General features: G+C 71.9%; 198 protein-coding genes, 1 tRNA gene and 9 pseudogenes (1 of these 208 only partly in view). 125 read left to right on the top strand and 83 right to left on the bottom strand.

The features are described from left to right. Both Sri02f_RS27905 and Sri02f_RS27900 read left to right on the top strand, forming a co-directional pair. Positions 1–328 (top strand): ABC transporter permease subunit (locus Sri02f_RS27905; protein WP_159106790.1); only part of this gene is annotated, 328 nt, incomplete at its 5' end. A gap of 12 nt (positions 329–340) precedes the next feature. Continuing rightward, a complete protein-coding gene (locus Sri02f_RS27900) occupies positions 341–1,321 on the top strand; it encodes an ABC transporter substrate-binding protein (RefSeq protein ID WP_109004066.1) in 981 nt (326 codons plus the stop codon). A 51-nt stretch (positions 1,322–1,372) separates the two neighbouring features. Here the strand turns inward: Sri02f_RS27900 and Sri02f_RS43690 are convergent, their stop codons facing one another. Then, positions 1,373–1,504 carry a hypothetical protein gene (locus Sri02f_RS43690; protein ID WP_359441762.1) on the bottom strand — a complete coding sequence of 44 codons (132 nt, stop codon included), beginning with the start codon at positions 1,502–1,504 and terminating at the stop codon, positions 1,373–1,375. Next, complete coding sequence (locus tag Sri02f_RS41375) at positions 1,501–1,671, bottom strand: hypothetical protein (RefSeq protein ID WP_159106789.1); 171 nt, start codon at positions 1,669–1,671, stop codon at positions 1,501–1,503. Before Sri02f_RS41375 ends, Sri02f_RS43690 begins: the two co-directional genes overlap by 4 nt. Positions 1,672–1,779: 108 nt before the next feature. On the opposite strand from Sri02f_RS41375, the gene Sri02f_RS27890 reads away from it, so the two are divergent. Continuing rightward, positions 1,780–2,226 (top strand): winged helix DNA-binding protein, encoded by a 447-nt coding sequence (locus Sri02f_RS27890; protein ID WP_109004064.1) that lies wholly within the window; start codon positions 1,780–1,782, stop codon positions 2,224–2,226. Between the two features lie 23 nt (positions 2,227–2,249). Here Sri02f_RS27890 and Sri02f_RS27885 read toward each other — a convergent pair whose 3' ends face one another. The 3 genes from Sri02f_RS27885 to Sri02f_RS27875 all read right to left on the bottom strand — a co-directional run bounded on the left by Sri02f_RS27885 (position 2,250) and on the right by Sri02f_RS27875 (position 5,072). Next, complete coding sequence (locus Sri02f_RS27885; RefSeq protein ID WP_245970838.1) at positions 2,250–3,416, bottom strand: ABC transporter ATP-binding protein; 1,167 nt, start codon at positions 3,414–3,416, stop codon at positions 2,250–2,252. Positions 3,417–3,450: 34 nt separating this feature from the next. Beyond that, on the bottom strand, positions 3,451–4,308 hold the full coding sequence (gene modB, locus Sri02f_RS27880; RefSeq protein WP_109004063.1) for a molybdate ABC transporter permease subunit: 858 nt from the start codon (positions 4,306–4,308) through the stop codon (positions 3,451–3,453). 368 nt (positions 4,309–4,676) lie between these two features. Beyond that, the gene (locus tag Sri02f_RS27875; protein ID WP_109004062.1) at positions 4,677–5,072 is read right to left on the bottom strand and encodes a TOBE domain-containing protein; all 396 of its coding nucleotides are present in this window, start codon (positions 5,070–5,072) and stop codon (positions 4,677–4,679) included. 105 nt (positions 5,073–5,177) lie between these two features. Between Sri02f_RS27875 and ligA the strand changes: the two genes are divergently transcribed. Further along, positions 5,178–7,337: an NAD-dependent DNA ligase LigA gene (gene ligA / locus Sri02f_RS27870; RefSeq protein WP_245970837.1), complete on the top strand. Its 2,160-nt coding sequence runs from the start codon at positions 5,178–5,180 to the stop codon at positions 7,335–7,337. A 68-nt stretch (positions 7,338–7,405) separates the two neighbouring features. Here ligA and Sri02f_RS27865 read toward each other — a convergent pair whose 3' ends face one another. From Sri02f_RS27865 to ctaD, 3 genes are all read right to left on the bottom strand, one after another. Continuing rightward, positions 7,406–8,476, bottom strand: coding sequence for a polyprenyl synthetase family protein (locus tag Sri02f_RS27865; RefSeq protein ID WP_109004060.1), 1,071 nt, complete (start codon positions 8,474–8,476; stop codon positions 7,406–7,408). A gap of 245 nt (positions 8,477–8,721) precedes the next feature. Then, a complete protein-coding gene (locus Sri02f_RS27860; protein ID WP_109004059.1) occupies positions 8,722–9,078 on the bottom strand; it encodes a cytochrome C oxidase subunit I in 357 nt (118 codons plus the stop codon). A 19-nt stretch (positions 9,079–9,097) separates the two neighbouring features. Next, positions 9,098–10,789, bottom strand: a complete 1,692-nt coding sequence (gene ctaD / locus Sri02f_RS27855) for an aa3-type cytochrome oxidase subunit I (RefSeq protein ID WP_109004058.1) — start codon at positions 10,787–10,789, stop codon at positions 9,098–9,100. Between the two features lie 267 nt (positions 10,790–11,056). Between ctaD and Sri02f_RS27850 the strand changes: the two genes are divergently transcribed. Next, a complete protein-coding gene (locus tag Sri02f_RS27850) occupies positions 11,057–11,818 on the top strand; it encodes a ZIP family metal transporter (RefSeq protein ID WP_109004057.1) in 762 nt (253 codons plus the stop codon). 58 nt (positions 11,819–11,876) lie between these two features. On the opposite strand, the gene Sri02f_RS27845 is transcribed toward Sri02f_RS27850, so the two are convergent. Next, positions 11,877–12,434, bottom strand: a complete 558-nt coding sequence (locus tag Sri02f_RS27845; protein WP_245970836.1) for a hypothetical protein — start codon at positions 12,432–12,434, stop codon at positions 11,877–11,879. Between the two features lie 304 nt (positions 12,435–12,738). Between Sri02f_RS27845 and Sri02f_RS27840 the strand changes: the two genes are divergently transcribed. Continuing rightward, positions 12,739–13,230 (top strand): hemerythrin domain-containing protein, encoded by a 492-nt coding sequence (locus Sri02f_RS27840; protein ID WP_109004056.1) that lies wholly within the window; start codon positions 12,739–12,741, stop codon positions 13,228–13,230. A gap of 154 nt (positions 13,231–13,384) precedes the next feature. Here Sri02f_RS27840 and Sri02f_RS27835 read toward each other — a convergent pair whose 3' ends face one another. From Sri02f_RS27835 to Sri02f_RS27825, 3 genes are all read right to left on the bottom strand, one after another. Further along, complete coding sequence (locus Sri02f_RS27835; protein ID WP_109004055.1) at positions 13,385–15,103, bottom strand: SpoIIE family protein phosphatase; 1,719 nt, start codon at positions 15,101–15,103, stop codon at positions 13,385–13,387. A 329-nt stretch (positions 15,104–15,432) separates the two neighbouring features. Then, the gene (locus Sri02f_RS27830) at positions 15,433–16,707 is read right to left on the bottom strand and encodes an alginate lyase family protein (RefSeq protein ID WP_109004054.1); all 1,275 of its coding nucleotides are present in this window, start codon (positions 16,705–16,707) and stop codon (positions 15,433–15,435) included. Between the two features lie 3 nt (positions 16,708–16,710). Continuing rightward, positions 16,711–18,513, bottom strand: coding sequence for a glycosyl hydrolase family 28-related protein (locus Sri02f_RS27825; protein WP_245970835.1), 1,803 nt, complete (start codon positions 18,511–18,513; stop codon positions 16,711–16,713). Positions 18,514–18,804: 291 nt separating this feature from the next. On the opposite strand from Sri02f_RS27825, the gene Sri02f_RS27820 reads away from it, so the two are divergent. Further along, on the top strand, positions 18,805–19,632 hold the full coding sequence (locus Sri02f_RS27820) for a restriction endonuclease (protein WP_109004053.1): 828 nt from the start codon (positions 18,805–18,807) through the stop codon (positions 19,630–19,632). 258 nt (positions 19,633–19,890) lie between these two features. Continuing rightward, positions 19,891–21,423: an MFS transporter gene (locus Sri02f_RS27815; RefSeq protein ID WP_373865133.1), complete on the top strand. Its 1,533-nt coding sequence runs from the start codon at positions 19,891–19,893 to the stop codon at positions 21,421–21,423. Between the two features lie 77 nt (positions 21,424–21,500). Here Sri02f_RS27815 and Sri02f_RS27810 read toward each other — a convergent pair whose 3' ends face one another. Further along, positions 21,501–22,733: a T6SS phospholipase effector Tle1-like catalytic domain-containing protein gene (locus tag Sri02f_RS27810; RefSeq protein ID WP_109004090.1), complete on the bottom strand. Its 1,233-nt coding sequence runs from the start codon at positions 22,731–22,733 to the stop codon at positions 21,501–21,503. Positions 22,734–23,058: 325 nt separating this feature from the next. Between Sri02f_RS27810 and Sri02f_RS27805 the strand changes: the two genes are divergently transcribed. Further along, on the top strand, positions 23,059–23,418 hold the full coding sequence (locus Sri02f_RS27805; RefSeq protein ID WP_109004052.1) for a hypothetical protein: 360 nt from the start codon (positions 23,059–23,061) through the stop codon (positions 23,416–23,418). 178 nt (positions 23,419–23,596) lie between these two features. On the opposite strand, the pseudogene Sri02f_RS27800 reads toward Sri02f_RS27805, so the two are convergent. Beyond that, positions 23,597–24,652, bottom strand: a pseudogene (locus Sri02f_RS27800) (glycoside hydrolase family 10 protein); the annotation flags it as partial. Between the two features lie 77 nt (positions 24,653–24,729). Continuing rightward, positions 24,730–26,334, bottom strand: coding sequence for a glycoside hydrolase family 43 protein (locus Sri02f_RS27795; protein WP_109004050.1), 1,605 nt, complete (start codon positions 26,332–26,334; stop codon positions 24,730–24,732). Between the two features lie 444 nt (positions 26,335–26,778). Between Sri02f_RS27795 and Sri02f_RS27790 the strand changes: the two genes are divergently transcribed. After that, on the top strand, positions 26,779–28,041 hold the full coding sequence (locus Sri02f_RS27790; protein ID WP_245970834.1) for a CE1 family esterase: 1,263 nt from the start codon (positions 26,779–26,781) through the stop codon (positions 28,039–28,041). 88 nt (positions 28,042–28,129) lie between these two features. On the opposite strand, the gene Sri02f_RS27785 is transcribed toward Sri02f_RS27790, so the two are convergent. Next, positions 28,130–28,855, bottom strand: a complete 726-nt coding sequence (locus Sri02f_RS27785) for a TetR/AcrR family transcriptional regulator (RefSeq protein WP_109004048.1) — start codon at positions 28,853–28,855, stop codon at positions 28,130–28,132. 159 nt (positions 28,856–29,014) lie between these two features. On the opposite strand from Sri02f_RS27785, the gene Sri02f_RS27780 reads away from it, so the two are divergent. Both Sri02f_RS27780 and Sri02f_RS27775 read left to right on the top strand, forming a co-directional pair. Further along, on the top strand, positions 29,015–30,493 hold the full coding sequence (locus Sri02f_RS27780) for an APC family permease (protein ID WP_109004047.1): 1,479 nt from the start codon (positions 29,015–29,017) through the stop codon (positions 30,491–30,493). 46 nt (positions 30,494–30,539) lie between these two features. Beyond that, a complete protein-coding gene (locus tag Sri02f_RS27775) occupies positions 30,540–32,207 on the top strand; it encodes an amidohydrolase (RefSeq protein ID WP_109004046.1) in 1,668 nt (555 codons plus the stop codon). 52 nt (positions 32,208–32,259) lie between these two features. On the opposite strand, the gene Sri02f_RS27770 is transcribed toward Sri02f_RS27775, so the two are convergent. After that, a complete protein-coding gene (locus Sri02f_RS27770; RefSeq protein ID WP_109004045.1) occupies positions 32,260–32,829 on the bottom strand; it encodes a TetR/AcrR family transcriptional regulator in 570 nt (189 codons plus the stop codon). Between the two features lie 294 nt (positions 32,830–33,123). On the opposite strand from Sri02f_RS27770, the gene msrA reads away from it, so the two are divergent. After that, a complete protein-coding gene (gene msrA / locus Sri02f_RS27765) occupies positions 33,124–33,636 on the top strand; it encodes a peptide-methionine (S)-S-oxide reductase MsrA (RefSeq protein WP_109004044.1) in 513 nt (170 codons plus the stop codon). 205 nt (positions 33,637–33,841) lie between these two features. Here the strand turns inward: msrA and Sri02f_RS27760 are convergent, their stop codons facing one another. The 6 genes from Sri02f_RS27760 to Sri02f_RS27735 form a co-directional block, all read right to left on the bottom strand. Next, complete coding sequence (locus tag Sri02f_RS27760) at positions 33,842–34,480, bottom strand: RraA family protein (protein WP_109004043.1); 639 nt, start codon at positions 34,478–34,480, stop codon at positions 33,842–33,844. A 247-nt stretch (positions 34,481–34,727) separates the two neighbouring features. Next, positions 34,728–35,156, bottom strand: a complete 429-nt coding sequence (locus Sri02f_RS27755) for a VOC family protein (RefSeq protein WP_109004042.1) — start codon at positions 35,154–35,156, stop codon at positions 34,728–34,730. Positions 35,157–35,512: 356 nt separating this feature from the next. Beyond that, a complete protein-coding gene (locus tag Sri02f_RS27750; protein ID WP_109004041.1) occupies positions 35,513–36,544 on the bottom strand; it encodes a LacI family DNA-binding transcriptional regulator in 1,032 nt (343 codons plus the stop codon). Positions 36,545–36,620: 76 nt separating this feature from the next. Further along, positions 36,621–37,457: an ATP-binding cassette domain-containing protein gene (locus tag Sri02f_RS27745; protein WP_109004040.1), complete on the bottom strand. Its 837-nt coding sequence runs from the start codon at positions 37,455–37,457 to the stop codon at positions 36,621–36,623. Further along, positions 37,454–38,449 carry an ABC transporter permease gene (locus Sri02f_RS27740; protein ID WP_109004039.1) on the bottom strand — a complete coding sequence of 332 codons (996 nt, stop codon included), beginning with the start codon at positions 38,447–38,449 and terminating at the stop codon, positions 37,454–37,456. Before Sri02f_RS27740 ends, Sri02f_RS27745 begins: the two co-directional genes overlap by 4 nt. A 152-nt stretch (positions 38,450–38,601) precedes the next feature. Further along, a complete protein-coding gene (locus Sri02f_RS27735) occupies positions 38,602–39,618 on the bottom strand; it encodes a sugar ABC transporter substrate-binding protein (RefSeq protein ID WP_109004038.1) in 1,017 nt (338 codons plus the stop codon). Between the two features lie 257 nt (positions 39,619–39,875). Here Sri02f_RS27735 and Sri02f_RS27730 point away from each other — a divergent pair, with 257 nt between their 5' ends. The 5 genes from Sri02f_RS27730 to Sri02f_RS27710 all read left to right on the top strand — a co-directional run bounded on the left by Sri02f_RS27730 (position 39,876) and on the right by Sri02f_RS27710 (position 42,872). After that, positions 39,876–40,838, top strand: a complete 963-nt coding sequence (locus Sri02f_RS27730; RefSeq protein ID WP_109004037.1) for a carbohydrate kinase family protein — start codon at positions 39,876–39,878, stop codon at positions 40,836–40,838. A 212-nt stretch (positions 40,839–41,050) separates the two neighbouring features. Beyond that, on the top strand, positions 41,051–41,353 hold the full coding sequence (locus tag Sri02f_RS27725; protein ID WP_109004036.1) for a putative quinol monooxygenase: 303 nt from the start codon (positions 41,051–41,053) through the stop codon (positions 41,351–41,353). Between the two features lie 289 nt (positions 41,354–41,642). Then, positions 41,643–41,954, top strand: a complete 312-nt coding sequence (locus tag Sri02f_RS27720) for a hypothetical protein (RefSeq protein WP_109004035.1) — start codon at positions 41,643–41,645, stop codon at positions 41,952–41,954. Positions 41,955–42,048: 94 nt separating this feature from the next. Then, on the top strand, positions 42,049–42,633 hold the full coding sequence (locus Sri02f_RS27715; RefSeq protein ID WP_109004089.1) for an ArsR/SmtB family transcription factor: 585 nt from the start codon (positions 42,049–42,051) through the stop codon (positions 42,631–42,633). 14 nt (positions 42,634–42,647) lie between these two features. Continuing rightward, positions 42,648–42,872 carry a hypothetical protein gene (locus Sri02f_RS27710; RefSeq protein WP_109004034.1) on the top strand — a complete coding sequence of 75 codons (225 nt, stop codon included), beginning with the start codon at positions 42,648–42,650 and terminating at the stop codon, positions 42,870–42,872. Between the two features lie 50 nt (positions 42,873–42,922). Here Sri02f_RS27710 and Sri02f_RS27705 read toward each other — a convergent pair whose 3' ends face one another. Then, the gene (locus Sri02f_RS27705; RefSeq protein WP_174855714.1) at positions 42,923–43,102 is read right to left on the bottom strand and encodes a DUF6192 family protein; all 180 of its coding nucleotides are present in this window, start codon (positions 43,100–43,102) and stop codon (positions 42,923–42,925) included. A gap of 52 nt (positions 43,103–43,154) precedes the next feature. Between Sri02f_RS27705 and Sri02f_RS27700 the strand changes: the two are divergent. Further along, positions 43,155–43,528 (top strand): annotated as a pseudogene (locus tag Sri02f_RS27700) (winged helix-turn-helix transcriptional regulator). Positions 43,529–43,726: 198 nt separating this feature from the next. Here Sri02f_RS27700 and Sri02f_RS27695 read toward each other — a convergent pair. After that, positions 43,727–44,122: a nuclear transport factor 2 family protein gene (locus tag Sri02f_RS27695; RefSeq protein ID WP_109004033.1), complete on the bottom strand. Its 396-nt coding sequence runs from the start codon at positions 44,120–44,122 to the stop codon at positions 43,727–43,729. A 213-nt stretch (positions 44,123–44,335) separates the two neighbouring features. Beyond that, complete coding sequence (locus Sri02f_RS27690; protein WP_109004032.1) at positions 44,336–44,950, bottom strand: ABATE domain-containing protein; 615 nt, start codon at positions 44,948–44,950, stop codon at positions 44,336–44,338. A gap of 92 nt (positions 44,951–45,042) precedes the next feature. Here Sri02f_RS27690 and Sri02f_RS27685 point away from each other — a divergent pair. The 14 genes and pseudogenes from Sri02f_RS27685 (at position 45,043) to Sri02f_RS27620 (ending at position 58,774) form a co-directional block, all read left to right on the top strand. After that, a pseudogene (locus Sri02f_RS27685) lies at positions 45,043–45,836 on the top strand (MBL fold metallo-hydrolase). A gap of 186 nt (positions 45,837–46,022) precedes the next feature. After that, positions 46,023–46,472, top strand: a complete 450-nt coding sequence (locus tag Sri02f_RS27680; protein ID WP_109004031.1) for a VOC family protein — start codon at positions 46,023–46,025, stop codon at positions 46,470–46,472. Between the two features lie 58 nt (positions 46,473–46,530). Continuing rightward, positions 46,531–46,884, top strand: a complete 354-nt coding sequence (locus Sri02f_RS27675) for a VOC family protein (RefSeq protein WP_109004030.1) — start codon at positions 46,531–46,533, stop codon at positions 46,882–46,884. 554 nt (positions 46,885–47,438) lie between these two features. Continuing rightward, positions 47,439–47,642: a cold-shock protein gene (locus tag Sri02f_RS27670; protein WP_037751662.1), complete on the top strand. Its 204-nt coding sequence runs from the start codon at positions 47,439–47,441 to the stop codon at positions 47,640–47,642. Positions 47,643–48,044: 402 nt separating this feature from the next. Further along, positions 48,045–48,203: a hypothetical protein gene (locus Sri02f_RS43105; protein ID WP_245970833.1), complete on the top strand. Its 159-nt coding sequence runs from the start codon at positions 48,045–48,047 to the stop codon at positions 48,201–48,203. A gap of 459 nt (positions 48,204–48,662) precedes the next feature. Then, positions 48,663–49,136 (top strand): GtrA family protein, encoded by a 474-nt coding sequence (locus tag Sri02f_RS27660; protein ID WP_109004088.1) that lies wholly within the window; start codon positions 48,663–48,665, stop codon positions 49,134–49,136. Positions 49,137–49,229: 93 nt separating this feature from the next. Beyond that, a complete protein-coding gene (locus tag Sri02f_RS27655; protein WP_109004029.1) occupies positions 49,230–49,847 on the top strand; it encodes a TOPRIM nucleotidyl transferase/hydrolase domain-containing protein in 618 nt (205 codons plus the stop codon). A 91-nt stretch (positions 49,848–49,938) separates the two neighbouring features. Beyond that, positions 49,939–51,582, top strand: a complete 1,644-nt coding sequence (locus Sri02f_RS27650) for an NAD-dependent malic enzyme (protein WP_109004028.1) — start codon at positions 49,939–49,941, stop codon at positions 51,580–51,582. A 366-nt stretch (positions 51,583–51,948) separates the two neighbouring features. Beyond that, positions 51,949–52,710 (top strand): LamG domain-containing protein, encoded by a 762-nt coding sequence (locus Sri02f_RS27645; RefSeq protein WP_109004027.1) that lies wholly within the window; start codon positions 51,949–51,951, stop codon positions 52,708–52,710. Positions 52,711–52,802: 92 nt separating this feature from the next. Beyond that, positions 52,803–53,981 carry a serine hydrolase domain-containing protein gene (locus tag Sri02f_RS27640; protein ID WP_109004026.1) on the top strand — a complete coding sequence of 393 codons (1,179 nt, stop codon included), beginning with the start codon at positions 52,803–52,805 and terminating at the stop codon, positions 53,979–53,981. 155 nt (positions 53,982–54,136) lie between these two features. Next, a complete protein-coding gene (locus tag Sri02f_RS27635; RefSeq protein ID WP_109004025.1) occupies positions 54,137–55,024 on the top strand; it encodes a dioxygenase family protein in 888 nt (295 codons plus the stop codon). Positions 55,025–55,059: 35 nt separating this feature from the next. Continuing rightward, entirely contained in the window at positions 55,060–56,094 is a 1,035-nt protein-coding gene (locus tag Sri02f_RS27630; protein WP_109004087.1) for a maleylacetate reductase, read from the top strand. Between the two features lie 56 nt (positions 56,095–56,150). After that, a complete protein-coding gene (locus tag Sri02f_RS27625; RefSeq protein ID WP_109004024.1) occupies positions 56,151–56,657 on the top strand; it encodes a hypothetical protein in 507 nt (168 codons plus the stop codon). 47 nt (positions 56,658–56,704) lie between these two features. Continuing rightward, positions 56,705–58,774, top strand: a complete 2,070-nt coding sequence (locus Sri02f_RS27620) for a WD40 repeat domain-containing protein (RefSeq protein WP_245970832.1) — start codon at positions 56,705–56,707, stop codon at positions 58,772–58,774. Between the two features lie 94 nt (positions 58,775–58,868). On the opposite strand, the gene Sri02f_RS27615 is transcribed toward Sri02f_RS27620, so the two are convergent. After that, positions 58,869–59,666 carry an ABC transporter permease gene (locus Sri02f_RS27615; RefSeq protein ID WP_109004023.1) on the bottom strand — a complete coding sequence of 266 codons (798 nt, stop codon included), beginning with the start codon at positions 59,664–59,666 and terminating at the stop codon, positions 58,869–58,871. After that, positions 59,663–60,583, bottom strand: coding sequence for an ATP-binding cassette domain-containing protein (locus tag Sri02f_RS27610; RefSeq protein WP_174855713.1), 921 nt, complete (start codon positions 60,581–60,583; stop codon positions 59,663–59,665). Before Sri02f_RS27610 ends, Sri02f_RS27615 begins: the two co-directional genes overlap by 4 nt. A gap of 213 nt (positions 60,584–60,796) precedes the next feature. Here Sri02f_RS27610 and Sri02f_RS27605 point away from each other — a divergent pair, with 213 nt between their 5' ends. Then, positions 60,797–61,972: a sensor histidine kinase gene (locus Sri02f_RS27605; protein ID WP_245970831.1), complete on the top strand. Its 1,176-nt coding sequence runs from the start codon at positions 60,797–60,799 to the stop codon at positions 61,970–61,972. Beyond that, positions 61,969–62,634 carry a response regulator gene (locus Sri02f_RS27600; RefSeq protein WP_109004021.1) on the top strand — a complete coding sequence of 222 codons (666 nt, stop codon included), beginning with the start codon at positions 61,969–61,971 and terminating at the stop codon, positions 62,632–62,634. Before Sri02f_RS27605 ends, Sri02f_RS27600 begins: the two co-directional genes overlap by 4 nt. A gap of 322 nt (positions 62,635–62,956) precedes the next feature. Here Sri02f_RS27600 and Sri02f_RS27590 read toward each other — a convergent pair whose 3' ends face one another. Both Sri02f_RS27590 and Sri02f_RS27585 read right to left on the bottom strand, forming a co-directional pair. Continuing rightward, entirely contained in the window at positions 62,957–63,862 is a 906-nt protein-coding gene (locus Sri02f_RS27590) for an NAD-dependent protein deacetylase (RefSeq protein WP_109004020.1), read from the bottom strand. A gap of 53 nt (positions 63,863–63,915) precedes the next feature. Continuing rightward, positions 63,916–64,281, bottom strand: coding sequence for a YybH family protein (locus Sri02f_RS27585; protein ID WP_109004019.1), 366 nt, complete (start codon positions 64,279–64,281; stop codon positions 63,916–63,918). Positions 64,282–64,383: 102 nt separating this feature from the next. Between Sri02f_RS27585 and Sri02f_RS27580 the strand changes: the two genes are divergently transcribed. The 6 genes from Sri02f_RS27580 to glpK all read left to right on the top strand — a co-directional run bounded on the left by Sri02f_RS27580 (position 64,384) and on the right by glpK (position 70,933). Further along, positions 64,384–65,304, top strand: a complete 921-nt coding sequence (locus Sri02f_RS27580; protein ID WP_109004018.1) for a LysR family transcriptional regulator — start codon at positions 64,384–64,386, stop codon at positions 65,302–65,304. Between the two features lie 292 nt (positions 65,305–65,596). Beyond that, complete coding sequence (locus Sri02f_RS27575) at positions 65,597–66,202, top strand: GOLPH3/VPS74 family protein (protein ID WP_109004017.1); 606 nt, start codon at positions 65,597–65,599, stop codon at positions 66,200–66,202. A gap of 15 nt (positions 66,203–66,217) precedes the next feature. Continuing rightward, on the top strand, positions 66,218–67,792 hold the full coding sequence (locus Sri02f_RS27570) for a carboxylesterase/lipase family protein (protein WP_109004016.1): 1,575 nt from the start codon (positions 66,218–66,220) through the stop codon (positions 67,790–67,792). A 192-nt stretch (positions 67,793–67,984) separates the two neighbouring features. Beyond that, the gene (locus Sri02f_RS27565; protein ID WP_159106788.1) at positions 67,985–68,422 is read left to right on the top strand and encodes a DUF3592 domain-containing protein; all 438 of its coding nucleotides are present in this window, start codon (positions 67,985–67,987) and stop codon (positions 68,420–68,422) included. A gap of 123 nt (positions 68,423–68,545) precedes the next feature. Then, positions 68,546–69,391: an MIP/aquaporin family protein gene (locus tag Sri02f_RS27560; protein WP_109004014.1), complete on the top strand. Its 846-nt coding sequence runs from the start codon at positions 68,546–68,548 to the stop codon at positions 69,389–69,391. A gap of 24 nt (positions 69,392–69,415) precedes the next feature. Continuing rightward, complete coding sequence (glpK, locus tag Sri02f_RS27555) at positions 69,416–70,933, top strand: glycerol kinase GlpK (RefSeq protein ID WP_109004013.1); 1,518 nt, start codon at positions 69,416–69,418, stop codon at positions 70,931–70,933. 135 nt (positions 70,934–71,068) lie between these two features. Here the strand turns inward: glpK and Sri02f_RS27550 are convergent, their stop codons facing one another. After that, positions 71,069–71,302: a WhiB family transcriptional regulator gene (locus tag Sri02f_RS27550; protein ID WP_109004012.1), complete on the bottom strand. Its 234-nt coding sequence runs from the start codon at positions 71,300–71,302 to the stop codon at positions 71,069–71,071. 356 nt (positions 71,303–71,658) lie between these two features. Next, the gene (locus Sri02f_RS27540; protein WP_109004010.1) at positions 71,659–72,792 is read right to left on the bottom strand and encodes an ABC transporter substrate-binding protein; all 1,134 of its coding nucleotides are present in this window, start codon (positions 72,790–72,792) and stop codon (positions 71,659–71,661) included. Positions 72,793–73,092: 300 nt separating this feature from the next. Between Sri02f_RS27540 and Sri02f_RS27535 the strand changes: the two genes are divergently transcribed. Continuing rightward, positions 73,093–74,055, top strand: coding sequence for an alpha/beta fold hydrolase (locus Sri02f_RS27535; RefSeq protein WP_109004009.1), 963 nt, complete (start codon positions 73,093–73,095; stop codon positions 74,053–74,055). 92 nt (positions 74,056–74,147) lie between these two features. Here Sri02f_RS27535 and Sri02f_RS27530 read toward each other — a convergent pair whose 3' ends face one another. After that, complete coding sequence (locus Sri02f_RS27530; protein WP_109004008.1) at positions 74,148–74,414, bottom strand: GlsB/YeaQ/YmgE family stress response membrane protein; 267 nt, start codon at positions 74,412–74,414, stop codon at positions 74,148–74,150. A gap of 181 nt (positions 74,415–74,595) precedes the next feature. Between Sri02f_RS27530 and Sri02f_RS27525 the strand changes: the two genes are divergently transcribed. Further along, a complete protein-coding gene (locus tag Sri02f_RS27525) occupies positions 74,596–74,952 on the top strand; it encodes an ArsR/SmtB family transcription factor (protein ID WP_109004007.1) in 357 nt (118 codons plus the stop codon). Continuing rightward, positions 74,945–77,791 (top strand): magnesium-translocating P-type ATPase, encoded by a 2,847-nt coding sequence (gene mgtA / locus Sri02f_RS27520; protein ID WP_109004006.1) that lies wholly within the window; start codon positions 74,945–74,947, stop codon positions 77,789–77,791. The genes Sri02f_RS27525 and mgtA overlap by 8 nt, the downstream gene beginning before the upstream one ends. Before the next feature lie 87 nt (positions 77,792–77,878). On the opposite strand, the gene Sri02f_RS27515 is transcribed toward mgtA, so the two are convergent. Continuing rightward, positions 77,879–79,450, bottom strand: coding sequence for an LCP family protein (locus tag Sri02f_RS27515; protein WP_109004005.1), 1,572 nt, complete (start codon positions 79,448–79,450; stop codon positions 77,879–77,881). A 148-nt stretch (positions 79,451–79,598) separates the two neighbouring features. Here Sri02f_RS27515 and tatA point away from each other — a divergent pair, with 148 nt between their 5' ends. Next, positions 79,599–79,814, top strand: a complete 216-nt coding sequence (gene tatA, locus Sri02f_RS27510; protein WP_109004004.1) for a Sec-independent protein translocase subunit TatA — start codon at positions 79,599–79,601, stop codon at positions 79,812–79,814. A gap of 90 nt (positions 79,815–79,904) precedes the next feature. On the opposite strand, the gene Sri02f_RS27505 is transcribed toward tatA, so the two are convergent. The 3 genes from Sri02f_RS27505 to Sri02f_RS27495 form a co-directional block, all read right to left on the bottom strand. Further along, positions 79,905–80,360 (bottom strand): MarR family winged helix-turn-helix transcriptional regulator, encoded by a 456-nt coding sequence (locus Sri02f_RS27505; RefSeq protein WP_109004003.1) that lies wholly within the window; start codon positions 80,358–80,360, stop codon positions 79,905–79,907. After that, positions 80,360–80,776 carry an SRPBCC family protein gene (locus Sri02f_RS27500; protein WP_109004002.1) on the bottom strand — a complete coding sequence of 139 codons (417 nt, stop codon included), beginning with the start codon at positions 80,774–80,776 and terminating at the stop codon, positions 80,360–80,362. Before Sri02f_RS27500 ends, Sri02f_RS27505 begins: the two co-directional genes overlap by 1 nt. 194 nt (positions 80,777–80,970) lie before the next feature. After that, on the bottom strand, positions 80,971–81,318 hold the full coding sequence (locus Sri02f_RS27495; RefSeq protein WP_109004001.1) for a DUF1330 domain-containing protein: 348 nt from the start codon (positions 81,316–81,318) through the stop codon (positions 80,971–80,973). Between the two features lie 459 nt (positions 81,319–81,777). Between Sri02f_RS27495 and gdhA the strand changes: the two genes are divergently transcribed. Beyond that, positions 81,778–83,124, top strand: coding sequence for an NADP-specific glutamate dehydrogenase (gene gdhA, locus Sri02f_RS27490; RefSeq protein ID WP_109004000.1), 1,347 nt, complete (start codon positions 81,778–81,780; stop codon positions 83,122–83,124). 328 nt (positions 83,125–83,452) lie between these two features. On the opposite strand, the gene Sri02f_RS27485 is transcribed toward gdhA, so the two are convergent. Beyond that, complete coding sequence (locus Sri02f_RS27485; protein ID WP_109003999.1) at positions 83,453–83,932, bottom strand: hypothetical protein; 480 nt, start codon at positions 83,930–83,932, stop codon at positions 83,453–83,455. A 314-nt stretch (positions 83,933–84,246) separates the two neighbouring features. Here Sri02f_RS27485 and Sri02f_RS43685 point away from each other — a divergent pair, with 314 nt between their 5' ends. Continuing rightward, entirely contained in the window at positions 84,247–87,351 is a 3,105-nt protein-coding gene (locus tag Sri02f_RS43685) for an AfsR/SARP family transcriptional regulator (protein ID WP_109003998.1), read from the top strand. A 25-nt stretch (positions 87,352–87,376) separates the two neighbouring features. On the opposite strand, the gene Sri02f_RS27475 is transcribed toward Sri02f_RS43685, so the two are convergent. Then, on the bottom strand, positions 87,377–88,366 hold the full coding sequence (locus tag Sri02f_RS27475; RefSeq protein ID WP_245970830.1) for a L,D-transpeptidase: 990 nt from the start codon (positions 88,364–88,366) through the stop codon (positions 87,377–87,379). 418 nt (positions 88,367–88,784) lie between these two features. On the opposite strand from Sri02f_RS27475, the gene Sri02f_RS27470 reads away from it, so the two are divergent. From Sri02f_RS27470 to Sri02f_RS27430, 7 genes and pseudogenes are all read left to right on the top strand, one after another. Further along, entirely contained in the window at positions 88,785–89,576 is a 792-nt protein-coding gene (locus Sri02f_RS27470) for a COG4705 family protein (protein ID WP_109003997.1), read from the top strand. Between the two features lie 822 nt (positions 89,577–90,398). Further along, positions 90,399–91,244: an RNA polymerase sigma factor SigF gene (locus Sri02f_RS27455; protein ID WP_109003995.1), complete on the top strand. Its 846-nt coding sequence runs from the start codon at positions 90,399–90,401 to the stop codon at positions 91,242–91,244. A 173-nt stretch (positions 91,245–91,417) separates the two neighbouring features. Next, the gene (locus tag Sri02f_RS27450) at positions 91,418–91,588 is read left to right on the top strand and encodes a hydrophobic protein (protein ID WP_109003994.1); all 171 of its coding nucleotides are present in this window, start codon (positions 91,418–91,420) and stop codon (positions 91,586–91,588) included. Positions 91,589–91,773: 185 nt separating this feature from the next. Continuing rightward, positions 91,774–91,896, top strand: a pseudogene (locus tag Sri02f_RS27445) (alpha/beta fold hydrolase); the annotation flags it as partial. Between the two features lie 110 nt (positions 91,897–92,006). Then, positions 92,007–93,293, top strand: coding sequence for a PP2C family protein-serine/threonine phosphatase (locus Sri02f_RS27440; protein ID WP_109003993.1), 1,287 nt, complete (start codon positions 92,007–92,009; stop codon positions 93,291–93,293). Continuing rightward, positions 93,290–93,628, top strand: coding sequence for an STAS domain-containing protein (locus Sri02f_RS27435; protein WP_109003992.1), 339 nt, complete (start codon positions 93,290–93,292; stop codon positions 93,626–93,628). The genes Sri02f_RS27440 and Sri02f_RS27435 overlap by 4 nt, the downstream gene beginning before the upstream one ends. 136 nt (positions 93,629–93,764) lie before the next feature. Continuing rightward, on the top strand, positions 93,765–94,271 hold the full coding sequence (locus tag Sri02f_RS27430; RefSeq protein ID WP_109003991.1) for an ATP-binding protein: 507 nt from the start codon (positions 93,765–93,767) through the stop codon (positions 94,269–94,271). A 120-nt stretch (positions 94,272–94,391) separates the two neighbouring features. On the opposite strand, the gene Sri02f_RS27425 is transcribed toward Sri02f_RS27430, so the two are convergent. Next, positions 94,392–94,757 carry an STAS domain-containing protein gene (locus Sri02f_RS27425; RefSeq protein ID WP_245970829.1) on the bottom strand — a complete coding sequence of 122 codons (366 nt, stop codon included), beginning with the start codon at positions 94,755–94,757 and terminating at the stop codon, positions 94,392–94,394. A gap of 222 nt (positions 94,758–94,979) precedes the next feature. Between Sri02f_RS27425 and Sri02f_RS27420 the strand changes: the two genes are divergently transcribed. Continuing rightward, positions 94,980–95,399: an ATP-binding protein gene (locus Sri02f_RS27420; protein ID WP_245970828.1), complete on the top strand. Its 420-nt coding sequence runs from the start codon at positions 94,980–94,982 to the stop codon at positions 95,397–95,399. A 150-nt stretch (positions 95,400–95,549) separates the two neighbouring features. Then, positions 95,550–96,470, top strand: coding sequence for a YihY/virulence factor BrkB family protein (locus Sri02f_RS27415; RefSeq protein WP_109003988.1), 921 nt, complete (start codon positions 95,550–95,552; stop codon positions 96,468–96,470). A gap of 13 nt (positions 96,471–96,483) precedes the next feature. Here the strand turns inward: Sri02f_RS27415 and Sri02f_RS44145 are convergent, their stop codons facing one another. Next, positions 96,484–98,487 carry an eCIS core domain-containing protein gene (locus Sri02f_RS44145; RefSeq protein ID WP_373865132.1) on the bottom strand — a complete coding sequence of 668 codons (2,004 nt, stop codon included), beginning with the start codon at positions 98,485–98,487 and terminating at the stop codon, positions 96,484–96,486. Between the two features lie 147 nt (positions 98,488–98,634). Next, a complete protein-coding gene (locus Sri02f_RS27405; protein ID WP_109004083.1) occupies positions 98,635–99,624 on the bottom strand; it encodes an endonuclease/exonuclease/phosphatase family protein in 990 nt (329 codons plus the stop codon). A gap of 278 nt (positions 99,625–99,902) precedes the next feature. Between Sri02f_RS27405 and Sri02f_RS27400 the strand changes: the two genes are divergently transcribed. The 3 genes from Sri02f_RS27400 to Sri02f_RS27390 all read left to right on the top strand — a co-directional run bounded on the left by Sri02f_RS27400 (position 99,903) and on the right by Sri02f_RS27390 (position 102,453). After that, positions 99,903–100,643: a response regulator transcription factor gene (locus Sri02f_RS27400; RefSeq protein WP_245970827.1), complete on the top strand. Its 741-nt coding sequence runs from the start codon at positions 99,903–99,905 to the stop codon at positions 100,641–100,643. Further along, a complete protein-coding gene (locus Sri02f_RS27395) occupies positions 100,636–101,754 on the top strand; it encodes a sensor histidine kinase (protein WP_109003986.1) in 1,119 nt (372 codons plus the stop codon). Before Sri02f_RS27400 ends, Sri02f_RS27395 begins: the two co-directional genes overlap by 8 nt. A gap of 84 nt (positions 101,755–101,838) precedes the next feature. After that, entirely contained in the window at positions 101,839–102,453 is a 615-nt protein-coding gene (locus Sri02f_RS27390; RefSeq protein WP_109003985.1) for a dihydrofolate reductase family protein, read from the top strand. Between the two features lie 76 nt (positions 102,454–102,529). Here the strand turns inward: Sri02f_RS27390 and Sri02f_RS27385 are convergent, their stop codons facing one another. Both Sri02f_RS27385 and Sri02f_RS27380 read right to left on the bottom strand, forming a co-directional pair. Continuing rightward, entirely contained in the window at positions 102,530–102,700 is a 171-nt protein-coding gene (locus Sri02f_RS27385; protein ID WP_069767885.1) for a DUF5670 family protein, read from the bottom strand. A 194-nt stretch (positions 102,701–102,894) separates the two neighbouring features. Then, positions 102,895–103,620: a GAF and ANTAR domain-containing protein gene (locus Sri02f_RS27380; RefSeq protein WP_109003984.1), complete on the bottom strand. Its 726-nt coding sequence runs from the start codon at positions 103,618–103,620 to the stop codon at positions 102,895–102,897. Between the two features lie 353 nt (positions 103,621–103,973). Between Sri02f_RS27380 and Sri02f_RS27375 the strand changes: the two genes are divergently transcribed. Both Sri02f_RS27375 and Sri02f_RS27370 read left to right on the top strand, forming a co-directional pair. Beyond that, the gene (locus Sri02f_RS27375) at positions 103,974–104,780 is read left to right on the top strand and encodes an MEDS domain-containing protein (RefSeq protein WP_109003983.1); all 807 of its coding nucleotides are present in this window, start codon (positions 103,974–103,976) and stop codon (positions 104,778–104,780) included. Further along, positions 104,777–105,754 carry an anti-sigma factor RsbA family regulatory protein gene (locus tag Sri02f_RS27370; protein ID WP_109003982.1) on the top strand — a complete coding sequence of 326 codons (978 nt, stop codon included), beginning with the start codon at positions 104,777–104,779 and terminating at the stop codon, positions 105,752–105,754. Before Sri02f_RS27375 ends, Sri02f_RS27370 begins: the two co-directional genes overlap by 4 nt. Before the next feature lie 117 nt (positions 105,755–105,871). On the opposite strand, the gene Sri02f_RS27365 is transcribed toward Sri02f_RS27370, so the two are convergent. The 5 genes from Sri02f_RS27365 to Sri02f_RS27345 form a co-directional block, all read right to left on the bottom strand. Next, a complete protein-coding gene (locus Sri02f_RS27365; RefSeq protein WP_109003981.1) occupies positions 105,872–107,116 on the bottom strand; it encodes an NAD(P)/FAD-dependent oxidoreductase in 1,245 nt (414 codons plus the stop codon). 211 nt (positions 107,117–107,327) lie between these two features. Continuing rightward, the gene (locus tag Sri02f_RS27360) at positions 107,328–108,407 is read right to left on the bottom strand and encodes a DUF5914 domain-containing protein (protein ID WP_109003980.1); all 1,080 of its coding nucleotides are present in this window, start codon (positions 108,405–108,407) and stop codon (positions 107,328–107,330) included. Next, positions 108,404–109,462 carry a phytoene/squalene synthase family protein gene (locus Sri02f_RS27355; RefSeq protein ID WP_109003979.1) on the bottom strand — a complete coding sequence of 353 codons (1,059 nt, stop codon included), beginning with the start codon at positions 109,460–109,462 and terminating at the stop codon, positions 108,404–108,406. Before Sri02f_RS27355 ends, Sri02f_RS27360 begins: the two co-directional genes overlap by 4 nt. Beyond that, the gene (gene crtI / locus Sri02f_RS27350; protein WP_109003978.1) at positions 109,459–111,039 is read right to left on the bottom strand and encodes a phytoene desaturase family protein; all 1,581 of its coding nucleotides are present in this window, start codon (positions 111,037–111,039) and stop codon (positions 109,459–109,461) included. Before crtI ends, Sri02f_RS27355 begins: the two co-directional genes overlap by 4 nt. Further along, positions 111,036–112,367, bottom strand: a complete 1,332-nt coding sequence (locus tag Sri02f_RS27345) for a polyprenyl synthetase family protein (protein WP_109003977.1) — start codon at positions 112,365–112,367, stop codon at positions 111,036–111,038. The genes crtI and Sri02f_RS27345 overlap by 4 nt, the downstream gene beginning before the upstream one ends. 312 nt (positions 112,368–112,679) lie before the next feature. On the opposite strand from Sri02f_RS27345, the gene Sri02f_RS27340 reads away from it, so the two are divergent. The 5 genes from Sri02f_RS27340 to Sri02f_RS27320 all read left to right on the top strand — a co-directional run bounded on the left by Sri02f_RS27340 (position 112,680) and on the right by Sri02f_RS27320 (position 117,859). Further along, the gene (locus tag Sri02f_RS27340) at positions 112,680–113,312 is read left to right on the top strand and encodes a sigma-70 family RNA polymerase sigma factor (RefSeq protein ID WP_109003976.1); all 633 of its coding nucleotides are present in this window, start codon (positions 112,680–112,682) and stop codon (positions 113,310–113,312) included. Between the two features lie 353 nt (positions 113,313–113,665). Further along, entirely contained in the window at positions 113,666–114,079 is a 414-nt protein-coding gene (locus Sri02f_RS27335; protein ID WP_109003975.1) for a hypothetical protein, read from the top strand. A gap of 183 nt (positions 114,080–114,262) precedes the next feature. Beyond that, on the top strand, positions 114,263–115,459 hold the full coding sequence (locus Sri02f_RS27330; RefSeq protein ID WP_109003974.1) for a lycopene cyclase family protein: 1,197 nt from the start codon (positions 114,263–114,265) through the stop codon (positions 115,457–115,459). Positions 115,460–115,577: 118 nt separating this feature from the next. Next, complete coding sequence (locus Sri02f_RS27325) at positions 115,578–116,309, top strand: methyltransferase domain-containing protein (protein WP_109003973.1); 732 nt, start codon at positions 115,578–115,580, stop codon at positions 116,307–116,309. Then, the gene (locus Sri02f_RS27320) at positions 116,306–117,859 is read left to right on the top strand and encodes an FAD-dependent oxidoreductase (RefSeq protein ID WP_109003972.1); all 1,554 of its coding nucleotides are present in this window, start codon (positions 116,306–116,308) and stop codon (positions 117,857–117,859) included. The genes Sri02f_RS27325 and Sri02f_RS27320 overlap by 4 nt, the downstream gene beginning before the upstream one ends. 253 nt (positions 117,860–118,112) lie before the next feature. Here Sri02f_RS27320 and Sri02f_RS27315 read toward each other — a convergent pair whose 3' ends face one another. From Sri02f_RS27315 to Sri02f_RS43080, 5 genes are all read right to left on the bottom strand, one after another. Continuing rightward, positions 118,113–118,883: a phosphatase PAP2 family protein gene (locus tag Sri02f_RS27315; RefSeq protein ID WP_109003971.1), complete on the bottom strand. Its 771-nt coding sequence runs from the start codon at positions 118,881–118,883 to the stop codon at positions 118,113–118,115. Between the two features lie 2 nt (positions 118,884–118,885). Then, complete coding sequence (locus Sri02f_RS27310) at positions 118,886–119,839, bottom strand: YihY/virulence factor BrkB family protein (RefSeq protein WP_109003970.1); 954 nt, start codon at positions 119,837–119,839, stop codon at positions 118,886–118,888. 1 nt (position 119,840) lies between these two features. After that, on the bottom strand, positions 119,841–121,595 hold the full coding sequence (locus tag Sri02f_RS27305; protein WP_109003969.1) for a bifunctional phosphatase PAP2/diacylglycerol kinase family protein: 1,755 nt from the start codon (positions 121,593–121,595) through the stop codon (positions 119,841–119,843). Positions 121,596–121,783: 188 nt separating this feature from the next. Beyond that, positions 121,784–122,146, bottom strand: coding sequence for an STAS domain-containing protein (locus tag Sri02f_RS27300; RefSeq protein WP_245970826.1), 363 nt, complete (start codon positions 122,144–122,146; stop codon positions 121,784–121,786). Between the two features lie 231 nt (positions 122,147–122,377). Continuing rightward, on the bottom strand, positions 122,378–122,926 hold the full coding sequence (locus Sri02f_RS43080; RefSeq protein WP_245970825.1) for a hypothetical protein: 549 nt from the start codon (positions 122,924–122,926) through the stop codon (positions 122,378–122,380). A 228-nt stretch (positions 122,927–123,154) separates the two neighbouring features. Between Sri02f_RS43080 and Sri02f_RS27285 the strand changes: the two genes are divergently transcribed. Then, on the top strand, positions 123,155–123,397 hold the full coding sequence (locus Sri02f_RS27285; protein ID WP_109003967.1) for a DUF5302 domain-containing protein: 243 nt from the start codon (positions 123,155–123,157) through the stop codon (positions 123,395–123,397). 526 nt (positions 123,398–123,923) lie between these two features. On the opposite strand, the gene Sri02f_RS27280 is transcribed toward Sri02f_RS27285, so the two are convergent. The 3 genes from Sri02f_RS27280 to Sri02f_RS27270 form a co-directional block, all read right to left on the bottom strand. Beyond that, complete coding sequence (locus tag Sri02f_RS27280; RefSeq protein ID WP_109003966.1) at positions 123,924–124,373, bottom strand: spore-associated protein; 450 nt, start codon at positions 124,371–124,373, stop codon at positions 123,924–123,926. 237 nt (positions 124,374–124,610) lie between these two features. Further along, on the bottom strand, positions 124,611–125,579 hold the full coding sequence (locus Sri02f_RS27275) for a PASTA domain-containing protein (protein WP_109003965.1): 969 nt from the start codon (positions 125,577–125,579) through the stop codon (positions 124,611–124,613). Positions 125,580–125,946: 367 nt separating this feature from the next. Continuing rightward, positions 125,947–126,381: a VOC family protein gene (locus Sri02f_RS27270; RefSeq protein WP_109003964.1), complete on the bottom strand. Its 435-nt coding sequence runs from the start codon at positions 126,379–126,381 to the stop codon at positions 125,947–125,949. A gap of 213 nt (positions 126,382–126,594) precedes the next feature. Here Sri02f_RS27270 and Sri02f_RS27265 point away from each other — a divergent pair. From Sri02f_RS27265 to Sri02f_RS27245, 5 genes and pseudogenes are all read left to right on the top strand, one after another. Beyond that, positions 126,595–127,065 (top strand): annotated as a pseudogene (locus Sri02f_RS27265) (hypothetical protein); the annotation flags it as partial. Positions 127,066–127,220: 155 nt separating this feature from the next. After that, positions 127,221–128,357: a molybdopterin-dependent oxidoreductase gene (locus tag Sri02f_RS27260; protein WP_109003963.1), complete on the top strand. Its 1,137-nt coding sequence runs from the start codon at positions 127,221–127,223 to the stop codon at positions 128,355–128,357. Beyond that, positions 128,354–128,758, top strand: a complete 405-nt coding sequence (locus tag Sri02f_RS27255) for a hypothetical protein (protein WP_109003962.1) — start codon at positions 128,354–128,356, stop codon at positions 128,756–128,758. The genes Sri02f_RS27260 and Sri02f_RS27255 overlap by 4 nt, the downstream gene beginning before the upstream one ends. A gap of 298 nt (positions 128,759–129,056) precedes the next feature. After that, positions 129,057–129,680 (top strand): hypothetical protein, encoded by a 624-nt coding sequence (locus tag Sri02f_RS27250; RefSeq protein ID WP_109003961.1) that lies wholly within the window; start codon positions 129,057–129,059, stop codon positions 129,678–129,680. 53 nt (positions 129,681–129,733) lie between these two features. Further along, complete coding sequence (locus Sri02f_RS27245) at positions 129,734–130,795, top strand: NAD-dependent epimerase/dehydratase family protein (protein WP_109003960.1); 1,062 nt, start codon at positions 129,734–129,736, stop codon at positions 130,793–130,795. 182 nt (positions 130,796–130,977) lie between these two features. On the opposite strand, the gene Sri02f_RS27240 is transcribed toward Sri02f_RS27245, so the two are convergent. Together Sri02f_RS27240 and Sri02f_RS27235 are read right to left on the bottom strand one after the other, a co-directional pair. Next, positions 130,978–132,090: a sensor histidine kinase gene (locus tag Sri02f_RS27240; protein ID WP_109003959.1), complete on the bottom strand. Its 1,113-nt coding sequence runs from the start codon at positions 132,088–132,090 to the stop codon at positions 130,978–130,980. After that, positions 132,080–132,805 (bottom strand): response regulator transcription factor, encoded by a 726-nt coding sequence (locus Sri02f_RS27235; protein WP_109003958.1) that lies wholly within the window; start codon positions 132,803–132,805, stop codon positions 132,080–132,082. Before Sri02f_RS27235 ends, Sri02f_RS27240 begins: the two co-directional genes overlap by 11 nt. 112 nt (positions 132,806–132,917) lie before the next feature. On the opposite strand from Sri02f_RS27235, the gene Sri02f_RS27230 reads away from it, so the two are divergent. The 4 genes from Sri02f_RS27230 to Sri02f_RS27215 are packed head-to-tail and all read left to right on the top strand — an operon-like array spanning position 132,918 to position 136,679. Then, a complete protein-coding gene (locus Sri02f_RS27230; protein WP_245970824.1) occupies positions 132,918–133,637 on the top strand; it encodes a glycosyltransferase family 2 protein in 720 nt (239 codons plus the stop codon). Next, positions 133,634–134,290 (top strand): TIGR04282 family arsenosugar biosynthesis glycosyltransferase, encoded by a 657-nt coding sequence (locus Sri02f_RS41835; protein WP_109003956.1) that lies wholly within the window; start codon positions 133,634–133,636, stop codon positions 134,288–134,290. Before Sri02f_RS27230 ends, Sri02f_RS41835 begins: the two co-directional genes overlap by 4 nt. After that, positions 134,287–135,150, top strand: coding sequence for a class I SAM-dependent methyltransferase (locus tag Sri02f_RS41830; RefSeq protein ID WP_245970823.1), 864 nt, complete (start codon positions 134,287–134,289; stop codon positions 135,148–135,150). Before Sri02f_RS41835 ends, Sri02f_RS41830 begins: the two co-directional genes overlap by 4 nt. Further along, positions 135,147–136,679: a glycosyltransferase 87 family protein gene (locus tag Sri02f_RS27215; RefSeq protein ID WP_109003955.1), complete on the top strand. Its 1,533-nt coding sequence runs from the start codon at positions 135,147–135,149 to the stop codon at positions 136,677–136,679. The genes Sri02f_RS41830 and Sri02f_RS27215 overlap by 4 nt, the downstream gene beginning before the upstream one ends. On the opposite strand, the gene Sri02f_RS27210 is transcribed toward Sri02f_RS27215, so the two are convergent. Both Sri02f_RS27210 and Sri02f_RS27205 read right to left on the bottom strand, forming a co-directional pair. Then, complete coding sequence (locus Sri02f_RS27210; protein WP_109003954.1) at positions 136,640–137,023, bottom strand: toxin Doc; 384 nt, start codon at positions 137,021–137,023, stop codon at positions 136,640–136,642. The genes Sri02f_RS27215 and Sri02f_RS27210 overlap by 40 nt on opposite strands. Then, a complete protein-coding gene (locus Sri02f_RS27205; protein WP_167467626.1) occupies positions 137,023–137,262 on the bottom strand; it encodes a hypothetical protein in 240 nt (79 codons plus the stop codon). The genes Sri02f_RS27210 and Sri02f_RS27205 overlap by 1 nt, the downstream gene beginning before the upstream one ends. Positions 137,263–137,514: 252 nt before the next feature. On the opposite strand from Sri02f_RS27205, the gene Sri02f_RS27200 reads away from it, so the two are divergent. Continuing rightward, positions 137,515–138,063, top strand: a complete 549-nt coding sequence (locus tag Sri02f_RS27200; protein ID WP_109003952.1) for a dihydrofolate reductase family protein — start codon at positions 137,515–137,517, stop codon at positions 138,061–138,063. Between the two features lie 42 nt (positions 138,064–138,105). Here Sri02f_RS27200 and Sri02f_RS27195 read toward each other — a convergent pair whose 3' ends face one another. Beyond that, a complete protein-coding gene (locus tag Sri02f_RS27195) occupies positions 138,106–140,541 on the bottom strand; it encodes a SpoIIE family protein phosphatase (protein WP_109003951.1) in 2,436 nt (811 codons plus the stop codon). A gap of 211 nt (positions 140,542–140,752) precedes the next feature. Continuing rightward, positions 140,753–142,984, bottom strand: coding sequence for an alpha-L-fucosidase (locus tag Sri02f_RS27190; protein ID WP_109003950.1), 2,232 nt, complete (start codon positions 142,982–142,984; stop codon positions 140,753–140,755). A gap of 464 nt (positions 142,985–143,448) precedes the next feature. Between Sri02f_RS27190 and Sri02f_RS27185 the strand changes: the two genes are divergently transcribed. The 24 genes and pseudogenes from Sri02f_RS27185 to Sri02f_RS27075 all read left to right on the top strand — a co-directional run bounded on the left by Sri02f_RS27185 (position 143,449) and on the right by Sri02f_RS27075 (position 166,895). Further along, positions 143,449–144,513 (top strand): sugar ABC transporter substrate-binding protein, encoded by a 1,065-nt coding sequence (locus Sri02f_RS27185; RefSeq protein WP_109003949.1) that lies wholly within the window; start codon positions 143,449–143,451, stop codon positions 144,511–144,513. Positions 144,514–144,569: 56 nt separating this feature from the next. After that, entirely contained in the window at positions 144,570–146,132 is a 1,563-nt protein-coding gene (locus tag Sri02f_RS27180; protein WP_109003948.1) for a sugar ABC transporter ATP-binding protein, read from the top strand. Beyond that, positions 146,125–147,168, top strand: a complete 1,044-nt coding sequence (locus tag Sri02f_RS27175) for an ABC transporter permease (RefSeq protein ID WP_109003947.1) — start codon at positions 146,125–146,127, stop codon at positions 147,166–147,168. The genes Sri02f_RS27180 and Sri02f_RS27175 overlap by 8 nt, the downstream gene beginning before the upstream one ends. A gap of 95 nt (positions 147,169–147,263) precedes the next feature. Beyond that, complete coding sequence (locus Sri02f_RS27170; RefSeq protein WP_109003946.1) at positions 147,264–148,598, top strand: L-fuconate dehydratase; 1,335 nt, start codon at positions 147,264–147,266, stop codon at positions 148,596–148,598. Beyond that, the gene (locus Sri02f_RS27165; RefSeq protein ID WP_109003945.1) at positions 148,591–149,493 is read left to right on the top strand and encodes an amidohydrolase family protein; all 903 of its coding nucleotides are present in this window, start codon (positions 148,591–148,593) and stop codon (positions 149,491–149,493) included. Before Sri02f_RS27170 ends, Sri02f_RS27165 begins: the two co-directional genes overlap by 8 nt. Continuing rightward, a complete protein-coding gene (locus Sri02f_RS27160; RefSeq protein WP_109003944.1) occupies positions 149,484–149,921 on the top strand; it encodes an RbsD/FucU domain-containing protein in 438 nt (145 codons plus the stop codon). Before Sri02f_RS27165 ends, Sri02f_RS27160 begins: the two co-directional genes overlap by 10 nt. Further along, on the top strand, positions 149,918–150,961 hold the full coding sequence (locus Sri02f_RS27155; protein ID WP_109003943.1) for a zinc-dependent alcohol dehydrogenase: 1,044 nt from the start codon (positions 149,918–149,920) through the stop codon (positions 150,959–150,961). Before Sri02f_RS27160 ends, Sri02f_RS27155 begins: the two co-directional genes overlap by 4 nt. Continuing rightward, positions 150,958–151,719 (top strand): SDR family oxidoreductase, encoded by a 762-nt coding sequence (locus Sri02f_RS27150; RefSeq protein WP_109003942.1) that lies wholly within the window; start codon positions 150,958–150,960, stop codon positions 151,717–151,719. The genes Sri02f_RS27155 and Sri02f_RS27150 overlap by 4 nt, the downstream gene beginning before the upstream one ends. Continuing rightward, positions 151,716–152,369, top strand: coding sequence for a bifunctional 4-hydroxy-2-oxoglutarate aldolase/2-dehydro-3-deoxy-phosphogluconate aldolase (locus Sri02f_RS27145; RefSeq protein ID WP_109003941.1), 654 nt, complete (start codon positions 151,716–151,718; stop codon positions 152,367–152,369). Before Sri02f_RS27150 ends, Sri02f_RS27145 begins: the two co-directional genes overlap by 4 nt. Then, positions 152,366–153,403: a sugar kinase gene (locus Sri02f_RS27140; RefSeq protein WP_109003940.1), complete on the top strand. Its 1,038-nt coding sequence runs from the start codon at positions 152,366–152,368 to the stop codon at positions 153,401–153,403. Before Sri02f_RS27145 ends, Sri02f_RS27140 begins: the two co-directional genes overlap by 4 nt. A 36-nt stretch (positions 153,404–153,439) precedes the next feature. Further along, a complete protein-coding gene (locus Sri02f_RS27135; RefSeq protein WP_109003939.1) occupies positions 153,440–154,453 on the top strand; it encodes an aldo/keto reductase in 1,014 nt (337 codons plus the stop codon). Continuing rightward, entirely contained in the window at positions 154,444–155,166 is a 723-nt protein-coding gene (locus tag Sri02f_RS27130) for a FadR/GntR family transcriptional regulator (RefSeq protein ID WP_109003938.1), read from the top strand. The genes Sri02f_RS27135 and Sri02f_RS27130 overlap by 10 nt, the downstream gene beginning before the upstream one ends. Positions 155,167–155,489: 323 nt before the next feature. After that, a complete protein-coding gene (locus Sri02f_RS27125; protein ID WP_109003937.1) occupies positions 155,490–157,925 on the top strand; it encodes a SpoIIE family protein phosphatase in 2,436 nt (811 codons plus the stop codon). A 266-nt stretch (positions 157,926–158,191) separates the two neighbouring features. Further along, on the top strand, positions 158,192–158,416 hold the full coding sequence (locus tag Sri02f_RS27120; RefSeq protein WP_245970821.1) for a hypothetical protein: 225 nt from the start codon (positions 158,192–158,194) through the stop codon (positions 158,414–158,416). Between the two features lie 492 nt (positions 158,417–158,908). Beyond that, positions 158,909–161,194, top strand: coding sequence for a catalase (locus Sri02f_RS27115; RefSeq protein ID WP_109003936.1), 2,286 nt, complete (start codon positions 158,909–158,911; stop codon positions 161,192–161,194). Between the two features lie 390 nt (positions 161,195–161,584). Beyond that, a complete protein-coding gene (locus Sri02f_RS27110; RefSeq protein WP_109004081.1) occupies positions 161,585–162,793 on the top strand; it encodes an acyltransferase family protein in 1,209 nt (402 codons plus the stop codon). A gap of 69 nt (positions 162,794–162,862) precedes the next feature. Next, a complete protein-coding gene (locus Sri02f_RS27105) occupies positions 162,863–163,237 on the top strand; it encodes a VOC family protein (protein WP_109003935.1) in 375 nt (124 codons plus the stop codon). Positions 163,238–163,523: 286 nt separating this feature from the next. Continuing rightward, positions 163,524–164,651 (top strand): hypothetical protein, encoded by a 1,128-nt coding sequence (locus tag Sri02f_RS27100; RefSeq protein ID WP_159106786.1) that lies wholly within the window; start codon positions 163,524–163,526, stop codon positions 164,649–164,651. 299 nt (positions 164,652–164,950) lie between these two features. Next, entirely contained in the window at positions 164,951–165,232 is a 282-nt protein-coding gene (locus Sri02f_RS27095) for an HU family DNA-binding protein (RefSeq protein ID WP_060880711.1), read from the top strand. Positions 165,233–165,424: 192 nt separating this feature from the next. After that, positions 165,425–165,628: a cold-shock protein gene (locus tag Sri02f_RS27090; protein ID WP_060880712.1), complete on the top strand. Its 204-nt coding sequence runs from the start codon at positions 165,425–165,427 to the stop codon at positions 165,626–165,628. 56 nt (positions 165,629–165,684) lie between these two features. After that, positions 165,685–165,758: transfer RNA gene (locus Sri02f_RS27085), tRNA-Met, on the top strand. Further along, positions 165,757–165,867, top strand: a pseudogene (locus Sri02f_RS44360) (FUSC family protein); the annotation flags it as partial. The gene Sri02f_RS27085 and the pseudogene Sri02f_RS44360, both read left to right, overlap by 2 nt. 53 nt (positions 165,868–165,920) lie before the next feature. Further along, positions 165,921–166,295, top strand: coding sequence for a hypothetical protein (locus Sri02f_RS27080; RefSeq protein WP_109003933.1), 375 nt, complete (start codon positions 165,921–165,923; stop codon positions 166,293–166,295). 174 nt (positions 166,296–166,469) lie between these two features. Beyond that, entirely contained in the window at positions 166,470–166,895 is a 426-nt protein-coding gene (locus Sri02f_RS27075; protein WP_109003932.1) for a DUF3592 domain-containing protein, read from the top strand. Between the two features lie 533 nt (positions 166,896–167,428). Here the strand turns inward: Sri02f_RS27075 and Sri02f_RS27065 are convergent. After that, positions 167,429–168,790: a hypothetical protein gene (locus Sri02f_RS27065; RefSeq protein WP_245970819.1), complete on the bottom strand. Its 1,362-nt coding sequence runs from the start codon at positions 168,788–168,790 to the stop codon at positions 167,429–167,431. A gap of 117 nt (positions 168,791–168,907) precedes the next feature. Between Sri02f_RS27065 and Sri02f_RS27060 the strand changes: the two genes are divergently transcribed. The 5 genes and pseudogenes from Sri02f_RS27060 to Sri02f_RS27035 form a co-directional block, all read left to right on the top strand. Next, on the top strand, positions 168,908–169,354 hold the full coding sequence (locus Sri02f_RS27060) for a hypothetical protein (protein ID WP_109003931.1): 447 nt from the start codon (positions 168,908–168,910) through the stop codon (positions 169,352–169,354). Positions 169,355–169,490: 136 nt separating this feature from the next. Beyond that, positions 169,491–170,411, top strand: a pseudogene (locus tag Sri02f_RS27055) (potassium-transporting ATPase subunit B); the annotation flags it as partial. A gap of 5 nt (positions 170,412–170,416) precedes the next feature. Beyond that, positions 170,417–171,085, top strand: coding sequence for a potassium-transporting ATPase subunit C (locus tag Sri02f_RS27050; protein ID WP_109003930.1), 669 nt, complete (start codon positions 170,417–170,419; stop codon positions 171,083–171,085). Positions 171,086–171,217: 132 nt separating this feature from the next. Beyond that, entirely contained in the window at positions 171,218–171,901 is a 684-nt protein-coding gene (locus tag Sri02f_RS27045) for a response regulator (protein ID WP_109003929.1), read from the top strand. Positions 171,902–172,016: 115 nt separating this feature from the next. After that, positions 172,017–172,258, top strand: a pseudogene (locus Sri02f_RS27035) (adenine nucleotide alpha hydrolase family protein); the annotation flags it as partial. Between the two features lie 4 nt (positions 172,259–172,262). Here Sri02f_RS27035 and Sri02f_RS27030 read toward each other — a convergent pair. The 3 genes from Sri02f_RS27030 to Sri02f_RS27020 all read right to left on the bottom strand — a co-directional run bounded on the left by Sri02f_RS27030 (position 172,263) and on the right by Sri02f_RS27020 (position 177,364). Beyond that, entirely contained in the window at positions 172,263–174,437 is a 2,175-nt protein-coding gene (locus tag Sri02f_RS27030; protein ID WP_109003927.1) for an FUSC family protein, read from the bottom strand. A 323-nt stretch (positions 174,438–174,760) separates the two neighbouring features. Then, complete coding sequence (locus Sri02f_RS27025; protein ID WP_109003926.1) at positions 174,761–175,936, bottom strand: glutathione-independent formaldehyde dehydrogenase; 1,176 nt, start codon at positions 175,934–175,936, stop codon at positions 174,761–174,763. Positions 175,937–176,242: 306 nt separating this feature from the next. Further along, complete coding sequence (locus tag Sri02f_RS27020; protein WP_174855712.1) at positions 176,243–177,364, bottom strand: hypothetical protein; 1,122 nt, start codon at positions 177,362–177,364, stop codon at positions 176,243–176,245. Between the two features lie 431 nt (positions 177,365–177,795). On the opposite strand from Sri02f_RS27020, the gene uvrA reads away from it, so the two are divergent. Next, on the top strand, positions 177,796–180,264 hold the full coding sequence (uvrA, locus tag Sri02f_RS27015) for an excinuclease ABC subunit UvrA (RefSeq protein WP_109003925.1): 2,469 nt from the start codon (positions 177,796–177,798) through the stop codon (positions 180,262–180,264). A gap of 64 nt (positions 180,265–180,328) precedes the next feature. Here the strand turns inward: uvrA and Sri02f_RS27010 are convergent, their stop codons facing one another. Together Sri02f_RS27010 and Sri02f_RS27005 are read right to left on the bottom strand one after the other, a co-directional pair. Continuing rightward, a complete protein-coding gene (locus Sri02f_RS27010) occupies positions 180,329–181,174 on the bottom strand; it encodes an aldo/keto reductase (protein WP_109003924.1) in 846 nt (281 codons plus the stop codon). Between the two features lie 126 nt (positions 181,175–181,300). Continuing rightward, positions 181,301–182,476: an MFS transporter gene (locus Sri02f_RS27005; protein WP_109003923.1), complete on the bottom strand. Its 1,176-nt coding sequence runs from the start codon at positions 182,474–182,476 to the stop codon at positions 181,301–181,303. A 260-nt stretch (positions 182,477–182,736) separates the two neighbouring features. Here Sri02f_RS27005 and Sri02f_RS27000 point away from each other — a divergent pair, with 260 nt between their 5' ends. Continuing rightward, on the top strand, positions 182,737–183,627 hold the full coding sequence (locus Sri02f_RS27000) for a LysR family transcriptional regulator (RefSeq protein ID WP_109003922.1): 891 nt from the start codon (positions 182,737–182,739) through the stop codon (positions 183,625–183,627). Between the two features lie 61 nt (positions 183,628–183,688). Here Sri02f_RS27000 and Sri02f_RS26995 read toward each other — a convergent pair whose 3' ends face one another. Continuing rightward, the gene (locus tag Sri02f_RS26995; protein WP_109003921.1) at positions 183,689–185,467 is read right to left on the bottom strand and encodes a PucR family transcriptional regulator; all 1,779 of its coding nucleotides are present in this window, start codon (positions 185,465–185,467) and stop codon (positions 183,689–183,691) included. Positions 185,468–185,755: 288 nt separating this feature from the next. On the opposite strand from Sri02f_RS26995, the gene dnaK reads away from it, so the two are divergent. The 9 genes and pseudogenes from dnaK to Sri02f_RS26950 form a co-directional block, all read left to right on the top strand. Then, positions 185,756–187,657 (top strand): molecular chaperone DnaK, encoded by a 1,902-nt coding sequence (dnaK, locus tag Sri02f_RS26990; protein ID WP_109003920.1) that lies wholly within the window; start codon positions 185,756–185,758, stop codon positions 187,655–187,657. A gap of 8 nt (positions 187,658–187,665) precedes the next feature. After that, positions 187,666–188,274, top strand: a complete 609-nt coding sequence (locus Sri02f_RS26985) for a nucleotide exchange factor GrpE (protein WP_109003919.1) — start codon at positions 187,666–187,668, stop codon at positions 188,272–188,274. Between the two features lie 6 nt (positions 188,275–188,280). Continuing rightward, a complete protein-coding gene (locus Sri02f_RS26980) occupies positions 188,281–189,231 on the top strand; it encodes a DnaJ C-terminal domain-containing protein (protein ID WP_109003918.1) in 951 nt (316 codons plus the stop codon). Continuing rightward, on the top strand, positions 189,231–189,638 hold the full coding sequence (locus tag Sri02f_RS26975; RefSeq protein WP_109003917.1) for a chaperone modulator CbpM: 408 nt from the start codon (positions 189,231–189,233) through the stop codon (positions 189,636–189,638). The genes Sri02f_RS26980 and Sri02f_RS26975 overlap by 1 nt, the downstream gene beginning before the upstream one ends. After that, the gene (gene clpB, locus Sri02f_RS26970; protein WP_109003916.1) at positions 189,629–192,268 is read left to right on the top strand and encodes an ATP-dependent chaperone ClpB; all 2,640 of its coding nucleotides are present in this window, start codon (positions 189,629–189,631) and stop codon (positions 192,266–192,268) included. The genes Sri02f_RS26975 and clpB overlap by 10 nt, the downstream gene beginning before the upstream one ends. Beyond that, positions 192,265–192,711, top strand: coding sequence for a thioredoxin (gene trxA / locus Sri02f_RS26965; RefSeq protein ID WP_109003915.1), 447 nt, complete (start codon positions 192,265–192,267; stop codon positions 192,709–192,711). The genes clpB and trxA overlap by 4 nt, the downstream gene beginning before the upstream one ends. 5 nt (positions 192,712–192,716) lie before the next feature. Next, positions 192,717–192,980 carry a UBP-type zinc finger domain-containing protein gene (locus Sri02f_RS26960; RefSeq protein ID WP_109003914.1) on the top strand — a complete coding sequence of 88 codons (264 nt, stop codon included), beginning with the start codon at positions 192,717–192,719 and terminating at the stop codon, positions 192,978–192,980. Beyond that, positions 192,980–194,794 (top strand): FAD-dependent oxidoreductase, encoded by a 1,815-nt coding sequence (locus Sri02f_RS26955; protein ID WP_109003913.1) that lies wholly within the window; start codon positions 192,980–192,982, stop codon positions 194,792–194,794. The genes Sri02f_RS26960 and Sri02f_RS26955 overlap by 1 nt, the downstream gene beginning before the upstream one ends. Before the next feature lie 185 nt (positions 194,795–194,979). After that, positions 194,980–195,117: pseudogene (locus Sri02f_RS26950) on the top strand (aspartate 1-decarboxylase); the annotation flags it as partial. Positions 195,118–195,904: 787 nt separating this feature from the next. Here the strand turns inward: Sri02f_RS26950 and Sri02f_RS26945 are convergent. The 6 genes from Sri02f_RS26945 to Sri02f_RS26920 all read right to left on the bottom strand — a co-directional run bounded on the left by Sri02f_RS26945 (position 195,905) and on the right by Sri02f_RS26920 (position 202,128). Then, positions 195,905–197,143, bottom strand: a complete 1,239-nt coding sequence (locus Sri02f_RS26945) for a L,D-transpeptidase (protein ID WP_174855711.1) — start codon at positions 197,141–197,143, stop codon at positions 195,905–195,907. Positions 197,144–197,452: 309 nt separating this feature from the next. Next, the gene (locus Sri02f_RS26940; RefSeq protein ID WP_109003911.1) at positions 197,453–197,953 is read right to left on the bottom strand and encodes a hypothetical protein; all 501 of its coding nucleotides are present in this window, start codon (positions 197,951–197,953) and stop codon (positions 197,453–197,455) included. 282 nt (positions 197,954–198,235) lie between these two features. After that, positions 198,236–198,892 (bottom strand): fasciclin domain-containing protein, encoded by a 657-nt coding sequence (locus Sri02f_RS26935; RefSeq protein WP_109003910.1) that lies wholly within the window; start codon positions 198,890–198,892, stop codon positions 198,236–198,238. Between the two features lie 103 nt (positions 198,893–198,995). Continuing rightward, positions 198,996–200,609, bottom strand: a complete 1,614-nt coding sequence (locus Sri02f_RS26930; protein WP_109003909.1) for a molybdopterin-dependent oxidoreductase — start codon at positions 200,607–200,609, stop codon at positions 198,996–198,998. A gap of 185 nt (positions 200,610–200,794) precedes the next feature. Further along, entirely contained in the window at positions 200,795–201,547 is a 753-nt protein-coding gene (locus Sri02f_RS26925) for an anti-sigma factor (protein WP_109003908.1), read from the bottom strand. Continuing rightward, positions 201,544–202,128, bottom strand: a complete 585-nt coding sequence (locus tag Sri02f_RS26920) for a sigma-70 family RNA polymerase sigma factor (RefSeq protein WP_109003907.1) — start codon at positions 202,126–202,128, stop codon at positions 201,544–201,546. The genes Sri02f_RS26925 and Sri02f_RS26920 overlap by 4 nt, the downstream gene beginning before the upstream one ends. A gap of 470 nt (positions 202,129–202,598) precedes the next feature. Between Sri02f_RS26920 and Sri02f_RS26915 the strand changes: the two genes are divergently transcribed. The 7 genes from Sri02f_RS26915 to Sri02f_RS43065 all read left to right on the top strand — a co-directional run bounded on the left by Sri02f_RS26915 (position 202,599) and on the right by Sri02f_RS43065 (position 207,368). Next, a complete protein-coding gene (locus Sri02f_RS26915; protein ID WP_109003906.1) occupies positions 202,599–203,321 on the top strand; it encodes an SDR family NAD(P)-dependent oxidoreductase in 723 nt (240 codons plus the stop codon). 353 nt (positions 203,322–203,674) lie between these two features. After that, complete coding sequence (locus Sri02f_RS26910) at positions 203,675–204,310, top strand: hypothetical protein (protein ID WP_109003905.1); 636 nt, start codon at positions 203,675–203,677, stop codon at positions 204,308–204,310. A gap of 177 nt (positions 204,311–204,487) precedes the next feature. Then, positions 204,488–205,195, top strand: a complete 708-nt coding sequence (locus tag Sri02f_RS26905; protein ID WP_109003904.1) for a helix-turn-helix transcriptional regulator — start codon at positions 204,488–204,490, stop codon at positions 205,193–205,195. Positions 205,196–205,227: 32 nt separating this feature from the next. Beyond that, a complete protein-coding gene (locus Sri02f_RS26900; protein WP_109003903.1) occupies positions 205,228–205,755 on the top strand; it encodes a DUF3291 domain-containing protein in 528 nt (175 codons plus the stop codon). A gap of 158 nt (positions 205,756–205,913) precedes the next feature. Next, the gene (locus Sri02f_RS26895; RefSeq protein ID WP_109003902.1) at positions 205,914–206,276 is read left to right on the top strand and encodes an ArsR/SmtB family transcription factor; all 363 of its coding nucleotides are present in this window, start codon (positions 205,914–205,916) and stop codon (positions 206,274–206,276) included. After that, entirely contained in the window at positions 206,273–206,806 is a 534-nt protein-coding gene (locus tag Sri02f_RS43070) for an SRPBCC family protein (RefSeq protein ID WP_167467625.1), read from the top strand. The genes Sri02f_RS26895 and Sri02f_RS43070 overlap by 4 nt, the downstream gene beginning before the upstream one ends. 1 nt (position 206,807) lies before the next feature. Beyond that, positions 206,808–207,368: a TIGR03086 family metal-binding protein gene (locus tag Sri02f_RS43065; RefSeq protein ID WP_167467624.1), complete on the top strand. Its 561-nt coding sequence runs from the start codon at positions 206,808–206,810 to the stop codon at positions 207,366–207,368. A 184-nt stretch (positions 207,369–207,552) separates the two neighbouring features. Here Sri02f_RS43065 and Sri02f_RS26885 read toward each other — a convergent pair whose 3' ends face one another. Further along, positions 207,553–207,786 (bottom strand): hypothetical protein, encoded by a 234-nt coding sequence (locus Sri02f_RS26885; protein WP_109003901.1) that lies wholly within the window; start codon positions 207,784–207,786, stop codon positions 207,553–207,555. A gap of 203 nt (positions 207,787–207,989) precedes the next feature. Here Sri02f_RS26885 and Sri02f_RS26880 point away from each other — a divergent pair, with 203 nt between their 5' ends. Further along, positions 207,990–210,326 carry a WD40 repeat domain-containing protein gene (locus tag Sri02f_RS26880; RefSeq protein WP_109003900.1) on the top strand — a complete coding sequence of 779 codons (2,337 nt, stop codon included), beginning with the start codon at positions 207,990–207,992 and terminating at the stop codon, positions 210,324–210,326. 95 nt (positions 210,327–210,421) lie between these two features. On the opposite strand, the gene Sri02f_RS26875 is transcribed toward Sri02f_RS26880, so the two are convergent. The 6 genes from Sri02f_RS26875 to Sri02f_RS26850 all read right to left on the bottom strand — a co-directional run. Next, on the bottom strand, positions 210,422–211,267 hold the full coding sequence (locus Sri02f_RS26875; RefSeq protein ID WP_109003899.1) for a serine hydrolase domain-containing protein: 846 nt from the start codon (positions 211,265–211,267) through the stop codon (positions 210,422–210,424). A 5-nt stretch (positions 211,268–211,272) separates the two neighbouring features. Continuing rightward, positions 211,273–212,295, bottom strand: coding sequence for an HTTM domain-containing protein (locus Sri02f_RS26870; RefSeq protein WP_109003898.1), 1,023 nt, complete (start codon positions 212,293–212,295; stop codon positions 211,273–211,275). Further along, positions 212,292–212,933, bottom strand: a complete 642-nt coding sequence (locus Sri02f_RS26865; protein WP_159106785.1) for a DUF5819 family protein — start codon at positions 212,931–212,933, stop codon at positions 212,292–212,294. The genes Sri02f_RS26870 and Sri02f_RS26865 overlap by 4 nt, the downstream gene beginning before the upstream one ends. A gap of 35 nt (positions 212,934–212,968) precedes the next feature. Next, positions 212,969–213,319, bottom strand: coding sequence for a hypothetical protein (locus Sri02f_RS26860; protein WP_109003896.1), 351 nt, complete (start codon positions 213,317–213,319; stop codon positions 212,969–212,971). Between the two features lie 314 nt (positions 213,320–213,633). Beyond that, positions 213,634–213,840, bottom strand: a complete 207-nt coding sequence (locus Sri02f_RS26855; protein ID WP_245970818.1) for a hypothetical protein — start codon at positions 213,838–213,840, stop codon at positions 213,634–213,636. A gap of 469 nt (positions 213,841–214,309) precedes the next feature. Next, on the bottom strand, positions 214,310–214,862 hold the 3' portion of the coding sequence (locus tag Sri02f_RS26850; protein WP_109003895.1) for a DUF4383 domain-containing protein. Its footprint extends 41 nt past the window's final position; only the last 553 of its 594 coding nucleotides appear in the window; its start codon lies off the right edge, out of view — the gene reads right to left on this strand; its stop codon occupies positions 214,310–214,312.

Genomic DNA, 214,862 nt, shown 5'->3' with positions numbered 1-214,862 from the left:
CGCGGATGGGGTGCGGGCCGTGCCCGCGACCACCGTGGAGGCGGCCACCGCCGCCGGGTGCGACACCTGGCAGATCATCGCCAAGGTCCAGCTGCCGATGGCGCGTGGCGCCCTGACCCTCGCCACCAACCAGGGCCTGATCTACGTCCTGTCGATGGTCGTGGTCGGCGGCCTGGTGGGGGCGGGCGCCCTCGGCTACGACGTCGTGGCCGGGTTCTCGCAGGGCCAACTGTTCGGGAAGGGGCTCGCCGCAGGGCTGGCCATCGTCCTTCTCGGAGTCATGTTCGACCGGATCACTCAGGCAGCCGCGCGCCGCGCGAGCGCTTAAGGAGCACGACACATGGCAAGGCAAGCAAGACGATGGAGAGCCGGCGCGGCCGGCCTGGCGGTCCTCGGTCTCACCCTCACCGCGTGCGGCGGGGCGAAGGTCGGTGACAGCTCCTCCGCCTCCGGCGGCGGCGCGGGCGGTTCGGGCAAGTGCGGGGTCTTCAACCTCGCGGTCAACCCGTGGGTGGGCTACGAGGCGGACGCGGCGGTCGTCGCCTACGTCGCGCACCAGGACCTGGGCTGCACGGTCACCAAGAAGGACCTCAAGGAGGAGATCGCCTGGCAGGGGTTCGGGACGGGCGAGGTCGACGCCGTCCTGGAGAACTGGGGCCACGACGACCTGAAGAAGAAGTACCTCGGCGGGCAGAAGACGGCCGTCTCGGCCGGCTCGACCGGCAACAAGGGCATCATCGGCTGGTACGTGCCGCCGTGGCTGGCCAAGGCCCACCCCGACATCACCGACTGGAAGAGCCTGAACAGGTACGCGGCCGAGTTCAAGACCTCCGAATCCGGCGGCAAGGGCCAGCTCCTGGACGGCGACCCGTCCTACGTCACCAATGACGAGGCCCTGGTCAAGAATCTGAAACTCGACTTCAAGGTGGTGTACGCGGGCAGCGAGACCGCGCTCATCCAGGCCTACCGCAAGGCCGAGAAGAACAAGGAATGGGTGATCGGCTACTTCTACGAGCCGCAGTGGTTCCTCTCCGAAGTCCCGCTCGTGAAGGTGAACCTGCCGGCGTACAAGGCGGGCTGCGACGCCGACGCCGCGAAGATCGCCTGCGACTATCCCGTCTACGACCTCGACAAGATCGTCAGCGCGAAGTTCGCCAAGTCCGCCAGCCCCGCCTACCGCCTGGTGAAGAACTTCCACTGGACCAACGACGACCAGAACACGGTGGCCAAGTACATCGCCGTCGACAAGATGACCCCCGACGCCGCGGCCAAGAAGTGGGTCGACGCCAACCGCGCCAAGGTGGACGCCTGGATCAAGTAGCCGCTGCCGCCCCTGTGCTGGTGATCAGGTCTACGTCTCAGGGCTCACCTCTCAGGGCCCGCGGGGCGTCAGGCTCCGCTTCCCGAGCAGGGCGGCCGCGGTAGCCGGGTCGTCGACCGTGACGGCGAACTCGCGGCCGCCCGCGCGGCGTTCCACGAGCGTCGGTCCGGAGCGCAGGATCACCCACCGTCAGCCCCTGGGAGGGTGCGGGTGAGCAGCAGCCCCGCCGCGGCGCACGCCGACGCCGCCATGACCGCCACGGCCAGGTGCCATGGCGAGAGGCGGACGGTGGAGGCGTCGCCGTGCGCGTCGTGGTGGACCAGCTGCACCGAGACGAAAAGCGAGCCCATGAGCCCGGCGACCGCGTACGCCGCGAGAGAACAGTAGCCATGTACATAGTCGCCATGTACAGTAAAGGTCGTGAACCTCTCCGCATCCCGGAACGAGAAGGAGCAGTCATGACAACCCTCGCACCCAAGGTCGACGGCCGGGTCATCGCTCTGGCGCACTACGCCGGCCGGACCCTCCTGGAGGGCGTGCTGACCCGCCATGGCCTCACGTTCCATCAGAGCGTCGTGCTCCGGGCCGCCGTGCTCGCGGGTGAGTCCACGGGCCGCGACGAGCTCGTCGCCGACGTCACCGGGTCGCTGAAGGCCGACGCGTCACTCGTGCGCGACGTCGTCGAGGAGCTGGCGGCGGCGCGGCTCCTGGAAGAGGATCCGGCGCAGGCGTCCCGGATACGGCCCACGGACGCCGGACGCCGGCTGTACCAGAGCACCACCGCCGAGACCGCCGAGATCTCCGCCCGGCTCTACGCCGGCGTCCCCGCCGGGGAACTGGCCGTCGCGGGCCGTGTGCTGGCCCTCGTCACGGAGCGGGCGAACGCCGAACTGGCAGGCTCCTGAGGCGAGTCCGCCCTGGCGCCCGCTCAGACCGGGTAGGCGTGGGTCTGCGTGGCCTTCACCGTCGCCCAGACCTCGGCGCCCGGGTGCAGATCGAGTTCGGCGGCGGCGACCGTCGTCAGGTCCGCGGCGAGCGGGAGTTCCCCCGAGAGATCGGCACGGATCTGGTCGCGGTGGGTCTCCAGTCCCGCGACTTCGCAGCGCCACAGGTTGCGGGCGCTGGCCCCGGTCGGACGGTCCCGGAAGAGCGTCACCGCGCTCGGCGGGAACGCCACGAACACCGGGCCGGACAGCACCTCGGTCGTGGTGATGGAAGGACCGGAGTCGAGCCGCACGACATGGCCGTCGGACTCGCCCCGGTAGAGGTTCAGCCCGACCAGCCGGGCGATGTAGTCCGAGCGTGGGTGGCGGGCGATGTCGGAGGGGTCTCCTTCCTGGACCACCCGGCCGTCCTCGACGACGACCAGACGGTCGGCCAGCACCATCGCGTCCAGCGGATCGTGGGTGACCAGGACGGCGACGGCCTCGAACTCGGCCAGGTGGCGGCGGAGTTGGGCACGCACCTCCAGCCGGGTGCGGGCGTCGAGCGCCGCGAGAGGCTCGTCGAGCAGGAGGAGCCGCGGGCGGGTCGCCAGCGCGCGGGCCAGGGCGACGCGCTGGGCCTGCCCGCCGGACAGCTTGCGCGGCTTCACGCCGACGTGCTCCGCCAGACCCAGCCGGCGCAGCCACTCGGCGGCCCGGGCCCGGGCCTGCGCCTTGGTCACGCCCTGGCAGCGCGGTCCGAACGCCACGTTGTCCAGGGCGCTCAGATGCGGGAAGAGAAGGTAGTCCTGGAAGACCACGCCGACCGGGCGGGACTCCGGAGGCATACCGTCCAGCTCGACGCCGTCCAGCCGCAGACGGCCGCCGGTGAGGGCGGTCAGGCCTGCGAGAGCGCGCAAGGCCGTGGTCTTCCCGGCGCCGTTCGGCCCGAGCAGGGCGACGACCTCGCCAGGGGCGACACGAAGCGACACGTCGAGGCGGAAGGCCCCGCGCGCGACGACGAGACGGGCGTCGAGGCCCTCCTCGAAGGCATCGAAGGCATCGAAGGCATCGAAGGCCTCGACGGTCTCAAAACCGTCGAACGCGTCGAAGGCCTCCGAGCGAACAGCGGGAGCCGCCTTCCGGCGCGCGGCCGTCCATCGGTCATCCACCTGGGCTCAGCCCCCTTCCGTCGTCCACCGGTCGTCATCCACCGGTCGTCATCCACCGGTCGCGCAGACCGGCCAGCACCGCCACGGACACGGCCAGCAGGACCAGGCTGAGCGCCACGGCCGCCTCCGGATCGCTCTGCAGTGCCAGGTACACGGCCAGCGGCATGGTCTGGGTACGGCCCGGGAAGTTGCCCGCGAACGTGATCGTGGCGCCGAACTCGCCGAGCGCCCGGGCCCACGCCAGGACCGCTCCGGCCGCGATGCCCGGCGCGATGAGCGGGAGGGTGACCCGGCGGAACGCGGTGAAGCGGGACGCGCCGAGCGTGGCGGCGGCCTCCTCGTAGCGCGGGTCGGCGGCGCGCAGCGTCCCCTCGACGCTGATGACGAGGAACGGCATGGCGACGAACGCCTCGGCGACCACGACCCCGGCGGTGGTGAAGGGAAGAGTGATCCCGAACCAGGAGTCCAGCCATCTGCCCACGACGCCGTTGCGGCCGAGCGCCATCAGCAGGGCCACACCGCCGACCACGGGCGGCAGCACGAGCGGCAGAGTGACAAGAGCCCGTACGAGGCCGCGTCCGGGGAACTCCACACGGGCCAGCAGCCAGGCCAGCGGCACGCCGACGACCAGGCTCACCGCGGTGGCCGCCGTGGCGCAGACCAGCGACAGCCGGAGCGCCTGCCACACCTCGGCGCTGGTCAGCTGCCCGGGCAGGCTGCGCCACGGGGCCCGTACGAGCAGGGCGACCAGCGGAACGATCAGGAACGTCAGGCCGATCAGCGCGGGCACCAGCAGGGGCAGCGGCGCGCCGCCGCCCCGGCGGACCCGCCGGCGGGACGTCCCTCCGCGCAGGGCGCCGGACGCGGCCTCGGGCTCGCCGAAGGAGGTCACGGCTTGAGACCCGGGGCCGGCGACGCGGCAGGCTCCGCGCCGGCTGCCCGCAGGGTCCGACGAGTCCGGCGCGCGGTACGGGTCATCCCGGGTCCACTCCCTTTCGGTCCTCACGGGCACGACACCCGGGCCAGGCGCCCGGCGGTGTCGTCGCCGACACCGAGCCGGTCGGCGGACAGGTGTGCGTGCGCCGATGATACTGCCGCGGATACGAGGCCAGGGGATGCAGTCGCTTGGCACAAGCCGGAGCGCGGATCCGGATGCGTGGCATGTGCGTGCGCACGGGGAGCGCCGGCCGGGGTGTTCGGCTGCGCCCCGCTCCGACCGGAGCAGGCCCGCGCGAGCCGTCGAGGCCGCTCGGGGCGCCGTCAGGTCCGGTCGATGTGCACGTTCGTCGCCTTCACCCGCGCGGTGGCCTCCACCCCGACCTCCAGCCCCAGCTCCTCCACCGCCTCCCGCGTCAGCAGCGACACCAGACGGTGCGGCCCGGCCTGGATCTCCACCTGGGCCGCGACGTCACCGAGCTTCACGGCCGTCACGATCCCGGGGAACGCGTTGCGGACGGAGGTGTACGAGGCGTCCTCCCCGGCCGCGCCGCTCGCGGCCAGCTCCACGGAGAAGGCGGCCAGATCCCTGCCGTCGACGAGGCGGCGTCCGCTCTCGTCCCGGTGGGTGGCCACCCGGCCCGCGTCGGCCCACCGTCGCGCGGTGTCGGGACTCACGCCGAGGAGCCGCGCGGCCTGACCGATCGTGTAGGACTGCATACGCGCCAAGATATGCGATCGACGCCGGGCCGTCCCCGAGCGGCCCGCGTCCGCGCCCCTCTTCGCACCGGGGCGTTGTCAGTGGTCGCAGGCAGGATGTCGGTCATGACCACACCAGTTGCAGTGATCGCGGATGCCGTCGCCTACGCGCGGGCGGTCGAGGACGCGGTGAAGGCTTCGGCGGCCTACTACGAGTCCGGCACGTCGGCGCTGGACGACGACTCCTACGACCGGCTGGTGCGCGCCGTCGCGGCATGGGAGGCCGAGCACCCGGACGAGGTGCTGGCCGACTCGCCGACCGGGAAGGTGGCCGGCGGCGCCGTGGAGGGCGACGTCCCGCACACGGCGGCGATGCTGAGTCTGGACAACGTGTTCTCACCGGAGGAGTTCACGGCCTGGACGGCCTCGCTGGCCCGCCGCCTGGGCGGGGACGCCGAGCGCTACAGCGTCGAGCCGAAGCTGGACGGCCTGGCGATCGCGGCCCGCTACACCCGAGGCCGCCTGACGCGACTGATCACCCGGGGCGACGGGACGGCCGGGGAGGACGTCTCGCACGCGATCGGAACGATCGAGGGCCTGCCGGCCGAGCTGGCGGAGCCCGTCACGGTGGAGGTGCGCGGCGAAGTCCTGATGACGACCGGCCAGTTCGAGCACGCCAACGAGGTACGCACGGCGCACGGCGGAGCGCCGTTCGCGAACCCGCGCAACGCCGCGGCCGGCACCCTGCGCGCGAAGGAACGCGCCTACACCGTGCCCATGACGTTCTTCGGCTACGGTCTGCTGCCGCTGGCCGACACCGAGCCCTCGCTGGCCGCGACGCTGGGGGAGTGCGCGCACAGCGACCTGATGGCCCGGGCCGCCGCGTACGGCGTGAACACCACGGCCGCCACCGCCGTGCCCGGCATCACCGCGGCCACTGTCGAAGAGGTCCTGGACCGCGTGTCGGAGATCGCCGCCCTGCGCCCGTCGCTGCCCTTCGGGATCGACGGGATCGTCGTCAAGGCGGACCTGGCCGCGGACCAGCGCACCGCGGGATCCGGCTCACGCGCCCCGCGCTGGGCGGTCGCCTTCAAGCTGCGCGCCGTGGAGAAGATCACCCGGCTGCTGGCGGTGGAGTGGAACGTGGGCCGCACCGGCATCATCGCCCCGCGGGCCGTCCTCGAACCGGTCGAGATCGACGGCTCCACCATCACCTATGCGACGCTCCACAACCCGGCCGACATCACCCGCCGCGACCTGCGGCTGGGCGACCGGGTCATGGTTCACCGGGCCGGCGACGTCATCCCCCGCATCGAAGCCCCCGTGGCCCACCTGCGCACCGGCGACGAACAGCCGATCGTCTTCCCCGGGACGTGCCCGCGCTGCGGATCCGGCATCGACACCGGCGAACAGCGCTGGCGCTGCGAGAGCGGCCGCAACTGCCACCTCGTCGCCTCCCTCTCCTACGCCGCCGGACGCGACCAGCTCGACATCGAAGGCCTCGGCCACACACGCGTCGTCCAGCTCGTCGAAGCCGGCCTCGTCGCCGACCTCGCCGACCTGTTCACCCTCACCCGCGAGCAACTGCTCGGCCTGGAGCGCATGGGGGAGACGAGCACCGACAAACTGCTCGCGGCGCTCGCCGCGGCGAAGGCGCAGCCGCTGTCGAGAGTGCTGTGCGCCCTCGGCGTCCGCGGCACGGGCCGCTCCATGTCCCGCCGGATCGCCCGGCACTTCGCCACCATGGACCGCCTGCGCGCCGCGGACGCCGAGGCGATCCGGCAGGTCGACGGCATCGGCTCCGAGAAGGCTCCCTCGATCGTCGCCGAACTCGCCGAACTCGCCCCGCTCATCGACAAACTGGCCGCGGCCGGGGTGAACATGACCGAGCCCGGCGCCCTCCCGCCCGCCCCGACATCCGCCGCGGACGACGGCGCCCGGACCGCCGGAGACGATGCGCAGGCCCTGAACGGCGCGGAGGCCGTCGGCGCGGCGGGCGGCGGCCCGCTGGCCGGGATGACCGTGGTCGTCACCGGCGCGATGACCGGCGCGCTGGAGAAGCTCAGCCGCAACCAGATGAACGAGCTCATCGAACGCGCCGGCGGCCGCTCGTCCTCCAGTGTGTCGAAGAGGACGACTCTGGTCGTGGCCGGAGAGGGCGCGGGAGCCAAGCGCGCCAAGGCCGAGGCCCTGGGCGTCAGGCTCGCCGCCCCCGACGAGTTCGCCGCACTGGTCGCGGACCACCTCGACACGGTGGCCGCCGTACAAGAGCGCCAGGACGCCTGAGCGCCGGGACGCCAGGACGCCTGAGCGCGCCTGACGGCCTGAATGCCTGAATGCCGTCCGCGAGTCGGTCACTTGGCGCGGTCCACGCTCCACAGCGGAAGGAGTTCGAAGAACTCGACCGCGTCGTCCCGCCACCGTGGCCGCCACCTGGCGGCGAGCGCGCCGGCCTGTTCGGCGTGGCGTCGCATGTCCGCGCGCAGCCTGTCCGCCGCACCGCTGCTCTCGGCGATCTCCCGCACCACGGTGACCGTCTCCGGTGTGCAGGACCGGTCACCGAGCGCGGCTTCCACCACGGCGCGCTCGGCGCCGCTCACGGCGGACAGCAGGGCGCTCACGGTGTAGCTGTGCTTTCCGTCGCGCAGGTCGCCGCCGGTGGGCTTGCCCATGACGGCAGCGTCCCCGAACAGGTCGAGGTAGTCGTCGCGCATCTGCCCGCAGATCCCGACCAGCCGCGCGTAGCCGCGCAGTTCCTGTTCGAAGAGCGCGGGCTGCTCGCCCGCCGCCAGCAGACCGAGCTTCATGGGCGCGAGAACCGAGTAACGGGCGGACTTGTAGTCGGCCACGGTGTGCAGGACGTCCTCGTCCGGCGCCGTGCCGAAGTCCCGCTCCAGATCGACGATCTGCCCCATGAACGTGTCGGAGGCCGACCGCGCCTGCGTCTCGACCATGGCCTGCCGCACGGCGAGGGGCGCCTTCGCGTCGAGGAGGACCTGGAGGGACAGGGCGAGGGCGAGGTCGCCCGCGAGGACGGTGAGACCGAGGGCCGCCTGCGGGTGACGGGGGAACCGGCCGCGGTAGGCGTAGTACGTGGAGGGACCGCCCCGGCGCGTGGGGCTGTCGTCGATGAGATCGTCATGGATCAGACCGTGCGTCTGCAGCAGTTCGATGCTCAGCGCCGCCGCGTCGAGCCCCTCGGCCGGCTCCTCGGACACCAGGCGAGCCGCCTCGTGCAGCAGAACCACCCGCATCCGCTTGCCGCCGCGCAGGGCCAGATCCCGCACCAGTGCCAGACACTCCTGCGTGAACCGGCTGAACGACGGCGCGTCGAGGCGGACGTCCAGGGTGTCGAAGTACTCCTCGAAGAGCGCGTTGAACCGTGTCTCGTATCCGGCGACGCGATGGAGCACTTGGTCGGTCATGGCGAGGTCTCTCTGTTCGGACGGCGGTGGCGGACGGGGTACGTCAGCTTCGCACTCCCCGTGACGGGCCCGGCCCCCGAGACGGTGCGGCCGCTCCCGGCCCAGGCCCGTGCCGGGTGCGGCGGGCTCCGCGCGGGTACGGCGAGGCCGCCCGACGAGCGAGGGGCAGCCCGGCCGACCGGCCGGACCGCCCCTCGAACGCACCGCTGACGACCGGACCCGGAACGCCCCGGTCGTCGGCGGCGTCACCGGATCAACGACAGGGTGGCGGCGGTCACCGAGGCGAGACAGGCGCTGAAGCCCACTGCCCAGCCCACACAGCGCAGGCGCAGCTCCCGGTAGCGTCGCTCGTACTCTCCGCGCAGCGAACGGCAGCGGGCCGCGACCCGCTCCAGGTCGCGTTGGGCGTGGTGGAGACTGTCGGCGACGTACCGCTGTTCGACGTCGGCGCGTTGAGAGGTGGTCAGCCACTCCATCGGCTCCACGAACGCCTGCGCACGTTCCTCGGCCACCGCGATCGTGGCCTGCCACAGCAGGTAGCCCTCCACCTGATCGCCGAGGCCGCCTGCGTGCGCGGCCCCCTGCCTCGCCCCCTCGCTCATCACTGCCTCCGGCCGGTCATCAACGAACCCCGTGCGCCTCGGCCTCGGCCATGGCGATGTCGGGGTGGTGCAGGTCGAAGGCGGGGGACTCGCTGCGGATCCGCGGCAGGGTGGTGAAGTTGTGGCGCGGCGGCGGGCAGGAGGTGGCCCACTCCAGGGAGCGGCCGTAGCCCCACGGGTCGTCCACGCCGACCGGCTTGCCGTACCTGCCCGTCCGCCACACGTTGTAGAGGAACGGCAGCATCGACAGGCCGAGAAGGAAGGAACTGATCGTCGAGATCGTGTTGAGGGTGGTGAAGCCGTCGGCGGCGAGGTAGTCGGCGTAGCGGCGCGGCATGCCCTCGGCGCCCAGCCAGTGCTGGATGAGGAAGGTGCCGTGGAAGCCGATGAACAGCGTCCAGAAGGTGATCTTGCCGAGGCGCTCGTCGAGCATCCTGCCGGTGAATTTCGGCCACCAGAAGTGGAATCCGGCGAACATCGCGAAGACGACGGTGCCGAAGACGACGTAGTGGAAGTGCGCCACCACGAAGTACGAGTCGGACACGTGGAAGTCCATCGGCGGCGAGGCCAGGATGACGCCGGTCAGACCACCGAAGAGGAACGTGACGAGGAACCCTGCCGCCCACAGCATCGGCGTCTCGAAGGACAGGGAGCCCTTCCACATGGTGCCGATCCAGTTGAAGAACTTCACGCCGGTCGGAACGGCGATGAGGAACGTCATGAAGGAGAAGAACGGCAGCAGCACGCCTCCGGTGACGAACATGTGGTGCGCCCACACCGTCACGGACAGCCCCGCGATCGAGATGGTCGCGGCGACCAGGCCCATGTAGCCGAAGATCGGCTTGCGGGAGAAGACCGGGATGACCTCGGTGACGATGCCGAAGAACGGCAGGGCGATGATGTACACCTCCGGATGGCCGAAGAACCAGAAGAGGTGCTGCCACAGGAGCGGGCCGCCGTTGGCCGCGTCGAAGACGTGCGCCCCGAACTTGCGGTCCGCCTCCAGCGCGAACAGGGCGGCCGCGAGGACGGGGAAGGCGAAGAGGACCAGGACGGCCGTCAGCAGCACGTTCCAGGTGAAGATCGGCATGCGGAACATCGTCATGCCGGGTGCGCGCATGCAGATGATCGTGGTGATGAAGTTGACCGCGCCCAGGATCGTGCCGAAGCCGGAGAAGGCCAGACCCATGATCCACAGGTCGGAGCCGAGCCCCGGGCTGCGGACGGCGTCCGACAGCGGGCTGTAGGCGAACCAGCCGAAGTCGGCCGCGCCCTGCGGGGTGAGGAAGCCGCCCACCGCGATCGAGGACCCGAACAGGTACAGCCAGTAGGCGAACATGTTCAGCCGTGGGAACGCCACGTCGGGCGCGCCGATCTGCAGCGGCATGATCCAGTTCGTGAAGCCGGCGAACAGCGGCGTCGCGAACATCAGCAGCATGATCGTGCCGTGCATCGTGAACGCCTGGTTGTACTGCTCGCTCGACATGATCTGCAGGCCGGGGCGGGCCAGCTCGGCGCGGATGAGCAGAGCCATCACGCCTCCGACGAGGAAGAACGCGAAGGACGTGATCAGGTACATCGTGCCGATGGTCTTGTGGTCGGTGGTCGTCAGCCACTTCACCACGACGTTGCCGGGCTGTCTGCCCCTGACCGGCACCTCGGTGTCATAGGCGGCGGCAGCCGATCGGTCCGGGTCGTTCAGAATGGTCACAGCCAGTTTCTCCAGGTCTTTGCGGTCCGCCCCCGCACATGCGTGAATCAGGGTCATCCTCGCGATTCGCGGCGGGAGGCGACGCCCGGTGAGGGCCGACACGCGTCCGATCGGGCGGTTGTCACACACGGTTGGAGCAGTCGGCCCCGGCATGCAGTCGGCCCCGGCATGTCCTGCGTCGCCGGCCGCCACGGCCCCACCGCGAGGTCCGCGCGGTCCGCGCAGTCCTCAGTTGATCCACATGCAGAACGGGGTAGACGGCTGGACATGGCTGAAGGCGTGCAGGCGGGACTGTGGGGGTTGGTGGCGGGCTCGGCCCTGCTGATCGGCGCCGCGCTGGGCTACGGGCTGAGAGTCCCGCAGAAGGTGATCGCGACGGTGATGGCCTTCGGCGCGGGAGTGCTGCTGTCGGCGGTCTCCTTCGAGTTGGTGGGGGAGGCGTACGACGAGGCGGGGCTCGTTCCCGCGGCCGTCGGCACGCTCATCGGCGCGCTGGCCTACACCGGCGGCAACGTGTGGCTGGCCCGCCGGGGCGCGCGGTACCGCAAGCGTTCGGGCCACGCACGGGCGGAGGCACAGCCCTCGGAGAGCGAGCAGAGCGGGTCCGGGACGGCGCTCGCACTCGGCGCCCTCCTCGACGGGGTGCCGGAGTCCGCGGTCATCGGCGTCAGCCTGCTGGACGGGGGCGCGGTCAGCCTGGTGACGGTGGCCGCCGTCTTCATCAGCAACGTCCCCGAGGGGCTGTCCAGTTCGGCGGGCATGAAGAAGGCGGGCCGCACCAAGAAGTACGTCTTCGGCGTCTGGGCGGCGATCGAGGCCGCCAGCACCGTGTCGGCCGTCCTCGGCTACACCGTCGTCGGATCCTTCTCGCCCGCCGTGATCGCGGCGGTGACCGCGGTGGCGGCCGGGGCCATCCTCGCCATGGTCGCCGACACGATGATCCCCGAGGCGTTCAACGACGCCCACCTGGCCATCGGGCTCGTCACCGTGTGCGGCTTCCTCGTCTCCTTCGCCCTCTCCCACTCCTGACGGCCGCGAGCGGTGGGAGCGGCGGGGTAACGGCGACGTCCCCGGCGCCCCTCGGCCCTCAGGGCTCGTCCCGGTCGCCTTCCTCGTCCTGCTCCTTGAGGGCGTCCCGCAGCCGTCGCAGCTCGTCCGCCGGCCTGCCCAGGCCGTTCAGCTGCAGCCGGGCCGCCTCGGTGCGGGCGTCCGTGTGCACCCGGTACGCGAGGTCGGCCGACTGGCGCACCATCCACTGGTGGTACGAGAGCAGCCGTCCCGCGTATGCCCGCGCCTGTACGAGGTCGACGTCGGCGAGCGGCAGCTCCAGCAGCCGGGCTCGCAGCCGGAGAAGAGCCGAGGCCGCGTCCCCGCAGGCCCGGGCGGCCCGGTCCGGGACGGGGCCGGGCTCACCGCACGAGGCCACCGCGGCGTCGGTGGACCGCTGGGCGGCCACCGCCTCGTCCAGCACCGCGAGCAGCGCCCGCACCTGAGCCGGGCGCGGCAGACGGATCGGGGCGGGACGAGGGGGCGGCGGGCGGCGGCGCAGGCCGAGGCGCTCGAGGAGGCGGGCTCCGGGCCGCACCCCGTCCCGGGCGGACGGGACCGGCGCGGGGACGGGCGCGGGGCGGCTGGTCGAGGGCATGACTCCTCCTGGGAGGGGAGGCGGGGCGGGCCTCCCCCTGACAGTGTCGCGCTTCGCGGCCGATCGGCGTCCGGCCCGGCGGCCGGTGACGACGCACGCCGGCACGGCGGCCGTCCGGTCAAGCAGGACGGGAGAGTCCCGCGAGGGCCGCAGCCGGCGCGTGGGTCGTTCGGTGCGGCATGGCCGCCCGGTGCGCCCGGACGGGGGAAGACGACGTGTTCGACGAAGACCTGATCACTGAACACGGCAGGGCGGGGTAGACGGTTCCGGCAAGGTCCCCTCGTACGAAAGTGATGCCGGTTCCATGGCCGAGACACGAGACGTCGTCGAACTCATTCTTCAGGACCACCGGAGAATGGAAGATCTCTTTCGCCTGATGCGCAGCGTGGAAGCGGACCGGGCGGCCGCCCTGAAGGAGTTCGCCGACCTGCTGATCGCACACGCGCTGGCGGAGGAGGCGAAGGTGTACCCCGCCCTCAAGCGCTACAAGAAGATCGAGGACGAAGAGGTCGAGCACGGCGAGGAGGAGCACGAGGAGGGCAACAAGGCGCTCCTCGAACTCCTGGAGGTCGACGAGGTCGGCTCCGAGGAGTGGGACGAGAAGCTGGAGGAGCTCGTCGAGGCCGTGACCCACCACGCCGACGAGGAGGAGCGCACCATCCTCAACGGCGCCCGCGAGAACGTCGCCATGGAACGGCGCGAGGAGCTGGGCGGGGAGTTCCTGGAGGAGCGGGAGCGTCAGCTGAAGGCAGGCTGCGGCTCTGTGGACAACGTGCGCCGCATCGTCCGCTCCTGACCGGCAGCGTCGCCGCACGGCGCAGCCCCCGGCCGCGCGGGAGGCGCAGCGGGGAGCAGCAGGGGAGCCGCGGAGGAACGTCCCGCATGGCCGAAGCCCGTCCCGCGCACCGTGGGACGGGCTTCGGCCGCGACGGGCTCACCGGAGCGCGCGATCAGTGCCGGGTGGGCGCTCGCAGGGCGAGGAGGGCCACGTCGTCGTCGTTGGCGGCGGGACGGACCCGTCGGAGCAGCTGGTCGGTGAAGGAGGCGAGGGGCCGGTGCGCGAGGGCGGCCGCGTGCTGCCGCAGCCGGTGCAGGCCGTCGTCGAGGGAGTGGCCGGGCTCCTCGATCAGACCGTCGGTGTACAGCAGGAGAGTGGAGCCGGGCGGCAGCAGGGCCGTGGCGTCGGAGCGAGGTCTGCGCGCTCCGGTGCCCAGCAGGATCCCGTGACCGTCGGTGAGGTATTCGGCCAGCCCGTCATGGCTGATCAGCAGGGGCGGCGGGTGGCCGGCGTTGGTCCAGGTCAGTTTCCATCGGCCCTCGTCGGCCTCCTCGACCTTGGCGAGGATGAGGGTGGCCATCGCGACGTCGGTGATGTGCATGACCGCTTCGTCGAGGCGGTCGACGATCCGGCTGGGGGGCTCCTGCAGGGCCCAGGCGTAGGCGCGCAGCATGTTGCGCACCTGGGCCATGCCGGCCGCCGCCTCCAGGTCGTGGCCGACGACGTCGCCGACGGCCAGCGCGGTGGACCCGTCGGACAGGGAGAAGGCGTCGTACCAGTCGCCCCCCACCTGCGAGGCGTCGGGCGCGGGCAGGTAGCGCACCGTCATCTGCAGCCCGGGCACGCGGGGCATCTGGGGCAGCAGGTGGTTCTGCATGGTCTCGGCGACCTTGCGCTGACGCTGGTAGAGACGGGCGTTGTCCAGGGCGAGGCCGGCGCGGCGGGCGATGTCCTCGATCAGCGGGAGGTCGGCGGGGTTGTAGTCCCCGGGCTGACCGGCGCGGCCCAGGGTCAGGGCGCCCAGGACCGCGCGGGTGCTGCGGATGGGGGCGATGGCCGCGGAGTGGATGCCGGTCGCGTCGAACAGACGCCGCTGCTCGACCGCGATGCCGGAGTCCGGCGGCCCTTGGTAGGTCTGCGGACCGGCCAGCGTCGAGGCCACCCCGCGCAGGGCCCTGGACAGGGGCATCGGTGATTCCTCGGGGACCGGCGGCATCGGACCCTGCAGTTCGTCGTGGCGGACCAGGGAGACGCCGTCCGCCTCGACGACGACGGTGCGCCACACCTCGTCCCGCTCGGCGATGAGATCGATGATGACCCAGTCCGCCAGCCGGGGCACGACCAGGGTCACCAGCCGCCGCAGTGCCTCGTCGACGTCGAGGGTGGAGGTCAGCTGGGTGGTGGTCGCGGCCAGCAGGGCGAGGCGTTCGAGTTCCGGCAGCAGCGCGGAGGCGGGTTCCGGCGGCACGTCCGTCTCCTCCGTCTGCTGCGGGTGGAAGATGACGAGCGTGCTGCGTTCGAGGCCGGCCAGGTCGAAGGGCGTTATCAGCCACGAGATGGGCAGGACGGAGCCGTCCCGGCGCGCGAAGTGGTCCTCCTGGGCCTGAGCGGGACGTGCGGCATGGAAGGCCTGCCGCATGCGGCACTGGGTCCTCGGCAGGGGCTGGCCGTGGGCGTCCCGGTGCAGCAGGTCGTGCGCGTCGTGGCCGAAGAGGTCTTCGGGGGTCCACCCCAGGAGTTCTTCCGTCCGGGAGTTCATCGCGATGACACGGCCCTGTTCGTCCACCACGTAGGCCCCGGTCCTGAGGGCTTCCAGCGCCTGCGTGAGCGGGGTGGCAGGCGCCCCCGGACGCTGTTTGTCGCGGGTTTCCGAATGCTCCGATCCCGCCATGCCCTTGATCTCCCTGCTCGGCTGGTCACATCCCGGTGGGCGATGTCCGCTTTCCGACTGCCCAGGAGGCCGGAAACGAAGCCGTTGAGCGAAGACGCCCGTCCCGGCAGGCCCGGGCCCCGGTTCGATCATGCCGTACTCGCGGCCGGGCGGGGCGCGCGGTCCCGGCCCGGGCGACGGGCTCGGCATGGTCGGCGGGCTCGGACCCGGCCCGACGACGGTCCGCCCCGGTCGTGACGCACGGCGAACGGGGCCGGCCGGCGGAAGGCGTGATCCCGCCGGCCGGCCCCGTCCCCTTCCGCCGCGCTCCGGGCCGCCGCGTTCCGGGGTCAGCCCGCGATGGAGTCCAGCTGCTCCGCCGCCGGCCGCAGGGCCCACAGATCGCCGCCCGGTGGTTCCTGCAGCGAGGGAACGGCCCGCTGCGCCTGCCGGTCGCCCGCGTCGGCGGCCGCGTGCACCACGTCGGTGGCCGCGAACCGGGAGAAGTCGAGCTCCGGGTGCGGCCAGGCGGCGGCTCCCGTCGCGGCGGGCAGCAGATAGTCCACCGCCTTGAACAGACTCTGCCCGTCGGGACCCCGGTACTTCCACAGGTTCACGCCGACATGCCGTCCGATGGCCGCGAGGCGGGTGTACGCGACCAGGTCGAAGGCCGAGTAGTGCCAGCTGCGGGTTCGGGCCAGCTCCTGGGGCTGGCTGCCGTCGGCGGCGATCTGCGGGGCGATGCGCGCGGTCCGTGCGTTCAGGATCGTCCTGCGTGCCAGGTCCTCGTCGCCGGTCGCGTAGGCGAGCGCGGCGACCTGCAGGTCGTAGAAGGTGCCGTGGTTGTTCGCGGCGGTGCCCTCCTGCCTGCCGAAGTCGCTGTCCGTGAGCCAGTGCAGGAAGTCCGCGTTCCACTGCGCCATGCCGGCGTGGTCCGCCTTCGTCCAGCCGGCGGCGCCGGTGTCCAGGACGGCGAGCGCGTCGAGGACGCTGGTGTACGACTGCGAGAAGTCGATGATGCCGATGGCGCGGCCGTCGTACTTGCAGGGGATGAACTGGGCGTGGTCGAGGTTCGGGTTCATCCTCGTGGCCGGATCGAGGAACCAGGTGCGCAGGATCTGCGCGGCCTTGACGGCGTACCGCTTCTCGCCGGTGTAGTACCAGGCCAGGGAGAGGTCGTACGTCGAATCGAAGACCTTCTCCACGTCCTGGCGGTCGGTGCCGGTGTCGACCTCGGGGTTGCGCTGTCCGTCGCGCTGCACATAGGGGCAGCCCCAGGGGTTGCCGGGGGCCGGAGGCGTGGAAGGCCACCAGTACGGCGCTTGACTGAGATAGTCGTGGACGTCGCCGCCGGGCGCCGGCCTGGGCTTGTCGACGACCGTCCAGGGGCCCTGGGCCAGCCATGTGTCGGCGCGAGCCGTCAACGCCCGTGCGGTGTCCCGTAGTTGCGGGTCACCGTGGTCCAGTCGGACCTTCATCCGCTGCAGACGGGCGCCGTCGAGCACGGCCGTGTGCGGGGCCCTGGGCGCCGGAGGGGCTGGTCGCGCCGAGGCGGTGGGCACGGCGCCTGCGGTGAACGCGACCAGGGCCGCCAGGAGGACGCCCAGAAGGGGGCGGGCGCTCATAGGTCACTCCCATCGATTCATGTAGGTGAACGACAGGCCGCGCTGCGCCTCGTGCAGGTTGCGCGGTCGGACAGCCTGGGGCGCTCCGTACAACTCCAGTCGTGTGTGCAGGTCGCCGGTGAAGTCGGGGACGTCGATCTGGTCGAACTCCGTGACCTGGTCGATGCCGACGGTGGCGGAGTACGGCGCCAGACCGTCGATCTTCACCAGGCCCGCCCGGCCGTTGACGACCCGGATGTTCCAGTGCGTGAAGCGGGCGCCGAACAGGGGGCCGGCGCTCGCGTCGCCGCCGTGCCGGCCGTCGTTGTTCACGGTGATGTCGGTGCGGACGTTGGCGAAGGGCATGCCGCGGTGACTGTCGAACGTGCCCATCCGCATGTCGCCCCGCGACCAGACGTTGTACGACGACAGCCCCTCGACGTTGATGCCGTGCAGTTGTGTGTCGGGCCGGCCGGGGACGGTGCGCTCCTCGACGGTGAAGTCCTCGACGAGGTTGTCGTGCGAGCCCTCCCGGCAGAAGTAGGGGTGGTGGGAGCCGCGGCCCGCGACCCGGGTCCGGCGCAGGGTGCAGGCGGAGGCGGCCACCAGGCCGAACCCGTTGTCGACATGACGGACCGTGACATCGTCCGCCCAGCAGTCGTAGGCACACTGCAGGACGACGCCGTTGTACCCCTTGTCGAGAAGGTGCGGCTGCTGAGGCGTCACAACCGCCTCCACGGCCAGGCCTTCGACGCCGGATCCCGTCAACTCTGCTACATGGGTGATGAGTTGAGGGTCCCATTCCGGGCGGACGTCGAGTGGGAGCGGGCGCTCCAGGGTGACCCTGCGGCCGTGGACACGGGCGATCCGCACGGGCCACTCGTAGGGGACGTAGGACGTCAGCTTCGTCTTGTCGTCCCACTGGTAGGCCTCGGGGCCGGGGCCCCCGCCCGCCATGTGCTCCAGGAGGGTGTGCGCGGGGTCGTCGGCGAGGCGGAGGAGGACGAGTGCGCCGGGGCGCAGCCGTGCGGGGTCGGCGACCGTCACCGTCCAGGAGCCCTGCCGGGCCGGTGCGACGCGGGTGAGGGTTCGCCACTCGTCGCGACGGTTGCCGGTCCAGCCCTCGAACGGCCATGCCCTGGCGCGGATCGCGGCGACCAGGCTGTTCCAGCGGGCCTCCGGCGCGAGCCAGACGAGGCCGCCGGCCCAGGACCAGGACGACTTGTCGCCTCCGTAGCGGGAGCCGTAGACGCCGATCAGCTCGGTGAGGCTGCGCGTCGCGTAGAGCGTCGTGCGGTCGCTGCCGGCGCCGCGCAGGACGACGTTCGAGTGTCCGACGCGTATCACGTCGTCGATGCGGAAGGTCCCGGGCGGGATGGTGACCGTGCCGCCGCCGGCCCTGCCGGCGGCGGCGATGGCACGGTTGATCGCGGGGGCGGAGTCGGTCGTGCCGTCCGCCCGGGCCCCGAAGGCGCGTACGTCGAGGACGCGAGGGTGGTGCGGGAAACGCGCCGCGCCGGCGCGGCAGCCCGCTCGCCCGACGTAGGGGATCTGCGGGTGGGTCAACGGTTGGTGGGTGAACTCGCGCCACAGGCGCGGGACTTGTCCCGACGCCTGCTCCTGGCCGTGCACGAGTCCCTGCCCGCGCACCAGCCCCTGCCCGTGGGGCCCACATCCGAATCCGTGCGGGTGCTCGGTTGATGCGGCGGCCGCGGGCCCACCGCCCGCCGCCGCGATGGCCGCCGCGGTCACGGCACCGCCCAGCAGGCCTCGTCTCGTGACGCCGGTGTGCCGGTCTCCGCTCCTGCTGTCGTGTGCCTCGCTCATGTCCGCCCGCTCTCCACAGATGGTCGCGCAGAGGGCGTTGTTCACGTAGGTGAACAACGTTCATAGTCATGTCGGCGGTGAGCATGCCATGCCGTCACTCGGGGCGGGAAGAGGCATGCACGGCCGAAACGAGGCAGGGGTGAGGGGCACATGCCCGCCAGGAGGCGAGGGGCGCATGCTCGTGTGATCCGGCGACCGAGGCGCAGACGATCACGCCGGTTCGATAGAACCTCCCGTACCTGGGAAGACGCCTGTTGATCTTCGTTGGCGTCATCGGGAGGAAGCATCACCATGGCCGTACCCGTCCGTGCTTCGCGTTCCGCGCACCGCTCCCGTCGGTTCGAACTGCGGGCGACGGCCCTGTACTTCGCTCTTCTCGCCGTCCTGCTGACGCTGGTGGGCACGGTCGCGCGTACCGCTGCGGCCGCCGTCGAGCACCGCCCCGCCTGGGCCGTCGCGCTCGCCCTCGTCGGCATCGGCAGCGTGGCGGCCGGCCGCCACGGCGGGCGCCGGATATCGGCGGCTCGGCTCGCCCGCCGCGCCGCCCGAGCCCTGGACGAGGCCACCATGACGGCGGTCGACGTCCTCGACGCCCCGGTGCCCGCCCCTGTCGCCGTCCCCGCGGCGGCCGGCGCGCGGTCGTGCGGCGGATCCCTCGACGTGGAGCGCACCGTCGCCCTCGTCGAGCCTTCGGGCGGCGCCTGCGCGGACACCGAGGAGATCGGCTACGAGGCGCTGGACCCCTACGAGTTCGAGCAGGCGATAGCCGACCTGTGCCGCCGCGACGGCTGCCTCGACGTGGACGTCGTGGGCGGAGCCGGCGACCTGGGCGCCGACGTGGTGGCCAGGACGCCGGACGGCCGGCTGGTCGTCATCCAGTGCAAGCGGTACTGCGACAGCAACCGGGTCGGGTCCCAGGACATGCAGCGGTTCGGCGGCACCTGTTTCACCGTTCACGAGGCCGACGTCGCCGTCGTGGTCACCACCAGCGACTTCACGGCTCCCGCGGTCGAGTACGCCGGTCAGTGCGGCATCGTGTGCGTGGACGGCGGGGAACTCCAGCGCTGGCAGGACGGCGTGGGACCGCGCCCGTGGGAGCCGGAGTTCACGTCAGGCTGAGACGGTCCGCCCGCGGCGACGCCGACCGGTGCGCGGACAAGGCCGTGAGCATCGCCGAAGGTGTGCCGGGACGCCGCTCCCTGCGATTCCTTCCGCAAACGGGGCGCTGATCCTTCCGCCGGATGCGGGAGCGGCGGCGTGTCCCCCGTCACTGCGTGAGTCACGAGAAAGCGGGCAACAGAGTCTTTACGCACGGAAAGCACCTGGCGCCTCACTGTGTGCACAGGGCATCTCACGCAAGACGAGTAAGGAACTGCAGTGGCTGACGTACTGACCGACGGGCAGCCCGAACCACCTCGGTCCGGGCCGGTCGAGATCACCGGACTACCCACTCAGGTCCGCCAGGACCTGACCCGCAGGCTGAGGCGGCACAAGCGGCCCTTCCGCGACGAGGACGTGCAGGTCGTCGAGTCCCCACTGCTCCGGCGGGCGGTCGGCGCCTCGGCGCTCGGCAACTGCATGGAGTGGTTCGACTTCGGCGTCTACAGCTACCTCGCCGCCACGATCGGCAAGGTCTTCTTCCCCGGGGCGTCTCCTGCCGCGCAGGTGATCTCGTCCTTCGCCACCTTCGCGGCCGCTTTCGTCGTCCGTCCACTCGGCGGACTGGTCTTCGGGCCCCTCGGGGACCGCCTCGGGCGGCAGAAGGTGCTCGCCACCACCATGATCATGATGGCGGTCGGCACGTTCGCCATCGGTCTCATCCCCAGTTACGCCACCATCGGCATCGCCGCGCCGATCCTGCTGCTGCTCTCCCGCATGGTGCAGGGCTTCTCCACCGGCGGCGAGTACGGAGGCGCCACGACCTTCGTCGCCGAGTACTCGCCCGACCGGCGTCGCGGTTTCCTCTCCAGCTGGCTCGACTTCGGCACCTTCGTCGGCTACGCGCTGGGCTCCGCCCTGGTCACCACCTTGAACCTCGCCCTCAGCGACGCGCAGATGCTGTCCTGGGGCTGGCGGATCCCGTTCCTGATCGCGGGCCCGCTCGGCGTGATCGGCCTCTACATGCGTCTCAAGCTCGAGGAGTCGCCCGCCTTCCAGCAGCAGCTCGACGAGCACGAGCAGAGCCTCGCCAAGGAATCGGCGGGCACCGAGTTCAGGACCATCGTCAAGAACCACTGGCGGGCCCTGCTCATCTGCATGGGACTGGTGCTGCTCTACAACGTCACCAACTACATGGTCACGGGCTTCCTGCCGACCTACCAGACCGAGACCCTCGGCCGCTCCAGCAGCTCCGCGGACCTGCTCGTGCTGGTGGGCATGGTGTGGATCGTGCTGCTGATCACCTTCCTGGGCCGGCTCAGCGACCACGTCGGCCGGCGCCCCCTCTACGGCTACGCCGCGGCGGGCATGATCGTGCTCGCCGTCCCCTCCTTCCTGCTCATCAAGATGGACGGGACCTGGCCGCCGATCTTCGGCGTGCTGATCCTGTCCACGCTGCTGGCGTGCTTCGCCGCGCCGAGCGCCGCGACCCTGCCCGCGCTGTTCCCGACGGCCGTGCGTTACGCCGCGATGGGCATCGGCTTCAACTTCGCGGTGGCCGCGTTCGGCGGCACCACCCCGCTGGTCACGGAGGCGCTGGTGAGCATCACCGGAAACGACATGGTGCCCGCCTTCTACCTCATGGCCGCCGGCGTCATCGGGCTGATCACGGTCCGCTTCCTGCCCGAGAGCGCCCAGGTCTCCCTGCACGGCTCCCAGCCGATGGTGGGGTCGAAGAAGGAGCGACGCGAACTGATCGCCACCTCGCAGGAGTTGTACCGGGTCGGCCGGGAGACGTCCGGCCGCCGGTGACGCCTGCGGTCCTGACGAACCGTGCGCGGTGCCAGTGTCCGACCGTGCGGGGCGTCAGTGTCCGAGCGATGTCACGGTCACGGGGTTTCGCGGAGGCCCTTGGGCGCGTCGGCGGGGGCATCGGCCGGCTGCGGCGACCGCCGCTCGGGGGCCGACGGCGCCGACGGCAGGGGCGGCAGGCCCGCGGCGAGGTCCGGGAGCAGCACCGGCTCCAGCCGCACCCGCTCCTGACGGGCGAGATACCGTTCCAGCCCCGGCGGCCGGTAGCGCGGGTCGCGGTCGCGGCGCTCCTTGGCGGGCACCGCCAGGAACTCGTTGCCGTCGGGTTCGCCCTCGGCGTTGGCCGCCTCGCCGAGCGGCCGGTGCAGCGGCTTGGCCAGCCGGTACAAACCCGTGCGCGAGGAGTGCAGTTCGCCGAAGCCGTCCGGCCGCACCCGGAACTCGCTGCTGTCCTGGGGCTTCATCACCTCGGGGCCGGCCTCGCCGAGCGCGTCGGGGTCGAACTCCAGCCCGTGCCTGCGGGCCTGATCGACCATCCACAGCAGGGTGATGTCGGACAGGCCCGTCTCCTTGTAGCCGCCGCCGGCGTCGCAGTGCACCCCGGCGAACCAGACCTGCTTCAGTTCCTGGCCCTGTCTGTCGGCGCCCGCCTGCTGGTGCCACAGGGCCGGCCGGAACGCCGAGCGCTGCTCGTCGACGGCCAGCGCGTGGAAGGCGGCCCTGACCCGGCTGCTCAACTCCGTGTTGTGGAAGGCCCATTGGCGGTTGAACCGGTTCACCGCCGGCTGGAGCGAAGGGGCGTCCGGGAGCGGGATGCCGAGCGCGCCGACCGTGTCCCACACCCCGATGAAGCGGATCTCCGTCTCGCGCGCGTAGGAGCGGCGGAACAGCGTGGCCGCGGCACCGTTGGGATGCTCGATCCGGTTGCGGTAGAGGGACCATGCCTCCGGGATCCGGTCGGCGTGCTCCCGGCGCAGGATCCCGCTGTTGCGCAGGAGTCCCGCCAGGCTGCGCGCGGTGAACGCGCCCCGGCTGAAGCCGAACAGGAACAGCTCGTCGTCGGGTTCGTAGGTCTCGACGAGGAACCGGTACGCGTCGAGGATGTTCCGGGACAGGCCCATGCCGAACGCGCCCCCGCGCAGCCGGTCCCGTCGTTCGGTGCCGACGCCGCTGTGGTAGTAGACGCGTTGTTCCTTGCCGACGGCGAACCCCGGGCGCACGGACAGGGCGACCTTGGCCACGTTGGTTCTGCTCGGTTGGTCGGCGAAGTTCCAGGTGCCGTCGCAACAGACGACCAGGCGCTTGGTCATGACCACCTCCTGGCGAGAGCGCGGAGTGGTGTTCAGCACCATTTCCATGCTTGCACCACTCGGCAGACCGCGCCATACGTCGACACGCGACCGTCGACATTCCGACTGGGCTGGTGAGTTGCCTCAGAGGCATGCCTTCGGAAGGTGCGTCGGGACGGCGGGCACGCGACACACGAGCGGGCCCTGACACCGCATCGTGCGAAGTGTCGTGCGAAGTGACTTCCGGTGTACGCGGCGCCCGCGAGATGCCCTTGGGCGCCGCGCGAGGTGGTGCGGGTCACCGGGCGCCCGGTGCCGGGAAGTCCTGGCCGGATACGGTGGGGCGGTGACCGAGAACCTGCCCGCCGACGTGGCCGCCGCGCTGGAGGCCATGCTGGACACGGAGCGTCCCGTTCATGTCGCGCTGCGAAGACAGCTCCCGCATCTCAGCGTCCTGTCGCGCTGCTCCTGCGGTTGCGGCACCGCGTTCTTCGAGGTGCGCATCGCAGAGGTGGAGCCCGCGCCCACCGGCCCCGGCACCGTCGTGGCAGCGGAAGCGCAGATCGTCACCGACGCGGGCGAGCATCCTGGCGAGGTCCTGGTCTTCACCCGGGCCGGCTACCTGTCGTGGCTGGAGGTCTGCTCGTGGAGCGACGACATCGAGGTGTCGCTGACCGCCGCGGGCACCTCGTTGCGGCCCTACTGACTTCCTGACCTACTGACCTCCTGACCTCCTGACCTGAGGCCTACTGATCGGCTGACCTACTGACCGGCTGACCTGCTGCGGACCCCCGGCGCGCGCCGGGGGCCCACAACAGGTCAGCGAGGTCGAGGCCGGTCAGCAGGTCGAGTCGGTCTCGGGTGAGCAGTCCGAGCCGCTACGGCTGGCTGTTGGCCGCCTGTGTCGTGGGCGTGCCGCCCAGGGCGGTCAGCGCAGCCCCGTAAGCGGCCTTCTTGTTGCCGTTGCGGTCGAACAGCAGCGGGTTCTCACTGGAGCGCCAGGAGTCGCTGTCCCGGATGCCCCAGACGGTGATGCCGGTGCAGCGCGAGACGTTCATGCAGGCGCGCACCGTGTTCGTGTACGCGCCGGCCGACGCCTGCGCGATGTCCAGTTCGGTGAGCTGCACGTCCACGCCGAGGGCGGCGAAGTTGGACAGCGTCGTCTGGAAGTTGCCGGGAGGTCCGCCGGCGCCGAAGTGGGACTGGAAGCCGACGCAGTCGATGGGCACGCCGCGCGACTTGAAGTCGCGCACCATGCGGTAGACGCCCTGGGTCTTGGCGGAGTTCCAGTCCTCGATGCTGTAGTCGTTGTAGCAGAGCTTGGCCGCAGGGTCGGCCGAGCGGGCGGTGCGGAAGGCCTCCTCGATGAAGCCGTTGCCGAGCACGTCCTGGAACACCGAGCTGCGGTGCTGGCCGCTGCCGTTGTCGGCGAAGGCCTCGTTGACCACGTCCCAGGCGTAGATCTTGCCCTTGTAGTGGTTGGCCACGGTGGTGATGTGGTTGTTCATGACACTGCGCAGGGTGTTCGCGTCCCTGATGGAGCTGACCCAGCTGGGCAGTTGGGAGTGCCACACCAGCGTGTGACCGCGCACGCGCTGGCCGTGGGACGACGCGTGGCCGACGATCTGGTCGCCGGGACCGAAGTTGAACGAGCCGCGGGAGCGTTCGGTGGTGTCCCACTTCATCTCGTTCTCGGGCGTGATCGCGTTGAACTCGCGGTCCAGGATCCTGGTGTACGTGCCGTCGCCGAGCCGGCCGGCGGCGACCGCGGCCCCGAAGTAGCGTCCGGACTGGGCGGCCTGCGCGCCGAGTGTGGAGGCCCGGACGGCGTCGGTCGAGTCGGGTGCTGCGGCCGCGGCCGCCGGTGTGACCAGGCCGGCCACGGCCAGCAGCGGTAACACCGAGGCTCGGCGCAGGCCGAGCCGTTTCAGCGGGTTCATGGTTCTCCTCATACGGTTGGGTGCGGGTGGACGGTGCCCGAGGAAAGGGCGGGTGGACAGGATGGGGGTGGGTCGGTTCAGGGGACGGACAGCTCGAACCGCGTGGCGCGGACCGCTCCGCCGAGCGACCGGGTGGCGTGGTTGAAGAGGGCGAAGCGGTGGCCCATGAAGAAGCGCCAGTCGTTGCCCATGGAGAAGGCGGGCCCCAGGCGGACGAAGGCGGCGCCGTCGGTGCTGTAGGAGAAGACGGCGGGGCGGGCCGCGCCGGGCCGGATGTCGGCGTTGGCGCGCAGCCGGACGCGGTTGCCGGCCAGGGGTGCGGCGGCGACCTCGACCCCGGTGCCGGTGGTGTTCCAACTGCCGTCCATGGTCAGCCCGTTGACCATCACCACCCGGGTCACCCCGGCGTCGCGCTTGACGCCGATCCAGGCGGACGAGTCGCGCAGCACCGCGAGTCCGGCCCGGTCGCCGTCGCGCATCGCGGAGACGTCGAAGTCGACCGTGGCGGTGGAGGTGGGGCCCTGGATGCGGTGGGTGAGCGTGTTGCGGGCCCAGTAGAGGTCGTCGGTGACGGTCGCGGTGCGCAGGGTCAGTCCGTCGCCCACCGACCACTTCGTGGGGTCCGGGTTGTGGTTCCACTCCCACCTCGGCTTGAGCGTCGTCCCGTCGAAGGTGTCGACGCCGGTCATGGGGGTCACCTGGCGCGGTGGCGCGGGCAGTGCCGGCTGGGGGTACGACGCGCCCCACGCGCCGTTCACCAGTTGGACGACGGGCCAGCCGTCGGAGGTCCAGGAGACCGGCGCCAGGACGGGCATGCGGCCGCCCGGGTAGGCGTCGACGAAGGCCATGTAGTACCAGGCGCCGCTCTGCGTCTGGACCAGTCCGCCCTGGTGCGGGACGCCCCCGCCGGGGATCGGGCCGCGCAGGTCGAGGAGGACCTGGCGCAGGGTGTACGGGCCGAACGGACCGCCCGAGGACTTCAGGACGTACTGGCCGTTCGCGGGGCGGGTCAGGAAGATGTAGTACTGCCCGTTGACCTTGTAGAAGCGGGAGCCTTCGAGGGTGCCGACGCTCGACGGCGTGGTGAACACCTGCTGGGTGCGGACCTGTCCGCGTCCGTCGGGCGAGAGCTGGGCCACGTTGATGGTGGTGTTGCCGTACGCCACGTACAGGGTGTCGTCGGTGTCGACGAGGAGGCCCGCGTCGTAGTACGGCGTGCTGATCGTCGTGAGCCGGCTCCAGGGCCCTTCGGCGGCGGTGGCCGTGTACACGTACGTCCTGGCGAAGTCGATCTGGCCGAGCCAGTAGAAGGTCTTGTTGCTCGGCCGGTAGGCCAGCGACGACGCCCAGACGCCCCGGACGTAGCCACGGGCGCCGTTGAGGTCGTACTTGGCGCCGAAGTCGAGGGTGGGCACCGAGTGTCCGGCGATCTCCCAGTTCACCAGGTCGTACGAGCGCAGAACGGGGGCTCCGGGCGAGTAGTGCATCGTCGACGCGGAGGCGTAGTAGGCGGCGCCGACGCGGATGACGTCGATGTCGGCGAAGTCCTGCCAGATCACGGGGTTGGCGTAGGACGATGCGGCGGCTCGGGCCGAGTCGAGCGGAAGCAGGGCGCCGGCGGCGAGGCCGGTGGCGGTGGCCAGCACCCGGCGGCGACCCAGGGGTTGATCAGGGCATGACATAGCCATGTGTCGGTCTCTCTCCGTCGGGGTGCTGTGTCGGGGCGATCCTCTGGTGTTCGATATCGCGAACGTCCATCGATTTGCCGAGCAATCAGGATGATAGGAGGTCGACAGCTCCCGTCAATATCCCTCGCATGATTCGGCTTCAGCTCCGAAATGTTTCGACGCTGGAGATGCTTCGACGGTCGACGGATGGGGTGCGGATGTCCCGTGTGGCGAACTTCCGGTTGCGCCGGAACGGCTGACCGGCCGTAAGGGGTTGACAGGCGGGGAGGTCCCTCTAGCCTCCGTAGGGCCAGCGATCCGAAATCATCTCGAAATTTCGAACGGTTTCTCTGGTGGCAGATACATGTCATAGATCGAGCCATGCGCCGGACATCCCCTGTCTGGCGCGATCAGGGGAGTCGCATGACGACAAGGCCGAGGTTCCACTTATGGGGCGCCGTGATCGCGGCGCTGCTCGTCCTGACCACAGGAGGGACGGCTCTGGCCGGCGGCCCGGGCGCGAACGCCGCGCGCACGGCCTCCGGCACGCCGGCCGCGCGCGGCGAAACCGTCGCCCCGACCGCCGGATGCGGCAAGGCCCCCACCCTGACCAGCGGCACGTACACGATCCGGAGCAACGGCAAGAACCGCACCTTCATCCTGCGCGTCCCGGACGGCTACGACCGCAACCACGCGTACCGGCTGGTCTTCGGGTTCCACTGGCTGGGCGGCACCGCCACCGACGTGGCGACGGGCCGGACGGTGGAGACGGGGACCTGGGCCTACTACGGCCTCCAGCGCCTGGCCGGCAACAGCGCCGTCTTCGTCGCTCCCCAGGGCCTCGACAACGGCTGGGGCAACGCCGGCGGCGAAGACGTCACCCTCGTCGACGACATCGTCAAACGGGTCGAGTCGGACCTCTGCGTCGACACGACACAGCGGTTCGCCGTGGGCTTCAGCTACGGCGCCGCCATGTCGTACGCGCTCGCCTGCTCCCGGGCGACGGTCTTCCGCGCCGTGGCCGTCCAGAGCGGCGGGCAGCTCAGCGGTTGCAGCGACGGCACACAGCCCATCGCCTACCTCGGCGTGCACGGTGTCAGGGACAGCGTCCTCGGCATCGCCGGCGGACGGGCCCTGCGCGACCGGTTCGTCAGGAACAACGGCTGCGCCGCGCAGAACCCGCCCGAGCCGGCGCAGGGCAGCCTGACGCACCGGATCACCGCCTACTCCGGGTGCTCGGCCGGGCATCCCGTCGTCTGGGCCGCGTTCGACGAAGGGCACATCGCCGCCCCGCAGGACGGGGCCCCCGGCGACAGCGGCTCGCGCACCTGGCTGCCGGCCGAGGTGTGGAAGTTCTTCACACAGTTCCAGACCTCGACCCCGCCGCCGGACGACGCGACCTGCCGGGTCGGCGTCGCCGTCAGCGCATGGAACTCCGGACTCACCGCGAACATCACCGTGACCAACACGGGCGCCACCGCGATCGACGGCTGGTCGCTGGTGTTCACCCTGCCCGGCGGGCAGACCATCACCTCCGGCTGGAACGCCGCCTACGCGCCCGCATCCGGCCGGGTGACGGCCCGCAACCTGTCCCACGACGCGCTCATCGCCCCCGGCGCGTCCGTGACCGTCGGCTACCAGGCCACCCACACCGGCGACACCGCCGCGCCGGACGGGTACACCCTCAACGGCACGACCTGCTCCGTCACCGGGGTCCGGTAAGGGCGGTCACGGGCGTCGGAACCGGGGTGACGGCCCCACGGCGCCGGGCGGCACGCGGCCGCCCGGCGCCGCTCGTCGCCCGCGCCGGTCACCCTGCCGAGCCGGGCCGTGAGCGTCCCGCGGTCCCGCTCGCGGCGCGGGCGGCCAGCGCCTCCAGCAGCAGGTCGACGGCCTCCTCGAAGGAGCTGTCCCCCATGGTGTGCAGCGCCTGGCGGACGGTGGTCAGCGCGGGATGCGAAGCCGCGTCCAGCTGCTGGTAGACCTGGTGCCACGCCCGGCGGTCGGCCTCGCGCTGCTGGGGCGGGAGCGCCTGGAACGCGGCGTCCATGGCGGCATGGCTGAGCACGGTGTCGATGAACGTCAGATACAGGCGCGTCGCCTGGACGGGTTCGAAGCCCGCGGACAGCAGAAGGCTCACGCCGGTCTCCACGGCGCGGATCTCGTTCTGGCGCCGCGTCACCCGGTAGGAGGCGAAGGCCGCGGCGCGCGGGTGCGCCAGGTATCCGGCGCGCACCCGCACCGCCATCTCCCTCAGGTCGGCCACCCAGTCGCCCCCCGGAGCGAAACCCGCCATGGCGTCGCCGATGATGCGGTCGGCGATGGCGAGCACCAGATCGTCGGTGCCGCGGAAGTAGCGGTAGAGGGCGCTCGGGTCGCAGCCCAGGGCGGTGCCGAGCCGGCGCACGCTGAGCGCCTCCGGGCCGTGCTCGCCGATCAGCCGCAGCGCGGTCTCCACGATCAGGTCCTCCGACAGCAGGAGCCCCGAACGGGTGGGCCGGCGGCGTCTGCGCTCCTGCGGGACACGCGTGGTCATTGCGCGGCTCCTGTCATGGCGGGCGGTGTACGGCGCTCCAGCAGTGAAGAGGCCCCCGCCGCCTTATGTCAACAGGATTGACGCAATGCGAAGGCCAGGTGTTCCATCACATCCCGCGCGGCTCTTCCCTCTTCCTCCCCTCTCCGCGAGGAGCCTTCCATGTCATCCACCCCCTTGCGCCGTTCCCTGGGCGTCGTCGACGGCGTCGCGATCGCGGCCTCCAGCACGGCCGCCACCACCAGCATCGCCATCGGCATGGGCACGATCGCCACCATCGTGGGTCTGCAGGCGCCCGCTCTGCTGCTGCTCGCGTTTCTGCCCGTGCTGGGCATCGCCACCGCCTACGCCCGCCTCAACCGCTCGGAACCCAACTGCGGCAACGGCTACACCTGGGTCGGCAAGACCCTCGGGCCCTGGCCCGGCTTCCTGACCGGGTGGGTCACGGTCGTCGGATCGGTCATCTTCTGCGCCTACACCAGCGCGGTCATGGGTTCGGTCGTCCTGATCTTCGCCAACAGAGCCGGCCTGCACACGGTGGCGGGCGTCGCCCTCGATCCGTCGTCCACCGGCGTCACCACGGCCGTCGGACTCGTCCTGCTCCTCGGCCTCACCGCCCTCGCCGTCACCGGGACGCGTGCGACCACCCGATTCCAGTCCGTGCTGCTGGTCTTCGAGTACACCGTGCTGCTCGGCTTCTGCGGCTGGGCCCTGATCACCGGCGAACAGTCCTTCTCCCTCTCCTGGTTCAACCCGTTCGAGATCGCCGACGGCACCGCCTTCGCCCAGGGCCTGGTCCTCGCGGTGTTCTTCTTCTGGGGCTGGGACGCGGCGTTCAGCGTCAACGAGGAGACCAGAAGGCCCGGCGACGCGGCCCGCGGCGGCCTGATCGCCCTGTTCGCCATGCTCGGGCTGTTCCTCTTCGGCTCGGTCGCCTTCCAGCGGGAGATGAGCCTGAGCGAACTCATCAGGAACGGCCCGCAGGCCCTGCCCTACCTCGGTGAGAAGCTGGCCGCCGAACCCTGGGCCACCCTGCCCGTGATCGCCCTGATGTTCTCCGCCGCCGCCTCGGTCCAGTCCACGCTGATCCCGACCGCCCGCGGACTGCTCGCGATGGGCCGGGACCGCACCATGGGCCCGGTGTGGACCCGTGTGCACCGCCGGTACGGCACCCCCGCCGCGGGAACGGTCGTCGTCCTGTCCATCGCCGTCGCGATCGCCCTGCTGGCCGTCGCCATCCCGCGGCTCAGCGACATGCTGCTGGCCGCCGTCAACTCCATCGGCCTGCTCGTCGCCCTCTACTACGGTCTCACCGCGATCGCGTGCGCCGTGCGCTTCTGGCCCGACCGCCGCGAAGGGCCGCGCACGGTCCTGCTCGCCGTGGGCGTCCCCGCGGTGTCCGGCTCGGTGCTGCTGGGCCTCGGCGCCTACCTCGGCTACTCCTACCTGACCAAGAGCGACCACTTCGCCCTCAGCCCCGACAACGGCTGGTTCATGTTCTCGCTGCCCGCCGTCATCGTGCTGGCCGGTCTGGGCATGGCCGCGGTCGCCAAGTACGTCCGCCGCTCCCCGTACTTCGCCACCGGGTGCGGCACCGACGCCGAGGCCATCGCCCTGCCCATGGACCGCACCGCCGTGTGAGCCCGCCCGCCCCCGTCCGGATCCCCCCTCCCAGGAGTTCACCCCCATGCCGCAGTTCCAGACCCCGGGCCCCGCCAACGTCGTCTTCACCGGCGGCTCCGTCCACACCGTCGACCCGGCCCGCAGCCGTGCCACCGCCGTGGCCGTGCACGGCGGGCGGATCACCGCCGTCGGCCACGACGAGGTGCACGCCCTGATCGGGCGGGGCACCGAGGTCGTCGACCTGGCCGGAAAACTGCTGATCCCCGGCTTCCAGGACGCCCATGTGCATCCGCAGGGCGCGGGTCTGGAGCTCGGTCTGTGCCACCTCGCCGACACCGTCGACCCCGCCGAGTACCTGCGGCGGATCAGGGCGTACGCGGACGACCACCCCGACGCCGAATGGATCACCGGCGGCGGCTGGTCCCTGGAGGCGTTCCCCGGCGGCGCCCCCACCGCCGCGGCCCTCGACGCGGTCGTCCCCGACCGGCCCGTCTTCCTGCCCAACCGCGACCACCACGGGGCCTGGGTCAACACCCTCGCGCTGGAACGGGCCGGCATCGACGCCCGCACCGCCGACCCCGTCGACGGCCGCATCGAACGCGACGCCCAGGGCCGTCCGACCGGCATGCTCCAGGAGGGCGCCGTCCACCTCGTGGGCCGGCTGGTGCCCGCCCCCACCCCCGAGGAACAACTGGCCGCCCTGCTGCGCGCCCAGGCCGTGCTGCACTCCCACGGCGTCACCGCCTGGCAGGACGCCATCGTCGGCGTCTACGCGAACATGACCGACCCGGCGCCCGCGTACCGCACGGCCCAGGACCGAGGGCTGCTCACCGCCCGCGTGGTCGGCGCGCTGTGGTGGGACCGCGAACGAGGCGCCGAACAGATCCCCGAACTCACCGCACGGCGCGAGGAGTTGAGCACAAGCTTGTTCCGCGCCGGCACCGTGAAGATCATGCAGGACGGCATCGCCGAGAACCACACCGCCGCCATGCTCGACCCCTATCTCACCGGCTGCGGCTGCCCTTCGGACGGCAGCGGCATCAGCTTCGTCGAACCCGGCGAACTGAAGAAGTACGTCACCGAACTCGACGCGCTCGGCTTCCAGGTCCACTTCCACGCCCTCGGCGACCGCGCGGTACGCGAGGCGCTCGACGCCGTCGAGGCCGCCCGAGCCGCCAACGGCCATCACGACACCCGCCACCACCTGGCGCACCTCCAGGTCGTGCACCCCGACGACGTACGACGCTTCCGGGCCCTCGGCGCCACCGCCAACCTGCAGATGCTGTGGGCCGCCCACGAGCCGCAGATGGACGAACTCACCCTGCCCTTCCTCGGCCCCGAACGCGGCGCCCGGCAGTACCCGTTCGGCGATCTGCTGCGAGCCGGAGCGACGCTCGCCGCGGGCAGCGACTGGCCCGTCAGCAGCCCCGATCCGCTCCAGGCCATCCATGTCGCCGTCAACCGGCGATCCCCGGACGCCCCCGACGGCACCCCCGCCTTCCTGCCCGGACAGCGCCTCGACCTCGGCACGGCCCTCGCCGCGTACACGGCGGGCAGCGCCCATGTGAACCACCTCGACGCCGACACCGGCAGCATCACCGTGGGCAAGACCGCCGACCTGGTCGTTCTCGACCGCGACCCGTTCACGGGACCGGCCGAGGAGATCGCGACCACCCGGGTCCTGGAGACCTTCGTGCAAGGAGCCCGCGTGTACGCGGCCTCCGACGCCTGACGCCTGACGCCTGACGCCTGACGCCTGGAGCCGCCCGACGGCTCCGGCTCGGTCAGCGCACGCCCGCCGCGTCGAGCAGAGCGGTCACCGTCGGCGCCACGAGCCCGGTGAGGCGGTCGGCTCCGATTCCGGCGCGGGCCCCGGCGCCGTCGAAGACCAGGCTGAGCTGCCGGGCCAGCAGGTCGGGATCGTCTGCGCCACCCTGCTCGGCCTCGGAGCGGAAGAACGCGGTCAGCTCCGACTTGACGCCGTGAGCCACGCGGCTCGCGGGATGGTCGCGGTCCTTGAGCTCGACCTGCACGGCCAGGTAGGGGCAGCCCCGGAACTCGGGCGCGTCCGCCTGCGACTCCATCTGCCCGAAGACGTGCAGGATCCGCTCGCGGGGGGAGCGGCCGTCGTCCGCCGCGGGCATGAGGGCGACCACGTAGGCGGAGGCGCGCTCCTCCAGGCTCGCCGCCAGCAGTACGTCCTTGCTCTCGAACAACTGGTACAGGGAGCGCTTGGACACCCCCGCCGCCTTGCACAACGCCTCGACGCCGATGCCGACGCCGTCCCGGTAGGTGAGCGTGGCTGCCGCCTCCAGCAGTCGGGCTCGGGTGCTCGGCTTCGCGTCGGTGGTCATATGGCGAGGTTAACCCCGTGCGGACGAAATGGAAACCGATCGGTTTTCGCCTCCCGCGCGTGCGAGGCGGCTGCACGGCAGCGCGGTCCCCGAGAGTCCGGCCTCCCCTCAGCCGGGGAGCGACCGAGGAGCCGGACGTCCTCGCGCCGGCGAGGGGTGGAATTGTTGGAGGGCCGTACCGGTTGTACGCGCTGTAGCGACAGAGGCCGAGAGGCCGAGGGTGTGCGCGAGAGCGCAGGGTGGACCGGGTCACCGGCACAGGGTGGCCGCGGCCACGGAACGGAAGGAGCCGACATGGCAGCGCAGACGCAGAGGGCCGTGCTCGCGGGGGGATGCTTCTGGGGGATGCAGGACCTGATCCGCCGGCTCCCGGGCGTCACGGAGACCCGGGTCGGATACACCGGGGGCGATGTGCCGAACGCGACGTACCGCAACCACGGCACGCACGCGGAGGCCATCGAGATCCAGTTCGATCCCCGGCAGACCGACTACCGCGCGATCCTGGAGTTCTTCTTCCAGATCCACGACCCGAGCACCAGGAACCGCCAGGGCAACGACATCGGCCTCAGCTACCGCTCCGCGATCTACTACGTGGACGACGAGCAGAAGCGGGTCGCGGAGGACACCATCGCGGACGTGGACGCCTCCGGACTGTGGCCGGGCAAGGTCGTCACCGAGGTCGAGCCGGTCGGCCCCTTCTGGGAGGCCGAGCCCGAGCACCAGGACTACCTGGAGCGCTACCCCGACGGCTACACCTGCCACTTCCCGCGCCCGGGATGGCGGCTGCCGGTCCGCTCGGAGGGCTGAGCCACCTCGCCGCCGGTGCGGGACGGGATCTCCGCGAGCCCGTGACCGGCGGCCCCGGCCGACGGCGGTCGATCCGTCGCCGGACGTCACCCCGGACGTCGACACGATCGTCATCCGCAACGAGCCGTGCCGCGCGATCGATGCAGCCGGGCTTGCCGGGCTTGTCCGGGCGGTGGCGAACCGTGGCGTCCGTCGTGTCTTCGGCTCAGCCCTCGAAGCCCTGGGCCCGCAGGATCTCGTCGATACGGGTGCGGTGGGCCTTCTCCCAGTCGTCGAGGGTTTCGGCGGCCTCCTCGGCCAGCCTGGCCCGGGCCGCGGTCAGGACTTCCTCGGCGCGGGCGGCGGGGACCACGACCACGCCCTCCTCGTCGGCGACGACCACGTCACCGGCGTTGACGGTGACTCCGGCGCACCGTACCGGCGTGTTGAGCGGCTCGACCGCCTTCTTGCTTCCGGGAAGGGGGATCACCCCTCGCGCGAACACGGGGAAGCCGAGGTCCCGGACCTCGGCCAGGTCGCGGATGACCCCGTCGGCGACGAAGGCGGCGACGCCCCGCCGCTGCGCGACGGCGCACACGTTGCCGCCGGCCAGCGCGTAGTCCAGGTCGCCCGACTCCACGACGATGACCGCTCCCGGTTCCGCACGGTGGATGGCCGCGTGCAGCATGAGGTTGTCGCCGGGAGGGCAGCGCACGGTGAACGCCGTCCCGGCCACGCGCGGCGTCGGTGACCACAGCGGGCGAATGCCGACGTCCATGACCTGCTCGCGCCCCACGACGTCGGCGAGAGTGGTGACCGGGATCTCCGCGAACGCGGCGGCGGCCGTTCGAGGGGCGTCCGTCATGTCCTGTCTCCTTCGGTGTCGGGGCCGAGCCGGCGGGGTGGAACGTTCCGCCGTCGACGACGTGACCGGCAGCGACGATGTTGCCAGCCTCGATGGATCGAGGGAAGCGACCATGGCGCCGACGCCGCGCCGTTCGGTGAGGCGTGGCAGGGCCGAGGCCAGGAGGAGGGGAGACGTCACCTGCCGTGCCGCGCAGCGAGGTTGCCGTCCGAGCGACGTCAACGGCCGCTCTGACGGCGACGGTTCGCTACGGACGGTCGTAAGGGCGGGTCATGATCTCCATGTTGTGGCCGGACGGGTCGGCGAAGTACGCGCCGCGGCCGCCGAACAGACGGTTGATCCGCCCCGGTTCGGTGCGACGGGGGTCCGCGTAGTAGGTGACTCCCACCGCTTCCAGGCGCGCGATCATGGAGTCGAACTGCTCGTCGGGCACGAGGAAGGCGTAGTGCTGCGGCTGGATCGGCTCGTCGCGCTTCTCGTAGTAGTCGAGCGTCACGCCGTTGCCCAGGTCGACGGGCAGGAACGGCCCGAACGGGGCGCCGAGTCCAAGGCCCAGGATCACGGCGATGAACTCGGCGGACAGCCGCCGGTCGCGGGCGTACACAGCGGTGTGGTTCAACTGGACGGCGACGGCCGGCCGCTCGGGCTCGTAGAGGTGCTGCGGGGCATGGGACATCAGTGGTGTGGTCTCCGGGTCTTGGGTCCGCTGGGGCGAGGCGCCGCACTCGGGCGCGGGAGCAAGGACACGGAGACGGCGGCGGGCCCCTTGCCCGCCTCGCGCTCACGCCGAGGCCGGGAACCCCACTCGTGCATGGCACATGGCCGACCCGGCAGTCACCCCACTGACCTTAGTGACCGTCACGCGCCGGGGCAACGCCGTTGACTGTGCGCGGGCGGTGCGGCGCATGTTCTGCCGTTCGTCGGCCAGGACGACTTCGGGCCGGGATCCTCGACGCGGGCCGAGGCGACACCCGGTCCGGACCGGAGCCGGGTCCGCCGCACGGGCCGGGGCGGCACGGCCACGACCGCCGCTCAGGCCTCCTGCAGGGCGGCGACGGGGAGTTCGCCCGAGCCGCGGACGATCAGCCGGGTGGGGACGGTGATGGTGCGGGCCCGGGAGCGGTCGCCGTCGAGTCGGGTCAGTGCGGTGGTCGCCGCCGTTCTGCCGATTTCTTCGGGGTCCTGGGCGACGACGGTCAGCGCCGGTTCGAGGGCCTCGGCGAGCGAGACGTCGTCGAAGGCGACGACGGCGACGTCCTTGCGTCCGCTGCGGGCCAGTTCGGCCACTATGCCCAGGGCCATGATGTTGTTCCCGGCGAAGAGGGCCGTGGGCGGATCGGCCAGGGCGAGGAGCCGGGCGGTGGCGGCCTCGGCGCCCTGCTGGTCGTGGGCGTTGGTGACGAGCGTCCTGTCGTGGGGGATGCCGGCTTCCTGCAGCGCCGAGCGGTAGCCGGCCAGACGTTCCCGACGGGTGTACAGCTTCGGGGGCAGGTCGCCGACGAAGCCGATGCGCCGGTGCCCGTGGCCGACGAGGTGGGCGACGCCGTCGTGGGCTCCGGCCCGGTTGGAGCTGACGATGCTGTCCGTGGCGAGGCCGACTCCGGGCCGGTCGAGGAAGATGACGGGGAGCCCCGCCGTGCGGTGGGACTTGAGGTGGGAGTGGTCGGCGCCGACGGACGGCACCACGATGAGGATGCTGACACGACGGGCCAGGAACTTGTCCGTCAGGGCGCGTTCACGGTCGGGCTCGTCCGCGGAGGAGCCCATGAGCAGGGTCAGTCCCCGTTCGCGGACGGTGTCCTCGATGGAACGCGCGACGGCTCCGAAGAAGGGGTTGGCGAGGTCGGGGATGACCAGGCCGATGGTGGTGTCCGGGCCGCCGACGCGGATGTTGCGGGCCATGAGGTTCGGCTGGAAGCCGAGCTTGGCCACGGCGGCCAGTACCTGTTCCCTGGTCTGAGCGGAGGCGGGCCCGTCCTCGTTGAGGACTCGGGAGACCGTCTTGGCGCTGACGCCCACTTCTCGGGCGACGTCGGCCAGGGTGGGGCGGCGGTTCGCTGCCATGGAGGAAACCGTCTCCTGAGGGCTCTCGGTTCCGGCCGCGGCCTCGGCCGGAAACTGTGAGAGCGGGGTCGAGCTGTCAGGTGGCCTGGACTCCGGCGGCCTTGGCGGCCTCGGAATCCGCTACGACAGTATCTCCGGCCGCGTCGACGGTGAGAGCGCCGGTCATGATGGCGACGACCTCGGCCATGGAGTAGTCGGTCGGCTTGATCACGGCGGCGCGCCGGCCCAGCCGGTGCACGTGGATCCGGTCGGCGATCTCGAAGACATGCGGCATGTTGTGGCTGATGAGCACCACCGGCATGCCCTTGTCGCGGACCCGGCGGATGAGGTCCAGGACCTGACCCGACTCCTTGACGCCGAGGGCGGCGGTGGGTTCGTCCATCACGACGACGGATCGCGCCCAGGCGACGGAACGGGCGACCGCGACGGCCTGGCGCTGTCCGCCGGAGAGCGTCTCCACCGACTGCGTCAGCGAGCGCAGACCGATCTTCAGGTCGGCCATGTGCTCCGCCGCCTCCTGGCGCATGCGCTTCTTGTCGAGCATGCGGAAGACACTGCCGAGGACTCCCGGCCGGCGCAGTTCGCGGCCGAGGAACATGTTCGAGGCGATGTCCATGGAAGCGGCCACGGCCAGGTCCTGATAGACCGTCTCGATCCCGTGCGCGCGTGCGCTCTGCGGGCCCGAGAAGGTGATGGGCTCACCGTTGAGGCGTATCTCGCCCGCGTCGGGGGCCACCGCACCGGTGAGGGCCTTGATGAGGCTGGTCTTGCCGGCGCCGTTGTCGCCGATGACGGCGAGCACCTCACCGGGCATCAGGTCGAAGTCGGCGCCGTCGATGGCGGTGACGTGTCCGTACCGCTTGACCAGACCGCGGGCCTGCAGCACGGGCGTGGGGGAGGAGGGGGCGCTCATCGGGCCTTCTTCCGGGAGATCTGGTCGACGGTCACCGCGAGGATCACCAGGATGCCGGTGATCAGGGTCTGGTAGATGGAGGCGACGCCCATCAGCTGCAGGCCGTTGCGGAACACGCCCACGATGAGGACGCCGATGAAGGTGCCCAGGACCGAGCCCCGGCCGCCGAAGAGGCTGGTGCCGCCGAGCACCACGGCGGTGATGCTGTCGAGGTTGTCGGTCTGCCCGGCCTGCGGGTCGCCGACCCCGGTGCGGGAGATGAGCAGCAGGGCGGCGACGCCGTAGAGGAGGCCGGCCACCGTGTAGATGCCGATGGTGAGGCGGGAGGTGCGGATGCCGTTCAGCCGGGCGGCCTCGGCGCTGTTGCCGAGGGCGTAGACGTGCCGGCCCCAGCCGGTGCTGCTCAACGCGTAGGCGAGGAGGAGGAACAGGCCGATGGTGACCAGGGAGCCGTAGGTGATGTCCGTGTGCCCCATCGGGAAGGTCTCCCCGAGCGCGGTCAGCGGGCCGGGCAGGCTGGTGACCGTCTGCTCCGCGGAGTAGATGTGGGTCAGCGCGAACGCCACGTTGAGCATGCCGAGGGTCACGATGAACGGCGGCAGCGGGATCTTCTGCACGAGGAACCCGTTGAGCAGCCCGAAGCCGCCGCAGACGGCCAGGCCGAGCGCGATCGCCACGAGCGGCGGGACGGAGCCCTCGGCCGCCGTCTTGGCGATCACGATGCTGCCGAACGCCATCACCGCCCCGCACGACAGGTCGATCCCCGCCGTGAGGATGATCAGGGTCTGCCCGATGGCGAGGGTGCCCACGACCATGACCTGCTGCACGATCAGTGAGAAGTTCCCGCCGGTCAGGAACTGGTCGGTCGAGAAGGAGAAGAAGGCGCAGGCCAGAAGGAGAGCGGCCAGGGGGCCGGTGGTCGGCGCCGTGAGCAGTCTGCGGACCGTGGTCGGCGCTTTGAGCTCCGAGTACGGCGTGGTCGTGGCTGTCATGCGAAGTCCTTGTCGGAAGACAGATGTCCTTGGCGGGGGACGAGGGCCGAGACTCTCGCCGCCGGGACAAGGCGGGCGGTCGTCCCTGTTCCGGGAGGTGGGCCGACCGCCCCGCCGAGGGGAGTGACGGTGTCGTGCGGGCCGGGGAGGGCTCAGCCCCAGCAGTTCTCCAGGCCGAAGGCGGTGTCCTTCGACGTGACCCCGGCCTGCGCCTTGTCGGTGATCAGCGTGACGCCGGTGTCGGTGTAACCGGACGCCTTCTTGCCGTCCTTGGCGTACGTGACGACGGCCTTGACGCCCTCGGCGGCCATCTTCAGGGGGTACTGCTGCGACGTCGCGGCGATCTTGCCGTCCTTGACGGCCTGGGTGCCGGTGCAGCCGCCGTCCACGGAGACGATCAGCACGTCCTTCTCCCGGCCCTTGGCCTTCAGCGCGGTGTACGCGCCCAGAGCGGCCGGCTCGTTGATCGTGTAGACGACGTTGATGTCGGGCGACTTCTGCAGGCAGTTCTCCATCGCGGTCTGCCCCTTGGTCTGGTCGCCGCCGGTGTCCTGGGCACACACCACGTCCTTCTCGGTGGCGCCGAAGCCCTTGAGGAAACCGTCGTGCCGCTGGACGCCGACGGAGACGCCGGGAGCCAGGTCGAGGGCGGCTATCTTCGCCGTCTTGCCCTTCATGGCGGCCTTGGCGTACTCGCCGATCAGCTGGCCGGCCTTGAGGTTGTCGGTGGCGAAGAGGGCGTCGACCGCGCTCTGCGGCTCGGTCGGCGTGTCCAGCGCGATGACCAGGACGCCCTTGGCGCGGGCCTTCTGGATCGCCGGCACGATCGCCTTGGAGTCGCTCGGGGTGATCAGGATGCCCTTGACGCCGGCGGCGACCATGTTCTCGATGGCCGTGACCTGCCCGGCGTTGTCCCCGTCGAACTTGCCTGCGGCGGTGGACAGTTCGGCGCCGTTCTCCTTGGCGGCCTTCTCCGCGCCCTCCTTCATCTTCACGAAGAACGGGTTGGTGTCGGTCTTGGTGATCAGACCGACCTTCACGCTGCCCGAGCCGGAACCGGAGGAGCCCGAGCCGGAGCCGGACCCGCAGGCCGTCAGGGTGAGGGCGGCGACGCCCGTGACCGCGGCTGCTCTGAGGAGGGAGGAGGACAGGCGAGTGGTGCGAGACATGATCGACTCCTGTGGGATAGCGGGCGGCACCGGGGTTGGGAGGAGAGCGTGCCGCCCGGGGTGTCATCGTTGACTTATGTCATCGTTGACACTGCCTGGCGAGGATGATGGACTCCGGATCCCGGCAACGTCAATGCCTTCCACTCGTCACAAATCGGCAACGTCCGTAGCCGCCGCCTCCGCGCAGCCGGTCATGGCTGTGTCACCGCACCGCCCCTCGCCCGGCCTTTCCGAGCCCTTTCGAGAGAGAGCAGCCCATGAACCCGCGTCAGATCACCGTGGTGGGAGAGTGCGTCGCGGACGCCTTCACCGAAGCGGCGCCCGCCGCGAACGAACTCGCCCTGCGGGTGCTTCCCGGCGGCGGACCTGCGAACACGGCAGTGGCCCTGGCCCGGCTCGGCACACCGGCCCGCTTCCTGGCGCGGCTGTCCGGCGACGTCTTCGGCCGCCTGTTCCGGGCCCACCTGGAGGCGTCCGGCGTCGACCTGTCGTACGCCGTCGACGCGGCCGAGCCCAGCACGCTGGCCGTGGCCGAGCTGGACCCCGCCGGACAGGCCGCGTTCTCCTTCCACGCGCAGAACACGGCCGACTGGCAGTGGGCGCCGGCGGAACTGGCACGGGTGGACCTGTCCGGCACCGCCTGCGTGCACACCGGCTCGCTGGCCCTGATCCGCGAGCCCGGCGGTGCGGTGGTGGAGGAGTTCCTGGCGGCGGCGGCTCCGCGGGCCACCATCAGCATCGATCCCAACGTCCGGCCGTTGCTGGTGCGCCCGGAGACCTACCGCGCCCGGCTGGCTCGCTGGTGCGCCCTCGCCGACGTCCTGCGCCTGAGCGCGGACGACCTGGAGCTTCTGCTGCCCGGCGTCGCACCCGAGCAGGCGTGCGACCTCTGGCACGCGGCCGGGGTACGGCTCGTCGTGATCACCCTCGGCTCCGACGGCGCCCTGGCCTCGCTCGACGGCGAGCGGGTGCGGGTGCCCGCGGTGACCGCACAGGTCGTCGACACGGTGGGCGCGGGAGACTCCTTCACCGCGGGCCTGCTGCACCATCTCGGCGCCCACGGCCTCCTCGGCGGCCGACTGGACGGCCTCGGTCTCGACGCGGTCGCGGAAGCCTGCCGGTTCGGCGCCCGGGTCGCAGCCCTGACCTGCTCGGTCGCCGGTCCCAATCCGCCGTGGCGGGACCAGCTGGAAGCGCTCACGCCCGCCGGCGGCGTCTGACGGGTCCGGGCGGACCGCGTCGGCGAGCGCGCCGCCCCGCACCGTTGACTCCTGCGCGGCGTTGCGTCCATGATCGGGCCGCGCGATGTCATCGATGACATGGTTCGCGACGGCATGGATCGACGACTGCATCCCCTGTCCGGCGAGCGGCGCCCCCGGCGTCCGGTCCGCGCCCCACTGCTGGCCAGCCCTCCACGATCAAGGAAACGACCATGAAGAAGACCCTGCTCGCCGAGTTCACCGCCCGTGAGGGAGCACAGGAGGAGGTCGCCCGCCTGATCGGCGCGTACGCCCTGAAGGTGCGCGAGGAAGAGGGCAACCTCGTCTTCGACGTCTACACCAGGGAAGCCGCCCCCCGCGCCTTCTGGATCTTCGAGGTGTACCGCGACGAGGACGCCTTCACCGCGCACCTGAACGCCCCGTACGGCCCCCCTTTCAACGCCGCGCTCGTCCCGCTGATCGAAGAGGACGCCTCCGTGCTGACGTTCCTGAACCCGCTGACCACCAGCGCATGACGAGCCGTTGACGTGGACCCCGCGCCAGGAGCCCTGGAGCGAACCCGAGCAGCGGCGCAACCCCGCCCGGCGGTGACGGCCCCTCCGCCCTCCCGCTCGGACCGGCCGCCGAAAGGAGCGGTGCGACCGGCGGCCCCGCGTCGCTCGCGCCACGCCCCGAGGGGACACGCCGGGGCGGTCGGCGGGATACCGGCTCCTGCCGGGATATCCCGTTGTGGGGCCGGCGACGCGACCGTAGGGTCCCGGCATGTCTCTCCGTGCCCTCATGCGTCAAGCCCTTCCGGAAGCGATGCGCGCCCGTGACAAGACCACGGTGAGCGCGCTGCGCGCGACGCTCGCCGCGCTGGACAACGCGGAGGCGGTCCCCGTGGACGAAGCCCGGCTGCGCGGTGTGGCCCTCGAACAGTCACCGGTGGGCGTCGGGGCCACCGAGGCGGTCCGACGTGACCTGAGCGAGGGAGAAGCGGCGGACATCGTGCGCGCCGAGGCCGCCGAACGACTGGAAGCCGCAGCGCAGTTGACCGACCCGGCGCACGCCGACCGAGCCGCACGACTGCGCGCCGAGGCCGCTGTACTGCTGCGCTTCCTCGACCCCGCCTGATCCCCGGAACGCACAAGGAACCTGCGGAACTTGCAAAGAACCTGTTGCAAAGGAATCATTGCAACAGATTCTTTGCAAGGGTATCTTCGTGCTCATGAACGAGCCCCGGGACCCACGGGTCCGCAGTCTCGACGCCCGCTCGCTGCGCGGGCTCGCCCATCCCCTGCGCATGCAGCTGCTGGACGCCCTGCGCTTCGGCGGCCCGGCCACGGCGTCCCAACTGGCCGAGAAACTGGGGGAGTCGAGCGGAGCCACCAGCTACCACCTGCGACAGCTGGCCGCCCACGGCTTCATCGAGGACGCCCCTGAGCGAGGCAAGGGCAGGGAGCGCTGGTGGAAGGCCGCCCATCAGGGGCTGCGCTTCGACGACGCCCTGCTCGCGGACGCCAACCCGGAGGTGCGCGGGGCCGCCGACACCTACCTCCATGAGGTCGCGACCGCTCAGACCCGCGATCTGTCGACCTGGCTCGGTAACCGGCACACCTGGCCGGAAGAGTGGAACCGGACCTGGGACCTGAGCAGCGCGACGCTACGGCTGACGCCCGGACTCGCCCGAGAACTGGTCGAGAAGATGCACGCGCTCGTCGAGACCTACCGCGACCGTGCGATCGACGAAGACAACGCCGACGCCGCCCAGGTACGCATCCAGACCCGCGCATTCCCCTTGTCCACGGAATGAGAGGCCATCGCCCGATGCACCCCGAGACCCATCTCGCCCTGCACCACGTCCGCGCCGTCGAGCTCCGGGCCGAAGCCGGCGCCCACCGCCTCGCCGCCACCGCCCGGCTCACCGCCGCCCCCCGGGACCTCGCCGGCCCCCGGACCCTCGGGAGCCTCCGGACCCGCCTCGGCTGGACCCTCGTGGAAGTCGGCCTGCGACTGGCCGCCACGCCCCGGACGGGCGCGGCTGTTCCTTGAGACCGCGTATCAGCAGCCGCCGAAGAACACCCGCCTCGCGGGTCAGTTCCTCAACCACCCGGTCCTTTGTCCTCGTCCTTGACCTGCGCGACGACCGCCGGCCTGCGCAGCAGGTCGCCGGTGACCCGCGCGGCGACCTCTTCGTCCTGGGCGAGCGAGTGGATCGCGCTGGCTTTCTCCCGCGGGGTGACCGGCTTGACGACCTGGCGGCCCGTCCGGCGTTTCGCCACGTCTTATGCTTACCTTCGGTAACAGTCACCTCGATGCAACCGATGAGGGCGTATGACGCTGCCACGGCTTCCGACCTTCGATGTCATGTCGGCGACCTGCCCGTCCCGCACCTCGCTCGCCCGCATCGCCAACAAGTGGACGGCCATGGTGGTCATCGCGCTCAGCACAGGCCCCATGCGCTTCCGCGATCTGCGTACCAGCGTCGACGGCATCAGCGCCAAGGTCCTCACCGGGACGCTCCGGGACCTGGAACGGGACGGGCTCGTCACCCGGCAGGTGTGCCGCGAGGTCCCGCCCCGGGTCGAATCGAGCTGACCGCGCTGGGGCGCGCTCTTCATGTCCCGCTTCAGGCACTGGGCCGCTGGGCCGAGGAACACTTCACCGAGGTACTCGCGGCACGCGAGAGCTACGACGCGCGCCAATGACCCCTGCCCGGTTACCTCGGTAACCCATAGCGGAACGCCGCGACGGTGGACCCGAGGGTGCGGCGCCCTGAACAGCCGCCCCCGTGGCATCTGGATGCTGATCGCCGGCAGCGGATTCCTCGGCACGGGACGGCCGCCGCGGGCCGCGTGTCCAGAGTTCGCGGCCGACCTCTTTCGCCCGGGAAGGGCGCGGGCGGCCTACCGCCCCCAGAAGGCGTCCTCGGCGTCCTGGTCTCCGGAGAACAGCCACATCTCGACGATCTTGCCGTCCTTGAGGTGCAGGACGTCCACGCCGTCCATGCTCATGGAGGCGTCCTGGCGCCGCCCTGCGAAATGGATCGAGGCGGCCACAGTGTCGCCGTTGCCCATGAGAGCGTGGATCGCGTCGATGGCGAAGGTGCCCTGACTCGCCTCCATCATCCCGCCGAGCATGGCGAAGACGGCGTCGCGTCCCTTTCGCGCACCGGAGAACTGGTTGCTGCCCGGCTGATGCCAGACGATCCCCTCGTCCAGAAGCTCGCCCACTTTGGCCAGGTCACCCTTCTGGACGGCCTGGAAGTACTCTCGCGCGACGTCGACGTTGTTGCTGGCCATGACAAACACTCCCTGTGCCTCCGATGCATCGGCAGCAGGTCGACGCCGTTGAGCCCCTGCCCTTCGGCGAGTTCTCCTGCGAGGAACGGCTGTGAGAGGGCCGGAGCCGAAGCAATGACCTTGAAGTGATCGAGTATCGGAGGGTCGGTTGGCAGCCGGAAGCAGCCTGCTGAAGGTGCTCAGGTGGCCACCGGACGGTCCGCGGGTGGAGTGTCAGCCCGAGGCGCCGCTGCGCCGGGCGTAGGCACGGGCGGCGCGGGCGCGGTCACCGCAGCGGGTGGAGCACCAGTGGCGCCGGCCATGGGTGCGCACAAGGAACCGGTCGCAGGGCGCGGAGCCGCAAGCGGCGAGGATGCCGGCGTCGGGACCGGTGAGCAGGTCGGCGGCGTCGGCAGCGAGGGTCGCCAATGCATGGTTGACGGCCCGGTCGGTGGGGTGCGCCTGGATGCGGTGCAGCCCCTGGGTCCCGTCCCAGGCGAGGACGGGTGCGGTGGGCACGGCTGTGAGCGCCTCGTTCACCGCGCGCAGGGATTCCTCGGGCGGGGTGCCGGTGTCCACGCGGGCGGCGAACAGGGCACGTACGTGGGCACGCAGCGTGCGCATCCGCTGGGCACACACCTCGTACAGCTGCACGTCCGGGGTGGTCAGGTCGTGGGCAGCGAGCCAGCGCATAGCCGATTCGGGTGCCGCGAGCAGGTCGTAGCTCTGGCCGGCGGGCAGGGTCGCGGCGGTGTCGGCGAAGTCCAGGGAACGGTATCGGTCGGCACCCGGAGCCGGGGGCAGAGGGGTCAGCGCCGTGTCGGTGGCGGTGGCCAGGGTGTCGTCCATGCCCCTCATGGTAGCGATTGCGTTTTTCCGTGACACCTGCCAACCTATTCTCACGTTAAACACATAGTTTTTTCGTGAGAAGCGGAGATGTGATGTCCCAGCTCGACGCCGATCAGTTCCCGGTTCGCACGTTCGGCGGCCCGACCGCCCTGTTCGAGTACGGCGGCCTGCGCTTTTTGACCGACCCGACCTTCGACGGCCCCGGCGAATACCCTTCGCCCGGCCCGACCCTGACCAAGACCGCCCCCTCCACCGCCACCCCCGCCGACGTCGGCCCCGTCGACGTGGTCCTGCTCTCCCATGACGAGCACGCCGACAACCTCGACACCTCCGGCCGAGCCCTGCTCGCCGACGTCCCCCTCACCCTGACCACCCCCGGCGGCGGCGAACGCCTCGGAGGGAAGGCCAAGGGTCTGGCCGACTGGCAGACGGTCGAGCTGGAGCGCCCGGGCGGCGGCACCATCACCGTCACCGGGGTTCCCGCCATCCACGGCCCCGGCCCGCGCGAGGAGGTCGAGCCGTACGCCGGCCAGGTCGTCGGCTTCGTCCTGACCGGCGAGGACCTGCCCACCGTTTACGTCAGCGGCGACAACGCCTCCCTCGACGCCGTCAGGGAGATCGCCGAGCGCTTCGCCCCAGTGGACACCGCCATCCTGTTCGCTGGCGCACCCCGTTTCCCCATGCTCTTCGACGGCAACCTGATCGTCCTGGACAGTGCGCAGGCCGCCGAGGCCACCCGGATTCTTGACGCCCGCTGTGTCGTGTCGTCCCGGCCCACCACGACAGCTGGGCCCACTTCACCGAAGGCCGCGAAGACCTGGAAGCTGCCTTCGCCGCCGCTGGTCTGGACGACCGCCTGGACCAGGACTGGACGCAGCGCGCCTGAACCTGGACCGCTGCCCAGGAACCCATACCTCGTGCAGGGGTCGGGGCCCGCAACACCCCGGGCCCCGACCCCTGTGCCTTTGACCGCCGAGAACGAGGATCTGCGAGGACGGTCCTGGCTTCGGGCCGTGTCCTTGCCGGAAGCGCCCGAAGCCCCGGACGGGCCCGGCTCGCTAGCATGCAATGCATGGCCATCAAACTCGAGAACGTCGGCATCGCCGTTCGCGACCTCGAAGCAGCGATCTCCTTTTTCACCGACCTCGGCCTCACGGTCATCGGCCGTGACACGGTCAGCGGTGAGTGGACCGACACCGCGGTCGGCCTTGATGGCAATCACGCCAGCATCGCGATGCTCCAGACGCCGGACGGCCACGGTCGCCTCGAGCTCTTCGAGTACATCCACCCCGAGGCGATCGAGTCGGAGCCCACTCTTCCCCATGAGATCGGCATGCATCGCGTCGCCTTCTCGGTCGACGACATCGACGAAGCCCTCGAGGCTGCCGCGAAGCACGGATGCCGTCCGCTTCGCGGTGTGGCGACCTATCAGGACGTCTACAAGCTCACGTACCTCCGCGGCCCCAGCGGCATCCTCGTGATGCTCGCCGAGGAGCTGAAGAAGGACATGAAGGAGAACTGACGGCCTATCGGGTCACGGTCGGCCCTCGGCCGGATCGCCGTCCTGGCAAAATGACGGTATGGAACGTGTGCTTGGAATCGGCGGATATTTCCTGCGGGCGGCCGACCCCGCGGCCCTGAACGCCTGGTATCGCGACTGCCTCGGCCTGGAGGCCGACGACAACGGCCTGTGGAGGCAGGGAGCCGGACCGACGGTGTTCGCGACGTTCGAGTCCGAGACCGACTACTTCGGATCCCGCGCTCAGCAGACCATGCTCAACTTCCGGGTGCGCGACCTCGACGCGATGCTCGCGCAATTGCGCGCCAAAGGCGCGGCCGTGGAAAAGGAGACGCAGGAAATGGACGGCGTCGGCCGGTTCGGCTGGGTCACCGATCCCGAAGGAAACCGGGTCGAGCTGTGGCAACCCGCCTGACCGTACCGACGTGCATACGGTGACATTCCGGCGGATCGCGCCGGACTCGCCCAGGTGTCCCCGCCGCCGAGGCACAGCTGCGACGTGCCGGACGGCGAGAGAAGACACCCCTCCGCGCGCCCTGCGCGGAAATGCAGCACCACCTTTGCCCGGAACGGCCTCATGGAATGGCCGGACGTCCCTGCATGAATGATCGATCACCCGCCGATCGGGTGACAGCGGGGGCAATTCCGTGAGACGAGAACGGAGGGCACTCCCTCGCCGCCCACCGCACGGAACCCTTCGAGGCACAACTGCTCCCGAGGCGTGCGGGGGTGGACCGGACGGTCGGAGGGCTGCCCCCGTCGGGTGCTCCGGTGTCGCACAGGCGGCGGATCATGACCGTTGCTCTCTGGTGGGGGCCGCTCTCGCCGTGTAGCGTCATCGTCAGCTGTCGTGGTTCGCAGTACCTGCCCGCGCCGTCGCGTGGGCGTTTTGCTGTGCAGTGCCGGACCAGGGCGATCACCTCCGGGGCCGCGCGGTGCGGTTCCCGACAACAACTGGGAGGCACCAGCATGGCCAGCGGAACTGTGAAGTGGTTCAACGCCGAAAAGGGCTTCGGCTTCATCGCCCAGGACGGCGGCGGACCGGACGTCTTCGCCCACTACTCCAACATCAACGCCTCCGGCTTCCGTGAGCTCCAGGAAGGCCAGGCGGTCACCTTCGACATCACCCAGGGCCAGAAGGGCCCGCAGGCGGAGAACATCACGCCTGCCTGATCTCGAACACCGTCGGGCCCCGGAGCGCTTCCCGCTCCGGGGCCCGACGCGCGTCGGGGCCCTGATCCGGTCCGGCGCACGCAGGACGCGTCGTCGTACGATCACGCACATGACCGCGGACGGGCGAGTCGGACGGGCCGAACTCCTCTGTGAGCGTGCCGTGTTCGGCGGGGACGGCAGTGCGCCGGCGCTCGCCGACCGGAGTCTCGACGCGGTCGAGGCGGACCTCGCGCCGGCCCGCGGCCGACTGGTCCACGCCCGCCTTCTGCAGGAGCGGGTCGCGGACCCATGCGAACGGGAACTCTTCGAGCGGGCCGCGGAGTTGTACGTCCGGCTCGGTGACCTACGCGGCGAGGGCGAGGCGGTCTTCTGGCTCGGCGCCTTCCGTCAGGTGGTCCGCCGTTGCGGCACATCGGCTTCGCCGAACACATGGCCGGCCGGCTCGACCGGGCGCGAGCGCACTTCGAGGAGGAGGAAGCGACGGAGCTCGCCGAGGCCACCGACTCCCATGGAGTCCTGCGCTGGGTGACGGAGGCCCGCAAGGAAATCGGCCTGCCGTGAGGCGCACGCCGAGAGCGCATGCCGACGGTGCATGTGCGCGGCGTAGCTGTGGCAGTCCGCGGCGCCTGGGGGGGAGTTGCTCTCCTGGCGCCGGCGGCCACCGGGCAGGCGTGCCCCGAACCGCACCTTCAGGTAGGGACGTTGCGCGTCACCGCATCTCGTCGATATCTCGTCGATGGCTTTCGCTTCCAGGCCATTGCAACGATTGCTGGGTGTCGTCGTTGCATTCTCCGTAGAGTCGTTGCAACGAAATGTGGGCACTATCCTGCGAGTTCGACTGTCTCTCGCAATAAATGAGTTGTCGAACCTGTGAATGCAACGTAGCGTTTCCTCGGTCGGAAACTGCGGATCGATGGCTTCGCCGAGAGGGGGCCCCGGCTCGCAGCGGGGGCGGTCAGAGGAGCGGACAGGGTGAGGAAGGCAGTGCGGAGGCGGCAACGCGCCGTGCCCGACAGCGTCATGGCGTTCGCCCGCTTCGTGCTGTGCGGCGGGGGAGTGGGGGTGGCCTCAAGCTTCGCCGTGGCGGCTCTCGCCTCCCGGATCCCGTGGGCCCTGGCCAACGCCCTGGTCACGGCTGCGTCGACCCTCGTCGCCACCGACCTCCACGCGCGGTTCACCTTCGGCGCGGGCGGTCGGGCGACCTGGCGTCAGCACGCGCAGTCGGCGGGGTCCGCGGCGGCCGCGTACGCGATGACCTGCGTGGCGATGGTCGCGCTGCACGTGTCGGTGCAGTCACCCGGCGCGGTGTGCGAACAGGCCGTGTACCTGTCCGCCTCCGCGCTCGCCGGCGTCGCACGGTTCGCGGTCCTGCGCCTGGTCGTCTTCGCGCGCGGTCGCTCCCGGGGCGTGGCCGAGGTCGCCGTCCCCCTGCCCGTGCCCACGGCCCGCACCGCGGCGCTGACCGATCCGAAGACGCTGTGCCACGCCGCCTGACCGCTCTGCCGGGCGCCCCGCGTCGCGGTGATGTCGGCGTGGCCGTCGAATATCGCGTGCGTCGTCGTCCGTCGACGTAGCAGACTTCCCGGCATGGTCGACATGCGCACGTTCCGGCACGAGGTCGCGGGCTGGGCGGCCGGTGGCCCCGGCGGCCCGGCAGGGGAGCTGGCCGAGGTGCTGGGGGTGCGTACGGCGGTCCTGGTGGAAGGCCTGAGCGACCTCGCTGCCGTCGAGGCGCTGGCCGTGGGGCGCGGCCGGGACCTGGCGGCCGAGGGGGTGTGCGTGATGCCGATGGGCGGAGCGATGAGCGTCGGCCGCTATGCGGCGCTCCTGGGGCCGGCCGGTCTCGGCCTCCGTCTGATCGGTCTGTGCGACGAGCGCGAGAAGCCCTTCTTCGACCGGGGCCTCGACCCGACCTGGACACCGCGGCCGCGCATCCACGTGTGCACGGCGGACCTGGAGGACGAGCTCATCCGCGCGCTGGGCCCGGCACGGGTCGAGCAGATCGTCGAGGCCGAGGACGAACTGCGCGCCTGGCGGACCTTCGTGCGGCAGCCGGCCCAGTACGGCCGGCCGCGGGAGCAGCAGCTGCGCCGCTTCATGGGCACGAAGAAAGGCCGCAAGATCCGTTACGGACGGGTCCTGGTCGAAGCCCTCGCCCCCGACCGGGCGCCCGCCCCGCTGGACGACCTCTTCGACGGCCTGTGACCGCTCGCCCGCCGCCCGGTGACCATTCCTTGCCGACGCCTTGTCCATGGCTTGGCGTGCGCGAAAGGACATGCGGGGCAGGCGGGAAGGCATGACAGTGAACGATTCCCGCAAAGGCGCCGCTCTCCTGTACGACCCCCTGCGCAACAAGGGCACCGCGTTCAGTGCGGCGGAGCGGGCCGAGTTCGGCCTCGACGGGCTGCTGCCGCCCGCCATGGAGACGCTGGATGACCAGGCGGACCGGGCGTACGCGGCGTTTCTCGGCTACGACAAGCCACTGAACCGGCACATCTACCTGCGCCAGCTCCAGGACACCAACGAGGTGCTGTTCCACCGGCTGGTCACGCAACACCTGGAGGAGATGCTGCCGGTCGTCTACACCCCGACGGTCGGCGAGGCGTGCCGGCGCTTCAGCGAGATCTACCGCCGCCCCCGCGGGCTGTTCCTGTCGTACGAGGACCGCCACCGCTTCCGTGACATCCTGCGCAACCGCCCGCACGACGACGTGGACGTCATCGTCGTCACCGACGGCCAGCGCATCCTCGGGCTGGGCGACCAGGGGGTGGGCGGCATGGGCATCCCGATCGGCAAACTCAGCCTGTACACGGCGATCGGCGGCATCCACCCCGCCCGGACGCTGCCGGTCCTGCTGGACGCCGGGACGGACAACGAGGAACTGCTGAACAACCCGCACTACCTGGGTCGCCGCGAGCGCCGGGTGACCGGGGCCCAGTACGACGAACTGGTGGAGGCGTTCGTGGCGGCCGTGGAGGCGGAGCTGCCGGGGACGCTGCTGCAGTGGGAGGACTTCGCGACGGCGCACGCCCGGCGCATCCTCAGCCGCTACCAGGACCGGCTGCTGACCTTCAACGACGACATCCAGGGCACCGCGGCCGTCGCCCTCGCGGGGCTCACCACGGCGACACGGGTGGCGGGGACCCGGCTCGCCGACCAGCGGATCGTCATCCTCGGCGCGGGCTCCGCCGCGGTCGGCGTGGCCGACATGATCCGCATCGCCCTGGTCGACGACGGCGTTCCGCAGGAGGAGGCCGCCTCCCGCTTCTGGTTCGTGGACGTCGACGGGCTGCTGACCGGCTCCCGGGACGGGCTGACCGACGAGCAGCGGGTCTACGCCCGCGACGACGAACAGGAGTCGTACGGCCTGGCCGAGGTGGTGGACCGGGTCGAACCGACCGTGCTGATCGGGCTGTCCACCGCGCACGGCGCCTTCACGGAGGAGATCGTGCGGCGGATGGCGGCCTCGTGCGACCGTCCGGTGATCTTCCCGCTGTCCAACCCGACCTCCCACGCCGAGGCCGACCCCGCCGACCTCGTGCGCTGGACGGACGGCAAGGCGCTGATCGCCACCGGATCCCCGTTCCCGCCGGTGACGGTCGACGGCCGTGAGACGCCGGTCGCCCAGGCGAACAACGTGTACGTGTTCCCCGCCATCGGCCTGGCGGTCACGGCGGCCCGGGCCACCCGGGTGACGGACCGCATGATGGTGGCCGCCGCCCGCGCGGTCGGTGACTGCGCCGCCCGGTCCGCCCCGGACGACAGCGGCGCCCCCGCACCGCTGCTGCCGCCGCTGGGGGAGATGCGGGACGCCGCCCGGGAGATCGCGGTGGCCGCGGCGATGGCGGCCGTGGAGGACGGCGTCGCTCCGAAGGCCAGCGAGGAGGAGCTGCGCGCGGCCGTCGAGGCGGCCCGGTGGAGCCCGCAGTACGCCCGGTGACGGCTCCCGCCCCGACGGAGTGACGGGGTGGGAACGGTGACCCGACACGCCCGGGGGCGGGAAGAGCGGCGCCAGGACGGGCTGGTGAACAGACAGCCCCGCGGAGCATGTCGAGAGGAACCCGGCGGCGCCGTCCCGGTGGCAGACGACGTCACCGCGGGGGCGGGCGTACCGCGACGACGTCACCGCGGGTGCGGGCGTACCGCGACGACGTCACCGCGGGCGCGGGCGTACCGGGGCTGCGTCAGCCGCCGTTCCGCCCCTCCGCCCGACGCGATCAGCGCCGCGTTCACTCGTGAGAGTTGTCCTTTCCCCGGTTTTCCCGGCATCTGCATGCCGACGTCATATGCGGAGCAGCATCCGCGCATGGAGAATGCTGCATTCGACGGAACACCGTTGGCAGAGGGGATCGGAACCGGTCCAGAGGTCGTCTTCACAGCGGACTTCGCGTCCACCCGTCAATGGGTGGCGGGGCGGTCGTGGGCGTATCCGAACGGCGGCCCCGTCAACCCCGGCGACAACAAACTGGATCATCTGACGGCGGACCCCGCCTACAGCCGCTCGGGCGTCTTCCGCGCCACCCTGCGCAAGGACGGCCTGTGGGACACGGGTCTGCTCACCACGGAAGGGAGCGAGGAGGGCTTCACCGTCCGTACGGGAGACGTGCTCGAGGCGCGGGTGCGGCTGCCCTACGAGGCCGGAGCCTGGCCGGCCATCTGGACCTGGCGGGACGGCGGCCAGGAGATCGACGTCTTCGAGTACCACCCCGACAACCCCGACCTGCTGGAGCTGACCAACCACGTCCGTGGCGGCAACTCCTACTACCGCGACCCCGCCGTCCGTCCGGGCGGATGGGTGGACCTGCGCGTCCGGTTCGGCTCACGGTCCGTGGTCTGGTGGGTGAACGGAAGCCGGGTGTTCGCCGACCGACAGGGCGTCGGACGTTCCTGGAACGCCTACCTCATCGTCAACCTGTCGGTGTCCGCGGGCCGCTACCACCCGCCGCCGGCTCCCCACGTCAAGGAGATGTCGTACGAGGTCCAGGGGCTCGTCGTGCGACGGCCCACCACGCTCTTGGAGACGGAGGCCGACGAGCCCGAGGCGATGACCGACGCCGACGGGTTCTGAGCGGCTCGGGGGCCGGGGTGGGGGTGTCCCCCGTCTCGAACCTGGGGCCCGCCGGATCGTGGGCCGGGTGACGGCGAACCTAGCGTTCAGCCATGAACGCGACTCTGCGGAAGCCCCTCGTCCTGGCGCTGTGCGTCGCCACCCTGCTCGCCGCCGGGGTGACCGGCGCCGTCGCCCGGCCCGCCCTTCCCGCGCCCGGGGAGCAATTACGCCAGGACACCGAGGCGATCCACGCCCTCGGCGTCAGCGGCGTGCAGGCACGCGCGGTCGCGCCCGACGGCCGGCAGTCGGTCGCCACCAGCGGCACAGCGGACCTGCACACCGGCCGACCGGTCCCTCCGGACGGCTACTTCCGCATGGCCAGCACGGCCAAGACGCTGGTCGCCACCGTGGTGCTCCAACTCGAAGCGCAGGGCCGGCTGTCCCTGGACGACACGGTCGACCACTGGCTGCCGGGCGTGGTGCGGGGCAACGGCAACGACGGCCGCCGGATCACCGTCCGCCAACTGCTCCGGCACACCAGCGGCATCCACGACGACCTGCCCGGATACACCACGCCCGAGGAGTACTACCGGCAGCGTCATGACGTCCACGGGCCCGAGGAGCTGATCGCCCGCGCGATGGCCCACGCGCCGGACTTCCCGCCCGGCAAGGGCTGGCAGTACTCCAACACCGGCTACGTCCTGCTCGGCTCGATCGTGCGCAAGGCGACCGGCCGCCCCGTCCACCAGGAGATCGAAGAGCGCGTCCTGCGCCCGCTCGGCCTTTGGCAGACCCGCTGGACCGGCGTCTCGCCCACCCTGCCCCGGCCGCACGCCCAGGGCTACCAACTCTTCGGCCCCGACTCCGCGGTGGACGTCACCGACCAGATAACGGTGGACCACGAGACCGCGTTCGCCACGACCACCCGGGACGAGAACCGCTTCCTGCGCGCGCTGCTCGCAGGCCGTCTGCTGCCGGCGCGACAACTGGCCGAGATGAAGCGGACCGTTCCCGTGAACGCGGAGGTCCAACAGCTCTGGCCCGGCGGCCGATACGGGCTCGGCCTCGTCGAACGCCCCCTGAGCTGTGGAGGAACCTACTGGAGCCATGAGGGCGGTGACGGCGGCTACATCACCCTCAACGGCGTCACCGAAGACGGCCGTCGAAGCGTCGTCGTCTCCATGTCCGAGGCGCGCGGCGACACCCTGGAACACATCCTGGGGCAGGAGAAGGCGGCCGGCGGCCTGGTCGACCACGCGTTGTGCGCCGAGGGCCACAGCCCCCGGTGAGGTGCCCCGCAGGGTGATCCGTCTGCCCCTCGCGCTCCGCCGTGCCGTGTCCGGCCGTACATTCGTAGTGTCTCCTCAGCCGGTCGGACGCGGGCGGCCGTCGGGCCGCCCACCGGCCCCGGCCGGAGAACGCCCGTCCCCACTGGAGGTACGTCATGCCCGGCACCGACGAAGCCGCGGAGGCCATCACCGCCGCGGTCGTCGACAGCTTCCGCGACACCCCGGACCCGCGGTTGCGTGAGCTGCTCCAAGGGCTTGTGCGCCACCTGCACGACTACGTCCGCGAGGTGCGTCCCACGACGCAGGAGTGGGAACACGCCGTGGACTACCTCACCGCCGTCGGGCAGACATGCGACCCCACCCGTCAGGAGTTCATCCTGCTCTCCGACGTGCTGGGCGTCTCCACGCTGGTCGAGACGGTGAACGAGCGGGGCGGCGGCACCGAGAGCACGGTCCTGGGCCCGTTCCACGTCGTGGAGTCCCCGCGGCGCGCGAGCGGCGACAGCGTGGATCTCATGGGCGCCGGAACGCCGTGTGTCGTGTCGCTCCGCGTCAGGTCCGCGGACGGCAGCCCGCTGGCCGCGGCGAGCGTCGACGTGTGGCAGTGCACCGAGGACGGCTTCTACGACGTGCAGCAGCCCGACGTCCAGCCACGGGGCAACGGACGCGGCCTCTTCCGGACCGACCACGAGGGCCGCCTGTGGTTCCGCACCGTCGTGCCCAGCCACTACCCCATTCCGACCGACGGCCCGGTGGGACGGCTGCTCCTCGCGACCGGGCGGCACCCGTACCGCCCCGCCCACATCCACTTCATCGTCGAGGCCGACGGCCACCGGCCGCTCACGACGCACATGTTCGTCGCCGACAGCCCCTACCAGGACTCGGACGCCGTCTTCGCCGTCAAGGAGAGCCTCGTCGTGGACTTCGCGCAGGTCGACGACGCGGACAAGGCCCGCGCCTACCAGGTCACCGCCCCTTTCCGCATGGCCGAGTTCGACATCGTCGTCGAGCCCGAGCCCGAGCCGACCGAGGACGCACGGTGAACGCCCCGTTCGCCTTCAGCTACCAGGCGCTGCCGATGCGCGTGGTGATGGGAGTCCGCGCCCTCGACCGGCTCGCCGACGAGATCGACCGCGCCGGCCTCAAGAGGGTCATGGTGCTGTGCTCGCCCGGACAGCGGGAGCTGGCCGAGACCGTCGCCGGCCTGGCCGGCGCCCGAGTGGCGGACATCCACCCCCACGCCCGTGTCCATGTGCCCGCCGCGGCCGCGGCCGCGGCCCGCAGACGCGCGCAGGAGGTGAACGCGGACGGCTGCCTCGCCGTCGGCGGCGGCTCGGCCATCGGCCTCGGGAAGATCGTCGCCCTGCGGCACGGCCTGCCGGTCATCGCGGTGCCGACGACGTACGCCGGGTCCGAGATGACGCCGGTGTGGGGTCTGACGGAGAACGGCGTCAAGCGCACGGGCAGGGATCCGCGCGTCCTGCCCGTGTCGGTGCTCTACGACCCCGCGCTCACCGTGAGCCTGCCCGCGGGCGTCTCCGCGACCAGCGGCATGAACGCGATCGCGCACGCGGTCGAGGCCCTGTACGCGCCGGACGCCTCCCCGATCATCGACCTGATGGCCGAGGAAGGCGTACGGGCCCTGGCCGGCGCGCTCCCGGACGTCGTCGCCGACGGCGCCGGCCTCGACGCCCGGTCCCGGGCGCAGTACGGGGCCTGGCTGTGCGGCGCCTGCCTCGGGGCCACCACCATGTCGCTGCACCACAAGCTCTGCCACGCCCTCGGGGGCGCCCTCGACCTGCCGCACGCCCCCACTCACGCCGTGGTCCTTCCGCACGCCCTCGCCTACAACCAGGGCGCGGCGCCCAAGGCGGTGGCGGCGCTCGGCCGTGCCCTGGGCGCCTCCGGCGACCCGGCCGCGCATCTGTGGGACCTCGTGGGCCGACTCGGCGCGCCGCGCTCCCTGAGGGAGTTGGGCATGGCGCAGGACGACATCGACCGGATCGTCGCGATCACGCTGGCGAACCCCTACGCCAACCCCCGCCCGGTGACGGCGGACGGCCTCGGCAGGCTCCTGCACGCCGCCTGGTCCGGACGGCCTCCGGCCCGCTGAGAGCGCGCGGGGCCGGCCCTGGCCGGGCGGTGGCGCCCGCTCGTACGCTGGCCCGCATGTCAGCGTACGAGTCCGAGGAAGCGCCGCCCCGGGACCGCGTCCCCCGCGTCGTCCACATCGCCGACCCGGTGCCCATGACGCTGCTGCCGACCCGCACCTGGACGCCGGCACAGTGGACGCGCATCCAACAGGGCCGTCTGGCGCGGGACATGAGCGACAAGTGGGACGTCCTGGTCGACGGGCGGATCGCCTTCGTGCGCAGGTGGTCGACCGGGCAGATCTTCTACGAGATGACGTTCGAGCCCGTCGACGGCGGCTGGTGGATCGGCTCGGCGGTGATGGGGGCGGATCACCGGCGCAGCCTCGGCCCGAGAGCCGCGTACGCGATCGACGAGGAGAACGGCGTGATGCTGGAGTGGATGATCAGCGGCATCCTGCTGGACGAACCCGACGAGGACCTGGTGCTCCGGCTGCAGGCCGTTCTCGACCAGCCGCACCGCACGGACGAGCGGCTGCCCCGGCTGATCCTGCACACGACGCTCGGCCTGCGCACGGTCCCCTGACCGGAGCCCGTCCCCCGACTGTCGGCGCCGACTGCGAGAATCGCTCCATGACTGCGAAGCTGCCCCTGCACAGCGCCCGTTGGCGCGACCTCGACGGTGTGACGGTCGACGAGGTGGCGGCCCTGCTGCGGGAGATGGCCGCCGCGGCTTCCCCGGGGAGCGGCGACGCATGGCGGCGGAGCTGGACGAACCTGGCCGAATGCCTGCTGGACGACGGAACGGTCTACGTCGGAGCTTATGCGGCCCTGCCCCATCTCATCGAGGCGGCGGCGGAGCTGCCCCCGGAGCGGTCCGTGGAATTCTGGGTCGACCTGGGATTCATCGTGACCGCGGAGGACAGGCATCCCGTCCCGGCGGATCTCGAGGCGGGGTTCGGCGCCGCACTCCGGCTCGCCGAGCGGGCGGCCGTCCGCAGTCTTCTCGCGGGCGTTCCCGAGGAAGTCGCCACCGGCCTCGCGCTGAGCTGCGTCGCCTTCGCCGGTCACCACACCGCCGCGGCGCTGTGGTCTCTCGCGCCGGAGGAACCCGAGCTGCGGCTGATGTGCCGCTGGTGCGACGCGGACACCGAGATCCCGGAGTTCTTCGTGGACCTGGCGCGTCCGCCCTTCGCCGCTCCGGAACTGCCCGATCCCGCTCGAGCCGGCCGGGGAGAGCACCCTTGGGGGGCGGTCGCCGCAGCGCTGGAGCGGGAGCCGCTGGAGGAGACGTCGGGGGAGGGGTGGGAGCCCTTCCTCCGGGTGGCACGCGACGTCGCGGCCGCGGGAGTACCCCACGAGACACCGGGATGGGCCGTCCTGTGCCTGGTCGCCTGCATGGTCGCGGTCACGGGCGCGCCGCGGCCGGCCGGGAGGAAGCGGGCCCGCCGACTGATGTCGCTCACCGGGAACTTCCGCTGCTGGAACTGCGAGCAGACGTGGACGATCGCCGACGGCCTGGCGGAGAACCCGGCGGGCGCAGAGCCCCGGAGCCGTGACACACCGGCGTGGACCGACGCGGAGGGACCGGGTGCCGAGCCGAAGCCGGCCGCCGCCGGACGGCCGGGCGAAGCGGCGGCCCGGCTCCGGCAGGACGGAGACGCCCTGCTCGCGGCCGACGGAACGTCATGGGGCCGCATATGGGCGTTCCCGGGCTCCGGGTCCGTTGCGACCGGGAGCGTCGACTCGTTGGCGATCGTGTCCCGCCCCGGTCGGCCGGCGCTGGTGGCCGGCGGCGGGGACAAGGGCACGGTGTTCCTGTGGAACCCGGTCGACGGCCGGATCGTCCACGCCCCGTCGGCCGGACATCCCGACCGCGTCTCCTCGCTGACGGCCCTGCCCCTGCCCGGGGGCGCCGTCCATCTGGCGAGCGGCGGCGACTGCGGCACGATCGCCCTGTGGGATGCGGCCGACGGACAACTGCTGACCGCTCGGCCGGAGTTCGGCCTGCCTGTTCGCGAACCGGCCGGCCACCGGCCCGACGCGGTGACCGGGATGTGCGCCGCGGCCCTGTCCGACGGCCGGACCCTGTTGGTCACCGCCACGCAGCGGGGCGCGGTCAGAACGCGGGACCCCGGCACCGGTGAGCCGGTCGGACGCCTCAACCCCTATGGCCGTCCGATCCGTTCGATCGCCGCCGTCCCGGTCGCGGCCGGGCACACGCTGATCGCCGCCTCGGACGGACAGGGCGGCGTCGAGGTCTGGGATCCGGCCGTCGACGACCCGTGGGACAGCGGCGTCGCCGTGCAGCTGAGCCGACGGGCCCTCGACGACGCCGGCCACCGGGTCGCGGCCGTGGCGGCGGTGCCCGGACCCGGCCGGCACCTGCTGGCCACCGGGGACGACCGCGGCGGCGTCATGCTGTGGGACCTCGCGACCGGTCTCCCGGTCGGCCACGGCCTCGCCCCGTCGACAGGCACCGCCGGCCTTCGGGCCATGACCGCCACCACGCTGCACGACGGGCGCACCGTCCTGGTCGTCGGCAGCAGCCATAGCCGCAGCCTGCGGGTATGGGAACCGGAGAGCGGCGCGCTGCGGCACATCGCCCTCGACGTGGCGCTCACCTGCCTGGCCGCCGTGGGACCGTGGCTGATCGTCGGCCATGAGCGCGGGGTCCTCGGTCTCCCGCTGACCGAGCGGTGAGCGCTCCGGCCCCCGGAAAGAGCGCTCACCCGCCCCCGCCCCGTCGCGTCCCGCGGACACGCTGTGACACGTTCCGCTCTCACACGTCCCGATCTCACACGTCACGGCGCCTCACGACGAGCACGGCGACCGCCACCGCGATCAGCGGCCAGAGCGCGAACACGGTCCAGGAGCCGGGGACCGTGGCGGTGTAGCCCAGAGATTCGGGCCCCGGATCCCACGGCCGCACCAGGCGAGTCCATGCGGCCGACACCAGCGTGTGCTTGACGTCCGCCGCCCAGCGCTCGCTCTCCGAGAACATGGTGGGCAGCATCAGCAGGACGAAGACGCTGGTGACCATGGTCGCGGCGGCGTGCCGCAGCAGAACCCCCAGGCCCAGACCGACCAGGGCGCAGACCGGAGCCAGCAGCGCGGACGCGGTCAACGCCCGCAACACCCCGGGGCAGGTGATCGCGACGCCGGCGCCGCGCCCGTCCAGGACGGCCTGGGAGACGAGGAAGGAAGCGACGGAGACGGCCGCGCCGACCGCGGTCCACAGCGCGGCGGTGACGGCCGCCTTGGCCAGCACGACCGAGCCACGCGCCGGAACGGCCACGGTGGTCGTGCGGATGAGACCGCTGCCGTACTCGCTCACGACGGTGAGCGCGCCCATGCTTGCGGCGACGAGCATCAGCGTCCAGTAGCCGGCCGCCGGGTAGGCGTCGAAGGGCCGGAAGTCGGCGGGGCCGGAGCCCGCGGCGTCGTCCGCCAGCGTGGAGACGGCGGCGGACCCCGTCACGAACAGGGCGGTGAGCGCGATCGTCCAGGGGGTGGAGCGCAGGGAGCGCGTCTTGATCCACTCGGAGGCGAGCAGGTCGCGGAAGCGGGCGGGCGGAGCGGTGACGGAGGTCATCGAGGCTGTCCTGTCGTGTATTCGACGCTGTCCGCGGTGAGTTGCATGAAGGCATCCTCCAAAGAGGCCGCACGGGGCGTGAGTTCTTCGAGCCGGACACGGTTCTCGAAGGCGATCGCTCCTATCCGGTCCGCCGGGAGCCCGGTCACGACGAGCTTCTCCGCGCCCGCCGGGCCGCCCGTCTCGACCGAGGCGCCTGCCGCCGTCAGCAGGGCCGCCAGCTCCGCGGCCCGGGGTGTGCCGACCACGACGCTGCGACGGGCGCCCCGGGCCGCGAAGTCCGCGAGCGGCTCGGCGGCGACGAGGCGGCCCCGGCCGATGACGACCAGGTCGTCGGCGGTGTTCTCCAACTCCGACATCAGGTGACTGGAGAGGAAGACCGTGCGCCCCTCGGCGGCCAGGCGCCGGAAGAGCCGGCGTGCCCAGAGCACGCCCTCGGGGTCCATGCCGTTGACCGGCTCGTCGAACATGAGCACGGGCGGGTCGCCGAGCAGTGCGGCGGCGATGCCCAGCCGCTGCTTCATGCCGAGGGAGAACCCGCCGACGCGCCGGCCGGCCGCCGCGGACAGTCCGACCTCCCGCAGCACCTCGCCCACCCGGCGCCGCGGGATGCCGTTGCCGCGGGCCAGGGCGGACAGATGGGCCTCGGCGCTGCGTCCACCGTGGACCTGGCCCGCGTCGAGAAGGGCGCCGGCGTGGCGCAGCCCGCGGCGGTGACCCCGGAAGGGCACGCCGCTGACCGTGGCGGCGCCCGCGGTGGGCCCGTCCAGCCCCAGGATCATCCGCAACGTGGTCGACTTGCCCGCTCCGTTGGGCCCGAGGAATCCGGTGACCCGGCCCGGCCGCACGGTGAAGGACAGATGGTCGACGGCCGTCGTGCGGCCGTACCGCTTGGTGAGTTCGCTGACTTCGATCACGACGTCCACACTGCCGGGAGGACCCTCGTCCTGGCATGAGGCCGTGGGCGGCGACCACGCGGCCGGGGACCGGTCCGTGGGCGTACGTCCCCGGGCTGATGCCGGGCCGGCGGCGGCCGGTTAGTCTCGCGGCGTGAACCCCGAGACGACCACCACCTCATCCCCTGCGCGCGTTGCTCACCTGCGTGCCGTCGCCGGGAGGGAAGGCCGCCGATGACGAGAACCGGGGCCTCGGCCTGGGCGGGAGGCGTCTGCTATGTCCTCATGGTCGCCCTGCTGGTGGGGGCCGCTCCGCGCGCGTCCGGCGCCGTCCACGGCGTCGGGGCGCTGCTGGCCGTGAGTCTGCTCGCCGGCGTGGTGCGGCGCAGGCCGCACCTGGCTCTGGGGCTGGCGCTCTTCGGGGCCGCGGCCGTGGTGGTGGGCCCTCCCGGCTCCGGGGAGCAGAGCGGGACGGCCTCGTACCAGGGGCAGTTCCTGTCGTGTCTGGCGGTGGACCTCGTCGTGGGTTTCCTCGTCGCCACCTGCGCGCGGCGGGCCTGGATCACCGCCGTGGCCGTGTCCGGCGCCGTGCAACTCCTGCTGATCGGCGGTTTCGCACACGGGGACGACGTGGCCGTCAACGGGCTGGTCGCGGTCCTCGCGATGGCCGCGTCCTGCATGGCCGGGCTGCTGAGCCGCGAGCGCCGAGAGCACGCGACCGCGCTGCGCACACAGCAGGTCGCCGAGGCCGTGACCGCCGAACGCCTGAGGATCGCAAGGGAGTTGCACGACATGGTCGCGCACAGCATCGGCGTCATCGCCATCCAGGCCGGTGTGGGCAGCCGGGTCATCGAGACCCAGCCCGCGGAGGCGCGCGAGGCTCTGCGCGCCATCGAGACGACCAGCAGGGAGACCCTCTCGGGCCTGCGGCGCACACTGGTCTCGCTCCGTCGGGCGGGCAGCGCCACCAGCTCTGCGGAGCAGTCGTCCCTCGTGCCCTCGCCGGGACTGGCGGACGTCGAACAGCTGACGGCGGCCATCGTGGGCGCGGGGGTGCGCGTCGACGTGTGCCGCAGCGGCGAGCGGCGTCCCGTGCCGGCCGACATCGAGCTGTCCGCCTACCGCATCGTGCAGGAAGCGCTGACCAACGTCGTCCGCCACGCGGGTGCCGGGCATTGCCGGGTGGTCGTCGACTACGGGGACGAGGCGCTGTCCGTGGAGGTCGTCGACGACGGGCGGGGCGCGAGCGCGCACGGCGTGCCGCACGGCTTCGGCATCATCGGGATGCGGGAGCGGGTCGGTCTGCTGGGCGGCGAGCTCAGCACCGGCCCGCGACCCGGGGGCGGTTTCCGGGTGGCGGCGCGACTGCCGCTGCCCGTGCCCGCCGGAGTGCGCGGGGAGGCCCGATGAGCATCCGGGTGGTTCTCGCCGACGATCAACCGCTGGTCCGCTCCGGCCTGCGGGTGATCATGGCCGATCACGGTGATCTGGAGGTCGTCGGCGAGGCGGCCACGGGCGCCGAGGCCGTGCGACTGGTGCGGGACACCAGTCCCGACATCGTGGTGATGGACATCCGGATGCCCGGCATGGACGGCATCGAGGCCACCCGCCTGATCACGGCCGGCGGCCCGGCCACCACCCGCGTCCTCGTCCTGACCACGTTCGACGAGGACGACCACGTCTACGGTGCGCTGCGGGCCGGCGCCAGCGGCTTCGCCGTCAAGGACATGGCGCTGGACGACATCCTCGCGGCGATCCGCGTGGTCGCCGCCGGCGACGCGCTGATCGCGCCGGGGGTGACGCGCCGTCTGATCGCCGACTTCGTCGCGCGTCCCGCGGTCGCCGCGGAACGCGTTCCACGGCCGGTCGAGGGCATCACCGAACGGGAACGGGAAGTGCTGACGCTGGTCGGCCGCGGCCGGTCGAACACCGAGATCGCCCAGGACCTCTTCATCACGGTCGCCACCGCCAAGTCGCACGTGTCCCGGCTGCTCACCAAGCTCGGAGCCCGGGATCGGGTCCAACTCGTCATCGCCGCCTACGAGTCGGGACTCGTCACCGTGCCCCGCTGAGAGGGACGGACCGCACGGCGCCCGATACTCGCCTTGCTGGGGCTGGGGCTGGGGCTGGGGCTGGGGCTGGGGCTGGGGCTGGGGCCGGGGCCGGCACTGGTCGTCCTCGTGCGCGGAGAGGTCGCGCTGGATTTCGGACAGCGCGCGCGAGGACAGGCCGTCGATGACCGGCTTGGCGACCGGTGTGCGGTGGCGGGAGGTTCCGGCCGCGATGCGTCCGGGCCGGCTACGCGGCACGGGCCTTTCGGATCGTCGCATGGCGCACATCGTGCCGGGCCCCGCACGAGGTCTCACGATTTTCCCCGGCCGGGACGCACCGACATCACGAGGGCGGCTGTGGCTGTCCGTCGAGGGGGATGCCCAGGTGGTCGGCCACGCCGGCGAGGGCCGCTCCCAGCGGGAGCGTGACCCGGGTGAGGGCGTGCCGGTCGCCGCGGGTGGGATCCCGGTTGACGATCAGGACGGGCTTTCCGGACCGGGCGGCCTGACGCACGAACCGGAGTCCCGACATCACCGTCAGCGAGGAGCCGAGGACCAGCAGGGAGGTCGCCTGATCGACCAGTTCGCGACAGGTCTCGACGCGCGCGGGCGGAACGGCCTCACCGAAGAACACCACGTCCGGTTTCAGGATGCCCCCGCAGACCGTGCAGGGCGCCACGACGAAGTCCGCGACCTGTTCGTCGGTGAGGTCGGCGTCGCCGTCCGGGTTCATTCCCGCCGCCACCGGATCGAAGCCGGCGTTCGCCTGCTCCAGCCGCAGGGCGAGGTCACGCCGTGAGCCGGCCTCGCCGCAGGACAGACAGACGACCCGCGCCAGGCTTCCGTGCAGTTCCACGACGTCCTGGCTGCCGGCGGCCTGGTGCAGACCGTCGACGTTCTGGGTGACGACGCCCGACACCAGGCCGTGCCGGCCGAACGCGGCCACGGCCCGGTGCCCGGCGTTCGGGCGGGCCCGGCCGAAGGTGCGCCAGCCGAGGTGGCTTCGCGCCCAGTACCGGCGGCGTGCCTGCGCGCCGGCCGTGAAGTCCTGGTAGGTCATCGGGGTGTGCCGGCTCAGGCTGCCGCCCGCTCCCCGGTAGTCGGGGATGCCCGATTCCGTGGAGATGCCGGCCCCGCTGAGCACCAGCACGCCGCCGCTGCTCAGCGCATCGGCGACCTGCCGCAGATCCGTGGTGCCCGGCAACGGGTCCCCGGTGGGGGTCCAGCTCAGGGTGGGGCGCATGCGCATGCCGCCAGAGTACGGAACAGGCCGCCCCCGCGGCTGCCGGGGGAGCCGAGGGGTCAGGGGGCGGGGCGGACGAACTCCGGCTGGTCGAGCAGCCGCAGCCAGCTTCCGTCCGGCTGGCGTCGGACGACCTGTGCCCGGGCGCCGGCTCCGTCCTTCGGCGGGGTCGAGGTCAGGGCGATGCCGTCGCTGACCAGCGTCGGCAGCGGTGGTTCCGGCTGGAAGCGCGGACGGTCGGCCAGCACCTTCTCCCACAGCGCGCGGATCGCCTCCCGCCCCACCGTCAGCTCCCCGGGCGGAAAGGCCATCACGGCCTCCTCCTCATAGAGGGCGGCCACCCCGGCGGCGTCACCGGCGTTGGACCGCTCGACGAACAGACGGGTGATGTCCTCGGGACGCATGGCCTTCTCGTACTCCGGCACGGGTTCCTCCTCGGGTGAGCGGGTTTCCGACGCCTTTCAGCGTGATCGCCCGACGATCAGAAGTCCAACAGATGGAATTCATCGGAGCTAGAATCAGCGGTCATGGAACTCAGGCAGCTGGAGTACTTCGTCGCGGTCGCCGAAGAGCGGAACTTCACCCGGGCGGCCGAGCGGGTGCACATCAGCCAGTCCGGCGTCAGCGCACAGATCCGTCAGCTCGAACGGGAACTGGGCGCCGAGCTGTTCGACCGGTCGGCGCGCACCGTCACCCTCACCGTCGCGGGGAAGGCCGCGCTCGAGCACGCGCGCGCCGCACTCGCCGCGGCCGGGGCGGTCGGTCAGGCAGTGGACGAGGTGACCTGCCTGCTCCGGGGCCGGCTCACCGTCGGCATGGTCATCGGCTGCACCCTCACCCCGCTCTTCGACGCGCTCGCCGCGTTCCACCAGGCGCATCCCGCTGTGGAGATCTCCCTGTTGGAGGACAACTCCGACCGGCTCGTCGAGCAGGTGCGCGCCGGCGCCGTCGACGTCGCGCTCACCGGCACCGCGGCCGTCCCGGACGGGCTGGACGCGCTGACTGTCGTCAGCGAGCGGCTCGTCGCGGCGGTTCCGGCCGGACACCCCTTGGCGAAGCGGCGGCGGGTCACTCTGCGGGACCTGGCTGCGCACCCCCTCGTGTGCATGCCGCCCGGCACCGGCCTGCGCACGGTGTTCGACCGTGCCTGCGCCGCAGCGAGCCTGCGGCCCACGATCGCGCTGGAAGCCAGTGCCGCCGACGCCATCGCCGCTCTCGCCGCCCGCGGGCTCGGCATCGCCGTCCTCAGCACCTCGATGGCCGCCGCCCACAGCGACCGGCTCACCGCTCATCTCGTCGACGACATCGGGGCACCGGCCCTGCTCGCGCTGATCTGGGACGGCACGCGCAACCCCGCGGTGCGCGAGCTGCTGGCCCACACGCGACGGGCGTTCGGCATTCCCGCCCCCGGGGGAGTCGGGAACGCGGGCGAGGCGGCCGGGTGCTGACCACCGACGTCCGACGCTCCTGGCTCGGGAAGAAGGCAGACCCATGGCGTCCTCGCCGGCCACGGTGCGCGCCGTCCGACTCTCCGCCCCCGGCCCGGTGGACAACCTCCGGCCGACCGGCTCCGCCTGCCGTGGCCGCTCCCGTCGGACGGGCCCGTGCGGATGCGACGGTGGGCGGCCAGGCGGGCGTCGCTGGGTAGGGTCGGGGCGTGGAGCGCAGCAGCAGGCAGCCGGACGACGGGGTCGCCGGGGAGGCGCGGGGCGAGCTGTCGCCGCGGGTGGCCCGGGCGCTGTGGCGGTGGTCGGCGAGGCCGAGGGCCCGTACGACCGTCGCCGGACGGAGCTGCTGGTGCGCGCCGCCGCCCTGACCGACCTCGCGCTGCGCGGCCGGCTGGGGGAGGACGGCGGCACGGTCACCGTGTCCGGCGCGCAGCCGACCGGCGACCCCGTCCTGGACGCAGCGCTGCGCGACGCCGCCGCCGGACACGGCTGGAAGCACCTCGTGCGCCGCCACCGCAAGCGGACGCTGACGCAGGTGGAGGACCGGCTCGCCGAGGCCGGACTCCTCGCCGCGCGGGCGCCCCGCACCCGCTTCGGCGCCCGACGCCTGACCGTGACGGACCCCGCCGTGCCCGCCGCACTGCACGCCCGCGTGCAGGCGGCGCTGCACGGGAGCGGCCCCGTGCGGGAGCTCCCCGCCGCCGACGCCGCGCTGCTGGCGCTGGCCGCGGCAGGCGGCGTCCGCCAGGTCGTGTCACGGCAGGACCGGAAGACCTTCCGGGCCCGCATCGACGCCTGCACGCGGGGCCTCGCCGTCCTCTCGCCCGGGCTGGAGAAAGCCGTACGCGCGCTGCCGACGACCATGATCGCCGCGCAGGGCGGCATGGGCGGCAGCTGACCTGATGGGGAGACCATGAGCATGCACCACGTCCTGACCGCCCTGGGCTGCGCCTTGACCGCCGTACTCGCGACGGCCGTGGCCCCCGCGCCGCCCCCGACGGCTTCGGCCGGATCCGCCCCGCCCCCGGCCACGACCGTACGCACCCACCACGGCCCGGTGCGGGGCGCCGCACACGACGGCTACCGCACCTTCGAGGGCATCCCCTACGCGGCGCCCCCGGTGGGCCGGCTGCGCTGGACGGCGCCCCGCCCCGCGGCCCCCTGGTCCGGAGTGCGGGACGCCACCCGCCCCGCGAGCGCCTGCCCGCAGCCGGCCGGCGAGGTGCCCGGCGGCAGCACCGACGAGGACTGCCTCCGCCTCGACGTCACGACGCCCGACGGCGCACGACCGGCGCGCCCCAGGCCGGTCGTCGTGTGGCTGCACGGCGGCGGCTTCACCACCGGAGCGGCCGGTTCGTACGACGCCCACCGCATGGCCGCCCGCGGCGACGTCGTGGTCGTCACCGTCGACTACCGGCTCGGGGCGCTCGGATTCCTCGCGCACGGCGGCCTGCCCGGCTCCGGCACCTTCGGTCTGGCCGACCAGCAGGCGGCGCTGCGCTGGGTCCGCGCCGAGATCGGCGCCTTCGGCGGCGACGCGCGCAACGTGACCCTGGCCGGCGAGTCGGCCGGCGGCTACAGCGTCTGCGCCCAGCTCGCCTCACCCGCCGCCGCGGGACTCTTCGACCGGGCGATCATCGAGAGCGGACCGTGCACAGGCCGCCCCGACCGGCCCTTCGCTCCGTCCTCCGTCCCGCTGTCCACGGCGCGCGCCGCGGGCGCGGACCTCGCGGCGAAGGTCGGCTGCGGCTCCGCCCACGACGTCATGGCCTGCCTGCGCAGCGTGGACGTCACGCGTCTGCTCGCCGCCCAGGAGGCGGACCAACAGCCCGCGTACGCGACCCCGTTGCTGCCCCGCGACCCCGCGGCGGCGATCACCGCCGGACGCTTCCACCGTGTCCCCGTGCTCATCGGCAGCAACCACGACGAGGGCAACGGCTGGGCCGCCGGGATCGTGCGGGCGGGTCATCCGGTGGAACCCGGCACCTGGCCGGACGTCGTGGCCGCCTTCTTCCCCTCGCCGGGAGAGGCCGAGGCGATCGTCCGCGAGTACCCCGTGCACCGCACCGACGGGGGCCCGGTGTTCGGCGCGGTCATCGGCGACGCCGACTTCGCCTGCCCGACGGCGGACGCCGCCGGACTGCTCGCCGCCCGGACGCCCGTCTGGCGCTACGAGTTCGCCGACGAGCACGCCCCGCCGCTCACCCCGGGAACGCCGCCGTTCCCGCTCGGCGCACCGCACGCGAGCGAGCTGCCCTACCTGTTCGATCTCGGCGGCCGCCCGCGCGACCTGACCGCGGCACAGCACCGGCTGGCCGACGCCATGATCGACTACTGGACGCGCTTCGCCCGCACCGGCGACCCCGACGGCCCCTCGACGCCGCACTGGCCCCGCCGGACGGTTCTGTCCCTGGCGCCGGACCACATCGTGCCCACCCGCACGGCGCGGCGTCGCCACCACTGCGCGTTCTGGACCGCCCTCGGGTGACCGGAACGCCGGCGGACGCGCACGACCGCCCCCGGGAAGGGAAGGGCAAGGGCGAGGGCGAGCGGAAAGGGCGAAGGGCGAAGGGGAAAGGGCCAGGGAGCGGGCGGGCTTCGGCCGCGGTGCCCGCAGCGGGGAGCGGCTGTGCGCACCGCCTCACGCAACCGTCGTCCCTGTTCGCGCGTCGCACCCCACATGGAACGCGCATGGATCTTCTCCCTCATCCCGCTCACGCTCGGCTCGATCTTCCTCGCCATCGGCGTGTACGGGCTCCGCCGCGCCGAGGCGCTGCGTCGCACCGGCGTGAGCGCCAGAGGGCGGATCGTCCGTCACCACGTCAGCCGGAGCGACGACGGAGCCAGGTTCCACCACCCGGTCGCGGCCTGGACGACCCAGGAGGGCGCCGCGTGCGAGTACCCGTCCAGGTTCGGACGCGTATCCATCGACGGCCGCTTCGGTGTGGGCGCCTCGGTGGTGGTCCGGTACGACTCGGCGAACCCCCGCCGGTTCGAGATCCAGGGCTGGGACGTGACGACGGCCGACCGCGTCTTCGTCGTCGCGGGATCGCTGCTCGCGGGGGCCACGTCGCTGGCGCTGCTCATCCGGCTGCTCGTCTGGCTGCTCACCCTCTGACCGTCGCGGCCGGACCATAGATCTTCCCTTTTGTGCGGTTGGTCCATGATCGCCCTATGCTGTTGTACGGGAGACCTCGAGCAGTCGACGTGCCGGCTCCGCGCCGGCGGGAAGCGGGCTTCCATGGCTGAGCGATTGAAAAGGTCCGGATTGGTCGGCGAAATGTCGGCCGAGTTCGCCGGCACCATGATTCTCATCCTCTTCGGCTGTGGCGTGGTGGCCCAGGTGGTCGCCGGTGGAGCGCTCACGACGCCGCCGGGAGGGCTCGGAAACCACGACAGCATCGCCTGGGCCTGGGGCCTGGGCGTCACCCTGGGCGTCTACGTCGCCGCGCGACTGAGCGGCGCCCACCTCAATCCGGCGGTGACGGTCGCCCTGGCCGCGTTCAAGGGCTTCCCCTGGAGCAAGGTCGCACCCTACGCGCTGGCCCAGACCGCCGGCGCCTTCGTGGCAGCCCTCATCGTGCGGTGGAACTACACCGAAGCACTGGCGAAGGCCGACCCCGGACACACCATCAAGACACAGGGCGTGTTCTCCACGCTCCCCGCCAACGGCAATCCCAACCTGCCGGTCCACGAGTGGGGCGCGTTCCGCGACCAGGTCATCGGCACCGCCATCCTGCTCCTGCTGATCCTCGCCGTCACCGACCTGCTGAACACCCCGCCGGGCGCCAACCTGGCCCCGTTCATCGTCGGTCTGATCGTCGTGGCGATCGGCATGGCATGGGGTACCAACGCGGGATACGCGATCAACCCTGCACGTGACTTCGGGCCCAGATTGGCCAGCTTCATCACGGGCTACGGCACGGCATGGCGAGATCAGTACGGGAATCTCTACTTCTGGGTGCCGATCGTCGGTCCGCTGATCGGCGGCCTCCTCGGCGCGTTCCTGTACAAGCTGTTCGTCGGCCGGCTCCTGCCGACCGCGGAGCCGGAGCCTCCCGGTCGCGTTCCGTCCCCCGAGGAATGACCCCCACAGCAGAGGCGGCAACCCATGGCTGACTTCGTGGGCGCGGTGGACCAAGGCACCACCAGCACCCGATTCATGATCTTCGACCACGCCGGCAACGAGGTGGCGAAGCACCAGCTGGAGCATGCCCAGATCCTTCCGCGCTCAGGATGGGTCGAACACGACCCGGTGGAGATCTGGGAGCGCACCAACTCGGTGATGCAGAACGCGCTGCGGCACGGCAACCTCGCCCCCGAGGACCTGGCCGCGATCGGCATCACCAACCAGCGGGAGACCACCGTGGTGTGGGACCCGCGCAACGGACGTCCCTACTACAACGCCATCGTCTGGCAGGACACCCGCACGGACTCCATCGCGGCGGCACTGGAACGCTCCGGAAAGGGCGACGTCATCCGCCGCAAGGCGGGACTGCCGCCGGCGACCTACTTCTCCGGCGGCAAGATCCAGTGGATCCTGGAGAACGTCGAAGGCGTCCGCGAGGCTGCCGAACAGGGCCACGCCCTCTTCGGCAACACCGACGCGTGGGTCCTGTGGAACCTGACCGGCGGCCCCGACGGGGGTGTGCACGCCACCGACGTGACCAACGCCAGTCGCACCATGCTCATGGACCTGGAGACCCTCGACTGGGACGACGAGCTGCTGGGCTTCTTCGACATCCCCCGGCAGATGCTGCCCACCATCAACCCGTCCTCCCACCGTGAGGCGTTCGGCGTGACCCGCACCTCCCGTCCGCTGCGTGCCGCCATCCCCATCACCGGGGTGCTCGGCGACCAGCAGGCGGCCACGGTGGGGCAGGTCTGCTACGCGCCGGGCGAGGCCAAGAACACCTACGGCACGGGCAACTTCCTGGTCCTCAACACCGGTACGGAGCTGGTCCGTTCGCAGCACGGGCTGCTCACCACCGTGGCGTACCAGTTCGGTGACAGCCCGGCGATCTACGCCCTGGAGGGCTCCATCGCCGTCACCGGGTCCGCGGTGCAGTGGCTGCGCGACCAGATGAAGATCATCAACGACGCGGCCGAGAGCGAGACGCTGGCGCGCACCGTCGAGGACAACGGCGGGATGTACTTCGTTCCCGCCTTCTCGGGCCTGTTCGCCCCGTACTGGCGATCCGACGCCCGCGGCGCGATCGTCGGCCTGGCCCGGTACAACGACAACGGTCACCTGGCCCGGGCGACCCTGGAGTCCATCTGCTACCAGAGCCGCGACGTGGTCGAGGCCATGGAGCAGGACTCCGGAGTCCACCTCGACGTGCTCAAGGTCGACGGCGGCGTCACGGCCAACGACCTGTGCATGCAGATCCAGGCCGACGTACTCGGCGTACCGGTCAGCCGGCCGGTGGTCGCCGAGACCACCGCGCTCGGCGCGGCCTACGCGGCCGGGCTGGCCACCGGCTTCTGGCGCGACACCGACGAACTGCGCACTCACTGGCAGGAGTCGAAGCGCTGGGAGCCCCAGTGGTCCGACGACCAGCGCGCGGAAGGGTACGCGGGCTGGAAGAAGGCGGTGGAGCGCACGCTCGACTGGGCCAAGGTCGAGTAGCCCGACGACGGCAGGCGCCGCCCGTGAGCGTCGGGCGGCGCCCGCCCATGTCGCGAGCGTCAGCCGTGGTGGGTGACGTAACCGTTGCCCTCGGCGTCGTCGGCGCGCTTGGTGCGGCCTCGGCGGGGCGCCGGCTCAGGTCTTGCGCCAGAGCCGCAGCGCCCGGCGTTCGCCCGCCGTCATCGCGCCCCATATGCCGTCGTACTCACCACTGCGCAACGCCCAGTCGCCGCAGGCGCTCACGACGGGGCACCGGTTGCAGACGGCCCGGGCCTGCTCGATCTGCAGCCGCGACGGTCCGTCCTCGCCGATCGGAAAGAAGAGCTCCGGATCTTCGAAGCGGCATGCCGCCAGTTCACGCCAGTTCACGCCCTGCCTCCCCAAAAGCCTGCCGCACGGTCGACGTCGCCGGAATGCGAGTGCGAGTTGGTGTGCGGGTGCGGGTGCGGGTGCGGGTGCGGGTGTGACTGGGTGTGCGGACGTGAGTGCGGGAAGAAGCGACTGGCAGAGCGAAAGGACATCACCACAACCTCCGCATGGGACTTCGGCCGCCTGCTTTCGGGCAGCCCGTCGGAGCGGCGCTCGATGCACCACATCACCCGGCAGAGGTAGGTAGAAATATAGGACTATTTTCGCGTTCGGTACAGATCCGGGAAGGGGCGGAATCGCTTCGTCCGCCCCCGGGCCGCAGCGCCCGGCCCTCTACTGCCGCGACCGGAGCGGCGTCACGCCCCCGGGTGCAGTCCGAGCCAGCCGGGCGTCGGGTCGCCCTTGACCTCGCCGAAGTACAGGGCGAACGTCTGCTTCCAGCGCTCCACCTCGGCGCGGTTGGCCATGAACCGGGGGAAACCGTCCACGTGGGCGTCGGGGTACGCCCAGATCGGCTTCAGGCCGGCCGGGGGAGTGACGTCGGTGCGCACGGACCAGCCGTTGAAGGAGCCGCTCTGCCTCTCCTTCGACAGCTGCCAGTTGAGGAAGAGCTTGGCTGCCGTGGAGTTCCGGGCCTGCTCGAGGACGGCCGTGCGCTGGCCCCAGGCCATGAACGGGTGACCGTCGGTGACGCCGAACGTCACGGGAGAGGAGCTGACGGCCGACCCGGCGGTGCCCACGCCGATCGCCTTCCGTCCGCCGAAGACGGCGGTGCCGGGGGAGTTGCTGCCCCGGGCGAACTGCACGTCCTGGGCGGCGAACGCGGCCACCCAGTCCCAGCCGTAGGCGCGGGCGTACAGGCTGAAGAGGTACAGGACTGCGTCGTCGTCGTGCGGGTAGGACGAGGCGATCATGCCCTTCCACTTCGGGTCGACCAGATCGCGCGGGGTGAGCGGCCTCGTCGCGCCGACCGCCGCCGTGTCGTACAGGAAGCTGAAGGCGATGACCCCCGTGGCCACCCACGCGCCCTGCGGGTCCTTGAACGCGTCGTGGACCTTGGAGAAGCCGGCGGGCTTGTAGTGCAGCAGCCGGCCCTGCTGCTTCCAGCGGTCGAAGTCCTGCAGCGTCTGGAACTGCACGACGTCCGGGACGAGGGTGCCGGTGGCGAACTGGTTGTCCACCCGGACGTCGTGGTACTTGCTGTAGTCGACGATCAGCGTCAGGTCGATCTCCGGGAAGCGGGCCTTGAAGGCCGCCTTGGTGCCGTCCTGCTGGGTGGGGGTGTCGCCGCCGGCGTAGACCACGAGCTTGCCGCCTTCCGCCAGCGCGGCGCGGTAGAGCTCGTCGAGCGTGCGCGAGTCCTCGCGCCCGCCGCCGGGGAAGCCCGCCGGGGAGGCCGCGGCGGGAGTCGCGGTGGCGGCGAGGGCGCCGAGGCCGAGGGCGGCGCCGGCGCCGGCGGTGAGGGCGCGTCGCCTGCTGAAACTGGGCACGTTGAAGAGACCTCTCGGGTGGGGGGTGAACCTGAACCCGTCGTCCGGCTCCGCCGTGCGGGGGCGGCCAGGACCTTCGGGTGCCCTCCATCGTGCTGAGGTCCGCGTCGACGGGCAACGCTTCCGAAGGTTGAATCCGACGTTCAATCGAACGGTTGAACGCCGCCTCGCACCCGTTCGGTGCGGACGCGCCCACTCCGAGATGCGGGCCGTGCTCCGGCCCCTCTCGCGGCCCGCCCGGTCGACGCTGCGGACAGGCCCGAGCTCTCCACCAAGATCAGGAGGCATAGGCTTTTGCGCATGGTTGAGCATCGAATGATCGACGTGAACGGGATCCGGCTGCACATCGCGGAGGAGGGCGAAGGGCCCCTGGTCGTCCTCCTGCACGGCTTCCCCGAGTCGTGGCATTCCTGGCAGCACCAGTTCGGCCCGCTGGCCGCCGCCGGCTTCCGGGTGGTCGCACCCGACCAGCGGGGATACGGCCGCAGCGATCACCCCGACGACGTGAACGCGTACAGCATCCTTCACCTGGTCGGCGACGTCGTCGGGCTGATCCACGCACTCGGCGAGGAGAAGGCGTACGTGGTCGGTCACGACTGGGGCGCGCCGGTCGCCTGGCACACCGCGCTGCTTCGCCCGGACGTGGTGCTGGGAGTGGCGGGGCTCAGCGTGCCGCCGCCGTTCCGGGGGACGGAGCCTCCGCTCGCCGCCATGGACCGGATGTTCGGCGGCCGGTTCTACTGGAACTACTTCAACCGACCCGGCGTTGCGGACGCGGAGTTCGCAAAGGATCCGCGCACGACCCTGCGGAAGTTCTTCCACATGGCCTCCGGTGACGCCCCCGCGGCCGGGGAGAGGCAGCCCCTCGTCGAGCCCGGGCGGGGGTGGCTGGAGACGATGCCCGACCCTGAGATCCTGCCGGAGTGGTTCACCGAGGCCGACCTGGACGTCCTCACCGACGGTTTCTCGCGGGGCTTCACCGGGGCGCTCAACTGGTACCGCAACATCGACCGGAACTGGGAGCTGACGGCGGCCTGGCACCAGGCGGTCGTCAGTGTGCCCGCGCTGTACGTGTACGGGGACCGCGATCTGGTGCCGGCCTTCCCGGGCACTCCTGAACTCATCGCGAAGCTCCCGGACTTGATGCCGAGCCTGCGGCGCGAGCCGATCAGGCTGGACGGGTGCGGACACTGGACGCAGCAGGAGCGACCGGCAGAGGTGAACGCCGCCCTCGTGGACTTCCTCACCGAGCTGCGGGGCTGAGCGTCCGCCCGCCCGCCCGCCCGTCCGACCGTGCCCCGTCCGTCGCCGTCGGCAGCGGTGGCGACGGCGACGGACGACGGCGAACGCGCGGGTCAGTCCCGGGAGTTGCCGAACAGCAGCCGGTAGGCGACGAGCAGGACGAACGCGCCGCCGATGGCCGCACCCCAGGTGTAGAGGTCGAAGAAGTGCTTCTCCACCGGGCGGTCGAAGAACCGGGCGGAGATCCAGCCGCCCACGAAGGCGCCGGCGATGCCGATCAGGGTGGTTCCGATGAAACCGCCCGGGTCGCGCCCGGGAAGCAGGATCTTGGCGATGGCCCCGGCGAGCAGGCCGAGGATGATCCAGCCGATGATGCCCACGTAGTCCGTCCTCCAGTGGTGTCGGTATGTCGGTTGCCCGGTTGCGCAACTTTAGTCGGCGCAGGTGGAGACGCGGTGCGGGCCCGGGCGGTTGCGGTGCGGAGCGGAGCAATCCGGGTGGCGCCTAAACTGGGGCGGCGCCCGTGAGGCGGCGGCGACGGGGACGGGACGGGAGAGGGCTGTGGCGGCGGACACCGGTGGCTTCGAGGATCCTCCGGCCGAGGTGCTGGAGGAGGCCGCGGCCTCCTTCGGGCTGCTGGCGTCGTCCGCCCGACTGCACATCATGTGGGCGCTGTCCCAGGGCGAGAGCGACGTCACCCACCTCGCGGACCGGGTGGGCGGGGCGCTGCCCGCCGTCAGCCAGCACCTGGCGAAACTGAAGCTGGCCGGGCTGGTCCGCGCACGGCGGGACGGGCGACGCCAGATCTACTTCGTGGACGACCCCGACGTCGTGACCGTGGTGCGGGTGATGGTCGGGCAGTTGGCGGCCCGTGCGCGGAAGGCGCCCGTGCGCAGCCTGCGCAGGGCCGGTGCCTGAGACCGTCGCCGCCTCGCAGCCCGGCGCCGGGGGGAGTCCCGCGGCCCCGGGCGCACGGCCGGCGGGCGCCGCTGCTCGCACGCCCCGTGCGGCGACGGTCCTGGAGACCCTGCGGCAGCTGGACAGCGGGCCCCGCGGGCTCACCGAGGAACAGGCCGAAGCGCGGCAGGCCCGCTTCGGCGCGAACGTCCTGCCGGCGCACCGCGAGGCGGCGTGGCCGCGTGTGTTCCTGCGCAGTCTGCGCGATCCGTTCACCGGCGTGCTCCTGTGTCTCGGGCTGGTGTCGGCCGTCGTCGCCTCGTGGGGCACGGCCTGCGTGATCCTGCTGCTGGTCGTGGTGAGCTGCGCGCTGCGTGCGTCCGGGGAGCACCGGGCAGACCGGTCCACGGCCGCGTTGCGCGGTCTGGTCGCCGGCACGGCCACCGTGCTGCGGCGGCCCGGGGAGGACGACGCGCCGCGCACCCGTGAGCTCCCGGTGGACGAACTGGTGCCCGGCGACGTGATCCGGCTGGGCCCCGGCGACCTGGTCCCGGCCGACGTACGGCTGTTGCGTTCCCACGGCCTGACCGTGCACCAGGCCGCGCTCACCGGAGAGTCCGCCCCCGTGCCGAAGGACGCCACGGACACGACGGACGCCACGGACACGACGGACGCCACGGACACGACGGACACGACGGACGCCACGGACGCCACGGACGTCCTCGACGCGCCGGACGCCACGGACACAGCGGCCGCCGCGCGTTTCGGCGCCGCCGGCACCGGCACGGGCGGTACCGGCGCCGACGGAACCGGGGCCGACGGAACCGGGGTTCGAGGCATCGGGTTCGACAGCCCGCAGCTCTGCTTCCAGGGCAGTGACATCGCCTCCGGCAGCGCCTCCGCGGTCGTCGTGGCGACCGCGGGACGGACCCGGCTCGCCGTCGCGCACGGCAGCCGGGGACCTGCTGCGGTCCGGCGCGAGGCGAGCGCCTTCGACCGGTCCGTGCACGGCATCTCCTGGATCCTCATCCGGTTCATGCTGCTGACCCCTCCGCTCGTGCTCATGGCCAACGCCGCCCTGCGCGACCGCGGCCTGGAGACGCTGCCCTTCGCCGTCGCGGTGGCGGTGGGCATGACCCCGGAGATGCTCCCGGTCATCGTCACCGCCTGTCTGGCGCGCGGAGCCGCCCTGCTGGCCCGCGCCCACCGGGTGATCGTCAAGCGGCTGCCCGCCCTGCACGACCTCGGCGCCATGGACGTGCTCTGCCTGGACAAGACCGGCACCCTCACCCAGGACCGCCCCGTCTGCCACCGCGCCGTCGACCCCGAAGGCCGGGACGACGCCGAGGTGCTGCGCTGGGCCGCGCTCAACGCCTGGTGGACCCTCCAGCTCGCCGAACTGCCCGCCCCGGACGCCCTCGACGAGGCGCTCCTGGACGCCGCCGACGAGGACGACTGCACGGCCTACGACGGGGTGACGGCCGTCCCCTTCGACCCCGTGCGCCGCCTGGCCACCGCCGTCGTGCGCACCCCGGGCAGGCTCGGCGTGCACACTCTGGTCGTCAAGGGAGCCGCCGAGGCCGTTCTCGAACGCTGCGCCCTCACGGACGACGAGCGCGCGCGGCTGCTCGCCCGGGCCGCCGGGTACGCGGACGAGGGACTGCGGGTGCTGGCGATCGCCACGGCCGACATCCCCCGCGCGCGAATACGCCCGAGCGGCGGGATCCGACTCTCCCCGCCGCACGGCCCCGCGCACGAAGACGAACGCGGCCTGACCTGCCGGGGTTTCGTCACCTTGCGGGACGCTCTCGCCCCCACCGCCGCCGACGCGCTGAAGGCCCTCACCGACCGGGGCGTCGCCGTCAGGATCCTCACCGGCGATCACCCCGGCACCGCCGTCCGCGCCTGCCGCGACCTGGGCGTCCCCGTCGCCCCGGACGCCGTCCTCACCGCCGACCGCATCGACGCCCTGAGCGACCGCGAGCTCACCGAGGCCGCCTCCCGCGTCACCGTCTTCGCCCGTTGCGCCCCCGAGCACAAGGCCCGCGTGGTCGCCGCCCTGCGCGCCGACGGGCGCACCGTCGGCTACCTCGGCGACGGCGTCAACGATCTGCCCGCCCTGCGCGTGGCGGACGTCGGTATCGCCCCGCGCGACGCGGTGGCGGTGGCCAGGGAGACCGCGGACGTGGTCCTCGCGGGGAAGGACCTCACAGCGATCGGCCACGCGGTCGCGGCCGGACGGCATGCGGGCGGCAACATCGCCGCCTACCTCCACGTCACCCTGTCGTCGAACCTCGGCAACGTCATAGCGATGCTCGCGGCCGGTCTCCTGCTGCCCTTCCTGCCCATGCTGCCGGCCCAGGTGCTGGCGCAGAACCTGTGCTTCGACGCCGCCCAACTCGCCTTCGCCCGCGACCGCCCGTACTCCGCGGTCCTGCGCCGCCCGACCGTGCTGCGCCCCCGGGCCCTGCTGCGGTTCATCGTCGGCTTCGGCGCCCTCAACGCCGTCGCCGACCTGGCCACCTTCGGCGTGCTCGCGCTCGCGCTGCACGGACCCGACGCCCTGGACGACGAGGCGGTGTTCCACTCGGGCTGGTTCACCGAGAACCTGGTCACCCAGGCCCTGGTGATGCTCCTGCTGCGGGGCGGCCGCCGGCGGGCCGAGGGCAGCGCGTCCGGCCCGGTGGGCCGGGCGGCCGGCGCGCTCACCGCCGTCGGGCTGCTGCTCCCGCTCTCGCCGCTCGGTTCGCTGCTCGGGCTCACACCGCTGCCCGCTCTCTACTACGTTCTGCTGGCCTCCGTCCTGGCGCTCTACGCGGCCGGGCTGATGGCCGTGAGAGCACGCCAGGGCGGCCGCTGAGGGCCCGACTTCCGGGCGATGTCTGACGTTTCGTCAACCCTGTTGCGCAGCCGCGGACCTGCCGCATCCGGCGGGGCGAGGTCTGCTTCAGCCGCCCGAGCCGTACGACAGGTCGGAGCACAGATCGGCGTCCGCCGTGCGCGAGCCGTCCGCGACGGAGGTCGGGACGGAGGCCGGGGCGGCACTCGTGGCTGCCGGGGCGGCGGGGTCGGGGTCCCCGGTGTAGGACGCGCCCAGGACGACGTTGACGCGGCCGGCGCCGAGGGACTGGAGACGGGCGCCGGGGAAGAGCCGGGCGACGGTCTCGGCCTGGCCTTTCCTTCCCGGCCCGTACTGGACGACGGTGGTGGCGTGGTCCTGGCTGCCGGCGTTCGCGGTGCCGGTGACGGTGAAGCCGTGCGCGGTCAGCATGGCGGCGGCCGTCGAGGCCAGGCCGCCGGTGGTGGTGCCGTTGAAGACGGAAACGGCGATGCCGGCGCCCGAGACGCGCCCGTCGGCGCTCGGTGACGCGGAGGCGGCGCCGGTCTTCGTCGCCTTGGCGCCGCCGGCGTCCTTGCCGTCGATGGTGCGGTCGGCCTTGAGCGCCGCCCACAGCGCCGAGGCGTCCGGCTCGACGATCGCGACGCGTGCGCCGTCGTAGCGCCAGGGGATGGTCACGAATCTGGTGTTGTGCAGGTCGATGTCCTTCAGCGACATCGCGAAGGAGATCAGCTTGTCCGCCTTGCCGAGACCGGGGTCGACGGTCATCGAGTTCGTCGCGGCCTCCGCCAGGGGCAGCAGTTTGCCCGGGGTCAGTCCGTCGCTCTTGACCTTCTTGATCAGGCTGCCGACGAAGGCCTGTTGGCGCTTGATGCGCCCTATGTCGGAGCCGTCGCCTATCCCGTGCCGGATGCGGACGTAGTCCAGGGCCCGCTGCCCGGAGACCTTCTGCTCGCCCTTGCCGAACAGCAGCTTGCCCTTGGTGGCGCGGTGGGGGTTGAGGTCGCCCTGGTAGATGTTCTGCGGCAGACACACGTCGACCCCGCCGACCACCTCCGTCAGCGAGGCGAACCCCTTGAAGTCGACGACGACCGTGTGGTCGACGCGCAGGCCCGTCAGCTTCTCCACGGTGTTCTGCGTGCAGGCGGGGTTGCCCTTGGCGGTCTCGCCCACGGAGAAGGCCTCGTTGAACTGTGTCCGCGTCCGGGCCTTCGTCCAGGTGCCGTCCGGCAGTTTGCAGGGTGGGATCGTGACGAGCGTGTCGCGGGGGACGGAGACGGCTATGGCGTTCTTGTGGTCGGCGTAGACGTGCAGCAGGAAGGCCGTGTCCGACCGGCCGATGTCGTCCGCCTGGCCGCCGCCCAGCGCGTTGTTGCCGTTCGTGCGCGCGTCCGAGCCGATGACCAGGACGTTCTCACCCTTGGAGGAACCGGCGTCGGGGCGGTTCGTGGACAGACCGCCCGCGTCGAACGTGTCGATGTCGCCGTTCAGCCGGTAGTAGATCCAGCCGAGGCCGGCCGCGCCTAGGACCACGAGGGCCAACGCCACCATCAGCGCGGTGCGCAGCGGTCGGCGGCGCTTGCCTCGCCCGCCGCGATCCCCGCGCCTGCCTCCGCCGCCGTGCGGCGGCTCCGTCTGCCGCCCGTGCCGCACCGGGGGAGCCTGGTGTCCAACAGCCATGTGCGCGCCCTCATCCGTCCGTCGAACTCATATGGAGAGGACGACGACTGACCCCATCCAAGGGTTGTACAGTTGCGCAATGTAGCAATCATCGCAGACGGTGTCCCGCGCCCCGCGAACCCCGCCTGACGCAGAGAAAGTGGGCGGGATGCTCCGCAACGGCCTGGAACCCTGGCACCTGTTGATCGTGGCGATCGTCATCATCGTGGTGTTCGGCTCGAAGAAGCTCCCGGAAGCCGCACGGGGGCTCGGCAAGTCCATGCGCATCCTCAAGAGCGAGGCCAAGGCCATGAAGGACGACGCCGGCGCCCCGGTCGACTCGGCATCCGCAACCCCGTCGACATACCCGTCGACGTCCGCATAGACGTCCGGATCGACGTCCGCGTCGACGTCGGCCTCCGCCCGTCCCTTCGCCGCGGACGGCGCCGCCCGCTGAGCGGCGTCGCCCCCGGCGTCACTGCGCAGCGGTCGGCGGGGACGTTCCGGGGTCCGGGTGGGCCAGGCGGCGGAGCAGGGGGACGGCCTCGTCGAGGGACACCGGCTGGAAGAAGCGCGCGTCGGCGAGCTCGACCGCGGCGATCGCGCGGGGGGCCAGTTCCGCGCCGGCGTCGGTGACGCGCAGTCGCTTGGCGCGGGTGTCCGCCGGATCGACCTCCCGCTCGACGAGCCCCTTCTGCTCCAGGGTGCGCAGGACTTGTGAGGTCATCTTGACGTCGGTGCCCGCCTGGCGGGCGAGGGTCAGCTGATTGGGGTGCTCCCCCTGGGAGTTGAGCCACCAGGCGCAGGCGAGCAGCACGAACTGAACGTGAGTGAGGCCGAGCGGCGTCAGGACCGCGGCGAGGTCGCGCTGCCAGCGCAGCGTGGCGTGCCAGAGCAGCAGGCCGGGGCTGTCGCCGGGGCTGAGAGGCATCAGCGCGCGGCCCGTTCGACCAGTGCGGCCATCGTGTCGGGCCAGTCGGCGGTGATGCCGGGGCCGATGTGGGCCCCGGCCTCGTCGGCGCCCGGGCCGGTGATCTCCATCCGGTAGACCACCCGGACGCGGCCGTGGCCGATCCGGTCCATCCGGTGGACGGTCCGCAGCAGCAGATCCCCGAAGCGGGCCTCGTCGACGAACAGTTCGCCCTCGGTGACGTCGGCGACGCGGAGCAGTATCGGGTCGTCCCCGGGCGGCGTCATCGTGATGTGGGCGCCCGTCGCGAACGGGCCGTCGATCTCGGTCTTCTCGATCTCGGCGTTCCAGGCGCCCCAGTTCTCCACGTCCGCCCAGAGTCGCCAGATCTCCTCGGGGGCGGCGCCGGTCTCGATGCTGTGCTCGTACGTCCACATGGGGGTCGGCCTCCTCGACTGAATGATGTGTTCAGAGATTATCTCTGCGCAGACTATTTGTCTAAGGTCGACGCCCGGCCCATGCCCCTGTCGCGACGTCCGTCGGCCCGCCCCCTGTCGCCGGCCCGCCTCTGCCGCTGTCGCCCGCCGTTCGTGGCCCTGCTGCCCGCCGTTCGTGGCCCTGCTGCCGGGGGCTACCGGGCAGGCAGCGCCTCCCGGACCGCCCGGGCCGTGGCCGTGGGGTCGTATCCGTCGGCCACGCCCGGGATCAGGATGATGTCGCCCTCGATGTGCCGCGAACGCAGCGGAGCGATCTCCTGGTACGCGGCCGAGTCCCACCACGCCCGCGCCCGCTCGAGCGAGGGGAAACCGATCACCACGACGTGCCCGGGCCAGTTGCCCTCCTTCACCTCGTGCTGTGCGCCGTGCACCAGGAAGCGGCCCCCGTAGGGCGCCATGGTGCCGGTGATGCGCTCCATGTACTCGGCGATCTCCGGGTGCGGTGCGGCTTCTTGCAGGTGCGCTATCGCGTAGGCGGCCATGGCGTCCTCCGGTTCGTCGGCTCCTTGTCCCGACGAGCCTGACACCGCGACACGCTGCGGGTCGATGACCTCCCGGGTAAGCGCGCCCCGACTCTGCCGCTCGTGAACTCCTTCCGCCGTCAAAGCCGTCGACGCGTTGCCGTCTCGTCCGGCCGTCGGGTCTTCGGGCCGTCCGGTCGTCGGGCCGCGGCCCCGGGGTTCGGTGGATCCGGGCTTCGCCGCATCGGGGAATCAAGGCATCGAGGAATTGCGGGGTCGTCACATCGAGCGAAGCAGGTGCGTTCGAGTGAGGCAGGTGAATCGAGGGGAGTCGGGGGTCGACGACGGCCTTGTGTCCCGCTCCCGGCGCCTCTGCCCTGACACGGTGAGTCCTGTCGCGCGTATTCATGGACAGAACAGCGGCCAGGCGTGCCGGACGAGGCGAGAGTGCCTGGCGGACGAACAGGAGAGCAGACGCGTATGAATCCCAGTGCTCACATCGAGGCCGTCTACGCGGCAGTCTGCCGGCGCAACCCCGGGGAGAGCGAGTTCCATCAGGCGGTGGGCGAGGTGCTGCACACCCTGGCGCCGGCGCTGCAGGCGCACCCGGAGTACGTCGACGCGTTCATCGCCGACCGGCTGTGCGAGCCGGAGCGGCAGCTGATCTTCCGGGTTCCGTGGGTGGACGACAGCGGCCGGGTGCAGGTCAACCGCGGTTTCCGGGTGGAGTTCAGCAGCGCGCTCGGCCCCTACAAGGGCGGTCTGCGGTTCCATCCGAGCGTCAACCTCGGCATCGTGAAGTTCCTGGGCTTCGAGCAGATCTTCAAGAACGCGCTGACAGGGCTGGCGATCGGCGGCGGCAAGGGCGGCTCGGACTTCGACCCCAAGGGCCGCACCGACGGGGAGATCATGCGCTTCTGCCAGGCGTTCATGACCGAGCTGTACCGGCACCTGGGCGAGCACACGGACGTCCCCGCGGGCGACATCGGGGTCGGCGGGCGTGAGATCGGCTACCTCTTCGGCCAGTACAAGCGGATCACCAACCGCTTCGAGGCGGGGGTGCTGACCGGCAAGGGCGTCTCGTGGGGCGGCTCGCAGGCCCGGACCGAGGCCACCGGCTACGGCGCGGTCTACTTCGCGCAGGAGATGCTGGCCACGCGCGGAGACGGGTTCGACGGCCGCAAGGTCGTCGTGTCCGGCTCCGGGAACGTGGCGGTCTACGCGATCGAGAAGGTGCACGCGCTGGGCGGTTCGGTCGTGGCCTGCTCGGACTCCTCCGGGTACCTGGTCGACGCGGACGGCATCGATCTGGAGCTGCTGAAGACGATCAAGGAAGCTCGGCGGGCGCGTCTGTCCGCGTACGCGGAGGCCAGGCCGACGGCACGGTTCTCCGAGCGGGGCTCGGTCTTCGACGTGCCGTGCGACGTCGTGCTGCCGTGCGCCACGCAGAACGAACTGGGGGCGCCGGACGCGGCGGCCCTGGTGAAGAACGGCGTCCGGGCCGTCGCCGAGGGCGCCAACATGCCCTGCACCCCGGAGGCGATCGAGGTCTTCCGGGAGGCGGGCATCCTGTTCGGGCCCGGCAAGGCCGCCAACGCGGGCGGTGTGGCCACCTCGGCGCTGGAGATGCAGCAGAACGCCTCCCGTGACGTCTGGACCTTCGAGCAGACGGAGCAGCGACTGGCCGCGGTCATGCAGAGTGTGCACGCCCAGTGCCGTGCCACCGCCGACGCCTACGGAGGCGCCCCCGACGACTACGTCCTGGGCGCCAACGTCGCGGGCTTCCTGCGCGTGGCTCAGGCGATGTCGGCTCAGGGCGTCGTGTAACGCACGGTACGCACGCCAGCCGGACGTCAGGGGGTACGGCGCCGCGGCCCCAGCCCCCGGTAGGGAACCTGCGGCCCGCGCCCCTGGGCAGCGACGGCGCGCCGGACCGCACCGCCGGCGTCGGAGGAACGCGTGGGCCGGCGCCTCCCCTGTGCGCGCCGGTCCACGCGTGGTCGACGGTCGTCGGGCCCGCCCCGGGGCCCGCGCGCGTGCCGCCGGGCTCCAGCGGCCGTGCCCGGTCCGCTTCCCCGGCTGGGAAGACGGGGGCGGGGCCGGATCCGGCGGGGGCGGCTGCGCGGCGGAGTCGCGCAGCCGTCTTCGGGACCTCTCAGGCCTGCACGAGCACGGTGCACCAGACCTCGTTGTTGTCGCCGATGCCGCAGTCGGCGATCTCCCCGCTCCGGATCTTCGTCCAGACGCCCTTCGCGCGCCAGTGCCAGGTGCCGACCCGCGAGAAGCGCTCGTGGTAGCCGTGGCTGGCGAAGGTGAAGGCGTCGACGTCGTTGCCGGTGCCGTTGCCGCCCCGCGTGCCGTTGCCGAACGACTCCTGCTTGCACTTGGCGTGCTTGAACTCGCTCCCGGTGCCGCCGCCCCAGTTCCACACGTCGCAGTAGTGGGGGCCCTCGCCGAGGCTCATCGTGTAGTGCATCGTCTGGCCGGTCCTGTTCTTCACCGCACCGCACAGGGGACCCACGCACCCGTCCGCCGAGGCGGTCGTCGCCCCCGCGACGACCGCTCCGGAGGCCATGAAGGCGGTGGCGAGGACGGCGACGGCCGTCCGGTTCGCCCGGGACATCATCTTGCGCATGGCAGATCCATTCTCTCGTTGCGTCGGCTCGGCCCACGCCTCGCGCGACCGCGGCAGGGCGGGCGGCGACCTCGCTCCCCGGGAGCCTGCGCGAGCCGGTGTCGGCGTTCTCGGCGGCACACGGCGTCTGCCGTGATCCGCCTGACGGCACGTGAGTCGAGGATCTACCGTGAACCTTGCGAAAACCTTGTGACGGCTGTCCGGTGACGGTCCCGGAGTCAATGACGGAGGGCCGTCGGAGCCCCGGCCCGCCCGGCGGGCGAAGAGTCCCGCCGCCGGCGTGCCGTTCCCCCGTCCGTCCCACGTGAGGCACGATGAACCTGTACCTACTCGGACCCCTGGAACTGCGCGTCGCGGGGCGCGTGGTCGACGCCGGGCAGCCGCGTCGCCGAGCGGTCCTGGCAGCGCTGGCGGCCGACGCCGGCCGGCCGGTCCCCGTGAGCACGCTGGTGGAACGGGTCTGGGACACCGCCGCGCCCGACGGGGCCCGGTCGGTTCTCTACGCGCACATCAGCCGTCTGCGGCGGCTCCTCGACGACGCGGCGGCCACGGCGGACGACGGCGCGGCGCAAGCCTCCCCGGCGCCGCTCCGCATCAGCCGGACCGCCGGGGGCTACGTTCTCGAGGCGGACGAGCACGCCGTCGACCTCCTCCGGTTCCGTTCGCTCGTCGTGCAGGGGCGTGAGCCGCACCTGTCCGACGAGCAGCGGGCTCAAGTCCTGCGGGAGGCCCTGCGGTTGTGGCGCGGCGTGCCGCTGGAGGGGCTGCCGGGGGCGTGGGCGGAGCGGGCGCGGACGGCCTGGACGCAGGAGCGGGTGGAGGCGGCGCTCGGGTGGGCCCGTGCCCTGCTGCGTCAGGAAAGGCCGGAGGAAGCGCCTGCGGTACTGCGGCCGTTGCTGGCCGAGAACCCGCTGTGCGAGCCGCTCGCCGTGGCGTTGATCCGGAGCCTGTCCGACTCCGGAAGGACGGCCGAGGCACTGGACACGTACAGCGGGATCAGCCGGCAGCTCACCTCCGAGCTGGGCGTGACCCCCGGCCGTGAACTGCGGGCGGTGTATGAGGAGTTGCTGCGAGGCGCCGGACGGGAGGAGTCGCCGGGCGCGGGCCCCCCTGCGGCCGCCGTCGGCGCCCCCGCGCCGGCCGCCGTCCCGGTCCCGGCTCAACTCCCCATGGCGGTGAGTCACTTCACCGGCCGCGAGGAGCACATGGCCGAGCTCACCCGACGCCTGGTCGCCGCCGACGGTCCGGGCGCCGGTGGGTGCGGAGCGGCCGTGGTCGTCTCCGCCGTCTCCGGGACCGCGGGCGTCGGCAAGACCGCGCTGGCCGTGCGCTGGGCGCACCGGATGCGGGAGGCCTTCCCCGACGGACAGCTCTACGTCGACCTGCGCGGCTACGACCCGGACGAGCCGGTCTCCGCCGCCCAGGCGCTCGCGGGGTTCCTCACCGCGCTGGGCGTGCCCGGCCAGGAGATACCGCTGCGGCTCGACGACCGGGCGGCACGCTATCGCACAGCCGTCGACGGACGGCGGATGCTCGTCCTCCTCGACAATGCCGCCTCCGCCGCGCAGGTGCGCCCGTTGCTGCCGGGGAGCCCGACGTGCAAAGTGGTGATCACGAGCCGGGACTCGCTGTCGTCCCTGGTCTCGGTGCACGGAGCACACCGCATGGTCCTCGACGTCCTCTCCCCGCCGGAGGCGCTCGCCCTGCTGCGCGCCTTGATCGGACCGCGCGCCGACGCCGACCCCGGAGCCGCCGCCCTCGCGGAACAGTGCGGGTGGCTGCCGCTGGCCCTGCGGGTGGCGGCCGAACTGGTGCTGTCGCGTCGTCAGGAGTCCCTGGCCCGACTGGTGGACGAACTGCGGGACCGCCGGCGGCGGCTGGATCTGCTGGACACCGGTGACGGAGACCCCCGGGCCGCGGTCCGGGCCGTCTTCTCCTGGTCCTACGACCGTCTCCCCGACCAGGAGGCGCGTCTCTTCCGGCTGCTGGGCCTGCACCCGGGGCCCGACGCGGACGTGCACTCCGCCGCCGCCCTGGTCGGCGAGAGCGTGGAGAGGACGCGGCGCTCGCTCGACGTGCTGTCCCGGGCGCACCTGGTGCAGCGGACCGGGCCAGGCCGCCACGGCATGCACGACCTGCTGCGCGCCTACGCCGCGGAGCTCGCGGCCCGGCACGACGGGGCGGCGGAGCGCGACGCGGCGATGACCCGGCTGCTGGACCACTGTCTCGCGGCGTCGGCTGCCGCCATGGACGTGCTGTACCCCGCCGAACGGCATCTGCGTCCCGTCGTCGAGGCGCCCGGCGCCGGGCTGCCGCCGCTGCGCACGGCCGACGAGTGCCGCGCGTGGCTGCGCGCCGCGCAGCCGACCCTGGTGGCCCTGTGCTCCAGGACCGAGGAGCCCGGACCGTCCCGGCACACCGTGCGGATCGCCACCACGCTCCACCGCCACTACGAGCGCTCAGGGCACTTCGCCGACGCGCTGACCGTCCACACACACGCCGTGCGCGCCGCCCGCGCGGTGGGGGACACCCGTGGCGAGGTCGACGTCCTGGCCTGTCTCGGCGCGGTCCACCGGCGGCTCGGCGACTACGAGAGCGCGCGACGGCAGCACGCGGACGCGCTGGCCCTGTGCCGCCGGATCGGCTACCGGGCCGGCGAGGCCCGCCATCTCACCAACGTGGGCGTGCTGCACGAGTTGCAGGGCGGATACCAGGAGGCCGCCGAACACCACGAGAGGGCCGTCGAGCTGTTTCGCGCCGTCGGGGACGCCCACGGCGAAGCCGACGTGCTGAACAACCTCGGCATCGTGCAGGAACTGCTGGAGGACTACCGGGCGTCGATCGAGCGGTATCAGCAGGCGCTGGCGCTGTACCGGCGGACGGGCCACACGTTCGGGGAGGCCAGCGCCCTCGGGAACCTGGGGATCGTCCTGGCGCGGCTCGGCGACCATGTGGCCGCGGCCGGGCGCTTCGAGCAGGCGCTCGCCCTGTTCCGGCGGCTCGGACACACCGGGGGAGAGGCACACGCGCTGTCCAACCTGGGCAACGCGCTGTGCCGTCAGGGCAGACACGAGGAGGCCGCGGAGCGGCAGAGCCAGGCCCTGGCCCACTTCCGGCGGACCGGGGAACCGTACGGCGAGACGGGCGCCCTCAACGGCCTGGGCGAGGCACTGCACGGCGCCGGACGGCACGCCGAGGCCTTGGAGGCGCATGCGTCGGCGCTGGAACTGGCCCGCGGTATAGGGGAGCAGGAGGAACAGGCCCGCGCCCACATCGGCTCGGCCCTCGTCCGGCAGGCCCGGGGGGAGCGGACGGGCGCCGTCGACCACCTTCGCCAGGCGCTGTCCCTGTACACCGCGCTGGGCTCTCCCCGCGCGGAGGAGACGCGCAAGACGCTCCTGGCGGTGACGGCCGGTTAGCCCGGCGGCATCGCCGCACCGTGCGTCACAGCGTCGAGGTCGTCTGCTCCCCGGCGGAGCTGCCCGCGAGCCACTGGTCCCAGCCCAGGTTGAAGGCGGCGTAGCCGTTGTCGGCCGAGGCCTTGGCCCGGGGCGAGCCGGTGATGGTGATGGGATCGCCCTGCTTGACCTGGTCGTAGAACCACTTGGCGTCCGACATGGACAGGTGGACGCAGCCGTGCGAACCGCGCGCGCTGCCGCTGCCCGGATTCGGGTCGCCGGTCGAGTAGTGCACGTAGGTGCCGGACTGGGTCAGATGGACGTCCCAGGGCAGCGTCAGGTCGTAGAAGTTGGGGCTGCCCTTGTCGCAGCTGATGCCGACGCTGCAGGAGGTCATGTGGACCTCCTTCTCCTTGTCGATGACGGCCATCGTGCCGTTCCACGTGGGGTACTCGGCGCTTCCCGCGTTGATCGACAGGGTGCGCACGGGGCTGCCGTTGCGGGTCACCTTCATGGTGTGACCGGTCACCGAGACAGCGGCGCGCACGTCGTCGCCGACCTTGAAGGTGTGGGTGTAGGCGCGTACGCCGAAGCGCCCGTTGCCGTTGCTGACGCCGTTCATGTCGGCATCGACCTTCACGGTGGTGCCGGACGGCCAGTAGCTCTTCGGACGCCAGTCGGCGCGCCTGTCCCCGAACCAGTGCCAGGCGCCGGCCACCGGCTGCGAGGCGCTCACCTTCAGGTGCTTCTCGACCGTGGCCCGCGCCTTGGCCGCCACCGGGTCGGTGAAGACGACCGAGATCGGCATGGCCACGCCGACCGTGGTTCCCGTCTGCGGGGTGATCGTGTCCAGCAGCATCGGCGGGCCGGCGGGCTTGGTCGGCGACGGCGAGGAACTCGCGGGTGCGCCCGAGGCCTTCGCGTCGCTGCCGCCCGCCTTGTCGCTGCCGCCCCCGGACCCGCCGCAGGCCGTCGCGCCCACCAGCATCACACCCGTGACGAGTGCGATCCCTATGCCGCCCTTGCGCCGTCCCACGACCTGTCCCCGCTCTCTCGCTCTTCGGCCCTGACGGGCCCGACTCACTGTTGAGACGGCGACGAAGCCGTTCACAGTTTCACGTGTCGCGTAAAAGGTGTCCCAAGACCCCGTGCCGGACGCCCCGTGCCGTCCCACCGGGGCGACCCAAGGGCGGGTGCCCGTCTTCGGAGCCCTCCAACCCAGTGGCGGTGGCAGCGGCGGCGGCCGGAGTCCCGGCGTACCGCTCCTCGGCCGCCGCCCGATGCCGGGAGGCCGCCGATATCAGCGGCCGCACGCTCCTGACCAGCGCATCGGCCACGGTGTTCAGGTTGCGTTCAGGTCCGCGTGAGCCTTGGGCAACTCCCGTACCGGAAGCGCCAAAACTCTGGCAAAGGGGTCTGGGGCGAGGGCCGGGCGGCATGTCATCGTGCCTGGCATGTCGACTGATCACCTCACTCACAACCGGCCCACGGGCCACATGCGTCACGCGGCGAGCAAGGTGCCGGAGGTGACCGTCTACTTCTGGATCATCAAGGTGCTGACCACCGGGATGGGCGAGACGGCGTCCGACTTCCTGGCCCACCTGCTCGGCCCGATCCCCGCCGTGGGTCTCGGCGGAATCGCCCTGGTGGCCGCGCTGGCGGTGCAGTTCGCCGCCCGTCGGTACGTGGCCTGGATCTACTGGACGGCGATCGTCATGGTCAGCGTGTTCGGCACGATGGCCGCCGACGTCCTGCACGTCGGTCTCGGGGTGCCCTACTGGCTCTCGACCCCGTTCTTCATGGCCGCGCTGGCCGCCGTCTTCGCCCTCTGGCACCGCGTTGAGCGCACCCTGTCCATCCACAGCATCCACACCCGGCGCCGCGAGGCCTTCTACTGGGCCGCCGTGCTGGCCACGTTCGCGCTGGGCACCGCCGCGGGCGACCTCACCGCCACGATCGGCCTCGGCTACCTGGGCTCCGCCGTCCTGTACGCCGCGGCCATCGCCGTTCCGGCCGTCGCTCACCGGTGGGGGAGCCTGAACGCGGTGGCCGCGTTCTGGGCCGCGTACGTCATCACGCGCCCCCTCGGGGCCTCCGTGGCCGACTGGATGGCCGTCGGCCACGGCCGGGGCGGACTCGACCTCGGTCTGGGCCCGGTCACGCTGTCCTGGACGGTGGCGATCCTCGGCTTCGTCGGCTACCTGGCCGCTTCCCGCAAGGACGTGCAGCCCGACGTCACGGCCTGACGCGACGGTGGTGCCGAGTGCGGCCGCCGTCCCCCGGCAGACAGGCTGACCACGAACCGCGCCCCCGGGGTGTGTGCCGGGTCGTACGCCACCTCGCCGCCGGCGGCGCGCGCCCGGCGTCGCGCCGGCAACAGCCCCGGGCCCGCTGATGTCGGTGACGGCCTCGGAGTCCCGGTACTGCTTGAGGGTGGCCCGGGTGACGACCTGGGGCACCGTGTGATCCTTGCCGCCGGAGACGAGCAGCAGCGGGCCGCGTCCGCTGTTCATCGTGTCGACCTTCGCCGGCGAGTGGGGGGAGAAGTTGGCGGACGCGGCCTCGAACAGCGGCTTGCCCGGCGCGGGGACGGTCCAGCGCGCGTGCAGGGCCGCCGATTCCTCCTCCGTGACGGCGTTGCCGAAGGCGAACCGGAACTGCTTCGCGGTCAGGGAGACCGACCGGCGCCTGTTGTCTCTCAGGGCCGCGGCGCGCCGCCTCGACGGTGTCGGGGTCGCCCGGCCACCCGGGGGCGGAGGCGGCGTAGCCCTCCTCGCGGAACAGGTCGATCCAGGGCTGCCAGGAACTGCTGTGCAGCCAGAGCCCGTGGATGAAGACCACGGGAAGCGGGACGGTCATGGCTGGGCCTCTCTCGTCCGGGCGTGCTGACCCGGCATGTGCTCATGGAACCGGTGACCCGGCGCTCTCGCACCGGGGTGGCACGGCACCCCAGTGGAATTTCCGCTTGCCGGCATAGAGGCGGCACGCGGGGGTAGTCGCGCCGCTGTGCCGGTCCCAGGTGAGCGAGCGGCAGCCGAATCGGGCTTCGACGGTGGGAGGGGTACGTCATGACGCTGATGAGCACGACGGCAACGGACACGCAGGTGCGCGAGTTGCCGGAGATCGCCGATCCCTCTCGGGTGGCGCCGAAGGACGCCCGCGCGCTGTCGAGGCTGTTCTTCGACCAGCTGGCGGTGCTGGAGGAAGGCACTCCCGAGTACAGCTACGCACGCAACACGCTGATCGAGATGAACATGTCCCTGGTCCGCTTCGCGGCCGGCCGGTTCCGCGGCCGCGGACCGGAGGAGATGGAGGACATCGTCCAGGTCGGAATGATCGGCCTGATCAAGGCCATCGACCGGTTCGACCTGTCCCGGGAGGCGGAGTTCACCTCCTTCGCGATCCCCTACATCGTGGGGGAGATCAAGCGCTTCTTCCGGGACACGACCTGGGCCGTGCACGTTCCCCGCCGCTTGCAGGAAGCCCGCGTCCATCTCGCGCGCGCCACGGAGGAGCTGCGCAGCCGCCTCGGACGTACCCCGACGGTCAAGGAGCTGTCGGAGCTGATGAGTCTTCCCGAGGAAGAGGTGCGCGAGGCCCGGCTCGCCGCGAACGGCTACAACTCCTCCTCCCTGGACGCCACGATCAGCGGCAGCGAGGAGGGCGAATCGGCACTGCAGGACTTCATCGGCGCCGAGGACACGGCTCTGGAGCTGGTCGAGGACTTCCACGCCCTGGCCCCCCTGCTGGGCGAACTCGACGACCGGGACCGGGAGATCATCCACATGCGGTTCGTGGAGGAACTCACCCAGGCCCAGATCGGCGAACGCCTGGGCGTCTCGCAGATGCACGTCTCGCGGCTGCTGTCGCGCACGCTCGGCCGGTTGCGGGAAGGTCTGCTCACCCAGAACTGAGACGACCCGCCCACGGTCACGGCAACCCGTCCTGGCAGCCTGTCATAGCAGCCTGCCATGGCAGCCCACGGGAAATTCCGCGCATGTCCGTACCGGGCCGGGAAAACGGCGGGTGCGGGCCGTGAATAAGGGAGAAAAGGCCGGGAAGACGGAAGGAAAGGAGGTCGATAAGAATGGTTCCCCTGCTTCTCGTGCTGCTTCTCGCCGTCATTCTTTTCGGCGTCGGTTTCGCCGTGAAGATCCTGTGGTGGGTGGCCCTGGCCGTCCTGGTGCTGTGGCTGCTCGGCTTCGTCATGCGTTCCACCACCGCCGGCGGCGGCCGCGGCCGCTGGTACCGATGGTGACCTGACGGCGCACGCACGCGCGCCGACCCGGGGACCGGCCGTCACGACGGCCGGTCCCTGCGCGCGCGCACGCATACCGGTTCCCGGCGGGCCTCATCTGCGCGGCGTGTGAAGAAGACGGGTGCGGCGGGTGGTGATCCGCGGCTGGGCGGGAGCGTCGATCGGCGTCTGAGAGGGTGGGGCTCATGGACATCGATCGCGGGAACCACGTCACCGGCACCGGCAATCCGCGAGGGCGGACCGTGGTGCCGGCGCACGGGTTCGGCTGTGATGAGAACATGTGGCGCGCCACCGATCCCGACATGGCGCGCGTCTTCGCGCGGACCACGTCCCTCGCGGACACCCGGGACGACCCGAACCTGTCCGCGCCGGAGGCGACCAACGAGGCGATCATCGCTTTTCCTGCGAGCCAGCGCTGATGTGCCGAACCGGGCAGCAGCCCCATCAGCAGGGCGCCGGCGACGAGCGGACCGCCCACGCGGCGTTCGCCGCACTGCTGGAGGACAGCGCCGAGGAACTGTACGAGAGCGCGCCGTGCGGATATCTGTCCACGCTGATGGACGGCACCATCGCGAAGATCAACGCCACCCTGCTGAGGTGGCTCCGCCTGGAACGGGACGCGGTGGTCGGACGGATGCGGTTCACCGACCTGCTGAGCGTCGGCGGCAAGCTGTACCACGAGACGCACTTCGCGCCCCTGCTGCGCATGCAGGGCGAGATCGGCGGCATCGCCCTGGAGCTCAGACGGGGCGACGGCGGACGCATGCCGGTGCTGGCCTCCTCCGTGATCAAGCAGGGCGGCAACGGTGAGCCGCTGCTGGTCCGCACCACCCTCTTCGACGCCCGCGACCGCCGCGCCTACGAAGCCGAACTCCTGCGGGCCAGGAAGGTCGCCGAGGAAGCCCGCAGACAGGCGGAAGCGGACCGTGCCCGGCTCCAGGACGCGCTGGCCGCGCTCCAGCAGTCGCTGCTGCCCGACTCGCTGCCGCCGGTACCCGGGGTGGAGACGGCCGTCCACTACCGCGCCGCGTCTCCCGACCGGCTGGGCGGCGACTTCTACGACCTCTTCCCCGTCGACGGGGAACGCTTCGCGTTCTTCCTCGGCGACGTGTGCGGCAAGGGCCCCCAGGCGGCCGCGGTCACCTCGCTGACCCGCTACACCCTGCGGGCCGCCGCCCTGCACGATCCCGACCCCGTCTCCGCCCTCACCACCCTCAACAAGGTGCTTCACGAGCGCTACACCGGCGGCGACCCGCGCTACTGCACCGCCATATTCGGCCTCGTCGAACCCGACGCCGCGAGCGGACGGGCCACCGTCCGGCTCGCCTCGGGCGGGCACCCCTCGGCCCTCGTCCTGCGCGCCGACGGCACGGCCGGCTTCCTGCCCACCCCGGGCGGCTTCCTCGTCGGCGCCCTGCCCGACGCGCGCTTCGCCACCGCCGACACCGTCCTCGCCCCCGGCGACACCCTGCTGCTCTACACCGACGGCCTCACCGAGGCCCGCACCGGCGAGGACCGCGGCAGTCTGTACGGGGACGAGGCCCTGCGCGACTTCGCCGTCGGCCACGCCGGACAGCCTCCGCGCGCCGTGATCGAGGCCCTCACCGGCCTGCTGGACGACTTCGGCGACGGACTCGACGACGACACCGCGCTGCTCGCCCTCGGCGTTCCCGCGCCCGACCTCAGGACCCGAAACCGCGAATGAGCCCGCTGACGATCACCACCCGAGACGCCATGACAGGTCCCGTTCTGGAGATCATCGGCGACCTCGCCTATCCGCACGCCACCGAGCTGACCGCCCTGCTTCCCACGATCGCCCTGCGACCCGGTCAGCGCCTCGTCCTGGACCTGGCGGGCATGGAGTTCTGCGACTCCAGCGGCATCAGCGCCCTGATCGCGGCCCGCAACCTCGCACACGCTGCACGGGCGGACGTCGCGCTCGCCGCGGTCCCGGCCCACACCCTGCGCGTCCTGCGCGTCGTCGGCCTCGACCAGATCTTCTCCCTCCACCCCGACCGCGACGCGGCCACCCGGCCCTGACGACGCGGGGCCCGCCCCCGGGCGGCCGGAGCGGCGTCGGGCGCGTCCACGGTGTGGGCCGCCGACGCCCGGGTAGACGGAGGAGCAGAGCAGACCGAAGCGCCGAAGAGCGGTGAACGCGACGAAAGAGCCCCCTATGGTCACCCCGCTGAGGAAGCACACGGCAGACGAACAGGGCGGGGACGAGGGCGCCCCGCTGCGCTACGGCGCGATCTGGGGAGACGGCGCGGCGCGCGCCGCCGACGCCCGCCAGGCCCTGCGGGCGTTCCTCGGACACGCCCGGCGCATAGGCCGCGCAGCGGTGCCGAGCGCCCTGGCCGTGGACGCCGAACTCGCCACGAGCGAGATGATCACGAACGCCATCCTGCATGCCCCGGGCCCCTGCGGAATGACCCTGGAGCTGAACGACGACGAATTGACCATCACCGTCTGGGACAGTTCCACCGAGAAGCCGGCGCCGAAGAAAGTCGACCCGCGCCGCATCGGCGGTCATGGAATGCATCTGGTGCACACCGTCAGCGACAAAGTCGTCGTCGCCCTTCGCGCCACGGGAAAGCTGGTCACCGCCCATCTCTCCCTGACCCCGAACCAGAAAGGCACCGCCTTCGGCGGATCTGCTTTTCCGGCCTTCCTCCCGGGCTGACCACCGCCGACCCGTCCTTGCTCACGCCCCGACTGCCCGGACGGGGGGAGGACGACAGTCGGCGCCGGCCGCCGTGACGGCCGCGCCTCGCAGCTGCCGCCCTGGGCGTCGGGCGCCCCGTCAGGCGTTCAGGGCCTCCTCCACGGTGGGGTGGCAGGGGATGATCTCGTCGACGCCCACGAGCTGCAGCAGCCGTACGACGGACTCCTGGGCGCCGGCGATGCGCAGCCACCCCTGAGCGCCGCTCACTCGCCGGTGGGCGGTGACGAACACGTTGATGCCGCTGGAGTCCATGAAGGTCACGCCGCTGAGGTCCGCCACGATGCGCGGCGGCGGCGCGCCGTCGTCGGACAGCAACGCGTAGCTGAGGACGTCCTTGACGTCGTGGTCGATCTCGCCCTCCACGGTCACGACGAGGACGCCGTCGACCACTGCGGGCTGGACGGAAAGATGATGGGGCCGGTCTTCCCTGGGGATGGCGTTCACGTCTCCTCGGCTGGGCCTAGGCTTGCCCGCTCGGGGCGTGCTCGGACGATTCTGCCCCACCGGTGCGGCGGCATGCACCCAGACGGGCCGTACCGGACGGCGTCCGTGGTGGCATGGAGGACGCCGGAGCGGGTACCTGCGCACGTCAACGGGGGAGTGAGGGCGAGACACGTGGGATCTCATGGCGACGGTGACGGCTGTACCGGACCGGATGAGCACGTGATGCGCGCCGGTTATGCCCTGGAAGGGGACGACGGCTGCATCGCCGAGGCCCGTCAACATGCCGTCGCCTTTCTCGACCGGGCCCGTACCGACCACCGCCTGCCGGTGTCCGAGCGGGCCCTGGGCCTGACCCGGCTGGTGGTCAGCGAGCTGGTCACGAACGCCCGCAAGTACGCCCCCGGACCCGTCCTGATGGAGCTGCGCGTCACCGCCCACGCCCTGGACGTCGTCATCTGGGACAGCGACCCCACCGTGCCCACTGCCCGGGCCGCCGATCCCGAGCGGATCGGCCAGCACGGCCTGGAGATCGTCAAGGCTCTCACGGAGAACCTGTTCACCGAGCAGGAGCCGGTCGGCAAGCGCATCACGGCGCGCATCTCCCTGACCGACGCCCACAACGGCGGCGCGGCCCACCGCTGAGCCGAAGGCTCCGGCGCCCGGCCCGGCGCCGGCCGAGCGATCGTCGGGCTACCGAGGGCGCGGCGGGGTATCCGGGACTCAGGCACCGGACGGTGCCGCAGCGCAGGGCTGGGGGACGGGTTGGCAGCGGAGGGTGAGAGCATCCCCGTCATGGATGATGCAGACGGTCGCACGGTTCGGTGGTGGGCGGCGCTGCGCCGGACGCCGGTGACCGTCTGGAACGACGACGTCACGGACTGGGCCGCCGCGCTGACCTACTACGCGGTCCTGGCCCTGTTCCCCCTGCTGCTGGTCATCCTCTCGATCCTGGGTCTGACCATGCCCACGGCCAAGCCCGAGGTCATCGACCGCATGGCACAGGCCGCGCCGGCCGAATCCCGCGCTCTGCTGCGCAGCACCCTGCGGCAGATGTCCGAGCAGTCGTCGACGGCATGGACGCTGATCTTCGTCGGGGGAACGGGAGCCCTGTGGTCGGGATGCAGCTATCTGAGCGTCTTCCGCCGGGCGTTGTACGCCATGCACCGGATCAGCGCGGACCGGCCGGTCTGGCGCACGGCTCCGCGCATCGTCCTCACGGCCCTGGTCCTGAGCTCGCTGCTCCTCACCTCCACGCTGGCACTGCTGCTCAGCGGCGGCCTGGCCCGTCGTCTGGGCCACGTGCTGAGCCTGGGGACGGCTCCGCAGGCCACGTGGGACGCCTTGCGCTGGCCGGTCGTGGCTGCGGTCGCCGTCGCCCTGGTGCTCGTCCTGTACCGGTCAGGACCGGCGCGCTCCCGCCCCGTGCGGAGCATGGCCCCCGGCGGGACGTTGGCGGTGGGGCTCCTGCTGACGGTCTCCCTCGCGTTCGCCCTCTATACCTCCCACGTCAGCACCTATCACCGTCTGTACGGTTCGCTGGCAGGAGTGGTGGTCTTCCTGGTCTGGCTGTGGCTGTCCAACCTGTCCCTCCTGGTCGGCGCACAGTTCAACGCCGAGCTGTCCAGACCCGCCGACGAGCCTGCGGCCGAGCCGGCGAGGGTGAGCGCGGGACCCGCACCGACCTCAACGACTTCACCGACCTCACCCATGTGACCGGCTGCCGGTGTCAGGCGGCCCCGTCCGTGAAGGTGATGTCGGCCTTGGACAGGTCCACGGTGTTCGGGATCATCGCCTGGGGGCGCAGCAGGTCCCGGAACAGGTAGTCCATCAGGTCGGCGCCGTTCATGGCCTTGAGCCGGTTCGCCAGCCGGGGGTTGGACTCCTCGAACCGCATGATCTCGACCACGGCCCGCTCGACCAGGCCGGGGATGATGTCGGAGCCGGCGAGAATGTTCTTGTGGAGCAGCTCGGGCCGTTTGACCTTCTTGTCCGGGCCGTAGACCATCTGGCTGCGCCCGTCCCCGTACGCGCTCTGCCGCGCCAACGCGTGCGCCTGGCGCTGCTCGATGTCCGTGATGCCACTGAACGCCGTCAGCGACTCCATCAACTCGTCGCCCGTGGGCAGCCCGCGCTGGAACTCGCGGACGTTCATCAGGCCCTCCGTGTCCGCGCCCGACTTCCCGTGCACCGTCTCCTCCGGCCGGTCCGGATGCGCCATGAGCTGCGGGTAGTCGCGCTGGATGAAGTCGCTGAGCATGATCCAGCCCTGGCTGAGCAGGCCGGACTCGCTGATGCCGAGCTCGATGCGGGCCTGGCCGTCGCCCTCGCCCTCCTTGCCGACGCCGAAGCGCGACTTGCGGCCCGACTTGCCCGGGTGCTCGATGTAGAAGAAGACGAACCCGTGGTTGGCCAGCACCAGTTCGTCCACGTTCATCGTGTTGTGCCGGTCGCTGGGGTTCTCCCGGTCGAGCGCCGTCTTCGACTTGAGGCTCTTGCCGGACTCCAGCATGGCCTCGGCCCGGGCCTTGGCGGTGTAGTGGGCGACCACGCTCGCCCGGAGCTGGTTCTCCAGCTTGCCCCGCACGTCGGCCACCCATGCGTCCTCGCCGCGGCCGCCGATCTCCTTCTTCAGGTCGTGCCGATTCAGCTCGGACATCTCCCGAATGTAACTGGAGCCGGTCATACCGAAGTTGACCGTGCCCTGCGCGAACATCGCGTCCTTCCAGAGCGTGCCCTTGTCGGTCATGTCCTTGTACGGGAGCTTCGCCTCCGCCGGCAGCTGCAGGTCGCGGTCGTGCTGGGCGGCCACGAGGGCCAGCTCGTTGCGGACCACCCCGACCACCTCGTCCAGGTAGTCGACGTCCACCTGCCTGGGGCCCTCCGCCTTCCTGTCCAGCGCGTCGATCAGGATGGCGTTCAGCTGGGCCATGCACGTCTCCGGGTCCCGGACCGGGGAACTGTCGTACGCCGCGACGGCCTGCGCCACCGGTGACGTCACCGGATTCCCCTGCTCGGACTTCTTCCGCATGAAGGAGGCGAGCGTGCGGAGCTGCGGTTCCGGTTTGGTGATCTGACCCTTCAGTTCGTCGGGCCCCTTGCGCTGCACCGTGTGCCCGGCGGGCGGGGTCGGGTTGTTCGGGGCCGGCGGGGCCTCCACGGCACGCTGGACGGGAGCCGCACCGCTCATCACGCGCCGGGCCGTGTCCTCCGCCTGCCGCTCGGCCCAGTCGGACGGGTCGGACACGCGCAGCCCCGACCCGTTGTCGGTACCGGGAACCGACCCCCTGCTCTGCTGGCGGACGTGGTCCAGCTCGTGCGCCAGGGTGTGCTTGTCCTGTCCGTCCCAGACCACATGGCTGCCGGAGGTGTAGGCCTTCGCGCCGATGTCCGCGGCGGACCGCTGGGCGACCGCGTCGGTGTGCACCCGTACCGCGCTGAAGTCGTCGCCGCCGAACCGGCCCTCCATCTCGGAGCGCAGCGCGGGATCGAGCGGCCGGCCCGGGGAGCGCAGAACCTGGTGCACCGCCGAGCGCTGGACGGCCGGGCCGTGGCCGCAGTGCGCGTCATGCTCGTGACGCTGCTGCTCGACCGCGCGCGACACCGCCGCGTTGCCCGCCGTGCGCTGCAGGGCGAGCAGGGCGGCCGCCGGGGTGGCCGGCCCCGCCGGGAGCGGGCCTGGACGGTGTCCACGGTCACCGCTCCTGTCGGTCGGCTTCTCCTGGGCACGCACCAGCACTCTCCTCACAGGCGGGCCCACCAGCGTCCACGGACCGACGGCGGAGCGGCAAGGTACGCGAGGGCAGACCTGGGGGCAGAGGAGGACCCGGTCGCCTGCACGCCCCCGAACTCCCGAGAACGCAACGCCCGTACGCGGTGATCACCAGCTGATCTCGGCAGCCACCGGCAGGTGGTCGCTGGCCGTGGCCGGCAGCGACCATGAGCTCTCCGGCGTCACGCCGCGGACCATGATCTGGTCGATCCGCACCACCGGGAACGTCGCCGGCCACGTGAAGCCGAATCCGCTCCCGGCCGCGTCCTGGGTGGAGCGCAACTGCGAGGTGAGGGCGGCGAACGCGCGGTCGTCCGTGGCGCCGTTCAGATCGCCGAGCAGCACCACCCGCTCGTTCTGCTCGGCGGCGACGGCCTGGCCGAGCGCTCGCGCGCCTCGATCCCGCGAGTCCGTCCAGAAGCCCGCCCGGGGATTCACCCGCACGGACCCCAGGTGGGCCACGTACACCGCCAGCGGACCCCGGTGCGTGGCCACCGTGGCGCGCAGCGCCCGGGTGTAGGCCGCCTTGACGGCGTCCGGCTTGGTGGCCGCCAGCGGCCCGTAGTCCATCGCGGTGTCGACGGGCTCGGTGTCCGACAGCGGCAGCCTGCTCCACAGCCCGACCGTGCCCCGCACCGAGTGGTAGGGGTACGTCTTCGCCAGTGCCTTCTCGTACACCGGCTTCGCCTGCGGGGTGATCTCCACCAGGGCCAGCAGGTCGGCGCCGGAGGCGGACAGGTCGCGGGCGGTGCCGGCCGGGTCGGGGTTGTCGGCGCCGACGTTGTGGCTGACCACAGTGAGGTCGCCGCCCGCGTGGGACTTGTCACTGAGCAGCGGGCCGAAGAGGTTCAGCCACACCACGGCCGGCAGCAGCAGAGCGGCCACCGCCGAGGGGGAGCGACGCCACAGGGCGCCGGCCAGCAGCACCGGGATGAACAGGCCGAACCACGGCAGGACCGTTTCCGCCAGGCTGCCGAGGTTCCCGATCCTGTTCGGGATCCAGGCGTGCAGCTGCATGAACAGGCCCAGCAGCAGCGCCAGCGCCGCGAGCACCGGGCCGCGCTTCCAGGGCGCAGGCCGCGAGGCGACACGGATCATCCGGCGGAGGTCCGCCCGCCTGCGGATGGTCGCCCACCGGGAACCGGAGCCGGCGTTCCGGGGTCCGGCGCCGCCCTGCCCGGCCGCCTCCGTGTCCACCTGTGCCGTCAACGTCCTCGCCGTCCTCGCTCGCTGACGGTCACTTCTGCGTCTGCGGTGAGGCCTGCCGGGGCTGGTGGGGTTCGCGTCATGCCGCCAGTGAAGACGGCGCGGTGTTGCCGCCGCGTATGCGGTTTTCGATACGCCGACGATATGCACCGGCTCGTAGCATCGACGGCATGCGCGTGTTGCTCGTCGAGGACGAACCGTATCTGGCAGAAGCCGTCCGCGACGGTCTGCGCCTGGAAGCGATCGCGGCCGACATCGCAGGTGACGGGGACACCGCCCTCGCACTGCTGAGCACCAACGCCTACGACATCGCCGTCCTCGACCGGGACGTTCCCGGGCCCTCCGGCGACGAGATCGCCCGACGCATCGTCGCCTCCGGCAGCGGCATGCCGATCCTCATGCTCACCGCGGCCGACCGTCTCGACGACAAGGCCACCGGATTCGAACTCGGCGCCGACGACTACCTCACGAAACCCTTCGAACTGCGCGAGCTCGCGCTCAGGCTCAGAGCGCTCGACCGCAGACGTGCCCACAACCGGCCGCCCGTGCGGGAGATCGCGGGTCTTCGGCTGGACCCGTTCCGCCGCGAGGTCTACCGGGCCGGCCGTTACGTGGCGCTGACCAGGAAGCAGTTCGCCGTGCTCGACGTCCTCGTCGCCGCCGAAGGCGGTGTCGTCAGCGCCGAAGAACTCCTGGAACGCGCGTGGGACGAGAACGCCGACCCGTTCACCAACGCCGTCCGCATCACCGTCTCGGCATTGCGCAAACGGCTCGGCGAGCCCTGGATCATCGCCACCGTGGCGGGCGTCGGATACCGCATCGACGCCCAGCCGGAGACCGAGGACGAGGGACACCGGAGAGACGGGAGTGACGGGAGAGGCACGAGAGACGGGAGAGGCGAACGTGGATAGGGCGGCCGGACTGAGCGTCCGCGCCAAGCTCACCCTCAGCTACGCCGGGTTCCTCATGCTCGCCGGCGTCCTGCTGCTCGCGGCGGTGTGGGTGTTCCTGCTGCGCTACGTTCCCGAGCGTGCGCTGATGGTGACCGGCTCGATGGACGCCCCCGACCATGGCGTCTTCCCCGTCCGGTCCAACCTCCTGCGCGTCTTCGCTCCGAGGGCCGCCGCGGTGTTCGCGCTCCTGCTGGCTTTCGGTCTCGTCGGAGGGTGGATCCTCGCCGGGCGGATGCTCGCCCCCATGACCCGCATCACCGACGCCGCCCGCCTGGCCTCGACCGAATCGCTCTCCCACCGGATCCGGCTGCCGGGGCGCAAGGACGAGTTCCGCGAACTCGCCGACGCCTTCGACGGGATGCTCGCCCGGCTCGAAGCACACGTCGCCGAACAGCGGAGGTTCGCAGCCAACGCCTCTCACGAGCTGCGCACCCCCCTGGCGATCTCCAAGGCTCTTCTCGACGTGGCCCGCAGCGATCCGCACCACGACGCCGGCGAAGTCGTCGACCGCCTCCACGCCGTCAACACCCGGGCGATCAACCTCACGGAAGCACTGCTCCTGCTCAGCCGCGCCGGGCAGCGGTCGTTCACCCGAGAACCCGTGGACCTGTCCCTCCTGGCGGACGAGGCCGTCGAGACGCTCGTGCCCCTCGCCGAACAGCGCGGCGTCACCATCGAGACCGACGGCGACGTCGCCCCCACGACCGGATCGCAGGCCCTTCTGCTGCAGCTGTGCACGAACCTGGTGCACAACGCGATCGTCCACAACCTCCCCGGACGGGGCACCGTGCGGGTCAGTACCGGCGTCCGCCCCGGGACCGTCGTGCTCTGCGTCGAGAACACCGGCGAGAATCTCACTCCAGAGGCGGCCTCGACGCTCACCGAACCGTTCCAGCGCGGCACCGAGCGCGTACACGCCGACCACGCGGGCGTCGGCCTGGGCCTGGCGATCGTGAAGACCATCACCCACGCACACGACGGAACGCTCACCCTCACCCCGCGCCCTGCCGGAGGGCTCCGCATCACCGTGGAACTGCCCGCGACAGCTCCGTCGGCCGTCAGGCGGTGATGCACCAGTCCTCAGGGACGCGCCGGGTCCAGGTGTTTCCCGCGCGAGCGATGAGTCGGGGCGGCCGTTCCGGTCTGCCCTGGCATGACTCGAATCGTCGCTGACATCTCCGTATCCCTGGACGGCTTCGTCACCGGCCCCGACCCCGGCCCGGACAACGGTCTGGGCGTCGGCGGCGAGGCTCTGCATTTCTGGGCTTTCTCCGACGACCCCGAGGACCTCCGGATCCTGCGCGAGGGCACCACCCGCTCGGGCGCGGTCGTCCTCGGCCGCCGGCTCTTCGACGTGGTCGACGGACCGGGCGGCTGGGACGACGAGATCGGTTACGGCGCCGGCGAGGTCGGCAGACCCCCGTTCGTCGTCGTGACGAGCTCGCCGCCGAGGTCGGTGCGGCTCACCGGCCTCGACTGGACGTTCGTCACCACCGGCCTGTCCGACGCCGTCGCCGTCGCCCGCCGGCGCGCGGAGGCGGCGTCCTCGGACAGCGGCAGGGAACTGGACGTCGTCCTCATGGGCGGCGGCGCCACGATCGGGTCGGCGCTCGCCGCCGGGCTGGTCGACACGCTGTCCGTGCACCTCGCACCCGTCGTGCTGGGCGCCGGGACGCCGCTGTTCACCGGCCAGGCACCGCGCACGCTGGTGCAGCGCAGCGTGATCACGACCTCGACCGCGACGCATCTGACCTACGACGTTCGCTGACGACGACGAGGCCCCGGACACGGCTGTGGGCCCCGGGTGTTCCCGGGGCCCACAGGACGGCGATCGTGCGGTGGATCTACCAGCGGTACCAGCGGCCCCGCCGGCCGCCGGTGTCCGCGCTGCGCATGACGAAGCCCAGCAGCCAGACGACCAGCACGACGACGGCGATCCACCACAGTGCCTTCAGCGCGAAGCCCGCGCCGAACAGGATCAGGGCCAGAAGCAGAACGAGAAGCAGGGGAACCATAGTTATCGACCTCCGTCGGTCCTGGTGCCCGCCGAATCGAGGAACATACGGTCGAATCACCTGGTTTCTTCACGGTTTCTGCGGGAACCGGACCCGGTTCCGTCACCGTTGCTCACAGCAGTGCGCGACGCCCGCGCCGACGCCGACGCCGGTCGGCTTGCGGGCCGTCCGGCCGCCCCGGCGCGCACGTCCCGTCAGGCCTTTCGGCGCAGTTCGGGGATGGTGGGGGGCTGACCGGTGATGCTGGTGATCAGTTCGGCGCACACGTCCCGGAGTTTGACGTTGCGTTGCTGGGAGGCGGAGCGCAGGACGCCGAAGGCCTCGTCGGCGGTGCAGCGGCGCCGGCCCATGATCACGCCTATGGCCTGGTCGATGACGCTGCGGGACTGCATGGCGGTCTGCATCTGCGCGGCGAATTCCTGGGTCTCGCTGATGCGCTGGGCCAGGGCGATGCCGCCGGTGGCCTGAGCGGCCAGGGAGCGCAGGGCGCCCAGGTCGCTGCACTCGAACGCGCGGGGCGGGGCGGCGTAGAGGTTGAGAGCGCCGGCGGTGTGGGTGTGGGCGGCGATCGGCAGCGAGAGGGAGCTGTGGACGCCGCAGTCCACGGCATAGGCGGGGTAGTCGCCCCACCTGCTCTCTTCGCGCATGTCGGCGACGTGGATCTCCTCGCCGGTGCGCAGGGCCTGCAGACAGGGGCCGTCGTCCTGGCCGTACTGCTTTTCGTCCAGCTTCGTCGCCGCGGCGCCCGCGCTCGCCACGGTGGTCGGCTCGCCGCCGCCTTCGATCGTCACGCCGGCGCCTTGGGCTCGGGAGAGTGCGAGGGCGGCCTCGGCGAGGGTCTGCAGGAAGCCTTCCAGCGAGTCGGTCTCCAGCAGCCACCGAGTGACCTGGCTGCCGTCGTGTGCGGCGTCGGCGTTCATCGTGGGTTCCTTCCGGGCGGCGGCCGTGGCGCCGGGGGCGACGGAGAGGAGTCCCGGGCCCGGAGGATCACCTCCCGTGCGGCCACCGCGGACGCCGGTCGTCGGCCGGCGCGGGGCGGCCCCGCAGCGCGCGAGTTCTCCCTGCACGGCTGCCCGGCCCGGTACGGATCATGTGCGGGCGTCGATGACCGCTCGCTCGGGCGGTGACGACCGCGCCCTCGGGCGGATGACGACCGCTCGCCCGGGCGGAGGCCGGGAACCCGGGATGGATCTCCGTTCGGCTCAACGCCCTCCCGCCCGGCCCGGTACCCTCTGTATCCCGGGACGGGCGGGACGGTCGGAGAGGGGACCAGGTGAGAGCGGCGCGGGCGTTGGCCACGTTCGACGACGTCGAGCTCGGTGACCACATCTGCTGGCACCCGGACTCGGCCGACGCGTCCCCCGCCGGTGTGCTCGCCTACGTGGCCGACGGCGCACTGTACGGCGACAAGATCGTGGTGGTCGGCGCCGCCGGGGCCGTCTCCGGCCTCCCTCGTGACGCTGTGCCCTCCGCCTCGGTGATCCTCGATTCGCCACGCACCGCGGACCTCGACTCCTTCCTGGCCGCGGTGCGCCGGGAAGCGCGTACCGCCGCCCGGGAGGGCTACCGGTCGGTGCGGGTGCTGACCGAGCGGGCGCCCGCGGCAGCGTCCGGCGGGGCCGAGGAGCTGGTGGCCCAGGAGCTGAAGCTCGACGAGTTCGCCTCGGAGAGCAACGCCATCGTGGTGTGCGCCTTCCGGCCGTCGCAGTGGGACGGGCCTACGCTGGAACATGTGACAGGTGTGCACCCGCACGAGATGGGCATACGCGCTGAGCGTCCGGCCTTTCGGATGTACAGCGCGGGCGCCGACGTCTGGAGCGTGGACGGAGTGATCGACTCAGAGGGCGCGGACGCGTTCAACACCGCCGTGCGCGCGGCGGTGCGCTTCTCGCCCAAGGTGAATCTGCGCTTCGACACCCTTGAGCTGATCGACGCGGCCGGCATGCACGCACTCGTCGACGCCGCTCGTCATCTTCCGGACCGCCGCATCGTCGTGGAAGGCGCCAACGACACCGTGCGCCTGTGCTGGGAGCTCGCGGGATACGCCTCCGCCGGACTGCCGGTGGTGATGGCCGCATGACCACCGTCCCGCCCGCGAACATCCCGCCCGCGAATCCGTCCGACGGGGCCCGGCCCCCGTTCCGTCACGAGCTCTACCCCTACCGCGGGGACGGGCAGTTCCTGTCCGGGACGCTGGGGTACATCCACGAGGCACTGGAGGGCGGCGAGGCCGTGGTCGTCGCCGTCCCCTCGGACAAGGCGTCACTCCTGCGCCGCGAGCTCGGCGACGAGTCCGCCGTCACCTTCGTCGACACCACGACGCTCGGACCCAACCCGGGCCGGCTGGTCGGCGCCTGGGTGGCCTGGATGAAGGAGCGGGGCGAGGGGGACAGGCCGGTACGCGGGATCGGGGAGACGGCCTGGCGCGAGGCCCGCAGCGCCGCGCACCTCTCTGAACTGCGGTATCACGAGTGGCTGTTGAACCGGGCCTTCGCCCGCAGCTCCGCCTGGTCGATGCTGTGCCCCTACGACGACGCGGACGACGACCGCAGCGCGCTGGAGTCCCTGTCCCGCTGCCACCCGTTGATCCGCCAGGACGGCCACTTCGTGCGCAACGAGGGATACCTCACCGCCGAGGAGTACCCCTTCGAGGTCCTGAACCCTCCGTGCGATCCCTTCCAGGAGCTGAGCTTCACCCACGGTGACCTGGCCGCGGTCCGCGCCAAGGTCTCCCGGTGCGCGTCGGACGCGGGCGTCACGGAGGAGCAGCAGCGCAAGCTGGCCGTCGCCGTCACGGAGATCGCCACGAACAGCATCCGGCACGGCGGAGGGCGCGGGACCCTGCGCACCTGGACCCAGGACGCGACGTTCCTGTGCGAGTTCCGCGACGCCGGCTACATCCCGGACGTGATGGCCGGCCGCACCCGTCCCACCGTCGACCAGGTCGGCGGCCGCGGTCTGTGGCTCGCCCAGCAGCTCTGCGACCTCGTGGAGATCCGCTCCACCCGCGATCAGGGCACCACCATCCGCCTCCACGTCGACGTCCCCCACTGAGCCGACGCCCGCCGCCGTCCACGACGGCGCGACGCGGGCTTCCCGCGGCAGCCTCGCCGGCGTGTCCCGCTCCGCGCTGCCGTGGCCGAAGGGGAACAGACGGGGACCAGCCGGGGCTCACCGGCGAGGCAGGTCGCGCAGCACTTCCCGGGCGGCGCGGGCGCCCGACGCCATCGCGCCCTGGACCGAGCCCGTGGCGCGGTGGTCCCCGCACACGTACCGGCCCGGGGCCACCCTGGTCGTGCGGGTGAGTTCCTGGGGGGCCGCCATCGCGGGCAGCGCCTCGGGGACCGTGCGGACGGCCAGCAGATCCCACCGGGCGGCGTCGGTCTCGTACACCTCGCTCAGCGCCTCGCGCAGACCGGCCTCCCGGCCCTCCGCGTCGGCGCCCAGCACCGACGTGGCGACGAGGGCCCGGCCGGACGGCGCGTAGGAGGCGGCGACCTCGCTCAGCACGCATGTGTTGAGGAAGCGCCGCCGGACGTCGACCATCAGCGTGGGCTCGTGCAACGGAGACTGCGCCGGGGCGTGGTAGTACGTCGTCACCGCACGGTAGGCGGGCACGCTCACGTCCGGCATCAGGGCCACGGCCGGTCCGGGGCCGGTGGCGACCACCACGGCGCGCGCCGGGACGGTTTCACGGGCGGCTGTCCCGACACCGTCGTCGGTCAGCCTCTCCACCGGGGTCCCCAGTCTCACGACGCCTTCGGGCAGTGCGCCCGCCAACGCGCGCGGGACGGCCCCGACGCCGTCCGCGGGCAGGCACAGGGTGCCGCGCAGCATGCTGCGCCACACCAGGTGGAAGACCCGGGCGGACGTCTCCAGCCGGTCCTCCAGGAACACTCCGGACAGGAAGGGGCGGAAGAAGCGCTCGACGAAGGCGTCGGTGAACCCGGCCCGGGCCAGCGCCGCCCTCGTGCTGCGGTCGGAGCGCCGCTTGAGCCGGGTCGGCGGGAGCAGCGCGTCCGAGGCCGCGAGGGCGCCGAGGGCCGCCAGATCACGCGGTCCCGCGACCCGCCCCGACACAAGGTCGCCGAGCGTGGACGGGCGAGCGCCCGGGTGGGTCAGCCGGCGTCTGCCGGCCTCGGTGTGGACGAGCACGCCAGGGCTGAACGGGCGCAGGTCGAGCCCGGGCAGTGCCAGACGTCGTCGGACCTGCGGATAGGACGTGTTGAAGACCTGAAAGCCACGGTCGACCACGAAGCCGTCCACGCGGTCGGAGCGCATCCGGCCGCCGACCCCGTCCGAGGCTTCGAGGACCTGTACCGCGACGCCCGCGGCGACGAGGTCCTGCGCACAGGCGAGGCCCGCCACGCCCGCTCCGATCACCACGACCTCGGGGGAACACCGGCCTGCGGTCATGTCGTCTCCTTCCGTCGCCGTGCTCGCGGTGCATGCCGTCGCGCACGGGGGAGTGTGCGCCGCCGTGCGGCGGAGCACCGTCCACCACTCTTCGCCGCCGGTCCCGTGCGCGGATGCACCACGGTGCGAAACGGAACGATCCGGTCCTGTCGAATCGGCGTCGGATCGGCGTCGGATCGGCGTCCGAACGCTGCCGGCCGGTCGCGGCGGCTCAGCCGGGGAACCGCCCCGTCGAGCGCAGCTGCCAGCGCCGCTCCGCGTAGGCCAGGTCGTCGCGCCACAGGCGTCCCGCCGCGGCCCGCACGAGAGGTCGCAGCAGCGGCGACATCCCGCGCGCCACGGCGAAGCCCCGGCGGTCCGACGCCGCTACGACGGCCTCCACCACCGCCGTGCGGGGCCTTCCCCGGTCGTCCGCCCCGAGCGGGGTCGCGTGCGTCTCGACCACCGAGCTGCGGCCCTCGCCCTCGGTGATGTGCATGACGACCGTGCGCGGCTCCGGCGCGGTGAACACGGCGCGCACCGGCACCACCAGCCGTCCGGCGACGCGGAAGGAGACGTCGACGACGAACCCGTCCTCCTGCGCCGTCGCGGCCTCACCGCCCTCCTCGCCTTCCGATCCCTCTGCGCCCTCCGCCCTCGCCGGTGCCTTCCCCGTCGTCCCGGGAGTGTCGACGACGGTCAGGTCGACGAAGGAGTACGGGTGGAACCAGGCTCCGTGCCAGGGGTCCAGCCGGTTGGCCACGACGTCCTCCGGTTCGCAGGCGCCGACGCCCACGTAGACGGCCGTCACCGCCCGGGCGAGGGCGGGCCTGGCCGGCACCACCGGCGCCTCCAGGGGAGGCTCGCCGCCCACGTCGTCCAGGCGCACCCACACCAGCACGCCGTCGTCGTACGCGGGCAGGGGCTCCCAGCCCGCGAACGGCGCGCCGCGCAGCGCGAGGCCGTGCCAGTGGCAGACGAGAGTGCCGCATCTGACCGGGCTGTCGCGCAGCGGTGCGCCCAGGTGCGGGCACGCCCCCGGTCCGGCGACGAGGCGGCCCGTGGCGTCGCGCCAGACGACGATCTCCTGTCCGGCGACCGTCCGGGCCAGGGGCCGGTCGGCACGGATGTCCCGGGTGGCGCCCACGACGAACCAGTTGCCCGAAGGGCGCGCCTGAGCGCGTTTCAGCGCCTGGGCGATGACCGCCGGCCGGGCCTCGCGCCACGTCGGACGCTGGCGCTCCCAGGTGACGGGGCTCCTGCGCAGCGACAGGGGGAGGCGTCCGCGGCGGGCGGGACGACGGGGGTTCACCTGACCTCCTTGTGCAGCGGCTGCGCGGTGACGGCCCGGGGCGCCGGGTGCGTTCCGGCGCACGGTACGGGCGCGGCAGCCCGGCCGGGAGGCCCGGCGGACACGGTCGTCCGGCGGGCCGTGCGCTCCCGCGCCCGGGCCGCCGCCAGACGCATCAGCCCGTCGGCGGCCACCGCGGCCCTCCGCCGCCGGGGGACCACGGCGCGCCGGTGCAGGACGGCGTACCCGTCGGCGGCGACCGCGTCCAGGATGCCGCCGTAGAGCACGAAGGCCGTGCGGATGCAGGGGCGGGACACGGGTTCCAGCATCGCGATGCCGGGGGCCGCCTCGCGGTAGACGCCGCGGGTGAGGTCCTCGAAGGCCCTGAGGGCCGCGGTGACGCGCGGGTCGCGGCGGCCGGTGCCGCGACTCCACAGCAGCAGCTCCCGGTCGACGCCGTGCGCGGCCAGCAGATCGGCGGGCAGGTAGACGCGTCCGCGGTCGAGGTCCTCGCCCACGTCGCGCAGGAAGTTGGTCAGCTGGAAGGCGACGCCGAGGGCGGCCGCGTGCGGGGCGGCCTCCTCGCGCGGGACCACGGAGCCCAGGACGGGCAGCATCTGCAGCCCGATCACCGCGGCGGAACCGTGCATGTAGGTGCGCAGGTCGTCGTAGGTCGGATAGTCGGTGACCTCCAAATCGCTGCGCATGGACGCCATGAAGTCGCCGAAGTGGCTGTGGTCGATGGCGTAGCGCCGGGCCGTGTCGGCCAGTGCGAGGACCACCGGCTCGGCGCCGCTGTCGTCCCGCAGGCCCCGCTGGAGCCGCTCGTGGAGGAGGGCGAGGTCGGCCGCGCGGCGATGGGCGGGGATGCCCGCGTCCAGGGAGTCGACGATGTCGTCGGCCCAGCGGGCGAAGCCGTAGAGGGCGTGGACGGCCGGCCGCCGCTCCACGGGCAGCAGCCGGGTGGCGAGGAAGTACGTCTTGCCGTGCCGGGCGTTGAGCCGTCGGCAGTGCGTGTAGGCGTCGCGCAGCGCCGGCTCGGTGATGCCCGCCGCGTCGAGTTCACGGACCGTCATGAAGGTGCTCCTTTCGACACGGCCGGCGTGTCCGGCAGGGCGGGCGAGCCCGGCACGCGCGGCACGGCGCGCGGGCGTCGGGGGACGGACGCCGCGTGCCGCCCGGTGACGCGGGCCGCGGCGAGCTTGCCGGACAGCAGGACCGTGGGGACGCCGACGCCCGGTGTGGTGCCGCACCCGGCGAGTACGACGTTGTCGACGCCGCGGACCAGGTTGCGCGGCCGGAAGGGCCCGGTCTGCGCGAAGGTGTGGGCGGCCGAGAACGGGGTGCCGGCCGCGTGGCCCTGGGCCGTCCAGTCGGCCGGGGTGACGAGGACCTGTTCCTCCACGGCCTCCGCGATGCCCTCGAAGCCGCGCCGGTCGAGTTCCCGCAGGACGCTGTCGCGGTAGCGCGGGCCGAGATCGCCCCACGTGGCGGCGTCCGGCCCGACGTCGGTGTTCGGGCAGGGGGCGAGGACGTAGTGGAGGTGGTGACCGGGCGGGGCGAGCGTCGGGTCGGTGGCGGTGGGACGGGTGATGAGCAGCGACGGGTCGCTCATCAGGCGGCCGTCACGGGTGAGCTCGTCGAAGGTGCGGCGCCACTCCTTGCCGAAGGACAGCGTGTGGTGGCCGATTCCGGGCCACGTCCGGTCGGTGCCGAGGTGCAGGACCACGGCCGAGGGAGCGTGTCTGATGCGCAGCGGACGTCGCGGTGTGCGGCCGAGCAGGCCGTAGGAGACGGGGAGGTCCGGGGTCAGGACCACGGCGTCGCACGGGATGCGGCCCTGGTCGGTGACCACGGCGGTGACACGGTCGGCGGAACGTTCCAGCCGCGTGACGGACTGCCCGAAGCGCAGTTCGGCGCCCGCCTGCGCGGCGGCGTCCGCCATGGCCTGCGGCAGGGCGTGCATACCGCCGCGCGGGAAGTACACGCCGGCGACGGTGTCCATGTAGGCGATCACGGCGTAGGCGGCGAGGGCCCGGGCCGGGGCGACTCCGGCGTAGAGCGCCTGGAAGGAGAAGACGCGGCGCAGACGCTCGTCGCGCAGGTGACGGCCGATCCCCGCGTCCAGCCGCCCGAATCCGCCGAGGGCGGCGAGCCGTGCGAGGTCCGGGGTCAGCAGTTGCAGGGGCGAGTCGAAGTTGGCGTCGATGAAGCGCCGCATCTGGGCGCGGTACAGCTGCTCCAGCCAGCGGCGCAGCCGCCGGTAGCCCGCGGCCTCCCCGGCTCCGGCGAACCGCTCGACCTCCGCCTCCATCGCCGCCGCGTCGGTGTGCACGTCGAGGCTGCTGCCGTCCGCGAACCGCGCCTGGTAGGCGGGGTGCAGGGGGACGAGGTCGACGCGGTCGCGCAGGCTCTCGCCGACCGCGGCGAACGCCTCGTCGGCGAGGTCGGGCATGGTCAGCACGGTGGGCCCGGTGTCGATGCGGTAGCCGCCGCGCTCCAGTCGTCCGGCCCGGCCCCCGGGCTGCGCGTCGCGCTCCACGAGCGTGACCCGGCGGCCCGCGCCGAGCAGGTGCAGTGCGGCCGCGAGACCGGAGAGCCCGGCGCCGACCACGACCACGTGATCCGTGGGTCCGGCCATGGACCGGGTCATCGGGCGGCCCCCTCGGCGCCGACGGTCAGCAGCGCGGAGACGGGCATGCCGTGGTCCGCTCCACAGGGTCCCGGCGCGGGGAAGGCGACCGTGCCGGCCGCCGCGTGCAGCAGCTCCCGCAGGCCCCTGCGGCCCCGCGGCTCCAGCGCCGCGGAGTCCAGATGGCGCATGCCCTGGGCGACCAGCCGGTCGATCTTCGCCTCGACGACGTCACGCGCGCCGGTGGCCACCAGCACTTCACGGACCTCGCCGAGACATCTGTCGGAGAGATCGGCGCGGCCCAGCGCACGACGCAGCACGGCCAGGGCGCGCCGGTCTCCCGCGGCCTCCGCCCGGGCGCGGGCCACCGCCGCCAGATAGGTGGGCTTGCCCGCCCGGATGTCGCCGCCCGCCGGCTTGCCGGTGCGCGCGGGGTCGCCGAACACGTCGGTGAGATCGTCGCGCAGCTGGAACGCGATGCCGACGCACCGCCCGGCCGAGCACAGGGCGGCGGTGCGCGCGGTGTCCGCACCCGCGAGGGCGGCTCCGAGCGCCAGCGGACGTTCCACCGAGTACAGGGCGCTCTTCAGACAGGCGGCGCGCACGGCCCGGGCCAGGGAGACCGAGGACGTGACCTGGCCCTGGAGGTCCAGGTACTGACCGGCCACCATCTCGGTGCGCATCGTGCTCCACAGGTCGCGCACCCTGCGCGCGGTGTCCGGCTCCACCTCGATGTCCGCGACCGTGTCGTCCGCCCAGACCAGGGCGAGGTCGCCGGCGAGGATCGCCGCGGCTTCACCGAAGCGCCGGCCGGTGTCGTGCGCCACGGCTCCGGTGTACTGGGCGGCGACGTCGGCGTGCAGCGCGGGACGGCCGCGACGCAGCCGGGAGCCGTCCATGACGTCGTCGTGGACGAGCGCGCAGGTCTGGATCAGTTCGAGGGCGGCGCCGATCCGCAGGGCCGCCTCCGCCTCGACGGGGCCGCCGCCGCAGGCCCGCAGCGCCCACCACACGAACCGCGACCGCATGCGCTTGCCCCCGTCGAGAGTGAAGGCGGCGACGCGTTCGGCCAGATCGCGCCCGAACACCGGGTCGAGGGCGGCCGCCCGTTCCACCCGTTCGCTCAGCAGAGCGTCCAGGAGGCGGCCCACGGCAGCCGGCACGTCGGCGTCGACGTCCTCCAAGGCGGCGCCGTCCAGCCCGAGCCGCGGGGGCCGGGGCGCTTTCGCGGCCGACCCCGGGTCGGGGAGACCATCGCCGAGCAGGGAAAACCCGCCCGCGGGCCGCACGGTGTGAGGGCCCGGTGCTTTCTTGGCCACAGGAAGATCCTCAGCCTCGGTGGGGCGCATCCCGGTTCCTCTCGCCGCGGTCGCCTGGGTGTCTGACGTAATGCCTTCCGCGACAGGGGCGTCCCCGGATGCGCCATCGGGGGGAGAACATGTGGCCGATCCCGGCCGCTGCTCCGAGCGGGACGACGGCGGGCTGCGGAGAAACGACGCAACGACGATGCAAGTTGTCGGGTCGCCTGCGCGCTTCGCATGGTGGGGGAGTGGCGGTCGCCCTCGGCGACCGCGAGCACGGCAGGCGGGCCGCCCTCGGGGACCGGGTCCCCGCCCGCCCCGAGAGACGGCACGGTCACCGCCCGCACGAGGAGCAGCATCATGACTGCACGCCAAGTCACCGAGCAGACCATCGACGGCACCCCGCTGTGGGCGCCGACCGAGGACTCCCTGGCCGACGAGGAACTCGCCGCGGGGTTCGCGGCCGGCGACGAGGCCTGTCTCGTCGCCGCCTACCACCGGTGGGGCGCTCTGGTGTACACGCTCGGGCGGCGGTCGCTGGGAGACGCGCGCGAGGCGGAGGACGTCACCCAGACGGTGTTCCTGGCCGCGTGGCGGGGGCGGGCGGGGTTCGCGCCCGAACGCGGCACGCTGAGCGCTTGGCTGGTCGGCATCACCCGCCGGAAGATCGCCGACGCCCTCGCGGCGCGCACCCGGCGGGCCGAACTCGTGGCCGCGGCCGGCGCGCGGATGTCCGTCGGGCCCGTCGACGGCGACACCCAGCCGGACGCCGTCCTCGACCGCGTCCTCATCGGCCGCGAACTCGCGAGGTTGCCCGCGGCCCAGCGCCGTGTGCTCACCCTCGCCTTCTACGACGACCTGACGCAGCCGCAGATCGCCGACCTCACCGGCTGGCCGCTGGGCACGGTGAAGAGCCACGCAAGGCGCGGCCTGCACCGGCTCGGCCGCTGCCTCCAGGAGGAGGGCGCCGGAGGCGTGTACCACAGAGGGTGATCCGACGCGGAAACGATGCGACTTCTGTGCGTGGTGAGATCGGAGTCGATCAGAGCCGACCGTCCCTGATCGCTGCCGACCGCCCTCCCCGTAACGGTTCCGACCTCTGGCGGTCATGCCGACCGTCCCGGCCCATGCCGGTTCCGACTCACCCGGGCGCGCCCGCCCTTCGCGCGCCTGCCCTGTCCCTTCGCCCGCCGCCCCTTCGGCCCTGCGGCCGGTGCATCCGGTGCCGCCCCTACGCCCGTAGTGGTGCTCGTAGAGCCGTGACTGCGAGCTCTGCCCGCCGCGGGGATCACGCCCCGCGAGGGGCGGGGCTCGAGGGCGGACCGTGAGGACGTCAGGAGGACGGCGTGGCGGAGCGCCCGGCACTGCCCCACATCCCCCACGCGGAGCTGGTCACCCGCGCCCTCGACGGCAGCCGGGCGCCCTGGGGCGCTGCGGCCGCCCGCCATCTCACCCTGTGCCGCAGGTGCCGTGAACGGCTCGCCGTCTACGAACGCGCCGCGGCCGCGGGCCGTCTGACCCGGCCGGGTGAGACCCTGCAGACGCCTCCCGCCCGGGTGTGGACCGCGGTCCGCCACGACCTCGCCGCAGACCGTCCCCCGACCCCGCCGCCCACCTCTGCGCCGACACCGCACACCGTGCGGCGCGGCCGAGCGCGCGCCCTGCGCTGCCCGGCCGCGGCGGCGCGGGCCGTCGTCCGCTTCCTCGTCCGCCTGCTCGCCCGCCTGCGGCCCGGCCGGCCCCGCGAGGAGCGCCGCTGAGACCGGCCGCCCACACCCCCTTTCGCTGTCCGTCGCACTCCTTCGCGCCGCGGTCGAGCCCCGGACGGCCGACGGCCCCGGCGCAGCCTGCATCCGTGGAGCGCCTCCAGGGTGAATGCTTCCGACAGGCCACCGGCTGACCGCACACCGCCGGCGGGACGCGCACATCGAAGGGAGCGGCTCGTGGTGCACGCCGAGGTGGCCATCCTGGGCGCGGGAGCGGCGGGACTGTCCCTCGCCCACCGGCTCACGCAGGCCGCCCCCGGAGCTCGACGCGTGTCCGCCGTCCTGGTGGACGCGCCGCCCGGCCCGCTCCGTCCGCCGAGCCGGACCTGGTGCTACTGGGAGCCGGGCGCCGGCCCGTACGACGCCGCGCTGACCGCCGAATGGCGCAGGCTGCGGGTGCACGGCCGCGCCGGACAGCCGATCGAGGACGACATCGCCCCCCTCCGCTACAAGATGCTGCGCTCCGAGGACTTCGAGCGCCTCGTGGCCCGCGACCTGGCGCACCGCGACGACGTCCGGCGGCTGGAGGCGACCGTCGAGACGGTGAACGGCGACGCCGACGGGGCCGACGTCCGTGCCCGTGCCGCCGACGGCCGTCCGGTGACGGTGCACGCCCGCTGGGTCTTCGACTCCCGGCCCCTCGCCCGACCGCCCGCGGCCCGGACCACCCTGTTGCAGCACTTCCACGGCTGGTTCGTGCGCACCGAGCGGGCCGTCTTCGACACCGGCACGGTCGACCTCATGGACTTCAGGGTGCCGCAGCCGTCCCGGGGCCTCGCCTTCGGCTACCTCCTGCCCACCGGACGTCATGAGGCGCTCGTGGAGTACACCCGGTTCTCCGACGCCGTCCTGCCCCGCGAGGCGTACGAGCGCGAGCTGCGCCGCTACACCCACGACGTGCTGCGCCTGGGCCGCTTCGAGGTCACCGCGACCGAGACCGGCGTGATCCCCATGACCGACGCCCGATTCCGCCGCCGGGCGGCCCCGTCCGTCTTCCGCATCGGCACCGCGGGAGGCGCCACCCGGCCGTCCACCGGCTACACGTTCTCCGCCGTCCAGCGCCAGACCCGCACCGTCGCGGACGCCCTGCACGCGGGCCGCCACCCGATGCCGCCGCCCGCCCATTCGGCCCGCTCGCGCGCCATGGACGCGGTCATGCTGCGCGCACTGGACACCGGCCGCGTCGACGGCGCCGCGTTCTTCGGGCGGCTCTTCGCGCAGGTGCCGACGGAACGGCTGCTGCGCTTCCTCGACGGCGGCACCCGACTGCACGAGGACCTCTCCGTCGGCGTCCGCACCCCCGTCCTGCCGATGCTGCGCTGCGCGGCGGAGCTGCCCTGGCTGGCCCGCAAACCGCCCCCTCCCGGCCGGTGAGCGACACCGGACACGACAGGGGTCCCGAACACCCCGACCGCGCCGCGGGGACCTCCGCCGCCGACCGCCCCGCACTCCGGCCGCCCCGGCCGGCCGCACGCCCACCAGAGGAGACCGCATGACCCTGCTCCGCGACGAGGACCTGGCCGCCGCGTTCGACCACGCTTCTCGCAGCTACGACACCCTGGTCGCCGCCAACCCCGGCTACCACGGCCAACTGCGCCGCTCCGCGCGCCGCCTCGGCCTGCCCGACGGCGGCGCGGGACTCCGCGTCCTGGACCTCGGGTGCGGCACGGGCGCCTCGACGGCCGCCCTCGCCGCGGTCCTCCCCGGCGCCGAGATCACCGCGGTGGACGCCTCCGCCGGAATGCTGGAGCGCGCCGCGCGCAAACCGTGGCGGGAGGGGGTGACCTTCGTACGGGCCCCCGCCGAAGGGCTGGCGGACGCAGGGGTGACGGGCCCCTTCGACGCGGTCTTCGCCGCCTACCTCTTCCGCAACGTCACCGATCCCGACGCGGTGCTCCGCGCGGTGCGCGACGTCCTCGCCCCGCACGGGCGGCTCGCGGTGCACGAGTACACCCTCAGCGGCCGGGGCGTCCACCGCGCGGTGTGGACCGGCGTGTGCCGCGGACTCGTCCTGCCCGTCGCCACCCTCCTCGGCGACGGCGACCTGTACCGGCACCTGTGGCGCAGCGTCGTGGACTTCGACACGGCGGACCGGTTCGCCGCCCGGGTCCGCGCCGCCGGTCTCCAGGACGTGCGGACCCTGCCCCTGCCCGGATGGCAGACCGGCATCACCCACACCGTCGTCGCCCGCCGCCCCGGCCCGGCCGCGGAGGACGGCCGATGACCCGCTCCAGGCGACCGGACGCCGCCCGCCGAGGCCGGGACCGGCGCGCCCGCACCGTCCTGCCCGCCCCGGGCGCACCGCGCGTCGTCGGCGACCGTCCCCCGACGGCGGCGGTCGTGGGCGGCGGCATCGCCGGTCTCGCGGCCGCTACGGGCCTGGCGGAGAAGGGCGTGCACGTCACGCTCTACGAACGCGAACCCGCCCTGGGCGGACGGCTGTCCGGCCGGCCGACCGTCCTCTCCGACGGCAGCGCCGTCACCATGAGCCGCGGCTTCCACGCGTTCTTCCGCCAGTACTACAACCTGCGCGGACTGCTGCGACGCACCGATCCGGGGCTCACCCGCCTGCGCGGCCTGCCCGACTACCCGCTCCGGCACGCCAGCGGCGTGCACGACGGCTTCCGGCACGTCCCGCGCACCCCGCCGTGGAGCGCCCTCGGCTTCGTGGCCCTGAGCCCCACCTTCGGGCTGCACGACCTCGTCCGCATGAACCCGGTCGCCGCGCTGCCCCTGCTGGACGTCCGCGTCCCCGAGGTCTACGAGCGGTTCGACGACGTCAGCGCACACGACTTCCTGCACTCGATCCGCTTCCCGCAGGCCGCACACCATCTCGCGTTCGAGGTGTTCTCCCGCAGCTTCTTCGCCGACCCGCGCCGGCTGTCCGCGGCGGAGATGGTGGTGATGTTCCACATCTACTTCCTCGGCTCCGCCGAAGGCCTGCTCTTCGACGTGCCCGACGAGCCCTTCCCCGCCGCCCTGTGGGAGCCGCTGGCCGAGTACCTGCGCGGCCACGGCGTCGACCTGCGCACCGGCGCCCGCGTCGAGATCGTGGAGCCCACAGCGGACGGCGGCTTCGTCGTCGCCACGGACACGACGGAACGGCGCCACGACGCCGTCGTCCTCGCCCTGGACACCGAAGGCCTCGGCTCCCTCGTCGCCCGCTCCCCGCACCTGGCGGATCCCGCCTGGCGGGAGCGGATCGCCCGGCTGCGCGCCGCGCCGCCGTTCCTCGTCTCACGCCTGTGGCTGGACCGCCCGGTCGCCGCCGACCGCCCCGGCTTCCTGGGCACCAGCGGCTACGGAACCCTCGACAACGTCAGCGTGCTGGAGCGCTGGGAGGGGGAGGCGGCGCGCTGGGCCTCGCGCACCTCAGGGTCGGTCGTCGAACTGCACGCCTACGCCCTGCCCGAGCGCGCGGTCCGCGACGTCGAGCAGAAACGCCTGGTGGAGCAACTGCACCGGGTGTATCCGGAGACGCGCGCGGCGACGGTGGTCGACGCACGGCACGAGTGGCGGGCCGACTGCCCGCTGTTCCCGGTCGGCGGATACCGGGACCGGCCGACGGTACGGACCTCCGATCCCGCACTGGTCGTGGCCGGCGACCTCGTGCGCACGGACCTGCCCGTGGCCCTGATGGAACGTGCGGCCACCAGCGGCTTCCTCGCAGCCAACGCGCTCCTGGAGCGCTGGGGAGTCAGAGGGCAGACCCTGTGGACGGTGCCCGACCGCGGCCGCAGCGCAGCACTGCGCGGTCTCGCACGACTCGGGTGACCGGGGGCGGGGGAACGGGCCTCGTACCTGGCCGTGGGGGCGGCGCACGAGCGCCGGCGGCGGCTCAGCTCGCATGGCGGCTCAGCTCGCATGGCGGCTCAACTCGTGTGGCGGCTCGACTCGTGTGGCTCCGCTCGTGCGACGCGTCCGTCACGCGCGTCATCGCCCCGACGGCCGTCAACCCGCCTGGGCCGCCGCCACCTCGGCCGACCCTCGTCGTGCTCGCGCCCTCCGCTGCCCCGGGGCGCATCGGTCAGGGTTCGGGATGGGCGTCGACGAGTTCGGGCTCCAGCCCCTCGCTCACCTCGGCGTGGCCCCGGCCGGCCTCGGCGCGCCAGGCCTCGAAGGCCCAGGCGGTGAGCGTCACCACGGCCAGGCCGAGCAGCCAGCCGCCCACCACGTCGCTGAACCAGTGCACGCCGAGCGCGACCCGGGTGAATCCGACCCCGAGCACCGACACCACCGCGACGCACCAGCACAGCGGCCGCCAGGCCCGTGGCACCAAGGGCAGCAGAACCAGCAGCAGCACGGCGAACGACGTGGTGGCCGTCATCGCGTGACCCGACGGGAAGGAGAATCCCGGGGCGTGCGCCACCGGATCCTCCAGGGACGGCCTGGCCCGCTCGACCACCGTCTTGACCAGGAGTCCGATCAGTCCGCCGGCCACGGCCGTCACGGCGGACCAGGCGGCCAGCCGCCAGGCCCTGCGGTACAGCAGCCAGCCGGTGAGCACGGCGACGGCCGTGCGCAGGACGGCCGGGTCCCAGACCCAGTCGGACAGGAAGCGCAGGACACTCGTCCACGCCGGGTGGGTCACGGCCGTGTGGTGCAGTCGCTCGGCGGCGTCCACGTCCAGGCGGCGCAGCGGCCGCCACCGGCCCTCGACGAGGACGAGCAGCAGCGCGAACGGCACGGCGGCGACGGCGGCGACGGCGGCGGCTCCCGCCAGCCGGGCGCCGAATCTGCGGTCGGCCGTCCGGCGACGATGGGCTCGGAGGTGCCGGACCGCGGCTCGCACAACCATGTTCAGACTCCAGGATCGGGCTCGATCGGTTCGGACCGCTGGGCTCGCGCGGCTTCCAGCTGCGCGGCGAACGCCAGTCCGAGGAAAAGGGCGATGGAGGTCAGATAGGCCCAGAGCAGCAGCGACATGAAGGCGCTGAGCGGGCCGTAGACCGTGTCGAAGGAACCGCTGATGCCGAGGTAGAGGCTCAGCAGCCAGGTCAGCGCCGTCCACAGCACCAGGTACACGGCGGCGCCGAAGGCCAGCCAGGTGTAACCGGGCTGTTTGCGACGGGGCGAGCGACGGAAGATGACGCTGGCCGAGATGAGCGCGAGCAGCAGTCCGAAGGGCCAGCGCAGTATCTCCCAGGCTGTCCTGGCGCCTCCGTCGAGCCGGTAGACGCTCACCGCCGCGGACGCCAGGTCGCCGCCGGCCACCATGACGATGAACCCGAGTCCGAGCGGCAGTCCGGCGATGACGGACATCATCAGACCGCGCAGGTACTTCTGCCGGAAGGGGCGGTCGCGCTCGTTGCCGTAGATCCGGTTGGCGCCGCGCTCCACCTGGCACATCGCGGTGGTGGTGTTGACCAGGGAGAAGAGCAGACCGAACCAGAGAGCGACCTGCGCGCCGTCGCCCGCCGTGCGGCGGCTGCGGTCGAGCGCGTCGTCGACCACGTCGGCGCTGGGCCCCTCGGCCATCCGGTGGATCGTCAGTTCGGCGATCCGGCCTATGTTCTCGGTGTGCAGCGTGGTGGACAGCCCGACGAACGCGATGGCCAGCGGGATCACGGACAGGACCGTCTGCAGGGCGAGCGCACGGGAATGGGTGAAGCCGTCGGCGTACCGGAACCGGACGAAGGAGTCGCGCAGGAGGGCCCAGCTGCCGTAGCGGCGCAGCGACATCAGGGCCTCGTCGGCGGACAGTTCGTCGCCGGTCATGTCACGCGTCTCGGGGACCTTGGTCGCGGTGCCCACGTCACGCACCTCCGGTCGGCAGCAGCACCGTCAGCGCACCCGGCCTGACCTCGGCGGTCAGCAGGCGGCCGGGCGTCACCGGATCGCCGTCGAGCTCTCGGGACTGCGCGTCGCCGAAGGCCAGTTCGGCCCGTCGGAACGAGAAGAACTCCACCGGCACGCCGCTCCCGTCGCCGTCCTGCGCCGTGACGGTGTCCACGGCCGACGGCCGGTGCGTCGCCTTCGCGCCACCGCGCAGCAGGGTCGTCAGCGCACGCATCCAGCCGCCGACGCCGCGCGGGTCGAGGATCAGCAGATCGAGCCGGCCGTCGTCGGGGCGGGCGTTCGGCAGCAGCGTCGTCCCGCCCTGCACGGTGCCCACGTTGCCGATGAGCACCATGCGGGCGGTGCGGTGCAGGGCGGGCGCGTCGTCGAGCCGGACCGTCAGACGCATCCGCGGTGTGCGCAGCGCGCCGACGCCGGCCAGCACATAGGCGGGCCAGCCCAGGACGGACTTGGCGCGGTCGTCGGTGTGCTCCATGATCGCGGCGTCGAGGCCGGCCCCGGACATCGCGGCGAAGTGGGTGGCGGTGAGGCCGTCGCCCTCGATGCGGCCGAGGTCGATGGGGCGCGGTGCGCCTCGCAGGGCGGCGTCGAGCGCGGCGGTGGGGGACAGCGGCAGACCGAGGTTGCGGGCCAGCAGATTGCCCGTGCCGCAGGGCACCAGAGCCAGCGGCACGCCGCTTCCCGCCAGCGCGTCCGCGGACGCCCGCAGGGTGCCGTCGCCGCCGCAGACCACGACCAGCTGTGCGCCGTCACGGATCGCGGCGGCCGTCTGACCCGTGCCCGGGTCCTCCGCCGTGGTCTCGATGAACACCGGCGCGCGGTGACCGTGGCGTTCCAGTACCTTCCGCAGCGCCTCGCAGTCGGCTTCGCCGGTCACCGTCGGGTTGAAGATCACCGCGGTGCGGCCCCGGCCCGGTGCGACCGCCGCCCCCGCGCTCGCGGCGGACGGCGCGGGGCTCGTCTCGACCGGAGCGGTCACGGTGCCGTCGGTGAACAGGGCACGACCGACGATCAGCAGGGACAGGCTGCCGTTGGCCAGGCCGCCCATGACGTCCGTGGGGTGGTGCATGCCCCGGTAGAGGCGGGCGACGGCCACCACGACCGGCACGAGGAGCAGCAGACCTCCCACGATCCGCCGCCACGGGCCGCGGAGCCGGGTCAGCGCGAGCACCGCCAGTCCGCCGTAGAGCGCGGTGGCCGCCCCGGTGTGCCCGGACGTGTAGCTGGAGGTGGGCGGTGAGGGGTCGAGGCGGTCGACCTCGGGGCGATGACGGTCCACCGACTCGGTGATGACCAGGAACACCAGAGACTGGAGCGCCACGGCGACGGCGAGGAAGGCGGCCTGACGCCACATCGGCAGACGGGGGATCAGGATCAGGCCCGCACACACCAGGACGGTGACGGCGATCACGGTCAGGGTGTCGCCTGCCTCCGACCCGAGGTACGACATCGTGGTGAGCGTGCCGGTCCGGGCGTGTTCGAAGCCCTTGTTGACGTCGTCCTCGACCGACAGCGGCCACACCCCGCGGGCGGGGCCGGTGATCAGCAGCCCCAGGCCCACCATCAGCGCGCCCTGGCAGACCGTCAACGCGGAGATCCGCGCGGCGGTTCGGCCCAGTCCTCGGGGCAGCGCGAACGAGCGGCCGGCCCGGGCGGATCCTGCTTTTTCGCCCGGCAGTTCGGCCGGTCTTTCCGGTGCGGCGGTCGGCATCGTGTCTCCCACGGGTCGGCGCGGTACGGGCGTTGTCGGCCACAGGTGTTGAGGCCGATCCACCGTCTGCCCCTGAAGTCCGCGCGCAGACCTGCCGCTGGTGAACGGCTGGTCAGCGAGCCGCGCCCGGGTGTACGGCAGGGCGCGGACGGCCATGGGGGAGACGGCCCGGGAGCCCGACGCCGATGTCAGCCGCGCGGGCGGCGGGGCGCCTGTGGCCGGTGATGCCCGGCCGTGTCGGCCGTGCCGGCCGTGAGCAGCCTGTGGGTCCCCGTCAGGGCGAGCAGATGCTGCGGCTGATGACGCAGGCCGGTGACGGTGAGGCGACCGCCGTGGGCCTGGAGGCGTCGGCGGAGCAGCAGAAGGAGGTTCAGGCCGCTGGAGTCCATGAACGACACGCCGGACAGATCCATCTCCAGCGTGGTGCAGTGCGCCGGTACGAGGGAGGCGGCCTGCGCGAGTTCGGGGTATGTCTGAAGGTCCATGTCTCCGGCGACGGTGATCACGGTGCGGGTGGGATGGTGCTGCGTCGTCACGGCGAGGACGTTCACGGTCCGCCCCTCTGTCGGGGTCGAGCCCATCGCGCCCTGTGATGGCGAGGGCGTCGAGCACGCGTGGTGGGCGCGCGCAGCCGAGCAGGACAACCCGTACCGTGCCCCGGTCACGCTGTGACCTTCGAGGGCGGCGCGGGGCCTCCTACCAGACCAGGCTGGTTGTCCTTGCAGCGTCGCACAGACCGCCCCGCTCCGACAGCCCGTCCTGGTGGCCGACCGTCGAGCCGGTCACCGAGTGCCTCGACCGGAGGTGGCGGAGGCGGAGGAAGGGGCGGAGACGGAGGACGCGGAGGTGGCGGAGGACGCGGAGGTGGCGGAGGCGGCCGAAGCGGTTCGCAGGTGCGAGCAGCTCCCTTCCACGGCTGCCCTGGGGATGCGCATACGGCGCAGCAGGCCGCGGGTGAGGCGGGTTTCGAGCGTCGTGCGCCAGGTGACGCCGGGGTGCCGGGAACGAAGGTGCGACAGCGCCCTGGTCCCGAGCCCGCAGTCGCGGAACGGCTCGTCGAGGACGACGTCGGTGATCACGCCCTCGGCGCACTCGTCGCACGCTCGATAGGTCACCCGTCCCACCACTTTGCGGATATGCACCAGCAGCAGGCACTCCTCGCCCGCGCCCGCCGGAGCGGACGAGGGGAGCAGCTCGACGCCGCGGTAGGCCAGAAGCCTGCGATGCCACCGGCCCCCTCGTCGTCCGGTGCGCCGGTGCCTTCCCTCGGGCCGCAGCTGTGAGGCGCCTTCGCGTACAGGCCGACCGTGTGCGGTGCTCGTGGCGTACATCTGGTTTCCCTGCATCCCCCGCGGTTTCCCCCGAATCGCGTACCTCATGTGCGCGACGGTCCGCCCGGACCGGCGCCCGCCACCGCCGACTGATCGAGGCCGGGTCGATGCGCCCCGTGTCGGCTCGGCGGCCGAGTACCGGCTCAGGGAAGACGAGGAAGCCGGCGCTTCCGGCAGCGTCCGTCATGACAAGCTGTGCTTTCCACTGCCCACTGCCAGGAGGTCTCCATGGCTGCAGAGTCTGCATCCCCCGAAGGCTCGGAGCCGGTCGACGGCGAGAGCGGTTCCCCTACGCCCGACGACGACGGCCAGCACGACTTGAAGCGCAAGTTCCGCGAGGCTCTGGCGCGCAAGCGTGGCCTGCAGGGGGACGCCGGCGACGTCGCTGCGAACGCCGGCACCTCGAAGATCCACGGTGCGCACGGCCCGGCGTCGAGCCAGCGGTCGTTCCGTCGCAAGAGTGGCGGCTGAGTCCCGTATGCCCCGGTAACGGCCACCGGACGGGGCTCGGCAGCCCGGGACGGTGACCTGCGAGGGAGGGGAGCGAACCGCGCAGGGCCTCGACGCGGAGGCGGGGTTGCGGTGTCGGGGTCGCCGTGAGGCCGTGCTCCGGCCCTGCCCACTGCTCCAGCCGAACGTCGCCGACCCCGTCCGGGCTGTCTTCCCTCTCCCGGGCGGCCCGGCGGTCGGCTCCGCCGCGGAAGCGGCCGTGTACCCGGCGCTGCGGACGGCCGTCCGGTCTCACTGAGCGCCACTGGAAGGCCGCTTCCGGCTCGGTGTGAACGAGGCCCTTGGTGATCCGGGCCAGGACTTCTACCTCGTGCGTGTCCGTCACGGCGGGATGCTCCCGTTGTGCATGGTGTTGCCCTGGCGGAGCCGGGTGGGCTCCGCCAGGGCAAGGTGGACCGTTACCGCGTGCTGCGTGTCCTGTGCCGCCGCGCCTTCGGGCCGGCCCGGGCGTCGTCCGGGCCGGCGGTCGGCGAGTGGCCGGGGAGGGTCAGCGGGTGTAGGTCTTCCGCAGCTCCTTGAGGGAGGCGCAGTTGGAGCCGGTCACCTGGACGGTGGTGTTGGCGATGCCGCCGCCCCAGTCCACGCAGTGGCCCTTGCCGATGACGTAGGTGGGACCCGCGAACGAGGTGTAGTGCCCGTAGTCGTCGTCGCCCTTGTCGGTGTCCGGCACGTAGATCCAGGCGGACATGTCCACGGCGGTGCCGGGGTTGTTGCGGATGGTGGCGACGCAGTTGTTGCCGTTGGCGGCGTTGTAGGTCAGGTAGACGGTGCCCAGCGAGCCGACGGCGGCGGAGTTCACGGTCTTGTAGCCGCTGCCGCAGACCTTCTGCGGGGTGGTGTTGGGTGTGGCCGACGCGGGTGCGGCCAGGGCGGTCGTGGCCCCGACAGCGAGAGCGGCCAGTGCGGCGGCGCCCAACATGGTGTGAGTGAAGCGCATATTTCCCCCTTGTGTACTTAGGAGTTGGTTACTCCTGCCTTATGTGACCGGCGAGCCGTTCGGATGGTTGTGCCGGAATTGCTGCTGTTTTCGGTCACAAGTGGCGGTGCATTTGGCCGAGTTGGGGCGCAACCGAAGGGGCGGTGCGCGGTGCGCACCAGGTGGACGGCCGCAATGGGCTCCTGGGAATGAGGGGTGCCCCTCACCCGGTGGCGGGCCGTCGCGACCGGATGGGCGTCAGCACCAGCGGGTGTGGTGGCAGGGGTTCCATCCGTGACCGCCGGAGTCGTTCGAGTCGTTCGAGCCTCGGGGGAGGCCGTTGGGGAAGGCGCTCGTGCGGTTGCGGTCGCCGGGGTAGGGATCGCGGTAGTCGGGATCGCCGTCGTCGTCGCGGTCGGAAAGCCTCGCCGAGGAGCCGACTCCGCGCCGGGACTCGGGGCAGCCGTTGGCGGGAGAGGAGAGGTAGAGCGTCACGTCCGCGCCGGTGCGGACCGGTGCGCCCTGCGCCGGGTCATGGGCGCACACGCGCCAGGCGTCGTACTTCCCCTCCTCGGGCAGCGTGTCGTTGACGTACGCCTCCCGGGCCCGGACGCGGTCGGCAGGCATCCCGAGAGCGACGACCTCCTTGCGTGCCTGCAGCCAGGTCTTCCACACCAACTCGGGCATGGTGGGCAGCGGAAGGGGGCCGCCGTCCCGCGTCGGACACGGGTCGCCCCGGCGCACCGCCCCGAGGTCGACCGTGCGCTCCGCGGCGGCGCCCGTCTCGTTCTGGAAGCAGACCGTCCACAGGCTCCGCGAGCTGAACTCGATGTCCTCGCCCGCGTCGGACGCATCGTGGAACACGACGGTGGCACCGGTCCTGACGATCCTGATGTACGCGACTTCCAGACTCGTGCCCCGGAAATCCGCCAGCGGCCCGCTCGACACCACGGGAGCGGCGGGCACGGCGGGAACCGCCGCGGCGGGAACGTTCTGCACGGCTTCCGTGCGGTCCTGCGCCCCGTCCTTCGCGGGAGCGGGAACGACCGCGCCCAACAGCGCCGAGGCGGCGATCGTCGCCACCACCTTGCCCTCCTTGGGCCAGGGGCTCTTCCGCCAGAGGGCGACTGTCGCACCGGCGAGCACGACCGCGCCCAGCCCGGGTGTGATCAGCCCGCAGAGCGGTACGGCGGCGATGAGCCCGAGGCGGGCCGAGTTCGTCCGCAACCACCTCGTCCGTGCCGCGCCCTGCGACGGGCGGGGCGGCTTCGGCAGCTCCGGGGAGGGGAGTGGGCCAGACAAGGGGGACGTCCTTCGCGCTCGCGCAAGTGTGCGCACGCATCGTACTGACCTGGCACGATGACACCCAGGCCAGCCCCGGGACACCCCGGGAGGAAGCGGCTCGCCCTGCTCGGCGGCCACCGCAACGCGCGGCCCGCCGAACCCGCCGACGCACTGTCGCAGGGGCGCGCTCAGAACACGTTGACAGCAGACGACCCCCGCTCGGCGCGAGTCAGGGCACGGAGCAGGACTGCCTGGCCGTGGCGCTGGGCGGCGAGCCCGGTCAGCAGCGGAATCCCGGCATCACGGATGCTCAGTCGACGCAGAATTCGTTGCCCTCGATGTCCTGCATCGCGATACAGGACTCGTTGTCCTCGTCGGCGAGGAGGACCTGTACGCATGTCGCGCCGAGCGCGACCAGTCGTGCGCATTCGGCCTGGAGCACGGCCAGCCGCTCTTCCCCCACGAGTCCGGTGCCGACCCGCACGTCGAGATGCACCCGGTTCTTGGCGGTCTTGCCTTCGGGGACGCGCTGGAAGAACAGTCGCGGGCCCACGCCTGAGGGATCGCTGCATGCGAACCATGCCCCGCGTTCCCCGGGCGGCAGCGAGCGGTCGAAGGCGTCCCAAGTGTCGAACCCCTCCGGTGGCGGCGGCACGACGTACCCCAGCACCTCGCACCAGAAGCGAGCGACGCGCTCGGGTTCTGCGCAGTCGAAGGTGACCTGGAACTGCCTGATCGATGTCATCGGATCACCGTAACAGGGGTGCTGTCCTGCTCAACTCCCTTATTCGATGGGTGTGGTGACGACAGAACAGCTCTATGGCGGGGGAGCGGGAACCGTCGGCAGGACGGCCTTTCGAAGAAGGAGTCCCGTCAGGACTGTTCGGACTGTTCGAACTGTTCGGAAGATCGGTTCCGGTCGGAGCACTGGGCTCCGGGCGAAGGGCTGGTGGAGCGAGTGGACATCACGGTGCAGTGGGTCAAGACGTCCTGGACGAAGCGGTCCCGGGGCGGGGAGGCCGCTGTCCGAAGGAACGCGGCGCCGAACGGCTTTCGGTTGCCCGAGACGAGTTCCGGGTCCGCCCACTTCGTCGAGATGTCCGAGCGCGACGGCTTTGAGCCGCGTCCGGGCCACAAGGATCTGCGTGAGACAGGCGTCAGCCTGCGGGACGAACATGACCGGCTCAGGGTGTTCGCCCGGGTGGAGCCGCTCTTCGGGTTGCCGCCCCGGCCGCGCAGGCCGCCGGCGGTCCGGCTTCTCCCCGTGCAGTGGGTCCGCTGGCAGTTGAACTACCGGTTCACCAGCGCCCTGGGGATCCGCGGCTGGTCGTATTGGCTCGACACGTTCAACGTGGCCTACGGACCGGTCGACCGGGATGTCTTCCTGTCGGAGCCGACCGTGATCGTCGATGAATGCGGTCCGGTCCGTTGGAGCAGTTGCGACAGAGCTGGACGTCCACGCCGACCTGACCGGGATGCACCGCGTGCTGCGCCCCGGCCGCACGTGTCGTGCCGACGGGACGTCCCTGTTCCGTAAGGGTTTCATGGTTCCGCACCGGCCATGCGCGCAGGTGGGATGGGGACATGAAACTGCACGTGTCTCCGCCGGCGTTCCGGGGCCGGTTGCACGATCCCCGCACGGCGACCTCCATCGGCCGTTGGCTGGGGGTGGCGTTCGCGGTGTGCTTCGTTACCGGGCTGATCAGCCACTTCATGCAGCATCCGCCCGGCTGGCTGGCCGACGACATCCCGAGCCGCCCGGTCTGGGGGTACCGGCTCACGCAGGGCCTGCACGTCGCGTCCGGCATCGCGGCCATCCCGCTGCTGCTGGCCAAGCTGTGGACGGTGTATCCGCGGCTGTTCGCCTGGCCGCCGCTGAGGTCGGTCAAGCACGCCCTGGAGCGGCTGTCGGTGGGGGTGCTGGTCGCCGGCGCCGTCTTCGAGCTGGCGACCGGGCTGCTGAACACGGCGCAGTGGTATCCGTGGCCCTTCTCGTTCGTGCCGGTGCACTACGCGGTGGCCTGGATCGTGTTCGGGGCGCTGGCGCTGCACGTGGCGGTCAAGGCGCCGGAGATCGGTGCGCACTGGAGCCGCCGATCACCCGGCACGCTCGCCCTGCCCGTCGAGGACGGCCCCGACCGGCGCTCGCTGCTGGCCGCGGTGGGCGCCGCGGTCGGAGCCGTCACGCTCACCACCGTGGGCCAGTCGTTCACCCCGCTGAAGGACTTCCTGCTGTTCGCACCCCGGGATCCGGACAAGGGGCCGCAGTCGCTGCCGGTGAACCGGACGGCCGCGGCGGCCGGTGTCGGCCGGATCGCCGACGAGGCGTACCGGCTGGTGGTCGCCGGTCCGCGGTCCTACACCCTCACCCTGGACGAGTTGCGCGCTCTGCCGCAGCACGAGGTGGAGCTGCCGATCGCCTGTGTGGAGGGATGGAGCAAGTCGGCGCGCTGGGGCGGCGTTCGCGTCGTGGACCTGCTGGAGCGTGCGGGCGCGCCGGCCCACGCGCGGGTGCGGGTCGTCTCCTTGCAGCTGAGGGGCGGCTACCGGGTGTCGGAGATGGGCCATGAGCACGCCCGTGACCCGCTGACCCTGCTCGCCCTGCGTCTCAACGGCGAGGAACTCGACCCCGACCACGGATATCCGGCGCGGCTCATCGCCCCCGACCGGCCGGGTGTGCTGCAGACCAAATGGGTGGGCCGACTGGAGGTGACGACGTGAAGGCGCTGCGGGTGCTGGTGGGTACGGCCGGTGTGGCGCTCATGGCCGTCGGGGCGTCGCTGCTGACGGACGTGCGCGATCCGACGGATGTGCTCGTCTGGCTGGGAGGGGCGGCCCTCCTGCACGACCTGGTGCTCGCGCCCGTGGTGCTGCTGGTCGGGCTGGTGCTGGTGCGGGGCGGCAGCCGGGGGCCGGTGCGCGGGGCCCTCCTCGTCGCGGGCGCGCTGACGGCGGTGGCACTGCCCGTGCTGCTGCGACCGGGGAGGACGGCCAACCCGTCGGTGCTGCCGCTGGACTATCCGCGCAACTGGCTGATCTCACTGGTGGCCGTGGCCACGGTGACGGCGCTGTGGGCGGCCGCGCGGGGGTTCGCGCGCAGACGTCGTCGGCCTGGTCGGTGACGAGCCGGTCCAGCCGTCGGAAGCGCCGCCATGCGTCGTCGGACGCGTCGCCAGGCGTGTCGTGGGAAGCGTCGCCATGCGTGTCATGGGAAGCGAAGCCATGCGTGTCGTGGGACGGACGCGTCGCCTGCGTGTCGTGGGACGCGCCGTCATGTGGGCCGCCGACGCGCCGCCATGTGCGCCGCCAACCACCGCCGGGCGCACCGCCGGATCCGCCCTGGGGCACGACGTCTTACGGGTGTCTTACGCGTACCGGGCGACCCGGTCGGTGCGCTGCCGGGCCCCCTAGCGTGGGCGGATGCGATCTCTGCGTACCGCGCGCGTCACGGCCCTGGTCACTGCCCCTCCGCTGCTGTTGGCCGCCGCGGGCCTGGTGCATCCCCGGCATCTGACCCCGGCGACGGCGGGTGACTGGGCCGGACTGCACATCGCCCTGCTGCCCGTCTTCCCCCTTCTCGTCCTCGGCCTGGTCGTCCCTTTGTGGGGAAGGCCGCGCCGGGATGCGGACGGGGCCCTGACGGTGCTCGCCTGGGCCGGTTGCGCCTGCTTCGCCGCGTACTACTCCGGTCTGGACGCGGTGGCGGGCATCTCCGCCGGGACGGTGGTCGACCACGGCGTCCACGGGGCGGCCGGGCGGCTCTTCGCCACCGGCGACCAGTTGGGCCGGACCGGCGTGTACGGGCTGGCCGTCGCCTCGCTCGCCGGCTGCGCGGTGCTGTGGCGGCGGCACGGTGCGCGGATCCTGCCGGGCGCGGTCGTCCTGTTCGCCGCCTGCTGGTCGTTCGCCGACAGCCACATCTTCTGGCCGAGGGGCGTGTTCACCATGCTGGGCTTCGCCGTGGCCTTCGCCCTGCTGACGGTCGCGGCGGCGGCCCGGCCTGCCGGCCGGGTGCGGGAGCCGGAAAGGCTTACGAACCCCTGACGTCCGCGAGCCGAACGGCCCACGAGCGGGCGGCGGCCCCTACCGTCGGTGGCATGTTGATCCTGGTCACTGGAGGGGCGGGCTTCATCGGCTCGCACATCGTCACCGCTTTCCTGGGCGCCGGGCACGAGGTCCGCGTCCTCGACGCACTGCTGCCCGCCGCCCACCGCACAGCGCCCGAGATTCCCGACGGGACGGACTGGCGACACGCCGACGTCCGCGACAAGGACGCGGTGGCCGACGCCCTGCGGGGGGTGGACGCCGTCTGCCACCAGGCCGCGATGGTCGGACTCGGCAAGGACTTCGCCGACGCCCCGGACTACGTGGGCTGCAACGACCTCGGCACCGCCGTGCTCCTGGCCGGAATGGCCGAAGCGGGCCTGCGGCGCCTGGTGCTGGCGAGTTCGATGGTGGTGTACGGCGAGGGACGGTACGAGTGCTCCCGGCACGGCGTCGTACGGCCCGGTCCGCGTCGGGAGGCCGATCTGGAGGCGGGCGGCTTCGAGCCGCCGTGTCCGCACTGCGGGGAGCCGCTGGCGGCCGGCCTGGTGGGGGAGGACGCCCCGGCCGATCCGCGCAACGTGTACGCGGCCACCAAGCTGGCCCAGGAGCATCTGGCCGCCGCCTGGGCGCGGGCGACCGCAGGGCGGGTCGCCGCCCTGCGCTACCACAACGTGTACGGCCCGGGAATGCCCAGGGACACGCCCTACGCGGGCGTCGCCTCCTTGTTCCGCTCCGCGCTCTCGCGCGGCGAGGCTCCGCGCGTCTTCGAGGACGGCGGCCAACGCCGGGACTTCGTGCACGTCCGCGATGTCGCGGGCGCCAATCTCGCGGCCCTGGACGGCCTGGACACTCCGGGCGGCTCCTCGGACGGTGGCCTGCGGGCGTACAACGTCGGAAGCGGAGAGCCGCACACGGTGGGGGAGATGGCCGGTGCGCTGGCCGAGGCCTACGGCGGGCCGACGCCGGTCGTCACGGGGGAGTACCGGCTCGGCGACGTCCGCCACATCACGGCGTCCTCCCAGCGGCTGCGCGACGAGTCGGGCTGGAAGCCGCAGGTCCCCTTCGCGGAAGGCATGACGGAGTTCGCCTCGGCGCCGCTGCGGGCCGGGTGACGTCGCCCGCCCGCTCCACGACGGCCATGGCGGGCCGGCCCGGGTCTCCCACCGGGCCGGCCCGCCGTCGTCGTCCTCGCACCACCGGCGGCAGGCGCACCTCGCACCACCGGCGCCAGGCGCACCCGGACCACCGACAGCAGGCGCACCTCAGACCACCCGCCACCGCGGGCAGATGCACCTCAGACCACCGCGGGCAGATGCACCTCGAACCGGCAGCCGCCCGGCACGTTGCACACCGCCGCGCGTCCCTGGTGGGCCTCCACGATGCCGCGCACGATGGCCAGGCCGAGCCCCGCGCCGGCCGGCGGGGTGCGGGCGTCGGTGCCGCGCCAGCCGGTGTCGAAGACGCGGGGCAGGTCCTCGGGGGCGATCCCGCCGCAGCCGTCGGTCACCGACAGCACGACGCGGTCGGCCTCGCGGTGCGCCGAGACGGCGACCGTGCCGTCCGCGGGCGTGCGGCGGATCGCGTTGACGAGCAGGTTGGCCAGGACACGGGACATCTCGCGGCCGTCGACCTCCACCGGCACGGCGTCGACCCCGTGGCCCACGAGCCGCACCCCGTGTTCTCTGGCCAGCGCGTCGACTCCGGCGATGGCGTCGCCGACGAGGTCGTAGACGGACATCCGGGTCGGCGAGAGGGCGAGTACGCCGGCCTGGATACGGGACAGTTCGAACAGGTCGCCGACCATGCCGCTCATACGGCCGACCTCCGCACGGATGCGGGTGAGGTAGACGCGGGGATCGTCGACCATGCCGTCCTCAAGGGCCTCGGTCATCGCCTGCAGACCGGCCAGCGGGGTGCGCAGGTCGTGCGAGATCCAGGCGACCAGTTCACGCCGAGAGGCCTCGAGGGTCCGCTCCCGTTCCCGGGAGGCGGCCAGCTTGGTGCTGGTGGCGGCCAGCTGGCGGCTCAGTTGAGCGAGTTCGGCGGTGGGCGCGGCGGCCGGCGGAATGAAGCTGCCGTCCTCCCCGAGGGCGCGCGTGGCCTCCGCCAGCTCCCGGCTCCCTCTGACGACACTGCGGCCCAGGAGCAGCGCCACGACGAGCGAGACGGCCGCGGCCATCGAGCAGACCATCGTCACCACCCACAGGTCGTGCTCGGAGAGGAACATCGCGCGCGACACCAGCATGGTCCCGGCGAGCATCGCCGCCACGGTGACGGCGGCGACCACGGCCAGGGACACCGAGACGGACCGGTTGCGCAGCGCCCGCAGGGCCACCGCGCCCACGAGTCCGGCGCCCGCCGCGCCGATCGCCGCGTAGAGCGCTATGAGGAGCGTGTCACCGACCATCGCCGACCCCGCCTTCCGGGCTCCCGGGCGGATCGAAGCGGTAGCCGACGCCCCACACCGTGCTGATCAGACGCGGACGGGCCGGGTCGTCCTCGACCTTCTCGCGCAGCCGCCGCACGTGCACGGTGACCGTCGACAGATCGCCGAACTCCCAGCCCCAGACCCGCTGCATCAACTGCTCCCGGGTCGTCGCCCGGCCGGGGTGCCGGATGAAGAACTCCAGCAGGTCGAACTCGCGGATGGTGAGGGCGAGTTCGGTGCCGTCGCGGGTGACGCGCCGGGCGGTGGGGTCCAGGGCGAGCGGTCCGGAGCGCAGCCACGGCTCCGCCGTCGCGGCCCGCGCGGCGGTCGGCGCGCTCGACCTGCGCAGCACGGACTCCACCCGCAGGACCAGCTCCCGGGGGCTGAAGGGCTTGGTGACGTAGTCGTCCGCGCCGACCTCCAGGCCGAGGATGCGGTCCTCCTCGTCGCCCCGCGCGGTCAGCATGATCACCGGTAGCGGCGCGGTGGCGCGGATGCGGCGGCAGACCTCCAGTCCGTCCATGCCGGGCAGCATCAGGTCCAGCACGACCAGGTCGGGCTTGCGGAGGGCGGCCTGGGCGACAGCGGTGGGACCGTCGGCGGCCACGTCCACGGCGAAGCCCGCCCGGTCGAGATATCCGGCGACGACCTCGGAGACGGTGGGGTCGTCATCGACGACGAGTACGCGTTTCACATGCCGAGTCTCACACCAGGAACTCGCCCGCGACGGATGCGACGGGCGACGTCAGCGTTCCGTAAGAACACGAAATACCTTATGCCTGTTTTGCGTCCGTACAGTGAGTGAGGTGATCAACACATTCCCCCCTTCCGTGGACGTCGTGCTGCCCTGCCTCGACGAGGCCGAGGCCCTGCCCTGGGTGCTGGAGCGGATCCCGCCCGGCTGGCGCGCGATCGTCGTCGACAACGGCTCCACCGACGGTTCTCCCGACATCGCCCGCGCCCTGGGCGCCCATGTGGTCCACGAGCCCCGGCGCGGCTTCGGCGCCGCCTGCCACGCTGGCCTCACCGCGGCGACGGCCGACGTGGTCTGCTTCTGCGACTGCGACGCCTCTCTCGACCCCGGACTGCTGCCGGCCGTCGCCGGCCCCGTCCTCGACGGCGCCGCGGATCTGGTCCTGGGCCGGCGCCGGCCCACCACCGGCGGCGCCTGGCCCCTGCACGCCCGGCTCGCCAACCTCGAACTGGCGCGTCTGGTGCGCCGCCGCACCGGGCTGCGTCTGCACGACCTGGGGCCCATGCGCGCCGCCCGACGGGAGGCGCTGCTCGCCCTGCGCCTGACCGACCGGCGCTCCGGCTATCCCCTGCAGATGGTGGTCCGCGCCGCCGACGCCGACTGGCGGGTGACGGAGACCGACGTGCCCTACCTTCCCCGCGCGGGCCGTTCCAAGGTCACCGGCACCTGGCGCGGCACCTGGCAGGCCGTGCGCGACATGCGCGCCGTCCTCGCCGAGCCGCCGGCCGACGCGTCGGCCCTCGGCGCGAGCGTCCTGGGAGGCGTCCGATGAACCCCCGCCCCACGACCGCCGGCTCGCCCACCTTGCTGGTCATCGCCAAGGAGCCGGTGCCCGGACGGGTCAAGACCCGCCTCACCCCGCCGTACACGCCGCAGGAGGCCGCCGTTCTGGCCGAGGCCGCTCTGACCGACACGCTGCACGCCGTGCTCCGGGCGCCCGCCCGGCGCCGGGTGCTCGTCCTCGACGGGACCCCCGGCCGCTGGCTGCCGCCCGGTTACGAGGTCGCGCCCCAGGGATCCGGCGGCCTCGACGAGCGCATCGCCGCCGCCTTCGAGCTCTGCGACGACGGCCCGGCCCTGCTGGTCGGCATGGACACCCCGCAGCTCACCCCGGACCTGCTGGCCCAGGTCGGCCGCGACGGGCACGACGCCTGGTTCGGCCCCGCCGCCGACGGCGGCTTCTGGGCCCTGGGCTTCGCCGAACCGGCCCGCGCCGGGGCCCTCGTCAGGGGCGTGACGATGTCCACCGACCGCACCGGAGCCGTCCAGCGCCGCAGGCTCGTCGACGCGGGCCTGAGCATCGGGCGACTGCCGACGCTGCGCGACGTGGACACCGCGGCCGACGCCGCGTCGGTGGCCGCCTGCTGCCCGCCCCGCTCCCGCTTCGCCGCCGCCATGGCCTCGCTCGCGCAGGCCGTCCGTTGAGCGGCCTCGCGCAGGACGCGCGCACCGCCGTCACCGCCCGGACCGAGGCCGGCGAGCGGACACCGCCCCCAGAAGACCACCTCCAGGTGACGCTTTCGTCCCCGCTCCCGGCGGGCGGGCGGCGCGCCGACCGGTATGCGCCCGCCGAGCCGGGGGAGCCCTGGACGGACGACCCCTACGGGCGTGCCGTGCGGCTGGGCCGCGGCCCCCTGTACCTGCGCCGCATGACGACGCCTCCCGCAGGGGCGTCCGAGCTGCTGCCCCTGGACGTGGAGCGCTACTGCGCCCCGCCCGACGCCGCCGACACCGACGTGCTGCACCGCTGCACCGGGCCCGTCCTCGACGTCGGGTGCGGTCCCGGACGGCTGGTCGCCGCACTGTCCGCCCGTGGCACGACCGTGCTCGGCGTGGACGTCAGCCCCGCCGCCGTCGCCCTCACCCGGCGACAGGGCGGGACCGCCCTGCGCCGGTCCGTCTTCGACCGGCTGCCCCGGGAGGGCCGCTGGGGCACGGTGCTGCTGATGGACGGCAACATCGGCATCGGCGGCGACCCGGCGGCGCTGCTGGCCCGCCTGCACCGACTGCTCCGCCCCGGCGGGCGCCTGCTGGCCGAAGCGGCCCCGCACGACGTGGACGAACGCCTCACCGTCCGCGTCGAGGACGCCGACGGCCGCCACGGACGCCCCTTTCCGTGGGCCCGGGTCGGCGCCACCGCCCTGCTGCACGCCGCCGACGCGACCGGCTGGATCCTCACCGGCCGGTGGACGAGCGGCGATCGCGTCTTCCTCGAACTCCACCGCCCGACCGCGCGGACCGACGCCGTCCATCCCATGCGCCGCGGAGGAACGAGCCACCCATGACAACCACCGGCCCGCGCCTGCGGGATCCCGCTCACCCCGCCCCGCCGGCGTCCCCGGGTCCCGCCGCACCGGCCACCCCACGGGCCGCCCGGACCCGTGTCGCGGTGACCGCGGCCCTTCTCCTCGCCGTCGCCGGCGTCATCGCCGGCACCCTGCACGAGGGCGACCACGAGAGCACCCCCGGCCGCCTGCTCGGCGGATACGCCCTCGCCTGGACGCTGTTCGCCGCAGCCGTGTGGACCGTGCGCAAGGTCCCGGCCCGCGCCGCGACCGTCCTCGTCCTCGCCGGCTCGGCCGCGATAGCCCTGGCCGGACTCACCGCACAGCCCCGCACCAGCAACGACATGTACCGCTACGCCTGGGACGGCCGGGTCCAGGCCGCCGGAATCTCTCCCTACGCCCACCCGCCGGCCGCACCGGAACTCGCCCCCCTGCGCGACGACTGGCTGTTCCCCACCCGGACCGCCTGCGAGGGATGGGGACTGACCCACACGGCCAAGGGCCTCTGCGTGCGCATCAACCGGCCCGCCGTCCCCACGATCTACCCGCCCGTGGCCGAGGGCTGGTTCTTCGCGGTGCACACCCTCTCCCCTCCCGGCAGCCGCCACAAGCCGCTCCAGGCCGGCGGAGCGGTCCTGGCCTTCGGCACGACCCTCGCCCTGCTGGCCGTCCTGCGCCGCCGCGGCGACCCGCGGCGGGCCCCGGCCCGGGCCGCGCTGTGGGCATGGTGCCCCGCCGTCGCCCTGGAAGCCGTCAACAACGCCCATATCGACACCCTGGGCGTCCTGTTCGTCGTGCTCGCCCTCGGCACCGCCACCGCCGGGACCCGCCGGGGCGCGCTGCTCGGCGCCGCGATCGCCGTCAAGCTCCTGCCGGTCCTCGTTCTCCCCGGCGCACTGTCCGGGCAGCGCGGTCCGCTGCGCGTTCTCCTGGTCGCCGCGGCGGCCGTCGCCGCGGTGGGGCTCGCCTACCTGCCCTACGTCGTGAGTTCCGGCGCGGGCGTCCTGGGCTACCTTCCCGGCTACCTCCACGAGGAGGGCTACGAACCCGGCCACGTACGCCGCTTCGCCCTGCTGAGGCTCCTGTTGCCCGACACCGCCGCGGGCGTGGCCGCGGCGCTGCTGCTGGGCCTGACCGTGCTGTACGTGTGGTGGCGGGGAGACCCGGCCCGCCCCTGGCGCGGCGCCCTTCTGGTCGTCGGCACCGCCCTGCTCCTCTTCTCGCCGAGCTACCCCTGGTACTCCCTGCTGGTGGTCGCCCTCGTGGCCATGGACGGACGCTGGGAATGGCTGACCGTCACCCTCGCCGGCACCGCCCTGTACATCGGCGGCCGCCTGCTGCCCGGCTTCCCCCTCCAGGCATGGGCCTACGGCAGCGCGGCCGTCGTGATCGCCGTCGGATCCGTCCTGCGCTCCGAGGGGGCGCGCCGCGGTCTGCGGCGCCGCTTCGGGGGCCCTGACGCGTCCGGGCCCCGGGCGGACCGGCGGCGTCAGACTCTCCAGGAGCGCAGGACGTCCGCGACGGCGTAGATCGTCAGGCGGGCCTCGCGGATCTTCCTGACCAGGTCCGAGAAGCCGCCGTAGGGCGGATCGATCCCTTCCCCCGACTGGTCCATGTACTGGCCCGCGACGAACGCGGCGAAGAGGCTGTTGCGGTGCGGCAACGGCTCCAGGCGCACGACGGTGTGCAGAAGGGCGGCCGCGCGCCATGCGACGTCGGGATCGGAGGCCGCGAGCGTCGGCATACGCGTCCTGTGCCGTGCGACGGCCGCCACCAGCGCCGAGTAGTCGGTGACGGACACGTCGTCGTTGCCGAGGGCGGCCTCCTGGACGTCCAGGAGCCAGGGGACGTCGATGTAGAGGATCTCGCTCATCAGGCGGCAGCAGCTCCCCGGCCGCGCTGCGACGGCGGGACCTCGTCGGGGAACGCCTCGTCGAACTCTGCCCGGAGCCTCTCGGCCCACGAGGCGGCGCCGGCGACGAACTGCTTGCGGCGCATCTCGCGGACACCGAGGTCGTGCATGTACTGCTTCAGGCTCTTGCCCTCGGCCGCGGCAGCGGTACGCACGCCTTCCATTTCCTCTTCGGTGAAGGTCACATTCAGTGATGGCATACCAGCAGGGTACCTATCAGGTACCTGATCGTGCCAGCCTCCGGCGCGGCAAGCCGCGGCTTGCCGCGGACGGCCCGAGCGGTGGCCGAGGAAAACCGGTGTCCGGACACCGGTGCACACCTGCGACGCCTGGCGGACGACGCTCACGCGGCTGCCGAAGCCCGACGCCGATGAGTTTCGCCGCCGTCCCCGGTCTCTCCTCGCACCTGCCCGACCCCGGCCCAAGGAGGAAGCAGGCAGATCCGCGCCCGTATGAGCATGAGCGCCGACGGTTACGTCACCACGCCGAACGGGTGGCCCGCCCTGACGGCCGACCCCGCGTTCGACTCCGGTGAAAGCCACGGCATCCGGCAGTTCCTCGCAGGCTGCGAGGGGGCGCTGATGGGCCGCACCACCTTCGAGCCCGCGCTGACCAACAACCGCTGGCCATGGCCGGACCTCGACGTGTTCGTCCTCGGTTCCCATCGCCCCGCCGGCACCCCGGAGCACGTCACCACCGACGGTGACCCGGTGCGGCCGCTCGAGAAGCTCCGCTCGGCCAACCGCGGCGGCGACGTGCACCTCGTCGGAGGCCCCAGGACGATCGGCACGTTCCACGCCCTCGGCGCCCTCGACACCCTCGAACTGGTCGTCCTGCCGATGCTGTTCGGCGGCGGGACACAACTGACCCCCGTGCTCGGTGCCGACACCGGACTGACCTTCCGGCGCGAGCGTGCCCTGCCGGGCGGTTCGGTCGAGATCGTCTACTCCTGCGAGGGCAGCCGCGGCGACGTTCCGGGCAGGCCCGCCGGCCAGCGCTGACTTTCTCGGTCGGATGCGGGACGGGTCCGCCCGGCCCGGTGCTCAGCGCGGCTGGGTCCGGGGGAGGGTCTGCGCGCACCAGATGGTCTTGCCGTCGGCGTTGTGCCGGGTGCCCCAGCCCTGGGTGAGCTGGGCGACGAGCAGCAGGCCCCGGCCGCCCTCGTCGAAGGCGCGGGCCCTGCGCAGGTGCGGCGCGGTGCTGCTGGCGTCGGACACCTCGCAGATCAGGGCGGTGTCGCGAATGAGCCGGAGCCGGATCGGGGGCTCGCCGTATCGGATGGCGTTGGTGACCAGCTCGCTGACGACCAGTTCGGTGACGAACGCCGCCTCCTGCAGGCCCCACGCCTCCACCTGGTCGACGGCGAGCTTCCTCACCCGCGGCACCTGTGCGAAGTCCGGTTCGACGTCCCAGCCCGCGACGTGGTCGGGATGCAGCGCGCGAGTGCGGGCGAGCAGCAGCGCCGCGTCGTCGGTGCGGCGTTCGGGGAGTACGGCGTCCATCACCGTGTCGCACAGCTCCTCCAACGAGGTGGCCGTGTGGTTCAGGCCCCGCAGCAGTTCCCCGATCCTGTGGCCGGCATCGAGCTCGCGGCTCTCCACCAGCCCGTCCGTGTAGAGGGTGAGCAGGCTGCCCTCGGGCAGTTCGAGCTCGGTCGCCTCGAACGGCAGCCCACCGATGCCGAGCGGTGGTCCCGGCTGTGCGGTCACCGGGGTCGTGGCGCCGCCCGGGGCGATGACCAGCGGCAGCGGATGGCCGGCGCTCGCCAGGGTGAAGCGGCGGGAGACGGGGTCGTAGACCGTGTACAGACACGTGGCGCCGGACTCGCCGGTCGGCTGGAAGTGGCTGTCGGGCTGGAGGTCGCCGGCGAGGTGAAGGACCAGGTCGTCCAGGTGCGTGAGCAGTTCGTCCGGCGGCAGGTCCACGTCGGCGAGGGTGCGCACGGCCGTGCGCAGCCGGCCCATGCTGGCCGAGGCGTGCAGGCCGTGGCCGACGACGTCGCCGACGACCAGCGCGACCCGGGCGCCGGACAGCGGGATGACGTCGAACCAGTCGCCGCCCACTTCCGCGCCCGTCCCGGCGGGGAGGTAGCGCGACGCCACCTCGACGGCCTCCTGGCTCGGCAGCCGCTGGGGCAGCAGGCTGCGCTGCAGGGTCAGCGCGGTGGCGCGCTCGCGCGCGTACCGGCGGGCGTTGTCGATGGCGACGGCCGCCTTGGCGGTCAGCTCCTCGGCGAGGATCAGGTCGTCGGCGGTGAACGCCTCCGGCCGGTCGCTGCGGGCGAAGGTGACGACGCCCAGCAGCGCGCCGCGCGCCCGGAGCGGCACGGTGATCCGGCCGGTCAGTCCGTCCGCGGCGATGGACTCGTCGATCAACGGGTTGCCCGGCGGCCAGTGCGCCGGGTCGGCGGCGAGCCCGGGCCCGAACGCCCATTCACCGCCGGGGCCGGGCTCGGCGGCGAGCTCGACGGTGGAGGTGCCCGTGGCCATGCTGCGGGTGGCGACGGAGTCGGGGGCATGGCCGATCCGCTGGGGGCGCCCGGCAGGCGGCGGCCCGGAGTCCACCGCCACGCAGCGCCGGGCGGCGCGGCTGAGCGTGACGGTCTGGCCGTGGGCGATCGCCGGTGGAGAGGGCGGTTCCTCTCCGCCCAGCACCTCGTCGAAGAGATCCACCGTGACCAGGTCGGCGAACACCGGCACGGAGGTCCTGGCCAGTTCCCGGGCGGTGCCGACCACGTCGAGCGTCCGGCCGATGCCGCCGCCGGCCTTGTTGAGGATGAGCAGGCGCTGCCGGGCCCAGTATTCGGCGCTCATGTCGAATCCCCAGTTGGCGACGGCGCGGACCCTGCCCTCGGCATCGCGGACGGGCCACATGCTGGTGGCCCAGGCGTTGGCGTAGTCACTGCCCAGCGGACGGAAGACGGTGATGAGGCGCGCGGGCTCGCCCGTCCTCGCCACCTCGGAGAGCCGGTCGGTGTACGCCTTGTCGTCCAGCTCGGGGAACAGCTCGCGGTACTTCTCGCCGAGCACCTGCTCCTCGTCGTGCGCCATCACCCGGCACGCGGAGGCGTTGACCCACAGGAACCGCAGCTCGGGGTCGTAGACGCCCAGCGCGAAGGGGCACTGCTCGAAGGCCCGGTCGGCGATCACCGGTCGGCGGTCCCAGCGCTGCACGGTCATCACCCGGCCCTCGGCGCGTCCGTCGGAGCCGACGAGCGGGTGCACCGTCACCACGGCGTTCACCGTGGACCCGTCCCGGTGGTGCAGCGCCATGAACCCCGGATCGTCGGTGGCGGCGCCGTGGCCCTCCGGGAAGCCGGGTGGTGGGGGATCGGCCACGAGATCGGTCACGGGCCGTCCGAGGACGTCTGCGGACGTCCAGCCCAGCAGCAGCCGCCCTCCCTCGCTCCAGCCGCTCACCAAGCCGTCCGGGTCCACCACGACAGCGGCAGTGGGGGCGTCCTTGCCGGCCTTCTCCACGTGCCACGCCTCCGTCCGGACAGCGGTGTCCGCCAGGGCTGGTTTCCAGCGGCTCTCTCCAGCCTAGATCGGCCCCTGTTCCCCGGCGCTCCGGCCGGTCCGTCCGGGGCCGCCGGGTGGCGGAGCGGCGCTGTCGCGCTCCGCCAACCCCGACCGCTGGTACGCCTCGCGCCGGAGGAAGCACCGCCGCGGCCGCTCGCACGGTGGGGGATCAGACGGCCGTGAAGGTCCACAGCAGGTTGGTGCTGCTGCCGTAGGTCCACTGCTTGGTGACGGAGCCCGAGGAGACGTTGCCGCCGCCGTCCAGGACCAGACCGGTGGCGCGGTTGGCGATCGAGAAGCGGCCGTCGCCGCGGTGGGTGATCGTCCACTGCTGGTTGTTGTTGCCGCTGCTCCACGGAGCCTGTCGGGCGGCGGAGCCGCTGATGTCGCCCCAGCCGTCGGCGACCATGCCGTTCGTGCGGTTGACCAGCCGGTAGTAGCCGCCCGCGACGGGCTCCGCGCGCCACTGCAGGTTGGTGCTGGTGTCCCAGGTCCATTGCTTGAGGTGGGACCCGGAGGCGACGTTGCCGCCGCTGTCGAGGGCGAGGCCGTCGGTGACGTTGGTGATCCGGAAGTACGCGGCCGGGTTGAACTGGACCCTCAGTGAGGTGATCTGGTCGTTGTTGCCGGTGGTCCTGAGGTCGGGGCTGTCGGCCGTGAAGGTCCAGGAGGCGCCCGTGAAGTCGTCTCCGGAGTAGCCGACCACCTGGTAGCCGGGGGCGGGCCGGAGGGACGAGACCGTGCGTGCGCCCAGGCCGGCCGCGGTCAGGTCCGCCGCGGTGTAGTCGCCGAGGGCGAACGAGGCGGAGCCGCCTGTGTAGTTGACGTCCTGGAAGGCGATGACGCCGGACGGCGGCAGCAGGCCCGGAATCGTGCCGGAGAACGTGAGCTTCAGGACGTAGGCGTTCGCGCCGTACGGCGCCGAGGACGGCAGGGTGACCGTGAGGCCGGAGGAGTTCTGGGCCGGCGTGGGCAGGTCCGTGTAGGTCCCGGCGGTGGAGCCGAGGAGCTTCACCGAGGCCAGCGAGGAGAGGTTGATCCGGTCCGAGCTCAGGGTCTTGATCGTCAGCGAGCTGCCCGGCCAGCCCAGGACGGTGGCGTACAGGACGTTGCCGGCCTTGTCGCGGGTGAAGCGGATGTCCTGCGCGGTGCCGGCGTGCGGGGTGGTGAACGCGCCGCCGCCCATCTTCGTCGGGCCCTCGCCGTACACCGTCCAGGCGCGGGTGGCGTACACCGATTCGCCGAAGCGCTTGAGGTGGTCCCCGATGCCGAGCAGGATGTCCTTCTGCGCCTGGGGGATGGTGCCGTCGGCCATCGGCGCGATGTTCAGCAGCATGTTGCCGTTCTTGCTGACCCGGTCGATGAACGAGTGCAGCATCTGCTGGATGGTGTAGTAACCGATGCCCTGCGTGTAGCACCAGCTGCTGCTGGAGATGCTGTCGTCGGTGAGCCAGTACGGCGTGGTGAGGTCGCCCGGGCCGCCGCGCTCGTAGTCGAAGACCTCCCCCTTGCCGTTCATGCCGTCCTTGTAGGTGGCGACGACCTCACGGCCCCAGCTGTTGGCCTGGTTGTAGTAGTACGACAGGAATTTCAGGCGCTGCGTCTCGTCGACGGCGTCCAGCTTGAAGTCCTGCCAGAGGATGTCGGGCTGGGCCCGGTCGATGACCTCCTTGAGCTTGTCGTACCAGAGCTGGTTCTCCGCGGCCGCGCCCAGCTGGCCGTAGAGCTTCTTGAGGCTGGGGTCCGTCTGGGCGGGGGCGTACTCGTAGAAGCCGTTGTAGTGGTACGCGTGGTGCATGGCCACCAGCAGCTTGAGGCCCTTGGCGCGGATGGCCGTGGAGAACAGCTGCAGCAGGTTCAGCCCGGGGCCCTTGTCCACCGAGTTCCACTCGTTGACCTGGCTGTCCCACATGGAGAAGCCGTCGTGGTGCTCGGCCACGGGGCCGGCGAACTTCGCGCCGGCGTCGACGAACAGCTGCACCCACTCGTCGGGGTCGAACTTCCCGCCGGCCGACTTCAGCTTCGGCGCGAACTTCACGAAGTTGCCCGCCAGGTCCTGGGCGCCGTTGATGAAGTTGTGGTACGGCCATGCCGAGGGCTGGCCGTAGGTCGCGATGTGGTGCTGGTTGACGCTGTCGCCGGCCTGGTACATCGTGCGCGGGTACCACTCGTTGCCGAAGGCCGGCACGCTGAAGACACCCCAGTGGAAGTAGATCCCGAACTTCGCGTCCTGGAACCACTCCGGGGCCGGCGGGTGCTGGTCGACCGAGTTCCAGTCGGGGGTGTACGTGCCGGGCGCCGCCTGTGCGCTGCCGGCGCCGAACAGGCCTCCGGCGACGGCCGCCGCTGCCACGCAGGTGGCGCCGGCCAGGAAGTGGCGTCTGTTGATCGAACTCGACATGGAGACATCCCTGGTGCAGAGGGGGCTGGGGAGGATGCGGGGGAGACGGGCCGGCGTGGCTGCTGTGCACAGAGCGCCGGTTGTCACGCATGAAGGTCCGCCATGCCTCCTGGCGCTGTCAACCAGTGTGCAGGGATGAAAGTGCCCGTTCAATAAGGCGACTTGGCCGCTTTAGGGGGATTTGCGCTCTATTGTCACCAGGTAAACATGGAATGTCTGGTGGTGCTTCCTGATCGGGCTGGGCCGGCACGTGATGTTGATTGATGGGATGGATCTTTCTCTGAAGCGGCGCCGCTCCGCCCTTAGGGTCGATCGTGAGCTGCTCTTTTCCTGAGATTCGAGCGAGGGTATGGACAACGCGCCGGGCACGCCTCTATAAACATCCCATCTCTAGTCCGCGGTGACACGCAGATGTCGTCGAGGCGAAACATCTCCCGCTACGGGACCGGCGCGAGGAAGCACCGATGAGAGTCAGAACCACCCTCTGTTCAGCCGTCTCCGCCCTTTCCGCACTGGCTCTGCTCACCGCGTGCGGAAGCGGTTCCACCAGTTCGGCGTCGTCGAGCGACGAGCCGCTGGTCGGCGTCGACTACCCCCGCTCCGACACCGACTTCTGGAACTCCTACATCAAGTACACGCCCCAGTACGGCAAGGAGCTGGGTCTGAGCCTGAAGACCACCAACTCCCAGAACGACGTCGCCAAGCTCACGGCCAACGCGCAGACGCTGATCAGCCAGGGCGTCAAGGGATTCGCGATGGCCCCGCAGGACACCGCCGCCATCGCCCCCACCCTCGCGCAGCTGGAGGCGAAGAAGATCCCGGTCGTCACCGTCGACACCCGTCCCGACACCGGCAACGTCTTCATGGTCGTGCGCGCCGACAACCGCGCCTACGGCGAGAAGGCGTGCCAGTACCTCGGCACCAAGCTCGGCGGCAAGGGCAAGGTCGTCATGCTGGAGGGCGGCCTGGACTCCATCAACGGCCGTGACCGCACCCAGGCGTTCAACGACTGCATGAAGAAGAACTACCCGGACATCAAGGTGTTCGGCGAGGCCACCAACTGGGACGGCGCCGTCGCCGCCCAGAAGCTGCAGACGGACCTGACCGCCAACCCGGACATCAAGGGCGTCTACATGGAGGCCAGCTTCGCCCTGTCCGGGACGCTCCAAGTCCTCAAGCAGAAGGGCTTGCTGGTCGACCCGAAGGACGAGAAGCACGTCTTCGTCGTGTCCAACGACGGCATCCCCGAGGAGCTCAAGTCCATCGCCGCGGGCAAGATCGACGCCACGGTCTCCCAGCCGGCCGACCTCTACGCCAAGTACGCCCTGTACTACCTCAAGGCCGCGATCGACGGAAAGACGTTCAAGCCCGGCAAGACCGACCACGACAGCACCATCATCCAGGTCCGCGACGGCGTCCTCGAGGACCAGCTCTCCGCCCCGCTCGTCACCGCCGACGGCGGCACCTACGGCGGTGTGCCCAGCGTGAAGAGCGACGACAAGTCGCTGTGGGGCAACAACCTCGGCTGATTCCCGCGGCCTTCTCACCGGTAATGGCAACGGCTCACGAGAACAAGGCGGTTGAGATGAGCGAAGGGGAGCGAGCAGTCACCCCCGTGCCCGCCCCGGCGGACGGCGGACGGGTGCCCGTGGACCCGCCCGTCGTCGAAGCGACGGGCATAGTCAAGCGATTCGGTCCGACGGTCGCCCTGAACGGCGCCCGGATCACCATCAGGCCCGGCGAGACCCACGCCCTCGTCGGCCGCAACGGAGCCGGCAAGTCGACGCTGGTGTCCGTCCTCACCGGCCTTCAGGCCGCCGACGAGGGGACGGTGACCTTCGGCGGCGGGCCGGCGCCCCGGCTCAGCGACCGCGACGCCTGGCGGCAACGCGTGGCCTGCGTCTACCAGAAGTCGACGATCATCCCCGCACTGACCGTCGCCGAGAACCTCTTCCTGAACCGGCACGACCGCGGAGCCGGCCGCCTCATCAGCTGGCATGCCACCCGCCGCCGCGCACAGGACCTGCTGTCGACCTGGTCGGTGGACGTCGACCCGAACACCCCGGCGGCCGATCTGAGCGTCGAGCAGCGACAGTTCGTCGAGATCGCCCGCGCGCTGTCCTTCGGCGCGCGGTTCATCATCCTCGACGAGCCGACCGCCCAGCTCGACGGGGCGGCCATCAACCGTCTCTTCGACCGCATCCGCGACCTGCAACGCCAGGGCGTGACCTTCCTGTTCATCAGCCACCACCTCCAGGAGGTCTACGAGATCTGCGACATGGTGACGGTGTTCCGCGACGCCCGGCACATCCTGACCGCGCCGGTCGCAGAGCTCCCCCGCACCGAGCTGGTCGCCGCGATGACCGGTGAGGCGGCGGCCGACCGGCGCGAGCAACGGGCCGGCACCCTCGACCCGGGCGCCACGGCCGCGCTGAACGTCCGTACGCTGCGCGGCGACGGGTACGACGACGTCAGCTTCCAGGTGGGGGCCGGCGAGATCGTCGGCCTCGCGGGCGCCGCCGGCAGCGGGCGCACCGAGGTCGCCGAGACCGTGGTCGGGCTGCGGGCGGCGGTTGCGGGCGGCGTGGAGATCGCAGGGAACACCCCCCGGCCGGGCAGCGTGCCCGCGGCGCTCGCCGCCGGCGCCGGATTCGTCCCGCAGGACCGCCACCACCAGGGCTTCGTCCCCGGCATGTCGATCGCGGACAACGCCACCCTGTCCGTTCCGAAACGGCTTGGCCCCTACGGGTTCCTGAGCGGTGGCCGGCGCGACCGGCTCGCCGAGGCCATGATCGAGAACCTCGCGATCAAGACTCCCGGTCCGGAACTGCCCGTCTCCTCCCTGTCCGGAGGCAACCAGCAGAAGGTCGTCATGGCCCGCGCCCTGGCCGACGACCCCCGACTGCTGGTCCTGATCAACCCGACCGCGGGCGTGGACGTGCGCTCCAAGGAGTTCCTCCTCGGCAAGGTCGAGGAGACCGCGCGGACCGGCACCGGAGTGCTCATCGCCTCCGACGAACTCGACGACCTGCGCATGTGCGACCGGGTCCTGGTGATGTTCCAGGGCCGTGTGACCTCAGAGATCGCCCGCGGCTGGCACGACCACGACCTCGTGGCCGCGATGGAAGGAGTGGACCTCGATGCCTGAAACCGTCCTCGCTGACACCGCCGCGGCCAAGGCCCCGGAAGCCCGAGCGAAGCGGACCGCGCTGCTCGGCGGCCGGATACCCCTGGCCCGGCTGCGCGACCTCGCGCTCGTCCCCGCCATCGTGGTCATCGCGATCGTCGGACAGATCGTCAACCCGGTCTTCCTGCAGGCCGACAACCTCATCAACGTCCTGCAGACCATGTCCGAGATGGCCCTGCTGGTCCTCGCCCAGACGATGATCCTGATCGTCAAGAAGATGGACCTGTCGCTGGAGTCCACCATGGGACTCGCACCCGGCGTCGCGGCCTGGCTGGTGGTGCCCGTCGGCGCCGGCCACGGACTCGGACTGCTCCCCGGCGCGTTCGCCATCCTCGTCACCCTCGCCGTCGGCGCCCTCGTCGGCGTGATCAACGCCCTGCTGATCATCCGCTTCGGCCTCAACGGGTTCATCGTCACCCTCGGCATGCTGATCGTGCTGCGCGGCGTCCTCACCGGCATCTCCGGCGGCCAGACCTTCTTCCAGCTGCCGCAGTCGATGCTCTACCTCGGCACCGCCCAGTGGTTCGGCATGCCCGCCTCCATCTGGATCTGCCTGGCGCTGTTCGCCGTCGCCATCGTGGTGCTCGGCTGGACCAGCTTCGGGCGCTCGCTGTACGCCATCGGCGGCAACGTCGACGCCGCGAAGGCCGCAGGCATCCGCACCGACCGCGTGCTGTGGATCGTCATCGTCACCGGCAGCGTGCTCGCCGCCCTCGCCGGACTGCTGCTCTCCGGACGTCTGGCCTCCGTCGCCTCGGCGCAGGGCAACGGCTACATCTTCACCGTCTTCGCCGCCGCCGTCATCGGAGGCATCAGCCTCAACGGCGGCAAAGGCACCATGTTCGGCGCGTTCAGCGGCATCCTCCTGCTGTTCATGATCCAGAACGTGCTCACGCTCGGCGGCGTCCCCGCCCAGTGGATCGGCGCCCTCAACGGCCTGATCATCCTGGTCGCGCTGACCATCTCGCGCATCACGGGCGGCAAGGTCCAGGACTGAACCGGGCCGCCGTCCGGGCCGCCCGACACCCTGCGCCGCCCCCCGTCCCGTCGCACCGGGCCGTATCGCCCCTGCACCTCACAGGAGTTGCCGCCATGCCACCCGCCCCGTCGCCCTCCCCGGCTCCCTCCCGCATCACCGCCCTGGACGTGCTGGACGTGCGTTTCCCGACGTCCGAGCACCTGGACGGGTCGGACGCGATGAACCCCGAGCCCGACTACTCCGCCGCCTACGTCGTCCTGCGCACCGACGCGGGCGACGGACTCGAGGGCCACGCCCTGGCCTTCACCACCGGCCGCGGCAACGACGTCCAGGCCGCCGCCATAGCGGCCCTGGCCCCGCACGTGGTGGGCCGGTCCGTCGACGAGGTCTGCGCCGACCTCGGCGGGTTCTCCCGCTCCCTCGTCCACGACCCCCAGCTGCGCTGGCTGGGACCGGAGAAGGGCGCCATCCACATGGCCACCGGCGCCGTCGTCAACGCCGCCTGGGACCTGGCCGCCAAGCGGGCGGGCAAGCCCGTGTGGCGCTTCCTCGGCGAGATGTCACCCGAGGACCTGGTCTCCCAGGTCGACTTCCGCTGGCTCAGCGACGCCCTCACCCCCGAGGACGCCCTGCAGATCCTGCGCCGGGCCGAGCCGGGCCGCCGGCAGCGCATCGACCACCTGCTGGACCAGGGCTACCCCGCCTACACCACCACCCCCGGCTGGCTCGGTTACTCGGACGAGAAGCTGGCCCGCCTCGCCCGCGAGGCCGTCGCCGACGGCTTCACCCAGATCAAGCTGAAGGTCGGCGCCGACCTGGAGGACGACATACGGCGCATGCGCACTGCCCGCGAGACCGTCGGCGACGGCATACGCATCGCCGTGGACGCCAACCAGCGATGGGACGTCCAGGTCGCGATCGACTGGATGAGCGCCCTGGCCCCCTACCAGCCCTACTGGATCGAGGAACCCACCTCGCCCGACGACATCCTCGGCCACGCCGCCGTGCGCAAGGGGGTCGGCCCCATCAAGGTCGCCACCGGCGAGCACATCGCCAACCGGGTCGTCTTCAAGCAGCTCCTCCAGGCCGGTGCGGTGGACATCGTGCAGATCGACTCCGCCCGGGTCGGCGGCGTCAACGAGAACATCGCGATCCTGCTGCTCGCCGCGAAGTTCGGCGTGCCGGTCTGCCCGCACGCGGGCGGTGTGGGTCTGTGCGAGATGGTGCAGCACCTGTCGATGTTCGACTACGTCGCCGTCTCCGGCACCACCGAGGACCGTGTCATCGAGTACGTCGACCACCTGCACGAGCACTTCGTCGACCCCGTCCGCATCGTCGAAGGGCACTACCTGGCGCCGACGCTCCCGGGGCTGAGCGCGCAGATGCACCCCGAGTCCCTCAAGGAGTACACGTACCCCGACGGCCCCGTCTGGGCAGCCCGTGTGTGACTCCCGGGCCCTCGTCGACGCCCACCACCATGTGTGGGACCTGGACGTCCGGCCGCAGCCCTGGCTGGAGGCGCCCGGCCACGAGCCGATCCGCCGCACCTTCGGTCCGCAGGACCTGCTGTCGGCCGCGACCCGGCCGATCACCGGACGGCGACTGACGAGCACGGTGGTCGTCCAGTGCATCGCGTCCGTGCCCGAGACCCGCGACCTCCTCGCTCTGGCCGACGGCGACCCGCTCATCGGCGCCGTCGTCGGCTGGGCGGACCTGACGTCCCCCGCGGTCGGCGACGTGCTCGACGGCCTGCGGAGCGGGCCCGGTGGCCGGTACCTGCGGGCCGTACGCCACGTCGTGCAGGGCGAGTCGGATCCGCACTGGCTCCAACGTCCGGACGTCGAAAGGGGGTTGAGAGCGGTCGGCGAGCGCGGACTCGGACACGACGTGCTGGTCCGCAGCCACCGGCTCGACCAGGCGACCCGGCTGGCCGAACGCTTCCCCGGCCTGCCCCAGGTGCTCGACCACGCCGGCAAGCCGCCGATCGCCGACGGTGAACTGGCCGACTGGGCAAGCCGGTTGCGTCTGCTGGCCGCGCACCCGCAGGTGGTCTGCAAGGTGTCGGGGCTGATCACCGAGGCGGACCACGGGAAGTGGACCGTCGACGACATCCGCCCGGTGTGGGACGTCCTGCTCTCCGCGTTCGGCCCCGACCGGCTGATGTTCGGCTCCGACTGGCCGGTCGCGAACCTCGCGGGCGGCTGGAACCGCTGGGCCGCCACCGTCGAGGAACTGCTGGACGGCTGCTCCGGCGCCGAGATCCACGCGGTGCTCGCCGGCACCGCGACCGCCTTCTACCGCCTGACCCCCGACACGACGAAGGATGCGACGCCGTGCTCCTGACGGAACTCCTGCACCCCGGGATCCTCGAATCCCTGGCCGGCGCCGGCCACGGCGCCCGGGTGCTGCTCGCCGACGGCCACTACCCCGCGAGCACCGCCACCGGCGAGCGCGCGCGCACCGTCCACCTCAACCTGGCCCCCGGCCTGCTGGACGTCACGACCGTGCTCGACGTCCTGCTGCGCGCCCTGCCCGTGGAGGCGGCCCACGTGATGGTGCCGCCCGAGGGCGAACCGGAGCCGCCCGCCATCGCCGAGTACCGCTCGATGCTGGCGCCCCTCCCGGTCGACACGCTCGGGCGCTTCGCGTTCTACGACGCCGCCCGCTCGCCCGACCTGGCGCTGGCCATCGTCACCGCCGACACCCGTACCTACGCCAACCTGCTGCTGACCATCGGCGTCCGCGCTGAAGGGACCCTGACGAAACGATGACACTCGCCGTCCGTTACAAGGCCGCCCGCACTCTGGACACCGCGGTCGTCGATCCCCCCGCCCCGGGCCGGGGCGAGGTGGAGCTGGCCCCCGCCTACGTGGGCATCTGCGGCACCGATCTGCATATCTTCCACGGTGACATGGACGCCCGGGTGGCGACTCCCGCCGTTCTGGGGCATGAGATGTCGGGCCGGATCGTGCGGGTGGGTCCGGGCGTGGAGGACTGGGCGCCCGGCGACGCGGTGACCGTGATGCCGCTGCGCTGGGACGGCTCCTGTCCCGCCTGCCGGGCCGGGCACCAGCACGTCTGCCAGCACCTGGACTTCATCGGCATCGACTCCCCGGGTGCGATGCAGCAGCGCTGGACGGTGCCCGCCTCGACGCTGATCAGGCTGCCCGGCTCGCTCGCTCTGGACCGGGCCGCGCTCGTCGAGCCCACCGCGGTCGCGGTGCACGACGTGGGCCGCGCCGGGGTGCGCGAGGGCGAGAAGGTCGTGGTGGTGGGCGGCGGCCCGGTGGGCATGCTGATCGCGCTGGTCGCGCGGGCGGCGGGCGCGCAGGTACGGGTGGTGGAGCTGAGCGCCCATCGCCGTCTGCTGGCCGAGGAGTTGGGGCTGACGGCGTGGGATCCGGCCGTCGAGGACGTGCCGGCGCTGGTGCGGCAGTGGACGGGGGACGCGGGGGCGCAGGTCGCTTTCGAGGTGTCGGGTGCGGCGGGCGGCATGGACACGGCCGTCGAGGTCCTCGGCGTGCGTGGCCGGTTGTGTCTGGTGGCCATCCACCCGCGTCCGCGGGAGGTGAACCTGCACCGTTTCTTCTGGCGCGAACTGACCTTGGTGGGCGCTCGGTTGTACGAGCGTGGCGACTTCGAGCGGGCGGTGGCCCTGGTCGCGGAGGGGACGATCCCGGCCGGGCGGCTGATCAGCAAGGTCGTCCCGCTCACGCAGGCGCCCGCCGCGTTCGAGGCGCTGGAGGGCGGCGGCGACGTGATGAAGATTCTCGTGGACTGCACCGACGACACCCAGGGAGCCGTCCAGTGAACGCCTTCGACCTCACCGGCAGGCTCGCCGTCGTCACCGGCGCCCGGCGCGGCATCGGCCGGGCCATGGCGCGCGCCCTCGCCGAGGCCGGCGCGGACGTCATCGGCGTCAGCGCCTCCCTGGAGGAGAGCGGCAGCGCGGTGGAGAAGGACGTCCTGGCCACGGGCCGCACCTTCGAGGCGATCCGCACCGACTTCGCCGATCCCGAAGCCGTCCGCGCGCTGGGCGCGGACCTCGCGGGACGGGAACGCCCGGTGGACATCCTGGTCAACAACGCGGGCACGATCCGCCGCGCCCCGGCCGCCGGACACAGCGACGCGGACTGGGCGTTGGTGTTGCAGGTCAACCTGAGTGCGCAGTTCGCCCTGTCGCGGGCGGTGGGCGCGGCGATGGCGGCCCGCGGCCAAGGGAAGATCATCTTCACGGCGTCGCTGCTCAGCTTCCAGGGCGGCATCACCGTGCCCGGTTACACCGCCGCCAAGCACGGCGTCACCGGGCTGACCAAGGCGCTGGCCAACGAGTGGGCCCCGCACGGCGTGAACGTCAACGCCATCGCCCCCGGCTACATCGCCACCGACAACACCCAGGCCCTCCAGGACGACCCCCTGCGCAGCAGGGCCATCGTGGAGCGCATCCCGGCCGGCCGGTGGGGCAGCGCGGACGACCTCGCGGGCGCCACGGTCTTCCTCGCCTCCGACGCCGCCGCCTACGTCCACGGCATCGTCCTGCCCGTCGACGGCGGCTGGCTCGGCCGATGACCGCCCACCCCACCGACGGCCTCACCACCGGCCTGGCCCGCGTGCTGGCCGGAGCCCGCCTCCTGCCCGTGCTGACCGTGCCGTCCCCGGCGACCGCCGGCCCGCTGGCCGACGCGCTCGCCGCGGGCGGCGCGCGATGCGCCGAGGTCACCTTCCGCACCCGGCGGGCCGAGCGGGTGCTCAAGGAGATGGCCGCCCACGGCGGCCTCGCCGTCGGCGCCGGCACGGTGCTCACGCCCGAGCAGGCGGAGCGGGCCGTCGCCGCCGGGGCCCGCTTCGTGGTCTCACCCGGGTTCGACGAGGAGGTCGTCGCCAAGTGCCGCGAGCTGGGGGTGCCGGTCGTGCCGGGCGTCGCCACCGCCACCGAGCTGATGCGCGCGCTGAAGGCGGGCCTGGACACCCTCAAACTCTTCCCCGCCGAGCCGCTCGGCGGTCTGCGGGCCCTGCGAGCACTCGCGGCGCCCTTCCCCTCGACGCGCTTCGTGCCGACCGGCGGGATCGACGCCTCGCGCATGGCGGCCTACCTCGCCGACCCCGCGGTGCTCGCCGTCGGCGGCAGCTGGATGGCCACCGCCGCCCACCTGGAGCGCGGCGACTACGACGAGATCCGCCGGCTGACGGCCGACGCCGTGGAGAGGAGCACGACGTGACCGACGTGGTGGCCCTCGGCGAGGTGATGCTGCGTTTCGACCCGGGCGAGGGCCGGATCAGCACGGCCCGCACGTTCCACGTCTGGGAGGGAGGCGGCGAGTACAACGTCGTCCGGGGGCTGCGGCGCTGTTTCGGCCTGCGCACGGCCGTCGTGACCGCACTCGCCGACAACGCGGTGGGGCGGCTCGTCGAGGACCTGATCCTCCAGGGCGGCGTCGACACCTCGCTGATCCGGTGGGCGCCCGACGACGGCATCGGCCGCAGCGCCCGCAACGGCCTCAACTTCGTCGAACGCGGCTACGGCATCCGCGGCGCGCTGGGCGTCAGCGACCGCGCCCACACCGCCGTCTCCCAGCTGCGTGAGGGCGACGTCGACTGGGACGCCGTGTTCTCGGCGGGGGTGCGCTGGTTCCACACCGGCGGCATCTTCGCGGGCCTGTCCGACACCACGCCGGACGTCGCCGACGAGGCCATGGCGGCGGCCCGCCGCCACGGCGTCACCGTCTCCTACGACCCCAACCACCGCCCCAGCCTCTGGGCCGGCCGGGGCGGCGCCGACGCCGCCCGCGAGGTCGACCTGCGGCTCGCCCGGCAGGCCGACGTCGTGGTGGGCGCCCTCGGCCTGGCGGGGACACGCCCGGGGCAGACGCGCGTCGGGGCCGACGAGGTGGCGGACGCGCTCGCCGGGGTGGCGGCGCTGCTGCCCGGGGCGAAAGTGCTGGCGACGACCCTGCGCGAGGTGCCCTCGGCCGGGGTCAACGACTGGTCCTCGGCCGCCTGGTCCGCCGAAACGGGGTTCGTCACCGGCCCCCGGATGCCCGCTCTGCACGTGCTGGACCGCATCGGCTCCGGCGACGGATTCGCCGCCGGTCTCATCCACGGACTGCTCGAGGGCGCCGGCCTGGAGCGCGCCCTCGCCTACGGCACCGCCCACGGCGCGCTCACCATGACCACGCCCGGAGACGTCTCCATGGCCTCGCTCGCCGAGGTCGAGGCGCTCGTCGCGGGCGGATCGGCCCACGTCAGACGCTGACCGGCGCACCGGTCGCCCGTATCCCAGGAGCACGTCTTGCACCAGCGGAACATCCAGAACACGCCCGTCGCGCTCACCGCGCTCGGCTTCGGGGCGTCCGTGATCGGCAATCTCTACCGCGTCACCCCGGCCACGGACGCGGCAGCCGCCGTCGACACCGCCTGGCAGGCCGGGATCCGCTACTTCGACACCGCACCCCACTACGGCCTCGGTCTCTCCGAGCGCCGCCTGGGCGCCGCCCTGCGAGACCGTCCGCGCGACGCGTACGTCGTCTCCTCCAAGGCGGGCAGACTCCTCGTGCCCAACGAGGAGCCCCGCGGCGTCGACAGTGACGGCTTCGTCGTCCGCGACGACCTGCGCCGGCAGTGGGACTTCAGCCGCGACGGCGTCCTGCGCTCCATCGAGGACACCCTGGAACGCACCGGTCTGGACCGGCTCGACGTCGTCTACCTGCACGACCCCGACGACCACTGGCCCCAGGCGGCCGACGAGGCCATGCCCGCCCTCGCCGAGCTGCGCGACCAGGGCGTGATCGGCGCCATCGGCGCCGGAATGAACCAGTCGGCCATGCTCGCCCGCTTCCTGCGCGAGACCGCGGCCGACGTCGTCATGCTCGCCGGCCGCTACACGCTCCTGGACCAGTCGGCACTGGACGACGTCCTGCCCGCCGCGGCCGAACTCGGCAAGAGCGTCGTCGCGGTCGGCGTCTTCAACTCGGGCCTGCTCTCCCAGGACCGGCCCGCCGAGGGCATGAAGTACGACTACCGGGACGCCCCACCGGACCTCGTCACCCGGGCACGGGCCATCGCCGACGTCTGCGCGGCACACGGAACCACCCTCCCCGCCGCCGCGATCGCCTTCCCCCGCACCCACCCCAGTATCATCAACGTCACCCTCGGTATGCGGACTCGGGAACAGGTCGTACGAAACGTGGAACTCCATGACCGGCATGTCCCGGACGGCCTCTGGGACGATCTCCGCACTCAGGGGCTGATCAGGTCGGACGTGCTCGCGGGGCACCACGGCGGGCGGGACGCGCGGTGTCTCTGACGGACAAGGCCATCGATCAGCTCCGTGAGCTGATCCTGACCGGTGCGCTGCCTCCGGGGTCGAAGCTTCCACCGGAGCCGGACCTGGCAGCCCAGCTGGGCCTGTCCCGCAACCTCGCCCGCGAGGCGGTCAAGGCGCTGGCCGTCGCCCGGGTCCTGGAGGTGCGGCGGGGCGACGGCACGTATGTGACCAGCCTGCAGCCGAGCCTGCTCCTGGAGGGGCTCGGCGGCGCGGTGGAGCTGCTGCAGGGCGACGCGGTCGCCCTGCAGGACCTCATGGAGGTACGGCGGCTCCTCGAACCGATCGCCACGGCCCTGGCCGCCGTCCGGATCTCCGACGAGCAACTCGCCGAAGTGAAGGGGCACTTGGACGCCATGCGCGAGGCCCGCGAGGACGTCGAACAGCTCAACGCCCACGATGCCGCCTTCCATCGGGCCGTCATCTCGGCCACGGGCAACGAGACCCTCCTCACCCTTCTCGAAGGCATCTCGGGCCGCACCCTGCGCGCCCGTATCTGGCGCGGACTGGTCGACTCCCAGGCCGCGGGGCGCACCCTCGCCGAGCACGAGGCGATCTTCGACGCGCTGGCCGCCCGTGACTCCGCCCTCAGCCAGGCCGCCGCGCTGCTGCACGTGAGCAACACCGAGCAATGGCTGAAGGCACACCTGCGTTCGGGCGCCCCCCTCCCCTTCGGGACGCCGACGCGCAGGTGACGGCCACCGACGCGTCGCCCGGCGGTCACGCCGCCGTCCAGGGGCGTCCCGCCGACGACGGCCGAAGCACCGGCACGCCGCCCGCGGCCCCGCGAAGCCACCGGTGACAGCGGCCCGCCCGACGGGAAGCCGGGCCCTGCCGACGGGCGTGCAGAGGCCGCTGCCGGATCTCGTTCCGGGCAGACCGCCCCTCGCCCCACGCCGTGCGAGCCCTTCGGCCGGTTGAGCGGGGTGTGCCGTGGCAGGATGCTGGAGGCAGCGCCGGTGGCAGTCGACGCAGCGCCGGGCCGGGGCGCGAGAGGAACGACGTCGAGGTGGCTCCCATGGACCACGCATCCGAGACGACCACAGGAGTGGGGGCCGCCGTGGCTCCCGAGGACTTCGCCGTGGTCATCGACGCCCGCGGAGCCGTCATGGCCTGGAGCGCCGGAGCGGGACGGCTGCTCGGATACGCGTCCGAGGACATCGTCGGCCGGCCCGCCGCCTCCCTGCTCGCCGCGAAGCCGCCCACCGCCATGCGCCGCCGCCTCGCCGCCGGGGAGCCGTGGACGAGTGACCTGGGCCTGCGGAAACGGGACGGAGACCGGGTCGAGGTGCAGCTCCGGGGCACGCCGCTTGCGGACTCCGACGGCGGCACCCCCTGGGTCGTCACCCCGGCGGCGATGACGTACCCCGACGCGCCGGCCGGTGCGGCGGCGGCCGAGCTGTGGGACCTCACGCTCGCGCAGCTCCCGCTGCCCGTGGCCGTCTACGACCACGAGGCCCGGTTCGTGGCCTGCAACCAGGTGATGAGCCGTGCCATGGGGCTCACCCAGGAGGAGATGAGGGGCCTCACACTGTGGGAGATCTACCCCGCCCCGCCCCTGGGCGAGATCGACCGCCTTCAGCGGCAGGTCGTGCGCACCGGCGAGATGATCTTCCGTGAGGAGCAGCCTTTCCGCGCCTCCGGAGAGGTACGCGATCACGCGTGGTCGGTCTACCTGTCCCCCCTGAAGGACCGGGCGGGCGAGGTGCTCGGGGTGTCGGCGGTGGTGATCGACATCACCGAGCAGTACTGGGCCCGGCGCCGGCTGGCGGTGCTGAACGACGCCGGCACGCGCATCGGCAGCACCCTGGAGGTGACCCGGACGGCCGAGGAACTGGCCGAGGTGGCGGTGACCGGAGGGTTCGCCGACTTCGTCACCGTGGACCTGCTGGAATCCGTCGTCCAGGGGCATGAGCCGCAGCCGGTACCGTCCGACACACCGGTGCAGTGCCGCCGCACCGCGCAGCGGTCGGTCCTGTCCGGGTGCCCGGAATCGGTGGTCCGGGCGGGCGACATGGACGTCTACCCTCCCGGCTCACCGCCGGCGCAGGCCCTCGTCACGGGCCACGGCGCCCACTACCGCGTCGGCGACCCGCGGCTCGCGGAGTGGTCGACGTCCGCCCCGGCACGCGCCGAGAGCGTGAGACGGTTCAGGATCCATTCGGTGATGATGGTGCCGCTGCGCGCCCGGGGCATCACCCTGGGCGTGATGCACCTGCTGCGGCACCGGACGGCGGACGCCTTCGGCCAGGACGATCTGGTGCTCGCCGAGGAGATGGCCGCCAGGGCGGCGGTGAGCATCGACAACGCGCGGCGTTACACCCGTGAGCGTCGGACCGCGCTCACCCTCCAGCGCAGCCTGCTGCCCGAGCGGATGCCACGGGCGCAGGCGGTGGACCTCGCCTACCGGTACCTTCCCGCCGGTGCCGGGGAAGAGATCGGCGGAGACTGGTTCGACGTCATCGCGCTGTCCGGAGGACGGGTCGCGCTGGTGGTGGGCGATGTCGTGGGCCACGGCGTGCACGCCTCGGCGACCATGGGCCGGCTGCGCACCGCGGTGCGGACCCTCGCGGACGCCGACTTCGCCCCCGACGAGCTGCTCACCCGGCTGGACGACCTGGTCATCCGCCTCGACCGGGAGGAGGGGCCCGATGCGCGCCGGGAGGCGGAGGAGGCCTCGGGAGAGGTCGGGGCCACCTGTCTCTACGCCGTCTACGACCCCGTGGCGGGCCTTTGCGATCTGGCGCGTGCCGGCCATCCGCCGCCCCTCCTCGTGACGCCCGACGGCGCCGTGCAGGTTCTGGACCTGCCCGCCGGGCCGCCGCTCGGCCTGGGCGGACTGCCCTTCGAGTCCGCCCGGATCGCCATGGAGGAGGGAAGCGTTCTCGCTCTCTACACCGACGGTCTGATCGAGACCCCCGGCCGTGACATCGACGTCGGACTGGACCTGCTGACCGAGGCACTGCGCCGGCCGGCCACCGGGCTGGACGAGGTCTGCGACGAGGTGATGCGCAAGGTACGGGCCGACCCGCCGGGCGACGACACCGTCCTGCTGCTGGCTCGCGCGTCCGGCCTCGGGGCCGACCAGGTGAGCACCTGGCAGCTGCCCGTGGACCCGGCGGCCGTCGCCGGGGCGCGCCGGGCGGCGAGCGAACAACTGGCCGTCTGGGGCCTGAGCGAGCTCGAGTTCCCCACCGAGCTGATCGTCAGCGAGCTGGTCACCAACGCCATCCGCTACGGCAACACCCCCATCGAGCTGCGGCTCATCCGCGCCGACGTGCTGATCTGCGAAGTCTCCGACGGCAGCAGCACCGCCCCGCACCTGCGGCGGGCCCGTGTCTTCGACGAGGGCGGGCGCGGACTGCTGCTCGTCGCCCAGGTGGCCGAGCGCTGGGGCAGCCGCCACACCGCCACGGGCAAGACCATCTGGGCGGAACAGTCCGTGCCGCGCTGAGCGTCCCGGCGAGCGTGACGGCCGGGCGGGGAGCGCGGAGCCGGAGCGACCCCGATGCGGGCGTGCCGCGCAGCCGGGAGGCTCGGTTCACGGCTGCTTGCGCATGCATGCGGACGGCCGCGCTCCAGTGGCAGCCCTCCTGCCGTGCTGGTGAGGTCGGATCAGCAGGACGGCAACCGAGCGAGAGCGGTATCCCACCATGACGATCATCATCACGTTCGACTTCCCCGGCAACCCAGGCCCAGTACGAGGAGCTCGTCGACAAGATGACCGGCGGACGCGGTCTCAGCAAGGCTTCCGACTGGCCCGTGCCCGGCCTGATCTCCCACGCCACCGGGCCCAGCCCGACCGGCTGGTTCGGGACGGACGTCTGGGAGTCCGAGGACGCGTTTCGGCGGTTCGGAGAGAAGCTCGCCCCCCTGCTGCGGGAAGTCGGCATTCCCGAGACGGAACCGAAGACCTACCAGGCGTTCAAGGTCGTGACCGGCTAGGACCTCCGTGGGCTTTCGGCGACCGTGGGCCGGGACGCTTCAGGCCGTCGGTCGCATGGTCGCGAACCGGGTGCGGTCCGCCCGCCGTCCGTCGGCGACGACCCTGGACGGCGGGCGGCAACGGCTGTCCGGAGGTCGGCGACCCCCACCTCCCGCACTGCCTCCACCTGAGGGGCGAGCGGCGAAGGACGTCCAGGGACGTGCCCAGGTCGCCGGCCGTCGCGGCGGGCCGACCGCTCGGCGCATGGCCGATTCATGAGCGCCCGACGCGTGCGCAGGGGTTGGCCGCCGCCGTCTGGGTACACGGCTGGTCGGCCCGACGTCGGTAGCCCGGGAAGACCGTCCTGGCGCGCGACGGAAGGCCGGGTCGGTGCTCCTCCCGCCGGACGCACGAGGCACGCGTGCCGGACGGGAGAGGTCGACCGTGAAGCGCCTTTTCCACCAGTTCATCAGCATTGTTTCCCCCACTGTTCAGAAGCAAGGAATGTGACGATGAGCGAGGCCAACCCCCTCCAGCGAGCAGCCCGGAAGGTCACGGACACCCTGCACGGCGACGACGCGACCCCCGAGGACGGCATCCCCGGAAAGCCGAGTTCCGAGTCGCCGTCCGTCGCGGAGCCGACGCAGCCCCGGGATCCCCTGCCGCCGAAGGCGGACCAGAGCGGACCGGACACCGCGTCGCCGACGGGCCAGCCGACCGGTGCGGACCAGGCCCGTATGGCTCAGTCCGGCAGCTTCCTGACGAACGCGCAGGGGACCCGGCTGCACGACAGCGACCACTCGCTCAAGGCGGGGCCCCGCGGACCCGTACTGCTCCAGGACCACCACCTGCGCGAGAAAGTCATGCACTTCGACCACGAGCGCATCCCGGAGCGCGTGGTCCATGCCCGCGGCGCGGCGGCGCACGGAGTGTTCCGCAGCTACGGCAACGCCGCCGACGTCACCAAGGCCGCGTTCCTCGCCGCGGACGAGGAAACCCCGGTGTTCGTACGGTTCTCCACGGTGCTGGGATCACGAGGATCCTCCGACACGGTGCGTGACACCCGCGGCTTCGCGACCAAGTTCTACACCAGCGAGGGCGTCTTCGACCTGGTCGGAAACAACATGCCGGTGTTCTTCATCCAGGACGCCATCAAGTTCCCCGACGTCATCCACGCCGGGAAGCCGCACCCGGACCGGGAGATCCCGCAGGCGCAGAGCGCGCACGACACGTTCTGGGACTTCGTCACGCTGCACACGGAGGCCACCCACCACACCCTGTGGAACATGTCCGACCGGGGCATCCCGCGCTCCTACCGGATGATGGAGGGCTTCGGGGTTCACACCTTCCGCCTGGTCGACGCCGCCGGCGCCACGACCCTGGTGAAGTTCCACTGGAAGCCGAAGCTGGGCGTGCACTCCCTCGTGTGGGAGGAGGCGCAGATCACCAACGGCATCGACCCCGACTTCCACCGCCGCGACCTCGCCGACGCCATCGAGGCAGGCGCCCACCCGCAGTGGGAGCTGGGCATCCAGACCTTCCCCGACACCCCGGACCAGACCTTCGAGGGCATCGACCTCCTGGACCCGACGAACCTCGTCCCCGAAGAGCTCGCCCCCGTGCAGCCGGTCGGCCTGCTGACCCTGAACCGCAACCCGTCCAACTACTTCGCCGAGACCGAGCAGGTCGCCTTCCACGTGGGTCACCTCGTGCCCGGCATCGACATCACCGACGACCCGCTGCTCGCCGGGCGGCTGTTCTCCTATCTCGACACACAGATCACCCGCCTGGGCGGCCCCAACTTCCCCCAGCTGCCGATCAACCGCCCGCACGCACCTGTCAACGACATGCTGCGGGACGGCATGCACCAGACGGCCGTGCACCGGGGCGTCGCGCCGTACCGGCCGAACTCCCTGGACGGCGGCTGCCCCTTCACGGCCGGGGCCGACACCGCGGCGTTCATCGAGGCGCCGGTGCGCGTCCCGGAGGCGACCAAGGTGCGGGAGGCGCCCGAGTCCTTCGCGGACCACTTCAGCCAACCCCGCCGGTTCTGGCTCAGCATGACCCCGGTCGAGCGCGAGCACATCATCGGCGCCTACACCTTCGAACTGAGCAAGTGCTACGAGCAGGCCATCAGGGAGCGGGCCCTCCAGGTCCTCGCCAACATCGACACGGAGCTGTGCGCTCAGGTCGCCTCGGGCCTCGGCCTGCCGGCCCCCGCCCCCACCGTGCCGCACGCCGCCGTCGAGCCGAGTCCGGCGCTGTCCCAGCTCGGCCGTGCCTGGCCCACCGACGGTCGCGTCGTCGGAATCGTCGCCACCGGCGACGGCGATCCGGACGAGGTCCGCGCCGTGCGGGAGGCGGTGCTCGCGAGCGGCATGGTGCCCCTGATCGTCGCCCCGGTCGGCGGCACGCTCGGCGGGGACGGTACCGGGCCGACGGTCCAGCGGACGTTCACGACGGCCCGTTCCGTCGAGTTCGACGCCATCCTGCTCGCCGGAACACCCGTCGCCGGCGACGACGCCCTCGGCGCCCGCGACGCGAAGGCCGCGCCCGCTCCCGCTGCCGAGGCCACGCGGGCGGGTGTGGATCCGCGCGTGGTGCTGCTGCTGTCGGAGGCGTTCCGGCACGGCAAGGCCATCGGCGCATGGGCACTGGGCGAAGACGCGCTGGAGGCGGCCGGCGTGCCCGTTCAGGCGCCCGGCGTCGTCCTGGGCGACTCCGGCCCCGCCGTTCTGGAGCAGGTCACCGAGCTCCTCGGCTCGCACCGGGTGTGGGAGCGGTTCACGGGAGCCTGATCACGGCGCACACAGGCGGCGGAGCCGGGCGGGAGCGACCTCGCCCGGCTCCGCCGTTCGTCGGGGCCCGCGCGGCGGCTGCTGCCGCGGCTCCGCCGCCGCGCCCGCTCACGTGCTCCCTCTGCTCTCCGGAGGATCCGTCGGCCGGACGAAGGCTGTCGGCTTCCGTTGAACTGCTCGGCCGTACGCTACGTACCAGTCATGTGGGCGGCACTGCGACGCCCGGCGCCCCGCCGACGCCACCGTCGGGCGCGCACCTGTCGCAGGCAGATCGCACGAGGCAGCGACCGCAGAGGCGGCGGCAGCGTTCGGGACACACGGTGTCCGCAGAAGGGGTTGACGATTTCGGTGGATTCGATCCGTCCGGTGGGCGTCGGCAGCGCTCCGGTTTTGGCAGCTCCACCGGGACGGGACGAGGGGGCGAGCGGAGCGTCCGTACGTCGGCAGGTACCGGGTCTGGACGGCCTCCGTGGCTTGGCGGCACTGTATGTCGTGCTGTTCCACTGCTGGCTGTACACCTTCCCCGGCTATCCCGACAGTTCGGCGCCCGCCTGGCTGGACGTGTTGATGTTCGGTCGGCTCGCCGTCGTCTTCTTTCTGGTGCTGTCGGGGTTCTCTCTGGCGATCTCCCCGGCCTATCACGGCTGGCGGCCGGGCGGCGTCGCCCGGTTCCTGCGCCGACGTGCCTGGCGCATCCTGCCTCCGTATTGGGCCGCCCTGGCCATGAGCCTGGTCATCTCCTGGCTCCTGGTGCCCGCTTCGCACTTCGGACCGCCCACCGGGGCGTCCGTCGTGGTGTTCGGCCTCGTGGCCCAGGACATGATCCACGCCCCGACACCGAACGGCGCGTTCTGGTCGATCGGAGTGGAGGCCGAACTGTATGTCCTCTTCCCGCTTCTCCTGCTCGTACGGCGGCGGTTCAGCGCGACCGCTCTGGTCGCCTGCGTGTCGCTTCCGGTGATCGCCCTCGGCCTGACGGCTGCTCACGCCAATCCCGTGGAGGGCGACAACTGGCTCGCTCCACATCTCGCCCCCGTCTTCGTCGCGGGCGTGGTGGGAGCGGGAATCGTCGTCGCGTCGGACCGGGTCCGACGCCTGCCGTGGGCATGGTTCGCCGTCCTGGCCGCCGCACCTGTCCTGGCACTCGGGTACAAAGAGGGTTCCGTGTGGACGGTGCACCACTATTTCTGGCTGGACCTCGCCGTCGCTCCGGCCATGACGATGCTCCTCGCCGCGGTGGCCACCGGCAGACCCGCGTTCCTCGTACGGCTCCTGACCACGCGCCCCGTCCGCAGCCTGGGCGACTTCTCCTACAGCCTCTACCTCATCCACCTGCCGATCGTCATGGTCGTGATCCGCCGGGTGGCCCCGCATGTCGTGTCGCCCGGCATGCCCACCTTCTGCTTCACGCTCATCCTGGCGCTACCGGTGTCAGTCCTCGGGGCATGGCTGTTCTCCCGCGTCTTCGAGATGCCCTTCAAGCGCAACAGATCCTGGAAATCCATGGCCGCAGCGGGTCGTTCCCGCCGATCCGTGACCGGTGCGCGAGACGGAAACCTGGGACGCCGGCTGACGGACATGCCTGACGGACATGCCTGACGGACTTGCCTGAGGGACATTCACTGACGGTACGTGCGTAAAGCCGGCTGCCGGGGCAAGGCTGGAGGCATGACCGCAACGCTCGGCGCCTTCGTCCTCGGCACTCCCGACCCTCCCGCACTGGCCGACTTCTACCGGGCCCTGCTCGGGTGGGAAGAGGTCGTGCGCGAGCCGGAGTGGGTCCGCCTGAAAGCACCGGGACAGGAACGTCCCAGCCTCAGCTTCCAGCTGGAAACCGATCACACCCCGCCGACGTGGCCGCAGCGCCCGGGCACCCAGCAGATGCAGGCCCACCTGGACCTCCAGGTCGACGACCTGGAGGCCGAGACCGAACGGGCCTGCGCCCTGGGCGCGACACTGTGCGAACACCAGCCTCTGAAGGACGTCCGAGTCCTGAGCGACCCTCACGGCCACCCGTTCTGCCTCTTCCTCCCGGGCGCCTGAACGCCGTCGGCCGGGCGCCGGGCCGCAGGCTGCGCACGGTGATCGTTGCGTCGACGCCCCGTAGGGCAGTGGACCTGGCGCGGACGATCACTCGCGCGCCGCCTCTCACTGGATGAGTTCGAGGTGCGGATGATCCGCGGACACCGGGCAGACGTGGAGTTGCAGACCGTAGCCTCGGGCGAGGTCCACCCGGGTGTGGTTCGTCGGCGGAGTGCCGGGCGGGAGCGGGTCGCGGGCCTGGTCTCCCTCGGGGGCCCAGCTCCTGGTGCCGGAGTTCCATTCGGTCGTGGAGATGGTCAGCAGCGGCCTTCAGCGGCTTGAACCCGACCTCGCGCGCCGGCCCGCGCACCTCGACCGGCCGGGCGGTACCTGGTCTGGGACGTGGAACAGCGACGGCAGCCTGACCGCGCACCGCGACGACGGTCTTCGGGTGCGCGGATGGAGCGCCACACCCGACGCCGTTGGGCAGGCCCTGCAGTCGTTCGAGGCCACCAGCCGCCATCGCCCGCAGATCGCCCTGACCTTGCATGGTGAACGGCCAGAAGTCCCCGCCGCGGAGAGTGACCCACCTGGCATCGGTCGGGTGCATGTCCTGCGTGCTTTCGATGCCGACCGCGTCGCGCTCGACGCCACCGTCGCCGCGGTCACCCAACTCCAGCGGGCGTGGCCCGAGTACGAGATCAGCGATCGGGTGGGCGCGGCCACCGCCCAGCTCCAGGTCAGTGCGCCGCAGTCGCCGTACTTCAATGTCTACAACCGCCAGCGGGAGCGCTACTGGGCATACAGCGAGAGCGCCGCCTGGGTCCGTGCCGACGTCATCGTGCACGCCATAGATAAGGTCTGGGGCGACTTCGACCGGTCCGAGGCGTCTCGCGGCCCCATCTGGATACCCCGCGCCGCCCGCCAACTGCTCACCACCAAGCCCGAGGAGCTCGCTGCGTTCCTTCGCCACCACCTTGCCGAGAAGCCCGCAATCTCCCTCAGCGTCATCAACGGACCGGCCGGACCGCTCTACAACGTCTCCACCGGCGGCGCCCATCGCACCCACCTTTTTCGGATCTTGGGCTTGCCCTGGATCATCGCAAAGCTCTATGCCCGCATCCCACCCCGCCGGTTCGACGTCGCTTCCGTCATTGACACCGCCAAGGGCATGCCCGAGATCGAGCGCGTCGGGCGCGGCTGGCACACCCTGCTTGAGCGCGGCCTCCTCCGCGGCCGCATCCGCTATGAAGGCGCCTTCGCCGTGCTCGACCTCGACCACGCCCCCGCGCCGTGGTTGCTGGGCGACGCCACCCTCGCCAGCGCCTACAACACGGCCTACGAGCGCGTGTACCCCGGTGTGTTGACGGAACTGGGCATCCCCGCCACCGCCTTGACCGGCCCGGAAGCCTGGGAGCAGTGGTTGTACGGCTGACGACCACCAACGCGGCATTGGCCATCGACCTACGGTTGTGACCTGGTCGCGCCCAGTGAGCACCGGCGGAACCTGCCGGACAGAGCGATGCGCCGTCGCGGACCAGGCATCCGCCGGTCAGCGGCTCGGCGCGTCCCGAGGCGGCGCAGGTGTCAGCCTCTGCGACGAGCGTCATCTTCTATCGAGCGTGGAGCTCGCTGGCGCCGGGGCCAGCCTTGTCAGTCCCAGGTGACAGGATGGCGCCGCCCACGTCCCGACCGCGCAGCGGCGTGACAATCCCAGGATCACGGAGTACCACCATGAACCGCAGTGAGCTGATCGCAGCCCTCGCCGAGCGCGCCGAGGTGACCCGCAAGGACGCCGACGCCGTTCTGGCCGCCCTCGCAGAGACCGTCGGCGACGTCGTCGCCAAGGGCGATGAGAAGGTCACCATCCCCGGCTTCCTGACTTTCGAGCGCACCCACCGCGCCGCCCGTACGGCCCGCAATCCCCAGACGGGCGAGCCGCTCGAAATCGCAGCTGGATACAGCGTGAAGGTCTCGGCAGGCTCCAAGCTCAAGGAAGCCGCGAAGGGCAAGTAGCCCCCAGCCGTGCCGTGAGCACTCCAGGACCGCGCCCTGACTTACGGACGCACCGCGTCACGCGATCACTGCGCGGCGCCCGGATAGTTGCGGCGCCGACGGGGTAGAACGGACGCCGGGTGCTCTCCCTCGACGGAGGGCTCCGACTCCAGACCAGCCGGGATTCCTCGGCAAGATCGAAGGACACGCAGTATGGCCAGCGGCACCGTGAAGTGGTTCAACTCGGAAAAGGGCTTCGGTTTCATCGCCCAGGAGGGCGGCGGCCCGGACGTCTTCGCCCATTACTCCAACATCGCCGGCAGCGGCTACCGCGAGCTGGCGGAGGGCGACGCGGTCACGTTCGACGTGACCCAGGGGCAGAAGGGCCCCCAGGCCGAGAACATCGTCCGCAGCTGACGGCCGTACGGCACCGCCCCGCCCGCGAAGATCACTGTGTAGAGTGGTCTCATCGACGCGGGGTGGAGCAGCTCGGTAGCTCGCTGGGCTCATAACCCAGAGGTCGCAGGTTCAAATCCTGTCCCCGCTACCGCACCACCCGCACCGGCTACGCCTACTCCCAGTGCTTCACCGCCGCATACGTCGTCTTCCTGCTCGGCATGGGCGGCCAGGCACTGGAGCAGACGGTCCCGGAGCGCAACTGAGGATCACCACGGCCTGCCTGCTGACCACCCTGCTCCTGACCGGCGGAATGGCGCTCGCCGTCCTGGTGTGGGGGAGCGCCCTGGCCATCGCAGTCCTCGGTGGCCCCGCGCTGCTCGCCTTCGCCAGCGGCGTGCGCCGCCTGGTCGAGCACAGCCTTCACCGGAGTGCCTGGCACGCCGACCTCGCCACGACCGCCGGCATCCTCCACACCGCCGTCGTCCTGCTCACCAGTCACCACGCCAGCCTCTCGGGGCTCACCCTCACCGCTGTCGGCGTCGTGCTGTGGCCGGCCGCGGCACTGCCCACGGCGATGCTCACCCCAGGCCGCTCCCGCTCCAGCCTTGCTCGGCCGACCTCCACCGGCCAGGTCACGCACCGACACCGTCCCGGACCCCACCCCGCCCAGCCCCGGATGCCCTAACGCCACGGCGAACTGGCCAGATCCATACCGTCATCGGCGTGCACCTACCAGCGCCGCTCTGCCGCCCGAGAGCGGCCCTACGACCGTCGACACGTACGGGCCCGCAGGTCACCGGGGGCGGACAGCACTCCTGTCTCGGGCAACCGATGCCGCCACTCACGCGTCGGACACGACATGAACCGCGAATGGCTCTTCTCGCTCATACCTCTGGTGATCGGCGTGAGCTTCCTCTGCGCCGGCGTGTACGGACTCCGCCGCGCCGCCGCGCTTCGCCGCACGGGTATCACCGCCGTAGGGCGAGTCGTCCGCCACGACACCAGGCGAGACGACGACGGAGCCAAGTACCACCACCCGGTCGTAGCCTGGACAACCCGGGCCGGCCGGGAGTGCACGTACCCTTCCACGTTCGGCCGCGGCACGATCCTCCACGGCTTCGGCGTCGGCAATTCGGTCACGGTCCTCTATGACGAGAACAATCCCCGTCGCTTCGAGATCCGGGGCTGGGACTCGAAGTCGTTCTACGTGGTGTTCACCGTGGTGGGCACGGTGCTCACATCAGGCACATTGACGGTTCTTCTCATCCTGCTGATCACTCTTTGACCGCCAGCCCCACCCACGATCCCTCCGCCCCCACGGCTGCCCCCCGCGCCCCGGCAACGCCGATGGACAGACACCCTCCGCATGCTGCGCCGACGGCGTGAGCGTTGACGAACTCCGGAAAAGCAGTGGATGGGGCCCATCCGCAGGGCGGCCAGCTGCCGGGGACTGGCGGGGCTGTCGCTCGTCTCCTTGCCACCGTGCAGAACGAGGACGGCGGCCCGGGGTCATAGCGGACGCCGTCGGGGCAGCACAACCGTCGGTTACAGAGGGGACTTTGTGTCGTCCTGCGGCACGATCGGGGTCTCCTTCTCACCGTGAGTCGCAACTCGCGCATCTTCCCTCGAACGGCCCGTCACCGTCGCCCCCCATTGGTGGGTACCGCGGAAGCCGGAGACACGGCCTGTCCTGGTGGGCTGTCCTTCCGGATGAGGAACACGAAGTCACTCTCGGATGGCGGAAGCATCTTCGGCAGCATCGTCAAGCCGTGTCCGTCGGCCTGGGTTTCAGCTGCGCGCCAGGCGCAGCCAGGGTGGTCAGATGCCGCGGGGAGCGGCAGGACGCCAGATGCGCAGATCAAGCTGTGCGGCTTCGCGCCCCAAGCCGCGCTCCAGAAATCCGCTTTGCATGAACAGCCCGATGGCCGGCGCGGGTTCGCCTGGCGACGGCCAGAGCGCCAGCCAACGGGTGTGAATCTTGAAGCCCAGGTTCTCTTCGCGCCAGCTCTGCCACCTCTTGGGGAAGCCCGGCCCGTCGGGGGCGCCGCAGTATCCGGGTTCGCCCAGGATCTGCCGAGCGCCTGCGATGCACTCCGTCCAGAGTGTTTCGGCAGGCTCGAGCACATTCCTGTGGAAGGACGAGGAAGGCTTGGAGGAGATCCTCCAGAGTTTGGACTCCAGCCAGTTCACACGTGCCGGGTACCGAAGTACCGGAGGCAGCCACACGGAGTGGCCCTCCTTCGTGGTGGCTGAGACGCAGCCTGAGCTGTCGCTACCGGATATGGTCCAGCCGAGTCGCCGGGCCCATGCTTCCAGTTCTCCGGCCGAGGCGAACGCCCGGTTCCAGTCGTGAGGGCCGAAGATCGCGTCCCAGTCCCAGGTGGAAACCGCTTCGAGCTGTGCGGACACGTCCTCCGGGGTCGTGTCGGGTTTGTCTTCCGGTTCCGGGTCGCCGTAGATCCGCGGGGCCCCTGGTGCTTCTCCCCGTGAGCTGACAGCACGGACCTTCTTCTCCACTTCCGCGTCGGTGTCGTCCAGCACGATGAGAGCCGGGTCGTGCAGTCGCAGTTCGATGAACTGCCCGCCATGCAGGTACCTGAAGGTCTTGAGGACGATCACTGCAGACCCGGGACCCTGCGGATTCCATACGGCAAGCCGGTGGGGGTTGTACTCGCGGTCAGATGTTCCGCCCCTGCTGCCGAAGCTGACGGGGAAGCCCGCGCTGTCCCAGGCACCCGACCAGGTCGGCGGGCCGAGAACTCCCTGAGCGGATGCCACGTATTCTTCCCATGCCGCGGCCGCTTCGGCAGCTTCCCTGTCGTGTACTTCTTCGCGCTTGTCAGGGGCACTGCCCGTCCACAGCCGGTGGGAGGCGTAGGCGTACTCCATCGAATGGGACGTCGTGGTCGACAGGTCGTGCCGCTTGCCCGTGCGCGTCTGTACGGTGATCGGGCCCCAGTCATTGCTGCGCCACTGGAAGTCGACGACCTTCCAGTCGAACTGGGCGAGCCACGCGGGGTCGGGTTCGTAGCCTCCCCCCGCTCCCGGCCAGACCTTCCGCCAGTCGACATCGGTCAGTACGGCCAGCTCCGTGGCCAGCTCCGGCGGCGTCGTATGGACCTCGCAGCCGGGTACGGGCTCACTGTTCACAGCCGACAAGTTGATCAACTCCTTTGGCATGGAGACCCCGTTGAGTCCGGACCCAAAGATGGGCGGCCGTTGACAGTAGCTCCACCGTTGCCTTTATCGTCTTTCTGACGATAACATGGGGGTGAACGATTCCGCAAAGGAGCAAGCGTGGACAACGAGCAAGGAAGAAGCGGCGACTACAGCGTCTGGGGGACGATTGAGCTGCGCCCTCCGGTCCCGGTGACGAAGTTGTGGGGCCTCACCGATCAGGACGCGTTCCAGGACAAGCTCAACACCGCACCGCGTGGAGCGGTCGGTCCCCAACCCGCGGAGGCCGATCCCCAGGCGCCTTGGGTGTTCGTTCCGGACGACGACGCAGGAACCGACGACCAGGGCCGGCCACGGGCCATCAAGTATCTACGGGTGAGGGACCGGGGTGTCGCGCGTGCGGAGGTCGACAGCCGACTGCGGGACGTGACCGCGGCGGTCGGCGCGGACCACACCTTCCACGGACACCTCACCTACGAGGGCTGGACCGACGACGACGGCGAGATCTGGCTGCACAGCGGTGCCGTGAACCCGGAGTGGCGCGACACGACACCCCGCTACTGGTGACACTCTCCCGCAGCAAGCCCTCGATATCATTTTCGCGGTCCTGCAAGAGGGCGCCCCGGCAACGCCGATGGGCAGACACCCTCCGTATGCTGCGCCGACGACGTGAGCGTTGACGAACTCCGGAAAGGCAGTGGCCCGGTCCGAAGTCGTGTTCGTGCCGGTGAGCGGGACGACGGAGGCCCAGGTCGCCGACGCCGCCCAGCTCTCCTCGCTGGCCGACGAGACCCCCGAGGGCCGCTCCATCGTCGTCCTGGCGAAGGAGAAGTGCGGGCTGCGTGAGCGTCACCAGGGCGAAGTCGCCGGTGCCGGGTGGGTCGCCTTCACCGCCCAGACCCGCATGTCGGGCGTGGACGTCGGCGGCCGCAGGATCCGCAAGGGCGCGGCCGGCTCGGTCATCGCCTGGGTCGAGGAACAGGGCGGCGCCGTCTCCAAGGACGCCGGCACGCTCGCCGACCGCATCGCCGAGGCCGGCGGCACCCCGCTGCTCGTCGCGGTCGAGGACGACGGGGGCGCCCGCGTGCTGGGCGTCATCCACCTCAAGGACGTCGTCAAGGACGGCATGCGGGAGCGGTTCGACGAGCTGCGCCGCATGGGCATCAAGACCGTCATGATCACGGGCACGTCGGCCGCGAAAGAGGCCGGCAACATGGTCGACCTCGACTCCAACCCGACCAAGCTCATCGAGATCGTCGAGATCGGCAAGCAACTCCTCATCACCCGGGGCGCTTTGACGACCTTCTCGATCGCCAACGACGTCGCCAAGTACTTCGCGATCATCCCGGCCCTGTTCGCGGCCGTCTACCCGGGCCTGGACAAGCTCAACATCATGAGCCTGACCTCGCCGGACTCCGCGATCCTGTCCGCCGTCATCTTCAACGCGCTGATCATCATCGCGCTGGTCCCGCTCTCTCTGAAGGGCGTGCGGTACCGGCCGGTGAGCGCCGACAGGATGCTGCGGCGCAACCTGACGATCTACGGCGTCGGCGGCCTGATCGCCCCCTTCGTCGGCATCAAGATCATCGACCTGCTCATCTCCCTCATCCCCGGGATCGGCTGATCGCCATGAACAACTCCGTCATGAACACCGTCCGGTTGCTCGGGGCGGGCCTGCGGGCGCTCCTCGTGCTGACCCTGGTGACCGGCGTCGTCTATCCGCTCGTCGTCACGGGTGTGGCCCAGGCGCTGTTCCACGACAAGGCGAACGGCTCCGAGGTCAAGGCGGACGGCAAGGTCGTCGGCTCGTCCCTGATCGGACAGCCGTACAACCTGCCGCCGAAGAAGGGGCAGGAGACCCCGGACCCGGACCTGAAGTGGTTCCAGGGCCGTCCGGCCCACGGGCTCGGCAGCAACAGCGTCAACACCCGGTACGAGCTGCTGCTGTCCGGCGCGACCAACCTATCCGCCGACGACAAGGGTCTGATCCAGGAGGTGAAGGACGCCAGGGCGGCCGTCGTCAAGGACAACTCGGTGCCCGGCTACACGGTCAAGGCGTCCGAGGTGCCCGCCGACGCGGTCACGTCCTCCGGCTCCGGCCTGGACCCGGACATCTCCCCGGCGTACGCGGAGATCCAGGTCCACCGGATCGCCGAGAGGAACGGCCTCCCGGTCGCCCGGGTCGAGAAGCTGGTCCGGGAACACACCCGGGGCCGCACGCTCGGCTTCATGGGCGAGCCCCGGGTGAACGTCCTCGGACTCAACATCGCGCTCAAGGACCTTGTGGCAGAGCGTTGACGGGATGAGGCGACATGTGCGGGAGTCGGCGGCCGGGAGCCACCCGGATCCGTCGGCTCCCGTCGCCATCACCTCGGTCGCCTCGCGTCCGGCGCCGTCCGGCCCGACGCACGACAGGAAGGGCACGCACCCATGTCCAGGGTGTTGGTGGTGGAGGACGACCCGCAGCTCGCGCGGGCCCTCGTGATCAATCTGCAGGCACGCGCGTACGGCGTCGACGCCGCGCCCGACGGGGCCACGGCCCTGCGGCTGGCCGCCGCCCTCCGGCCCGACGTGGTGATACTGGACCTCGGCCTGCCCGACATGGACGGCATCGACGTCATCAAAGCCCTGCGCGGCTTGACCCGGGTGCCCATCCTGGTCCTGTCCGCCCGGCAGGGGTCCGACGAGAGGGTCGCCGCGCTCGACGTCGGCGCCGACGACTACGTCACCAAGCCGTTCGACATGAACGAACTCCTCGCCCGGCTGCGCGCCGCCGTCCGCCGCACCGGGGAAACTCCTCTCGTCCCGGAGACCACGCGGGTCGAGACCGCAGACTTCAGCATCGACCTGTTCGCCAGGAAAGTCGTACGGGGCGGACAGGACATACGGCTGACTCCGACGGGATGGCACCTGTTGGAGATCCTGGTGACCAGCCCGGGACGACTGATCACGCAGCAGCACCTCCTGCGGGAGGTCTGGGGCGTCTCGCAGAGCGGCAAGACCAACTATCTGCGGGTCTCCATGGCCCAGTTGCGACGCAAACTGGAGGCGGACCCCTCCCACCCCCGCCATCTGATCACCGAACCCGGCATGGGCTACCGCTTCGAGGGATGACTTCGAGGGATGACACGGCACACGGAAAGCTCCGGATCCGCCTCGGCGCGGCGCCCGGCGCCGGCAGGACCCACGCCATGGTCTCCGAAGCCCACCGCCGGATCGAGCGCGGAACGTCGGAGACGACATCCCCATGGCGCTGCCGGACTTCGCACGCGGGGTGAACGCCACCCAGACCGTCCTGGGCGTGTCGCGTCGCAGAGGCGGGCAGTACGCCTTCGGACCCGGCGTCGGCGCCACGGTGGTCCTGGACTCGGGCCCGACCTCGACGTCCACCTGATCACGCACGACGAGGCGGGCAAGGGCCGCGGACTGCCGGTGGCACGCGGAGCGCGCCTCGGACGGGCCCGGGCCGTCTTCGTCACCCGCCCCGGTGCGCGGGTTCTGAGCCGTCGCCTTCCGCCGCCACGGCCGCCCGCACCCGCTGCTCCTCGCGCGCGGAGCCGACGTCCCGTTCCAGGGGCGTGCGGCTCACGGCCGTCGCGAGCTCTTCCAGGGCCCGTTTCTGCAGTTCCGCCTCGCGTCGCACGACCGGGCTCCGGTCCCCGGCGGCGCCCTCCCACGCGTGGAACGCCTCCCCCACGCGCCCCCAGTCCGGGTTCCTGTGCTCGCGCACGTCCGCCGCCGCCCGCGCGGTGTCCGCCTCGAGGGCTTCGGCGAACCGCTCCGCCTCGGGGACGACCCGGCTGTCGGCCGGCGGGACGTGGCTCTCCATGAGCATCGCCGCCCGGCCGAGCCGCTTGAGCGCCTCCTGCGCCTCCTCCGCCTCGCGCGACGTCAGACCCCGGGGGCGGACCGGTTCCTGCCGTGCCCGGTCGTACGCCTCCTGCCAGGCGGCACGTGCCTCCCTGCTCGCCAGCAGTGCCCTGCGCATGTCGGCGTGGTGCTCCCGGGTCGGTTCGCCGTAGTCGCGGAGCACCGCGGCCGCGTAGCGGCCGTTGGCGGCGAGCCAGTCCGCGAGCCGGCCCGCCAGCCGGGGCGTCTCCCACGCGGGGAACACCACGTAGGCCAGCATGGCCAGGGCCCCGCCGAGCAGGGTGAGCACCACCCGCTCCGGGACCGTCTGCTCCAGTGCCTGGCCGCCCATGCCGAGCAGGAAGACGACGTATGCGGCGGTGAAGCACTGGGAGTAGGCGTAGCCGGTGCGGATCAGCGTGTACGACAGGCCCGCCGAGACCACGGTCAGCGCGCCGAACACATGGGCGTCCGGGCCCAGGGCCCGCACCACCCCGGTGGCGAGCACGACGCCCGCCAGGGTCCCGGCGAGACGGGCCACCGCACGCGCGTACGTCCGGTGGAAGTCCGGCCGCATCACCATCACCGAGGCGATGGGCGCCCAGTAGCCGTGGCCCAGGGGGAGCCGGGCGGCGATCAGGTAGCCGAGTGTGGCCACCGCCGCCAGGCGGACGGCGTGCCGGAACACGGGCGAGTCCCGCCGGAGCTCACGGCGGACCGCCCGGGCGACGACCGGGACCAGCCGGAGCATGGTCGGCCGCATCAGGAACCGGGCGCCCGCGGGGCCGGGCGGCGTGGGCGTCCTCTCGCGCGCGTCGCCGCAGCGGGCGATCTCCAGCGCCTCGCCGAGCAGGTCCACGAGCCGCTCGGCGGCCTGCCGCGCGGGCCCCTCCAGCACCTCGTGCTCCTCGTCGACGCGCAGGACGTCCGCGCTCCCGGGCCGTACCTCGGCGGGAGCGCCGCGGCGGATCGCACGGGCGGCCGCATCCAGGACGTCGGCGGCCGCGTCCAGCAACTCCCGCGCGCGGTCCCGCCCGGGCCCCTCCGCCGGGGCGCCCACGTCCGGGTCGGCGAGCGCGGCGACGACCGGCCGGATGCGCTCGGCGAGCCCCCGGGGGCCGTGGAGGACGGAGGGACGGGTGCGGGCCTGTGAAGGCGTCACGGCGGCCGCGTCCCGGGCCGTCATCAGCGGCTCCGGGTCGAACGGGGCGGTCGGGTCGTGCCGCAACCGGCGGGCGTAGTCCGCGACGGCGGCCAGGGCGTCGGCGAGCGCGTCACGATGCGCTCCCCAACGCCGGATCGGGAACAGCAGGATCAGCACGGCCTGCGTCACGCCCCCGAGCGCGATGACTCCGGCGTGCTCCAGGGCTCGCCCGACGCTCGTGGGCAGGGTGACGGTCACCAGCATGCTGCCGACCGTCGTCGCCGCGACGATCCCGGCGGTCGAGCCGACGGCCCACGCCATTCCCGCGGCGAAGGCCCAGACGGCCAGCAGCGGGAGGAACGTCACGAGTCGTCCGGCGGCCAGGTAGCCCACGAAGGTGCTGAGCGCCAGGCCCGCGCCCGCGCCGAGCGCGATCACCTTGCGCGGACGCCAGGTGCGCTGGAAGGTGGCCCCACCCGCGGAGTAGGCGCCGAGGGCGGCGGACGCGGCATACGCGGGGGAGACCAGCCACAGCGCGGGCCCGACGACGACCGCCACCCCGACGGCCGTGCGCAACGCGAGCAGGGGCTCCAGCCGCGTCTCCTCGATCGTGAGACCGGATCGCACGACTTCGCCGAAGGCCCGCAGCCATGTCACGGGTGTGAGCCCGGCCGGAGCGTCCCGCCGGGTCGCTCCGGTCTGGTCGAGGTGGGGCAGCCGTCGGGCAAGGAAGCCTCCACACGGCCCGCGACCAGGCCGGCGGCCGCAGTAGCTGGACGGGGTGCCGGCACCGGCGGACGCCTGCTGAGCGTCCGCCGTCCGTCCTGCCGGGCCGGAGCGCGGACAATGGCCGTTGGTTCAAGTGCGGCCGGAGCGCGGGCGATCGCCCGCAGCCCCGGCCGCAGGGCGGGCGGACCGCCTCCCGTTCATCCCGATCCGGACCGGGCCGGGATGAACAGGCGGACGGCGGCCCGGGCCCCTTACCGCTTGTGGCCGTTCCCGTGTCCGTTCGGATGTAGGACCACCTTGGTCCAGCCCTCGTCACGGGCGTCGAAGTGCTCGTAGGCGGTGGGGGCCTCGTCCAGGCTGAGTTCGTGGGAGACGAGGAAGCTCGGCTTCGCCTTCTCGCCGGCGATCAGATCCCGCAGCGCCCGGTTGTACCGCTTCACCGGTGCCTGCCCGGTGCCCATGCGCTGGCCCTTGAACCACATCATGCCGAAGTCGATCGGGACCTTGCCCTGCGCCTCCAGCTCGCCCTGGGCCTCCGCGCCGCCGGGGTCCTGGGGCAGGAACACGCCCACCACCCCGATGTCGCCCGTGAACCTGACCGAGTCGATCAGCCCGTTGAGCGTGAGGCTGGCGTCCTCGTGACCCTCGGGATCGTGTGCCTGGTATCCGACGCACTCACAGCCGTTGTCGGCGCCCAGACCGAGGGTGGCCTCCTTGACGACCTCCGCCGGGTTCTGCTCGGCGGTGTTGATCGGGATGGCCCCGATCTCCTCCGCCTTGCGCAGCCGGTCGGCCTGATGGTCCGCCACCCACACGCGCCCGGCGCCCTTGAGGAGGGCGGAGTAGGCCGCCATCAGCCCGACGGGACCGGCCCCGAAGACGATCGTCTGGTCACCCGGTTTGACGTGGGCCATCTCGGTGGCGTGATAGCCGGTGGGGAAGATGTCGGCGAGCATCACGTAGTCGGTCTCCCGCTCGGCGGCGTCCTCACCCAGACGCAGGGCGTTGAAGTCGCCGTAGGGCACGCGCAGGAGTTCCGCCTGGCCGCCCTGGTAGGGGCCCATGTCGGCGAATCCGTAGGCGGCTCCGGCGAGGGCCGGTTCCGGCTGCATGGTCAGGCAGTAGTTGGTCAGACCTTGCTCGCACTGCTTGCAGAAGCCGCAGGCGATGTTGAAGGGCAGGACCACGTACTCGCCGACCTGGACCTTGCGGACGGCCGAGCCGACCTCCACGACCTGGCCCATGTTTTCGTGTCCCAGGGTGCGGCCGGACTCGAACGAGGTACGGCCCTCGTACATGTGCAGGTCCGAGCCGCAGATGTTGGTAGTGGTGATCCTCACGACGATGTCGCAAGGGTGTTCTATCTTCGCGTCCGGCACATCCTTCACCGTGACCGTTCGCGGTCCTTCGTATACCGCTGCTTTCATGATCGCTTCCTTCGGCGCCGCGGCACGGCCGCAGCACGGGTGCGATGGGGACGGCGTGCCGAGCCTGACTCCCGCGAGTCGGTGCGACGGGGTCCATGACTCCGGCCTGCCTCTGTGGGCCGTTCACCCGGTTCAGGTGGAACGGTGGCCGCCGTCGCCTGCCCGGCGGGGCTTCTGCGCTCCGGCGGCGTGCCGTCCGAGTCCCCGTCGGCCCTGGGCGCGAAACAGCACGCACCGATCGATCAGCTGCGTCTTCGTACGGGGACGACGACCGACCGCCGGCGCATCTCCGGCGCGGGTCCCCGGCTAGTCGCCGTCGTCGACCTGGAGCATGCGGCGGCGTTCCTGTTCGCGCTTGGAGTAGGCGGCTGCCCGGATCGCCTCGTCGCTCTCCAGGCCCGATCCCAGCGCCCCGCCCACCGTCGCGACCGAAGCGACGAACCAGGACAACGTCCAGTACTCCGCCGCGCGAAGCGGGGTTCCCGTCGTCGAGGCGAACACCTGGCCGTTGAGGATGAACAGGGCCCACGCCAAGTTGATGACGATCAGCCCCGCGTAGCAGACGAGCACCCCGATACCCACGGTCACGATCGTCGAGGCGTTGTAGAGCCTCGCCCTTTGCCTCGCCTCGGGAGAGCGCTCCGCGGTCCGATGCCACAGCTGCGCGTCCACGATCAGCCAACCGATCATGAGCACGACAGACCCGACCGTGGCGATCACGAGGCGCGGAACGCTCAGGGACTCGGCCAGGTTCCAGATGGTGGAGTTCACGGTGGCGACTGCTCCCGTGGCGAGTGCGGCCGCCAGGGCTTTCGACAAGCCCGGCACCAGGCGCCACGGCCGGTTGGCGCGGACCATGCCGACGAGCACCCGCAGGTAACCGCGCGGCCCGCTGACGACGTACCGCACATCAGCGGCCTCCTCCTCACCGATCCGGCCCGGGTGAACAGGCGCGAGACGGCTGACGAAGGAAGCCGGCGACGGCCGGCTCCGCGGTGGTCCCTCCTCCTCGGCGGCCCGCCGTCCCGCCAGACTGAGCACGGTTTCTTCCACGGCCCGCCGGGCCCTCGTCTGCAGCCGCAGGCCCCCCAGCGTGGGAAGAGACAGCAGGGCCAACCCGTGTTCGTGACTCAGATCCACGACGAGCTTGAGCCCCTGCGAGTGCAGCGGAAGGTCGGTGAGGGCCACGACGATGTCCCAACCCTCCGCTCTTCCGCGGTCCATGATCCGGCGCATCAAGGTGGGCGGGTCCTCGGTCCCCGCGGTGAAGGGCTCACTCACCACCTCGACCTCGAACCGTCGTCCCTGGCCCGACCTGTCGGCGAGCCGGGCGGGAAGGAGCCGGGCCATACGCTGCGCGATCTCCGTGGGCGCGTCCGGATCCGCCAGGAGAGCCACCACCGTAACGCCCTGAGACGACACCCGCATGCCCCCTTCTCGTCGGCTGCCCCCGCGACCGCCCGTGCCTACAGGATGCCCCCGAGGCATGGGCGGCGCCGCGTGACACGCGGGCCCCTGCCGGCGGGTGCGGGCGATACGGTCGGGCGCCGGCAGGAGGGCAGGCGAAGGCCCCGACTGGTTCGGGGGATCCCCAGCCGGGGCCGATCGAGAGTGGGCGCGAAGGGCGGTCGCCTCGCGGCGGAGGCTCCATGAGGCTTCAGCCGAACGATCGTCCTCATGGGCAAAAAGTGAGGCCCGGGGACACTGTTCCCTTCACGCCCACACTCACGTCAACGGACGAGCGCCCCCGAATGTTCCCCGGGAGCGGCTCAAACCAGGATGCTCCGGACGCTCGTGCGAGCGGGCCCGATGACGGCGCCCGCCGCGCGGTTCCCGGCGCGATCGGGTAGTCAGGAACGGTGGACAAGGACGCGAACGACCTCTTCGTGCATGTCCGGGGCGCCAGTGAGAACAACCTGCGGAACATCGATGTCGACGTTCCGCGGGACGCGATGGTCGCCTTCACCGGCGTCTCCGGTTCGGGCAAGTCCTCGCTCGCGTTCGGCACGCTGTACGCGGAGGCCCAGCGGCGCTACTTCGAGTCCGTGGCGCCGTACGCCCGCAGGCTGTTGCACCAGGTCGGCGCGCCGCACGTGCAGGAGATCACCGGACTGCCGCCGGCCGTGGCCCTGCAGCAGCGACGCGGGTCGCCCAGCTCGCGCTCGACGGTCGGCACCCTCACCACGCTGTCCAATCTGCTGCGCATGCTGTACTCCCGCGCCGGCACCTATCCGCCCGGGGCCGCCCGGCTGGAGGCCGAGTCGTTCTCGCCCAACACCGCGGCCGGCGCCTGCCCGGAGTGCCACGGACTGGGCGTCGTGCACGACGTCGCCGAGGACCTGCTCGTCCCGGACCCCTCGCTGAGCATCCGCGAGGGGGCGATCGCCGCCTGGCCGGGCGCCTGGCAGGGCGCCAACCTGCGCAGTGTCGTGAACGGCCTGGGGATCGACATCGACCGGCCGTGGCGCAGGCTCAGGAAGAAGGACCGGGACTGGCTGCTGTACACGGACGAGCAGCCCTCCGTGTACATCGAGCCGGAGGAGGACCGCGTCGACTACGGCTACCAGGGCAAGTTCTGGAGTGCCCGCAAGCACGTCATGCACGTCCTCGCCGACTCCAAGAGCGAGAAGATGCGCGAACGGGCGCTCCGGTTCGTCAGGAGCGTGCCCTGCCCCGAGTGCCACGGCAGCGGACTGCGGCCCGAGGCGCTCGCCGTGACCTTCGCCGGACGGTCCATCGCCGAGATCAACGCGATGCCGCTCACCGAGGTCGTGGGGCTGCTGCGGCCCGTCGCGGGGCGGTCCGAGGCCGACGCCACCACGTCGACCGCCCGATCCGGGGAGACGACCGAGGTCGCGGTCCGGCTCTGCGGCGATCTGGTCGCGCGGGTCGACGTACTCCTCGACCTGGGCCTCGGATATCTCGGCCTCGGGCGCCGTTCGACGACCCTGTCGCCCGGCGAGGCGCAACGTCTGCGGATCGCCACCCAGCTGCGCTCGGGGCTGTTCGGCGTCGTCTACGTCCTCGACGAACCCTCCGCGGGCCTGCACCCGGCTGACGCGGAACCGCTGCTGGACGTGCTGGACCGCCTCAAGGCGGCGGGCAACTCGCTGTTCGTCGTGGAACACGACATGGACGTCGTACGGCGGGCGGACTGGGTGGTGGACATCGGTCCCGGCGCGGGCGAGGGCGGCGGGCGCGTGCTGTACAGCGGCCCGGTCGCCGGTCTCGAGCGGGTGGGTGAGTCGGCCACGAGCCAGTACCTGTTCGGGCGGGCCCAGCCGCTCGATCACCGCCCGCGCACCCCGCACGGCCGGCTGCGCCTGCGCGGCGTCTCCCGCCACAATCTGCGCGACGTGTCCGTCGAGGTGCCGCTCTGCGTACTGACGGCGGTGACGGGCGTGTCCGGTTCCGGAAAGTCGACGCTGGTGACGCAGGTGCTCGCCGAGGTCGTCCGCGGCCACCTCGGACTCGCACCCGAGGAGCCCGACGAGGCGCGGCTGGAGGTCGACGTCCAGGACGCGTCGGGGGTCGAGTCGTTCGACCGGCTGGTCCTGGTCGACCAACGGCCCATCGGCCGGACTCCCCGGTCCAACCTGGCCACGTACACGGGGATGTTCGACGCGGTGCGCAAGCTGTACGCGGCGACGGACGAGGCCAGGGCGCGCGGCTACTCGGCCGGGCGGTTCTCCTTCAACGTGCCCGAAGGGCGGTGCGAGACCTGCCAGGGCGAGGGATTCGTCGCGGTGGAGCTGCTGTTCCTGCCCGGCACCTACGCGCCGTGCCCGACCTGCCAGGGCGCCCGGTACAACGCCGAAACGCTGGAAGTCACCTACCGCGGCAAGAACATCGCGGAAGTGCTGGCACTGTCCGTCGACTCCGCCGCCACGTTCCTGTCCGCCGTCCCGGCCGCCTCCCGCAGTCTGGAGACGCTGCGCGAGGTGGGACTGGGGTACCTGCGGCTGGGGCAGCCCGCGACGGAACTCAGCGGTGGTGAGGCGCAACGCATCAAGCTGGCCACCGAACTGCAGCGCGCCCGCCGCGGGCACGCGCTCTACCTGCTCGACGAGCCGACGGCGGGGCTGCACCCCTCGGACATCGCGCTGCTGCTGCGACAGCTGCACCGGCTCGTCGACGCCGGCAACACGGTCGTCCTCGTCGAGCACGACCTGGACACGATCGCCACCGCCGACTGGGTCATCGACCTCGGGCCGGGCGGCGGCGACGCGGGCGGGCGGGTGGTCGCGGCGGGCCCGCCGGCCAAGGTGGCGAGGGCCCGCCGCAGCGCCACCGCCCCCTATCTCGCGGCCCGGCTCACACGCTCCTGACGGTGGGGCGAGGGGCTGAGCACCGGTCAGCGGGCGCCGCGCAGCAGCGACGCCCGGATCACGATCAGAGCATCTCCAGGGGGGTGGGCCCGCTGGGCGGCGCGAAGGCCTCGTCGAGGGCGTCGCGCGCCTCGGTGGGAAGGTGGAGGTCCAAGGCGCCGCGGTTCTCCCGAACGTGGTCGGGTGCTCCGGAACGCGGGATCGCGGCCACCCCCTGTTCCAGCACCCAGGCGAGCGCCACCTGGGTCGGCGTGGCTCCGAGGTCCCTGGCCACGGCGCCCAGTGCGTCCAGCTTCAGGAGCCGCCCCTGCTCGATGGGGGAATAGGCCATGACCGGCACCCCGGCCTCGCGGCACCAGGGGAGCAGATCCCACTCGACGCCGCGCCGGGAGAGGTTGTACAGCACCTGGTCGACGGCCACGGCGTCGCCGCCGGGGAGGGCGGTCAGCTCGGTCATGCCGGCGACGTCCAGATTGCTCACGCCCCAGTAACGGATCTTCTCCGCCTCCATCAGGTCGGTGAATCCCGCGAGGGTCTCCTCGAGCGGCCACCGTCCCCGCCAGTGCAGCAGGTAGAGGTCCAGCCGTTCAACACGGAGCCGCCGCAGGCTGCCCTCGCAGGCGGCGACGGTGCCCTGGCGGTCCGCGTGGCCGGGCAGCACCTTGCTGACGAGGAAGGCCTCCTCCCGGCGTCCCCGGAGGGCCTCCCCGACGAGTTCCTCGGCTGCGCCGTCGCCGTACATCTCCGCCGTGTCGACGACGGTCATGCCCAGATCCAGGCCGAGCCGCAGCGCGGCGATCTCCTGTTCGCGCCGGGCCGGGTCCTCGCCCAGGTACCAGGTGCCCTGCCCGAGTGCCGCGATCTCCTCACCGGAGGGGAGCGCGATCGTGCGGGCCGATTCCGTAGACATCTCCGGCCTCCCGTCTAGCGGATTCCTGTCACGCGCGCCCGCACCGAGTGCCCGGGCCCGCGTCTCCCAGACAACCGGTGACGACCGGTGTCGCTGCGCCGCGGTGAGGTCGGCAGGGCGAGCGGACTACGCCGAGAGCGCGCCGGGACCGGGTGCGCGGTCGCGCAGCGCGACGGCGACCGACACGACGGCGCCGCAGGAGAGGACCGCAGCGAAGCCGATCATCGCGGTCTGCACGGCGAAATGCCGCAGGGGGATGCTGAACAGGACGGAGGGCAGGCCCATCCCCAGGTACGCGACGACGAAGAACACGGCGAGGACCCCCGCGCGTGAGGCGGGCTCGGCCACGGAGACGGCACGTTCGACGCCTCCCTTGAACAGCAGCCCGGAGCCGGCTCCCGACAGGGACACGGCGACCAGGTAGAGCCAGAGCACCGGGTGGTAGAGGGCGACGGCGCACAGGACCAGGCCGAGAGGGAAGACCACTGCCCCCACGGTCAGGAGCCGGGGCAGCGGGAGGCGGCCCAGCACCAGCTGGGCGGCCGCCGCGGAACCGAACATGAGGAAGGCCGCCAGGCCGACCACGAGGTGCGAGTCGGTGTGCAGCGTGCCGTGGAGCACGCTCGCCCCGAGGGAGGAGATCAGGCCGAGAATCGCGAAGGCGGAGGCGCCCAGCGCGCCGGCCGCGCCGAACGTCCGCCGGCCGCCGGGGCGCAGGACGAACCTGCTGGGCGGGGCGGCCGCGGGCAGCTCCAGGTCCACGGTCTCCGGGGTGGACAGCACCAGCACCAGGCACACCGCCATGGCGAGCGCGAAGATCGCCTGGGTGGTGACCAGGGGCAGGGGAAGCCACTCGGCGGCGGCTCCGGCGATCAGGGGCCCTGCGGCCAGGCCACCGAGGTTGGCGGCGGTGGCCACGATGCCGGGCAGCACCGAACCCGTCCGTTCCGGACGGGCCTCGTGGTGGAGGTCGTGCAGGTACGTCGTCGCGGTCGAGGCCATCAGCCCCAGTCCGGCACCGTTCAGGATCCTCCCCGCGATCAGCCCCGGCAGGTCCCGCCACGCGATCAGCACGACCGACGCGACGATGCCGACCAGCAGCGCCGGGACGATGACGCGCCGGCGGCCGAGCCGGTCCGACAGGTGCCCCAGTCCGAGGAAGGCGGCCGCCGCGCCCACGACCATCGAGGCGTACGCCACCGTGACCGTGGTCGCGCCGAAGTGGTCCCGGGCCTCGTACAGCGGCCACAGCGGGGTCGGTGCGGTGCCGAAGGCCATCAGCACGGTGAAGGCGACCGCCACGAACCAGAAGCCGGTCGCGTGCGAGGCACGACGCCGGGCGGGGGCTCGGGGCGGCAGGCCGGCGGGAGCGAGGGCTGGGATCCGGTGGGTCGGGTCGTCGGGGGCGTCGGCTGTGGGACGGCTCAGCGGCGTCGGAACGGCAGGCAGGGGTAACCCTCCTCGGGTGGAAGCGGAAGGCGTTGTCCATCCTCCTCACCAGCCGCGATCAGTGCCAACGAATGTTTTTGCCGGGCTCGAGCAATGCGAGTGATACTCCCCGTGTGGAGCTACGTCAGCTGGAGCACTTCATCACGGTCGCCGAGGAGCTGAGTTTCACGCGTGCCGCCCGTCGGCTGCACGTGGTGCAGTCCGGTGTGTCCGCGGCGATTCGCTCCCTGGAGCGCGAGCTCGGCTGCGCGCTGTTCGAGCGCACGTCGCAGCGGGTCCGGCTCACCGGGGCGGCCGCGGCGCTGCTGCCGGAGGCTCGGGCCACCCTGCACGCCGCCCAGGCGGCCCAGGACGCCGTGCGTGCCGCGCAGGACACGCTGCACGGCACGGTGAACGTGGGCGCCATGGCCTCGGTCGAGGTGGTGGACCTGCCCGCGCTCCTCGGACAGCTGCACGGGAGGCATCCGGCGATCGACGTCCGGCTGCGGCTGGCGACGACCGGCTCGGCGGGACTGGCGCACGCGCTGCTCAGCGACGACCTGGACGTGGCCTTCCTGTCGCTGCCCGAGCACCGACCCGCCGGGATCGACGCACGGGAGCTGGCCACCGTGCCGCTCGTCCCGGTGGTGAGCGACGCCCATCCGCTCGCACGGCGGGCAGGGGTGCCACTTGCGGACCTCGCGGGGGAGCCCTTCGTGGACTTCCCGCCGGGCTACGGCAACCGCGAGGTGGTCGACCGGGCGTTCGCGGTGGCGGGCGTCGCACGCCGGGTCGCACTGGAAGTGCCCGACATCGACATGGGGGCGGCACTGGTCCGGCACGGCCTGGGCATCGCCTTCCTGCCCGCGTTCGCCGTCGCCCGCACCCCCGGCCTGCACGTCCTGGACGTCGCCGGCACCGTGCTCCGCTGGAGCATGCATCTCGGCAGGTCGTCGGCCCGACGGCCCAGCTCGGCCCTGCGGGCGCTGCTCGACCTGGTCGACGTCCACGTCGTCGCCCTGTGACGCCCGTGCCGTCATCCATGGGGGGCGTCGGACACCTTCTGATCTCCCTTCCGGCAGGGCATCAGCCCGGCCCGCCCAGCACGACCTTCCACACTCGGGTCGCCACCTGGAGGTTCAGCCGGTCCTCGACGTTCGCGAGGTCGTTGCCGCTGATGTCACGGATGCGCTGGAGCCGATAGCGCAGCGTGCTGCGGTGGATCGCGAGGGATTCCGCGGTCTCGTCGTAGTTGCCGCCGCAGTCGAAGTACCGGGACAGGGTCTTCACCATGGCCGTGCGGTGCCGGGAGTCGTAGTCGATGAGCTGCCCGAGCCACTCCTGGACGAACGTCTCCAGTTCCCGGTAGTCGTTGCCGGGTCCCAGGATGCGGTAGAGGCCCATCTCGTCGAAGAACGTCGTGCCGTAGCGCTCGCGGGAGTGACGGCGCACTTCCATGGCGCGCTGCGCCTCCCGGTAGCGGTGGGGTATCTCGTCCAGGGAGTCGCAAGGGGCGCTCACTCCGATCGTCCCGGACCGTGTCCCGGTCTCCCTGGCGAGTGCCTCGTACAACGCCCGGGCGTGCGGCCTGTCGTCGGCGACCAGGACCACATGGTCGGAACGTCGGGTCAGCAGCGAGCGCATGCCCACGGCAGAGGCCGCCCGTCCCACGGTCTGCGTGAAGGAATCGTCCGCGGTCCGGTTCGGCCACTGCACCACGACGACGTAGTGGCTGCGGCGCAGGTCGTGTCCGACGGCCTCGGACCGGGCGTAGGCGCTCGCCTCGTCCGTTCCCGCCAGGAGGTCGTCGACCAGTTCGCGGCGCAGCCTGAGTTCCACTTCGGCCAGATCGCGCAGGTGCGTCAGCTCCGGGGCGAGCGACGCGGCGGCGTGTTCCAGCGCGAGCACGGTGTGCTCGTCGGCCTCGTCCCGGGCATCGACGACGGCCAGTACGCCCAGGATCTCGCCGTGCGGGCGGACCAGGGCGACCAGCCGGTCCTTCACCCGCACCGGCCCGGCCTGACGGGCGACGGCGTGCAGCATCGCGTCCTGGCGCACGGGGTCCGGCTCGGGATAGGGGTCGGGGCGGCTGGGGCCGGTCCAGGACCTCAGCCGGCCGAAGCGGTCCTCGACCAGCGCGGGGAGTCCGGTGAGCCTGTGCAGTGCGCGGGTGATCGCCTCCTCGCCGCCGCTCGAGGCTGCGACGTCGGCCATGAGCGCGTGCACGGCCCGCTGGTACCCCAGCTCCGCCACGACGGAGATCAGCTGCCGCTGGAGGGTCGTGCGTTCGTCCCTCAGCCGGTGCAGCTCCAACGCGTCCTCGCGCTGGCGGTGGTGTGCGAAGGCGAGTGACAAGGCGGCAGCGGTGTGCCGGACGATCGTGGCGAGCAGGGACCGATCGGCCTCGGACGGCCGGGAGCGCGACGTCACCACGAGGTAGCCGTGGAGTCCCTCGAGTCCGCGCAGCCCCAGAGCCCGGCCCCAGGTGCTGCCGGGTACGGTCACGGGACCGTCCCGCCCGGCCAGGTCCCGCACCCTGCGGCCAACGGCCGAGGCGTGCGTCCGCCCGTTCCTCGGGCTGGGGACCAGGTCGCCGCCCACCTTGAGGTATCCGGCCTCGGCGCGGTACGGCCCCGCGGCGGCTATGTGGTCCATGGCCAGTCGCAGGATCTCGTCCTCGTCCGGGGCGTCGGACAGGGCGCGGGAGAGCGCCATCAGTTCGCGGAGGTGGTCGGCCGGGGTCGGAGCGGGTGGGCGGGGGTGTCTCGGCGCGGCCGTGGGGCGTCTGCCGACGCCGTCCCGCGCAACTCCGCCCTCCCAGTCGGAGCGGCGGTGGTACAGGCTGTGCGTCCGACTGTCGGCCATGGGATCACTCCGTTCTCCCCGAGTCTTCAGGGAGGCGAGTGCTATCGCGTACCCGCTTCCGGCCGGCCTACCCGAGATGTCCGGAATCTTTCTCTCGTCCTCGTGGGGCGACCGGGCCCGTGCATTCCCGGCCCGCCAGGCGCAGGCGTGGAGCCACGCGGCTCGTCACCCTGGGGAGTGTCGAGATCCTCCGTGCGCATCGCCGGGAAACCGGCGGAGGTCCCTCTTCCACCTGAACGAACGTGATCCGCGAGGTCGGCGCAGGCGCCGTACCGGGAGGAGTTCCCCATGGCCAAGGCAGTGGGCATCGACCTGGGCACCACCAACTCGGTGATCGCCGTGTGGGAGGGCGGCGAGCCGTCCGTCGTGCCCAACAGCGAGGGCAACCGCACGACACCGTCAGTGGTGGCCTTCACCGACACCGGGGAACGTCTGGTGGGCCAGATGGCCCGCCGCCAGGCCATTCTCAACCCCAAGGGCACCATCTACTCGGCCAAGCGGTTCATCGGCCGCCACTTCGACGAGATCCCCGACGAGGCCAGGGCGGTGGCGTACGACGTCGTCGAGGGCGACGGCGGGGCCGCCCGCTTCAAGGTGCGCGACAAGCTGTACGCGCCGGAGGAGATCAGCGCACAGGTGCTGCGCAAACTCGCCGACGACGCCTCCAAGCAGCTGGGGGAGCGGGTCACGGAGGCGGTCATCACGGTGCCCGCCTACTTCAACGACGCTCAGCGCACCGCCACCAAGGACGCCGGACGGATCGCCGGACTGGAAGTGCTGCGGATCATCAACGAGCCGACTGCGGCCGCCCTCGCCTACGGCATGGACAAGAAGGAGCACGAGACCGTCCTCGTCTTCGACCTGGGCGGCGGCACCTTCGACGTGAGCATCCTCGACGTCGGCGACGGCGTGGTGGAGGTGCGCTCCACCGCCGGCGACAGCCACCTGGGCGGCGACGACTTCGACCGGCGCCTGGTGGATCACCTCGCGGACGACTTCCAGAAGGAGAACGGCATCGACCTGCGCAACGACCCGCAGGCGCTGCAACGACTGTTCGAGGCGGCGGAGAAGGCCAAGACCGAGCTCAGTTCGGTGACGCAGACGCAGGTCAGCCTGCCGTTCGTCACCGCCGACGCCTCGGGCCCCAAGCACCTCACCGACTCGATCATGCGGTCCACGTTCGAGCAGATCACCGCCGACCTGGTGGAGCGCTGCCTGGGACCGGTGCAGCAGGCGATGGCAGACGCCAAGGTCGGCGACAGCGACATCGACGAGGTCATCCTCGTCGGCGGCTCCACCCGCATCCCCGCCGTCCAGACCCTGGTCCGCCGGCTGACCGGCGGCAAGGAACCCAACATGAGCGTCAACCCCGACGAGGTCGTGGCCCTGGGCGCCGCGATCCAGGCCGGGGTGCTCAAGGGCGAGGTCAAGGACGTCCTGCTGCTCGACGTCACACCCCTGTCGCTGGGCGTGGAGACGCGCGGCGGAGTGATGACGAAGATCATCGAGCGGAACACCACCATCCCGGTGCGCCGCAGCGAGACCTTCTCCACCGCCGAGGACAACCAGCCGGCCGTCGACGTGGTGGTCCTCCAGGGCGAGCGCGAGCGGGCCGCCGACAACCGGGTGCTGGGCCGGTTCCAGCTCACCGACATCCGTCCGGCGCCGCGGGGCGAACCGCAGGTCGAGGTCACCTTCGACATCGACGCCAACGGCATCCTCAACGTCAAGGCCCGCGACCGGGACACCGGCAAGGAACAGGGCATCACCATCAGCGAGAGCTCCAACCTGGACCGCGGCGAGGTCGAACGCATGGTCCAGGAGGCCGAGAGCAACCGGGGCCAGGACCAGGCACTGCGCGAGGCCGTCGATGCCCGCAACGAACTCGACGCCGTCGCGTACCAGGTCGAGAAGCGCCTCGCCGAACTGGGCGACGCGGCGCCCGCGCACGAGAAGGCGCGCGCCGAGATGCTCGTGTCCGACGCCCGGGCGGCGGTCAAGGAAGAGGCGGGCGTGGAGCGCGCGCGGCCCCTGACCTCCGAACTCCAGCAGGTGCTCGCCGGGCTGACGGCCCACCAGGGCGCCGGCGCCACGGGCGGCGGTCCCGGCCAGGACGCCGCCGCCGGCGGTCCCACGAGTGACGGCGGCGGGGACGACGATGTCATCGACGCCGAGTTCGACAAGGGCTGAGGCGCGCCATGCCCACCCACTCCCAGGAACCCGACCGGGCCGCGCCGGATCCGGTCGCACCGGTCCCGGAAGGCGCCGGACGCCCTCCTCGCGGGGATCTGCCCCAGCCGGGCCCGCCCCGGCCCGAAGCGGCGAACGGCGAACCGGGACCCGACGCCGCCGGGCCCGCGCGTGCCGAGGACGAGTACACCGCCGCGATCGAGGAACTGCAGGACCGCTGGCGGCGCGCACTCGCCGACCTCGACAACCTTCGCAAGCGTCACGCCAGGGAACTGGAGCGCGAACGGGCGGTCGAGCGGTCCCGCACGGCGGCCGCCTTCCTGCCCGTCGTCGACAACCTCGAACTCGCCCTGACCCACGCCGGCGCCGATCAGGGCGCGATCGTGGAGGGCGTCCGGGCCGTGCGCGACCAGGCGGTGAACGTCCTCGAACTGCTCGGCTACCCGAGGCACGCGGAGACCGGCGTCGCCTTCGACCCGGCCCTGCACGAGGTGGTCGGCGTCGTCCAGGACCCCGAGGCCCCACCGGGCACGGTCGTCCAGGTCCTGCGCCCCGGGTACGGGGACGGCGAGCGGCAGCTCAGGCCCGCCGCCGTGACCGTCGCCAAGCGGGAGTGACCGGTCATGGCGCGGGACTACTACGAGGTGCTCGGCGTGTCGCGGACCGCGAGCCAGGACGAGATCCAGCAGGCATACCGCAAACTCGCCCGCAGGCATCACCCCGACGTCAACAAGGACCCCGGGGCGGAGGAGCGTTTCAAGGACCTCAACGAGGCGTACAGCGTCCTGTCCGATCCCAAGACCCGGGCCCGCTACGACCGCTTCGGCGAGGACTTCCGCAAGATCCCCGAGGACTTCGACGAACGGGTCGCGGCCGGAGCGGGCGGCGGCTTCCGCGGTCGGAGGACCGCGGGCGACGGCGGTCCCCGTGTCCGGTACGCCACCGGCTTCGGCGACGAGTTCGGCGCCGAGGGCATCGACATCGAGGACCTGCTCGGCTCCATGTTCGGAGCCGGCGCCGCCCGGGGCGGAGTCCCCGGAGCGGACCAGGAGGCCGAACTGCCGCTCACCGTCGAGGAGGCGTACCGAGGAGGCCGTCGCACCGTCACGCTCGCCGGTCCCACCGGGCAGCCGCGGCGGTACGAGGTCGACGTGCCGGCGGGCGTCACCGACGGCCAGCGCATCCGCCTGGCCGGTGAGGGCGGACGGGGCAGTGGTGACGCCACCGCGGGCGACCTGTACCTGCGGGTGCGTGTCCAGCCCCACCCCCGGTTCCGGCTGGACGGCCGCGACGTGCACGTACAGGTCCCGGTCACCCCCTGGGAGGCGGCCCTGGGCGCGACCGTGCCGGTGCCCACCCCGGGCGGAGGCACGGCCAAGGTCACGGTGCCCGCGGGCTCGTCCAGCGGCCGGCGGCTGCGGCTGCGCGGCGAGGGCATGCCGAACCCGAGGGGCGCGAACGGCGACCTCTACGCCGAACTCCGGATCATGGTGCCGCCCACCCTGGGCGACCGGGAACGCGAACTGTTCGAGGAGCTCGCCGCCACTTCCCCGTTCGACCCCAGGAGGACGTGATGAACGACCGACCCGCGGGAGCGGCAGCCACCGGCCGGGCCGGCGTGGGCGCCCGACCGGTCCGGACGGGCGCCGACCTCACCGCCTCGACGGCAGTCCGGTACGCGCTCGTGCCCGTCCCCAGGCTCTCCCTGGCCGCCGTGGCCCGTCGCTCGGGCCTCCACCCCGACCTGGTCCGCCGGTTCGTCGCCCTCGGCCTGGTCGACGCCGAACGCGACGCAGCGGGGCGCCTGGTGTTCGACCCCACGGCCCCGGCGGCCCTCGCCCGCATCCAGCGGCTGCGGACCGGACTCTGCCTCAACTACGCATCCATCGGCCTGGTGCTGGACCTGCTCGACCGCATCAGTCTGCTCGAAGCCGCCCTGCGCGGCCGCGGCACGAGGAGTGAAACACCCCCATGGACATGAACCGTCTCACCCAGAAGTCCCAGGAAGCCCTCCAGGAGGCCCAGACCGCGGCCGTCGGCATGGGGCACACCGAGGTCGACGGGGAACACCTGCTGCTCGCACTTCTCGATCAGGAGGACGGTCTGATCCCGCGGTTGCTGCAGCAGGCCGGCGCCGAGCCGCAGGAACTGCGCGCCGCCGTGGGCGAGGAACTCTCCCGCCGCCCCAAGGTCACCGGCCCCGGCGCGGCGCCCGGCCAGGTCTTCGTCACCCAGCGCCTGTCCCGCCTGCTCGACGCCGCCGAACGGGAGGCCAAACGCCTCAAGGACGAGTACGTGTCCGTGGAGCACCTCCTGCTCGCCCTGGCCGAGGAGAGTTCCTCGACCGCCGCCGGGCGGCTGCTCAAACAGGCCGGCATCACCAGGGACTCGTTCCTGGGCGCGCTCACCCAGGTCCGCGGCAACCAGCGCGTCACCTCCGCCAACCCCGAAGTGGCCTACGAGGCACTGGAGAAGTACGGCCGCGACCTGGTCCTCGAGGCCCGGTCCGGGCGGCTGGACCCGGTCATCGGCCGGGACGCGGAGATCCGCCGCGTCACCCAGATCCTCAGCCGCAAGACCAAGAACAACCCCGTCCTCATCGGCGACCCGGGCGTCGGCAAGACCGCCATCGTCGAGGGCCTGGCCCAGCGCATCGTCCGCGGCGACGTCCCCGAAGGCCTGCGCGACAAGACGGTGTTCGCCCTCGACATGGGCTCCCTGGTCGCCGGCGCCAAGTACCGCGGCGAGTTCGAGGAACGCCTCAAGGCCGTGCTCAGCGAGGTCAAGGCCGCCGAAGGACGGATCCTGCTCTTCGTCGACGAACTGCACACGGTCGTCGGCGCGGGCGCAGCCGAAGGGGCCATGGACGCGGGCAACATGCTCAAGCCGATGCTCGCCCGCGGCGAACTGCACATGATCGGCGCGACCACCCTCGACGAGTACCGCAAGCACATCGAGAAGGACGCCGCGCTCGAACGCCGCTTCCAGCAGGTCCTGGTCGAGGAGCCGGACGTGGAGGACACCATCTCCATCCTGCGCGGGCTGCGCGAACGCCTGGAGGTCTTCCACGGTGTGAAGATCCAGGACACCTCGCTGGTCGCGGCGGCGACGCTCTCCCACCGCTACATCACCGACCGGTTCCTGCCCGACAAGGCCATCGACCTCGTCGACGAAGCCTGCGCCCGGCTGCGCACCGAGATCGACTCCATGCCCGCCGAACTCGACGAGATCACCCGCCGCGTCACCCGCCTGGAGATCGAGGAGGCGGCCCTGTCCAAGGAGACCGACCCTGCCAGCAAGACCCGCCTGGAGGAACTGCGCAAGGAACTGGCCGACCTGCGGGGCGAGGCCGACGCCAAACGCGCCCAGTGGGAGGCCGAACGGCAGGCGATCCGCCGCGTGCAGGAACTGCGCCAGGAACTGGAGCAGGTCCGCCACGAGGCGGAGGAGGCCGAACGCGCCTACGACCTCAACCGCGCCGCCGAACTCCGCTACGGCCGGCTCCAGGACCTGGAGCGCCGGCTCGCCGCGGAGGAGGACCAACTGGCCGCCAAACAAGGGCAGAACCGGCTGCTGCGCGAGGTCGTCACCGAGGAGGAGATCGCCGAGATCGTCGCCGCCTGGACCGGCATCCCGGTCGCCCGCCTCCAGGAGGGCGAACGCGAGAAGCTGCTGCGCCTCGACGAGATCCTGCGCGAGCGCGTCATCGGCCAGGACGAAGCCGTCAAACTCGTCACCGACGCCATCATCCGCGCCCGCTCCGGCATCCGCGACCCCCGGCGCCCCATCGGCTCGTTCATCTTCCTCGGCCCCACCGGAGTCGGGAAGACCGAACTGGCCAAGACCGTCGCCCGGACTCTGTTCGACTCCGAGGAGAACATGGTCCGCCTCGACATGAGCGAGTACCAGGAGCGGCACACCGTCAGCCGGCTCGTGGGCGCACCGCCCGGATACGTCGGCTACGAGGAAGGCGGCCAGCTCACCGAGGCCGTACGCCGCAAGCCGTACTCGGTCGTGCTGTTCGACGAGATCGAGAAGGCGCACACCGATGTCTTCAACACCCTGCTGCAGCTCCTCGACGACGGCCGCATCACCGACGCCCAGGGCCGCACCGTCGACTTCCGCAACACCGTGGTCATCATGACGTCCAACATCGGCTCCGAGCACCTCCTCGACGGCGCCACCGCCGAAGGCGAGATCAAGCCCGACGCCCGCGCCCTGGTGATGGGCGAGCTGCGCGGGCACTTCCGCCCGGAGTTTCTCAACCGCGTCGACGACATCGTGCTGTTCAAGCCGCTCGGCGAGCGGCAGATCGAGCGGATCGTGGAGCTGCAGTTCGACGAACTGCGGCACCGGCTCGCCGAACGCCGCATCACCGTCGAACTCACCCCCGCCGCCACGGAAGTGATCGCCCACCAGGGCTACGACCCGGTGTACGGGGCCCGCCCACTGCGCCGCTACATCTCCCACGAGGTCGAGACGCTCGTCGGACGCGCCCTGCTGCGCGGCGACGTCCAGGACGGCGCGACGGTCCGCGTCGACGCCCAGCACGGAGAGCTGGTGGTCACCTACGACCAGCCCGAGGACGTGAAGGGAGCGCGAGCGGCATGAGCACGATGCAGGCCACGACCGTCAAGTGCCCGCACTGCGGGCGCACCAACCGGGTGCCCGCGGCCGCGGAGGGCCGGCCCAGGTGCGGCCACTGCAAGCAGCCCCTGCCGTGGATGGTGGACGCGGGCGACGACGACTTCACCGAGGTCGCCGAGCGGGCCGACGTCCCCGTCGTGGTCGACCTGTGGGCCACCTGGTGCGGCCCCTGCCGCATGGTCAGCCCCGCGCTGGAGAAGGTCGCCACCGATCTCGCCGGCCGCATCAAACTCGTCAAGGTCGACGTCGACAAGAACCCGCGGCTGTCGCAGCGTTTCGAGGTCCAGGCGGTACCGACGCTGCTCGTCCTCGACCGGGGCGAGACGGTCGCCCGGCAGGCGGGGGCGGTGCCCGCCCCCGCTCTGCGCCGCTGGGTGGAGCAATCGATCACGGCCCGGGAAGGGTGATTTGGATGACCCTGCACGCAGACCCCCACCTCGCGCTCGTCCGGCCGGTCCGGCCGCTGACCCCGGAAGGCTGTCAGGAGTGTCTGCGGCTCGGCTCCCCGTGGGTCCACCTGAGGCTCTGCCTGACCTGCGGGCACGTCGGCTGCTGCGACTCCTCGCCGAACAAGCACGCGCGCAGGCACGCAGCCGCCGTCGCCCACCCGATCGTGCAGTCGTTCGAGCCCGGCGAGGAATGGCGCTGGTGCTACGCCCACGAGGCGTTCGTCTGATGTCCGGCGACCAGTCGCCGCCGGGCGAAGGACCGGTCCCGGAGGAAGCCGCCGAAGCCGTCTTCTGGGAGACCCCGGACGTCTACGGCGCGTATCCGCGCCTCACTGAGGACCAGATCGCCCGTCTGGCGGAGCACGGGCGACGCCGGAGCATGGCTCCGCACGACGTGCTGATCCGGGAGGGGGAGCGCTGCGAGACGTTCTTCGTCGTCCTCAGCGGCGCCGTCGCCGTCGTCGAGGACCACGGCACTCCCGAGGAGCACGTGCTGCGCGTGCACGGCCCCGGTCGCTTCATCGGCGAACTCGGGCTGCTGCACGGACAGGTGGCCTTCTACACCGCTGTCGCCAGGGAGCCGGGCGAGGTCCTCGTCGTCTCCCTGGACCGGTTGCGCCACCTGGTGTCCCAGGACTCCACCCTCGGGGACGTCGTGCTGCGCGCCTGTCTGGGCCGTCGCGCGCTGCTCGTCGGACAGGGCGCCGGCTTCCGCGTCATCGGCTCGCGCTACTCGCCCGACACCAGGCGGCTGCGCGAGTTCGCCGTCCGCAACCGGCTGCCGCACCGCTGGATCGACCTGGAGACCGACGAGGAGGCCGAGGACCTGCTGCGCCGCTTCGGCGTCGGCCCGGAGGAGACACCGCTCGTCATCTGGCGGGACACCACCCTGTTGCGCAACCCCAGCAACGCGGAACTGGCCCGGCTCATCGGCCTGCCGTCACTGCCCGCCGGAGACCGTCACGGCGACGTCCTGATCGTCGGCTCCGGACCCGCCGGCCTCGCCGCCGCGGTGTACGCCGCCTCCGAGGGCCTGAGCACCACCGTGGTGGAGGCGATGGCCACCGGCGGCCAGGCCGGCACGTCGTCCCGCATCGAGAATCTGCTCGGTTTCCCCGCCGGCGTCTCCGGCGCCGAACTCACCGAACGCGCCGTGCTCCAGGCCGACAAGTTCGGCGCCAGGATCAGCATTCCGGTGGAGGCGACCGCTCTCCACCCCAAGGACGAGGACCACTACGTGGTGGCGTTCGCCGACGGCAGCGAGCTCGCCGCCCGCGCCGTCGTCCTGGCCACGGGCGCCCGCTACCGCCGGCTTCAGGTGCCCGGCATCGAACGCCTGGAGGGAACGAGCGTCCACTACTCGGCGACCGTCTACGAGGCCCAGCAGTGCCGCACCGACCCGGTGGCCGTCGTCGGCGGAGGCAACTCGGCGGGCCAGGCGGTGCTGTTCCTCGCCGGGTACGCGCCGAAGGTGCACCTGCTGGTCCGAGGACCCAGCCTCGAGGCCAACATGTCCCGCTACCTCGTCGACCAGGTCGAGCGCCATCCGCGGGTGGAGGTCATGCTGCACACCGAGGTCGCCGAGGTCATCGGCCAGGAGGTGCTGGAGGAGCTCGACGTGGTCGACAACCGCACGGGCGGGAACCGCCGGCTCGCGGCAGGGGCCCTGTTCGTCTTCACCGGCGCCGAGCCCCACACCGAGTGGCTCGCCGGCATGATCGCCCTCGACTCCCGCGGCTTCGTCCTCACTGGCCCGGAGGCCCAGGAAGCCTGCGCCCACCCCGAGGTGTGGCACGGCCGAGGGCGTCCGTGCATGACCCTGGAGACCAGCCTGCCCGGAGTCTTCGCGGTAGGGGACGTCCGCAGCGGCTCGGTGAAGCGGGTGGCCTCGGCGGCCGGTGAGGGCGCGATGGCCATCCACTTCGTGCACCGGCACCTGGGGCACTCGGCCGCGCCCGGCGCCACGGGCACGTCCGCCGCCGCGGGCGGCTCGGACGTCTCCGCACGCCTGCGTCACAAGGAGTCCGCATGGCTCGCATGACGCATGGCGGGCGACGAGATCACGAGAACGAATTACCGAGCGGCATCAGAGAGGTCGGCAACGGGCCGGTGTGAGTCCTCGAACACCCGGCGACGGCTGACCGGGCATGCGAAACGAGGTAACCTCCGAAGAACGCCCTTGACCTGCAATAGCAGGCAGGGAGCAGACGAATCGGGAGTCTCTTCGTGTTTCGTACGATGTTCAAGTCCAAGATCCACCGTGCCACCGTCACCCAGGCCGACCTGCACTATGTGGGGTCCGTGACGATCGACGCCGACCTGCTCGACGCGGCCGACCTGCTGCCGGGCGAGCTCGTGCACATCGCGGTGAGACCCCAACGGGACCAGCCACCGGCCTTCCAGCCGGGAGAAACGGACAGCTGGTTCGTGTAGAACTCCTCCGGGGCCACGGAGGAGGAGCTGTCCACCGCGGCTCCGGCGGCCTGCCACCTGCTCCAGTCCGCCACCTGCTCCCGCAACTCCTTGCTCAGCTCCAGGAAGTGGGGGGTATTCCACGACCTCCTCCGGCGAGAGCAGGCACGGCTGAGGCAGGTAGCCGGGAAACTCGAACGCATAGGTCCGCATGCTGGGTGTTCCGGTGTTCATGCCCGACTGCCAGCAAGGCACCAGATTGTCCGGTCCGCCGTCACGGCGTCCGCCCTTTCCGCCAAGGATGTTGGCGATCAGGTGACAGCGGGCGAGCCCGGTCCCGGGCGAGTTGACGCGGGCGAACTCCTGGACGTCCTGCCGGCCGGTGATGTCCCCGTCGGCGTCGCTGCCCTCGCCGAGGTCCTTCCCGAGGCAGGCCTGGGCCATGGTCGCCCGAGTGCCCGCCGGACCGGGCGGGTTGGTGCTCTTGTTGACGTGCGGCACCGGTTCGGTGGTGTTCTTGATCCACCCGTCGTGGGAAGGAAGCGCCCCGGCCGACGCGCTCTTCAGGCAGTCGCCCTGCGGCTCGGGGGTCGAGCCGGCGATCTCCACCTTGACCTGCTCGGCCTCCACCACGCGCTGGCTCGCGAAGCCTTCGGAAAGCTGCGTCTGGGCGGATGATCAGGGGAGTGGCGATCTTCGTGGCCGGCCTGCCCGCCGGGGCGAGCCCGACGGCCCGGTGTCAGCCGGTCGCGCTGCCCGCGACCCACTCGCTCCAGGACATGTTCCAGTCGCTGAGACCGTTGCCCGGAGCCAGCCTGGTCTTGTCCTGGGAGTTCTTGACGATCACGACGTCACCGATCATCGAGTGGTCGAAGAACCACGCGGCGGGCTGCCTGTCGCCGCCGCCGCCCCTGACGTCCCTCAGGCCTATGCAGCCGTGGCTGGTGTTGACCTTGCCGAAGACCGAGTCGGCACCCCAGTAGTTGCCGTGGATGAAGGTCCCCGAGTCGGTCAGGCGCATGGCGTGCGGCACGGCCTTGATGTCGTACGAGGGCTTGCCGTTCTTCTCCGTGAGGCCGACGCTCGCACCGTTCATGTGGGTGTGGCTGAACTTCTCGGAGATCACCATCCGCCCGTTGTACGTCGGGTGCTCGGCGCTGCCCGACGAGATCGGGACGGTCCGGATCGTCTTGCCGTCCCTGACGACGGTCATCTGCTTCGTCTTGGCGTCCACGGTGCTGATCTGGCTCCGGCCGATCGTGAACGTGACCGTCTTCTGGATGCCCTGGCGGTTGAGCGTGACGGTGACGACGGAGCCGGGCTTCCAGTAGGTCCGAGGGCGGAAGTCCAGGCGGTGACCGTTGAACCAGTGACCGACGACCTGCTGGCCGCTGCTGGAGCTGACCTGGATCTCCGACTGCACGGCGGCCTTGTCGCCGACCGACTGGTCGAAGCCGACCGTCACCGGCATGCCCACGCCGACGGTCGAGCCGTCCTCGGGGGAGAGGTGCCCGATGAAGTCGTTGGCCGGGGACGCCGTGGCGATCGAGGCGTTCTCGGTGGCGGAGCGGCCCTTGGCGTCCTCGGCGTCTGCGGTGATCTGATACCTGGTGGCGCGCTCCAGCCGGCTGTTCGGCTTCCAGGAGGCGCCGTCCGCGGACAGATGGCCCGGGATCTCGGCACCGGTCGCGACGGCGGTCATCGTCACCTTGGTGAGCTTGCCGTTGCTGACGGTGACGCCGACCGGGTCGTCGACGCCGACGCCGTAGGCGCCCGACCCGGGGGTGATCCGTATGCGGGCGTCGGAGGCTTCCTGGGCGCTCGCCTGATGTGCCCGGGCCCGCGACGTCGAGTGGCTCCCGGCATCGTTTCCGCTGGTGGCGGCGTTGCTCGTACCGCCGAGGGCCGTGACCGTGAGTATGCCGCCGAGTACGCCGGCCGTAGCCACCAGCCCGGTGCGTCGTTCACTCAGCCTCATCAACCGCTTCTCCCATGGCACTGGCTTGGAATTCCCTGCGCTGATCGCCGAAGGAGCGCGACCAGCTTTTCGACCATAGGCATCCCCCTGTCCATAAATCGACAAATTGTGGCGAAGGGCACGCATCGTCGGGCGCGGCGCCACCCAGCCCGCCCGCCCGCCCTGAACGATCGCCGTGTGTGAGCGCCCCGGCGCGGCGCCGCACGGTGCAACCCCGGTGACGAGGTCCTCGGCGACTGGCCGACGTCGTGATGCGGAGGCCTCTTCGGCTCGCCGGCGCCGACGGCCTGGAATGGGCGGGCTCCGTGCTCACTGCGGCAGGCCGGCCTCGTCCGCCTCGCGGAGGATGTCTCGGCACATGAGGGAGCGCACCGACGCGCGGGCTGCGAGAACGGCCAGCGTACGGCGAACCTCCGTGCCCAGCCGAAGGAGCTGGAGGCTGCTCTGGTCGCCCTTGTAGGCGTGGAGGCGGAAGACCTTGACCGCGATGTCGTCGCGGTCGTCGGCGAAGGTGTCCGGGAGCCCGGCGAGCAGTTCGAAGTCCTGCTTCCCGGTCACCGCGTCGGCCACGGCGCTGAGGGGCAGGGCCTCGCACTCTGATGCGGACAGCGAAGCGTCCACCGCGACAGCGTGGGCCGCCAAGGCCGTGAGGACCTCGATGAGTCGTTCCCCCACCGCCACGTCGATGCCCCAGGCGCACAGCCTTTCTCGACGGCGACCCTGGCGCCATGGCTCCTGGTCCAGCAGCGGCAGCAGGGCGCGACCCAGGTACGCGCAGCGACGCCACAGCATGTCGTGGTCCGAGGTCACGACCGGTCCTCTCTGCGGTCGGAGGGCCTGCCGCCCGACGGAGCAGGCCTCCCATGGCGTCCGCGAGCGGCGTCGAGCCGAGTGCCGGACCGCTAGTCCGTGGGCGGCTACGAGCGGCAGCGGGCAGCGGTCGTCAGGGCGAGAGCCGCGGGTCGGGCCGGGGCGTCGATGCCACGGTCGGTCCAGTCCACCGTGACCTGGCGGGTGCCGTCCAGTGTGTGGAAGGAGATGGTGCGGTCGGCCGGGGCGCCATGCGAGTGCGCCCCGGCCTGTGACGCGTCGTCAGCCGGCGGGCATCAGGACGGTGTCGATGATGTAGACGTCGGCGTTGGCGGTCTTGACGTTGCCGCAGACCACCTTCGCGGAGTCGTTGACCGTGTAGGACTCGCCGGAGCCCGAGGCGGTCACCTTGGACTTCTCGAGCGTGTCGAAGGAGCCGTTCTCCAGGTCCTTCGGGCTCAGCTTCTGGCCGACCACGTGGTAGGTGAGGATCTTCGTCAGCTGTGCCTTGTCGTTGAGGACCTTGTCCAGGGTCGCCTTGGGAATCTTGGCGAAGGCGTCGTTGGTCGGGGCGAAGACGGTGAGGTTCTGGGCGTTGTTGAGGGTGTCGACGAGACCGGCCTTCTTCACCGCGGCCACCAGTGTGGACAGGGCGGGGTTGTTGGACGCGGCGGTGGCCACCGGGTCCTGTGCCATCCCGTCGAAGGAGCCGGCGCCGTCGGCGGGGACCGCCGAACAGGCCGGGCCGAACGGCTTGTCCGCCGCGGCGGCCTCGGTGGCGCCGCCCATGCCGTCGGCGGCGGTCGCGGGAGCCGCCGCCGGGGAAGAGGTGTCCGACTTGGCGGAGTCGCTGCCGTTGTCGGAGCACGCGCTCAGTGCCAGCGGCAGAACGGAGGCGGCGGCCACGGTCATCGCGATCCGGCGGATACGGGTGTTCATGGTGTTTCTCCTGTTGGTCACCGCAGCGAGCGCTGCGTTTCGGTGGAAATGGAAAAAGGGGGTGGGGGGGGAAGGTGGCGACAGGTGGTCCGGAAAGGGCGGATCAGTCGACGGTGACCACCACGGAATGCCGGCCGCTGGCGCCGTCGGGCATGGTCCGGGCCCGCTTTTCGGTCTGCACGGTGCCGGTGCGGTCGGTGGCGCGCACCGTGAGGGTGTGGCCGCCCTTGGAGGCAGTCCAGGGAAAGGACCACTGGCGCCAGGTGTCGCGGGAGTCCTCGGCGGCGAGCCGGGCCTCTTGCCAGGGACCGTCGTCGACCCGTACTTCGACCTTGTCGACGCCGCGGTGCTGGGCCCAGGCGACCCCGGCGACCATGACCGTTCCCGACGCGGGGCGGGCGAAGGGCTTGGGGGTGTCGATGCGTGCCTGGGTCTTGATGGGCGCGCTGCGGGCCCACTTGCGGGTGATCCAGTAGGGGTCGTAGGCGTCGAAGGTGGTGAGTTCGAGGTCCTCGATCCACTTGCAGGCGGAGACGTAGCCGTACAGGCCGGGCACCACCATGCGCAGCGGGAAGCCGTGGGCGAAGGGAAGCGGTTCGCCGTTCATCCCGACGGCGAGCAGCGCGTCGCGGCCGTCCATGACGTCCTCGACCGGGCTGCCGATGGTCATGCCGTCCACGGACCGGGCCACCAGCTGATCGGCGGGCCCGCCCCTGGAGGGGGGGTCGACTCCGCAGTCGGCCAGCAGATCGGCCAGGCGTACGCCGGTCCAGCGGGCGTTGCCCACGTAGGGGCCGCCGACTTCGTTGGACACGCAGGTCAGCGTGATGTCCCGTTCGACCAGCTCCCGCTTCAGCAGGTCGTCGAAGGACAACGTCACCGGGCGGGCGACTCCTTGCCCGTGGATGCGCAGGCGCCACACGGTCGCATCCACCTTCGGCACCACCAGGGCGGTGTCGACCCGGTAGAAGTCCTTGTTGGACGTGATGAAGGAGCTCACTCCGGGCACCCGCAGTCGGGCGCCCGCCGGCACCGCCGCCGCGGGCGACCCCGGCTCGGGCAGGAGGAGGTCCTCGCGGGAGGCGACCGCGCCGCGGCCGCTCGCCCCGTCCAGGACCCGTCCGAACACCGCGGCTCCTGCGGACGCGGCAGCGGCAGCGCTCGCCGCGAGCACGAACCCCCGCCGGTCCCACTCCTGCCTCCCGGGCACGTACTCTTCCGTGGCGTCCGGGCGGGCCGTTGCCCCGCCGCGCGTCTCAAGGCGGCCCGCGAGCACGAACAGCACGACGGCTCCGACGACCGCCCCGGCAGCAGAGGGGAGCACATCGCTGAACCCGGTCGAATCCGGCCGGCTGACCGCTGCCGCCGCACCCACCACACCGAAGAGGAGCACCCCGGCGGCTCCGTACCGCCGGCGGTACAGGGCGAGAACGCCCAAGGCCAGGGCGAACAGCGCCAGTACGGCAAGGATCCCGAGCTGCAGGACGAGCTTGTCGTCGGTGCCGAAGTTCCGGATCGTCCAGTCCTTGACGGCCGCGGGCGTGCGGTCGATCACCGCACCGCCGACCGCGACGACCGGACCGGCCTGAGGACGTGCCCACTGCGATACGAGCTCTGCGACCGCGAGCGCGGCGAATCCCGCCAGAGCACCGCTGAGCGCGCCGAGCACCGGCCGCGTCCAACTACGCGGGATTCGCCGCTTTTTCTCGTCGTTCATCACGTGGGGAATCCGGTTCTGAACGGGGGCCGGATTGGTCGATCACCCGATCGCATGAACTTTTTTTCCCGACCGATCCGCATCCGTCGGCACGACGAGTTACCTGCATCGGGTTCGCACGGACGGGATGTACTGCCACATGGACAAAAGGGGGCCCCGGCCGTCCGGCCGGGGCCCCCTTTTCCTCAGGCGGGAAACTCCCATAGAGCAAGCGGTGCGGAGGTGGGCTGCTGCGAGCCGCCGTCAGGCTCGACGGTGATGCCGACGCCGGACGCGGCGCCGACGGCGCCCCGCAACAGCACGGCCTGGTCGCTGCGGCCGGGATCCATCAGCCCGGCGGACCGCATGGCGCCGCCGTCGTCGAACCAGAGCTGGTAGACCCTTCCGTGGGGCGGCCGGGCCATGGCCGAGACCACGAGGACGGCCCGGTTCCGGCTCGCGGAGACGACCACGGTTCCCGTGGCGCCGCCCGACAGCTTCGCCGTCCGCGCCCTGGCGTCCGGCGCGGCGAGCACGGCGGCGATCCGGTCCGTGGTCTGTTCAGCCTGCCGCGCCTGCTCGGTGGCGGTCTCGGCGCGCTGGTGCTGCCACACGGTAGTTGCACCGAGTGCGGCGGCCGCGGCGAGACAGGCGGCCAGCGCCCACCGCGGCAGCAGCCGTGCCCTCCCGCGCGTACGGACCGAACTCGGCGGGGCGACGCCGCTCGGCGCTTCCTGCCGGACCGTGGTGATGCGCCGCAGCACCTGTTCACGCATCGCAGGGCGCGCCCGCGTGGAGGCGGCCAGACCCAGTCGGGCCGCGGTCGCCGACAGCTCGGCCGACTCCTGCGCGCATGCCTCGCAGCCCGCGCAGTGGAGTTCGAACTCCTCACGTTCCTCGTCGGACAGGGCGTGCAGGGCGTACGCACCGGTGAGCCGGTGCAGATCGGTGGTGGTCACGCCGTCACCCCCAGGCAGTCGCGCAGTCGGATGAGCCCGTCGCGCAGGCGGGTTTTGACGGTGCCCAGCGGAAGCTTCAGCGCGTCCGCCACCTGCGGGTAGGTCAGCCCGCGGTAGTAGGCGAGGGTGACGGCCTGGCGCTGGATCTCGGTCAGGGTGCGCAGACAGCGCCGCACCTGCTCCCGCTCCAGCCGGGCCTCGACCTGCTCGGTCACATGGTCGTACTCGGGCGTGCGGTCCAGCAGGGCCGCCTTGTGGTCCCGGGCCGCCGCCGCCTCCGCCGAGCGCACGCGGTCGACCGCACGGCGGTGGGCGAGCGTGAGGATCCAGTTGATCGCCGTACCGCGATCGGACCGGAACCGGGGCGCGGTGCGCCAGACCTCCACCAGCACCTCCTGAGCCACCTCCTCCGACTGTGCCTCGTCGCGCAGGACGGCGCGGACCACGCCCAGAACCGAGCTCACCACGGTGTCGTACACCGAGGCGAAGGCCTGTTCGTCGCCCAGGGCGACACGGGCCAACAGTTCCTGCAGGTCCGGTTCCGCCGAGGGATTTCTGCCGATGTACACGGCCTCTTTCACGGGGTCCTCCGTGGTCGGGACATCTCCGGACGTAATCCGATCCTGAACCGGCCGCGGATTGGTCGCGCCACCGATCGGCGCGCGGACCGACCGTACCGGGCGCAGAGCCCGCCTCGCGGCCGCCGCCCGAACCGGCCGCCGCCCGTGCCGACGGTCACGCGGGGCGGGGCGGCTGTGTGTTCGATGCTGTCCCACGTGCCCACGTGCCCACGAGTCGGCCCTGCCCGCCGGAACGCAGACGTGCAGGTCAGGCGCGGACTCGCGCCCTGACTGCCCGCTGGTCGGCGTCGTGCGGCAGAACCACCGACGGGGCCCCACCCATGACCCGTCCGGCCTAGTCTGGGATGTGCGGGTACCCGGAGCCCGGCGCGACCTTCGCGACTTCCTGGCCCCCCAACCGAGCGAGGATCACTCCCCAGCAGGTCGGCGACCCGGCCCTCACCGCGTATTCCAAGAACCAAGGAGAGCTGATGAGCCGGATTCTGGTGACCGGTTCCGCGGACGGCCTCGGCCGGGCCGCGGCTACGACGCTTCTGGCGCAGGGGCATGACGTGGTCCTGCACGCCCGGAACAAGGAGCGTGCCGCGGGCCTCGACGGGCTGGCCGGCCGCGGGCGCATCGTGGTCGGCGACTTCACCGAACGCGACGCCGTACGGCGCATCGCCGACGAGCTGAACGATTCCGAACCCCTGGATGCCGTCATCCACAACGCCGGCGTCTGGAGGGGACGCCCGGTCATGCCCGTCAACATCGTCGCGCCCTTCCTTCTCACGGCCCTGGTGAGGGCGCCACGCCGGGTGGTGTACCTGAGCAGCAGTTCGCACTTGGGCGGACGCCCCGTGCTCGACGGGGTCGACTGGCTGGGCGAGACCCCGGGTTCGTACGACGACAGCAAGCTGTACGTCACCGCGCTCGCGGCGGCGGTGGCCCGGCTGCGCCCCGGTGTGCTGAGCAACGCGGTGGATCCGGGCTGGGTGCCGACGAAGATGGGCGGTCCCGGTGCCCCGGACGACCTCGAACTCGGCCATCGCACACAGGAGTGGCTCGCCGTCAGCGACGATCCGCAGGCCCTGACGAGCGGCGGGTACTGGTACCACGGCGAGCGGACGCAGCCGCATGACGCCACTCATGACGAGGCGTTCCAGGACCGTCTCCTGCAGACGCTTGCCGAGGAGACGGGCGTCGCGCTCTGAGAGAGGCGGGACCTGCCGGCCGGCCGCCGTGCCCATCCGCTTCGACGGAGCCCGAGATCGTGTCGCAGTCGTCGTCCCGGGTGTCGGGCACTCGCCTCCCGGGCCGCCCACTGCACTTCGCCCGGAGCCTCCTGCTCCAGTACGGCCGGACGGCTCAGGAAGGGCGAGGCAGCCGTGCGTCAACGGACCGTGGCAGCCGTGCGCCAACGGACCGTACGCCCTAGGTGGTTTCACGGATGTGCCGTGGGCCCGCGATGCGCAAGGCTCGTGCAGTTGCCCGGGTTTCGCGGTGTGGCGCCCGCGGAGGCGGGCGTTCCCGGCAGGGCGCGGAGGGGGAGTGCACCGTGAGGGTGATGAGCTCGGATCGTCGGCGGGCGGCCGTCCGCCCGTGGGAGGACGGCCGTTTCCGGGACGTCGTCTGGCCCGCGTCCTTCCGCACTGCGCCCCGGGCCCGTGTGCCCGCGCACGCGCTGGCCGTGTTGGTGCTCGTCACCGCGGTGTGCGAGGCGTTCCAGGGCTTCTACGCGGCTGACAACCCCGATTTCGCTCAGGATCGCGCGGGCGGCGTGCTGCTTGTGGCGGGACTGGCCGCGGTGCCTCTGTCGCTGATGTGCGGGGTGCTGATCGGCTCACTGCGGTCCTGGCGCGGGGTGCCGTACGGGGTGCTGGCCTTCGCGGCCTGGACGACGTCCGTGCTCGTCACCCCGGTCCTGCTGCTGGCGATCGGGGTGATGGGGGAGCCGGAGAGCCCCTGCGGGGCGAACGAGCCGGAGCATCCGCTTTCGGGAATGGCGGTGCCGGTCTGCGGGGTGGCAGCGCTGGCCGCCGGATCGGTGGCCGGGTGGGTCGCGTGGGTGGTTCTGCGCCGCCGGGCGCGGCCCGTGGCGCTGTACACCGTGTGGCTCGTCACGGTCGCCGTCACCGTCGTGGCGGCCTTGGCACTGCCGCTGCACGCGGCTCAGACCTGCGGTCCGTCCGGGATGGGCTGAGCCCGGCTCCGTCCCGACCAGTGACCAGGACCCCGGCGTACACGAGGTTCGCCGCCGTGACGATCGTCGGAATGACCGTTGGCGCGAGTGTGCCTACCAGGTCGCGGCTGCCGTTCGGGGCTCCGGGCGGGCCTCGGTCCTTCTATCTCGGATCTGCGTTGTTCATAGAATGGCTGAGTGGACGACATCGAAGCGATCGCGGCGTTGCAGGATCCGGTGCGGCGGCGTCTGTACGAGTTCGTGGTGGGGCAGGGCCGCGAGGTCGGCCGCAACGAGGCCGCCGAAGCGGCCGGCATTGCGCGCACGCTCGCCGCGCACCATCTGGACAGGCTGGTCGAGGCCGGGCTGCTGGAGAGCGGCAGTCGCCGCCTGACGGGCCGCTCGGGGCCGGGAGCGGGCCGCCCCGCCAAGGTGTACACGCGGGTGCAGGCCGAGCGAACGGTGTCCCTGCCTGCCCGCGACTACCGCACGGCCGCCGAGCTGCTCGCCGAGGCCGCCGAGCAGGCTGGACTGGATGCCGGGCTCACGGCGGCCGCTCGCCGTCGTGGCGAGTCCCTGCGCGGTTCGACGGCGCCCTGCGGCGGTCTCGAAGAGGCCATGGAGATGCTGGCCGCTCGCGGCTACGAACCGCGCCTGGAAGGCGACGGAGGCGACGAAGGTGACGAAGGCTCCGGGGAGGCGTCCGGGGCGGCCGCGCCTGTCCTCCGTATGCGCAACTGCCCCTTCCATGCCGTCGCAGAACGCTTCCCGCCGCTGGTCTGCGGCATGAACCTCGCGCTCCTGGAGGGGCTGCTCGGCACGGACGGTCCGGTCAGAGCCCGCATGGACGCCCGGCCGGGGGAGTGCTGCGTCGTGGTCGAGAATTCTAAAAACAATGGTGATTGACATAGAAATGCGGGCCATGCTGGGATGACGCCATGACCTCATCCACGCGTGCCGCCCACCTCGCCCAGCTCAACGTCGCCACGCTCCGCCACCCGCTCGACGACCCGCGCACGGCGTCGTTCGTCGAGATGCTCGACCCGGTCAACGCCGTCGCCGACAGTGCGCCCGGCTTCGTGTGGCGGCTCGTGGAGGAAGGGGCGGCCGACGCCACCGGCCTGCGCCCGGCGGGCGAGGGCGTCATCGTCAACCTGACGGTGTGGCAGACCCGGGAGGCCCTGTGGGACTTCACCTACCGCAGCGGGCACCTGGAGGCGATGCGGCGGCGGCGCGAATGGTTCGAGCGGCACACCGAGGCGCATCTGGTGCTCTGGTGGGTCCCCGCCGGCCACCTTCCGACCGTCGACGAGGCCCTGGAGCGGTTGGCGGACCTGCGGGCGCACGGGCCGTCTCCCCGCGCATTCACTTTCGCCTCCTCATACACCGCGGCCGAGGCCGCCCAGCATCTCCAGGCCGTGCCGTCGGCACGGCCGACACTGGCCGGGGACGCGTCGGCGGTGTAGGGCGGGAAAGCCTGAGCCGGCGGCGCCCACGCCCTTCGATCCGCGCCACCGCCACTGGCTGACCGTCGTCACCACCTGCCCGTTCAACCAATTGGTTGACAAGGTGGAGACCGGTCCGTAGGGTATTTAACCAATCGGTTGAATAGTGGAGGTGTGAGGTGGCCGATGACCGGTTGTCGCTGGTGTTCTCCGCGTTGGCCGACTCCACCCGGCGCGACATCGTGGCCCGGCTCGCCTCCGGGGACGCCACGGTCAATGAGCTGGCCGAGCCGTACGACGTCACCGTGCAGGCCGTGTCCAAGCACATCAGGGTCCTGGAGAGCGCCGGTCTGGTCAGTCGCAGCAGGGACGCCCAGCGTCGGCCCTGCCACCTCGAGGCGGAGGTCTTCGACCTCATGACGAAGTGGATCGAGCGTTACCGGCGCGAGGCGGAGGACCGTTTCCGCCGCCTGGACGCCCTTCTCGAGCAGATGGACGACCAGCCGGTGACGGGCGACGCGACGAAGGAAGCGGCATCATGAGTCCGACGGAAGCGCGTCACAGCAACGAGACGCGGATCGTGGCAGACTCGGCTCTGCCCACCATTGTGATCATCCGGGAGTTCGACGCTTCGCCGGAGCGGGTGTTCCGCGCGTACACGGACCCCGACCTGGTCGTCCAGTGGATCGGCCCCCGCCGGCTCACGATGTCGATCGACCGCTACGACGCGCGCAGCGGCGGCTCCTATCGCTATGTGCATCGCGACGGCGACGGGACCGAGTACGCCTTCCGCGGCGTGTTCCACGAGGTGCGCCCCCATGAGCGCATCGTGCAGACCTTCACCTACGAGGGCTTCCCGGACCGCGTCAGCCTGGAGACAGTCGTTTTCGAGGGCCTGGGTGGTCGCACCCGTGTCACCGTCAGGTCGCTCATGGAGTCCTTCGAGGCCCGCGATTCGATGCTCAGGAGCGGCATGGAACGCGGTGTCCGCGAAGGTCATGAGCGGCTTGACGACCTACTCAGCGGCCCGCAGAGCGGCCCTGCCGACCGACGCACCGAGACGGAGTCCTGACATGAGGACCAGAACAGCAGCCGATGAACACCGCACTGTCGCAGGCTGCTTCACCGCCCGCGTGCGAGGCGCGGACACCTCGGCATGGGACAACCCCGCGCCGTGCGAGGGGTGGGTCGCCCGGGACGTGGTGCGCCACCTCGTCGAGTGGTTCCCCGATTTCCTGAAGGCCGGCGCCGGAGTCGAACTGCCCAAGGGGCCCTCGGTGGACGACGACCCGGTAGCCGCGTGGGCGGTGCACAGCGACGGCGTGCAGGCACTGCTCGACGATCCGGCCACCGCGCACAAGCTGCTGTCGAACCCGCACATCGGCGAGGTCCCACTGGACCAGGCGATCGACCGGTTCTACACCGCCGACGTCTTCATGCACACCTGGGACCTGGCACGGGCCACCGGCCAGGAGGAGCGGCTCGACCCCGACAAGTGCACCCAGTTGCTCGACGGGATGCTGCCGCTCGACGACGTGCTTCGCGCGAGCGGGCAGTACGGCCCTCGTGTCGAGGTGCCTGAGAGCGCCGACGTCCAGACCCGCCTGCTCGCCTTCATCGGCCGCCGGCCCTGAGGGGCCGGATCACCCTGGAGGTTCAACTCAGGCCGTGGCGCGGGGCATTGCGCCCGCACAGCGTCATCAGTGCCGGCCGGCCACAGCCCGGGTACGGGACTTGGTGGGCGTGCCGCGTATCGCCCGGCCGGGCTGTCGGGCTGCCGGGCTGCCGGGCTGTCGGGCGGCTGGGCGGCTGGGCGGTTCATGGGGACGGCCCTTCGCGGGGCGCGCCGATGAGGCAGCGCAGTACCGGCACGGACGGCCCCGCGGCGCCGAGCCCGGCCAGTACCGCACCCGCTCCGGGGGCGCCGGTGAGCGCGGTGAGCGCACCTGTCACGAGGCCGATGACGAGTGCGGTGAGCAGGACGACGGCGGTGTGCAGGGAGAGGAATGGCTCCGGCGCAGGGCGGGAGTTCGGCGGCGGGTTCGGGTCCATGCCTGTCACCGTGCCCCGCAAAACCGCGCTGACCTGCACCGGTCGAACAGTCCGGACGTATGGTGATCAGAGTCGGCGCACCGCTGAACACGCCTGGCCAACTTTGCTGCGTGTTCAGCGGTGTTCAGCGGTGTTCAGCCGAATGCGGTGCCGTCAGGTGTCTGCCGCTCTAATGTGCCGGTCACGGATCGAGCGGGGGCGGCATGACACAGGAAACGGCAGACATCACCTACGAGAAGAAGCTCCAGCAGCTGGGCCAGGGGCTCACCGGTCTGCGTTCAGAGCGCGGTGCTCCGTCCTTCGACCGTATCCGCGCACGCGGCCTGAAGGTCTTGCAGGACACCGCCGCCACCAGTGCCTGCTCCAAGGGGACCATGAGCAAGGTCTTCGCCGGCGAGCAGTTCATCTCGCTGGACAAGCTGATCTGGCTGGTGCGGGCCGTGATGTCCTGGGACGAGTTCGGCGAGGAATGCGCCCCGCCCGATCGCCGCGCTCTGGAGCTGACGCCGTGGCGGAGCCGCTGGCAGGCCCTCAACGCCCTGCGCACCGGCGCGCGCCGACGACCGACGGCCGCGGCCCCTTCGCGGACAGCCGGGACGACGTCGACCACGCCGGCGCCTGCAGGCCCTGCTCCCCGACCGCTTGCCGTGGCCGGGTCCCGCGCAGCGGCTGCCACCCATGTCCGCTTCACTTTGGCCGGTCACACCGGGCCCGTCATGTCGGTGGCCTTCTCCCCGAGCGGCCGCTTCCTTGCCACCGCCGGCGACGACAGGACCGTGCGGCTGTGGGACCCGGCCACCAGCACCCCGGTCGGTGACCCCCTCACCGGGCACGACGGACCCGTCACGTCGCTGGTCTTCTCCCCGGACGGCCGCTTCCTGGCCACCGGAACGAGTGGCATCGTACGGCTGTGGGACCCGGTCATCCGTGTTCCTGTCGGTGACCGGCTCACCGGCCACGCGGGGGCGCTCTACTCGGTGACGTTCTCCCCGGACGGCCGTCTCCTCGCCACCAGCGGCAAGGACGGGACCATTCAGCTGTGGGATCCCGCCACCAGCGCTCCTGTCGGTGACCGGCTCACCGGCCATGCGGGGGCGCTCTACTCGGTGGCCTTCTCCCCGGACGGCCGCCTCCTCGCCGCCACGGGCAGGGACACCACTGTGCGCGTGTGGGACGTCGTCGCCCGCACCCCCCTCGGCAAGCCCTTACGAGGGCATACCGGACCCGTCACCTCGGTGATGTTCTCCCCGGACGGCCGGTCCCTGGCCACTGCCAGCAACGACGGGACCGTGCGACTGTGGGACCCATGGGACCTCACGGCCCGCACTCCGACCAGCGATCCCCTCACCGGCCACACGGGATCCGTCTACTCCGTCGTCTTCTCCCCGGACGGCGGTCTCCTCGCCACCAGTGGGAAGGACGGGACCGTGCGGCTCTGGGACCCCCTCGCCCGCACTGCGATCGGTGATCCCCTCACCGGCCACAAGGGACGTGTCTGGTCGGTGAGGTTCTCTCCGGACGGCAGCCTCCTCGCCACCGCCGGCGAAGACAAGACCGCGCGGTTGTGGGAGAGGACCAGCGGCACGGCGCCGCGCCGGCAGCCCGTGCCACTGCCCCTCGCGGCACGCGCAGTGCTCTACGGCATGCAGCGTGGCCGGCCCTTGGAACTGGGACATCTCCACGACTCTGATTCCGTTCACACAGCGGTGTTCTCTCCGGACGGTCGCGTGCTGGCCACCGCCGGTCACGAGGGGGTGCGGCTGTGGGACCCGGTCACCCGCACGGTGATCGGTGCTCCCCTGACCGGCCGGAACGGGCTCGTTGCGGCGCTGGCCTTCTCTCCGGACGGTCGCGCGCTGGCCACCGCCGGTCACGAGGGGGTGCGGCTGTGGGACCCGGTCACCTGCACGGTGATCGGTGCTCCCCTCACCGGCCGGAACGGGCCCGTTGCGGCGCTGGCCTTCTCCCCGGACGGTCGCCTGCTCGCCACCGCCGGTCACGACGGGGCCGTGTGCCTGTGGGACCCCCTGACCAGCGCTCCGATCGGTCGTCCCCTCACGGGCCACAGGGGACGTGCCAGGTCGCTGACGTTCTCCCCGGACGGCAGCCTTCTTGCCACCGCCGGCGCCGACGGGACCATGAGGCTGCACGACATGGCAGCCCCCACCTCGACCGGTCGGCCCCTCCCCACCCGCGACTGGCGCGTGGCGTCGGTGGCCTTCTCCCCGGACGGCCGTCTGTTCGCCACCGCCGGTGAGGACGGGACGGTGCGGTTGTGGGACCTCGTCACGCACACCCCGATCGGCGATCCCCTCACCGGCCACAAGGGGCGTGTCGGGGCGGTGGTGTTCTCTCCGGACGGCCGTCTGTTCGCCACCGCCGGTGAGGACGGGACGGTGCGGTTGTGGGACCCCGTCACACGCACCCCGATCGGCGATCCCCTGACTGGCCGTGACGAAGCCGTCGTCTCGGTGTCGATCTCCCCGGATTCTTCGGTACTTGCCCTGGTTACGCGCCGTCAGGTGCGGCTCTATGCCTGAGGTGTCCCTGAGGCATAGAGCGTCGGTAGCGCCGTGGATCGGTCGGTGGCCCGGGCCGTCTCATCGCTCTGGCCCCGAAGGCGGTTTCACTCCTTTCACTGCGCCTGTGCCGTGTGCAGGTAATCCAGGCCGGCGCGATCTGTCGCGTCGGAGTCACCGCTCAGACGGTGGACCACCGTCCAGCGCCCGTCCGGGACGGCGCCGGCGAAGACGGACGCCGTGCTCGTCGCTCCGTTGTGCCAGATCACGGGCAGCGGTCCGGTGCGCTGCCATCCGAGCGCCGGATCCCCGAGTGAACGCTCGAGTACCAGACCCGTCAGCACGCGCGCCAGTGTGCGGGGACTCGCCCACAGGCCGCCCGCGGGCAGGACTGCGCCGGTCATGGTCCACGGCTTCACCGTGCGTCCGAACCACCCGGTCTGCAGCAGCCGACTGTGCTGTGGCGGTGTGGCGGTCATGGCGTGCGGCGGCAGCCCGAGAGGTGACAGCACGAGTTCGGCGACGAGTTCCTCGTACTCCTGCCCGGCCGCCGCGACGAGCGCCGCGCCGAGCACGGCATAGCCGAGGTTGGAGTACTCCTCGCGTTGTCCCGCGGGCTCGACGGCGAGCAGGTCGAGGCCGGTGAGCAGCTCGCGCAGCCGGTCGTCGGTGAACTTCCGGTACGGGTCGCGGCGGGACGTGCCAGGGGGGAGCCGGGGCAGACCTGAGGTGTGCTGCGCCAGATGCCGCAGGGTGACCCCCGTTCCCGGCGGAGCGCCGAGCCATCGCTCGACGGGGTCGTCAGGCGTCAGCACGCCTCGCTCGGCCAGTTGCTGGAGGACGGTTCCGGTGATGACCTTCGTGAAGGACCCCACCTCGACGTATTTGTCGGGGTCGTGGGCGCCGGTGACGATCGGAGTCTCGTCGGCGCTGCCGAGGATGCAGGCCGGGACGGTGCGCATGGCTGTCAGCTCGCTGTCTGGGGTACGGGGGCATCGATTGTGCGGTCGCTCTCCGGCGTCTCCCCTTCGGTGCCGGTCGCGACGTCTGCAGGGTGCTTCTGCGCCCAGCGCGCGCCGATGCTGCGCACCGTCTCACGTGCACGGGCCAGCGCCGACGAGAGGAAGATCAGGTCGCAGGCGATCATCGTCAGGGCGAACGCGGTGAGACCCATGAACACGCCGATGGACACATGGAAGGCGATCGACGCCGCGGCCGTCCAGGGGCGCAGCCTCGGCACCAGGATCCCCATCGGGAAGTACACGAGGAACAAGGTGGTGCTGTAGGTGCCGAGGAACACGACCACGTCGTTGTGGTAGACCAGGCTGGACCAGCCCGGCAGCTCGAACTCGGGAACGCGCATGATGTAGAAGAGCGCGGTGCCGTCCTGCCACACCTCTCCCTGCACCTTGTACAGACCGCTCACCACGTACACGAGGCACATCTGCACGGCGATCGCCGCCACGCCGAGATTGTGCAGGGGCACGCCGAGGCAGCGCAGGCCTTCGGGGAGTCGTCTCGTGACGCGCTGGGCGAGTCCGCTGGAGAAGGAGAAGTGCCGGTAGCAGTCGGTCAGCAGCAGCATCGGGATGACGAGCTGAGCGAGGTTGTCGCCGCCGTCCAGGAACGCGGACTGCCGCTCGTACAGCGACCAGAGGAGGACTCCGTGCGCCGCGAGGACCATCCTGCCCCCCACGCCGAAGGTGACCGCCAGAGCGGCCAACAGCCCGAGGTGGAAGACCGCCTCGAACCAGACCTGGGAGGTGCTCCAGGCGTAGAGGCTGAAGCTTCCCTTCTCTTTGATCTCTTCGATGAAGAGGTGATGGGGCAGGACCGAGTCGGGGCCCGGACCGAACAGGTAGTTCCGGTCGCTGTAGTGGCTCACGTAGTACATGAGGCCGACGAAGCCCAGCAGTGCGCGGGTCCCCGAGACGCCCAGCGCGGCGATGGGACGACTGGCGGCGGCGTCGATCGCTTCCTTGATCCTCATTGAAGGTCCACCGCCTTCTTCCACGGCAGGTCGTAGAGGTCCACTTTGCTCTTCGCCTCGGGATTCTTCCGCTGCGACCACGGCGGCAGAGTCTTGATGTACATGCGCGCCTGGACAGCGGTCGGTCCTGTGCCGCCGGGGCAGACGTCGTGCATCTGGGTCAGCGAGAAACGGGACAGAGATCGCTCGGCGTCTTCGTGCTGACTCTTCTCGTAGGGGGTCAGAGGAATGACGCGCTTATGCTTTTCGTCTTTCGTCGTGGAGTCCTCGGAGTTCTTCTCCTCCTCTTTCTGGCGGAGTCGCAGCAGCAGGTCGTCAGAATCATTCAGCTGATTGATTCCGTTGCTTACGAGACGCACCGTGCGGGAGGGGAAGAATCGGTCTTCCTGGGTCTCCTTGATCAACGGACCTGTCACGTCGTAGAAATCCGTGACGGAACCGTCAGAGCATTTTGCGCGAGCTATGATCCCCTCGTCGTCCTTTGTCGGATTCGGAGCGAAGAGACTCCAGTTCTGCGTGAAGTACGGCTCCAGGTAGCTGCTGATGAGTCCATGCAGCCTGATTTTGGCTGGACTGAGCGGCGCTTGGGAGAACGCCGCGAGAAAGAAATGGGCGCCCAGGAGGGCGGCACCAGCCAACAGTGCCGCCCTCTGGATGCGCCGATGGCGCGCTATCACCTGTCGAAAGCGGTCGCCGCAGCATTGGCGCCGTCGACGGACACCTTTGCAGGCGCGCTGAACAGGCTGAAGTTGTTGGCCACCTCGGAGGCCTGGTGCGCGACGGAGCCGGCAGCGGCCCGTGCGTGCACGCTGGCGCGAGCAGCGGCCCGGCCGGCCGCTGCCGCGGCCCGCGCTGCGGCGGCGGCGTGCGGGGCCACCGGAGTGCCCTCGCCGGCAGCCTGGACGCTCATGCTCACGTCAGCCTGGGGCGGGGTGGTGGCCTGCGCCGATCCCTGCATCGACACCGTCAGCAGCGTGCCCGCGACGGCCACGCCGAAGACGGCGGCGGCATTCTTCTTCTTCATTTTTTCCCCTCTTTGTTTCTGATCGCCCGGGGTGAAGACGACGGCATGCCGGAAAATGTTGGTCAGACATTCCCGACAGCGCGCCCCCGTGGACGAATCAGGTTTCCGACGGAGACGGAGGATTGTTCGCGACGTGCGCCCCGTATGTCTGCTTGTTCCGCAAGGAGACCTCTCATGCCCGCCGCGATTCATGATGATCTTATGGAGATCGTCATGAGCATCTCAAGGAGTGATCATGTGGTGATCATCACACGGCAATGATCGGGTTTTCCGCCCGTGAGTCGTTGGCTCGCCGTTCGGTTCCTCGGGGAGCGTTATCGGTAGGTCTCCGCCGCCTCGCCCTCGGACTTGTCGGGGAAGATCAGCCGCACCCCGCCGCCGATCACCAGGAAGCAGGACAGCAGGAGGGCGAAGCGCATGACCCTCGCGGCGTCTTCCCAGTCGGACGAAGGCCCCAGGACCAACCAGAACGCGAGAGCCATCCCCGCCATCACCAACGTCACCCCAACCAACCGACGCACCCCATGATCCCTTCTTTTAACGGACTTTACGCAACCGTTTCACTCTACGCACTGGTAACTGCGGTTCTACGCACGGCAGATGAGCGGGTGGCTGAATCCCGCCGGACGCAGACGCGGTGCCGCCTCCGTGAGGGCCCCGCAGAACAGGCGGAACTCCCCGGCTTGCGGCAGATGCCGCGCTACCCCTGCCCGTGCCGCACCGATCGACGACCGCAGCGCCCGCCCGAGTTGGCCGAACCCTGCTCACCGAGCCGGTCCACGACTCACCAGGGACCGAAGCGGCCCCGGCCAGGTCGGGCCCCGCGCACCGTCGACATCGAGGCCCCGTTCGGCTCGTGTGGAGGGGGCACGCGCCGGGTGGGTCGGGGCGCGGGCTGCGACGGGGTTCCGGCGGGGACGTCACCGACGCCCGCTGGTGCTGCTCTGGTGCTGCTCCGGCGACGGGCGGCGGTGGCGTGGCCTCGGCGGCTCACCGGGCGGTGCGCCCCCTGGCGGCCTCGGAGGAACTCAGGGCCGCAGGATCGGCGTCGTCGGCAGCCGTGCGAATCAGCTCGCCGAGGGGTCCTGCGGTGCGCCGGCGGGCGAGGGACTCCCGAGCCGCCTCACGCGCGTGGCGGCGCCGCCAGTAGGGGTTGTCGTGCGGAAGCCTGCCGGAGACCCGCCCGTACATCCCGAACGTCAGGACCACCAGTCCCATCACGAAGCTGAACATGACGTTGGCCATGCCGAAGTCCAGGATGTTGGCCGACCGGTCCAGCACGACGAGATGGACGAAGCCGCTCAGCAGGAACAGGGAGCCGACGACCATGTTGAGCGTCGAGGCGACATTGCCCCCGACGACGGCGCCCGCGATCAGGGCGAGTCCGAAGACGATGGAGACGAGGCTCAGCAGGCCGTTGGTCGACATGCCCGCGATGTGCCGGCCGGCCGTGTCGAAGGGGCGCAGCCGGTCGGCGAAGCCCAGGGTGCCGAACACCAGCAGGATGAGGCCGCACAGCGCGGCGCCGTAGCGGTAGACGGTG

It is taken from the genome of Streptomyces rishiriensis (genome assembly GCF_003112535.1).
Taxonomy (GTDB): domain Bacteria; phylum Actinomycetota; class Actinomycetes; order Streptomycetales; family Streptomycetaceae; genus Streptomyces; species Streptomyces rishiriensis.
Note: the sequence above shows the minus strand (reverse complement) of the source record. Positions and strands in the feature narration are given on the sequence as shown.

What these genes read in the sequence shown, in the direction of transcription:
- Sri02f_RS27900 (WP_109004066.1), top strand. Translation starts at nt 341, where the DNA reads ATGGCAAGGCAAGCAAGACGATGGAGAGCCGGCGCGGCCGGCCTGGCG.
- Sri02f_RS41375 (WP_159106789.1), bottom strand. Translation starts at nt 1,671, where the DNA reads ATGGGCTCGCTTTTCGTCTCGGTGCAGCTGGTCCACCACGACGCGCAC.
- Sri02f_RS27890 (WP_109004064.1), top strand. Translation starts at nt 1,780, where the DNA reads ATGACAACCCTCGCACCCAAGGTCGACGGCCGGGTCATCGCTCTGGCG.
- Sri02f_RS27875 (WP_109004062.1), bottom strand. Translation starts at nt 5,072, where the DNA reads ATGCAGTCCTACACGATCGGTCAGGCCGCGCGGCTCCTCGGCGTGAGT.
- ligA (WP_245970837.1), top strand. Translation starts at nt 5,178, where the DNA reads ATGACCACACCAGTTGCAGTGATCGCGGATGCCGTCGCCTACGCGCGG.
- Sri02f_RS27865 (WP_109004060.1), bottom strand. Translation starts at nt 8,476, where the DNA reads ATGACCGACCAAGTGCTCCATCGCGTCGCCGGATACGAGACACGGTTC.
- Sri02f_RS27860 (WP_109004059.1), bottom strand. Translation starts at nt 9,078, where the DNA reads ATGAGCGAGGGGGCGAGGCAGGGGGCCGCGCACGCAGGCGGCCTCGGC.
- Sri02f_RS27850 (WP_109004057.1), top strand. Translation starts at nt 11,057, where the DNA reads ATGGCTGAAGGCGTGCAGGCGGGACTGTGGGGGTTGGTGGCGGGCTCG.
- Sri02f_RS27845 (WP_245970836.1), bottom strand. Translation starts at nt 12,434, where the DNA reads ATGCCCTCGACCAGCCGCCCCGCGCCCGTCCCCGCGCCGGTCCCGTCC.
- Sri02f_RS27840 (WP_109004056.1), top strand. Translation starts at nt 12,739, where the DNA reads ATGGCCGAGACACGAGACGTCGTCGAACTCATTCTTCAGGACCACCGG.
- Sri02f_RS27835 (WP_109004055.1), bottom strand. Translation starts at nt 15,103, where the DNA reads ATGGCGGGATCGGAGCATTCGGAAACCCGCGACAAACAGCGTCCGGGG.
- Sri02f_RS27830 (WP_109004054.1), bottom strand. Translation starts at nt 16,707, where the DNA reads ATGAGCGCCCGCCCCCTTCTGGGCGTCCTCCTGGCGGCCCTGGTCGCG.
- Sri02f_RS27825 (WP_245970835.1), bottom strand. Translation starts at nt 18,513, where the DNA reads ATGAGCGAGGCACACGACAGCAGGAGCGGAGACCGGCACACCGGCGTC.
- Sri02f_RS27820 (WP_109004053.1), top strand. Translation starts at nt 18,805, where the DNA reads ATGGCCGTACCCGTCCGTGCTTCGCGTTCCGCGCACCGCTCCCGTCGG.
- Sri02f_RS27810 (WP_109004090.1), bottom strand. Translation starts at nt 22,733, where the DNA reads ATGACCAAGCGCCTGGTCGTCTGTTGCGACGGCACCTGGAACTTCGCC.
- Sri02f_RS27795 (WP_109004050.1), bottom strand. Translation starts at nt 26,334, where the DNA reads ATGTCATGCCCTGATCAACCCCTGGGTCGCCGCCGGGTGCTGGCCACC.
- Sri02f_RS27785 (WP_109004048.1), bottom strand. Translation starts at nt 28,855, where the DNA reads ATGACCACGCGTGTCCCGCAGGAGCGCAGACGCCGCCGGCCCACCCGT.
- Sri02f_RS27780 (WP_109004047.1), top strand. Translation starts at nt 29,015, where the DNA reads ATGTCATCCACCCCCTTGCGCCGTTCCCTGGGCGTCGTCGACGGCGTC.
- Sri02f_RS27775 (WP_109004046.1), top strand. Translation starts at nt 30,540, where the DNA reads ATGCCGCAGTTCCAGACCCCGGGCCCCGCCAACGTCGTCTTCACCGGC.
- Sri02f_RS27770 (WP_109004045.1), bottom strand. Translation starts at nt 32,829, where the DNA reads ATGACCACCGACGCGAAGCCGAGCACCCGAGCCCGACTGCTGGAGGCG.
- msrA (WP_109004044.1), top strand. Translation starts at nt 33,124, where the DNA reads ATGGCAGCGCAGACGCAGAGGGCCGTGCTCGCGGGGGGATGCTTCTGG.
- Sri02f_RS27760 (WP_109004043.1), bottom strand. Translation starts at nt 34,480, where the DNA reads ATGACGGACGCCCCTCGAACGGCCGCCGCCGCGTTCGCGGAGATCCCG.
- Sri02f_RS27755 (WP_109004042.1), bottom strand. Translation starts at nt 35,156, where the DNA reads ATGTCCCATGCCCCGCAGCACCTCTACGAGCCCGAGCGGCCGGCCGTC.
- Sri02f_RS27750 (WP_109004041.1), bottom strand. Translation starts at nt 36,544, where the DNA reads ATGGCAGCGAACCGCCGCCCCACCCTGGCCGACGTCGCCCGAGAAGTG.
- Sri02f_RS27745 (WP_109004040.1), bottom strand. Translation starts at nt 37,457, where the DNA reads ATGAGCGCCCCCTCCTCCCCCACGCCCGTGCTGCAGGCCCGCGGTCTG.
- Sri02f_RS27740 (WP_109004039.1), bottom strand. Translation starts at nt 38,449, where the DNA reads ATGACAGCCACGACCACGCCGTACTCGGAGCTCAAAGCGCCGACCACG.
- Sri02f_RS27735 (WP_109004038.1), bottom strand. Translation starts at nt 39,618, where the DNA reads ATGTCTCGCACCACTCGCCTGTCCTCCTCCCTCCTCAGAGCAGCCGCG.
- Sri02f_RS27730 (WP_109004037.1), top strand. Translation starts at nt 39,876, where the DNA reads ATGAACCCGCGTCAGATCACCGTGGTGGGAGAGTGCGTCGCGGACGCC.
- Sri02f_RS27725 (WP_109004036.1), top strand. Translation starts at nt 41,051, where the DNA reads ATGAAGAAGACCCTGCTCGCCGAGTTCACCGCCCGTGAGGGAGCACAG.
- Sri02f_RS27720 (WP_109004035.1), top strand. Translation starts at nt 41,643, where the DNA reads ATGCGCGCCCGTGACAAGACCACGGTGAGCGCGCTGCGCGCGACGCTC.
- Sri02f_RS27715 (WP_109004089.1), top strand. Translation starts at nt 42,049, where the DNA reads ATGAACGAGCCCCGGGACCCACGGGTCCGCAGTCTCGACGCCCGCTCG.
- Sri02f_RS27710 (WP_109004034.1), top strand. Translation starts at nt 42,648, where the DNA reads ATGCACCCCGAGACCCATCTCGCCCTGCACCACGTCCGCGCCGTCGAG.
- Sri02f_RS27695 (WP_109004033.1), bottom strand. Translation starts at nt 44,122, where the DNA reads ATGGCCAGCAACAACGTCGACGTCGCGCGAGAGTACTTCCAGGCCGTC.
- Sri02f_RS27690 (WP_109004032.1), bottom strand. Translation starts at nt 44,950, where the DNA reads ATGGACGACACCCTGGCCACCGCCACCGACACGGCGCTGACCCCTCTG.
- Sri02f_RS27680 (WP_109004031.1), top strand. Translation starts at nt 46,023, where the DNA reads ATGGCCATCAAACTCGAGAACGTCGGCATCGCCGTTCGCGACCTCGAA.
- Sri02f_RS27675 (WP_109004030.1), top strand. Translation starts at nt 46,531, where the DNA reads ATGGAACGTGTGCTTGGAATCGGCGGATATTTCCTGCGGGCGGCCGAC.
- Sri02f_RS27670 (WP_037751662.1), top strand. Translation starts at nt 47,439, where the DNA reads ATGGCCAGCGGAACTGTGAAGTGGTTCAACGCCGAAAAGGGCTTCGGC.
- Sri02f_RS27660 (WP_109004088.1), top strand. Translation starts at nt 48,663, where the DNA reads ATGGCGTTCGCCCGCTTCGTGCTGTGCGGCGGGGGAGTGGGGGTGGCC.
- Sri02f_RS27655 (WP_109004029.1), top strand. Translation starts at nt 49,230, where the DNA reads ATGGTCGACATGCGCACGTTCCGGCACGAGGTCGCGGGCTGGGCGGCC.
- Sri02f_RS27650 (WP_109004028.1), top strand. Translation starts at nt 49,939, where the DNA reads ATGACAGTGAACGATTCCCGCAAAGGCGCCGCTCTCCTGTACGACCCC.
- Sri02f_RS27645 (WP_109004027.1), top strand. Translation starts at nt 51,949, where the DNA reads ATGGAGAATGCTGCATTCGACGGAACACCGTTGGCAGAGGGGATCGGA.
- Sri02f_RS27640 (WP_109004026.1), top strand. Translation starts at nt 52,803, where the DNA reads ATGAACGCGACTCTGCGGAAGCCCCTCGTCCTGGCGCTGTGCGTCGCC.
- Sri02f_RS27635 (WP_109004025.1), top strand. Translation starts at nt 54,137, where the DNA reads ATGCCCGGCACCGACGAAGCCGCGGAGGCCATCACCGCCGCGGTCGTC.
- Sri02f_RS27630 (WP_109004087.1), top strand. Translation starts at nt 55,060, where the DNA reads ATGCGCGTGGTGATGGGAGTCCGCGCCCTCGACCGGCTCGCCGACGAG.
- Sri02f_RS27625 (WP_109004024.1), top strand. Translation starts at nt 56,151, where the DNA reads ATGTCAGCGTACGAGTCCGAGGAAGCGCCGCCCCGGGACCGCGTCCCC.
- Sri02f_RS27620 (WP_245970832.1), top strand. Translation starts at nt 56,705, where the DNA reads ATGACTGCGAAGCTGCCCCTGCACAGCGCCCGTTGGCGCGACCTCGAC.
- Sri02f_RS27615 (WP_109004023.1), bottom strand. Translation starts at nt 59,666, where the DNA reads ATGACCTCCGTCACCGCTCCGCCCGCCCGCTTCCGCGACCTGCTCGCC.
- Sri02f_RS27605 (WP_245970831.1), top strand. Translation starts at nt 60,797, where the DNA reads ATGACGAGAACCGGGGCCTCGGCCTGGGCGGGAGGCGTCTGCTATGTC.
- Sri02f_RS27600 (WP_109004021.1), top strand. Translation starts at nt 61,969, where the DNA reads ATGAGCATCCGGGTGGTTCTCGCCGACGATCAACCGCTGGTCCGCTCC.
- Sri02f_RS27590 (WP_109004020.1), bottom strand. Translation starts at nt 63,862, where the DNA reads ATGCGCATGCGCCCCACCCTGAGCTGGACCCCCACCGGGGACCCGTTG.
- Sri02f_RS27580 (WP_109004018.1), top strand. Translation starts at nt 64,384, where the DNA reads ATGGAACTCAGGCAGCTGGAGTACTTCGTCGCGGTCGCCGAAGAGCGG.
- Sri02f_RS27570 (WP_109004016.1), top strand. Translation starts at nt 66,218, where the DNA reads ATGAGCATGCACCACGTCCTGACCGCCCTGGGCTGCGCCTTGACCGCC.
- Sri02f_RS27565 (WP_159106788.1), top strand. Translation starts at nt 67,985, where the DNA reads ATGGAACGCGCATGGATCTTCTCCCTCATCCCGCTCACGCTCGGCTCG.
- Sri02f_RS27560 (WP_109004014.1), top strand. Translation starts at nt 68,546, where the DNA reads ATGGCTGAGCGATTGAAAAGGTCCGGATTGGTCGGCGAAATGTCGGCC.
- glpK (WP_109004013.1), top strand. Translation starts at nt 69,416, where the DNA reads ATGGCTGACTTCGTGGGCGCGGTGGACCAAGGCACCACCAGCACCCGA.
- Sri02f_RS27535 (WP_109004009.1), top strand. Translation starts at nt 73,093, where the DNA reads ATGGTTGAGCATCGAATGATCGACGTGAACGGGATCCGGCTGCACATC.
- Sri02f_RS27515 (WP_109004005.1), bottom strand. Translation starts at nt 79,450, where the DNA reads ATGGCTGTTGGACACCAGGCTCCCCCGGTGCGGCACGGGCGGCAGACG.
- tatA (WP_109004004.1), top strand. Translation starts at nt 79,599, where the DNA reads ATGCTCCGCAACGGCCTGGAACCCTGGCACCTGTTGATCGTGGCGATC.
- Sri02f_RS27505 (WP_109004003.1), bottom strand. Translation starts at nt 80,360, where the DNA reads ATGCCTCTCAGCCCCGGCGACAGCCCCGGCCTGCTGCTCTGGCACGCC.
- Sri02f_RS27500 (WP_109004002.1), bottom strand. Translation starts at nt 80,776, where the DNA reads ATGTGGACGTACGAGCACAGCATCGAGACCGGCGCCGCCCCCGAGGAG.
- Sri02f_RS27495 (WP_109004001.1), bottom strand. Translation starts at nt 81,318, where the DNA reads ATGGCCGCCTACGCGATAGCGCACCTGCAAGAAGCCGCACCGCACCCG.
- gdhA (WP_109004000.1), top strand. Translation starts at nt 81,778, where the DNA reads ATGAATCCCAGTGCTCACATCGAGGCCGTCTACGCGGCAGTCTGCCGG.
- Sri02f_RS27485 (WP_109003999.1), bottom strand. Translation starts at nt 83,932, where the DNA reads ATGCGCAAGATGATGTCCCGGGCGAACCGGACGGCCGTCGCCGTCCTC.
- Sri02f_RS43685 (WP_109003998.1), top strand. Translation starts at nt 84,247, where the DNA reads ATGAACCTGTACCTACTCGGACCCCTGGAACTGCGCGTCGCGGGGCGC.
- Sri02f_RS27470 (WP_109003997.1), top strand. Translation starts at nt 88,785, where the DNA reads ATGTCGACTGATCACCTCACTCACAACCGGCCCACGGGCCACATGCGT.
- Sri02f_RS27455 (WP_109003995.1), top strand. Translation starts at nt 90,399, where the DNA reads ATGACGCTGATGAGCACGACGGCAACGGACACGCAGGTGCGCGAGTTG.
- Sri02f_RS27450 (WP_109003994.1), top strand. Translation starts at nt 91,418, where the DNA reads ATGGTTCCCCTGCTTCTCGTGCTGCTTCTCGCCGTCATTCTTTTCGGC.
- Sri02f_RS27440 (WP_109003993.1), top strand. Translation starts at nt 92,007, where the DNA reads ATGTGCCGAACCGGGCAGCAGCCCCATCAGCAGGGCGCCGGCGACGAG.
- Sri02f_RS27435 (WP_109003992.1), top strand. Translation starts at nt 93,290, where the DNA reads ATGAGCCCGCTGACGATCACCACCCGAGACGCCATGACAGGTCCCGTT.
- Sri02f_RS27430 (WP_109003991.1), top strand. Translation starts at nt 93,765, where the DNA reads ATGGTCACCCCGCTGAGGAAGCACACGGCAGACGAACAGGGCGGGGAC.
- Sri02f_RS27420 (WP_245970828.1), top strand. Translation starts at nt 94,980, where the DNA reads ATGCGCGCCGGTTATGCCCTGGAAGGGGACGACGGCTGCATCGCCGAG.
- Sri02f_RS27415 (WP_109003988.1), top strand. Translation starts at nt 95,550, where the DNA reads ATGGATGATGCAGACGGTCGCACGGTTCGGTGGTGGGCGGCGCTGCGC.
- Sri02f_RS27405 (WP_109004083.1), bottom strand. Translation starts at nt 99,624, where the DNA reads ATGATCCGTGTCGCCTCGCGGCCTGCGCCCTGGAAGCGCGGCCCGGTG.
- Sri02f_RS27400 (WP_245970827.1), top strand. Translation starts at nt 99,903, where the DNA reads ATGCGCGTGTTGCTCGTCGAGGACGAACCGTATCTGGCAGAAGCCGTC.
- Sri02f_RS27390 (WP_109003985.1), top strand. Translation starts at nt 101,839, where the DNA reads ATGACTCGAATCGTCGCTGACATCTCCGTATCCCTGGACGGCTTCGTC.
- Sri02f_RS27385 (WP_069767885.1), bottom strand. Translation starts at nt 102,700, where the DNA reads ATGGTTCCCCTGCTTCTCGTTCTGCTTCTGGCCCTGATCCTGTTCGGC.
- Sri02f_RS27380 (WP_109003984.1), bottom strand. Translation starts at nt 103,620, where the DNA reads ATGAACGCCGACGCCGCACACGACGGCAGCCAGGTCACTCGGTGGCTG.
- Sri02f_RS27370 (WP_109003982.1), top strand. Translation starts at nt 104,777, where the DNA reads ATGACCACCGTCCCGCCCGCGAACATCCCGCCCGCGAATCCGTCCGAC.
- Sri02f_RS27365 (WP_109003981.1), bottom strand. Translation starts at nt 107,116, where the DNA reads ATGACCGCAGGCCGGTGTTCCCCCGAGGTCGTGGTGATCGGAGCGGGC.
- Sri02f_RS27355 (WP_109003979.1), bottom strand. Translation starts at nt 109,462, where the DNA reads ATGACGGTCCGTGAACTCGACGCGGCGGGCATCACCGAGCCGGCGCTG.
- crtI (WP_109003978.1), bottom strand. Translation starts at nt 111,039, where the DNA reads ATGACCCGGTCCATGGCCGGACCCACGGATCACGTGGTCGTGGTCGGC.
- Sri02f_RS27345 (WP_109003977.1), bottom strand. Translation starts at nt 112,367, where the DNA reads ATGCGCCCCACCGAGGCTGAGGATCTTCCTGTGGCCAAGAAAGCACCG.
- Sri02f_RS27340 (WP_109003976.1), top strand. Translation starts at nt 112,680, where the DNA reads ATGACTGCACGCCAAGTCACCGAGCAGACCATCGACGGCACCCCGCTG.
- Sri02f_RS27325 (WP_109003973.1), top strand. Translation starts at nt 115,578, where the DNA reads ATGACCCTGCTCCGCGACGAGGACCTGGCCGCCGCGTTCGACCACGCT.
- Sri02f_RS27320 (WP_109003972.1), top strand. Translation starts at nt 116,306, where the DNA reads ATGACCCGCTCCAGGCGACCGGACGCCGCCCGCCGAGGCCGGGACCGG.
- Sri02f_RS27315 (WP_109003971.1), bottom strand. Translation starts at nt 118,883, where the DNA reads ATGGTTGTGCGAGCCGCGGTCCGGCACCTCCGAGCCCATCGTCGCCGG.
- Sri02f_RS27305 (WP_109003969.1), bottom strand. Translation starts at nt 121,595, where the DNA reads ATGCCGACCGCCGCACCGGAAAGACCGGCCGAACTGCCGGGCGAAAAA.
- Sri02f_RS43080 (WP_245970825.1), bottom strand. Translation starts at nt 122,926, where the DNA reads ATGTACGCCACGAGCACCGCACACGGTCGGCCTGTACGCGAAGGCGCC.
- Sri02f_RS27285 (WP_109003967.1), top strand. Translation starts at nt 123,155, where the DNA reads ATGGCTGCAGAGTCTGCATCCCCCGAAGGCTCGGAGCCGGTCGACGGC.
- Sri02f_RS27280 (WP_109003966.1), bottom strand. Translation starts at nt 124,373, where the DNA reads ATGCGCTTCACTCACACCATGTTGGGCGCCGCCGCACTGGCCGCTCTC.
- Sri02f_RS27270 (WP_109003964.1), bottom strand. Translation starts at nt 126,381, where the DNA reads ATGACATCGATCAGGCAGTTCCAGGTCACCTTCGACTGCGCAGAACCC.
- Sri02f_RS27260 (WP_109003963.1), top strand. Translation starts at nt 127,221, where the DNA reads ATGAAACTGCACGTGTCTCCGCCGGCGTTCCGGGGCCGGTTGCACGAT.
- Sri02f_RS27250 (WP_109003961.1), top strand. Translation starts at nt 129,057, where the DNA reads ATGCGATCTCTGCGTACCGCGCGCGTCACGGCCCTGGTCACTGCCCCT.
- Sri02f_RS27245 (WP_109003960.1), top strand. Translation starts at nt 129,734, where the DNA reads ATGTTGATCCTGGTCACTGGAGGGGCGGGCTTCATCGGCTCGCACATC.
- Sri02f_RS27240 (WP_109003959.1), bottom strand. Translation starts at nt 132,090, where the DNA reads ATGGTCGGTGACACGCTCCTCATAGCGCTCTACGCGGCGATCGGCGCG.
- Sri02f_RS41835 (WP_109003956.1), top strand. Translation starts at nt 133,634, where the DNA reads ATGAACCCCCGCCCCACGACCGCCGGCTCGCCCACCTTGCTGGTCATC.
- Sri02f_RS27215 (WP_109003955.1), top strand. Translation starts at nt 135,147, where the DNA reads ATGACAACCACCGGCCCGCGCCTGCGGGATCCCGCTCACCCCGCCCCG.
- Sri02f_RS27210 (WP_109003954.1), bottom strand. Translation starts at nt 137,023, where the DNA reads ATGAGCGAGATCCTCTACATCGACGTCCCCTGGCTCCTGGACGTCCAG.
- Sri02f_RS27205 (WP_167467626.1), bottom strand. Translation starts at nt 137,262, where the DNA reads ATGCCATCACTGAATGTGACCTTCACCGAAGAGGAAATGGAAGGCGTG.
- Sri02f_RS27200 (WP_109003952.1), top strand. Translation starts at nt 137,515, where the DNA reads ATGAGCATGAGCGCCGACGGTTACGTCACCACGCCGAACGGGTGGCCC.
- Sri02f_RS27190 (WP_109003950.1), bottom strand. Translation starts at nt 142,984, where the DNA reads ATGTCGAGTTCGATCAACAGACGCCACTTCCTGGCCGGCGCCACCTGC.
- Sri02f_RS27185 (WP_109003949.1), top strand. Translation starts at nt 143,449, where the DNA reads ATGAGAGTCAGAACCACCCTCTGTTCAGCCGTCTCCGCCCTTTCCGCA.
- Sri02f_RS27180 (WP_109003948.1), top strand. Translation starts at nt 144,570, where the DNA reads ATGAGCGAAGGGGAGCGAGCAGTCACCCCCGTGCCCGCCCCGGCGGAC.
- Sri02f_RS27175 (WP_109003947.1), top strand. Translation starts at nt 146,125, where the DNA reads ATGCCTGAAACCGTCCTCGCTGACACCGCCGCGGCCAAGGCCCCGGAA.
- Sri02f_RS27170 (WP_109003946.1), top strand. Translation starts at nt 147,264, where the DNA reads ATGCCACCCGCCCCGTCGCCCTCCCCGGCTCCCTCCCGCATCACCGCC.
- Sri02f_RS27155 (WP_109003943.1), top strand. Translation starts at nt 149,918, where the DNA reads ATGACACTCGCCGTCCGTTACAAGGCCGCCCGCACTCTGGACACCGCG.
- Sri02f_RS27145 (WP_109003941.1), top strand. Translation starts at nt 151,716, where the DNA reads ATGACCGCCCACCCCACCGACGGCCTCACCACCGGCCTGGCCCGCGTG.
- Sri02f_RS27125 (WP_109003937.1), top strand. Translation starts at nt 155,490, where the DNA reads ATGGACCACGCATCCGAGACGACCACAGGAGTGGGGGCCGCCGTGGCT.
- Sri02f_RS27120 (WP_245970821.1), top strand. Translation starts at nt 158,192, where the DNA reads ATGACCGGCGGACGCGGTCTCAGCAAGGCTTCCGACTGGCCCGTGCCC.
- Sri02f_RS27115 (WP_109003936.1), top strand. Translation starts at nt 158,909, where the DNA reads ATGAGCGAGGCCAACCCCCTCCAGCGAGCAGCCCGGAAGGTCACGGAC.
- Sri02f_RS27105 (WP_109003935.1), top strand. Translation starts at nt 162,863, where the DNA reads ATGACCGCAACGCTCGGCGCCTTCGTCCTCGGCACTCCCGACCCTCCC.
- Sri02f_RS27095 (WP_060880711.1), top strand. Translation starts at nt 164,951, where the DNA reads ATGAACCGCAGTGAGCTGATCGCAGCCCTCGCCGAGCGCGCCGAGGTG.
- Sri02f_RS27090 (WP_060880712.1), top strand. Translation starts at nt 165,425, where the DNA reads ATGGCCAGCGGCACCGTGAAGTGGTTCAACTCGGAAAAGGGCTTCGGT.
- Sri02f_RS27080 (WP_109003933.1), top strand. Translation starts at nt 165,921, where the DNA reads ATGGCGCTCGCCGTCCTGGTGTGGGGGAGCGCCCTGGCCATCGCAGTC.
- Sri02f_RS27075 (WP_109003932.1), top strand. Translation starts at nt 166,470, where the DNA reads ATGAACCGCGAATGGCTCTTCTCGCTCATACCTCTGGTGATCGGCGTG.
- Sri02f_RS27065 (WP_245970819.1), bottom strand. Translation starts at nt 168,790, where the DNA reads ATGCCAAAGGAGTTGATCAACTTGTCGGCTGTGAACAGTGAGCCCGTA.
- Sri02f_RS27050 (WP_109003930.1), top strand. Translation starts at nt 170,417, where the DNA reads ATGAACAACTCCGTCATGAACACCGTCCGGTTGCTCGGGGCGGGCCTG.
- Sri02f_RS27045 (WP_109003929.1), top strand. Translation starts at nt 171,218, where the DNA reads ATGTCCAGGGTGTTGGTGGTGGAGGACGACCCGCAGCTCGCGCGGGCC.
- Sri02f_RS27025 (WP_109003926.1), bottom strand. Translation starts at nt 175,936, where the DNA reads ATGAAAGCAGCGGTATACGAAGGACCGCGAACGGTCACGGTGAAGGAT.
- Sri02f_RS27020 (WP_174855712.1), bottom strand. Translation starts at nt 177,364, where the DNA reads ATGCGGGTGTCGTCTCAGGGCGTTACGGTGGTGGCTCTCCTGGCGGAT.
- Sri02f_RS27010 (WP_109003924.1), bottom strand. Translation starts at nt 181,174, where the DNA reads ATGTCTACGGAATCGGCCCGCACGATCGCGCTCCCCTCCGGTGAGGAG.
- Sri02f_RS26995 (WP_109003921.1), bottom strand. Translation starts at nt 185,467, where the DNA reads ATGGCCGACAGTCGGACGCACAGCCTGTACCACCGCCGCTCCGACTGG.
- dnaK (WP_109003920.1), top strand. Translation starts at nt 185,756, where the DNA reads ATGGCCAAGGCAGTGGGCATCGACCTGGGCACCACCAACTCGGTGATC.
- Sri02f_RS26985 (WP_109003919.1), top strand. Translation starts at nt 187,666, where the DNA reads ATGCCCACCCACTCCCAGGAACCCGACCGGGCCGCGCCGGATCCGGTC.
- Sri02f_RS26980 (WP_109003918.1), top strand. Translation starts at nt 188,281, where the DNA reads ATGGCGCGGGACTACTACGAGGTGCTCGGCGTGTCGCGGACCGCGAGC.
- Sri02f_RS26975 (WP_109003917.1), top strand. Translation starts at nt 189,231, where the DNA reads ATGAACGACCGACCCGCGGGAGCGGCAGCCACCGGCCGGGCCGGCGTG.
- clpB (WP_109003916.1), top strand. Translation starts at nt 189,629, where the DNA reads ATGGACATGAACCGTCTCACCCAGAAGTCCCAGGAAGCCCTCCAGGAG.
- trxA (WP_109003915.1), top strand. Translation starts at nt 192,265, where the DNA reads ATGAGCACGATGCAGGCCACGACCGTCAAGTGCCCGCACTGCGGGCGC.
- Sri02f_RS26960 (WP_109003914.1), top strand. Translation starts at nt 192,717, where the DNA reads ATGACCCTGCACGCAGACCCCCACCTCGCGCTCGTCCGGCCGGTCCGG.
- Sri02f_RS26955 (WP_109003913.1), top strand. Translation starts at nt 192,980, where the DNA reads ATGTCCGGCGACCAGTCGCCGCCGGGCGAAGGACCGGTCCCGGAGGAA.
- Sri02f_RS26945 (WP_174855711.1), bottom strand. Translation starts at nt 197,143, where the DNA reads ATGAGGCTGAGTGAACGACGCACCGGGCTGGTGGCTACGGCCGGCGTA.
- Sri02f_RS26935 (WP_109003910.1), bottom strand. Translation starts at nt 198,892, where the DNA reads ATGAACACCCGTATCCGCCGGATCGCGATGACCGTGGCCGCCGCCTCC.
- Sri02f_RS26930 (WP_109003909.1), bottom strand. Translation starts at nt 200,609, where the DNA reads ATGAACGACGAGAAAAAGCGGCGAATCCCGCGTAGTTGGACGCGGCCG.
- Sri02f_RS26915 (WP_109003906.1), top strand. Translation starts at nt 202,599, where the DNA reads ATGAGCCGGATTCTGGTGACCGGTTCCGCGGACGGCCTCGGCCGGGCC.
- Sri02f_RS26910 (WP_109003905.1), top strand. Translation starts at nt 203,675, where the DNA reads ATGAGCTCGGATCGTCGGCGGGCGGCCGTCCGCCCGTGGGAGGACGGC.
- Sri02f_RS26900 (WP_109003903.1), top strand. Translation starts at nt 205,228, where the DNA reads ATGACCTCATCCACGCGTGCCGCCCACCTCGCCCAGCTCAACGTCGCC.
- Sri02f_RS43070 (WP_167467625.1), top strand. Translation starts at nt 206,273, where the DNA reads ATGAGTCCGACGGAAGCGCGTCACAGCAACGAGACGCGGATCGTGGCA.
- Sri02f_RS43065 (WP_167467624.1), top strand. Translation starts at nt 206,808, where the DNA reads ATGAGGACCAGAACAGCAGCCGATGAACACCGCACTGTCGCAGGCTGC.
- Sri02f_RS26885 (WP_109003901.1), bottom strand. Translation starts at nt 207,786, where the DNA reads ATGGACCCGAACCCGCCGCCGAACTCCCGCCCTGCGCCGGAGCCATTC.
- Sri02f_RS26880 (WP_109003900.1), top strand. Translation starts at nt 207,990, where the DNA reads ATGACACAGGAAACGGCAGACATCACCTACGAGAAGAAGCTCCAGCAG.
- Sri02f_RS26875 (WP_109003899.1), bottom strand. Translation starts at nt 211,267, where the DNA reads ATGCGCACCGTCCCGGCCTGCATCCTCGGCAGCGCCGACGAGACTCCG.
- Sri02f_RS26870 (WP_109003898.1), bottom strand. Translation starts at nt 212,295, where the DNA reads ATGAGGATCAAGGAAGCGATCGACGCCGCCGCCAGTCGTCCCATCGCC.
- Sri02f_RS26860 (WP_109003896.1), bottom strand. Translation starts at nt 213,319, where the DNA reads ATGAAGAAGAAGAATGCCGCCGCCGTCTTCGGCGTGGCCGTCGCGGGC.